The organism is Pigmentiphaga sp. MLSB6-MA01, assembly GCF_058793475.1.
Genome location: NZ_JBXAFV010000006.1, coordinates 110,774 through 321,685, shown reverse-complemented (window position 1 = coordinate 321,685; position 210,912 = coordinate 110,774). Strand labels below are relative to the sequence as shown.

At 67.6% G+C, this 210,912-nt stretch carries 182 protein-coding genes, 1 tRNA gene and 2 pseudogenes (1 of these 185 running past the window's edge); 75 read left to right on the top strand and 110 right to left on the bottom strand.

The features are described from left to right. Nucleotides 1-500: 500 nt before the first annotated feature. The 8 genes from AC1Q6E_RS13065 to AC1Q6E_RS13030 form a co-directional block, all read right to left on the bottom strand. Nucleotides 501-6,773, bottom strand: a complete 6,273-nt coding sequence (locus AC1Q6E_RS13065; protein ID WP_492572890.1) for an autotransporter outer membrane beta-barrel domain-containing protein — start codon at nucleotides 6,771-6,773, stop codon at nucleotides 501-503. A 146-nt stretch (nucleotides 6,774-6,919) separates the two neighbouring features. Next, nucleotides 6,920-9,349, bottom strand: coding sequence for an endopeptidase La (gene lon / locus AC1Q6E_RS13060; protein ID WP_492572889.1), 2,430 nt, complete (start codon nucleotides 9,347-9,349; stop codon nucleotides 6,920-6,922). 44 nt (nucleotides 9,350-9,393) lie between these two features. Continuing rightward, nucleotides 9,394-9,798, bottom strand: coding sequence for an Hsp20/alpha crystallin family protein (locus AC1Q6E_RS13055; RefSeq protein ID WP_152792687.1), 405 nt, complete (start codon nucleotides 9,796-9,798; stop codon nucleotides 9,394-9,396). A gap of 135 nt (nucleotides 9,799-9,933) precedes the next feature. Next, complete coding sequence (locus AC1Q6E_RS13050; RefSeq protein ID WP_492572888.1) at nucleotides 9,934-11,448, bottom strand: efflux transporter outer membrane subunit; 1,515 nt, start codon at nucleotides 11,446-11,448, stop codon at nucleotides 9,934-9,936. Nucleotides 11,449-11,460: 12 nt separating this feature from the next. Then, complete coding sequence (locus AC1Q6E_RS13045) at nucleotides 11,461-12,576, bottom strand: ABC transporter permease (protein ID WP_296558607.1); 1,116 nt, start codon at nucleotides 12,574-12,576, stop codon at nucleotides 11,461-11,463. Nucleotides 12,577-12,579: 3 nt separating this feature from the next. Next, on the bottom strand, nucleotides 12,580-13,719 hold the full coding sequence (locus tag AC1Q6E_RS13040) for an ABC transporter permease (protein ID WP_152792690.1): 1,140 nt from the start codon (nucleotides 13,717-13,719) through the stop codon (nucleotides 12,580-12,582). After that, nucleotides 13,716-15,488, bottom strand: coding sequence for an ATP-binding cassette domain-containing protein (locus tag AC1Q6E_RS13035; protein WP_152792691.1), 1,773 nt, complete (start codon nucleotides 15,486-15,488; stop codon nucleotides 13,716-13,718). The genes AC1Q6E_RS13040 and AC1Q6E_RS13035 overlap by 4 nt, the downstream gene beginning before the upstream one ends. Further along, a complete protein-coding gene (locus AC1Q6E_RS13030) occupies nucleotides 15,485-16,501 on the bottom strand; it encodes an HlyD family secretion protein (protein WP_492572887.1) in 1,017 nt (338 codons plus the stop codon). The genes AC1Q6E_RS13035 and AC1Q6E_RS13030 overlap by 4 nt, the downstream gene beginning before the upstream one ends. A 110-nt stretch (nucleotides 16,502-16,611) precedes the next feature. On the opposite strand from AC1Q6E_RS13030, the gene AC1Q6E_RS13025 reads away from it, so the two are divergent. After that, nucleotides 16,612-17,301 (top strand): TetR/AcrR family transcriptional regulator, encoded by a 690-nt coding sequence (locus AC1Q6E_RS13025; protein ID WP_492572886.1) that lies wholly within the window; start codon nucleotides 16,612-16,614, stop codon nucleotides 17,299-17,301. Between the two features lie 3 nt (nucleotides 17,302-17,304). Here the strand turns inward: AC1Q6E_RS13025 and AC1Q6E_RS13020 are convergent, their stop codons facing one another. Then, complete coding sequence (locus AC1Q6E_RS13020; RefSeq protein ID WP_492572885.1) at nucleotides 17,305-18,297, bottom strand: tripartite tricarboxylate transporter substrate binding protein; 993 nt, start codon at nucleotides 18,295-18,297, stop codon at nucleotides 17,305-17,307. 194 nt (nucleotides 18,298-18,491) lie between these two features. On the opposite strand from AC1Q6E_RS13020, the gene AC1Q6E_RS13015 reads away from it, so the two are divergent. The 4 genes from AC1Q6E_RS13015 to AC1Q6E_RS13000 all read left to right on the top strand — a co-directional run bounded on the left by AC1Q6E_RS13015 (nucleotide 18,492) and on the right by AC1Q6E_RS13000 (nucleotide 26,022). Further along, the gene (locus AC1Q6E_RS13015; protein WP_492572884.1) at nucleotides 18,492-22,829 is read left to right on the top strand and encodes a DEAD/DEAH box helicase; all 4,338 of its coding nucleotides are present in this window, start codon (nucleotides 18,492-18,494) and stop codon (nucleotides 22,827-22,829) included. Nucleotides 22,830-23,020: 191 nt separating this feature from the next. Next, a complete protein-coding gene (locus AC1Q6E_RS13010; RefSeq protein ID WP_152792696.1) occupies nucleotides 23,021-24,043 on the top strand; it encodes an amidohydrolase family protein in 1,023 nt (340 codons plus the stop codon). Between the two features lie 166 nt (nucleotides 24,044-24,209). Beyond that, the gene (locus tag AC1Q6E_RS13005) at nucleotides 24,210-25,046 is read left to right on the top strand and encodes a fumarylacetoacetate hydrolase family protein (RefSeq protein ID WP_492572883.1); all 837 of its coding nucleotides are present in this window, start codon (nucleotides 24,210-24,212) and stop codon (nucleotides 25,044-25,046) included. A gap of 34 nt (nucleotides 25,047-25,080) precedes the next feature. After that, nucleotides 25,081-26,022 (top strand): VOC family protein, encoded by a 942-nt coding sequence (locus AC1Q6E_RS13000; protein WP_492572882.1) that lies wholly within the window; start codon nucleotides 25,081-25,083, stop codon nucleotides 26,020-26,022. 50 nt (nucleotides 26,023-26,072) lie between these two features. On the opposite strand, the gene AC1Q6E_RS12995 is transcribed toward AC1Q6E_RS13000, so the two are convergent. The 3 genes from AC1Q6E_RS12995 to AC1Q6E_RS12985 are packed head-to-tail and all read right to left on the bottom strand — an operon-like array spanning nucleotide 26,073 to nucleotide 29,981. Then, a complete protein-coding gene (locus AC1Q6E_RS12995) occupies nucleotides 26,073-28,157 on the bottom strand; it encodes an acetate--CoA ligase family protein (protein ID WP_492572881.1) in 2,085 nt (694 codons plus the stop codon). Continuing rightward, the gene (locus AC1Q6E_RS12990) at nucleotides 28,157-28,960 is read right to left on the bottom strand and encodes an enoyl-CoA hydratase/isomerase family protein (RefSeq protein WP_492572880.1); all 804 of its coding nucleotides are present in this window, start codon (nucleotides 28,958-28,960) and stop codon (nucleotides 28,157-28,159) included. Before AC1Q6E_RS12990 ends, AC1Q6E_RS12995 begins: the two co-directional genes overlap by 1 nt. Before the next feature lie 37 nt (nucleotides 28,961-28,997). Then, nucleotides 28,998-29,981 (bottom strand): tripartite tricarboxylate transporter substrate binding protein, encoded by a 984-nt coding sequence (locus AC1Q6E_RS12985; protein WP_492572879.1) that lies wholly within the window; start codon nucleotides 29,979-29,981, stop codon nucleotides 28,998-29,000. Between the two features lie 170 nt (nucleotides 29,982-30,151). On the opposite strand from AC1Q6E_RS12985, the gene AC1Q6E_RS12980 reads away from it, so the two are divergent. Continuing rightward, nucleotides 30,152-30,934 carry an IclR family transcriptional regulator gene (locus AC1Q6E_RS12980; RefSeq protein WP_296560691.1) on the top strand — a complete coding sequence of 261 codons (783 nt, stop codon included), beginning with the start codon at nucleotides 30,152-30,154 and terminating at the stop codon, nucleotides 30,932-30,934. 15 nt (nucleotides 30,935-30,949) lie between these two features. On the opposite strand, the gene AC1Q6E_RS12975 is transcribed toward AC1Q6E_RS12980, so the two are convergent. Both AC1Q6E_RS12975 and AC1Q6E_RS12970 read right to left on the bottom strand, forming a co-directional pair. Continuing rightward, nucleotides 30,950-32,620, bottom strand: coding sequence for an FAD-dependent monooxygenase (locus AC1Q6E_RS12975; protein WP_492572878.1), 1,671 nt, complete (start codon nucleotides 32,618-32,620; stop codon nucleotides 30,950-30,952). Nucleotides 32,621-32,642: 22 nt separating this feature from the next. Beyond that, entirely contained in the window at nucleotides 32,643-33,632 is a 990-nt protein-coding gene (locus AC1Q6E_RS12970) for a Bug family tripartite tricarboxylate transporter substrate binding protein (protein WP_296560695.1), read from the bottom strand. A 110-nt stretch (nucleotides 33,633-33,742) separates the two neighbouring features. Between AC1Q6E_RS12970 and AC1Q6E_RS12965 the strand changes: the two genes are divergently transcribed. Both AC1Q6E_RS12965 and AC1Q6E_RS12960 read left to right on the top strand, forming a co-directional pair. Continuing rightward, nucleotides 33,743-34,636, top strand: coding sequence for a LysR substrate-binding domain-containing protein (locus tag AC1Q6E_RS12965; RefSeq protein WP_152792702.1), 894 nt, complete (start codon nucleotides 33,743-33,745; stop codon nucleotides 34,634-34,636). A 112-nt stretch (nucleotides 34,637-34,748) separates the two neighbouring features. Further along, nucleotides 34,749-35,228: a hemerythrin domain-containing protein gene (locus AC1Q6E_RS12960; RefSeq protein ID WP_152792703.1), complete on the top strand. Its 480-nt coding sequence runs from the start codon at nucleotides 34,749-34,751 to the stop codon at nucleotides 35,226-35,228. 18 nt (nucleotides 35,229-35,246) lie between these two features. Here AC1Q6E_RS12960 and AC1Q6E_RS12955 read toward each other — a convergent pair whose 3' ends face one another. Continuing rightward, nucleotides 35,247-36,629: a GntP family permease gene (locus tag AC1Q6E_RS12955; RefSeq protein WP_152792704.1), complete on the bottom strand. Its 1,383-nt coding sequence runs from the start codon at nucleotides 36,627-36,629 to the stop codon at nucleotides 35,247-35,249. Nucleotides 36,630-36,792: 163 nt separating this feature from the next. Between AC1Q6E_RS12955 and AC1Q6E_RS12950 the strand changes: the two genes are divergently transcribed. Further along, entirely contained in the window at nucleotides 36,793-38,736 is a 1,944-nt protein-coding gene (locus AC1Q6E_RS12950) for an FAD-binding monooxygenase (RefSeq protein WP_492572877.1), read from the top strand. Between the two features lie 22 nt (nucleotides 38,737-38,758). Here the strand turns inward: AC1Q6E_RS12950 and AC1Q6E_RS12945 are convergent, their stop codons facing one another. Further along, entirely contained in the window at nucleotides 38,759-39,502 is a 744-nt protein-coding gene (locus AC1Q6E_RS12945; protein ID WP_152792706.1) for a sulfite exporter TauE/SafE family protein, read from the bottom strand. A 173-nt stretch (nucleotides 39,503-39,675) separates the two neighbouring features. Between AC1Q6E_RS12945 and AC1Q6E_RS12940 the strand changes: the two genes are divergently transcribed. The 4 genes from AC1Q6E_RS12940 (at nucleotide 39,676) to AC1Q6E_RS12925 (ending at nucleotide 43,302) form a co-directional block, all read left to right on the top strand. Continuing rightward, nucleotides 39,676-40,653: a Bug family tripartite tricarboxylate transporter substrate binding protein gene (locus tag AC1Q6E_RS12940; protein WP_152792707.1), complete on the top strand. Its 978-nt coding sequence runs from the start codon at nucleotides 39,676-39,678 to the stop codon at nucleotides 40,651-40,653. A 64-nt stretch (nucleotides 40,654-40,717) separates the two neighbouring features. Then, a complete protein-coding gene (locus tag AC1Q6E_RS12935) occupies nucleotides 40,718-41,470 on the top strand; it encodes an IclR family transcriptional regulator (RefSeq protein ID WP_152792708.1) in 753 nt (250 codons plus the stop codon). Nucleotides 41,471-41,512: 42 nt separating this feature from the next. Continuing rightward, nucleotides 41,513-42,904, top strand: a complete 1,392-nt coding sequence (locus tag AC1Q6E_RS12930; protein ID WP_152792709.1) for a dihydroorotase — start codon at nucleotides 41,513-41,515, stop codon at nucleotides 42,902-42,904. Between the two features lie 8 nt (nucleotides 42,905-42,912). Next, nucleotides 42,913-43,302 (top strand): hypothetical protein, encoded by a 390-nt coding sequence (locus tag AC1Q6E_RS12925; RefSeq protein ID WP_152792710.1) that lies wholly within the window; start codon nucleotides 42,913-42,915, stop codon nucleotides 43,300-43,302. A gap of 66 nt (nucleotides 43,303-43,368) precedes the next feature. Here AC1Q6E_RS12925 and AC1Q6E_RS12920 read toward each other — a convergent pair whose 3' ends face one another. From AC1Q6E_RS12920 to AC1Q6E_RS12900, 5 genes are read right to left on the bottom strand one after another with little or no spacing between them, the layout of a single operon-like run. Beyond that, the gene (locus tag AC1Q6E_RS12920) at nucleotides 43,369-43,779 is read right to left on the bottom strand and encodes a RidA family protein (RefSeq protein WP_152792711.1); all 411 of its coding nucleotides are present in this window, start codon (nucleotides 43,777-43,779) and stop codon (nucleotides 43,369-43,371) included. Between the two features lie 50 nt (nucleotides 43,780-43,829). After that, a complete protein-coding gene (locus tag AC1Q6E_RS12915) occupies nucleotides 43,830-44,351 on the bottom strand; it encodes an aromatic-ring-hydroxylating dioxygenase subunit beta (RefSeq protein WP_492572876.1) in 522 nt (173 codons plus the stop codon). Between the two features lie 2 nt (nucleotides 44,352-44,353). Further along, nucleotides 44,354-45,703 (bottom strand): aromatic ring-hydroxylating oxygenase subunit alpha, encoded by a 1,350-nt coding sequence (locus AC1Q6E_RS12910; RefSeq protein ID WP_296556947.1) that lies wholly within the window; start codon nucleotides 45,701-45,703, stop codon nucleotides 44,354-44,356. 32 nt (nucleotides 45,704-45,735) lie between these two features. After that, nucleotides 45,736-46,698 (bottom strand): Bug family tripartite tricarboxylate transporter substrate binding protein, encoded by a 963-nt coding sequence (locus AC1Q6E_RS12905; RefSeq protein ID WP_492572875.1) that lies wholly within the window; start codon nucleotides 46,696-46,698, stop codon nucleotides 45,736-45,738. 40 nt (nucleotides 46,699-46,738) lie between these two features. Continuing rightward, complete coding sequence (locus AC1Q6E_RS12900; RefSeq protein ID WP_296556948.1) at nucleotides 46,739-47,593, bottom strand: alpha/beta fold hydrolase; 855 nt, start codon at nucleotides 47,591-47,593, stop codon at nucleotides 46,739-46,741. 203 nt (nucleotides 47,594-47,796) lie between these two features. Here AC1Q6E_RS12900 and AC1Q6E_RS12895 point away from each other — a divergent pair, with 203 nt between their 5' ends. Further along, nucleotides 47,797-48,759, top strand: coding sequence for a VOC family protein (locus tag AC1Q6E_RS12895; protein WP_296556949.1), 963 nt, complete (start codon nucleotides 47,797-47,799; stop codon nucleotides 48,757-48,759). A 30-nt stretch (nucleotides 48,760-48,789) separates the two neighbouring features. Further along, nucleotides 48,790-49,473, top strand: coding sequence for a GntR family transcriptional regulator (locus tag AC1Q6E_RS12890; protein WP_152798673.1), 684 nt, complete (start codon nucleotides 48,790-48,792; stop codon nucleotides 49,471-49,473). Here AC1Q6E_RS12890 and AC1Q6E_RS12885 read toward each other — a convergent pair. Genes AC1Q6E_RS12885 through AC1Q6E_RS12875 form a run of 3 tightly spaced genes read right to left on the bottom strand, consistent with a single transcriptional unit; the run spans nucleotide 49,470 to nucleotide 52,043 of the window. After that, nucleotides 49,470-49,979 carry a cupin domain-containing protein gene (locus tag AC1Q6E_RS12885; RefSeq protein WP_296556950.1) on the bottom strand — a complete coding sequence of 170 codons (510 nt, stop codon included), beginning with the start codon at nucleotides 49,977-49,979 and terminating at the stop codon, nucleotides 49,470-49,472. The genes AC1Q6E_RS12890 and AC1Q6E_RS12885 overlap by 4 nt on opposite strands. Before the next feature lie 10 nt (nucleotides 49,980-49,989). After that, nucleotides 49,990-50,952 (bottom strand): Bug family tripartite tricarboxylate transporter substrate binding protein, encoded by a 963-nt coding sequence (locus AC1Q6E_RS12880; protein WP_152798671.1) that lies wholly within the window; start codon nucleotides 50,950-50,952, stop codon nucleotides 49,990-49,992. Then, nucleotides 50,952-52,043: an NAD(P)-dependent oxidoreductase gene (locus AC1Q6E_RS12875; protein WP_296556951.1), complete on the bottom strand. Its 1,092-nt coding sequence runs from the start codon at nucleotides 52,041-52,043 to the stop codon at nucleotides 50,952-50,954. Before AC1Q6E_RS12875 ends, AC1Q6E_RS12880 begins: the two co-directional genes overlap by 1 nt. 166 nt (nucleotides 52,044-52,209) lie before the next feature. Here AC1Q6E_RS12875 and AC1Q6E_RS12870 point away from each other — a divergent pair, with 166 nt between their 5' ends. The 5 genes from AC1Q6E_RS12870 to AC1Q6E_RS12850 all read left to right on the top strand — a co-directional run bounded on the left by AC1Q6E_RS12870 (nucleotide 52,210) and on the right by AC1Q6E_RS12850 (nucleotide 58,243). Continuing rightward, nucleotides 52,210-52,920 carry a GntR family transcriptional regulator gene (locus AC1Q6E_RS12870; RefSeq protein ID WP_152798667.1) on the top strand — a complete coding sequence of 237 codons (711 nt, stop codon included), beginning with the start codon at nucleotides 52,210-52,212 and terminating at the stop codon, nucleotides 52,918-52,920. Between the two features lie 62 nt (nucleotides 52,921-52,982). Then, nucleotides 52,983-53,513, top strand: a complete 531-nt coding sequence (locus AC1Q6E_RS12865; protein ID WP_296556953.1) for a sigma-70 family RNA polymerase sigma factor — start codon at nucleotides 52,983-52,985, stop codon at nucleotides 53,511-53,513. Then, nucleotides 53,510-54,463, top strand: a complete 954-nt coding sequence (locus tag AC1Q6E_RS12860) for a FecR domain-containing protein (RefSeq protein WP_492572874.1) — start codon at nucleotides 53,510-53,512, stop codon at nucleotides 54,461-54,463. Before AC1Q6E_RS12865 ends, AC1Q6E_RS12860 begins: the two co-directional genes overlap by 4 nt. 203 nt (nucleotides 54,464-54,666) lie before the next feature. Further along, nucleotides 54,667-57,084 (top strand): TonB-dependent receptor, encoded by a 2,418-nt coding sequence (locus AC1Q6E_RS12855; RefSeq protein WP_296556957.1) that lies wholly within the window; start codon nucleotides 54,667-54,669, stop codon nucleotides 57,082-57,084. A 4-nt stretch (nucleotides 57,085-57,088) separates the two neighbouring features. Continuing rightward, nucleotides 57,089-58,243: a PepSY-associated TM helix domain-containing protein gene (locus AC1Q6E_RS12850; RefSeq protein WP_296556959.1), complete on the top strand. Its 1,155-nt coding sequence runs from the start codon at nucleotides 57,089-57,091 to the stop codon at nucleotides 58,241-58,243. 54 nt (nucleotides 58,244-58,297) lie between these two features. On the opposite strand, the gene AC1Q6E_RS12845 is transcribed toward AC1Q6E_RS12850, so the two are convergent. From AC1Q6E_RS12845 to AC1Q6E_RS12820, 6 genes are all read right to left on the bottom strand, one after another. Further along, nucleotides 58,298-59,287, bottom strand: coding sequence for a LysR family transcriptional regulator (locus tag AC1Q6E_RS12845; protein WP_296556961.1), 990 nt, complete (start codon nucleotides 59,285-59,287; stop codon nucleotides 58,298-58,300). Nucleotides 59,288-59,409: 122 nt separating this feature from the next. Then, entirely contained in the window at nucleotides 59,410-60,351 is a 942-nt protein-coding gene (locus AC1Q6E_RS12840) for a LysR family transcriptional regulator (RefSeq protein WP_296556963.1), read from the bottom strand. A gap of 68 nt (nucleotides 60,352-60,419) precedes the next feature. Further along, nucleotides 60,420-61,397, bottom strand: coding sequence for a Bug family tripartite tricarboxylate transporter substrate binding protein (locus tag AC1Q6E_RS12835; protein ID WP_296556965.1), 978 nt, complete (start codon nucleotides 61,395-61,397; stop codon nucleotides 60,420-60,422). A 64-nt stretch (nucleotides 61,398-61,461) separates the two neighbouring features. Next, nucleotides 61,462-61,890 (bottom strand): GlcG/HbpS family heme-binding protein, encoded by a 429-nt coding sequence (locus AC1Q6E_RS12830; protein WP_296556967.1) that lies wholly within the window; start codon nucleotides 61,888-61,890, stop codon nucleotides 61,462-61,464. Nucleotides 61,891-61,927: 37 nt separating this feature from the next. Beyond that, entirely contained in the window at nucleotides 61,928-62,845 is a 918-nt protein-coding gene (locus tag AC1Q6E_RS12825; protein WP_296556969.1) for a hypothetical protein, read from the bottom strand. 19 nt (nucleotides 62,846-62,864) lie between these two features. Beyond that, nucleotides 62,865-63,308 carry a nuclear transport factor 2 family protein gene (locus AC1Q6E_RS12820; protein ID WP_492572873.1) on the bottom strand — a complete coding sequence of 148 codons (444 nt, stop codon included), beginning with the start codon at nucleotides 63,306-63,308 and terminating at the stop codon, nucleotides 62,865-62,867. Between the two features lie 265 nt (nucleotides 63,309-63,573). Here AC1Q6E_RS12820 and AC1Q6E_RS12815 point away from each other — a divergent pair, with 265 nt between their 5' ends. Next, the gene (locus AC1Q6E_RS12815) at nucleotides 63,574-64,614 is read left to right on the top strand and encodes a porin (protein WP_492572872.1); all 1,041 of its coding nucleotides are present in this window, start codon (nucleotides 63,574-63,576) and stop codon (nucleotides 64,612-64,614) included. Between the two features lie 24 nt (nucleotides 64,615-64,638). Here the strand turns inward: AC1Q6E_RS12815 and AC1Q6E_RS12810 are convergent, their stop codons facing one another. Together AC1Q6E_RS12810 and soxC are read right to left on the bottom strand one after the other, a co-directional pair. After that, nucleotides 64,639-65,214: a c-type cytochrome gene (locus AC1Q6E_RS12810; protein WP_152798647.1), complete on the bottom strand. Its 576-nt coding sequence runs from the start codon at nucleotides 65,212-65,214 to the stop codon at nucleotides 64,639-64,641. Beyond that, entirely contained in the window at nucleotides 65,201-66,523 is a 1,323-nt protein-coding gene (soxC, locus tag AC1Q6E_RS12805) for a sulfite dehydrogenase (protein WP_152798645.1), read from the bottom strand. Before soxC ends, AC1Q6E_RS12810 begins: the two co-directional genes overlap by 14 nt. 182 nt (nucleotides 66,524-66,705) lie before the next feature. On the opposite strand from soxC, the gene AC1Q6E_RS12800 reads away from it, so the two are divergent. Continuing rightward, nucleotides 66,706-67,308 carry a TetR/AcrR family transcriptional regulator gene (locus tag AC1Q6E_RS12800; protein WP_152798643.1) on the top strand — a complete coding sequence of 201 codons (603 nt, stop codon included), beginning with the start codon at nucleotides 66,706-66,708 and terminating at the stop codon, nucleotides 67,306-67,308. A gap of 115 nt (nucleotides 67,309-67,423) precedes the next feature. Here the strand turns inward: AC1Q6E_RS12800 and AC1Q6E_RS12795 are convergent, their stop codons facing one another. Continuing rightward, a complete protein-coding gene (locus tag AC1Q6E_RS12795; RefSeq protein WP_152798641.1) occupies nucleotides 67,424-68,626 on the bottom strand; it encodes an FAD-dependent monooxygenase in 1,203 nt (400 codons plus the stop codon). Nucleotides 68,627-68,689: 63 nt separating this feature from the next. After that, entirely contained in the window at nucleotides 68,690-69,661 is a 972-nt protein-coding gene (locus AC1Q6E_RS12790; protein WP_492572871.1) for a tripartite tricarboxylate transporter substrate binding protein, read from the bottom strand. Nucleotides 69,662-69,793: 132 nt separating this feature from the next. Between AC1Q6E_RS12790 and AC1Q6E_RS12785 the strand changes: the two genes are divergently transcribed. Next, nucleotides 69,794-70,585, top strand: coding sequence for an IclR family transcriptional regulator (locus tag AC1Q6E_RS12785; protein ID WP_492572870.1), 792 nt, complete (start codon nucleotides 69,794-69,796; stop codon nucleotides 70,583-70,585). Between the two features lie 319 nt (nucleotides 70,586-70,904). On the opposite strand, the gene AC1Q6E_RS12780 is transcribed toward AC1Q6E_RS12785, so the two are convergent. Next, nucleotides 70,905-71,231 (bottom strand): DMT family transporter, encoded by a 327-nt coding sequence (locus AC1Q6E_RS12780; protein ID WP_492572869.1) that lies wholly within the window; start codon nucleotides 71,229-71,231, stop codon nucleotides 70,905-70,907. Between the two features lie 150 nt (nucleotides 71,232-71,381). On the opposite strand from AC1Q6E_RS12780, the gene AC1Q6E_RS12775 reads away from it, so the two are divergent. The 6 genes and pseudogenes from AC1Q6E_RS12775 to AC1Q6E_RS12750 all read left to right on the top strand — a co-directional run. Beyond that, nucleotides 71,382-71,747 (top strand): winged helix-turn-helix domain-containing protein, encoded by a 366-nt coding sequence (locus tag AC1Q6E_RS12775; protein ID WP_492572868.1) that lies wholly within the window; start codon nucleotides 71,382-71,384, stop codon nucleotides 71,745-71,747. A 78-nt stretch (nucleotides 71,748-71,825) separates the two neighbouring features. Further along, the gene (locus AC1Q6E_RS12770) at nucleotides 71,826-72,647 is read left to right on the top strand and encodes a sulfite exporter TauE/SafE family protein (protein WP_492572867.1); all 822 of its coding nucleotides are present in this window, start codon (nucleotides 71,826-71,828) and stop codon (nucleotides 72,645-72,647) included. A 7-nt stretch (nucleotides 72,648-72,654) separates the two neighbouring features. Beyond that, nucleotides 72,655-73,449 carry a hypothetical protein gene (locus AC1Q6E_RS12765; RefSeq protein ID WP_492572866.1) on the top strand — a complete coding sequence of 265 codons (795 nt, stop codon included), beginning with the start codon at nucleotides 72,655-72,657 and terminating at the stop codon, nucleotides 73,447-73,449. A gap of 105 nt (nucleotides 73,450-73,554) precedes the next feature. Continuing rightward, nucleotides 73,555-73,881, top strand: coding sequence for an ArsR/SmtB family transcription factor (locus tag AC1Q6E_RS12760; RefSeq protein WP_492572865.1), 327 nt, complete (start codon nucleotides 73,555-73,557; stop codon nucleotides 73,879-73,881). 30 nt (nucleotides 73,882-73,911) lie between these two features. Next, entirely contained in the window at nucleotides 73,912-74,403 is a 492-nt protein-coding gene (locus AC1Q6E_RS12755) for an arsenate reductase ArsC (protein WP_492572864.1), read from the top strand. Between the two features lie 55 nt (nucleotides 74,404-74,458). Further along, nucleotides 74,459-74,619 (top strand): annotated as a pseudogene (locus AC1Q6E_RS12750) (arsenical-resistance protein); the annotation flags it as partial. Between the two features lie 372 nt (nucleotides 74,620-74,991). Here the strand turns inward: AC1Q6E_RS12750 and AC1Q6E_RS12745 are convergent. Continuing rightward, complete coding sequence (locus tag AC1Q6E_RS12745) at nucleotides 74,992-75,282, bottom strand: hypothetical protein (RefSeq protein WP_492572863.1); 291 nt, start codon at nucleotides 75,280-75,282, stop codon at nucleotides 74,992-74,994. Between the two features lie 140 nt (nucleotides 75,283-75,422). Between AC1Q6E_RS12745 and AC1Q6E_RS12740 the strand changes: the two genes are divergently transcribed. Beyond that, complete coding sequence (locus tag AC1Q6E_RS12740; protein ID WP_492572862.1) at nucleotides 75,423-75,959, top strand: hypothetical protein; 537 nt, start codon at nucleotides 75,423-75,425, stop codon at nucleotides 75,957-75,959. Between the two features lie 281 nt (nucleotides 75,960-76,240). Here the strand turns inward: AC1Q6E_RS12740 and AC1Q6E_RS12735 are convergent, their stop codons facing one another. The 6 genes and pseudogenes from AC1Q6E_RS12735 to acs form a co-directional block, all read right to left on the bottom strand. Then, a complete protein-coding gene (locus AC1Q6E_RS12735) occupies nucleotides 76,241-77,221 on the bottom strand; it encodes a GTP pyrophosphokinase (protein ID WP_492572861.1) in 981 nt (326 codons plus the stop codon). Further along, nucleotides 77,218-78,291, bottom strand: coding sequence for a nucleoid-associated protein (locus AC1Q6E_RS12730; protein ID WP_492572860.1), 1,074 nt, complete (start codon nucleotides 78,289-78,291; stop codon nucleotides 77,218-77,220). Before AC1Q6E_RS12730 ends, AC1Q6E_RS12735 begins: the two co-directional genes overlap by 4 nt. A gap of 146 nt (nucleotides 78,292-78,437) precedes the next feature. Continuing rightward, a complete protein-coding gene (locus AC1Q6E_RS12725) occupies nucleotides 78,438-79,385 on the bottom strand; it encodes a tyrosine-type recombinase/integrase (protein ID WP_492572895.1) in 948 nt (315 codons plus the stop codon). 102 nt (nucleotides 79,386-79,487) lie between these two features. Further along, nucleotides 79,488-79,732, bottom strand: a pseudogene (locus AC1Q6E_RS12720) (Arm DNA-binding domain-containing protein); the annotation flags it as partial. Between the two features lie 165 nt (nucleotides 79,733-79,897). After that, nucleotides 79,898-79,987, bottom strand: a tRNA-Ser gene (locus AC1Q6E_RS12715). 425 nt (nucleotides 79,988-80,412) lie between these two features. Then, nucleotides 80,413-82,392 (bottom strand): acetate--CoA ligase, encoded by a 1,980-nt coding sequence (acs, locus tag AC1Q6E_RS12710; protein ID WP_152798623.1) that lies wholly within the window; start codon nucleotides 82,390-82,392, stop codon nucleotides 80,413-80,415. Nucleotides 82,393-82,757: 365 nt separating this feature from the next. Here acs and AC1Q6E_RS12705 point away from each other — a divergent pair, with 365 nt between their 5' ends. Further along, nucleotides 82,758-84,269: a fumarate hydratase gene (locus tag AC1Q6E_RS12705; RefSeq protein ID WP_152798621.1), complete on the top strand. Its 1,512-nt coding sequence runs from the start codon at nucleotides 82,758-82,760 to the stop codon at nucleotides 84,267-84,269. 190 nt (nucleotides 84,270-84,459) lie between these two features. On the opposite strand, the gene AC1Q6E_RS12700 is transcribed toward AC1Q6E_RS12705, so the two are convergent. Next, nucleotides 84,460-85,770, bottom strand: coding sequence for an MFS transporter (locus AC1Q6E_RS12700; protein ID WP_296560337.1), 1,311 nt, complete (start codon nucleotides 85,768-85,770; stop codon nucleotides 84,460-84,462). Nucleotides 85,771-85,809: 39 nt separating this feature from the next. Next, the gene (locus AC1Q6E_RS12695) at nucleotides 85,810-86,217 is read right to left on the bottom strand and encodes a GlcG/HbpS family heme-binding protein (protein ID WP_152798619.1); all 408 of its coding nucleotides are present in this window, start codon (nucleotides 86,215-86,217) and stop codon (nucleotides 85,810-85,812) included. Nucleotides 86,218-86,474: 257 nt separating this feature from the next. Between AC1Q6E_RS12695 and AC1Q6E_RS12690 the strand changes: the two genes are divergently transcribed. Then, nucleotides 86,475-87,104 (top strand): C40 family peptidase, encoded by a 630-nt coding sequence (locus AC1Q6E_RS12690; RefSeq protein ID WP_492572859.1) that lies wholly within the window; start codon nucleotides 86,475-86,477, stop codon nucleotides 87,102-87,104. On the opposite strand, the gene AC1Q6E_RS12685 is transcribed toward AC1Q6E_RS12690, so the two are convergent. From AC1Q6E_RS12685 to lptF, 3 genes are all read right to left on the bottom strand, one after another. Further along, complete coding sequence (locus AC1Q6E_RS12685; RefSeq protein ID WP_152798617.1) at nucleotides 87,058-87,444, bottom strand: DUF2325 domain-containing protein; 387 nt, start codon at nucleotides 87,442-87,444, stop codon at nucleotides 87,058-87,060. The genes AC1Q6E_RS12690 and AC1Q6E_RS12685 overlap by 47 nt on opposite strands. A gap of 127 nt (nucleotides 87,445-87,571) precedes the next feature. Beyond that, on the bottom strand, nucleotides 87,572-88,519 hold the full coding sequence (locus AC1Q6E_RS12680) for a CysB family HTH-type transcriptional regulator (protein WP_152798615.1): 948 nt from the start codon (nucleotides 88,517-88,519) through the stop codon (nucleotides 87,572-87,574). A 162-nt stretch (nucleotides 88,520-88,681) separates the two neighbouring features. Continuing rightward, the gene (gene lptF / locus AC1Q6E_RS12675) at nucleotides 88,682-89,761 is read right to left on the bottom strand and encodes an LPS export ABC transporter permease LptF (RefSeq protein ID WP_296560331.1); all 1,080 of its coding nucleotides are present in this window, start codon (nucleotides 89,759-89,761) and stop codon (nucleotides 88,682-88,684) included. A gap of 76 nt (nucleotides 89,762-89,837) precedes the next feature. Here lptF and AC1Q6E_RS12670 point away from each other — a divergent pair, with 76 nt between their 5' ends. From AC1Q6E_RS12670 to AC1Q6E_RS12645, 6 genes are all read left to right on the top strand, one after another. Further along, entirely contained in the window at nucleotides 89,838-91,346 is a 1,509-nt protein-coding gene (locus AC1Q6E_RS12670) for a leucyl aminopeptidase (protein ID WP_492572858.1), read from the top strand. A gap of 13 nt (nucleotides 91,347-91,359) precedes the next feature. Further along, the gene (locus AC1Q6E_RS12665) at nucleotides 91,360-91,791 is read left to right on the top strand and encodes a DNA polymerase III subunit chi (RefSeq protein ID WP_152798611.1); all 432 of its coding nucleotides are present in this window, start codon (nucleotides 91,360-91,362) and stop codon (nucleotides 91,789-91,791) included. A 6-nt stretch (nucleotides 91,792-91,797) separates the two neighbouring features. Beyond that, the gene (locus AC1Q6E_RS12660; RefSeq protein WP_492572857.1) at nucleotides 91,798-92,190 is read left to right on the top strand and encodes a hypothetical protein; all 393 of its coding nucleotides are present in this window, start codon (nucleotides 91,798-91,800) and stop codon (nucleotides 92,188-92,190) included. 108 nt (nucleotides 92,191-92,298) lie between these two features. After that, nucleotides 92,299-95,148: a valine--tRNA ligase gene (locus AC1Q6E_RS12655; protein ID WP_492572856.1), complete on the top strand. Its 2,850-nt coding sequence runs from the start codon at nucleotides 92,299-92,301 to the stop codon at nucleotides 95,146-95,148. 167 nt (nucleotides 95,149-95,315) lie between these two features. Beyond that, nucleotides 95,316-95,624: a type II toxin-antitoxin system RelE/ParE family toxin gene (locus AC1Q6E_RS12650; RefSeq protein ID WP_296560327.1), complete on the top strand. Its 309-nt coding sequence runs from the start codon at nucleotides 95,316-95,318 to the stop codon at nucleotides 95,622-95,624. Further along, nucleotides 95,621-95,923 (top strand): addiction module antidote protein, encoded by a 303-nt coding sequence (locus AC1Q6E_RS12645; RefSeq protein WP_152796341.1) that lies wholly within the window; start codon nucleotides 95,621-95,623, stop codon nucleotides 95,921-95,923. Before AC1Q6E_RS12650 ends, AC1Q6E_RS12645 begins: the two co-directional genes overlap by 4 nt. A 16-nt stretch (nucleotides 95,924-95,939) precedes the next feature. On the opposite strand, the gene AC1Q6E_RS12640 is transcribed toward AC1Q6E_RS12645, so the two are convergent. The 16 genes from AC1Q6E_RS12640 to AC1Q6E_RS12565 form a co-directional block, all read right to left on the bottom strand. Beyond that, nucleotides 95,940-97,058, bottom strand: a complete 1,119-nt coding sequence (locus AC1Q6E_RS12640; protein ID WP_492572855.1) for an SGNH/GDSL hydrolase family protein — start codon at nucleotides 97,056-97,058, stop codon at nucleotides 95,940-95,942. Between the two features lie 112 nt (nucleotides 97,059-97,170). Then, a complete protein-coding gene (locus AC1Q6E_RS12635; protein ID WP_296560334.1) occupies nucleotides 97,171-97,398 on the bottom strand; it encodes a sulfurtransferase TusA family protein in 228 nt (75 codons plus the stop codon). Nucleotides 97,399-97,436: 38 nt separating this feature from the next. Then, entirely contained in the window at nucleotides 97,437-100,052 is a 2,616-nt protein-coding gene (gene alaS, locus AC1Q6E_RS12630) for an alanine--tRNA ligase (RefSeq protein WP_492572854.1), read from the bottom strand. Nucleotides 100,053-100,195: 143 nt separating this feature from the next. Then, a complete protein-coding gene (locus AC1Q6E_RS12625) occupies nucleotides 100,196-100,750 on the bottom strand; it encodes a hypothetical protein (RefSeq protein WP_492572853.1) in 555 nt (184 codons plus the stop codon). An 88-nt stretch (nucleotides 100,751-100,838) separates the two neighbouring features. After that, entirely contained in the window at nucleotides 100,839-101,495 is a 657-nt protein-coding gene (locus AC1Q6E_RS12620; protein WP_492572852.1) for a hypothetical protein, read from the bottom strand. Between the two features lie 10 nt (nucleotides 101,496-101,505). Further along, nucleotides 101,506-103,071 carry a hypothetical protein gene (locus tag AC1Q6E_RS12615; protein ID WP_492572851.1) on the bottom strand — a complete coding sequence of 522 codons (1,566 nt, stop codon included), beginning with the start codon at nucleotides 103,069-103,071 and terminating at the stop codon, nucleotides 101,506-101,508. Between the two features lie 8 nt (nucleotides 103,072-103,079). Continuing rightward, a complete protein-coding gene (locus tag AC1Q6E_RS12610) occupies nucleotides 103,080-103,664 on the bottom strand; it encodes a prepilin-type N-terminal cleavage/methylation domain-containing protein (protein WP_152796354.1) in 585 nt (194 codons plus the stop codon). 10 nt (nucleotides 103,665-103,674) lie between these two features. Beyond that, nucleotides 103,675-104,778: a general secretion pathway protein gene (locus AC1Q6E_RS12605; RefSeq protein WP_296560315.1), complete on the bottom strand. Its 1,104-nt coding sequence runs from the start codon at nucleotides 104,776-104,778 to the stop codon at nucleotides 103,675-103,677. Then, nucleotides 104,775-106,673 carry a GspE/PulE family protein gene (locus AC1Q6E_RS12600; RefSeq protein ID WP_492572850.1) on the bottom strand — a complete coding sequence of 633 codons (1,899 nt, stop codon included), beginning with the start codon at nucleotides 106,671-106,673 and terminating at the stop codon, nucleotides 104,775-104,777. Before AC1Q6E_RS12600 ends, AC1Q6E_RS12605 begins: the two co-directional genes overlap by 4 nt. Further along, nucleotides 106,670-107,182 (bottom strand): hypothetical protein, encoded by a 513-nt coding sequence (locus AC1Q6E_RS12595; protein WP_492572849.1) that lies wholly within the window; start codon nucleotides 107,180-107,182, stop codon nucleotides 106,670-106,672. Before AC1Q6E_RS12595 ends, AC1Q6E_RS12600 begins: the two co-directional genes overlap by 4 nt. Then, complete coding sequence (locus AC1Q6E_RS12590) at nucleotides 107,169-108,482, bottom strand: type IV pilus inner membrane component PilO (RefSeq protein ID WP_492572848.1); 1,314 nt, start codon at nucleotides 108,480-108,482, stop codon at nucleotides 107,169-107,171. Before AC1Q6E_RS12590 ends, AC1Q6E_RS12595 begins: the two co-directional genes overlap by 14 nt. Nucleotides 108,483-108,488: 6 nt before the next feature. Beyond that, the gene (locus tag AC1Q6E_RS12585) at nucleotides 108,489-110,087 is read right to left on the bottom strand and encodes a hypothetical protein (protein ID WP_492572847.1); all 1,599 of its coding nucleotides are present in this window, start codon (nucleotides 110,085-110,087) and stop codon (nucleotides 108,489-108,491) included. A gap of 3 nt (nucleotides 110,088-110,090) precedes the next feature. Then, nucleotides 110,091-110,900 carry a TrbG/VirB9 family P-type conjugative transfer protein gene (locus tag AC1Q6E_RS12580; RefSeq protein ID WP_492572846.1) on the bottom strand — a complete coding sequence of 270 codons (810 nt, stop codon included), beginning with the start codon at nucleotides 110,898-110,900 and terminating at the stop codon, nucleotides 110,091-110,093. A gap of 105 nt (nucleotides 110,901-111,005) precedes the next feature. Beyond that, complete coding sequence (locus AC1Q6E_RS12575; protein WP_492572845.1) at nucleotides 111,006-111,932, bottom strand: alpha/beta hydrolase; 927 nt, start codon at nucleotides 111,930-111,932, stop codon at nucleotides 111,006-111,008. Beyond that, on the bottom strand, nucleotides 111,929-112,900 hold the full coding sequence (locus AC1Q6E_RS12570; RefSeq protein ID WP_296560301.1) for a Bug family tripartite tricarboxylate transporter substrate binding protein: 972 nt from the start codon (nucleotides 112,898-112,900) through the stop codon (nucleotides 111,929-111,931). Before AC1Q6E_RS12570 ends, AC1Q6E_RS12575 begins: the two co-directional genes overlap by 4 nt. Nucleotides 112,901-112,962: 62 nt before the next feature. Continuing rightward, nucleotides 112,963-114,591, bottom strand: coding sequence for a GMC family oxidoreductase (locus AC1Q6E_RS12565; RefSeq protein ID WP_492572844.1), 1,629 nt, complete (start codon nucleotides 114,589-114,591; stop codon nucleotides 112,963-112,965). Between the two features lie 265 nt (nucleotides 114,592-114,856). Here AC1Q6E_RS12565 and AC1Q6E_RS12560 point away from each other — a divergent pair, with 265 nt between their 5' ends. The 4 genes from AC1Q6E_RS12560 to AC1Q6E_RS12545 are packed head-to-tail and all read left to right on the top strand — an operon-like array spanning nucleotide 114,857 to nucleotide 118,852. Further along, entirely contained in the window at nucleotides 114,857-116,335 is a 1,479-nt protein-coding gene (locus AC1Q6E_RS12560; RefSeq protein WP_152796368.1) for an aldehyde dehydrogenase, read from the top strand. Between the two features lie 60 nt (nucleotides 116,336-116,395). Next, complete coding sequence (locus AC1Q6E_RS12555) at nucleotides 116,396-117,565, top strand: mandelate racemase/muconate lactonizing enzyme family protein (RefSeq protein WP_152796370.1); 1,170 nt, start codon at nucleotides 116,396-116,398, stop codon at nucleotides 117,563-117,565. A gap of 37 nt (nucleotides 117,566-117,602) precedes the next feature. Next, entirely contained in the window at nucleotides 117,603-117,980 is a 378-nt protein-coding gene (gene pcaC, locus AC1Q6E_RS12550) for a 4-carboxymuconolactone decarboxylase (protein ID WP_152796372.1), read from the top strand. Continuing rightward, entirely contained in the window at nucleotides 117,977-118,852 is an 876-nt protein-coding gene (locus AC1Q6E_RS12545) for an NAD(P)-dependent oxidoreductase (RefSeq protein WP_296560295.1), read from the top strand. Before pcaC ends, AC1Q6E_RS12545 begins: the two co-directional genes overlap by 4 nt. A gap of 10 nt (nucleotides 118,853-118,862) precedes the next feature. On the opposite strand, the gene AC1Q6E_RS12540 is transcribed toward AC1Q6E_RS12545, so the two are convergent. The 7 genes from AC1Q6E_RS12540 to AC1Q6E_RS12510 all read right to left on the bottom strand — a co-directional run bounded on the left by AC1Q6E_RS12540 (nucleotide 118,863) and on the right by AC1Q6E_RS12510 (nucleotide 126,266). Then, on the bottom strand, nucleotides 118,863-119,987 hold the full coding sequence (locus AC1Q6E_RS12540) for a 2-methylaconitate cis-trans isomerase PrpF family protein (protein WP_492572843.1): 1,125 nt from the start codon (nucleotides 119,985-119,987) through the stop codon (nucleotides 118,863-118,865). Between the two features lie 30 nt (nucleotides 119,988-120,017). Continuing rightward, nucleotides 120,018-121,001 (bottom strand): tripartite tricarboxylate transporter substrate binding protein, encoded by a 984-nt coding sequence (locus tag AC1Q6E_RS12535; RefSeq protein ID WP_492572842.1) that lies wholly within the window; start codon nucleotides 120,999-121,001, stop codon nucleotides 120,018-120,020. Further along, on the bottom strand, nucleotides 120,998-121,507 hold the full coding sequence (locus AC1Q6E_RS12530) for a LeuD/DmdB family oxidoreductase small subunit (RefSeq protein ID WP_492572841.1): 510 nt from the start codon (nucleotides 121,505-121,507) through the stop codon (nucleotides 120,998-121,000). The genes AC1Q6E_RS12535 and AC1Q6E_RS12530 overlap by 4 nt, the downstream gene beginning before the upstream one ends. Before the next feature lie 12 nt (nucleotides 121,508-121,519). After that, nucleotides 121,520-122,785, bottom strand: coding sequence for a 3-isopropylmalate dehydratase large subunit (locus tag AC1Q6E_RS12525; RefSeq protein WP_492572840.1), 1,266 nt, complete (start codon nucleotides 122,783-122,785; stop codon nucleotides 121,520-121,522). An 11-nt stretch (nucleotides 122,786-122,796) separates the two neighbouring features. Further along, on the bottom strand, nucleotides 122,797-123,696 hold the full coding sequence (locus tag AC1Q6E_RS12520) for an isocitrate lyase/PEP mutase family protein (RefSeq protein WP_492572839.1): 900 nt from the start codon (nucleotides 123,694-123,696) through the stop codon (nucleotides 122,797-122,799). Next, on the bottom strand, nucleotides 123,690-125,201 hold the full coding sequence (tcuA, locus tag AC1Q6E_RS12515) for an FAD-dependent tricarballylate dehydrogenase TcuA (protein WP_152796382.1): 1,512 nt from the start codon (nucleotides 125,199-125,201) through the stop codon (nucleotides 123,690-123,692). Before tcuA ends, AC1Q6E_RS12520 begins: the two co-directional genes overlap by 7 nt. Before the next feature lie 72 nt (nucleotides 125,202-125,273). Then, nucleotides 125,274-126,266: a Bug family tripartite tricarboxylate transporter substrate binding protein gene (locus AC1Q6E_RS12510; protein WP_152796383.1), complete on the bottom strand. Its 993-nt coding sequence runs from the start codon at nucleotides 126,264-126,266 to the stop codon at nucleotides 125,274-125,276. A 175-nt stretch (nucleotides 126,267-126,441) separates the two neighbouring features. On the opposite strand from AC1Q6E_RS12510, the gene AC1Q6E_RS12505 reads away from it, so the two are divergent. Further along, nucleotides 126,442-127,368, top strand: coding sequence for a CysB family HTH-type transcriptional regulator (locus AC1Q6E_RS12505; protein ID WP_296560286.1), 927 nt, complete (start codon nucleotides 126,442-126,444; stop codon nucleotides 127,366-127,368). A 59-nt stretch (nucleotides 127,369-127,427) separates the two neighbouring features. Then, the gene (locus tag AC1Q6E_RS12500) at nucleotides 127,428-128,171 is read left to right on the top strand and encodes a metallophosphoesterase (RefSeq protein WP_296560285.1); all 744 of its coding nucleotides are present in this window, start codon (nucleotides 127,428-127,430) and stop codon (nucleotides 128,169-128,171) included. A gap of 5 nt (nucleotides 128,172-128,176) precedes the next feature. Here AC1Q6E_RS12500 and ugpQ read toward each other — a convergent pair whose 3' ends face one another. The 6 genes from ugpQ to AC1Q6E_RS12470 form a co-directional block, all read right to left on the bottom strand. Further along, the gene (ugpQ, locus tag AC1Q6E_RS12495; protein WP_152796389.1) at nucleotides 128,177-128,953 is read right to left on the bottom strand and encodes a glycerophosphodiester phosphodiesterase; all 777 of its coding nucleotides are present in this window, start codon (nucleotides 128,951-128,953) and stop codon (nucleotides 128,177-128,179) included. Next, complete coding sequence (locus tag AC1Q6E_RS12490; protein WP_296560284.1) at nucleotides 128,950-130,410, bottom strand: extracellular solute-binding protein; 1,461 nt, start codon at nucleotides 130,408-130,410, stop codon at nucleotides 128,950-128,952. Before AC1Q6E_RS12490 ends, ugpQ begins: the two co-directional genes overlap by 4 nt. Nucleotides 130,411-130,452: 42 nt before the next feature. After that, nucleotides 130,453-131,703: a D-amino acid dehydrogenase gene (locus tag AC1Q6E_RS12485; protein ID WP_152796393.1), complete on the bottom strand. Its 1,251-nt coding sequence runs from the start codon at nucleotides 131,701-131,703 to the stop codon at nucleotides 130,453-130,455. Between the two features lie 141 nt (nucleotides 131,704-131,844). Next, the gene (locus tag AC1Q6E_RS12480; protein ID WP_152796395.1) at nucleotides 131,845-133,056 is read right to left on the bottom strand and encodes an NAD(P)/FAD-dependent oxidoreductase; all 1,212 of its coding nucleotides are present in this window, start codon (nucleotides 133,054-133,056) and stop codon (nucleotides 131,845-131,847) included. Between the two features lie 110 nt (nucleotides 133,057-133,166). Further along, nucleotides 133,167-134,357 carry an acetylornithine transaminase gene (locus AC1Q6E_RS12475; RefSeq protein WP_296558782.1) on the bottom strand — a complete coding sequence of 397 codons (1,191 nt, stop codon included), beginning with the start codon at nucleotides 134,355-134,357 and terminating at the stop codon, nucleotides 133,167-133,169. 69 nt (nucleotides 134,358-134,426) lie between these two features. Beyond that, a complete protein-coding gene (locus AC1Q6E_RS12470) occupies nucleotides 134,427-135,473 on the bottom strand; it encodes a CDP-6-deoxy-delta-3,4-glucoseen reductase (RefSeq protein WP_492572838.1) in 1,047 nt (348 codons plus the stop codon). A 32-nt stretch (nucleotides 135,474-135,505) separates the two neighbouring features. Here AC1Q6E_RS12470 and AC1Q6E_RS12465 point away from each other — a divergent pair, with 32 nt between their 5' ends. Then, nucleotides 135,506-136,552, top strand: coding sequence for a Rossmann-fold NAD(P)-binding domain-containing protein (locus AC1Q6E_RS12465; protein ID WP_492572837.1), 1,047 nt, complete (start codon nucleotides 135,506-135,508; stop codon nucleotides 136,550-136,552). Here the strand turns inward: AC1Q6E_RS12465 and AC1Q6E_RS12460 are convergent. Beyond that, nucleotides 136,549-137,490, bottom strand: coding sequence for a LysR substrate-binding domain-containing protein (locus AC1Q6E_RS12460; protein ID WP_152796305.1), 942 nt, complete (start codon nucleotides 137,488-137,490; stop codon nucleotides 136,549-136,551). The genes AC1Q6E_RS12465 and AC1Q6E_RS12460 overlap by 4 nt on opposite strands. Nucleotides 137,491-137,611: 121 nt before the next feature. Here AC1Q6E_RS12460 and AC1Q6E_RS12455 point away from each other — a divergent pair, with 121 nt between their 5' ends. Further along, nucleotides 137,612-138,589 (top strand): Bug family tripartite tricarboxylate transporter substrate binding protein, encoded by a 978-nt coding sequence (locus AC1Q6E_RS12455; RefSeq protein WP_152796306.1) that lies wholly within the window; start codon nucleotides 137,612-137,614, stop codon nucleotides 138,587-138,589. Nucleotides 138,590-138,591: 2 nt separating this feature from the next. Further along, entirely contained in the window at nucleotides 138,592-140,028 is a 1,437-nt protein-coding gene (prpD, locus tag AC1Q6E_RS12450; protein WP_492572836.1) for a 2-methylcitrate dehydratase, read from the top strand. A gap of 112 nt (nucleotides 140,029-140,140) precedes the next feature. Here prpD and AC1Q6E_RS12445 read toward each other — a convergent pair whose 3' ends face one another. The 8 genes from AC1Q6E_RS12445 to AC1Q6E_RS12410 all read right to left on the bottom strand — a co-directional run bounded on the left by AC1Q6E_RS12445 (nucleotide 140,141) and on the right by AC1Q6E_RS12410 (nucleotide 147,649). Then, nucleotides 140,141-140,755 carry a LysE family translocator gene (locus tag AC1Q6E_RS12445; protein ID WP_296558777.1) on the bottom strand — a complete coding sequence of 205 codons (615 nt, stop codon included), beginning with the start codon at nucleotides 140,753-140,755 and terminating at the stop codon, nucleotides 140,141-140,143. A 16-nt stretch (nucleotides 140,756-140,771) separates the two neighbouring features. Further along, the gene (panD, locus tag AC1Q6E_RS12440; protein WP_492572835.1) at nucleotides 140,772-141,137 is read right to left on the bottom strand and encodes an aspartate 1-decarboxylase; all 366 of its coding nucleotides are present in this window, start codon (nucleotides 141,135-141,137) and stop codon (nucleotides 140,772-140,774) included. Between the two features lie 135 nt (nucleotides 141,138-141,272). Then, on the bottom strand, nucleotides 141,273-142,205 hold the full coding sequence (gene thpD, locus AC1Q6E_RS12435; protein ID WP_152796314.1) for an ectoine hydroxylase: 933 nt from the start codon (nucleotides 142,203-142,205) through the stop codon (nucleotides 141,273-141,275). Nucleotides 142,206-142,276: 71 nt separating this feature from the next. Next, nucleotides 142,277-142,675, bottom strand: a complete 399-nt coding sequence (locus AC1Q6E_RS12430; RefSeq protein WP_152796317.1) for an ectoine synthase — start codon at nucleotides 142,673-142,675, stop codon at nucleotides 142,277-142,279. Then, nucleotides 142,672-143,991: a diaminobutyrate--2-oxoglutarate transaminase gene (gene ectB, locus AC1Q6E_RS12425; RefSeq protein ID WP_152796319.1), complete on the bottom strand. Its 1,320-nt coding sequence runs from the start codon at nucleotides 143,989-143,991 to the stop codon at nucleotides 142,672-142,674. Before ectB ends, AC1Q6E_RS12430 begins: the two co-directional genes overlap by 4 nt. A gap of 91 nt (nucleotides 143,992-144,082) precedes the next feature. Next, nucleotides 144,083-144,667 (bottom strand): diaminobutyrate acetyltransferase, encoded by a 585-nt coding sequence (gene ectA / locus AC1Q6E_RS12420; protein WP_492572834.1) that lies wholly within the window; start codon nucleotides 144,665-144,667, stop codon nucleotides 144,083-144,085. Between the two features lie 19 nt (nucleotides 144,668-144,686). Further along, complete coding sequence (locus tag AC1Q6E_RS12415; protein ID WP_152796323.1) at nucleotides 144,687-145,214, bottom strand: MarR family winged helix-turn-helix transcriptional regulator; 528 nt, start codon at nucleotides 145,212-145,214, stop codon at nucleotides 144,687-144,689. Nucleotides 145,215-145,417: 203 nt separating this feature from the next. Further along, nucleotides 145,418-147,649 (bottom strand): acyl-CoA dehydrogenase, encoded by a 2,232-nt coding sequence (locus tag AC1Q6E_RS12410; RefSeq protein WP_152796325.1) that lies wholly within the window; start codon nucleotides 147,647-147,649, stop codon nucleotides 145,418-145,420. A gap of 127 nt (nucleotides 147,650-147,776) precedes the next feature. On the opposite strand from AC1Q6E_RS12410, the gene AC1Q6E_RS12405 reads away from it, so the two are divergent. The 3 genes from AC1Q6E_RS12405 (at nucleotide 147,777) to AC1Q6E_RS12395 (ending at nucleotide 150,604) form a co-directional block, all read left to right on the top strand. After that, a complete protein-coding gene (locus AC1Q6E_RS12405; protein ID WP_492572833.1) occupies nucleotides 147,777-148,859 on the top strand; it encodes an exonuclease domain-containing protein in 1,083 nt (360 codons plus the stop codon). A gap of 164 nt (nucleotides 148,860-149,023) precedes the next feature. Continuing rightward, nucleotides 149,024-150,055: an NADPH-dependent curcumin/dihydrocurcumin reductase gene (curA, locus tag AC1Q6E_RS12400; RefSeq protein ID WP_492572832.1), complete on the top strand. Its 1,032-nt coding sequence runs from the start codon at nucleotides 149,024-149,026 to the stop codon at nucleotides 150,053-150,055. Nucleotides 150,056-150,142: 87 nt separating this feature from the next. Next, on the top strand, nucleotides 150,143-150,604 hold the full coding sequence (locus tag AC1Q6E_RS12395) for an STN domain-containing protein (protein ID WP_492572831.1): 462 nt from the start codon (nucleotides 150,143-150,145) through the stop codon (nucleotides 150,602-150,604). On the opposite strand, the gene AC1Q6E_RS12390 is transcribed toward AC1Q6E_RS12395, so the two are convergent. The 7 genes from AC1Q6E_RS12390 to AC1Q6E_RS12360 all read right to left on the bottom strand — a co-directional run bounded on the left by AC1Q6E_RS12390 (nucleotide 150,591) and on the right by AC1Q6E_RS12360 (nucleotide 160,055). Then, nucleotides 150,591-151,934 (bottom strand): sigma-54-dependent transcriptional regulator, encoded by a 1,344-nt coding sequence (locus AC1Q6E_RS12390; protein WP_492572830.1) that lies wholly within the window; start codon nucleotides 151,932-151,934, stop codon nucleotides 150,591-150,593. The genes AC1Q6E_RS12395 and AC1Q6E_RS12390 overlap by 14 nt on opposite strands. Next, a complete protein-coding gene (locus AC1Q6E_RS12385; protein WP_296558771.1) occupies nucleotides 151,927-153,831 on the bottom strand; it encodes a sensor histidine kinase in 1,905 nt (634 codons plus the stop codon). Before AC1Q6E_RS12385 ends, AC1Q6E_RS12390 begins: the two co-directional genes overlap by 8 nt. Nucleotides 153,832-153,919: 88 nt before the next feature. Then, the gene (locus AC1Q6E_RS12380; protein ID WP_296558770.1) at nucleotides 153,920-154,894 is read right to left on the bottom strand and encodes a tripartite tricarboxylate transporter substrate-binding protein; all 975 of its coding nucleotides are present in this window, start codon (nucleotides 154,892-154,894) and stop codon (nucleotides 153,920-153,922) included. A 13-nt stretch (nucleotides 154,895-154,907) separates the two neighbouring features. Then, nucleotides 154,908-157,121 (bottom strand): DUF6351 family protein, encoded by a 2,214-nt coding sequence (locus tag AC1Q6E_RS12375; RefSeq protein WP_492572829.1) that lies wholly within the window; start codon nucleotides 157,119-157,121, stop codon nucleotides 154,908-154,910. Between the two features lie 223 nt (nucleotides 157,122-157,344). After that, nucleotides 157,345-158,412 (bottom strand): AI-2E family transporter, encoded by a 1,068-nt coding sequence (locus AC1Q6E_RS12370; RefSeq protein WP_152797645.1) that lies wholly within the window; start codon nucleotides 158,410-158,412, stop codon nucleotides 157,345-157,347. A 13-nt stretch (nucleotides 158,413-158,425) separates the two neighbouring features. Further along, nucleotides 158,426-159,040, bottom strand: a complete 615-nt coding sequence (locus tag AC1Q6E_RS12365) for a trimeric intracellular cation channel family protein (RefSeq protein ID WP_296558784.1) — start codon at nucleotides 159,038-159,040, stop codon at nucleotides 158,426-158,428. A 112-nt stretch (nucleotides 159,041-159,152) separates the two neighbouring features. Then, complete coding sequence (locus AC1Q6E_RS12360) at nucleotides 159,153-160,055, bottom strand: LysR family transcriptional regulator (protein WP_152797643.1); 903 nt, start codon at nucleotides 160,053-160,055, stop codon at nucleotides 159,153-159,155. Between the two features lie 124 nt (nucleotides 160,056-160,179). Between AC1Q6E_RS12360 and AC1Q6E_RS12355 the strand changes: the two genes are divergently transcribed. The 4 genes from AC1Q6E_RS12355 (at nucleotide 160,180) to AC1Q6E_RS12340 (ending at nucleotide 164,284) form a co-directional block, all read left to right on the top strand. Next, complete coding sequence (locus AC1Q6E_RS12355) at nucleotides 160,180-161,439, top strand: flavin-dependent oxidoreductase (protein ID WP_152797642.1); 1,260 nt, start codon at nucleotides 160,180-160,182, stop codon at nucleotides 161,437-161,439. Nucleotides 161,440-161,662: 223 nt separating this feature from the next. Next, complete coding sequence (locus AC1Q6E_RS12350; protein ID WP_152797641.1) at nucleotides 161,663-162,181, top strand: VOC family protein; 519 nt, start codon at nucleotides 161,663-161,665, stop codon at nucleotides 162,179-162,181. 34 nt (nucleotides 162,182-162,215) lie between these two features. Further along, nucleotides 162,216-163,433 carry an alpha/beta fold hydrolase gene (locus AC1Q6E_RS12345; RefSeq protein ID WP_492572828.1) on the top strand — a complete coding sequence of 406 codons (1,218 nt, stop codon included), beginning with the start codon at nucleotides 162,216-162,218 and terminating at the stop codon, nucleotides 163,431-163,433. 95 nt (nucleotides 163,434-163,528) lie between these two features. Continuing rightward, on the top strand, nucleotides 163,529-164,284 hold the full coding sequence (locus tag AC1Q6E_RS12340) for an IclR family transcriptional regulator (RefSeq protein WP_296558761.1): 756 nt from the start codon (nucleotides 163,529-163,531) through the stop codon (nucleotides 164,282-164,284). On the opposite strand, the gene AC1Q6E_RS12335 is transcribed toward AC1Q6E_RS12340, so the two are convergent. From AC1Q6E_RS12335 to AC1Q6E_RS12315, 5 genes are all read right to left on the bottom strand, one after another. Next, on the bottom strand, nucleotides 164,277-165,971 hold the full coding sequence (locus tag AC1Q6E_RS12335; RefSeq protein ID WP_296558783.1) for a TRAP transporter large permease: 1,695 nt from the start codon (nucleotides 165,969-165,971) through the stop codon (nucleotides 164,277-164,279). The genes AC1Q6E_RS12340 and AC1Q6E_RS12335 overlap by 8 nt on opposite strands. A 2-nt stretch (nucleotides 165,972-165,973) precedes the next feature. After that, nucleotides 165,974-166,597: a TRAP transporter small permease subunit gene (locus tag AC1Q6E_RS12330; RefSeq protein ID WP_152797637.1), complete on the bottom strand. Its 624-nt coding sequence runs from the start codon at nucleotides 166,595-166,597 to the stop codon at nucleotides 165,974-165,976. 109 nt (nucleotides 166,598-166,706) lie between these two features. Next, nucleotides 166,707-167,795: a TRAP transporter substrate-binding protein gene (locus AC1Q6E_RS12325; protein ID WP_152797636.1), complete on the bottom strand. Its 1,089-nt coding sequence runs from the start codon at nucleotides 167,793-167,795 to the stop codon at nucleotides 166,707-166,709. Nucleotides 167,796-167,987: 192 nt separating this feature from the next. Then, nucleotides 167,988-168,962, bottom strand: a complete 975-nt coding sequence (locus tag AC1Q6E_RS12320) for a Bug family tripartite tricarboxylate transporter substrate binding protein (protein ID WP_152797635.1) — start codon at nucleotides 168,960-168,962, stop codon at nucleotides 167,988-167,990. A gap of 86 nt (nucleotides 168,963-169,048) precedes the next feature. Next, nucleotides 169,049-169,963, bottom strand: coding sequence for a ferritin-like domain-containing protein (locus tag AC1Q6E_RS12315; protein ID WP_492572827.1), 915 nt, complete (start codon nucleotides 169,961-169,963; stop codon nucleotides 169,049-169,051). A gap of 172 nt (nucleotides 169,964-170,135) precedes the next feature. Between AC1Q6E_RS12315 and AC1Q6E_RS12310 the strand changes: the two genes are divergently transcribed. The 3 genes from AC1Q6E_RS12310 to AC1Q6E_RS12300 are packed head-to-tail and all read left to right on the top strand — an operon-like array spanning nucleotide 170,136 to nucleotide 172,155. Beyond that, entirely contained in the window at nucleotides 170,136-170,516 is a 381-nt protein-coding gene (locus tag AC1Q6E_RS12310; protein ID WP_492572826.1) for a RidA family protein, read from the top strand. Between the two features lie 32 nt (nucleotides 170,517-170,548). Beyond that, nucleotides 170,549-171,256 (top strand): TetR/AcrR family transcriptional regulator, encoded by a 708-nt coding sequence (locus AC1Q6E_RS12305; protein ID WP_492572825.1) that lies wholly within the window; start codon nucleotides 170,549-170,551, stop codon nucleotides 171,254-171,256. Next, nucleotides 171,253-172,155, top strand: a complete 903-nt coding sequence (locus AC1Q6E_RS12300) for an alpha/beta hydrolase (protein ID WP_152797631.1) — start codon at nucleotides 171,253-171,255, stop codon at nucleotides 172,153-172,155. The genes AC1Q6E_RS12305 and AC1Q6E_RS12300 overlap by 4 nt, the downstream gene beginning before the upstream one ends. Nucleotides 172,156-172,165: 10 nt before the next feature. Here AC1Q6E_RS12300 and AC1Q6E_RS12295 read toward each other — a convergent pair whose 3' ends face one another. The 6 genes from AC1Q6E_RS12295 to czcI form a co-directional block, all read right to left on the bottom strand. After that, complete coding sequence (locus tag AC1Q6E_RS12295; RefSeq protein WP_492572824.1) at nucleotides 172,166-173,452, bottom strand: MFS transporter; 1,287 nt, start codon at nucleotides 173,450-173,452, stop codon at nucleotides 172,166-172,168. A gap of 12 nt (nucleotides 173,453-173,464) precedes the next feature. Next, entirely contained in the window at nucleotides 173,465-174,070 is a 606-nt protein-coding gene (locus tag AC1Q6E_RS12290) for a TetR/AcrR family transcriptional regulator (protein ID WP_492572823.1), read from the bottom strand. Between the two features lie 61 nt (nucleotides 174,071-174,131). Then, nucleotides 174,132-177,284, bottom strand: a complete 3,153-nt coding sequence (locus AC1Q6E_RS12285) for an efflux RND transporter permease subunit (protein WP_492572822.1) — start codon at nucleotides 177,282-177,284, stop codon at nucleotides 174,132-174,134. A gap of 23 nt (nucleotides 177,285-177,307) precedes the next feature. Then, the gene (locus AC1Q6E_RS12280; RefSeq protein ID WP_492572821.1) at nucleotides 177,308-178,525 is read right to left on the bottom strand and encodes an efflux RND transporter periplasmic adaptor subunit; all 1,218 of its coding nucleotides are present in this window, start codon (nucleotides 178,523-178,525) and stop codon (nucleotides 177,308-177,310) included. A 124-nt stretch (nucleotides 178,526-178,649) separates the two neighbouring features. Then, complete coding sequence (locus AC1Q6E_RS12275; RefSeq protein WP_152797627.1) at nucleotides 178,650-179,915, bottom strand: TolC family protein; 1,266 nt, start codon at nucleotides 179,913-179,915, stop codon at nucleotides 178,650-178,652. 75 nt (nucleotides 179,916-179,990) lie between these two features. Then, nucleotides 179,991-180,335, bottom strand: coding sequence for a cation efflux protein, CzcI family (czcI, locus tag AC1Q6E_RS12270; protein ID WP_296558747.1), 345 nt, complete (start codon nucleotides 180,333-180,335; stop codon nucleotides 179,991-179,993). Nucleotides 180,336-180,650: 315 nt separating this feature from the next. Here czcI and AC1Q6E_RS12265 point away from each other — a divergent pair, with 315 nt between their 5' ends. The 4 genes from AC1Q6E_RS12265 to putA all read left to right on the top strand — a co-directional run bounded on the left by AC1Q6E_RS12265 (nucleotide 180,651) and on the right by putA (nucleotide 186,846). Next, nucleotides 180,651-181,538 carry an oxygenase MpaB family protein gene (locus AC1Q6E_RS12265; RefSeq protein WP_152797625.1) on the top strand — a complete coding sequence of 296 codons (888 nt, stop codon included), beginning with the start codon at nucleotides 180,651-180,653 and terminating at the stop codon, nucleotides 181,536-181,538. Nucleotides 181,539-181,603: 65 nt separating this feature from the next. Further along, nucleotides 181,604-182,311 (top strand): MBL fold metallo-hydrolase, encoded by a 708-nt coding sequence (locus AC1Q6E_RS12260; protein WP_152797624.1) that lies wholly within the window; start codon nucleotides 181,604-181,606, stop codon nucleotides 182,309-182,311. 34 nt (nucleotides 182,312-182,345) lie between these two features. Continuing rightward, nucleotides 182,346-183,065, top strand: a complete 720-nt coding sequence (locus AC1Q6E_RS12255; protein WP_296554874.1) for a metallophosphoesterase — start codon at nucleotides 182,346-182,348, stop codon at nucleotides 183,063-183,065. A gap of 37 nt (nucleotides 183,066-183,102) precedes the next feature. Continuing rightward, nucleotides 183,103-186,846: a trifunctional transcriptional regulator/proline dehydrogenase/L-glutamate gamma-semialdehyde dehydrogenase gene (gene putA / locus AC1Q6E_RS12250; protein ID WP_492572820.1), complete on the top strand. Its 3,744-nt coding sequence runs from the start codon at nucleotides 183,103-183,105 to the stop codon at nucleotides 186,844-186,846. A gap of 5 nt (nucleotides 186,847-186,851) precedes the next feature. On the opposite strand, the gene AC1Q6E_RS12245 is transcribed toward putA, so the two are convergent. The 4 genes from AC1Q6E_RS12245 to AC1Q6E_RS12230 all read right to left on the bottom strand — a co-directional run bounded on the left by AC1Q6E_RS12245 (nucleotide 186,852) and on the right by AC1Q6E_RS12230 (nucleotide 189,768). After that, on the bottom strand, nucleotides 186,852-187,151 hold the full coding sequence (locus AC1Q6E_RS12245; protein ID WP_152797621.1) for a hypothetical protein: 300 nt from the start codon (nucleotides 187,149-187,151) through the stop codon (nucleotides 186,852-186,854). A gap of 77 nt (nucleotides 187,152-187,228) precedes the next feature. After that, on the bottom strand, nucleotides 187,229-187,969 hold the full coding sequence (locus tag AC1Q6E_RS12240; protein ID WP_296554883.1) for an ABC transporter ATP-binding protein: 741 nt from the start codon (nucleotides 187,967-187,969) through the stop codon (nucleotides 187,229-187,231). Next, nucleotides 187,957-188,721 carry an ABC transporter permease gene (locus AC1Q6E_RS12235; RefSeq protein ID WP_152797620.1) on the bottom strand — a complete coding sequence of 255 codons (765 nt, stop codon included), beginning with the start codon at nucleotides 188,719-188,721 and terminating at the stop codon, nucleotides 187,957-187,959. The genes AC1Q6E_RS12240 and AC1Q6E_RS12235 overlap by 13 nt, the downstream gene beginning before the upstream one ends. A gap of 18 nt (nucleotides 188,722-188,739) precedes the next feature. Then, the gene (locus AC1Q6E_RS12230) at nucleotides 188,740-189,768 is read right to left on the bottom strand and encodes an ABC transporter substrate-binding protein (RefSeq protein ID WP_296554884.1); all 1,029 of its coding nucleotides are present in this window, start codon (nucleotides 189,766-189,768) and stop codon (nucleotides 188,740-188,742) included. A 450-nt stretch (nucleotides 189,769-190,218) separates the two neighbouring features. On the opposite strand from AC1Q6E_RS12230, the gene AC1Q6E_RS12225 reads away from it, so the two are divergent. Genes AC1Q6E_RS12225 through AC1Q6E_RS12210 form a run of 4 tightly spaced genes read left to right on the top strand, consistent with a single transcriptional unit; the run spans nucleotide 190,219 to nucleotide 198,584 of the window. Beyond that, entirely contained in the window at nucleotides 190,219-193,755 is a 3,537-nt protein-coding gene (locus AC1Q6E_RS12225) for an indolepyruvate ferredoxin oxidoreductase family protein (protein WP_492572819.1), read from the top strand. A 40-nt stretch (nucleotides 193,756-193,795) separates the two neighbouring features. Continuing rightward, on the top strand, nucleotides 193,796-194,971 hold the full coding sequence (locus tag AC1Q6E_RS12220) for an isovaleryl-CoA dehydrogenase (protein WP_152797617.1): 1,176 nt from the start codon (nucleotides 193,796-193,798) through the stop codon (nucleotides 194,969-194,971). A gap of 23 nt (nucleotides 194,972-194,994) precedes the next feature. Further along, nucleotides 194,995-196,596 (top strand): carboxyl transferase domain-containing protein, encoded by a 1,602-nt coding sequence (locus tag AC1Q6E_RS12215; RefSeq protein WP_152797616.1) that lies wholly within the window; start codon nucleotides 194,995-194,997, stop codon nucleotides 196,594-196,596. 23 nt (nucleotides 196,597-196,619) lie between these two features. Then, nucleotides 196,620-198,584, top strand: coding sequence for an acetyl/propionyl/methylcrotonyl-CoA carboxylase subunit alpha (locus tag AC1Q6E_RS12210; protein WP_492572818.1), 1,965 nt, complete (start codon nucleotides 196,620-196,622; stop codon nucleotides 198,582-198,584). A 12-nt stretch (nucleotides 198,585-198,596) separates the two neighbouring features. Here AC1Q6E_RS12210 and nhaA read toward each other — a convergent pair whose 3' ends face one another. Continuing rightward, on the bottom strand, nucleotides 198,597-199,970 hold the full coding sequence (gene nhaA / locus AC1Q6E_RS12205; protein ID WP_152797615.1) for a Na+/H+ antiporter NhaA: 1,374 nt from the start codon (nucleotides 199,968-199,970) through the stop codon (nucleotides 198,597-198,599). A 131-nt stretch (nucleotides 199,971-200,101) separates the two neighbouring features. Here nhaA and AC1Q6E_RS12200 point away from each other — a divergent pair, with 131 nt between their 5' ends. The 7 genes from AC1Q6E_RS12200 to wrbA all read left to right on the top strand — a co-directional run bounded on the left by AC1Q6E_RS12200 (nucleotide 200,102) and on the right by wrbA (nucleotide 206,531). Beyond that, complete coding sequence (locus AC1Q6E_RS12200) at nucleotides 200,102-201,106, top strand: zinc-dependent alcohol dehydrogenase family protein (protein ID WP_152797614.1); 1,005 nt, start codon at nucleotides 200,102-200,104, stop codon at nucleotides 201,104-201,106. 23 nt (nucleotides 201,107-201,129) lie between these two features. After that, on the top strand, nucleotides 201,130-201,840 hold the full coding sequence (locus tag AC1Q6E_RS12195) for a glutathione S-transferase (RefSeq protein ID WP_152797613.1): 711 nt from the start codon (nucleotides 201,130-201,132) through the stop codon (nucleotides 201,838-201,840). 76 nt (nucleotides 201,841-201,916) lie between these two features. Further along, on the top strand, nucleotides 201,917-202,759 hold the full coding sequence (locus tag AC1Q6E_RS12190) for a peptidoglycan DD-metalloendopeptidase family protein (RefSeq protein ID WP_492572894.1): 843 nt from the start codon (nucleotides 201,917-201,919) through the stop codon (nucleotides 202,757-202,759). Nucleotides 202,760-202,918: 159 nt separating this feature from the next. Next, nucleotides 202,919-203,704, top strand: coding sequence for a gluconate 2-dehydrogenase subunit 3 family protein (locus AC1Q6E_RS12185; RefSeq protein ID WP_152797611.1), 786 nt, complete (start codon nucleotides 202,919-202,921; stop codon nucleotides 203,702-203,704). A gap of 10 nt (nucleotides 203,705-203,714) precedes the next feature. Continuing rightward, nucleotides 203,715-205,475, top strand: coding sequence for a GMC family oxidoreductase (locus AC1Q6E_RS12180; RefSeq protein ID WP_152797610.1), 1,761 nt, complete (start codon nucleotides 203,715-203,717; stop codon nucleotides 205,473-205,475). 71 nt (nucleotides 205,476-205,546) lie between these two features. Continuing rightward, nucleotides 205,547-205,912, top strand: a complete 366-nt coding sequence (locus AC1Q6E_RS12175) for a c-type cytochrome (RefSeq protein ID WP_152797609.1) — start codon at nucleotides 205,547-205,549, stop codon at nucleotides 205,910-205,912. A 19-nt stretch (nucleotides 205,913-205,931) separates the two neighbouring features. Next, complete coding sequence (wrbA, locus tag AC1Q6E_RS12170; RefSeq protein ID WP_152797608.1) at nucleotides 205,932-206,531, top strand: NAD(P)H:quinone oxidoreductase; 600 nt, start codon at nucleotides 205,932-205,934, stop codon at nucleotides 206,529-206,531. Nucleotides 206,532-206,568: 37 nt separating this feature from the next. Here the strand turns inward: wrbA and AC1Q6E_RS12165 are convergent, their stop codons facing one another. Together AC1Q6E_RS12165 and AC1Q6E_RS12160 are read right to left on the bottom strand one after the other, a co-directional pair. Then, entirely contained in the window at nucleotides 206,569-206,961 is a 393-nt protein-coding gene (locus AC1Q6E_RS12165; protein ID WP_296554900.1) for a DUF4168 domain-containing protein, read from the bottom strand. Nucleotides 206,962-207,277: 316 nt separating this feature from the next. After that, nucleotides 207,278-208,687 (bottom strand): MDR family MFS transporter, encoded by a 1,410-nt coding sequence (locus AC1Q6E_RS12160; RefSeq protein ID WP_152797819.1) that lies wholly within the window; start codon nucleotides 208,685-208,687, stop codon nucleotides 207,278-207,280. A gap of 270 nt (nucleotides 208,688-208,957) precedes the next feature. On the opposite strand from AC1Q6E_RS12160, the gene AC1Q6E_RS12155 reads away from it, so the two are divergent. The 3 genes from AC1Q6E_RS12155 to AC1Q6E_RS12145 all read left to right on the top strand — a co-directional run. Continuing rightward, the gene (locus tag AC1Q6E_RS12155; RefSeq protein ID WP_152797607.1) at nucleotides 208,958-209,413 is read left to right on the top strand and encodes a DUF2501 domain-containing protein; all 456 of its coding nucleotides are present in this window, start codon (nucleotides 208,958-208,960) and stop codon (nucleotides 209,411-209,413) included. Nucleotides 209,414-209,588: 175 nt separating this feature from the next. Beyond that, nucleotides 209,589-210,716 carry an ABC transporter substrate-binding protein gene (locus tag AC1Q6E_RS12150; protein WP_296554964.1) on the top strand — a complete coding sequence of 376 codons (1,128 nt, stop codon included), beginning with the start codon at nucleotides 209,589-209,591 and terminating at the stop codon, nucleotides 210,714-210,716. Between the two features lie 76 nt (nucleotides 210,717-210,792). Next, nucleotides 210,793-210,912 carry the start of an ABC transporter permease gene (locus AC1Q6E_RS12145; RefSeq protein ID WP_152797605.1) on the top strand. The gene runs 1,761 nt beyond the window's last position, so 120 of the gene's 1,881 nt are visible here — the first part of the coding sequence; the start codon lies at nucleotides 210,793-210,795; the stop codon falls past the right edge of the window.

Genomic DNA, 210,912 nt, shown 5'->3' with positions numbered 1-210,912 from the left:
CTACTGCCGCGCTCACACATGCACGCCCTTGCTTCCCCGCCAACCGCGCCAACTCCGGCGGCTCCGAATGCGCCCCAACGCGAGCCGCCCCACCCCACCGATCAAGGACTACGGCAGTGATGAGCGACGATCACGGGTTCAAAGACGGCGAGGGTTCTTTATCCCATTCAAGAAGACGACGCACTGAAGCTCGTGGATCTGCGTGACTAGCGGTGCAGGTCTTGTCCGGGGCGCCGGGGCCGGGCGGCCGGTGGGGCGCATTCGGAGCCGCCGGTGGGGACAGGGTGGACGGGGAAGCAAGGGCGCAGCTGTTTGAGGACGGCTTTCGGGGTAGCCCAGTGGGCTACCCCGGTCCGAGTTCTGCGCCCGCCCCGGCCACCCTGTCTCCACCGGGAAGTCCCGCGCAGCGGGACCGGCTTCGCTGCGCCCCACCGGCCGCCCGGCCCCGGCGCCCCGGACAAGACCGGGTAAAGAACATGAATCTCGAGTCAGCCCAACCCCTAGAACCGCACACCCAGCTTCAAGCTGGCCGTCTGCGCCACCAGATGCTCGCCCGCCTGGATCCCGTACTCCGCCCGCAGCGACCACGCATCGTCCGACATCACCTCGATGCCAGCCGTCGCGCTGCCGAATACCCCCGGCACGCGGGTCGACAACGTGAACGCATCCTGCGGCGCCACCGCCAGCCGCACATCGGTCGACACCTTGCGACCCGCCACCAGCCCCACGCCCAGCGCGAGATAGGGACGCGCCACCGCCTTGCCCATCCGGACCTTGCCCCCGAACTCGATGCTGGGCGTCAGCACCGCGCTCCACCGGTCGCTGGCGTCATGGACCAGATCGAAGAGTCCCGCGCCCGACTCCCTGTAGCCGGGCGTGCGATCATAGATCAGGTCCAGGTCCGCATAGGGCTTGGCGTACCAATCGCCGAACGAGAACTGGTAGGCGGCCCGGGCACGCGCCGCCAACTGGTAGGAATCGGGCTTGCTGGTCGCCCGCGCGGCCATGCCGGGCAGCACGATATTGCGCGCCTGGTTCGATTCCTCGTAGCCCCCCATCAACGCACCCGCGAACTGCCAGGCCCCCATCTGCCGCTTCAGCGTCAGCCCGGCATGGAAACTGTCGCTGGCGATGCGCACGGTGTTGTCCGCGGAATAAGTGTTGGTGCGGCTGTAGCTGGCCGAGGCCCCCAGGAACCAGTCCGGCGCCAGTTGGCGCTGCACGCCGAACTGCACCGTGGTCTGCCGGTTGTCGTAGCCCGCGCCGTCGGCGGACGCCGAACGGTCGAAGCGGCCGCCTATCACGCGCGCCCACGCGCACTCGCCCTCGGCCAGCTGGACGCTTTGATCGCTGAAGTAGGGACAGCTCATCATCCGGTCCAGCGCCGAGTGCAGCTCGTAGGTACGGTTGCTCGCGCGGCTCAACGCCGCGTCGGAGGCCACCGCGCCCAGCGCCTTGACGTAGGCATCCGTGCCTTCCAGCCGGGCGAAGGGGTCGAACAGCGTCGTCAGGCCACGGTCGCCCCGATCCCACAGGGTTTGCAGGTAGCCGGCGATGCTGGCCTGGTTCGCGGTCAGGCCCAGGTTCTGCGGACGGAAATTCGCCTTGGGCGTGACCCATAGCTGGCCGTCGCCGGTCAGCGACACATCGTAGTTGACCACCGGCGATTGCCCGGCAAGATTGAACGAGCCCGTCGGCGTGACGTCGAACTGGGCGATCAGCATGGGCTGGCCGCCGGCCAGATTGTGTCCCAGCACGAGCAGGCTGCCGCCGAGCTGCGCCGGCCCGCTCACGCCGATCACGTCGGCCAGTCCGCCGGCGCCGAAATCGACGTCAGCCTGGAAGACGCCTCCCGGCGCTTGCGTGAAACCCTGCATGAACGTCGTCTGGTACGCGCCATGCTGGTCGACCGGACCGCCCGGATTGAACACGCCCTGGTTGACCAGGGAGGCATCCAATCGCTGGCCGCTGGCCAGCACCGCCCCCGCGTGGTTGACGAAAGAACCGTGGGCCGCGTCGCCGCTCGCGACGCTGCCGATGAACAGGCCGTAGTTGTCCACGGCCACCCGGCCGGAAGCATCGATCGCGGTCGCGCCAGAAATCAGGCCCTGGTTGGAGACCGAGGTGACGTCGTCGGTAATCGTCCGGATCGCCATACCGCTGGCGAGGTCGGCGTACACGGCCGACGACGCGCCCACGCCGATCGTGACCGCACCGCCACTGTTCTGCGCCGCGCTGCCGGCGCTTACCGCCAGGATGGCCGGCGCGCCGCCGCCCTGCGCGGTGACCAGCGTCCCCGTGCCCAGTCCGATGTTGATCGTGCCGCCGGCACTGCCCGCTCCACCGCCGCCGCGTACCTGGATGCCAGCTTCCGAGAAGACCGCGCCGCCACCCAGGCTGAGCGCGGCGATGGCCGGCGCATTCCTGCCCTCCGTGGCCACCATGACGCCCACCTGCACGTCGACCGCCCCGCCGTTGCCGCCGCCCCCGGCCACGTCAACGGTCTTGACCAAATTGTCGTCGTAGCTGACCGAGGAAAAGTCCCCGGCCAGGCCTCCGCCACCGCCCACGCTCTGCGCCAGCACGCCGATGGCGCCCGCGCCCTTGGTCAGCACGGAACCTTCGACGTTTACATTGACCGCGCCGCCCGCGCCCGAGCCCTGCGACGCCGGCGCGGCCAGTGTCGTCCTGCCCGCGGCCGTCGACAGGCCGGCGACGCCGCCCCCGCCGCCCACGCTCTGCGCCAGCACGCCCACGGCATTCCTGCCCTGGGTATTGACGGAACTGTTGGCCACCACGTGCGCATCGACCTGGCCGCCGTCTCCGGTCGCGCCGCCCAGCGCGCCCAGCGCGACGCTGGCGGGTGCCTGGGCCTGTCCGCCACTGAGCAGGCCCACGTACCCGCCCCCCGCGCCCACGCTCTGCGCCAGTACGCCGAAGGCCAGGTCGCCCGAAGTCTGGACCACCGTGTGGACGATCGTGCTCGAGCCTTCGTCGTACTTGCCGGTGGTCACGGCAACGTGTCCGCCGTCGGTCCGCATGGCCTCCTGGTTCGACGCATCCATCCCCAGCGTCACCTGGGCCGGCGCCAGCAGCGGCGCCGCCGCGGCGCTGCTGGCCAGCGTTGCCGCGCCGCCTCCGCCACCCACGCTCTGGGCCATCACGCCATGGGACAGCGCGCCGGACGTGACGATGTTGCCGCCGGTCGTGGTGACCGTCGCGTCACCGGCAGCGATGGGAGGGATCGAGATCCCGGCCACCACACTGATCTTCCCGCCCAGTGAAATGACCGGCGCCTGTGCCGCGCTCCCGGCGCCCAGCCCCGCCGCATCCAGGCCGTCGATACGGATGGAGGCCAGTCCGCCTCCGCCGCCCACGCTCTGGGCGATCACCGCCGGCGCGTCGTCGCCCTGCGTGCGGACCTGCCCCGTGGTGACCGAAGCACCGCCGCCGCTCATTACCGCCGCCTCCGAAATGAAGCCCGACAAGGTCCGGTTGCCCCCCATCGTGATCGTCAGCGGCGCGTCCGTCTGTCCGGCCGGGGTGGCCAGCCCGCCGGCTCCGACCAGGAAGCTCGACACTTCGGCCTTGCCGCCGCCCCCGCCCACGCTTTGCGCCACGATACCGGGCGCATGGTCGCCCATCGTCGTCACCACGCTGCCCGCCGCGCTGGCGTCGACGGTGGCCAGGCCGCCATTGCCGCCGCCCCCTCCGCCGCCGCCCACGGTCACGTTGATGTTGCGGGTCAGGGACAGGCCCTTGGACGCCAGGAACTCGGCGATCGTATTGATCTTCTCCAGGATCTCGGCCGCCTGGTCGCCGCCGTGCTCTTTCACCAGCCCGGCCAGATCCTGCTCCGAGACCGTGCCCACGCCCCCACCGCCACCCACGCTCTGCGCCAGGATGGCGGGCGCGGCCTTGCCGGCGGTCGAGACCGTCCCGGTATTGGTCACCAGCACCGTGCCCCCCTGCCCGCCATCGCCAGCGTTCCCGCCCACCGACAGGTTGGTGCCTATCGAAGGCGCCAGCGAGACCACGTTGCTGACGCCTTCATTGGCGGCCTTCAGCAGGCTATCGATCGCGGACAGCAGGCTGGACGCCCCCGCCGCGCCGATGGCGCCGGACCGCCCGCCGCTGCCGGCGACGCTTTGCGCGACGATGCCCGCCGAAGCCTGGCCCCGCGTCGAGATGGCACCATCGTTGGCGACCGTGACATTGCCACCGCTGCCGCCGCTGCCGCCATTGCCGCCGACCCGGGCATCAAGCGCATAACTCAAGCCGCCGAACGAAATCGAGTTCGGCGCTTCCTCCAGCCATTCGGAAACCTTGGTCAGCGTCTCCAGGAATGCCGTGGGCGAACTGACCACGGGTGCGAACGAACGCTCGGTCTCCTGCTGGACGAGGCCGCCGTTGCCGCCTCCACCGCCCACGCTCTGCGCCAGCACGGCGATCGCATGGTCGCCGGTCGTGGTGATCGCGCTCCCGCCGTGGTTGTTCACCGAGACCGCGCCGCCATTTCCCCCGCTGCTGCCTTCGCCACCGGTCGTGACGCCATAGCTGATGGTGAAGCTGGATGCGCCTATCGTCGTCGGCCGCAGCGGCGCGGCGGCGACGCCGCCGTTGCCGCCCCCGCCGCCGGTGCTCTGCGCGAAGATGCCGTGGCTCTCGTGCCCCGCGGTGGCAACGGCGCCGGAGTTGTCGATGTCGACCGCTCCGGCATTGCCCGCCGCGCCGCCGCGGCCGCCTACCGTGACCTGGATGCTGCCGGTGCCCGTCGGGATATCCGGCCCCAGTTGCGGCGCGATGGTGGCCTGCACGGACTCCGCGAACGCGCCGTTGCCGCCTCCGCCCCCGACCGACCGGCCGACCACCGCGCTGCTGACGGCCCCGGAAGTCGTGACCGATCCGCCCGGATCGAGATCGATGGAGACGTGCCCCCCCGCCCCGCCCGCGCCGCCGTCTCCGCCCGTGGAGAGCGCGACCCCGACCAGCACGCCCACCGAGGCGGCCTTGGCCGAGCCGCCGTGCCCGCCGCCACCGCCTATGCTTTGCAGCATCACGCCCGTGGAGCCGGCGCCCTGGGTGGCGATCCGCCCGGACGACATCAGCGACAGGTCGCCGCCGTCGCCGGCGGTACCGCCCCGGCCCCCCACCGCCATCGATACGATCAGGCCCGTGCTGTCGGCATCGCCGCCGACCCCTCCGCCCCCGCCGGCGCTCTGCATCACCACCGCGCCGCTCTGGTCGCGCGTGGTGGTGATGCCGCCGGTGTTGGTCACGCGGCCGGCGCCGCCGTTGCCTCCGCCGCCGCCGTTGCCGCCCACGACAAACCAGCCGGCCGCCTCGGCGCCCGCGCCGCCCTGGCCGCCGGACGCCTGGGCGACGATGCCGAAGGATCCCGTGCCCATGGTCCCGTCGTCGTCCTCGGCGCCCGCGCCGGCGATCACGATGGAACCGCTGTTGGTGATGTCGTAGGCCAGCGAACCCACGCCACCGCCAGAACCGCCGCTGCCGCTGTGGCCCGACAGGCCGCCGTCCCCGCCCTTGCCGCCGTCGCCGCCGGCGACCCGGACCTGGATGCCGTTGGAATAATCGCCGTAGGTGGCGATCCGGCCCGAATTGGTGATGGACACGCCGCTGGCCGAGCCGCCGTCGCCACCGGCGTGCCCCGACGACCAGGATCCGGCCCCGCCATCGCCGCCCCTTCCACCCAGGCTGCTGGCCAGGATGGCGGCGGACGACGTGCCACGCGTCGTGATGGCGCCCGCGTTCGAGACAGTGACGTGCCCGGCGTTTCCGCCGCGATTGGCGCGAACGTCCTGCGCGGGTTCGCCCTCCTCGCCGCCCTCCGCGCCCCCGCCCTGGCCGCCCCGGGTACGCGCGATCACGCCTGCCGTACCCGTACCGTTGGTGGTGACGGAACTGCTGTCGTCGATGCTGACGCTGACATCGCCGGTATCGCCGCCCTGCCCCGCCGTGCTGTGCCCGCCGCCAACGCCGCCGTGAAAGCCGTCCCCGCCCTGGCCTCCCACGGACTGGACCAGTATGCCGGCGGTCTCCGACTGCCCCGTGCCGCCGGACACCGTCACGGACGATCCGTAGCTCAGGGTCACGCTGGCCGCGCCCGCGTTGCCGCCGCGTCCGGAGTCGCCAGACGGCAATACGTCCCGGATCGAGGGTTCCTGGCCTACGCCCCCCACGGAATCGACCCATATGCCGTAGACCCCGGCGGTGATTCCTGTGCCCGAGACCACGACACCCGCGTCGTGGCCGTCTCCGGCATCGCCGTAACGCCGTCCCCCGCTCTGGATCGCCCATCTGCCGCCATCCCCGCCATGCGAGGCCGCGCGCAGGCCGACGCCGCCGCTGCGCAGGGTGCTGTACAGCAGGTCGTAGCCCAGCGTCGCACCTTGCGCGCCGTTGCCGCCCCAGTGGTTGTAGTTCGGGTAAACCGGGTCGGTGGATCCTTCGCCGTTGCCGCCATGGCCACCGCTCACGTCCACGAAGACCGCGGTGCCGGTGTCGATCGAGACGTTCAGCGACGAATCGGACGCCCCGACGAAATCGGTACCGTTGGTGCCGTCCGAGCCGTTATGGTCATGGCAACAGGAGCCATCGGTGCCCCGGTAGTCGTGGACGACCTGGGCCTGCACGGTCCCGGCCGGCGACGACAGCGCGGCAAGCATCGCGGCCACCAGCAGAGTCGGCCGGAACAAGGGCCGGGGGAAGCCGCCGGCGGTGCCCGGGGCCAGGAGATGCGAAAACGTCGTCATATGCGTACAGGTCCCATGCGTCAGAACTCGGCAAACGCCCGAAACCGTGCGTTTGTCGTACGCGAACGATCTTATTTGTCAGGATCCCGATATCGCAATCAGGCCGGACGAATCGACATTTTCAGCCGATGAATGACATCCGGCCATCAACCGGCCACCGTCGCTCCTGGTTTGTCCGCCGGTGCCACCGCGCGGATCGCATCCTCGACCGTCTCCAGGAAAATGAACTGGAGCTGCCTGCGCGACTCGTCGGGGATCTCCTCGATATCCTTGCGGTTGCGCGCGGGCAGCAGCACGGTCTTGATCCCCGCCCGCAACGCGGCCAGCACCTTTTCCTTGATGCCTCCCACTGGCAGGACCAGCCCGCGCAGGCTGATCTCGCCCGTCATCGCCCGGTCCGAGGGAACCGGCCTGTCGGTCATCAGCGAGGTCAGCGCGACGAACATCGCCACGCCGGCGCTGGGGCCGTCCTTGGGAATCGCGCCCGCGGGCACGTGGACGTGGATGTCGTTGTGCTCGAACAGCGCGGGATCGATGTCCAGGGACGCCGCCCGGCCCTTGAGCAGCGTCAATGCCGCCTGCACGCTTTCGCGCATCACCTCGCCCAGTTGCCCGGTCAGTATCAGCCTGCCGTTGCCCGGCGTGCGGCTGGCCTCGATGAACAGGATGTCGCCGCCGACCGGCGTCCAGGCCAGGCCGGTGGCCACGCCCGGCATGCCGGTGCGCATGGCGATCTCGCTTTCGAAACGCGGCGCGCCCAGGATCGCGTGCACCTCCTCCACGTCGATACGCACGTGCTGCGCGGTCCCTTCCGCGACGCTCATGGCCGCATGGCGGAAAGCGCTGCCGATCTCCCGTTCCAGATTGCGCACGCCGGCTTCCCGGGTGTAGCCATTGATCACCTCGTGGACGGCCGCGTCGGTGATCTCGCACTGCGCGGGCGTGAGGCCATTGGCCGAGAGCTGGCGCGGCACCAGATAGCGGCGCGCGATCTGGGCCTTCTCTTCCTCGGTATAGCCCGGCAGCGTGATGATCTCCATGCGGTCCCGCAGCGGCCCCGGAATGCCGTCGAGCACGTTGGCCGTCGCGATGAACAGCACCTTGGACAGATCGAACGGCACGCCCAGGTAGTTGTCCCGGAACGTGTCGTGCTGCTCGGGATCCAGGACCTCCAGCAGCGCGGCGGCGGGATCGCCCTGCACGCTGGCGCCCAGCTTGTCGACCTCGTCCAGCATCATCACGCAGTTGTTCGAGCCGGCCTTGTGGATGGCCTGGATCACGTTGCCCGGCAGCGCCCCGATGTAGGTGCGCCGATGGCCGCGTATCTCGGCCTCGTCATGGACGCCCCCCAGGCTCAGCCGCACGAACTTGCGCGCCGTGGCCTTGGCGATGCTCTGGCCCAGCGAGGTCTTGCCCACCCCCGGCGGCCCCGCGAAGCACAGCACCGGGCTCTTGCCGGTGGGGTTGAGCTTGCGCACGGCCAGGTATTCCAGGATACGGCGCTTGATCTTGTCGAGCCCGTAATGGTCCTCGTCCAGGATCCGGCGGGCCTCGGCGATGTCGATGCGGTCCTCGGTGGAGACCGACCAGGGCAGCTCGATCAGCCAGTCCAGGTAGGTGCGGATCATCGAGTATTCGCCGGATGCCTCGGGAATGCCTTCCAGCCGCTTGAGTTCCTTGCGCGCCTGCTTCTCGGCTTCTTCCGGCATCCCCGCCTTGGCGATGCGTTCGCCCAGCTCCGCCAGTTCGGCGCTGTTGCCCTCGGTCTCGCCCAGTTCCTGCTGGATGGTCTTGAGCTGTTCGCGCAGCATGACCTCGCGCTGGCGGTCCTCGAAGCGCGCCTTGGTCTGCTGGTCGATGTCGCGGCTGATGCGCAATACCTCGATCTGATGCGCCATCAGCGCCAACACCTTGTCGGCGCGGGCGATGACGTCCACGGTCTCGAGCACGTCCTGCTTTTCCTCGGGCTTGATCTCCATCAACCCGGCGATGAAGTCCGCCAGCAGCGGCGCCGAGGTCATGTTCTGGATCGAGCCGGCCAGTTCGGCCGGCACCTGCGGCAGCAGTTGCAGGATATCCAGCGCGCGCATCTTCAGCTGGATCAGGCGTGCCTCGATCTCCGAGGTCATGACTTCGGGATCCTCGAAGCGCCGGACCCGCGCCACCATGAACGGATAGCCCCGCAGCAGCTCGACGATACGGAAACGCTGCACGCCCTGGCAGATGACATGGTGCGTGCCGTCGGGCGTGGTCACGTAGCGCATCACATTGGCCACGGTCCCCATGGGATGGAGATCGCCGTCGCCCAGTTCCTCGGCCTCCGGATCGCGCTGCAGCACCACGCCCACCTGGCGGCTGGCCCGCGCGGCTTCCTGCGCGCCGCGCACGGTGCTGTCCCGGCCGATGGAGATGGGCGCCACCAAGCCTGGAAAAAGCACCAGGTTGCGCACCGGGATCAGCGTCAGTGCGTCCGACGGCAGCGCGATCGATGGCGCGGGCCCCTGGCTCGCGGGCTGCGCGCCCGGGGCCTCTTGCCGTTCCTGCCCCGATTGTTGGTCTCGAAATTCATTTGCCATGGCTTCTTACCTGTCCCCGGTTCGAGTTGCGGCGTACCGCCGGCCTATCCCAGCTTGAGCAGCGTCAACAGGAGGCAGCCGTCCACCATCCTGTGCTCCCGGATTTCGAAAGCCCCTGGCGGCAACGCGATGCGCCGCTCGAAGCGTCCATAGGGAATTTCTATGCGGCGGATATGGGCCTCGGCCGGTGCCGGCAGCGGGCGTTCGCCCACCACGGTGAGCGTCGCGCCTTCGATCAGCACCTGGACCTGGTCCGGCGCGACGCCGGGCAGCGCGACCAGCACGGTCAAGGCCCGGCCGGTCTCGAAGATATCGATGGGAGGCTCCCAGGTCGGCCCCTGAGGACCTCCCTGGCCTGGGCGGAAGAACTGGCGGTGCAGGTTGTCCGCCTGCTCCAGCAGTCTGACCGCGTCAATCCACATGGCATTGGACGGCTTGCGATAGTTCATGGTCCTGATCCTTGCTCGGAGCGCCCCGATGGCTCCAAATTAAGGCGGCGCGCGGCATCTGGCAATAGGGGACGGAAATACCGTCCCCACGTTCACCCACCGCGTGGGATCGCGGACTCGTAACAGATGTCGCGTTCAGGAGCCGGAGGCACCCGGCGCCACCTGCCCGCCTCCGCCGATGGCCTTGTAGACCGCGACCAACCCGATCCGCAGTTGGCTGTCGCTCTGCGCGAGATCGCGCCTGGCCTGCAGCAGGGTCCGCCGGGCATCGAGCTCCGGCAGGAAATCGGTCATCCCGCCGGTATGGCGCGCCCGCGCCAGGTCGAGGGCGTCGCTGCTCGCGCGCAGCTTGTGCTGCAATTCGAGATTGCGCCGGCGCTCCGCGCCGTAGCCGGTCAGGGCATCGTCGATCTCTTGCCACGCGCGCAGCACCGTCTGCTGGTAGGCCACCGCCGCCTCCTGCTGCGCCAGCTCGCGCAGCGCCACGGTAGCGCGGCGGCGGCCCTGGTCGAACAGCGGCAGCGACAGGCTGGGCCCCACCGACCAGCGCCGGCTGCCCCATTCGCCGAACCTGCCGTCCTTGAAGGATTCGTAGCCGAAGCTCGCGCCCAGCACGATGCGCGGGTACAGGTCGGCCGTGGCAATGCCTATGTCGGCCGTGGCCGCATGCAGGCGGGCCTCGGCCGCGCGTATGTCGGGCCGGCGCAGCGCCACTTGCGAAGGCAGGCCCAACGCCAGGTCGGGCATGGCGGCGTCCGCGTCCGCGGTTTCGCCCAGCATGTCCCGCAAGGCCCCTGGCGGCTGGCCAGCCAGGAGGCCGATGCGGTTGGCCGCCGCGGCCTCCTGGGCTCGCAAAGGCGCGAGGCGCCCGTTCAGATCGGCCAGCAGCGCCTCTTGCCGCGATACGTCCAGCGCATCGATCTGCCCGCCGTCCTGCCGCGCCCGCAGGATATCCCGGGACGCCCGGGCTGCGGCCATGTCCTCTTGCAGCCACCGCAGTTGCGATTGGGTGCCGCGCAGCTCGAAGTAATTGCGGGCGATCTCGCTCGCCACCGACAGCCGCGCCTGCGCCATCGCCGCCGCCGATGCGTCCACGTCGGCCTGCGCCGCCTCGATCGACCGCGCGACCCGGCCCCACAGGTCGATTTCCCAGGACGCATCGAAGCCCGCCTGGTACAGCGTGAAGGGATCGCTCAGCACCGAGACGAGTTGCTCGCGGTTGTTCGGCGCGATGGCATCCAAGAGGCGGGTGCTGGCACCGTACTCGCTCTGGCGCTGGCGGGACACGCCCGCCGACAGGCCCACGTCCGGCCCCCGCTGCGCGGCCACCGTCTGCCGCATGAAGCGGCTCTGGGCGAAACGCAGCGCCGCGGTGCGCAGATCGGGGCTGGCCTCGCGCGCCTGGCGCAGCAGCGCGTCCAGCCGTGCGTCGTGGAAGGTTTCCCACCAATGGTCCGGCGGCACCGCCGTGGAAACAGGGTCGCGCAAGCTATCGGGACCGCCGCGCCAGCTGTTCCAATCCGCCGGCTGCGCGGCCGTGGGCGCCTTGAAGTCCGGCCCCACCGCCGCGCAGCCGCCCAGGGACAACGCGAGCACGGCCGCTTGCAGGAAGGGACGGGTCCCGGGCCGGCGGATCGGATCGCATGCCATGCTTGCCTCCAGTCAAACCAAACGATGGCGGAACAGCCACGCCGCCAGCGGCAGCGTGACCGCGCCCAGGACGAACATGGGCACGAGATTGCGCCACAGCGACAACAGGCCGGCGCCCTCCAGGTAGACCCGCTGCACGAGGTCGATGGCAAAGCGCAGCGGATTGGCCAGGGTCGCGAATTGCAAGGCATCGGGCATGTTGCGCACCGGCGTGGCCAGGCCCGACAGCAGCATCAGCGGCATGATCAGCACGAAGGTGTAGAGCATGGCCTGCTGCATGTTGACCGAGACGGCCGAAATCGACAGCCCTATCCCCACGCAGGCCACGGTGAAGATCGCCAGGCCCGCGTAAAGCGTCGCCAGCGACCCCGCCATGGGAATGCGGAACCAGAACAGCGTGACGCCAAGAATGATGGACGACTGCACGAGGCCGATGAGGACCGGGGGAACGGCCTTGCCGAGCATGATCTCCATCGGCGTGTAGGGCGTCACGAGCAACTGGTCGAACGTGCCCTGTTCGCGTTCGCGCGCGACCGAGAGCGCGGTCAGCATCAGGGTCTGCATCATGCTGAGCGCGGCGATCAGGGCCGGCATGATGTTCCAGCGCGTCTCCAGGTTGGGGTTGTACCAGACGCGCGGCACCGCCGTGACCGGCATCCCGCCGCCGCGCAGCTCGGCGTTGTAGGCCGCCACGATCTCGGCCACGTGGGCGGACGCCTGGCCCGCGGTGTTCGAATTGCGGCCATCCAGGATGACCTGCAAGGGAGCATCCTGCCCTTGCGCCAGCCGGGCATCGAAGTCCGGTCCGAATTGCAGGACCAGCAGCGCCTCGCCGGCATCCACCACCCGCGCGATGTCCCGGGGCGCCGCCAGGGTGGCGACGCGGTGGAAAACCCCGGTGCCATCCAGGCGCGCCAGCAGCCGGGCCGAAGCCGCCCCCTGGCTCTGGTCCAGCACCGCGTACGGCACGTTCGTCAGGTTGTAGGTCGCGGCATAACCGAACACAAGGCTCTGGAGCAGCGCCGGAACGACCAGGATGGCCCGGTTGGCGGGATCCTTCAGGATGGCCAGCAGTTCCTTGCGGCACAACTGGGCCAGGCGTCGCCAGAAGTCGATGAAGGCGTCCATGCGTCAGTCCAGTCGCTTGCGCGTGACGAACCGCGCCACGCCCAGCAGCACGATGGCGTAGGCCGCCAGGACGGCGCAGTTCCTGGCGATCAGCGGCCAGTTGTTCCCGGCCAGGAACAGGGACTTGATCAGCTCCATGAAATAGGTGGCGGGCAGGATCTGCCCGATGACCCGGATGGCCGTGGGCACGTTGCGCAGGTCGAACATGAAGCCGGACAGCATCAGGGCCGGCAGGAAGCTCGCGATCAAGGCCACCTGGCTGGCCAGGAACTGGTTCCTGGTCACCGACGAGATCACCAGGCCTATGCCCAGCGCGACGAGCAGATAGAGCATGGCGCTGAACAGCAGGACCAGCAGCGATCCGTACATGGGCACCTGGAACAGGAAGGCCGCCGCGGCCAGGCACAGCGCCAACCCGATCAGCCCTACGCAGAAATAGGGAATGATCTTGGCCAGCAGCACCTCCACCGGCCGCACCGGCGTGACGAACAGCGACTCCAGGGTGCCCCGCTCCCACTCGCGCGCCATGACGAGCGCCGTCAGGAAGGCCCCCACCAGCGTCATGATGAGCACGATCAGCCCGGGCACCAGGTACCACGTGCTGGTGTTGGCGGCGTTGAACCACATGCGGTCGACCACCTGGACCTGGCCCGCGGCCGGCCGCGCGGCCTCGCCGCGATCGGCCCGCTTCTGGCTCCACGACGCGAGCGCGCCGGCGACGTAGCCGCGTATCATCGTCGCGCGGCTGGCGTCCGCGCCTTGCAGCAGGACCTGCACCTGCGCCTCGCCGGCGGCCAGGCGGCGCGAGAAGTCCGCCGGCACCAGCACGGCGGCGTCCACGTCGCGCGCGCGCATCAGGGCGTAGGCCTCGTGTGCCGAGCCGACCACGCGGGGCGCCAGATAGCCCGGCGTCGACAGGCCCGCCACCACGTCGCGCGCGACCGGCGACGCATCGTCGAGCACCACCGCCACGGGCGCGTTCTTCACGTCCAGCGACAACCCGTAGCCGAAGATCAGGATGAGGACGATGGGCAGCGCGATGCCCATCATCAGGTTGGCGCGGTCGCGCAGCAACTGGCGCACCTCCTTGCGGGTCAGCGAGACGAGGCGGCGCCAGAAGCCGCCGGATGGCCGCGCACTCATGCCACGGCCTCCGCCTCGCCCTCGCGCCGGCGGCTGTGCTCGACGATGCCGATGAACGCCTCTTCCATGTTCAGGCGGCGCGCATCCGTCTCGCCCGCCTGCCGGCGCACCTGCTCCGGCGTACCCAGCGCCAGCAGCCGCCCGGCATCCTGGATGACGATGCGGTCGCAGTACTCCGCCTCTTCCATGAAATGCGTCGTCACGACGATGGTGGTGCCGCCGGCGGCCAGCGTCGTGATCCGGCGCCAGAACTCGCGCCGCGCCAGCGCATCGGCGCCGCTGGTGGGTTCGTCCAGGAACAGGATGTCGGGCTCGTGCAGCAAGGCTACCGCCATCGCCAGCCGCTGCCGGTAGCCGCCGGGCAGGCGTCCGCTGGCCTCCTGCGCCTGGGTTTCCAGGCCGAACTGCGCCAGCACCACCCCGATACGCGCGCGCAAGCGTTCTCCGTGCAGGCCGTAGGCGCTGCCGAAGAACGTCAGGTTCTCCATGACGCTCAGGTTGCCGTACAGCGCGAACCGCTGCGACACGTAGCCGACGCGGCGCCGGGCCCGCGCCGGCGCGGTCCGCAGGTCCACGCCCGCCACCCGCAGGAACCCGCTGCTGGCGGGCAGCAGGCCGCACAGCATGCGGAAGGTCGTCGTCTTGCCCGCGCCGTTGGGGCCGAGCAGGCCGAATATCTCGCCCTTCGTCACGCTGAAGCTGGTGCGGTCCACGGCGACGAAATCGCCGAACTTGCGCACCAGGTCGCGGACTTCGATGATCGCTTCGTTGTCGGCGGGCGCCGACCGCATGGTCGTGGCCAAGGGCGGCGACGCCGCGCCCTCCGCCGGCTGGCGCTCCCGCAACAGCACCATGAAGCCGTCCTCCAGCCTGGCCTCCGCAGGCCGCCAGGCCAACGCCTGCTCCGGTCCCTGAGAAGACGCCTCGCCGGCCGCCGGGCGCCGGATCACGCGCACCTCCCCTCCCTGGGGCACGGCATCGATGATCCTGGCCGTGTCGTCGAGCAGCCGGGCCTGCAGCAGCCGGGCTGGCTCCCCCGGGCGTGGCGCCGTCACGAAACACAGCCCGTGCGCGGGGCGGCGGATGTCCTCGGGCCGGCCCTGCGCGAGCAGCCTGCCCTCATGCAGCACGAACACCCGGGCACAGCGTTCGGCCTCGTCCAGGTAGGTAGTGCTGACGATCACGGACAGGCGTTCGTCGTCGACCAGTTGCTGGACGATCTGCCACAGCTCCCGGCGCGACAAGGGATCCACGCCCACCGTGGGCTCATCCAGCAACAACAACTCGGGCGACCGGACCAGCGTGCAGGCCAGCCCCAGCTTCTGCTTCATGCCGCCGGACAGCTTGCCCGCGAGGCGGGCGGTGAAGCGGCCAAGATCGGTCATCTCCAACAGACGGGCGTAGCGCCCGCGCCGCTGCTCCCGGGACACGCCATGCAGGTCCGCATACAGGTCCAGGTTCTCCTGCACGCTCAGGTCTTCGTACAGGCCGAAGCGCTGGGGCATGTAGCTGATGCGGTCCTGCACGGCCTGCGGATCCGCGGCGACGTCGATATCCAGCACCCGCAGCGCCCCCTCGGCCCGCATCAGGCCCGCGACCAGGCGCAACAAGGTCGTCTTGCCCGCCCCGTCCGGCCCGACCAGCGCGGTCAGCGCGCCGGCGGGCGCCTCCAGCGAGACGCCGTCCAGCGCCACGGTCTCGCGCCCGCCGCGCGCGGCGGGAAAACGCTTGCGCACACCGCGCGCCACGACGACGGCCGCCGCGCTCATCTGCCCGGCGCTCCTTCGCCCTGCCGGTCCGGCGCGATGCGCACGGTGGCCGGCATGCCCAGCCGGAGCCGGTCCTGCGGGTCGTCCACGATCACGCGCATTTCGTAGACCAGGCTGGTCCGCAACGCTTCGGTCTGCACATTCCTGGGCGTGAATTCGGCCACCGACGAGATGTAGCCGACGCGTCCCGCGATGGGCTGGCCGGGCTGGCTGTCCGTGACGATGTCGGCCGCCATGCCGGGCCGGACGTGGCCCAGTTGAGGCTCCGACACATAGACACGCACCCATTTGGGATCGGTCACGGCCAGCGTATAGGCGGGCCGCTGGGGCGAGGCCATGTCGCCGGGTTCGAGCAGCCGGGCGCGCACGACGGCGTCGGCAGGCGCCCTCAGTTCGGTCTGTTCCAGACGGTAGGCGATCAGCGCCTGCTCGGCCCGCGAGACCTCCAACTGCGCCTCGGCCTGCGCGATGTCTTCCTTGCGCGGTCCCACCCGCGCCAGTTGGAGCCCCTTGCTGCGATTGTCCCATTGCGCGCGCGCCACCCGCAGGCGCGACTCGGCGTTGTCCAGGTCTTGCTGGCTGACGCCGCGTCCGGCGGTATTCGCGGCTATGCCCCGCAGCCGCGCGAGCTGCTGCTCCGCCAGTTCGGCTTCGGCCTGGGCCGACGCCACCTGCGCCTGCGCCTGGGCCACTTCCTCGGGCCGGGTGCCGTTGCGCAATCGCAGCAGCGCCTGCTCCTGCACGGCGATACGGGCACGGGCCTGGGCCTCCTGCAGGCGCAGCGAGCGGCCGTCCAGCACCGCCAGCACCTCCCCCGCCTTGACCCGGTCGCCTTCCTCCACCCGCATCTGGGCCACTCGGTCGCTACCGTCGAACGCCAGCGCCACCTGCCGGATATCGACGTTGCCGTAGAGCGTCAGGCCATCCCGGGCCGGCGCCGGGCGCAGGACATACCATGCCGCCCCCGCGAGCACCATCGCCACCAGCACGCCCCCAACCAGCACCTTCTTCATCGCCGCCGCCCTTGGAAACCGTCGGTCGGCAAATTATATAACTCAAATTTCAATTTGATGTATGATTTTTACGTATCCACTCGCCCGCCCCGATCCCGGCACCTTCCCGCATGGCCGTCACCTCCCGACCGTCGATACCCGTCCGCTCTCCGCGCATGGATGGCGAGACCACCCGCGCCCGTATCCTGGAGACGGCCGGACAGCTGTTCGCCGAGCGCGGCTACGCCGACACCACCAGCAAGGCCATCTGCGAGCGGGCACGATGCAACATGGCGGCGGTCAACTACCATTTCGGCAGCCGCGACGGCCTCTATCTGGCGTTATTGAAGGAAGTCCACAAGCATCTGGTCAGTCTGGACTATCTGGCGCGCCTGGCGCACAGCGCCCAGCCCCCGCGGCGCAAGCTGGAAGCATTCCTGGATGGCCTGACCACCAGCCTGCTCAATGCCGACAGCTGGCACATCCGCCTGTGGGCTCGCGAGGTACTTGCCCCCTCCCCCCACCTGGCCAGTATCGTCGAGGCCGAGGCCCTGCCGAAATTCGGGCTCATCAGCGCCATCATCGGCGAGATCACCGGCCTCCCCGCGGGGGACCCGGCGCTGACCCGCTGCGTGCTGAGCGTCATGGCGCCCTGCATGGTGCTGCTGATCGTCCATCGCGACATGAACAGCCCCATCCAGGCGCTGTTCCAGCAGCCGGCCGCGGACCTGGCCGCGCACCTGAAGATCTATGCGTTCGCGGGGCTGGATGCCATCGTCGCCGCGCGCCCCCGCCGCCGGTCCACGCGCAAGGCGCGCTAGGACCTATTCCCCTTGCAGGCCGTGGCGCGCGACCACGTCCTTCCAGCGCGCGAACTCCTTGCGATTCAGCTCGGCGAATTCCTCAGGCGAAGTCAGCACGACGTCGTACCCCTTCTCCAGCAAGTCCTTGCGCATCTGCGGCGTCCCCATGATGGCGCCAACCTCGTCATGCAGGCGCTGGACGATGGCCTTGGGCGTGCCCGCCGGGGCATACATGCCCACCCAGATGGACAGGTCGTAATCAGGGTAGCCCGACTCGGCCACGGTGGGCAGGTCGGGCACCAGTTGCGAACGCAGCCTGCCGGTCTGCGCCATTGGCTTGAGCTTGCCCGATGCCACGTTCGCGCGCGACGCCTCGACCGTGCTGATCAGCATGGTCGAACTGTTCTGCATGACGTCCATGGCCGCCACGCCCATGCCATTGGCGGGAATGTGGCGCATCCTGGTACCCAGCATGTCCTGCAGCACCAGCGAATACAAATGGGTGGTCGAGCCCGGGCCGGGCGAGCTGTAGCTGGCGTCGTCGCCCATTTTCTTCAGGTAGGCGACAAACTCGGGAAAGGTCCTGGCCGGCGTCGACGGATGCGTCAGCACCAGCATCTGGCCGGAAGCGATCTGCCCGATAGGCGCGAAATCCTTGACCGGGTCGTAGGGCGTCTTGCGCGAAGCCGGCGTGATGACGTGCGTGTTCAACGACATCATCAGCGTGTAGCCGTCCGGCGGGGCCTTGGCCACGTAGGCCGTGCCGATGGCCGCGGCCGCGCCGGGCCGGTTCTCGACCACCACGCTCTGGCCCAGCCGCGCCGCGAGCTTATCGGACAGCAGCCGGGCCAGGGCATCGGCACTCGTGCCCGGCGTATACGGCACCACGATCCGGACGGGCCTGGAGGGATAGCCGCCCTCCGCCTTGCCCGCAGCCTGCCCGTGAGCCGTCGCGGCCGCCAGCGCCAGCGTCACGGCGAACGCAAACCTCGATGGGAAAAGGACGCCTTTCATGCTTGTGTCTCCTGACGATGTTCTTGGCCGCCCACCGCTGCCGGTCCACGGCTTCTGCGCGCACTCTAACACACATATAGTATGTTTTTATAAACAGTTAGGGTTTTCTAGGAAACGTTGAACTGGTAGATGCCCATGAGTCACGTTATGGGCGCGTGGTTGCGATGCGCGCTGCCGGCCCCATATAGTCGGGCATGACCATCGCCCGCCACCCCGTCGACGCGCTGCACGGCTTCCATCCGGCCGTGGCCGCGTGGTTCCGCCGGTCCTTCGGCTCGGCGACCGAGGCCCAGCGCCGCGCCTGGCCGTCCATCCGCGGCGGCCGCTCGACGCTCGTGGCGGCCCCCACCGGTTCCGGCAAGACACTGGCTGCCTTCCTGGCCGCCATCGACGAACTGGTGCGGATGGGCGTGGACGCCGGCGGCGCGCTGCCGGACGCCACCATGGTGGTATATGTCTCGCCGCTCAAAGCGCTGTCCAACGACATCCGCCTGAACCTGCAAGCGCCACTCGAAGGCATCGCCACGGAACTGGAACGCCTGGGCCTGCCCGATCCCGGCATCCGCGCCGCCGTGCGCACCGGCGACACCGAGCCACAGGCCAGGCAGGCGATGCGCAAGCGCCCGCCCCATATCCTGGTGACGACGCCCGAGTCGCTGTACGTGCTGCTGGGCTCGGACAGCGGGCGCCGCATGCTCTCCGGCGTGCGCAGCGTGATCGTGGACGAGATCCACGCCCTGGCGGGCAACAAGCGGGGCAGTCACCTGGCCCTCACGCTGGAACGGCTGGACGCCCTGTGCGGCACGCGGCCGGTCCGCATCGGACTGTCCGCCACGCAGAAACCGCTGTCGGCGGTGGCCCGCTTCCTGGCCGGCCCGGCCCACGCGGACGCCTGCGAACTCGTCGACATCGGCCATGCGCGGCGCCGCGACCTGGACCTGGAACTCCCCCCCGTCCCGCTGGAGGCCGTCATGGCCACCGACGTCTGGGACCGGGTCTACGACCGCATGGCCGAACTGGTGGCGCAGCACCGCACCACGCTGGTCTTCGTCAACACCCGCCGCATGGCCGAACGGGCCGCCCGGCACCTGGCCGATCGCCTGGGCGAGGAGGCGGTGGCCGCCCACCACGGCAGCCTCGCCAAGGAACACCGGCTCGATGCCGAGCAGCGGCTCAAACGCGGCGAACTGCGCGTGCTGATCGCCACCGCTTCGCTGGAACTGGGCATAGACATCGGCGACGTGGACCTGGTCTGCCAGGTCGGCTCGCCGCGGACGATCTCCGCCTTCCTGCAACGGGTGGGCCGCTCGGGCCACCAGGTGGGCGGGATTCCCAAAGGGCGCCTGTTCCCCACTTCGCGCGACGAACTGATCGAATGCGCGGCGCTCCTGGACTGCGTGCGGCGCGGCGAACTGGACGCCCTGCGCGTTCCCGTCCAGCCGCTGGACGTGCTGGCCCAGCAACTGGTGGCCGAGGTCGCCTGCCAGGAGTGGGGCGAAGAAGCGCTGTACGCGCTGGTGCGCCGCGCGGCGCCCTATGCGGACCTGGAACGCCCGGTGTTCGACGCCGTGCTGCGCATGCTGGCAGAGGGCTACACCGGCCGCCAGGGCGTGCGGGCAGCGTACATCCACCGCGACCGGGTCGCCGGCGCCCTGCGCGGACGGCGCGGCAGCAAGCTCACGGCCGTCACCTCGGGCGGCACCATCCCGGACAACGCCGACTACACCGTGCTGCTGGAACCGCAAGGGCTGATGGTCGGCACGGTCAACGAGGACTTCGCGGTCGAAAGCCTGGCCGGCGACGTCTTCCAGCTGGGCAATACGTCCTACCGCATCCTGCGCGTGGAAGCTGGCCGCGTCCGCGTGGAGGACGCGCACGGCGCCGCCCCCAGCATTCCGTTCTGGCTGGGCGAGGCGCCCGGCCGCAGCGACGAGCTCTCGGCCGGCGTCTCGCGCCTGCGCGCCCGGGTCGAACAACTGCTGGCGCGCCCGGGGCAGGCGGCGCCCGACATCGAAGGCGCCGTCCAGGCGCTGATGGACGAGATCGGCCTGAACGCGTCGGCGGCGCGCCAGATCGTCGAATACCTGGCGCGCGCGAAGGCGGCGCTGGGCCGGCTGCCCACCCATGACACCCTGGTCATGGAGCGCTTCTTCGACGAATCGGGTGGCATGCAGCTGGTGGTGCACTCCCCCTTCGGCAGCCGGCTCAACCGCGCCTGGGGCCTGGCCCTGCGCAAGCGCTTCTGCCGCAGCTTCAACTTCGAGCTGCAGGCCGCGGCCACCGAGGACGCCATCGTGCTGTCGCTGTCCACCAGCCACAGCTTCCCGCTGGACGAAGTCTGGCGCTACCTGCGCTCGAACACGGCCGAGCACCTGCTGGTGCAGGCCTTGCTGGACGCGCCGCTGTTCAACGTGCGCTGGCGCTGGAACGCCACTACCGCGCTGGCGCTGCCGCGCTACGTGGGCGGCCACAAGGTCGCGCCGCAGTTGCAGCGCATGAAAAGCGACGACCTGCTGGCCGCGGTCTTCCCCGACCAGGCCGCCTGCCTGGAGAACGTGGTCGGGGAACGCGAGATTCCCGACCACCCGCTGGTCGCGCAGACCATCGGCGACTGCCTGCACGAGGCGATGGACACCGAAGGCTGGCTCGACCTGCTGCGCCGGATCGAGAAGCAGGAAATCGAGCTGGTGGCGCGCGACCTGCCCACCCCGTCGCCGCTGGCCATGGAGATACTGAGCGCGCGGCCCTACGCCTTCCTGGACGACGCGCCGCTGGAGGAGCGCCGCACGCAGGCCGTGATGGCGCGCCGCTGGACGGATCCGGAGTCGGCGGACGACCTGGGGGCGCTGGACGCCGGCGCCATCGCGGCGGTGGCCGCCGAAGCCTGGCCGGAAGTGCGCGGCGCCGATGAAATGCAGGAAGCCCTGGCGAGCCTGGCCTGCGTGACCGCGGCGGAGGCAGCCGCCAACGACGGCTGGCGGGACTGGCTTGCCACGCTGGCGCGGGAAGGCCGGGCAGCGCAACTGCGCGTGGGACCGGACGCGGCCCTGTGGGTGCCGGTCGAACGCATGGCCTGCGTGCGCGCCCTGTATCCCGGCGCCTGCGCCGAACCGGAAATCGCCCTGCCCGCCGGCTGCGACGAACCGTGGGAGGCCGACACCGCCCTGGTCGAAGTCGTACGCGCGCGGCTGACCGGATTCGGGCCGCTCGAACTGCCGCGCATCGCCGCGGATCTCCTGCTGCCCGAGGCCGACGTGGCCGTGGCGCTTGCCCGGCTGGAAGCCGAGGGCTATGTCATGCGCGGCCGCTTCCATCCGCAGGCGCGGGGAGAAGAATGGTGCGAACGGCACCTGCTGGCCCGTATCCACCGCTACACCATCAAGCGCCTGCGCCGCGAGATCGAGCCGGTCGAACGGCAGGACTTCATGCGCTTCCTGCTGGAATGGCAGCACGTCGCGCCGGAGGCCCGGCTGCACGGACCCGGCTCGCTGCCGCAGATCATCGACCAGTTGGAGGGCTACGAGGCCGCCGCCGGCGCCTGGGAAGCGGACATCCTGCCGGCGCGGCTGGAGGCCTATTCCCCCGGCTGGCTGGACGACCTGAGCCAGGCCGGCAAGGCGGTCTGGATGCGCCTGGCCGGTCAGGGCAAGGCCGCGGCTAGCCCGGTGCGCGCCACCCCCATGGTGCTGCTGCCGCGACGCCATCTGGGCCCCTGGCAGGCGCTGGTGCCGCCGGACCACCAGGCCGAGCTGTCGCCGCGCGCGCGGCGGGTCCATGACGCGCTGGCCAGCCATGGCGCGATGTTCTTCGACGAACTGCTGGGCGACACTCGCCTGCTGCCCAACGAACTGGAGACCGCGCTGGGCGAACTGGTCGCGGCGGGTGCCGCCAACGCCGACAGCTACGCCGGCCTGCGCGCGTTGCTGGTCCCCGCGTCCCAGCGCACCGCCCACCAGCGGCGGCGCTCGCGCCACGGCGCGGCCCTGAACCAGATGGACCAGGCCGGCCGCTGGGCGCTGCTGCGCCGGTCCGCCGCCCCCGCACCCGTGGCACCCGGCAAGCGCCAGCGCACGGATCCGCAGGTTCTGGAGCACATCGCCCAGGTCCTCTTGCGCCGCTACGGCGTCGTGTTCTGGCGCCTGCTGGAACGCGAGGCCCACTGGCTGCCGCCGTGGCGCGAACTGCTGCCCGTACTCCACCGCCTGGAGGCCCGCGGCGACGTGCGGGGCGGCCGCTTCGTGGCCGGCCTGGCGGGCGAACAGTTCGCGCTGCCCGAGGCCATCCCGCTGCTGCGCGGCATCCGGCGCCGCGACGTGGGCGGCGTACTGGCCTGTGTCTCGGCGGCCGATCCGCTGAACCTGGCCGGCACGCTGCTACCTGGGGAAAAGATTCCCGCGCTGGCGGGCAACCGTGTGCTCTACCGCGACGGACTGCCCGTGGCCGCCGCCGTTGCGGGCGACATCCGCTATCTGGTCGAGGCCGCATCCGAGGAACGCGAACGACTGCGCGTGGCCCTGGTGGCGCGGCGCTGAAACGATCTCCCACACACGCCCAATCGCTCAAACACGAAAAGCAGAAATGCGGAAAACAGCGGGTATCGCCCGGGGGCAAGCGGCTACAATTGCGCGTTGCGTAGGCGGCCCCGCGCCGTCCTGATTCTCCCCCATCGATGGCCCCGCGGCCGCGGCCGACGCCATCCTTCGTCACACAGGAATTGCGCAGCATGATCATCGATTGCCACGGTCACTACACGACCTCGCCCGCCGCCCACAACCAATGGCGCGACCAGCAGAAGGCCAACTTCAAGGCCGGCGGCGACATCGACCCGGCCTATCCCGATATCTCCGACGACCAGATCCGCGAGACCATCGAGCAGAACCAGTTGCGCCTCTTGCGCGAACGCGGCGCCGACATGACCATTTTCTCGCCCCGCGCCTCCGCCATGGAGCCCCACGTCGGCAACGAGAACGTCAGCCAGGTCTGGGCCCGCCGTTCGAACGACCTGATCAAGCGCGTCATCGACCTGTACCCCGAGACCTTCATCGGCGTCTGCCAGCTTCCGCAGTCTCCCGGCGTGTCCATCGCCAGCTCCATCGCCGAGCTCGAGCGCTGCGTGACCGAGCTGGGCTTCGTCGGCTGCAACCTCAACCCCGACCCCTCGGGCGGCAGCTTCAGCGCCCCGCCGCTGACCGACCGCTCGTGGTATCCGTTCTTCGAGAAGATGGTCGAACTGGACGTGCCGGCCATGATCCACGTCTCGGGCTCGTGCAACTGCGCGATGCACGCCACCGGCGCCTACTACCTGGCCGCCGACACCATCGCCTTCATGCAATTCATCGAAGGCGACCTGTTCCGCGACTTCCCGACGCTGCGCTTCATCATCCCCCATGGCGGCGGCGCCGTGCCCTACCACTGGGGCCGCTACCGCGGGCTGGCCGACATGCTCAAGCGCCCGCCGCTGGCCGAGCACGTAATGAAGAACGTCTACTTCGACACCTGCGTGTACCACCAACCCGGCATCGACCTGATGTTCGAGGTCATCGACGTCGACAACATCCTGTTCGGCTCGGAAATGGTGGGCGCGGTGCGCGGCATCGATCCGCAGACGGGTTTCTACTTCGATGACACCAAGCGCTACATCGATGCGCTGGACATCCCGGCCGAAGACAAGCGCAAGGTGTTCGAACTGAACGCGCGCCGGGTCTATCCGCGCCTGGATGCTCAACTGAAGGCACGGGGACTGTAAACCGCGCTTCCTCCGGGATCCCTGCCCCGCCGACCTATACCTGTCAGGTATCGGTGGGGCAAACCCGCCATCTTTTCTCCATCGCTTCACCCCCTTACGCTTGCATCGGGCACAAGGGCGCGCTCATTCTTCCCGCGCGCCCCCACAATAGAGACAGGAATCCCCGATGCGCTACGTCCGCTTCCTCCACGACGGCACCCCCTACCTCGGCACCCGCGAGGGCAACAAGATCCGGATCCTGGGCGAGGAATCGATCGAATCCCTGCTGGCCGCCGGCACCGACCTCGAAACGTACGCCAGCACCCGCGGCGGCGGCAAGCTGCTGGACGAGGCCGACGTCGCCTACCTGCCCATCGTCGAACATCCCGCCAAGATCTTCTGCATCGGGCTCAACTACGCGGACCACACCAAGGAAAGCAAGTACGAGCAGCCCGCCTACCCCACCATCTTTCCGCGCTACGACACCAGCCTGGTCGGCCACGGCCAGCCCATCGTCCGCCCGCGCGTGTCCGACTCCCTGGACTTCGAGGGCGAGCTGGCGGTGGTGCTCAAGCGTGGCGGCCGGCACATCAGGAAGCAAGACGCGCTCGACTGCATCGCCGGCTATGCCTTGTTCAACGACGGCTCCGTGCGCGAATACCAGTTCCTGTCCCCGCAATGGACGGTGGGCAAGAACTTCGACGCCACCGGCGCCTTCGGCCCGGAACTCGTCACCGCCAGCGAAGTGCCGCCCGCGGCGCGCGGCCTGCGCCTGGAAACCCGCCTGAACGGCGAAGTGGTCCAATCGGCCAGCACCGACGACATGATCTTCGACATCCCCACGCTGATCAGCGTCATCAGCGAAGCGATCACGCTGGAACCCAGCGACGTCATCGTCACCGGCACCCCCGCCGGCATAGGCTGGGCCCGCACGCCCAAGCTGCTGATGCGCGCCGGCGACGTCTGCGAGGTATCGGTGACCGGCTTTGCCCCCCTGCGCAACCCGATCACCGACGAAGCCTGAACGTCCGGCCACGGCCGCACGACGGAGGAGACTCATGAGCACACAGACCCAGCATGGCGCGGGCGCCCGGCAAGCCGCGGTGCATTCCATCGACCACTACGCGCTGACGGTACCGGACCTGGCCGTGGCCCGCCATTTCCACGAAGCCTTCGGCCTCGCGGTAGAAAGCGAAGGCGATGGCCTGGCGCTGCGGGCACGGGACGGACACGTCTCGGCGCGCATCCACGCGGGCCCGCGCAAGGCGCTGGCCTATCTCAGCTTCAATTGCCATGCCGACGACCTGGCGGCCATCCGCGCCCGCCTGGACCAGGCCGGTGTCGCGATGACCGCCGACGCGCCGCGCGCCACCGCCGAAGGCGTCTGGTTCCACGACGTGGACGGCAACCTGATCCAGGTCAAGGCCGGCCCCAAGATCACGCCGGACGCCAAGAGCCCGCTCGACAACGTCCACGTGGGGGCCGACGCGCGCGGCGCCCGCTTCCGCAGCCAGGTCGCGCAGGTCCGCCCGCGCCGCCTGTCCCACGTGCTGCTGTTCACGCCCGACGTCTCGCGCGCGCTGGCCTTCTATGAAGAAACGCTGGGCCTGAGGTTGTCCGACCGGTCCGGCGAAGGCATCGCCTTCACCCACGCCCCGCACGGCTGCGATCACCATCTGGTCGCCTTCGCGCGCAGTTCGGCGCGCGGCTGGCACCACGCGGCCTGGGACGTGGCCAGCATCGACCAGGTCGGCCAGGGCGCGGCGCAGATGGCCGCCGCGGGCTACACGCGCGGATGGGGGACGGGACGGCACGTGCTGGGATCGAATTTTTTCCACTACGTGCGCGACCCATGGGGCTCGTACTGCGAGTTCTCGGCCGACATCGACTACATCTCGGCCGGACATGCATGGCCCTCGGGGGATTTCCCGCCCGCGGACAGCCTGTATCAATGGGGACCGGACGTGCCGCCGGACTTCATCCACAACACCGAGGCCTGATCCGGCATGCGTGCCGGTCGATACGATCGGCACGTCGCTTGTGGCCCCCGTCAAGCCAGGACGGCCACCCCGTCGGCGGCCCGCACCCCCTGCCCGCGCGGCAGCACGAACACGGGGTTGATCTCGGCTTCGACCAGCCTGTCCCCCAGTTGCGCGGCCATCTCCGAGAACGCCACGATCGCGTCCACCAGGCCCTCCACGTCGGCCGGCGGCCGGCCCCGGAACCCATCCAGCAGCGGCCAGCCTTTCAGCTCGCGCACCATGTCGGCGGCCTCCCGCCGGTCCAGGGCCCTGCCCGGCCTCGGCATGCGCAGGCTCGTGTCGTTGAAAAGCTCGGCAGCGATGCCCCCCATGCCCAGGAGAATGGCGTACCCCAGCGCATCCCGGCGCATGCCCAGGATCAGTTCCACGCCCGGTCCCACCATCTCCTGGACCAGATAGCGCTCGGGCCGGATGCCGGCACGAGATTCGACTTCCCGCGCCATGGACGCCAGGCGCGCTCCCACGGCCTCCGGCGCCAGGTCGACCGCCACGCCGCCCACGTCGCTCTTGTGCGTGATGGCGGCGGAAAGCATCTTGAGCACCACGCGTCCGCCCAGTTCGCGGGCCACCCGCTCCGCTTGCGCGGGCCCGTCCACGACCGACTCCCGCACGCACGGAATGCCGAACCGGGCGAACAGGCGCTTGGCCTCGTGCTCGTCCAGGGATCCGCGGGGCAGGCCCTCGACCGTGCCGGGTGGCAGGCCGCCTTCGTCCGCCTCCCCGCCGTCCCGCGCGCCGGCCTCCGACATGCCACGCAGCGCGGCGGCACAGCCCTCGGCGGCGGCGAACGCGGGCACGCCATGCCGGGTCAGCGCGCGCGCCACCTCGGGCGCATGCGGGCTCACGAAGCCGATCACGGGCTTGGGCGAATCGGCCAGGCAGTCGCGGATGGCGCCCGCCATCAACTCCGGCATGGCCAGACTGGACGAACCGGCGATGACGACCAGGGCATCGTAGCTCGGACTGCCCTGCAATACCCGGATCGCCCCCTTCAGGAGATCCGGCTTCAGGCCGGCCAGCGTAACGTCGATGGGATTGCGGTCCAAGACCGCGTGGTCGCCCGTCTGCAATGCGCGCAGCGCCTCGGCGGTCGGACCGTCGGGCGGCGGCGCCTCGAAACCCGCCATGCCCAGTTCGTCGGACACCAGCGTTCCCGCCCCGCCTGTCGAGGTCAGTATGGCCACGCGCCTGCCCGCCAGGCGCCGCCCCGTGGCCAGCGCCGAAGGAATGTCCAGCAGCTCGTCGAAAGTCCGGGCGCGTATCACGCCCACCTGCCTGAAGAAGGCGTCGTACATCCGGTCGGCTCCCGCCATCGCTCCCGTGTGCGAGATGGCGGCCCGCGCGCCCGCCTCGGAACGGCCGATCTTGAACGCGACCACGGGCTTGCCGGCGCGCGCGGCCTTCATCGCGGCCGCCCGGAATTTCTCCGGACGCCTGATCGTCTCCACGTACAGGGCGATCACGCGCGTCGCGTCGTCGCCGGCCAGATGGTCGACGAAATCGGCCAGGTCCAGGTCGGCCTCGTTGCTGGTCGATACCAGCTTCGACAGCCCGATGCCCCGCGCGTTGGCCCGCGACAGCAGCGCCCCCAGGATCCCCCCGCTCTGCGAGACCACGCCGACCGGCCCCACCTCGAAGTCCTCCATCTCCAGCGCGCCGCTGGCCGACAACACGATGCGGTCGGTCAGGTTGACCAGTCCGATGGTGTTCGGGCCGAGAATGCGCATGCCGCCCGCCGCCGCCAGCAACTGCTCCTGCCGGCGCGCGCCCTCGCCGCCGGTCTCGGTGTAGCCGCTGGCCAGCACGATGGCCGCGGCGGTACCGCGGGCCGCCAGCTCGCGCACGGCCAGGTGCGCCCGCTCCGCGCCCAGCAGGACGATGCCCACGTCGGGCACCTCGGGCAAGGCCGCCACCTCGGCGTAGCAAGGCAGCTCGCCGATATGGCTCGCCTTCGGATTCACCGGCAGGATGCGCCCCCGGTATCCGTGCTTGAGCAGATAGGAAACGGGACGGCCAGCGGTCTTGCCCGCGTCGGCCGAGGCCCCGACCACCGCGACGCTGCGCGGATTGAGAAGACGGGAGATGGCGTCCATCAAGCCTGCCCCCGGGACCCGCCCGCCGCCTTGTCCAGGAAAGCCATCACGGCCTCGCGGTGCTCGCTGCTGGTGTAGCAGATGCCCTGGGCCTGGCTGCCCTGGGCGAAGACCTGCGCGGCCGGCAGTTCGAAGGCCTGGTTGAGGATGGTCTTGCTCAACGCCAGCGCCGTCGCCGACCCCCGGCTCAGCTCCGCCGCCCAGGCCTGGGCCTCGGCCACCAGGGTCTCGGCCGAGGCCCGCCTGTCGACGATGCCCAGGCTTGCCGCCTCGTCCACATCCACCTTGCGCCCGCTGAAGATCAGGGCCTTGGCCATCGGCAGGCCCACGCGGCGGGGCAGGAAATACATGCCGCCGCCGTCCGGCACGATGCCGCGATGAATGTAGGACCACGAGAAGCTCGCCCATTCGCTGGCGACGATGAAGTCGCACGCCAGGGCGGTATCGGCCCCCAGCCCCGACGCCGCGCCGTTGACGGCGGCGATGGTCGGCTTGGGCATGGTGTGCAGCAAGGCCTGGGCGTGGTGCACCAGCTGCTGGCGGTGCCAGCCGTTGAAGGCGATCTCGCCCGTGGGGGCATTCATGCGCCGCTCCATGCCGGCGATGTCGCCTCCCGCGCAGAAGCCCTTGCCGGCGCCGGTCAGCACCAGCGCGCGAATGCCTCGGTCGGCCGCGACGTGCTCCAGCACATCGATCAGTTCGGTGCGCATGGCGTCGCTGATCGCATTGCGTTTCTCGGGCCGGTTCAGCGTCAGCGTCGCGATCGAGTCTTCGACCCGCATCGATATCAATGAATAAGTCATGGTGATTCCCGCATCCTTGCATGCAGCGCGCGGCCGCTCAATTGGGCTTGAGATGGTTTTCCCGGACGACCTTGCGCCAGCGCTTCTCTTCCGCCGCCACGTAGGCATCGAGTTCGGCCGGATCGCCCGCGCGGATGCCCAGCCCTTCCTTCTCGACCTTCTCCCGGAACTCCGCGCTTCGCGCCGCGCCCCTGGCCGCCTTGTTCAGGCGATCGACGATCTCGGCGGGCGTTCCGGCCGGCACGTACAACCCGTACCAGCTCTCGACCACGTAGCCGGGCACGGTGTCCCCGATCGGCGCCACGCCCTCGAAGGAAGGAGAAGGCTTGGCGCTCGTCACGCCCAGGGCGCGGAACCGTCCGCTTTCCACATAGCCCGACGTGGCCGCCGCCGTGCCGAACATCATGTCCACCTGCCCACCCAGCACGTCCGTGATCGCCGGACCCGCCCCCTTGTAGGGCACGTGGGTCAGCTCCACCTTGGCCAGGTTGCTGAACATCTCGCCGGCCAGGTGGGCGGAGGTCCCGATGCCCTGCGATGCATAGGTCAGTTTGCCCGGATTGGCCTTGGCGGCCGCCAACAGGTCCGCCATCGTCTTGTAGGGGCTCTCGGCACGGACGACCAGCACGTTGGGGCCCGCGCCGATCAGGATGACCGGCGCGAACGCCGTCTCGTGCGAGTACGGCAGCCTGGGCTGGAGACTGGGATTGACCGCATGGGCGAACGAGGCGATCAGGATGGTGTAGCCATCGGCCGGACTCTTGGCGACCGCATCGGTGCCTATCATCGTGCCGGCGCCGGGCTTGTTCTCCACGACGATGGGCTTGCCCAGGTCCTTGCCCATCTCCGCGCCCAGCGTGCGCGCGATCAGGTCCGTTCCACCGCCCGGCGAGAACGGCACGATCAGGCGGATGGGGCGTTCGGGATAGGCCGCCCACGCGGCATTGCCGGCCAGCAACATGCCGGCCAGCAGTCCCAGCACATGGCGGCGCGCCGCCATGCTCCTGGTTGAATCGGACATCGTCGTCTCCTGTAGGACCTCGGCGTTCGCGCCGGGTGGATCGTTCTCGTCGGCAAGGCTTGCCTGCCAGGGCGAAAGGTTAGGCGCGATGCCCTCGACGCGCATTTGCGAAATTCCAAGGAGTGGAACAAAATTTCCATCGATGCCGAGCGCGCCAACGGAGACAACCCGTGGAAGGTCCACGCAAACCAGGACGATCGCCCACCAACCGCTCGCTCGAACGGGGCGCCGAAATCCTGCGGGCATTCCGCCCGGGGTCGGCCACATTGGGCAACACGGAACTGGCCGAACGCAGCGGACTGTCGAAATCCACCGTCAGCCGGCTCACCCAGACACTGGTCCGCACCGGCCTGCTCCAGTTCGACGGCAACAGCCGGGCCTACCGGCTCGCCCCCGCCGTGCTCAGCCTGGCGCATGCGATGCGCACCGGGTCGCGCGTGCTGCAACTGGCCGCGCCCCGGATGCGGGCCCTGGCCGAGGCGAAGCGGATCAACGTGGGACTGGCGGCGCCGGACCGCGACGACATGGTCTACCTGGAATCGATACGCTATGCGCGCCGCGCGGCCTTGCGGCACGTCGTCTCGGGACAGCGCGTGCCCATGGAGCTGACCTCGCTGGGACGCGCGTATCTGGCGACGCTGAGCGAGGCGCAGCTCAAACCCTTGCTGGAAGCGTTCAAGCGGCGGCGTGGCCGGAACTGGCCGGCCCTGGCCCGGGAAATCGGCGAAGCGGGCAACAGCGTGCGCGCGCGGGGCTATTGCGCCGCGGCGTGGCAGCCGGAGGTGGTGGCGGTGGCGACGCCGCTGCGCATCGGCCACGACGTCTACGCGCTCAATGTCAGCACCTCGACCAGCGAGCCGCTGGCCAGCACCGCCCGGTCCCTGGCGGCCCCGCTGCTGGCCCTGGCCGAGGAAATACGCGAAGCCGTCGAGGACGACGCGTTCGCGCCGTGATGTCCGCGCCGGCGGTCAGCGCATCCGCGCCCTGCCCAGGGCCCCCGCCAGCAGCGGCCGCGCATCGGCCCCCGCGATTCCCCGCCAGGCGATATGGTGATCCGGCCGGATCAATACGCGCTCCGCGCCATAAAGCACGCGAACGGCGGCATCGTCGACCTCCAGCACCTCCAGGCCGATGCCGCACTCGTCCGCCGCCGCGCGCCACGCCTCGCGCTCGGACGCCGGCAGCGCGCCGAAGGCAAGCAGCGTGAAATCGCGCCCGAACAGGTCGAACAACACCTTGCCCCGCACGATGGCATGCGGCGCGCGCGATCCCGGCAAGGCCAGGGGTTCGTAGCGATTCGGATCGTCGTGGGAAGCGGGGCCGGACTCGGCCGCGACGATGGGACTGTCCAGGTAGCGTACGCCCAGTTGCAGGCCCGGGATGTTGAACTCGCTGGCCACGTGCGCGGCGAGCTGGCGGCCGAGTTCCGCCCGCGCCCGGGCGCCGGCCTCGCCGGCCGCCTCGATGTCCGCGCCGGCGCGCAGATTGCCGATGCTGTCCGCCATGCGGCGCGCGAAGGCCGTATTGCGCAGCGCCATGGGCCGGCGCTCGCGCTCGTAGCTGTCCAGCAGCGCGGGCGGTGCTTCGCCGCGGATCACCGCCGCCAGTTTCCAGCCCAGGTTCACCACGTCGTCGATCGAGGTGTTGTAGCCCATCCCTCCGGTGGGGGTGAAAAGGTGGGCGGCATCGCCCGCCAGGAACACCCGGCCCGCGCCCATCCTGTCCGCCACCAGCGTGTAGCCGGCCACCCACGGCAGGCGGTCGATCAGCTCGAAGTCGAACTCCCTGCCCACCACGGCATGCGCGGTGGCGACCGGATCGATGTCGCCGGGCGACTGCCCGGGGGCGAGTTGGACGGCCAGCAGGAAGGTCTCGATGCCGTCCACGGCGATCAGGAGCCCGCGCTGGCGCGCGTTCACGGCCCAGTATTGCCAGGCGGGCTGCTTGCCGATCGCGTCGTAGAGCCGCCTGGACCGGAAGTAGATGGACAGCATCTGGCCGCCGAAAAAATCGCGCTGCTCGCTGCCCTGTCCGGAGTACCCCACGCCCAGCGACTTGCGCACCAGGCTGCGGGGGCCGTCGCATCCGACGAGATAGCGCGCCGACAGCCGCCACGCCGGACCTCCGCCTTCAGGCTCGACCATGGCGGTGACACCCTGTTCGTCCTGCTCCACGGCCACCGCGCGCTGGCCCAGGCACAGCCGCACGCTCGGATACACCGCCGCGCGCCTGCGCAGCACCGGCTCGATCAGCATCTGCTGCACCCGGTGCGGCAGCTCGGGCGTGGGCCACGCATCGCTGCCGTAGTCCCCGGTATCGCCCGATCCGGCCTCGCCGCGCCGCGCCGCGTCACCGCGGCTCGGGATCCGGAAACGCGCCAGTTCGTGCTCCGCCAGCTGTGTGCAATAGACCACGTCCTGGGGATAGTCCAACGGCAGGCCCAGGGCCCGGATCTCGTCGGAAAAACCGCGCCGGCGATAGTGCTCCATGGTCCGGGCCGAGGTCGCGTTGGCCTTGGGAAAGGCCGGCGGATCGGCATCCTCTTCCAGGAGCACGCAGGGGATATCCCGGCACCCGAGTTCGATGGCCAGCATCAGGCCGGCCGGGCCGCCGCCGACGATGGCGACTTCTGTCTGCATGGTGTTCACGATGAGGCGTCCTTCAGTCCGTCGTCGCCCCCGTGCGCCGCACCATCTCGGCATAGCGGGGCGTGTCCTTGCGCATCCACTCGGACACGGCCGTGCCGGGAACGGCTGCGGGCACGAATCCGAACGTGGCCATCTTGGTCTTGATCTCGGGCACCTCCAGCGCCGCGCGCACCGCGCGCGAGATCGCGTCCACCCGTTCGGCCGGCGTGCCGGCCGGCGCCACCAGGGCAACCCAGGTGGAGGCATCCACGCCGCGCGGGCCGCCCGCCTCTTCCAGCGTGGGCACCTCGGGCAGCGCCGACGAACGCTGCCCGTCGGCCACCGCCAGCACCCGCAGTTTGCCGGCCTGGATCAAGGCGCCGGCGGTGGCATAGGAGCCCAGCGCCCAGGTCACATCGCCGTTGGCCACGGCCGCATACAGTTGCGCGGTGTCCTTGAACGGCACGTGCAGCATCTGCGTGCCCGTGGCCGCCTCCACCTGCGCGGCGCCCAGGTGGCCGGGACTGCCGACCGCCCACGAACCGTACGTCACCTTGCCCGGCGAGGCCTGCGCCGCCGCGACCAGCTCGGACACCGACTTGATCGGGCTGCCCCCGGAAACCACCACGAAGAACGACGTCCGATACAGTCCGCCGACCGGGACATAGTCCTTGACGGGGTCGTAGGGCAGCTTGCGGAACAGGCTGGGATTGATGGCCATGTGGCCCACGTCGACGACGCCCAGGTCGTAGCCGGTGGCGGCCGCGCGGCGCACGGCTTCCATCGAGATGAAGCCGTTGCCGCCCGGCCGGGGTTCCACCACGACGGGCTGGCCCCAGTCCTTGGACACCTGCTCGCCCACCATGCGGGCCACGGCGTCGGGTCCGCTGCCCGCCGGGAACGGGCTCAGCAGCCGCACCGGCCGGGAAGGAAAGGCGTCGGGCTGCGCCGCGCCGGCAGTCATTGGCTGCCATGCCAAGGCACAGAGCAGGGCCGCCGCGAATCTGGGTAGGGTCATCATCATGGGTCTCCGTGGGATTGTTGTGGTGCTTGTTGTGGGAGACGAGTCTAGGTAAGGACAGCGCTAACAGAAAGATGGCAAAATCCTCCCATCGATACCTGGGCGTTATCGACATGAAACTGCATCATCTACGTGACTTCGTCGCCATCGCCGACGCGCACAGCGTGCGCGGCGCCGCGCGGGCATTGGGCCTGGCCCAGCCCGCCCTGACCCGCAGCCTGCGCGAACTGGAAGGCGAACTGGGCACCCCCCTGCTCGAAAGACACGCGCGCGGGGTGGTCCTGACCCCCATCGGCCAGGCCTTCTATGGCCGCGCGCACGCCGCCATGGCCGAACTCCAGCGCGGCCGCGAGGAAGTCGCGCAGTTGCTGGGCACCCCCTCGGGCACCGTCACCGTCGGCCTGTCCAGCGCGGTCTGGCTGGCCATGGCGGCCCAGGCGCACCAGGGTTTCCGCAAGAAATATCCGGGTGTGCGGCTGCGCATGGTGGAAGGCTTCTTCTCCATGCTGGAAGGCCGCTTGCAGGACGGCACCCTGGATTTCTTCATCGGCCCCCGGCCCGCGCGCGCCATCGGCGATGGCTACAAGGTGGATCTGCTGTTCCACAACGACCGGGTGGTCGTGGGCCGCAAGGGCCATCCCCGGCGCCATGCCACGAGCCTGGCGGAGCTGGTCGGCGAGGACTGGATACTGACCGGTGTGCGCGAACGGGTCGAGGCGGAATTCGAGGATGCCTTCGCCAGCCAGGGCCTGCCCCCGCCCGTGCCCATGACCCAGGCCGAATCGATGGTGGGCGTCGCCGCGCTGCTCAGCTCTACCGACGCGCTGGCCATGCTGCCGCGGCAGTGGCTGCAGGCCCGGCTGTTCGATGGCGTGATCGAATCCATACCCGTGCGCGAACATATCGAGGGCCCCGACATCGTGCAGATCTCTCGCGCCGGCGTGCCCTTGACGCCGGCGGCGGCCCATCTGTCCACCCTGTTCGAACGCGTGGCGGTCTCGATGTGACCGCTGGCGTCATCCGCGCATGGCCCGCTGGCCGGAGGTCCGTGCGGACAAGGGCCCCCCGCAAAAGCGGGGTACCATGTTCACCTGCTTGTCGATATAACCCAGAAGACCCATGAAGCAAGAACCGACTTTGCGCGACGACAGCGCCCCTCGCCCGGAAAGCGACACCAGTTTCCTTTGGTCCGATGCCCGGCTGCTCGGCTTCCACCCCATGGACGAGTCGCACAAGGAGTTCTACGACGTCGCGTTCCGCCTGCTGACCTGTACCCAGGATTCCGCGCCCGCCGCGCTGGACGCGTTCGAGGAACACGTGAAAGCGCACTTCGGCCAGGAAGAAGAGTGGATGCGCACCACCGAATTTCCGCCGTCCGACTGCCACGTGCAGGAACACGAAGCCGTGATGAAATCCACCCGCGAGGTGCGCGAACTGTTCCTGAGCGGCCAGGCCGACGTGGCGCTGGTGCACGACTTCGCCCTGCACTTGTTCCAATGGTTCCCCGGCCACGCCGACTACCTGGACGCGGCGCTGGCCGCCTGGATGAGCAAGCGCGCCTATGGCGGCAAGCCCATCGTCCTGCGGCGCAAGACGTAAAGCGGGAAAACCGCCGCGCTACGCCAGCGGCGGCAGCAGGTTCATCAGCAGCACCATGACCAGGCCGACCACGGCCACGATGGACTGCACCACGGAAATCGTCTTCGTGGCCTCGCCCATGCTCATGCCGAAGGACTCCTTCACCATCCAGTAGCCGGCATGGTTCGCGTAGTTGAAGAACAGCGAACCGCAGCCGATCGACAGGGCCAACAGCGGCAGGTTCAGGGTGGGGTCCGCGCCGGCCAGGGGCGCCAGCAGGCCCGCGGCGCCCACGATACCCACCGTGGCCGAGCCGGTGGACACCGAGAGCAGCATGGAGATCATCCAGCCCAGCGCCAGCGGCGGCAGCGAAAAGGCCTGGGTCAGGTGCACGATGGCATCGCCCACCCTGGCATCGGTCAGCACCTGCTGGAACGCCCCGCCGCCCGCGATGATGAGCAGGATGCCCGCCACCGGCTTCAGGCTGGCCCCCAGGGAATCGCGCAGCTTCTCGGCATCCCCCTGCCGCGCGTAGACGAGCACGATGGCCGCGAACAGCACGCCGATCAGCATCGCGATGATGGGATTGCCCAGGAAGGCCGCCAGCTTGAACGCGAACGAGGCCTTGGGCACCAGCATTTCGGCCAGCGCATGCACCAGCATCAGGATGGCCGGCAACAAGGCCACCAGCACCCCCAGCCCGATCCCGACCGGGCGCCCGGGATCCGCCCGGCCCACCGAGAACTGGTCCACCAGCGCCTGGTCCGGACGCACCGCCAGCCGCGGCGCGATGAAGCGGGCGTAGACCGGGCCGCCCAGCACAATGGAAGGAATCGCCGCAATGAAGCCGTAGATCATGGTGGCGCCCACGCTGGTCTTGAGCGTGGCGATGGCGGTCAACGGCCCGGGGTGCGGCGGCACCATGCCATGCATGGACGCCAGCGCGGCGATCACCGGCACCCCCACGTAGACATAGGCGGAGCCGTTGATGGCCTTGCGCTCCTCCAACTTGCGCGCAACGCTGAAGATCAGCGGCAGCAGCACCACCAGCCCCACCTCGAAGAACATCGGGATGCCGACGATGAAGGCCACCAGCGCCATGGCCCACGGGATGCTGGATGGCGAGGCCTTCTCCAGGATGACCCCGGCCAGCCCGTCCGTGACGCCCGTGTCCGCCAGGACCTTGCCCAGCATCGCGCCCAGGGCGATGACGACGCCCACCGCCCCGAGGGTCTTGCCCGCCCCGTTGGTGATGGCCTTGACCAGGGTGTCGGGCGACATGCCGGTGGCGAACCCCACGCCCACGCACACCACCAGCAGGGCCAGCAGGGGGTGCAGCCGCAGCCGCGACACGATGAGTCCGACCAGCGCCAGCACGCTGATCAAGGCGGCCACCAGGAGCTGGATGTCGTTGTGGGTCATGGTTTTCCTGTGGATGTCGGGAGCCGTAGGAAAGATCTTGCGCCGCTGCCCAGTCTATACGAAACCGCCCCGGGGGGAGGCCCCTCCCCCGTGCCGGCGGGGGCGCCCGGCGCCATGGATAGCTGAGATAATGGCACGGTCATCTTGCCGGATCCGACATGCCATGCAATTCCATCTGAACGGGTTCAAACCCGGCGACCCCGGGATCTCCGAGCCCGTTGGACAAGCCGCGGGCCCGCGCATCGACGCGCTGCCCGGGGAGGTCGATATCCTGATCGTGGGCAGCGGCCCCACCGGACTGACCCTGGCCACGCAACTGGCGGCCTTTCCCGACATCAAGACCTGCATCGTCGAACAAAAACCCGGCCCGCTGCAACTGGGACAGGCCGACGGCATTGCCTGCCGCACGGTCGAAATGTTCGAGGCCTTCGACTTCAGCCAGCGGGTGCTGAAAGAAGCCTATTGGGTCAACGAGACCTCCTTCTGGAAACCGGACGACAGCCAGCGCGACCACATCGTCCGCAGCGGCCGCATCCAGGACACCGAAGACGGGCTTTCCGAGTTCCCCCATGTGATCCTGAACCAGGCCCGCGTCCACGACTTCTACCTGGACGCCATGCGCAATGCGCCGTCCCGGCTCCAGCCCCACTACTCGCGCCGCCTGCTGGACCTGGCCGTCGCGGACCCCCCTGCCGGCGGCGTGCCCAGCCATCCGGTCACGGCGCGCTTCGAACGCGCCGACCCCGGGCACGAAGGCGAGATCGAAACCGTGCGCGCCCGCTTCGCGGTCGGCTGCGACGGCGCCCACAGCGTGGTGCGCAAATCGCTCGGCCGCGCGCTGCGCGGCGAATCGGCCAACCAGGCCTGGGGCGTGATGGACGTGCTGGCCGTGACCGACTTCCCCGACATCCGCATCAAGTCGGCCATCCACTCGGCCGGCGAAGGCAGCGTTCTGATCATCCCGCGCGAGGGCGGCTATCTCGTGCGCCTGTACATCGAGCTCGACAAGCTGAACGAGAACGAGCGCGTCGCCAGCCGGCAGATCACCTCCGACCGCCTGATCGCCGCCGCCCGGCGCATCCTGCACCCCTACACCCTGGACGTGAAGGAAGTCGCGTGGTGGTCCGTGTACGAGATCGGCCAGCGCCTGTGCGACAAGTTCGACGACGTGCCCGAGCAGGAGGAGCATGCCCGCCTGCCCCGCGTGTTCATCGCCGGCGATGCCTGTCACACGCACAGCCCCAAGGCCGGCCAGGGCATGAACGTCTCGATGCAGGACGGCTTCAACCTGGGCTGGAAGCTCGCCTCCGTCCTGCGTGGCCAGAGTACGCCCCAGATCCTGCATACCTATTCCAAGGAACGCCAGACCGTCGCCCAGGAACTGATCGACTTCGATCGTGAGTTCGCCAAGATGTTCAGCGCCGCCCCCAGGGATCCATCCAGGGACGACAGCGAAGGCATCGACCCGGCCGAGTTCCAGCGCTACTTCGTCAAGCAGGGCCGCTTCACCGCCGGCACCGAGACCCGCTACTACCCGTCCGTCATCAGCGCCGAACCCACCCACCAGGAACTGGCGCGCGGCCTGGCCATCGGCATGCGCCTGCACTCCGCGCCGGTCATCCGCCTGGCCGACGCCAAGCCCATGCACCTGGGCCACGCGGTCAAGGCCGACGGCCGCTGGCGCGTGTTCGCCTTCGCCGATGGCGCGGATCCCGCCGAGCCGTCCTCGGCCATCGGCGGCTTGTGCCGCTTCCTGGCCGAATCAACGCACTCGCCGGTCAGGAAATACACCCCCGCCGGCGCCGATACCGACGCCGTGATCGACGTGCGCGCCGTTTTCCAGCAAGGCCATCGCGCGCTGGCGCTCGAAGCCATGCCTGCCTTCCTGCTGCCGCGCAAGGGACGCTACGGCCTGATCGACTACGAGAAGATATTCTGCCCCGACCTCAAGAGCGGCCAGGACGTCTTCGACATGCGCGGCATCGACCGCCGGCGCGGCTGCCTGGTCATCGTGCGGCCCGACCAATATGTCGCCCACGTGCTGCCGCTCGACGCCCATGCGGAACTGGCGGGGTTCTTCGACGGCTTCATGGTGGAAGCGGGCTAGGACGACGGCGGCGCGCCACCGGCTACATCATGGAAGCCACGCCCTGGATCAGATAGACGGTTCCGATGCCCAGCACGATCGTCCGGGTCCAGCGGCGGAACTGCGCGTCGGTGATGCGTTCCAGCACGGCCCGGCTCAATGACGTGCCGGCGACGGCGCATCCGATCAGCACCCCCCAGTGCCACCACTGCGCCGACAGTTCGGCCGCGCCCAGCGCGCCGCCGAAATACGCCAGCTTGGAGGTATGCCCCAGCACCTGGCAGGTCGCCTTCGTCGCCACCACGGTCCGGCGATCCATGCCGGTCGAGCGCACGAAGAAGATATCCAGCAGCGGCCCCGTGACGCCACTCAGCAGGTGCATGACCTGGCACACGAAGCCGCATATCTCGGCGGCCATGCGCCGCTCTGCCTGAGGCGCCAGGCGGGCCGGCACGGCCAGCGCGATGAAGGGACTCAGCCCCAGGACGATCAGCGCCAGGCTGCGGCTAGGAACGAACCGGACGCTGAACATCAGCGCGAAGGCGACGGCGGCCCCCATGGCGAACCGCCCCACGATCCGCCAATCGGTATGAGCGCGCCACAGCACCGCGCGCCAGGCGTTCGACGCCAGCAAGGCCACGCTTTGCACGACCATGGCCGCCGTGACCGGCATCAGCAACAGCAATGCGCCCATCAGCACCATGCCGCCCGCCATGCCGAACACGCCCGACAGGAACGAGGCGAACACGGTCAACAAGCTGACGATGGCGAAAATTCCAGCCGTCATGGCTGCTCCCCCAGTGGGAACCGTTGTATTACGGTTCTTTTTTTCGCCGGGGAGTATAGCCCCCGTCGCGGGAACGCTTGACCACGCCGGTTTTCTTGTTCTACGATTCGTATCAGCATTTTATACGTTGTATTGAATATTGATACGACCAAGACAAGAAAGGGAGTAAGCAAGTGTCCAAGCATCTCTTGAAGCTGGCAGTGCTGTACTGGGGGTTGGCGGCACCGCTGGCCGCCGTCCACGCGGAAGGTTTTCCCAACAAGCCGATCCGTCTCGTCGTGCCCTTCGCCCCCGGCGGCGGCACCGACTCGGTGGCCCGCCTGCTTTCCAAACGGATCACCGAACGCACGGGCCAGCCCGTGGTGGTCGAGACCCGCGTCGGCGCGGGGGGCGCGATCGGCGCGGCGCTGGTGGCCAAGGCGCCCGCCGATGGCTACACCCTGCTGCTGACGGTCACCGGTCCGATCACGATCATCCCGAACGTCAATCCCAATGTCGGATACAAGACCAGCGACCTCGCCCCGGTGGCGATCGCCTACCGTTCACCGTTCATGGTCATGGTCGGCACGGACTCGCCGTACCAGTCCCTGGGCCAGTTGCTGGCGGACGGGCGCAACAAGCAGCCGGCACCGTCCTACGGCTCGTCGGGCATAGGCGCGCTCTCGCACCTGGTCTCTGAACTGATCAACCAGCAGGCCGGCACCCATTTCAACCACGTCCCCTACAAGGGCTCCCAGGACACGCTCTACGCGATGGTCCGCGGCGACGTCCAGTGGGGCCTGCAAAGCGCCGCCGACGCCCGGAGCTTTCTCGCCGCCGGCAAGCTGCGGCCGCTGGCGGTGTTGAGCAAGGAACGGTCCGCCCGCATGCCCGACGTCCCCACGCTGGAAGAATCGGGGATACACGGCGTGGACCTGGACCTCTGGTTCGGCCTGTTCGCGCCGGCGGCCACCCCTTCGGCGACGGTGCACAGCCTGAACACGCTGGTCAACGAGATCCTGGCCGAACCGGAAATCGCCAAGCGCCTGCAGGAACTGGGAGGCCAGGCCCCGACGGACGCGAACACGCCGGAAATCGTGAAAAAGACCATCGATCGCGAGGTGCAGAGTTTCGGAGCCGTCGCGCGCGCCATCAAACTGAAGCTGGAATGAGGTTTGCCCGGACCTTTTCATTCCAATAATATGTCCCTCGTATCAACATTTGATATAGGGAAACATGGATAAGACCGTAGTCAAGGCGCTGTCGATTCTGGAAACACTGTCGAATTCGGATCGCCCGCGCGGCGTGACGGAACTGGCCGCGGAAGTGGACATGACCAAGGCCAACGTCCATCGCCTGCTCCGTACCCTGCTGACCTTGGGCTATGTGAGCCAGAACGAAGCGTCCGCGTATCAGCTGTCGCTCAAGATGTGGGAACTGGGATCGCGCAGGGTGGCCAGCCTCGACCTAATCGACGTCGCCAAGCCCGTGGTGCGCCAGTTGTGTGCCCAGGTCAATGAGTCGGTGCAACTGCTGGTTCCGGAAAAGCTTTCCGTCGTATGCGTCGACAAGGCGGAAAGCGCACAGCCGCTTCGGGCTACCACGGTGGTCGGCAGCCGCGTGCCGATCCACGCGGTGTCCGGAGGCAAGGCCGTACTGGCTTTCTCGCCGGAGGTCGCCGCGGCGCTGGCCTATCCGCTCGAGGCCTACACCTCGTCCACCATCACCAGCCAGGCGGCGATGGAAGACGAAATGGCCTACGCGCGGGAACACGGGTATGCCATCAATCGCGGCGAGTGGCGGCCCGGCATCTGGGGAATCGCGGCGCCCATCTACAACGCGCAAAGCAAGGTGACAGGCGCCATTTGTGTCTGGGGCGCCGAAACGCGAATGAGCGGCGAAGCCACGGCCCGTCTGGGCGCGTGTGTCGCTGCCGCGGCAGCCAGGATATCCGGCGACCTGGGCTGCGTAAACGCCGGTGTGACATAAGCGGGCAAGTCGATGTCCCGCGCTTGAGTTGGAGAGAAGTGGATGAGCAAAGTCGTGGACCTGCTACTTGTCGGCGGATCGGTCTATTCGAACGGCAATCTGGTGGAAGCGTCGGTAGGCATCGAAGACGGAAGCATCGCGTTTCTGTCCGCGGAGGGTTGGGCGCCCGCCGCCCGCCGCACCCTGGACATGCGGGGCAAGATCCTGGTGCCGGGCTTCATCGACACCCACGTCCATTTCCGCGACCCGGGACTGACCTACAAGGAAGACTTCTGGACCGGCACCCAGGCGGCGGCGGCCGGAGGCGTCACGACGGTCGTCGACATGCCGAACAACAAGCCCGCCCTCCTGACGCGCGACCGTTTCCGCGCCAAGCGCGACTCGGTCGGTGAACGCGCCCTGGTCGACTACGCCCTCTACGCCGGCGCGACCAACCTGGCCGAAATCCCGGGCATGGTCGAGGAAGGCGCCATCGGGGTGAAGATCTTCATGGTGGCGGATCCGAAATCCCACTACCCCCACGATCCCGAGCTGTTCACGGGCGACGCCGGGGAACTCTACGACACGCTGCGGCTGGCGCGCGACCTGGGCGTCTATTGCGCCGTGCATCCGCAGAACCAGCAGTTGTTCACGCACGAATCCCGGAAACGCTGGGCAGCCGGCACGACCGGCCCCCGGGATTTCCTCGAAGCGTATTTCGGCGAGAACTTCGTGGGGGACCATACCGCGATCTCCACGCTGATCGAAATGAGCCGCGCGTCCTCCGCCCGCACCCACATTCTCCATGTGCGCACGGAACGCAGCCTGCGCATGATCCAGGAGGCGGCCGGCGAAGGCGTCCCGGTCTCCTCCGAGGTGAATCCCAAATACATGCTGCTGGGCGAGGAAGACATGGCCCGGCTGGGACCGCTGTCCACGCCCTATGGGTTGCCGCTGGCGCATCGCGATGCGCTGCTCGATTGCCTGGGCCGCGGGCTGGTCACCGTGCTGGCCACGGATCATGCGCCGCACACCCGCGAAGAACTCGAACCGGGATGGCAGGACGCCTGGAGCATCCCCTTCGGCAATCCTCAGCTCGATCACGTCAGCGCGGTCATGCTTACCCTGGTCAGCCAGGGACGCCTCACGCTGAAAACCCTGGTCGACACCATGTCCGTGAACCCGGCAAGGCTGCTGGGGCTGCACCCCCGCAAGGGCGTCCTGCAGCCCGGCGCCGACGCGGACATCGCGGTCATCGACATGGCCCGCGCCGGCGTCCTGACAGACGAAGAGTGCTACACCAAGGTCAAGTGGTCGCCCTACTCCGGCCGTGCTTACTCGGGCCGCGTCGTGATGACGATCTGCGGCGGCCGCATCGTGATGCAGGATGGTGTCGTCTCCGGTGAGCCGGGCGCGGGCCGCTTCTTGCGCAACACCGTCGCGGCGACCGTCTGAAGGAGAACATGATGGAAGATTCAAAGCCTGTGCGTGAAACCCGACCCGCCACTGGCATGGCCAGCGCGGTGGCGATCCTGTCCGATGCCCGCCGGCGCTGCCTGGAGCTGGATATCACGTCCGAGCAACTGGGTGGGTTGCTGCTGGACGAGGCCATGCTGGCCTGGCTGATGTCGGACTGGTCGGAGCGCGATGTCCGGCGCAAGCTGATGGAGGCGATGGGGCAGGACGTCAAGACCTGGTACGCACGGGCGCGCGTCGCCACCGGCCAGTGCGATTGCGTGCAAGAGGTCCATCTGGCGGGGCTCCTGGAAATGGAGGAGGCCGACAACCCGCGTCCCCCGGTCCTGCAAGGGCCGGCGGCCGGCTCCTCCGCGTTCGCACGCATGGCGACCTGACCCTGGCGTCCGTTCGCCGCCATGCACGAAGGACGGCGAACGGACAGCCTGCCCCCCCCGGGGGACTCAATCCAGCACCGCGACGGCCTCCACCTCGATCAGGAAGTCTTCCTTCACCAGGCGATCGATCATCAGCAAGGTGTTGGGCGGATAGACGCCATCCTTGAACAACGACGGAAACAGCTCCTTGCGCAGGACCATGAAGGCATCGATGTCCTGGCTGTGGACCAGGTAGGTCGTGAACTTCGCCACCCGGTCGAAGCCGACGCCCATGCCCGCGAGCACATCCCCGAGATTCTTGAATACCTGCCCGAACTGGGCGGCGAAGTCGTGCTTTCCCACCACCGCCCCGCCCGCGTCCACGGACAGCTGTCCGGCGATGAAGGCGATACGGCCACCGTTCGCCACGCCGGCATGCGAATACAACCCCTGGGCCGGGGCCGTCCCCTTGGGGTTCTCATAGCGGACTTCAGCCATCTTCTCTCCTTGGTTTGCGGCGGCCCCGCGCGGGGCCCCTTTTTGCATGTTCAGATCGGCACGCCGATGTTCCACAGCACCGTGTCGCGATTCACGAGGTGCACGACCTTGCGCCGGATCATCCATTCCTCCTGCAACCTGACCAGCTCGTGCAGGTAGACGCCGCCGAAGGTGCGCTGTTCGCGCAGCCGGTGCTCGAACATCACGAACTTGGTCCGCACCGACATCGTGTCCGGGCCGCACGCCTCGACCATGGGCGTGGACAACACGCGCACCTGCCGGGCGGGAGGATTCTGCGAGAACATCTTCGGATGTCCGAGCCGCCACACCCGGTCCTCCATGATCGAGCGGTCGTCGTAGAACAGCGAGACCCGCCGCAACGGATCGCTGTCGCCATGGTCGGCCGGCACCCAGTACAGCGCATCCTGCGTGAACAGCCCCAGCCAGGCCTCCAGGGCCCGCTCGTCCAGCAGATCGGCCTCGTGCATGAGCAAGGCCACGATCGCCGCCGGCGCCGCGGACAACCGGAGCGGGATGGCGGATGGGGCCTCCGCCGCGGGAGAAGTCGCCATGTTCATCGTCCGGCCTCCGTCATCTGTTCCTTCCAATAGCGGAATTGCGCGCGCATGCCGGTTTCCCAGGTCGCCAGGCCCACTTTCTCGTCCGGATAGGGCCCGTCCCAATCCTGCCCCACGCCCCGCGCCAGCATGACCCAGTCGGGCCTGCCCGCCTGCAGGCCTTCGTACACGCGCTCGAACACCTCCAGGTCGTCGGTCTGCACGAACGAGCTGACCGAGACATGGACATTGGCGTAGCGGACGATGCCCTGGTTGATGCCGTCGGCCACGCCCTTGATCTGGATGGGCCAGACCAGCACCTCGGTCAGCCCCACCGAAATCGGCCGCACGACGCGGATGTGCATGTTGCCGGTCACCCGCATGATCACGCTGGGGTAGAACACCGCGTTGCTCATGTTGCTGCTCTCGATCAGGGCCCGCGCCTTCTCCTCGCCATGGCGCTCGGCCAGCAGGCGCCGATAGTCCGGATCGTCGAGTTCGCTGCGCCGCGTAGCGTCGGGGATGGTCAGGTAGGCCTGCCCGTAGCGCGCGCCGTGCACCTCGCCATGGTCGTAGTGCGAACGCGCGTTCTCCTGGTTGGGATCGCTGCTGGTCAGTACCTTGAATCCACCCTTGGCGCCGTACGAGCGCTGGACCTGCTGGCCATCGGGCTTGACGGTCGAGGCATGCGAGAACGGCGGGTGGTATTCGTCCAGGCCGTTCTCCATCTGCATCTTCCAGTTGCCCTTGTAGGCGTACTGGTGCACCCCCGCCGAGACCTCGATCTCGCCGCTGGGCGAGCGATCCAGCAGGTTGTCCAGGCCATCCTTGAGCGGCCCGATGAACGCCACCAGCGACGGCCCCTGCCGCGCCACGCTGGCGAAGATGAATCCGCGGTAGTTCTCGACCCGCTCCACGTGGGCCATGGACAGGTTCTCGTCCTTCAGGAAGGACTCGGGATAGGCCGAGCGGAACGGAATGCCCGTGTTGTCGCCGTTGGTCCGGAAGCTCCAGCCATGGTAGGGGCAGGCGAAATGATGGACGTTGCCCTCGGGCTCGCGGCACAGGATGGCGCCGCGGTGGGGGCAGCGGTTGTAGAGCACGTGGACCTGCCCCTTGCCGTCGCGCACCACGATGACCGGATGCCGGCCTATGCGCGAGGTCACGAAATCGCCGGCGTTGGGGATCTGGCTTTCATGGGCCATGAAGATCCAGGCCCGCTCGAAGATCCGTTCCATCTCCATGTCGAAGATGGCGGGATCGGTATACACCCGGGCATGGACCCGGTCTTCGCGCACCAGTTGCCCCACGTCCGTCGGATCGACATCCGCGGCGGGTACCGGGCGCAGCGGCGCGGCCGTCTGCATGGTTTCCTCCTTGATTGAACCTCGTTGATACTTCAATCCTTGTCGATCAGGCCTTCGGGCAGGCGTGCCCATTTGCCGATCTCCGCATCCAGGAAACGCTTCAGATGAGCCGGGTCGCCCCCCACCGGCTCCAGCCCGGAGTCGCGCATGCGCTGGCTGACCAGGGGGTCGGCGATGACGCCTCCCACGTCGGCCGCCAATCTCGCCTGGATGTCGGCCGGAACCTCGGCCCGCACGAACATCGCCCACCAGGACGCGGCCGAGAACCCTTGCAGCGTCTCGCCCACGGTCGGCAGATCGGGCGTGCCGGGATTGCGCTTGTCGCCGGTGGTCGCCAGCGCCCGCAGTTGCCCGGCCTTGATCTGGCCGTCCACGGCGGGAAAGCCGGAGAACGCGTACAGCGAGCTGTTCGACAGGACGGCGGTGATCGCCGGCGCGGTCCCGCGATAGGGAACGTGCAGGACATCCACCTGCGCCTGGTGCTTGAACAGTTCAGCCATCAGATGATGCGGCGTCTTCGGTCCGGACGAGGCATAGGAATACTTGCCCGGCGCGGCTTTCAGGTAGGCGATCAGTTCGGGGACGGTCTGGACCGGCGTCGCGGCATTGACGACCAGCTTGAAGTCGATCAGGGCCAGCAGGCTGATCGGGGCGAAAACCACGCGGGGATCGGGCGGCGGCGTCTTCATCATGGTCGGGTTGATGGCCGTACTGTCGTTGGACATGTACAGCGTATAGCCGTTGGGCGGCGCGCCCAGCACCTGGTTGGCCGCCAACAGTCCGCTGGCTCCGGTCCGGTTCTCGACGACGACGCTCTGTTTCCATTTCTCGGTCAGCCGCTGCGCCACCAGGCGCGCCAGCATGTCGCCGGACGATCCCGGCGCGGCGCCCACCACCAGGGTCACCATGCACTCGGGATAAGCCGCCGCGGCGGGCCCCGGGTGCGACATGGCCGCCACGCTGGCGGCCAGACAAGCGAGCAATCTCTTTTTCATCCCAACCTCTTCACTGTGGTTGCCGGCGACAGGTCGCCGTTCATCGGCCGCGGACACGTTCACCGGCCGCGCTTTCCGCCAGAAAGCGCGACACGGCTTCGTTGAACCGCCGCGGATGCTCCAGGAACGGCAAATGGCCGCACTCGTCGAAGCACAGAACCGCTGCGTCGCGCATGCGGGCCGCCCCTTCGCGATGGGCGGCGAGCGAGGTGCGCGTATCGTCGCGCCCGGCGATCACCAACGTGCGCGCCTCGATGGCTTCCAGATGGGGAAAGGCCAGGGCCTCGCCCTCGCCCATCGAGCGGACGAGCCGGGCCATGATGTCCCGGTAGGCCTCGGCGGCGCCGGGCAGCGCATAGGCCGTCATGTGCGCCAGCAGGATGTCGTCGGCCGCCGGGGGGCGGAAGCAGGTGTTCGCGATCCGCGCGCGCAGCGATGGCAGGGACGGTTCGGCATAGGCGCGCGAGCCGTTCGCGTAGACAGTCTTGAGCACCTCCGGCTGGCCGGCGGGTTCATTGAAGACCGATCCCGTGCCGGTCAACACCAGCGCCGTGACGCGCCGGGGGGCCTGCAACGCGGCGCGGGCCGCCACCAGGCCTCCCAGCGAACTCCCCATGACGGCAAGACGGTCGAACCCCAGATGCGCGGCCAGCGCCAGCACCTGATCCGCCATCAATACCTGGGGCGCGTCCGTCCACCCGGCGGGTGCCGCGCTATGCCCCTGCCCGGGCAGATCCGGCGCGACCACGGTGTAATCGCGCGCCAGTTCGTCGATGTTCCGGGCAAAGATCTCCGCCGGATAGCCGACCGGATGAATGAGCATCAGCAGCGGTCCGCCGCCCGCGATCAGATAGCGGGTCCGCAGGCCGTGCAAATCGAGAAATACCGCTTTCATGCTTCCCTCTCGATGACGTTTTGAAGATTTTGAATACAAAATATTTTGACGTCAACGCTCGTGTTTTCCCTTAGCAACCCAGTAAATCTCTGGCATGCCATCTGCCTTTCTTGATTTTCTTATCGCCATTGACAAAAATATTGTATTCAGAACACAATCAAAAAAGACGGTGCTTCGCACTCAATCGAGACAAGGACCCCAGCATGGAAAAAGTCGCCTTCAGGCCGCGTCGGCTCGGTCACGTCAACCTGTACGTCTCCGATCTCGAAGCCTCCCTGTCCTTCTATGAACGGCATTGCGGCCTGGCACGTGTCAGGATGGAAAGCGCCATCGGCGCCGGTTTCCTGTCTAACGGCAACACCCATCACGACCTTGGATTGATCGAGATCTCGCGCGGGCAGGATCGCCATGGCCGGGACGGCCACGTGCAGATCCAGTCCACCCGCGGCCGGCAGCCCGGCCTGAACCACCTGGGCTGGGAAATGGAGAACCAGGCCGCGCTCGTGCAGGCCTACGAACGCATGCGCGCCGCCGGCATGGCGCCCCAAGCCCTGTATGACCACATCATTTCGCATGCCGTGTACGTCCCGGACCCCGATGGCAACGTGCACGAGTTCTACGCCGACTCCATGAAAGACTGGGAAAGCGTGTTCAACCTGGACCATGACGACCTGGTCACCAGCCGCTGGGATCCGCTTGCCAGCGAGCGCTCGACCACGCCCAACTACAACCCGGCCCCGAACCTGCGCCGGCCCGCCCCGTCCGAGATGCCCACCCGCCACGTGACGGGCGCCTCGCTGGCGACGCACCGCTACGACGAGATGATGCGTTTCATGCTGGAGATCGCGGGATTCCGGCTGCTTGCCGAAACCGCGTCCCCTTTTCGATCCGCCATCTTCGGCGGCAGCACCGGCCGCCCCGACCTGCGCCTTACCGAGGTCGGGGCCGGGCAGAAAACCGGGTTCCGCATGTTCTCGCTCATGGTCGACCCCGCGGGCTTTTCCCGGCGCCTGGCCGACGGGCGGGTACCCGCCATGGGGCGGCACGTCGTCCACGAGGACCGGGAGGCCGTGCTCCTGGCCGACCCCGACGGCTTCATGGTCGAACTCTACGCATCACGCGCCGATACCTGCCTGGAGCCCCTGGGCCTGGCGCACATCGGATAGGGCCGGATCGTTTTTGAATACAATCCGTCCATGGACTCCCTCCCGCTGCTCGCCCCCGGCGACTCACGCCTGCCGCTGCCGGAAATCATCTACAAGCAGTTGCGCGTCAACATCCTGGATGGAACGCTCAAGCCCGGCGCCGTCCTGCGGCAGGAAGAAATCGCGAAGCTTTTCAACGTCAGCCGCGTGCCCGTGCGCGAAGCGATGGGGCGGCTGGAAACCGACGGCCTGATCGTGCTGCGCCCCCGGCGCGGCTATGCGGTCACGGAACTCCAGCAGGACGAGATCGTCGAGATCTTCGAACTGCGGATGGTCATCGAGGAACACGCCGCGACCATCGCGGCGCGCGCCCGCACCCAGGACGACATCGATACCGTCGAGCAACTGCTCCTGCAGATGGAAGCACTGGCCTCACGCTCCCCCGATTATGACAGCCAGTGGGCCAGCCTCAACCGCGACTTCCATTCGCGGCTGGTGCACGCCAGCCGCCGCAAGCGCCTCGCCAACATCGCCGACACCTTGCGCGACACCGTCGAAGCCTACGTCCGCATGGAAATGCGGCTGACCGGCGATGTCGCGCAGGCACTGCGCGAACACCGGGAAATCTTCGAGGCCTTCAAGGCCGGAGACGCCCACGGGCTGGCCACGCTCAGCCGCGGGCACGTCGAGGAAACCGCGCGCCGGCTCTTGAGCGGCCTGCGCCAGAAGCGCTAGAAGCACCGGCCCGACAAAATCACCGGCACCTCCTTGTTGGCGGCCGAATGGCCATCCATGGGCAGGCCGTCGATCCCGACGCGCCCCTGCCGCGGCGCATCGCCGACCGCGCACCCGACACGGATCATGACGAGCGGCTCCTCGCTGGTGGCCTTGAACCAATAGAACGTCCCGTGGGGCAGCATGACGCCCTCGTGCAGGCCGATCATGCGTATTTCCCCATGGGGACCATGGAAGGTGGCCTGCCCCTGCAGCACGAAGAACACATGGTCTTCGTTGGGATGGGCGTGCAGTTCGTTCTCGCCCGTTGCCGCGTAGGACTTCAGCACGACGGCCATGCGATCGCTGGCGGCAATGGGCGTATCGGTTCTTCCCTGGGCCGGCAACTGGCCGCTCAGCTTGAAGAAGGATGGCACGCCGGGCTTCTCGAGCTCGGACAGCATACGGACGAGATCGGCGTTGCTCTGGCTGAAGGCGGGCGCTGCGGCATTCCCCTGCTGGCTCATGCGGACTCCCCTAATCGAGTTGAATGTTTGCCTGGCGGATGATCTGTGCGGTTCCCGACACGGAACGATCGATCTTTCCGGCCAGCATCGCCGCGGACCCGGGCGCGGGATCGAAACCCAGTGCGCTGAATTTTTCCTTGAAAGCCGGCTGCGACAGGGTCTCCACGACCACCGCGTTCAGGCGCTCGACGATCGCCGCCGGCGTCCCGCGCGGCGCCACCAGGCCGAACCAGGCCATTTCATCGTAATCGCCGCCCAGGGTCTCCCTGACGGTGGGCACGTCCGGGGCCCCGGCATAACGCCGCGCCGACCCGACCGCGAGCGCGCGGACGCGCCCCTCGTGCACGTTCATGAGTCCGCCGTTGTAGGCGAAGGTCACATGCCCGCCCTGGATGCTGGTGATGACCTCGGCGCTGCCCTTGTAGGGAACGTGGATGAACGGCGTGCCGCTGGCGAGCGAGATTTTCTCTATGGCCAGATGCGAACTCGAGCCCACGCCTATGCTGCCGTAGCTGACGCGCGCGCCGGGCTTGCGCGCGGCCGCGATCAGGTCCGCCAGAGAACGATAGGGGGACGCCGGATGGACGACGATGAAAAGCGGCGTGGTGGCCACGTGCGCGACGGGCGTGAAATCCCGGCGCGCATCGTAGGTGGCGTTCGGCCTGACCGTATTGATGCCGAACGAGCCTTCGTTGCCCATCATCAGCGTATGGCCGTCGGGCGCCGCCGCGATGAGCTGCTGGGCGGCGATCATGCCATTGGCCCCTGCCCGCGACTCGACCACGACCGGCTGCCCCAGCCGGGCCGCCATCCCCTCGGCCATCGAACGCGTCAGCGCATCGATGACCGACCCCGGCGCCCACGGGAAGATGAGGCGTATGGGCTTGCCCGGGTAAGCCGCGGCGCCGGCGAGCGCATTGCCGCCCCACGCCACGCCTGCCAGCACCGCCATCCATCCGAACACCCGTTTCATCATCGCTCCTCGATAAACGACCCGGCCATCTCCGGGCCCGCCATGGCATCCAGGCGCCGCCGCCACGCGGGCTCCGCCTCTGGATTCTTGCAATACAGGGGCAGCTCCCCGCGCAGCAGGCGGTCGATGTTCTCGAGCGCGGTGCCAGGCAAGACGCTCAGCCCGTCATAGGTCTGGGCAACCAGGTGCGGCGTCAGATAGACGTTGTCCAGCGTCCAGAGCGGGCTGTCCGCCGGCAGCGGCTCGACCTCGAACGTGTCCAGCGCGGCGCCGCCCAGCCGCCCGGAAGACAAGGCCTCGCACAATGCCCCCTCGTCCACGGCCTGCCCGCGCGCGGTGTTGATCAAGCGGGCCCCCGGCTTCATCAGCGCGAACTCCCGCGCGCCCATCACCGGCCTCGCCCCGGAGGCCGGCGTGACGTGCAGACTCACGATGTCGCTGCCGGCCAGCAGCTCGTCCAGGGCCACGAACGCCACATGGTCCGGCAGGTCATCCGGAGGCGGCGCGCCGGGGCGTCCACAGGCCAGGACCCGCACGCCGAATCCCGCCAGGCGGCGGGCGACCTCCCTGCCGATGCGGCCGAACCCGACCAGGCCCACCGTCCGGCCGGCCAGGATGCGGGCCCAACGCTCGGCCAGCAGGGCGCGGGGCCGGGGCCGGCGGCCGTCCATGACTTCGCGCGCCCGATCCGGCTGATAGAGCTGCATCAGGATCAGCATGACCGTGGCCTCGGCCAGCGCCGTGCGGTTCTGTAGCGTGGCGGCATGGCCGACCAGGATCCCCCGCGCCGTCGCGGCCCCGACGTCCACCGTCTCCAGGCCCACCGTGGGATTCACGATGCCGCGCAGCCTGGGCATGACATCCATGAGTTCCGGCCCGCAGACCGAACGGGAACTGAATACCGCCACCTCCACGTCCCGCAATCGGGCCCGCATGTCCGGCACGTCATAGACAAGCTTGGGGCCGGGCGCCGTGACCGGGCCGCGCACCACCCGCACCCGCCGCTCGGCCAGCCCCGCGGCGATCTGGTCCAGCACTTCGGACAGCATGTAGTCATGAGCCAGGAACACGGTGGGATGACGGGCGGCCATATGACGCTCTCGGTGGAATGGCTGATCACGAAATGAATTTTGCATTCAAAATACAAAACGAGAAATGCCAATTACCTAGGGGTTTCCACCAGGAAAAATCGCGGGTCGACCCCTTGCGGTGAGGCAGTCGCTATACTTTTCCAGGTATTTTGAATTCAGCCGACCCATGCTCAAGCTCGATACTGGCACCCTTCCCCCGCGCAAGAATCTTTCCAGAGAGATCTACGAGTCCCTGGAAACCGCCATCATCCAGGGCCGCCTGCAACCCGGCACCCGGCTGGCCGAGGACGTGCTTTCCTCGCGCTTCGGCGTCAGCCGCTCGCCCGTGCGCGAAGCCATCAGCGAACTCGAACGCGTGGGACTTGCCGAGCGAGGCACGATGCGGGATCGCCGCGTCAGCGTCCCGACCGAGGCCTTCATCGTCGATTGCTTCGACGTCTGGGTGCTGCTGGAAAGCGAGCGGCTGTACGAATCGAGCCTGCGCAGCGACGCCGACGCGATCCGCCGCATCGAGGCCCTGCTGCACCGGCTCGAACAATCCCCCACCCCGGAGTCCCCCGTCCTGCATGCCTTCCACGAAGCGCTGCGCGCGGATTGCCGGAACCAGCAACTGCAACGCGTGGCCAACGACTGGTCGAAATACGTGACCTGGCTGCGCAGCCTGTATTTCACGTATGACCCCGGCCAGGGCAACGCCCAGGAAGAACACCGGCAACTGGTGCGGCTCTACAAGGCGCGCGACCGGGACGGGTTGACCCAGGCCTTGCGCCGGCACATCAGCTGGCAGCGCGATGCGATCCTCGATGGGTGGCGGCAGGCCGGCACGGAGGAAAAGGACGAAGCCGCCATCCTGCTGGCCGCCCTGCAAGAACAATAATGCGAATCGATATCATTTTGTGCAAAAATAGGAGGATTTCCTTGACCCTTTAGGGGGAACGCGTGTCCCGACCTGCCGACAGTGCCGCCAGTCAAGCGCTCGGCAGCCTCTACACCCAGCACAGCCAGTGGCTGGTCGCCTGGCTGCAAAGAAAGCTGGGAAATCGCGCCGACGCCGCGGACATCGCCCAGGACACCTTCACCCGCATCTGGGCGGGCGCCAGGACGCAGGCCATCCAGGACATCCGGGAGCCCAGGGCCTACCTGACGACCGTGGCCAAACGCCTGGTCGTCAACCACCTCGAACGCCAGTCGCTGCAACAGGCCTACCTGGCATCCCTGCACCTGCTGCCCGAGAACACCGTGCCGTCGGTGGAGGCCCGGGCGATCCTGCTGGAAACGCTGGAGGAACTCGACGCGCTGCTGGATACGCTGCCGGCCAAGGCCCGCACGGCCTTCCTGCTGTCCCAGCTGGAAGGCCTGTCCTACGAACAAATCGCCGCGCACATGCAGGTCAGCGTGCGCACGGTCACCCGCTACATGGCGCAGGGCTTCAAGCAATGCCTGCGGATCATGCTGGCCTGCGGCCCATGACCGCCGTCGACGCGCGCATCCTGGACGAAGCCGCGCATTGGCTCGCGCGCCGGCATGCATCCGACTTCAGCGACGCGGAGCGGGCGGAACTGCTGCGCTGGCGCGGCCAGAGCGCCGTCCACGAGCACGTGTGGCAACAGGCCGAGCGATTGAAGGAACGGATGAACGCCCTGCCCGCGCCGATGGGCATGGCCGTGCTGGACCGGCCCCGCCGCGCGGCCGGCCGCAGGCGGCTCCTCAAGACGGCCACGCTGACGATCGTCACGCCGGCGCTGGGTTGGCTGGTTTACCGCAGCCTTCCATGGCAAGCCTGGCATGCCGAATTCAAGACCGCCACCGGGGAACGCCGGTCGGTCACCCTGGCCGATGGCAGCCGGATCCTGCTGAACACGGCCTCGGCCATCAGCGCGGACTTCGACGGTGTCTCCCGGCGGGTCCGGCAGCACGCCGGAGAGATCCTGGTGGAGACCGCGCGGTCCGCCCGGCATGCGGACCAGCCCTTCATCGTCCAGACCGGCGACGGCGACATGCAGGCCCTGGGCACGCGCTTCCTCGTCCGCATGCACGAGCAAGGCACCACGCTGTCGGTGCTCGACGGAGCGGTCAGGATCACCCCCGCCCGATCGCCGCGGAGCACCGTCGTCCAGGCGGGAGAACGGGCCGAATTCGACAGCCATGCGGTCCGCCCCTTGGCGGCGCTCCCGTCCGAAGCGGATGCGTGGACCCACGGCGTGCTCTATGCGCAGGACATGCGGCTCGAAGACTTTCTTGCCGAACTGGGCCGCTACCGGCCCGGCATCCTGCAGTGCGCCCCGGAGGTCGCGGACTTGCGGGTGTCCGGAACCTTCCAATTGAATGACACGACCCGCGTCCTGGACCTCCTGGCCCAGACGCTTCCCGTGCGGACCGAGGCGCGGACCCGCTACTGGATCAGGGTGACCCGCCGCTAGGCGCTCCCCCATCCCGCCCCCTGTCCGGTTTTTGAATCTCGCCTGTCATATCCACTGAGCCTCCCTTCACCGGCCCACGACAGTCACGAGGATTCCACGACATGCCCCGACACCGCGCCCGCCACACGCGACCCGCTACACGCCACAGTCTCCTGCGATCCCCCGCGCCAGCCGCCCGGGGAGCCTTGGCGGCCGTGCTCGGGATGAGCGCCCTGGCCTTCCATGGACAATCCGCGCTGGCCGCCACGCCCGCCTCCGGCCAGGTCCAGAAGGCCTACCGCATTCCCCCCGGTCCGCTCGCGCCCGCCTTGATGCAGTTCGCGGCCCAGGCCGGCGTCAACCTCAGCGTCGATTCGGCCCAGTTGCGCGGCATGGCCACCCCCGGCCTGTCCGGCACGTTCTCCGTCGAAAACGGTTTTGCCCGGCTGCTGGAGCAAAGCGGCCTGCGGTTGCGGCCATTGGGGGAAGGCAACTACGCCCTGGAACCCGTTCCCGGCGTGCGGACCGCGGAAGGCACGGCCGCCACCGCGGAGACGACGCAGCTCGCCGCGATCACCGTGAGCGCCCGCACGCAGAATAATCTCACCGCGCCCGCCAGGCAGGTCACGCTCCTGGACGGCGAAGAAATCCAGCAGCTTCGGCAAGGCTCGGACAGCCTGGCCACGATGCTGAGCAAGGCCGTCCCCGGCATGGCGGACTCCAGCCATACCATCACGGACTACGGCCAGACCCTGCGCGGCCGCAACATGCTGGTCCTGGTCGACGGCGTTCCGCTCAACACCAATCGCGACTCGTCCCGGAATCTCGCCAACATCAATCCCGCCGACATCGAGCAGATCGAAGTCCTTCGAGGCAGCAGCGCGATCTATGGAAGCGGCGCCGCCGGTGGCATCGTCTCCATCCGCACCAAGCGCCCGGCGGGCGAAACCAAGGCGGAAACCATCGTCGGCGGCGTGACGCCGCTGTCCAGGCTGGGCGGGGCGGGACTGGGCGGCGAGGTGCAGCATTACCTGTCGGGAGGCGGCGACGTCGTCGACTACTCCGTGAGCCTGGGCGCGCGGCACGTAGGCGCCTCCTTCGACGGGAAAGGACACCGCATTGCTCCGGAGCCCAGCCAGGGCGACATGTTCGACTCCAATATCTACAACGCGACGGCCAAGGTGGGATTCAAGCTGGCCGAGGATCAGCGGCTGCAACTGTCGGCCAGCCGCTACGATGCCAGGCAGGATACGAAATACGCGTCGGACCCGTCGGTCGCCAAGCTGCCCCCCGGATCCGTGCCGGCAAGACCGGTCAAGGGGCTCCAGCTCGACAACCAGAACCAGATCCAGAACACCATCCTGGGGCTGGACTACGAAAACAAGAACCTGGCCGGCAGCACGCTCGCCGCCCAGCTCTACTACCGGGATTTCTTCACGCGCTTCGCGCCCTTCGACGCGCGCGCCGTTCCCGTTCGCGGCGGCAACATCGACCAGGCCATGCAAGACTCGACGGTCTTCGGCGGACGCTTGACCGTCAAGACCCCCCTGGGCCAGGACAAGAACACCTTGCTGGTCTGGGGCGCGGACTTCAATCACGAGCGGACCGACATGCCGCTCGACATCTTCGACCCGGCGGCCTATGACGCCAGCGGCGGCCTGGTCTTCAACAAGACCGGCCGGCTGATGTACATGCCGCCGCTCACGACGCGCAGCCTGGGCGCGTTCGCCCAGGCGCAGCACAAGTTCAACGACCGCTGGTCCGTCGAAGGCGGCGCCCGCTACGAGCGGTCCCGGGCCAGCTTCAACGACTTCACGCCCCTGTCGCAATCGCGCGCGGCCAATCCTCAATCCGTGGCGGGAGGCGCGGTGAACTACGGTGCCTGGACCTTCAACCTGGGCTCCGTCTTCACCCCGGTCAAGGGCCAGGAGTTCTACGCGTCGTACAGCCAGGGCTTCGAGCTGCCGGACATCGGCGTCGTCCTGCGCAATGCCTCGCCCGGCTTCAACATCGGCAACTCCAACCTGAAACCCATCAAGACCGATACTTATGAACTGGGTTGGCGCGGCCGCTTCGAGAACGTGAGGACGAGCCTGAGCGTCTTCCAGTCGCGGTCCGATCTGGGAGCGGTGCAGAGCTTCAACAACGGACTGACCTTGCTGAGAACCAAGGAAAAGATCCATGGCGTGGAAGCCAGCCTCGACTACTTCAGCGACGATGACCGCTGGAGCGCGGGGGGCAGCTTCACCTGGATGAAGGGCCGGGAACTTCCCCAGAACGCGAGCAGCTACCAGGACATGACCGGCTACCGGATCCCGCCGCTGAAACTGACGGCCTATGCCGAGTACCGCCCCGACAGCAGCTGGAGCCACCGGATCCAGGTGACCTCGTATGCATCCAGGGATTACCGCCTGAACGGCCAGACCAGCTTCGGACGCTACGACGCCAAGGGCTATGCCACGGTGGACCTGGTCAGCCACTGGCGCATCGATGCCAGGAACCGGGTTTCGCTGGGCATCGAGAACCTGTTCAACCGCCACTACTACCCGCTCTACAGCCAGCTCCTGCGCAACAATAACAACACCAGTCACCTGCCCGCCGCGGGCACGGTCCTGAGAATCAGCTACGCCCACACCTGGTAACCCGGTGAGAACGCTCCTCCGGGGGCTGCACCGCTGGTGCGGCCTGGCCATCGCCCTGTTCGTCGCCGTCACGGCCCTGACGGGCAGCCTGATCGCCTTCGAACACGAACTGGATGCCTGGCTGAACCCGGCGCTGTTCAAGACCGGGGATACGCGCCCCGCCTTGCCCGTCGACACGCTGATGGCGCGGATCGAAGCCCAGGATGGCCGCATCCGGGTGACGCAACTGCCGCTGGACACGCCGCCGGGCCGGGCCAGCGAAATCCAGGTCGAGGCCCGGCCCGGCGCCGTGGGGCCGGCCGCCGGCTTCGACCGCATGTTCGTCGACCCCGCGTCCGGCCGCATCCTGGGAACCCGCAAATGGGGCGCCTGGAACTGGGACCGCGCCCATTTGATGCCCTGGCTCAACCGCTTCCACCGGAACCTCGCCCTGCCCGGCCCATGGGGCGGCCGCCTGCTCGGATGGGTCAGCGTCGCCTGGCTGCTCATTTCGCTGGCGGGCCTGTACCTGACTTTTCCCACCCGCCGGGGGCGGCCATGGCGAGCCGCCTGGCGCATGAGCCTGGAGGCGCGCGGGCTGAAGCTGGTGAACGACCTGCACCGGACCATCGGCCTGTGGACACTGGCGGTGGCCCTGCCCATTGCCTTCACGGGCGTCTATCTCGGCCTGGGCAACGAAGTGTTCAAGCCGATCGCCGGCCTGTTCGGCCCGGTCAGCCCGCATCCGGCCGCGACGCGGGCACCGGCGGCGGCGCCCTCTCCGGCGCCTCTCATCGGCGCCCGGCAGAGCGTGATCCTGGCACGGGCACTGCTGCCGGAAGGCACCCGGGACTACGAACCCTGGTACTTCGGACACCTGGCCTCGCGCGGCATGTACCGGGTCGCGTTCAAGGAAAAGGACCTGCGCGAATCCGCCTTGCGCGTGCGCTACGAACAGGTCTTCATCGACGACCGCACCGGCGGATTGGCGGGACGCTTCGGCTATGCCAGCGGCACGCCCGTGGACCGGTTCCTGGTCTGGCAGTATCCGGTCCACTCGGGCAAGGTGCTGGGCACGCTTGGCCGGGGTCTGGTCGCGCTGGGCGGGGTGCTCATCGCGCTGCTGTGCGTCGTGGGCGTGATGCGATACGGGATGAGGACCGGCCCGCCCCGCCATTGAACGGCGTATCGCCGTCCCCGCCAGGCGGCACCGGTCCAGGAGGCCGATGCCTGCCTACGGCTTGCCTGCGGATTCCCATTGCCACATACCCTGCCCGGCCAGATCCTCGACGATCCCCGCCAGGGCATTCCCGACATGGATGGCGGCGGGCTTGCTCGCGATGGCGTCGGGGCAGGCCAGGCTGATCAGACAGGGCATCTCGGCGACATCCAGCCGCGCGGCCTGTAGCCGCCCGTCCCTGATCTCCGCCATCACCACGTGCAGCGGCAATATGGTGTGCAGCCCATGCCGCTCGACCAGGCGCTTCAAGGTCACCGCGGCCTCGGCTTCGACCGGCAATTGCACCTCCACGCCATCCCGGCGCAGCAAGCGATCGAGCGCCATCCTCATGCCGCTGCGCACGCCCGGCAGCGCCAGCGGTCGCCGATGCAGGGCCCGCAGCGGAATGGACGCCTGCCGGGTCAACGCATCCCCCCTGGGGCCGACGACATAGGGCTGCATGCGGGCAAGCACCCGATCGCCCGCATGCGCGCCTCCCCAACGGTAGGCCACCGACAGCGCCGGCTGGGCCTGCCCTGGCACCGCCGCGGCGGACTCGCTTGTCTCGTCCATGACCTTCAGCCTTATGCCGGGATGATAGCGGCGGACGTGCTGCACCAAGGGCTGGAGCAGCAGGACGGACAAGGCGAGCGGCAAGGCCAGGCCGATTTCCTCGGAGCGGGGAGTGGCTGGACGAACAGGATCGCGGCCAACGGCCTGCTCCAGTTCGATGACATGCCGCAGCAACTGCCGCGCATGAGGCAATATGCGCGCGCCCGCCTCGGACAGCGCCACCCCCCGCCCGTTGCGGACGAACAACCGTGCGTTGCAATCACGTTCGAGACTGTTGATGCGCCGGCTCAGCACGGACTGGTCCAGATCGAGCAACGACGCCGCCCGCGTCAGATTGCCCAGCTCCGTGACCGCGACGAACGCGTGCCACTTGTGCAGATTGGCGGTCACGCCGAACGACATTTCATGAAGACGATCAACCACCTCTGACATCGGAGCCCTCGGACGAAACGACATATGGCGTCAAGGTACCGCCCGGCGCCGCGACGGGCCATAACGGCGATCGGCTATGTGTTATCCACGGCAGGCATGGGGCCGGACCGCATCCGCCCGGTTCAACCGCCGCGGATCTCGTTGAACAGCCCGTCGAGGATGCCGTGGAACCAGCCGTGGGCAGGGTCGTGCTCGAAGCGCCTGCTCCAGTGCAAGGTGACGGTCACGTCGGATTTCAACGCTGGCCATTCGACGACGTGATATTGCCCATGGCGGAGAAAGAAGGCCTCGGCGATCGCCCCCGGCACCAGGGCGGCCAGGTCCGACGATCGCACGATATCCGGCAAGGCAAGAAAATTGGTCGCGATGACCTGGACCCGGTCCTCCATCCCCAGGGACCGCAGTACATGGATGGCATGAAGATGGGGACGCGCCACGACAAACGCCAGTTGCGGCGGCAGCGGCCGCCCCTCTGCCTGCCCCGGGACGCGCCGCGTCAAGGGGTGGCCGGCGCGCACCAGCAGCACATGCTGGTCCCTCGACAGCTCCTGGCTTTGCGTGCCGGTCACGCCAGGCAGGACGCCCATGGCGAAATCCAGGTGGCCGCCGTCCAGCGCGGCCGCGATGCGATCGAGCCCGGTCTGGTAGCACTGCAGGCGGACATGCGGCGCGCAGTCGGCCAGGCGGGCGATCAACGGAGGCAGGAAAAGCGCCTCGCCGGCGTCCGACAGCCGCAGCCGGAAGATCCGGCGCGAGGCGGCCGCATCGAAGCCGTCCAGGTCCAGCAAGGCATCTTCGAGCGAACTGATCGCCCCACGCACGGCCTTCGCCAGGCGCAGCGCCTTCGGCGTCGGCTCGACGCCGCTGTGCGTGCGCACGAACAGCGCATCCTTCAGGACCCTTCGCAGGCGGGCCAGGGCCTGGCTGGTAGCGGGCTGCGACAGCCCCAGCAACTCGGCCGCGCGGCTGACGTTCCCCGTCCGGTACACGGCATCGAACACCCGCAGCAGGTTCATGTCCACCCTGCCCAGGTGCGGCCGTCCGCTGGCCTCCCCCTTGTCCACGCCCACTCCTGTCTCGCCCGGCCTTGCGCCATGGAGCGGGCGCCGGGATCGCGCGCTGAACCGGCGCGTCACTCCGAGTGGATATTATAGGCGCGCAGTATCGCCAGGTTCCGCTGGTCCTCGGCCCGCACCCGCTGCAGGAAAGCCTCGGGCGACCCCTGCAGCCGCTCCACGCCGTCCTCGCGCAGCTTGCCCTCGACCTTGCGATCGCTCAAGGCCTTGTTCAGTTCCGCATTCAGTTGGTGCACGATTTCCGCGGGCATGCCGGCGGGCCCGACAAAACCGGTCAGGCTGACATAGACCACGTCCTTGGCGCCTTTCTCGGCGAAGGTCGGCACGTCGGGGATACTGGGCACCCGCTCTCGCGCGGCCACCGCCAGTGGACGGATCTGACCGGACCGGATGTTGTCCAGGCCCCCCGAGAGCTCGGCCATCATCGCCTGCACGGCCCCCCGCATGAGATCGAGCCGCGCGGGGCGCCCGCCGTTGTAGGCGACATGCACCATGTCCAGGCCGTAGGCGTGCAGGAACAATTCCATCGCGATGCGCTGCGCCGAGGTCACGCCCGCGGAGGCATAGTTCAACTGCCCCGGATGGGCCCGGCAATGGGCGATGAATTCCTCCAGGGTCCGCGTGGGGAAGGCGGGATTGACCACCAGCGCGAACGAGGACATGCCCATCGCCCCGATGAACTGGAAGTCCCGGTAAGGCTGGTAGTTCAGGTTCTTGAACAGATGCTGGTTGAGAAACAGCGTGGCGTTCTCCGCCAGCATCAGGGTGTAGCCGTCGGCCGGCGCCTGCACGAGCGCCGAGGCGCCGATGTTGCCCGAAGCGCCGGGGCGATTCTCCACGATCACCGGCACCCCCATGCTCGCCTGCAAGGCTTCAGCCACGAAGCGCACCTGCCGGTCGAGCGTGCCTCCGGCCTGGTAGCCGACCAGGATGCGTATCGGGCGGCTGGGGAACGACGCGCCGCTCGCGGCCCAGGATCGCCCGGTCGCGGCGGGCAGCGCGGCAAGCCCCGCCATGAAAGTTCGTCTCTTCATCGTTGTCTCTCTTCTGTATTGATCAGGCACCGGCCGGGCCGCCCTCGTCGCGCGGCCCGGCCGCTCAACCCGGTTGTGCGACCAGCCCGCAGCTTTCCACGGCGTGTACCGCGCAGGCTTCGTCATGATCGGGGCCGTCGCCGCTGACACCCACGGCGCCCAGCAGGCGCCCTCCCACATCGCGGATCAGCACGCCGCCCGGCACCGGCACGAAACGGCCTTCGGACACGGCACTCAACGCCGAGAAAAAAGCGGGAACCCTCACGGCCCGCTCGGCAAGCGAGCGGCTGCCGACGCCCATGCCGAGCGCGCCCCAGGCCTTGGCGAAAGCGATCTGCGGCCGCAGCAGGCTGCCGCCGTCCTCGCGCTTGCTGGCCACCACGTGGCCGCCCGCATCCAGCACCACCGCGGTCAGCGGCGCGCCATTCAGGCGGCGGCCCTCTTCCAGCACGGCATCCACGATCCCGGACGCCTGTCGCAAGGAAATCATCATGCATTCTCCCATCATGTATCCAAACGCGGTCCGGCCGTCAGACGACCGGATCATTGAGCGGGTCGCCGAACTCGGGGATTTCCTCGCAAGCGGCCGGGTCGCCCGACGGGGCCTGGACCCACGGCAGTCCCATCATGAAAAGCTCCAGCCCTTCTTCCCGCGACGCGCTCACGATGGCGGACTCGTCTCCCCCAAGCTCGATCGCGCTCCAGGTCTCGACCGGATTCCCTTCCACGGTGCCCTTGCCCTGCAAGACGAACACCAGCCGATATGCCGCCCGCCCCCTGTCTTGCCAGGCCGCGCCCGGCGCGATCCGGACTTTCTCGGCCCACACCCCGCGCTCGGAGAAGCTGCCGAAATACTGTCGCTCGACGCCGGGCTGCCCGGCCACGGACAACCAGTTGAAGGCGCGAGGCTCCGCCACGATGATGTGCTGGTAGCGCGGGCTGGGGAAGCGCATGCGCGTGCCGTAGACATGCTTCCAGGCCGCATTCAGCAGCGGCTCGGTCTTGCCATCGGGATGGTGGAAAAGACGCCCCTCGATCCGCCCGATCTGTCCAAGCTCGACCAGGGCCTTGCGCCGTTGCTCGATGCTCATGAATCCCTGGCCCGAGGCGCCGCCGAACTGCAGGACCAGCTGCACGCGCTCGCCCGGCCTGGCGTGCCCCAGCGCGTCCTCCTGCGGCCCGTAGGACAGCCCCTCCGGAAAGTAGCCGACCTGGCCTTCCCGCAGGATGCCCCGGCGCCCGAGGTTCATGTCGCCCACCAGGGGCAGCCGGATCTGATCGAAGTTGTGCCGGTGGATCGGCATCGTGTAGTCCCGGTCCTGCCGCCCCAGGATCAACATGAAATTCTCCGGCGTGCCGTCCTCGCCCTGCAGGAGATGCTTGAAGGCGATGGCACCGGTCGGGTGCTCCAGTATCCACTGGTCATCGATGAAGCGAACGACTTTCATGAATGGCGTACTCCTCTGGTCATTCGGCGACGCCGCTGCGGGCGTCGATCTGCCGCGTCATGGTCCTGCTGGCAAACAGCCAGCGACCATCCTCCCCCTTGGCGAACTCGTCCGACAGGTCGCTCACGCGCACCTGCAGGGACGCGCCCTCGCCCTGCTCCAGGGTCAGTTGCATCGCCCGGGTCCTGATCCGGTCGGCCGACGCGGACAGGATCTGCAGATTGGTCCACAGGTGGCGGGTCATTCCCCTGGCCTGGGATGACCGGGGCGTGCCTTTCCGGATGGCATCGCGCCCCCGCATCTCGAAACCATTGAAGTCCAGCACCGCGCCTTCGCCGAAAAGCAGGCTCAGCGCGGCACGGTCCCGCGCATCGATGCAGCGCGAAAACTCGGTCAGCAGATTCGAGATCTCCAGCAGCGCGCCCTCGGCGGTGGACCGCGGCGGGGAATGCGTGGCGTTCATGCGTACACCTTCGTCATGTCAGGAAGGGCCCCAGTCTAGGCAGGCCTCCCCGCCCCAGCCAGAGCGCAAGCGTCATAGCAGCCCGGCGTTTCCCGCATGGCTGCGATGCCATGCATGCGCGACATGGCTGCCTTGAGCCTTTCGCTCTTACTGGGCGGGACGGTTCCCGCACACAATGCCGCCGCCAGCCGGGACACCGCGCCCGGCGGGCCACGCACGACTCGACCTCATTCGAACAGAACGCCATCCAGGCGACGGAGACACCATGCGACATTCCCTGCTCATCCCGCTCATTGCATTTGCCGCGCTGCCCCGGTGCGCCGCGGCCGAGTCCAGCGTCACGCTCTATGGCGTCATCGACGCCGGCATCGAATACGCCAAGTCAGGCGACAAATCCGTCTCCCGGCTCTCGTCGGGCGGCCTGACCCAATCCCGCTTCGGGCTCAGCGGCAAGGAAGACCTCGGCAATGGCCTGACCGCCGTGTTCAACCTGGAGAACCGGTTCAACGCCGACGACGGGACCATGGTCCAGGGCCTCATGTTCGGCGGCCGCTCCATCGTCGGGCTGACGGGCAGGTGGGGCGGCGTGAATCTGGGACGGGAAAGCAATCCCATCTATGCCTTGAAGGCCATGTCGAACTCCTTCGGCCTCGCCCCCTACGCCTCGCCCCAGGTACTGATGCGGGGCGGCGCCACGAGGACGAACAACTCGGTCCGCTACGACAGCCCCGTCTGGGCAGGCTTGCGCATGTCCGCCATGTACTCGCTGGGCACCGAGAACCCCGCCGACGCCAAGGAGGGACGCAACACCGGAGCATCCGTCCAGTACCGGCGGGACAGCCTCTGGCTCGGCCTGGGCTGGAACCGGGTGGACAAGCCCAACGCGGCGACCGCCAAGACGCAGGAATGGCTGCTCGGCGCCAGCTATGCGCTCGGTCCGGTCACCGGCTATCTGAACCACTGGCGCTTCAACACCGATCCGCATGCCGGAAACGGCTCGAATGCCCGCGTCTGGACCTTGAGCCTGGGCGTGAAAGTCGCCGGCAGCGGCCGCGCGCTCGCCAGTTTCGGCACGTATGCCCTCGACACGGGAAGCGCCGGCACGCCGCAACCGCACGCCCGGCTATGGCTGCTGGGCTACGAGCACGACCTGTCCAGGCGGTCCACCGTCTATCTGCAATATGCGCGTGTCAACAACCGCAGCGGCGCGGACTTCACCCTGTCCGGGCTGGCGAACACCCAAACCGCCGTCGGGATGTTCAGCAGCCCCCACGCGGTGCAAGCGGGGTTCCGGCACACGTTCTGAGGATCGTGGCCGACGAAGGGGTTTCTATTTTTTCGAAAGACAGTCTTTCATGCACCGGACGCCCTTCACATCGGGACGATCATCGACATAGAAATTGTCCCGGTTGGGCATCTTGACCTTGGCCAGGGAGTTGGCGTCCACCGTGGCGGTTGCGGGAAGGATGCCGTTTTTATGCAGCAGGTAGGCGGTCACGCTATAGACGTCGTCGCTGGACATCGACTGGGGCGCCTGGAACGGCATCGCCCGGCGGATGTAGTCGAACAGCGTGGTGGCGTACGGCCAATAGCTGCCGATGGTCTTGAGCGGCTTGTCGGTGGTCAGGCTGCCCACGCCGCCGGCCAGCGCGGGGCCCAGCCCGCCCTCCAGCTTCACGCCATGGCAGGCCACGCACATGGCCTGGTAGACCTTTTCCCCCTGGACCACGGTGCCCTTGCCGCGAGGAAGCCCCTTGCCGTCCACCGACACGTCGATGTCCCAGCCAGCAAGCTCTTCCTTGCTCAAGTGCCGGCCGAGGTTTTCATAGCCGGCCTGGCTTGCGGCCGGGACCAGCAAGGCGCAGAACCCGATGGCTGCGGCGATGAGGGTGTTACGCGCGTCCATTGGTCACCTCCCCGCTGGCGGCGATCCGCCATGGTTGAACCGAGTTGTTGTGGTAGAAGGAAACCTTTCCCCGTACCGAGATGAGCTGCTCCAGCGTGGGCTGCACGTAGCCGGTTTCGTCCATTGCCCGGCTCATGATCACCAGTTCCTTGCCATTCCACTCGAACGGCGCCCGGAACGCCGTCAACGCCTTCGAACGCACCGGCTCCTGCAACGTGGCGGGATACCAGTTGTTGCCACCATCGATGGACACATCGACACCCGTGATCTTTCCATGGCCGCTCCAGGCGATCCCCCGCATCTCGTGCGTTCCCTTGCGGGTCAGGCGATGCGTGCCCGAGGGAGACGTGATGATCGACTTGCACTCCATGATGAACGAGAACTTGCGGGCGCGGCCGTCGGCCATCAAGTCCGTGTACTTGGCCGTTTCCTCGCGCGTATAGCCCGGCTGATCCGTCACGTGCAGGCGCCGCAGCCATTTGATGCTCATGTTCCCTTCGAAGCCCGGAACGAAAAGCCGGATGGGGTAGCCCTGCTCCGGACGCAGGCGCTCGCCGTTCTGGCTGTAGGCGATGAGCACATCGTCCAGGCACTTCTCGATCGGAATGCTGCGTGTCATGGCGGCGCCATCGGCGCCTTCGGCCACGATCCATTTCGCCTTCGGATCCAGGCCCGCGCGATTCAAGAGCGTCTTGAGCGGAACCCCCGTCCATTCCGCGCAGCTGACGAGGCCGGCCACCTCGGCCGCGGTCTTCCCATAGGGTGGCAGGAACGAAGGGTTCCCCGAACACTCCAGGAAATAGACATGGCTTTCACTGGGAAACTGCCGCAGCTCCTGCACGTCAAAGATCATCGGATTCTTCACCAGCCCATGGATCATGAGACGATGCTGCCGCGGATCGATTTCGGGAACCCCCGCGTGGTGCCGTTCATAGAACAGGCCATTGGGGGTGATGATGCCGTCCAGTTCCTGCAAGGGTGTCGTGCTGTAGGCAGACATCGGCTCCTTGAGGCCCGGGTACAGCTTTCTTGTCGCTTCGGTCTCGAACTTCGACGGCACCCCGTAGGGCGAGGCCGTGGGCGCGCCCAGGGATTTCGTCCAAGCCGGAACATTCGGCGGCAGGTTCTTTTTCGCCACGTCCGGCGCAACCGCGGCCGCGCCCGACTGGGCAACGGCCGACTCCGACAGCGCCATGGTCGCCAGCGAGGTGGCCATCGCGGTGCTTCGCGCCAGGAACTGCCGCCTGCCGCCAGCCGCCGCCTCGACGGGCTCCGCCAGCGCGCTGCCTGCTTTGTCTCGACTGTTCATGCTCCCTCCTTGTCTGCGTCCGGATCCCATTGATCCCATCCCCACCGACACACCGACCGATCGGTCGGTCTGCTGTGCGAAGTGTACATGACCCGGCACGCCGCGCCCATCCCGGCTCCCATTACAATCCCCGCTGACATCGACGGGGCAAGGCGCCAACAAAGATCGTGGTGAACAGGACAATGGAAGAGCTCGACGCCAACCGCGACCGGATCCTGGCCGGCGCGGCGGCGCTTTTCGCCCATCGAGGATTCCATGCCGTGGGCATGAGCGAACTGTGCGCGGCGCTGAGCCTGAGCCGCGGGGCGTTCTATCACTACTTCCCGGGCAAGGAAGACTTGCTGGAGGAAATATGCCGGCGGTACATGGCCAAGCTTCTCCAGCAGGCGAAGCTGGCCAAGGCCGAAGTACCCGACCCGATGCTCCGGCTGCGGCGGCTCGGCGCCGAGCTCATCGACGTGATCGGCATCCACCGGGATGAACTGGCCGTCTGCTTCCGGGAAACCCTGTCCCTGAGCGAAGACCGGCGCCAGGCAGTGCTGGCGCTGCATGCCAGCTACGAGAAAATCTGGAAGGAAACGCTGATCGAGGGCGAAAAGACCGGTGTCTTTGCGCCGTATTCGCGCTTCCGGCTCAAGGCGCTGCTCGGCATGTACTACTACAGCTATCTCTGGATCGATCCGGCCTCGCCGTCGGCGATGCACCAGACGCACGAGGCATTCGAGTCCATCCTCTCGACCGTCAGCACGGCACGGCCGGATGCGCCGATGCCAGCGCCCCGGTAGCGGCGACCGGAAGCTGCCCGCGGCCGCCATGGCCTTGCCCGCGTCGATGACGCGGGTGCCTGTTTCAGGCCGGGCAACGAAGCGCTCAGGCCGGTTGCCCACCTGTTCGGCCCACTCAACCCGCAACCGATCCCGACATGGGCACGGGCAGCTTCGCCACGTCGTAGCCGTAGATCCAATCCACCGGCAGCGGCGGCGGGGGCGGTGTCAACTGGTTGCTGCGGAACTGATCGCGAGCCTGCAGCTGTACCTTTGCGGCGCGAGGCTGGCGTTCGCGCTGATAGGCCAGCAGCGCACTATCCAGATCGTCACGGCCGTGGTCGAGGAAATGCGCCAGCGCGTAACCGTCCTCCATCGAAATGGCGGCCCCTTGCGCGAGCGTCGGCATCATGGGATGCGCGGCGTCGCCCAGCAGCGCGATCCGGCCACGCACCCACTCCTGCAGCGGGTCACGATCCCGGATTCCCCACTTGTAGACTTCCTGCGCGCGCGACATCACCTCGAGCATGCCCGGATGCCAACCCGCATAGGCTTGCAGCATGTCGTCGATGCGGCTGGGCACGGCCCAGTTCTCTTCTGCCCAATCGTCCTTTGCCACCCGCCCGGCAAAGATGTTGAGCAGCTCGCCCTCGCGTAGCGGATAGAACAGGACATGCCCCGTTGGCCCGAGCCAACCCGTATATTCAGAACCGTCCAGGGGGACTGGCAGCGACGCCGCCGCATCGCGCAATGCCTGCATGGGAAGAATGATGCGCCAGCAGATCTGGTGCGTGAAGCGCGCCTCGCGTTCGCCGAAGAGACACCTCGCGACCCGTGAGTGGATACCGTCAGCGCCGATCACCACATCGGCCTCGACTTGCCTGCCATCCGTCAGGGAAATGACCGCCCCCGACTCCGTGTTCTCGACCGCCCGGCATTCCGCGTCGGTGTGGATGGTCCCTTCGGGCACGAGGCTGGCCAACAACGCGTGAAGGTCCGCACGGTGCGCGGTGTGATAGCTCGCGCCATACTGCGCCCGCATGGCCTCGGGCAATGGCACGCGGTCCCGCACGGTACCGTCATCCCACTTGATCGACAAACGCACTGACGGCTCGGGGGCAAAACGCTCGAAAGCCTCCTCCACGCCCAGCGCACGCAGCACCTTCACGGCGTTCGGCGCCATCTGCAGTCCCGCGCCCACCTCGCCCAGGTGCGGCGCCCGCTCGTAGACGGAGACCTCGAACCCTCGCTGATGCAGGGCGGCAGCCGCGGTCAGGCCGCCGATGCCGGCCCCGACCAGGGCTACCCGCGGCGCTCGGGAGATGGAAGACATTTGCATGGAAAATCCTTTGCTGATGAAAAGTGTCGCCAGGTCGGCCCGGCACGTACGAGCCGACCCCGTTCAGGGTGCATCGACAGTGATGCCGCCGGCGCGGATCACCTGCTCCCAGCCGCGCCGGTTCTCGTCGAGAAAACGGCGGAAGTCCTGCGGGCTGCCGTCGAAGGTTTCCGAGCCCTGTTCGAGATAGCGCTGGGCGATGTCCTGCCTGCGCATGGCCTTGTTCACGATCGCGTTCAATCTTGCGATCACGGGCCGCGGAGTACCGGCCGGAGCCATGATGCCCAGCCATCCCACCGCCTCGTAATCCTTGAGGCCGGCCTCTTGAGCCGTCGAGACATCGGGTAGAACGGCTAGGCGTTTGTTGCCGGTCACGGCCATCGCGTTGAGCTTGCCGGCCTTGATATACGGCAAGGCCCCCTGCAGATCGCTGATCAGGAACTGGGTCTCGCCGCTGATCACCGACATGATGGCCGGGGCGTACCCCTTGTAGGGAACGTGCACGACCTGGGTCGAGGTCTGCTGGGCGAGCCGCTCGACAGCCAAGTGCGAGAAACTTCCCAGCCCCACCGACGAATAGCTCAGCTTGTCCGGATTTCGACGAGCGTATTGAACAAGGTCGGGCAGATTGCGCGCCGGAACCGAGGGATGCGTAACGATCACCCCGGGCACGACCACCGCCAGCGCCACGGGCGTCAGCTCCTTGTCTGCGTCATAGGGAAGCTTTTTGTACAACGCCGGGTTGGTGGAAATGTTGGTGCTGCCCAGCAGCAGGGTATAGCCGTCCGCGGGCGCCTTGGCGACCAGCGTGGTTCCAATGATGGCGGCTCCTCCCGCGCGATTCTCGACAACCACCGATTGTCCGAGCTCTTCCGATATTTCCGCGGCAATCAATCGCGCCGTCGCATCGGCGACACCGCCAGGTGCGAACGGCACGACGATTCGCAAAGGCCGCTCGGGATAGGCGGCGGCGGCCTGCCCGCCCCCTATGGCAAACACCAGCAGCCACGCGCCGTGGCGGGGGAATGTCCTCATGTCTCCGTCCTCTTCTGGAATCGTCGCGACCGATTTCGCAACTTATACAATGTATAAATTAATCATACTAAGTATAAATTTATTGTACGGGTTAAACTTGGCGCGTCAAGACATACGACACACACTGCCGTCATGAACGACGAATCAACCATGCGCGAGCCGCGCCGCATCAAGTCCATCGAAGTCGGATTCCGGATCCTCCGGCTCTTGGAGCAGGTGCAAGAAAAGCTGCCTTTGCGGGACATCGCGGCAGGAGTGGGCATGCCCGCCAGCAATGCCCATCTCTATCTGGCCAGCTTCCTGCATGAAGGCGTCGTCGAGCGGGATCCCGTCTCCGGCCGCTACGGCCTTGGCCCCTTCGCCGTGCAACTCGGCTCCGCGGCGCTACGGCACTCCAGTCTGGTCGAACGGGCCAAGGATCTTCTGAGCCAGTTGCGCACGCAAACGCGCCACTCCGTGTCCCTGGCGGTGTGGGGCAACCGCGGGCCGACCATCGTTTTCAATATCGACGGCGACGAATACGGCCCCATGGGAATACGCGCCGGCCATGTGCTGCCCCTGCTCAGCACGGCCACCGGCCGCGTGTTTCTGTCGTGGCTCCCCACCGAACAGACCGAGCAGCTCGTCGAACAGGAGCGGTCCTCCAGTGTCGGCCTGGCCGGAAACTTTGATGCCCGGATACGCGACGCCACCATCGTCGACATTGCACGAGATGTCCGGCGTGAAGGGATCGCGCGCACCGACCCTGCCATGAGCGGCGGTTTTTTCGCCGCGTCGGCACCCGTATTCGATCAAATGCGGCAGTTGTGCGCCGCGATCACTACCCTCGGGCCGGAACTGGACAGCACAGCGGCTACCCGACTCGAAGAAGCGCTGCGCAACACCGCCGACGAACTATCGCGCAGGTTGGGAGCGCCCCGCTAGAACGCCCTGCGCGGCAAGCCCCCTCGTCGGCGGCCATCCAGGATGGGATACGGAAGCGTACCGAGCATCGGCCTACGGCATACGTCCATGGCGGGCGCCTGGGCAAACGATAACTGCCAAGAACCCCCACATACGGGCCACCGGACCTTCAACCCGGTCAAGGGTCGGTTGAACAACCCTTCTCGACGCGGATCAATTCGAGTGCCGGGGCTACCTCGAGTCCACCTTATAAACGGCTGTGCGGCAGGGACTATCGAGGCAGACAACAGAGAAACACCAACAAACGTACCGACCTTGACCGCGGGCTCCACCTAGGAATTCAGCGGTTTGTGGACGATACCAATTTGAGGCCGACTATTCCGGCGAGGATAAGCAGAAAACACGCCGCTCGGGCCAGGCTTCGATCCTCTCCCAGCACAAGCACGCCATAGATCGCCGTGCCCAGCGCACCGATACCGACCCAGACTGCATACGCCGTACCCAAGGGAACAGTCCGTGTTGCCAGTGATAAAAAGTACATGCTCACGCCGATGAACACGAGGCAGAACAAGCTCGGCCCGAGCTTGGTGAAACCATCAGTGCGGGGCATGGCCGCCGCGTAGAAAACCTCCGCCAACCCTGCCAAGATCAAATACAACCATCCCATCGACATCCCCTGTGATCGATCGAGAATTCTATCGGTCTGTTTGGATCGACCCCGCAGAAAAGTGCCCCGACTGACTGGAAACGATGAGCTGAAACACCGCGAGGGCGTCACGGCTTGCCTCCCCTCCCAAAGGTCCGTTAGGCTCGCGACATGAAAGATTCCACGTATTCCACCACGGCGGCCGTCATGGTCCGTCCTCGGGTCTACATCGGCGAAAACATTGCCCTTGGCCCGGGAAAAATCGACCTGTTGCGCGCGATTGGCGAAATCCGGTCACTTTCGGCGGCTGCTCGCTCACTGGGCATCCCTTACAAGCGAGCATGGCTGCTGGTGGACTCGCTGAATCAAGGCTTTGGCCAACCGGTCGTTCAAGCCGCTGCGGGTGGAAAAGGCGGAGGTGGCACAACGCTTACCGCATTGGGCGCAGAACTGGTATCCCGGTATGACGCCTTGGAACGACGGATCAATGAGGCTTCTATCGCCGAATTGAAGGCTTTGCGCCAACTTTCGACCTAACTTATTCGTTATGTTGTAAATGACATAGCGAGGCGCTATTCTTCGCTATGTCATTTACAACATAACGAAGAAAGCGCTATGACCTCCGTGGCCACCGCCCCGTCAACAAGACGGTCGACCCTGGGCTTCCTTGCAGGCAGTGCGGTCGGAACGCTCGGCGGATTGATTGGCCTGGGAGGCGCGGAATTTAGACTACCGCTACTCGTGGGCATGTTCGGCTTGGCAACCCTGCCGGCGATCATCCTGAACAAGGCCATGAGCCTGGTCGTAGTCGCGGCAGCATTGATCTTTCGCACCGGAACGATCTCGATGGCCGAGCTGGCACCCCATCTGCCAGTTACCGCCAACCTATTGGGCGGCAGTCTCGTGGGTGCATGGTGGGCGGCGGGCCACGCCATAAAGATGTCCCGACGCACGCTCGACAGGATCGTCATGGCGATGCTGCTCGGACTAGCGGTGCTGATGATGGGAGAAGCCTGGTTCGGCATCCATGAAGCCGCGGCGCCGTTGTTTTCGCATCCGGCAGCCCAGATCTCGGCCGGTCTGGCTGCGGGGTTCGGTATTGGCATTGTCGCCGCCCTGCTCGGCGTCGCTGGCGGAGAACTGCTCATCCCCACCATCGTGCTGCTCTATGGTCTCGACATCAAAACGGCCGGCAGCATTTCCCTTTTGGTGAGCTTGCCAACCATGATCGTCGGGTTTGCTCGATATCGCGACTCAACGGCCTTTTCCATCTTGCATCAGGAAAGGTCGCTCGCCGGCTGGATGGCGGCCGGATCGGTTCTCGGTGCCGCGATAGGCGGCCTGCTCCTTGGCCTGTTCCCCACAAGGCATCTCGCCGCATTGCTGGGAGTGATCCTGCTGATCTCCGCGATAAAGACCTTCAAGCATTCCCGGTGAGCGTGCCATGAATAGCCTTCAAGTCGCTGTAGTCCGTGGGTCGAACGATATCGGGTCGGCTGTCGCCCATGCGATGTTCAGCGCTGGCATGGTAGTTGTACTGCACGATGCCGAGAGACCCGCCCATGGCCGCCGTGCAATGGCCTTTGCGGACGCCTTCTACGCGGGCAGCGCCTTCCTGGACGGTGTGCCCGCCCAGCACTTCACGGACATCGAGAGCATTTGCCGATCAGCGGACAATGTTCAGGCAGTGATAACGACCGCCCTCCCACTTCTTCGCCTCGTCGAGGCTCTCCACCCAGGCATCGTCGTGGATGCCAGAATGCGAAAACGGTCCATCCCCGATGACGAACGCCAACTCGCACCTCTGCTCATCGGAATTGGGCCAGGCTTCAACGCGGGAAGAAACTGCTCCGTGGCCATCGAATCTGCCTGGGGGCAGGACCTTGGCAAAGTCATTTGGGAAGGGCCGACCACAACCCTCGCGGGCGAACCCCAGGTATTGAATGGTGCCGGCCGTGAGCGCTATGTGTACGCTCCCGCATCCGGCACATGGCGAACCCCTTGCCAGATTGGCCAAGCCGTCGAACAAGGCCAGATCGTCGGCTACCTCGGGACAACGGCGGTATCCGCGCCGATTGGCGGAACATTGCGAGGCTTGGCCCATGACAACGCCATCGCTGCCGAAAGGCAGAAGGTGGTGGAAGTCGACCCCACTCCTCAGGCGAGCATCTCCGGGCTCGGTGCCCGACCCTCAGCCATTGCCCGCGGCGTGCTCCATGCGGCAACCGTCCGCCGCTAAGCCGAAGTAGTTCTCCCTGGCCGGCTATCCTCGAGCCATCCCGGTATCCCTTGCTTGCAACCTGGCATCAATACAATAATTCAATGAGTGTTGTATCATTGAATCATGAATGAAACCCAAGCTATCGACGCCCTCGCCGCCTTGGCCCACCCCCAGCGGCTACGGACCTTCCGCGCGCTGGTCGTGGCCGGCCCGGACGGATTGACCCCGAGCACCTTGGCCGACCAGCTCCAGGTCGCCCGCAATACCTTGTCCTTCCACCTCAAGGAGTTGGCGCATGCCGGCTTGGTCACGGTGGAACAACAGGGCCGAAACCTGCTCTACCGCGCCGACTTCGCCCGCATGAACGGGCTGCTCGGCTACCTGACCGAGCATTGCTGCCAAGGCGGCGCCTGCGAGGTCACTGGCACCGGCGCATGCACTACCTGTTGATCCCCGATGAACTCCGTCAGCGAGATATCCATGGCAAACAAGATCTACAACGTACTGTTCATCTGCACCGGCAACTCGGCACGATCCATCCTGGCCGAGGGTTTGCTCAACGGACTGGGCCAGGAGCGCTTTCGCGCCTACTCGGCCGGCAGTCACCCTAAGGGCGAGGTACATCCTCAGGCCCTGGCCACGCTGGAACGACTGGCTCTGCCGACCGCGGGCTATCGAAGCAAGAGCTGGGACGAATTCGCACGAGCCGACGCACCTCCGCTCGATTTCATCTTCACCGTCTGCGACAATGCGGCGGGTGAAGTGTGTCCGATCTGGCCGGGTAAACCTGCATCGGCCCACTGGGGAGTGCCCGACCCCGCCGCGGCGGAAGACGCGGACGAACAGCGCAAAGCCTTCCACGATGCAGCAATCGCGCTCAAGCGCCGCATCGAGCTGTTCCTGGCGCTGCCGATCCAGAAGCTGGACGGCATGTCGCTGCAAAACGAATTGCAGCGCATCGGCAAGCAGTAAGGGGGTCAGGTCCGCACAGAAGCCCGCGGTGGATTGTCCCGCTCCAGCGTCATCGATGAGCATATTCGAGCGCTATCTCACCGTCTGGGTGCTGCTCTGCATTGTCGTCGGCATCGCGGCGGATCAAATCCCCTCCGATCTTTTCCAGGCGATCGAATGCCTGGAAGTCGCCCCGGCAAACCTACCCATGGGCCTCTGCTCATCTGGATCATGGTGTTTGCATTCGCGCCTGTTGTCGGCCTGCTGCTGGGGATCCGGCGGATGACGTGCCACTCCAGGCAACGGTTGCCGAAGGTCAGATACCCAGGTGTTGCAGGTCCCACGGCTTAGCCTGCAGAATTTTCGTATCACCTGGGTGCGAGGGTAAACGCTGGGCAATAAAAAACCGCGATTCCCTTTGGGAGTCGCGGTTTTCTGGGCAACGTCGAACGTTGCCGGCAATGTCCTTGGCGGAAAAATCCGGACAGGGCTGCGCCTCCGCATCGACCGCGACGGGGAAGAGCCATGACTCGTACCAGCGCGATAGAGCGGATAGAAACGACGTTCAGTGCCTGGCAAAACCGCGAAGGACCAAATCACCTCCCGTTATCAAGTGGCGGGCACAAACCGTCCGGGGCTCATTTCGGTCGCCTCATGGCGCCCAAACGACAACGCCTGCATTACGGCCTCACCTTCCGTCTTGTAAACGGTGTTCCGCAAATAGCGGCGGTACACAAGAGTCTCCCAGCCATCGCCCACTCTGTGCGGCTGGGAGATCCAAAACCAGGCTTCAAATCCAAAACCGTCTCGAGCCGGGCGACCATCACCGAAAACGAGATAGCCGTTTACGTGAATGGGATTGCCGCCCAACGGGGCGATTTCCGTTTCGACACTCTTCATTGGGCCACTCCTAAGAGGTCCACGAATGGCTGATCGTAGCATGTCGCCTCTTAACCTCAGACCATCACTACCCACTCGGCTGGCGCCTTATTGCGTTTCCATCTGCAGCAGCGGCAATTCTTTCAATATGGAGTACGACAATGACTAACACTGCATCTGACGGTCAGATCATACCGGAGTCGGCCGAGAACATCCGGGTCGGTGCCCCCTACCATGATCCCGCGTTCGAACTGCTCGCCCGTGAATACGATGTGTGGGGGAAGGCCGATAGCGCCTTGTGCGCGGTATTTTGGCGGGCAGGGAAAACGCAGTCGGTCAGCGGGCAAAGAGTTGATACGAACAATGGCGGCAGGCGCCTGGCACTAGACCTTGTCATCGAAGCCATTGAGAGCGCTCCGCTCCAGAGGTACAAATGGCCCGTCAACTGGCCCGCGATCCTTATTGGGCTGAAGGATCTACGCGCGGAATTGGAGCGCACCGAACCTGCCGCTGCAATGCTCGACATCCTGCGCCGCTACGCCGAGGGCCGAATCGACCATTTGGCCAACGGGCAGTGCCCGGATTCGGTTAAGGGCTATGACACACGTGATCCAGACTGCCCGGTCTGCATCGCGTTGGGAATCACTTCAACGTTGCCAAGCGCCCTTCGCGCTGACGGAGGAGACAAGCAATGGTGAGCACCGAAACACTCGTAGGAATCACCGGGCGCCAAACGCTGGCCAGCACCACAATCCTCCCGGAAGGTCTATATATCGCTGGAAGGAGTTTGCCCACATCGTGCCGCTGGGGAGGGAGACTTGGCGAAAGCGCGTAGCTGAAGGTACCGCTCCCCCCAAAATCGAGCTGGGCACCCGTTGCACAGTCTACCGAGGAGCTGACATTCTTCAATGGCTAGAGAACCCTGTTTCCTATAGGACGCCCCTCCAATCTTATATAGAGAAATTAGACAACTCGGTAGCTAACTCCACTTCGCGCCAACGTCTGCACACACTTTTGACACATCGTCGTTCAACGACAAAAACGGCCAACGCTGCTTTAATTCGTCGAACTCATGTTTTGCCAACCAGTACACCAACAAACAACCGGGCCCGCCAAACAACCCATCATTGCTTCGCTCTTTAATACGGGTCTGATAATACTGCGAGCCAAGCATCGCCGAAACATCCTCTCTTTTAACCGTCTGAAGAATATCTCGGTAAGTCTCTATGATAGATAGAGCAGTTTCATCGCTGGCAGCCGGGACATGCTTCCCGGTGATAGCCGTATACCTCTCATCAAGAAATGAACACCATTCCGACACATTCTTGTTCACACTCTGCAATTCGTGAACAGCCGCGCAGAACATATCATCGGTAGCTTCCATTAACGCCATGCATCGGGCTACCAACCGTTCCGCGCGCGCGGGAACATGACCTTCTGGTTTGTAAATATTGTCATGAACCAGCTCAGCATATGCATGCTGCAGAAGGCTACGCACCTGTACTTCGCAAACAGTACCTTGACGAATTTCAGCTTTGCCGTGCGAGAAGTCTTCCGGACACACCACCAGATAATGCACAGATTGGTAATCAAACTTCCCAGGATGGCTCTTTGCTTCGTCAGAATAGTGCCGTTCACGTGAAGCCGACCACTGAGCACACGAAACAATTGCGTCCTCAACAACAGGAATATCAGAACTCAAAAGAACGACAAACCGGGCGCCGACAAGATCTGTCATATCTACGGAAGGTTCGGCATATTGTTTTTTCTGCTGCTTCTTTAGCGCCGAATCAATGTCCTTCACGCGCCGAGATGGAGCGACCTTAAAAAAACCCTTAGATCTCTCTTCCCCGATATTGACTCTAACGCGTGCCTGAATAGTATCGACGACAAAATCTCCCCAAGCTTCCAACTCGGGAATTTTCTGTCTCAACAAATCAGAAAACTGCTCGGACGTCATTCCTGACTCTCAACCTTCCCTTTAACGATGACGGTAACAGTCCCGTCTTTAGCCTCGGCATTCAATGCAATCAGGTCCATCCCATCAGCCGGCGTAGTAATCATTACACCTGAATCGAAAACCACCTTTCTTCTACGACGAAGCTTACTTTTCACATATTCAGTATTCTTTGTCACCGCATGCGTCGGGAACCCTGTTTTTGCCATATAAGCAGTATATTGCTTCCCCAACTCTGGAGAAAGGTGCGTTTTTGCAAACTCACTAACTGACAAAGTCTGAACATTACTACGCAGATCGGATCTCAATGATTCGACCTTATCTAACCTGTCCGCAGGACTAAGACCTGATGACGACAGAAAATTCAGGGTTTTTTCGTAGAATTCTTGGGTCAATCGCTTGTCGGACGCCGCGATATCTGCACCCATAAATTCGTTATAAAAATAAAAGGCAGCACTTCGCGTTTCAGTTCCTGTCAGAAGGTGATCGAACAAGTGCACCCGGAAATTTGCTTTGTTGTACAGCCCATCCACAGGATCGGACTTGGCAACAGTTTGCTGCACAAAGCCGATTTTATAAAGCCGCTGACTTTCTGTTAAAAAGACATCCTTAATATAATCAATTACGGTTTTATCCTCTTCCTTGCGCTCCCCGAAAGCATTTTGCATTTCCGCTTTAATTACAGAAATGAACGGACGCTCTAAAGCAGTGACCACACCAGATACGATAAGAAGCTTTGAAGCCGCTAAATCCCTCAATCCCTGAGCGATGGCAAGCTTCTGGGCAATTAGCTGTGTAGCCTCAATGAATCCATCATCGTCCGCCCGCATAGCGGTGACAGCAGCTTGGAAAAAGTCGCCTTTATCTACCCTAACAAAATCCGCTTGTATGCCGTGAGATTTATGCCCTAATGCCTCGGCAATTCGCTGACCAAATACATCCTTCCCCGCAGGCTGCAAATCGTAAAGCGCGTTCTCCACGATCGGCTCGACGATTTGCTTTACACCAACTGCCCTCTTGGGCAGGTGATGAACGATCACGCGGCGAATATCAAGTTGATCCAGATCTAGCATGCAGCCTCCCTTCCCTTGTCAGAGTTTGGGAAAGCATGCCGCAAGTAACAATTGATTTCAATGCGTTAGCACTTATGGACGCATCGATTACTGTATAAAAATACAGTACCACAGCCTGCGCAGATCATCTGCGGACGTCGCATCACTCACTGAACAACAGGCGACGTGCCTTGCTGCACAAGAGCATCAAGGTAATCCGCCCACTGCTGCATGAAGGCTACGCGTTCCTCTAGGAAGGTCGTACGGTTATAGGCACGCCCCAAGCTGTCTGCTACGACATGGCTAATTTGCAGCTCAAGAATGCGGTCATCAACTTTCAACCGCTCAGACGCCATGGTCCGCGCCGAGGCGCGCCACCCGTGCATCGTCATATCCCCCTTGAAACCCATCGTCGCCAGGGCTTGGCGAGCAGCCCCCTCCGACAGCGGCTGCTTCGGCTTGGTTGGACTCCGAAATACGTAGCGCGATCGGCCAGTCACCAAGTGCAGGTTGCGCAGCAATTCGACAGCCTGACGCGGTAACGGTACGAGATGCGCCTCCCAACCAGTGCGCGTTATCTTGGTATCACCGGTGTTGCCTTCGCGCTCGGCCGGGATTTCCCACATGGGAGTTCTCCAGCCACGGCCGTCGAGATCAAGCTCTGGCCACTGCATCTCCCGCAGTTCCGTTGGGCGCTGGAACAGGAGGGAAGAGAGGTGTAGCAGGCAGCGGGTGACGAACGCTCCCTCGTGCTTGTACATGGCCTGTAAGAGCCTCGCCATCTTGGCGGGATCGGTGATAGCCGCGAAGTGCTTCTTTTTCTTGGTCGACGGCGGCAGCGCTTTCTTCAGATGATCGACCGGGTTCGTCTTGGCCCGACTGGTGGCCACGGCGTATGCAAAGACGTTCCCGCACACCTCCTTTGCTCGCCTGGCCGTCTCGGCCGCGCCTCGCCCGACGACGCGCTGCAGGACAGCCAGCAATTCCGCTGGCAGGATTTCGGCGATCGGTCGCCCTCCCACCCAGGGGAAGATGTCACGCTCAAGGCGGTCGGTGACGGCCTTACGGTAACTGGCCGACCAATGAGTTTGCATGGCCAGCCATTCACGCGCCATGACTTCGAAAGTCGTACCGGCGGCCAGAATGGCATCCCGCTCGGCCTGGCGTCGACGCTCCATAGGGTCGGGGCCAGCAGCCAGCTCCTGGCGCGCAGCGCGGTGCAGTTCGCGTGCCCGCTCGAGCGGCACGTCGGGATACGGGCCGTAGGACAGCGTCTCGCGCTTGCCCAAAAAGCGTAGTCATATCGCCACAGCTTGCCCCCGGTCGGCTGGACCTGCAGGTAGAGCCCCTTACCATCAGCCAACTTGTAGGGCTTGCCATCAGCCGGATGGGGGGTACCATCCGGCCGCTGGCCAGGCTTGGCGTTCTTGCAAACGAGCTCGGTCAGGGGAGTCGCAGCCATTTACGGTATCCGCGCTAGCGAGTTTGAGCGCAGTACCGTCGAATGTACCGCAAAAGAGGTTGGCTATAGGCATCCTTCAGCGGGTATCAATGGGCAAAGAAAAAGCCGCTTTCCCTGGAGAGAAGCGGCTTTTTTGGCAACGGCGATGAACCGTTGCAATGTCCTTGGCGGACAGGGTGGGATTCGAACCCACGATACGTTTTCACATATACACGCGTTCCAGGCGTGCGCCTTCAACCGCTCGGCCACCTGTCCTTACCACCCAGCAGGCTGGGCAGAATAGCCAGCTATAGTACCAGATTGCCGGGCATGCAGCCAAGTCCCGCAACAAGGTCGAGCAAAGATGTCCAGTACGACACATTGCAACGCACAAAACCGTGCGACGCCGACGAACAGGAACCAGGATGGGGAGTGGGTCAAGGCGCCAAACCGAACGTTTTGGCGAGAATGGAGGAGCCCGCTGTGCCTTGCTTTTGTAGCCACGGCGGCCGACGCTCTAGGTCGTCGGCCGCGCGGGCATTTTGCTTTTCTAAAGACTGCAGGGGTTTTGTCTCCTCCACTGCATAACGATATTCTGCGCCCGCAATTGGACTGTGACACTAGGGATTGACCCCTATTATGGTGCGGTGCGCACCACAGCTTTGGATACAAATGCACCAAAGCTGTGCATTCTACGGCAATCAGAGCGCCTTGCCCAACTGCTCCAGGATGGCAGGATTTTCCAGCGTGGAGACATCCTGGGTGACGGTCTCGCCCTGGGCCACCACGCGCAGCAACCGGCGCATGATCTTGCCCGAGCGGGTCTTGGGCAGGTTGTCGCCGAACCGGATCTCCTTGGGCTTGGCGATGGGGCCGATTTCCTTGGCGACCCAGTTGCGCAGTTCCTTGGCGATCGCGGCGGCCTCGGCATCGTCGGGCCGGGAACGCTTCAACACCACGAAAGCGACCACGGCCTCGCCGGTCAGTTCGTCCGGCCGGCCCACCACGGCGGCCTCGGCGACCATGGGATGGGCCACCAGGGCCGACTCCACTTCCATGGTCCCCAGGCGGTGCCCCGAGACGTTCAGGACGTCATCGATACGGCCCATGATCCAGAAGTAGCCATCGGTGTCGCGATTGGCGCCGTCGCCCGCCAGGTAATAGGTGCCGCCCAGTTCCTCGGGGTAGTAGCTCTTCTTGAAGCGCTCGGGGTCGCCCCAGATGGTGCGGATCATCGCCGGCCAAGGACGCTTGACCACCAGGAAGCCGCCCTTGCCGAGTTCGACGTCCGCGCCAGTCTCGTCGACGATGGCGGCGAAGACGCCCGGCAGCGGCAGGGTGCACGAACCCGGCTTCAGGCCGGTGGCGCCCGGCAGCGGCGTGATCATGTGGCCGCCGGTCTCGGTCTGCCACCAGGTATCGACGACGGGGCAGCGCTCGCGCCCGACATTGGTGTAGTACCACATCCAGGCTTCGGGATTGATGGGCTCGCCCACCGAACCGATGACGCGCAGGCTGGACAGGTCATATTGCTTCGGGTGGCTGTCGGGACTGGCCTCGGAGGCCTTGATCAGCGACCGGATGGCGGTGGGCGCCGTATAGAAGATGCTGACGCCGTGCTTCTGGATGATGTCCCAGAAACGGCCGGCGTTCGGATAGGTGGGCACCCCTTCGAACACGATCTGGGTCGCGCCCACGGCCAGCGGGCCATAGGTGATGTAGGTGTGTCCGGTGACCCAGCCCACGTCGGCCGTGCACCAGTACACGTCGGCCGGCTTGAGGTCGAAGGTCCACTTCATGGTCAGCGCGGCCCACAGCAGGTAGCCCGCCGACGAGTGCTGGACGCCTTTGGGCTTGCCGGTGGAGCCCGAGGTGTAGAGCACGAACAGCGGGTGCTCGGCCTCGACCGGGACGGGCTCGCAGCTATCTGGCTGGCCCTTTTCCACATCGTGCATCCACAGGTCGCGCCCTTCGGTCCAGGCCACCTTGCCGCCCGTGCGGCGATAGACCACCACTTTTTTGACCGCGTCGCAGCCGCCCATGGCGAAGGCTTCCTCGATGGCGGGCTTGAGCGGGATGGTCTTGCCGCCGCGCACCTGTTCGTCCGCGGTGATGACCAGCGTCGCCCCCACGTCGACGATGCGCTCTTGCAGGCTCTTGGCCGAGAAGCCGCCGAACACCACGGAATGCGTGATGCCGAGGCGGGCGCACGCCTGCATGGCGACCACCGCCTCGATGGACATGGGCATGTAGATGATGGAACGGTCGCCCTTCTTGTAGCCCAGGGCCTTGATGCCGTTGGCGAAGCGGCATACCCGGGCGTGCAGTTCACGGTAGGTGGCCCGGGTGACGGTGCCGTCGTCGCTTTCGAAGATGATGGCGATCTTGTCGGCGTTGCCGTTGGCCAGGTTGACGTCCAGGCAGTTGTACGAGACGTTCAGCTCGCCGTCGTCGAACCACTTGTAGAAGGGGGCATTGCTCTCGTCCAGCGTCCGCGTGAACGGCTTGCTCCATTGCAGGGTTTCTCGCGCCAGCCTCGCCCAGAACCCTTCGAAGTCGCGCTCCGCCTCGTCGCACAAGGCCCGGTAGGCGGCCATGCCGGGAACATTCGCCTGCTTGACGAACTCGGCGGAGGGCTGGAAAACGCGTGTCTCGGTCAGCACTGAATCAATGGTAGACATCGCTTTGCGTCCTTTGATGGAAGTGTTAGGGGCGGATACCCGTAGGTTACCGAAAGCCGTCGCACCGCACGCGCTGCAGCGCAACAAATGAGGGACTTTCCTCTTGGCTTACAATTCCCGACTAGTCGTCATTCTGCGCGCCGCAGCCTACCTGGAAAACATGTCGTTCCCTCTTACCCCGGCGGGGCTTTCCCGGACGGACCCCCTGCGACCGCCGCCCACGCTCATCGGCACCCTCCCGGCCTTCCTGTTTTCCGCGATGGCGCCGATGCTCGGGCAGGACTGCCACGGACACTGACAGCACGGCCACCCTCTCCTGGCGCGGCGGCATGCCAGCGCCCCACCCTTCTCTTTTCGGAGCGCCCATGACTACCGTCATCAAGGAAGAAGACCTGATCCAGTCGATCGCCGACGCGATCCAGTTCATCAGCTATTACCACCCCGTCGATTACATCCGCCACCTGGCCCGCGCCTACGAACGCGAGCAGAACCCGGCGGCGAAAGACGCAATCGCCCAGATCCTGACCAACTCGCGCATGTGCGCCGAGGGCAAGCGCCCCATCTGCCAGGACACGGGCATCGTCAACGTGTTCATGAAGATCGGCATGGACGTGCGCTTCGACACCCGGCGCACCCTGCAGGAGCTGTGCGACGAAGGCGTGCGCCGCGGCTACCTGAACCCGGACAACAAGCTGCGCGCCTCGGTGCTGGCCGATCCGCAGTTCGAGCGCAAGAACACCCGCGACAACACCCCCTGTGTGCTGAGCGTGGAACTGGTCCCCGGCGACACCGTGGACGTCCAGGTCGCGGCCAAGGGCGGCGGCTCCGAGAACAAGACCAAGTTCGCCATGCTCAACCCCAGCGATTCGCTGGTGGACTGGGTGCTCAAGACCGTGCCCCTGATGGGCGCCGGCTGGTGCCCGCCGGGCATGCTGGGCATCGGCATCGGCGGCACGGCCGAGAAGGCCATGCTGATGGCCAAGCAGTCGTTGATGGAAGACATCGACATGTACGAACTGCTCGAGCGCGGCCCCGGCAACAAGCTGGAAGAACTGCGCATCGAGCTGTACGAGAAGGTCAACGCGCTGGGCATCGGCGCCCAGGGCCTGGGCGGCCTGACGACCGTGCTGGACGTCAAGATCAGCATGTTCCCGACCCACGCCGCCTCCAAGCCCGTGGCCATGATCCCCAACTGCGCCGCCACCCGCCACGCGCACTTCGTGCTGGACGGCTCGGGCGCGGCCATCCTGACCCCGCCGTCGCTGGACGAGTGGCCCGACGTGCACTGGGCGCCGGACTACAACAAGTCCACGCGGGTCAACCTGGACACGCTGACCAAGGAAGAAGTCGCCGCGTGGCAGCCGGGCCAGACCCTGCTGCTGTCGGGCAAGATGCTGACCGGCCGCGACGCCGCGCACAAGCGCATCCAGGACATGCTGGCGCGCGGCGAAAAGCTGCCGGTGGACTTCACCAACCGCGTCATCTACTACGTCGGCCCGGTCGATCCGGTCCGCGACGAGGTCGTCGGCCCGGCCGGCCCCACCACCGCCACGCGCATGGACAAGTTCACGGACATGATGCTGGAACAGACCGGCCTGATCTCGATGATCGGCAAGGCCGAGCGCGGCCCCGTCGCCATCGAGTCCATCCGCAAGCACAAATCGGCCTACCTGATGGCGGTCGGCGGCTCGGCCTACCTGGTGTCGAAGGCGATCCGCGGCGCCAAGGTCGTGGGCTTCGAGGACCTGGGCATGGAAGCCATCTATGAGTTCGACGTGCAGGACATGCCCGTGACCGTGGCCGTGGACGCCAACGGCACGTCGGTGCACGAGACCGGACCGAAGACCTGGAAGGTCAAGATCGCAGAGATGGTTTGACCCCCCTGCGCGCTGACGCGCGCAGGGGAAGCCCACCCCCTACGCCCTTCGGGCGCCCCCTCAAGGGGGCGATGCGGGTGGACCGGCAAAGCCGGATCCACCGCATCCTGGGTCTGGTACGGTTATCTTGGGTTGTGGCGGCGGTGCTTCGTTGGCTGGGTTCCGGCCAACGAACTGGTGCTCGGTCTGCTCAACGACCTGAAGGCGTAAGGCCTTCGGCCTCCAGCCCCCGCTTGACGCCACGCGCCATGTCGACGTGCCGCAGCACCGCCAACCCGATCACGAAGAACAATCCGGTAGACAGGATGCCCAGCCGGTGGTTGCCATGGGTGGCCCAGGTCACGAGCCCGTAGGTCAGCGGGCCGATGATGGACGCGAGCCGGGTGGCGAAGGTCCACAACGCGAAGAACTCGGCCAGGCGGGAGGCCGGCGCCAGGGCGCCGGTCATCGCCCGCCCCGCGCTCTGGCTCGATCCCATGCACAGCCCCGCGATGGTGGCCGCCACCCAGAAACCGCCCTGGCTGGTGGCGAAGAAGGCCGTCAGCACCATCGCGATCCAGCCCGCCAGCGTGGCGGCCAGGGCGCGCTGGTGGCCGATGCGGTCCTCGACGAAACCGAAGGCGAAGGCCCCCGCGGCCGCCGCGATGTTGACCAGGAACACCAGCGTCATGATCTGCGTCTGGCCGAACTTCATGACCTGTTCGGCATAGACGGCCGCCAGCGTGATGACGACGGCGATGCCGGCCTGGTAGAAAACGCCGCAGACCAGCAGCCGGCGGAAATCGGGAAAGGCCCGCGAGTCGCGCCACGAAGCCGCGAGCTGGCGCATGACCGGCATGAAGCCGGGCCGCCCGCCAGCCGCGCGGGCGGGCTGGGCACGCTCGCGCAGGAACAGGAAGACGGGTATGGCGGCCAGGGCAAAGACCGCGGCGGTGACCAGCATGGTCCAAGGCACGAAGTCGGTGGCGGGCCGGCCTGCTGCCTGCGCCGCGATCACGACCGCCAGCGACAGTCCCAGGGTCAACATGCCCCCCACGTAGCCGAAGCTCCATCCCCAGCCGGAGACGCGGCCCAGGTACTGGGGCCGGGCGAGTTCGGGCAGGAAGGCGGCGATGACCGATTCGCCGACGCTGTAGCAGACGTTGGAGAGGATGATCGCGGGCACCGCGATCCAGAAGCCGCCAGGTCCGGCAAGCGCCAGCGCCGCCGTGGCCGCCACGCAGCCCACGGTGCTGGCCGCCAGCAGCCGCTTCTTGGCGGCCTGGGCATCGGCCCAGGCGCCCAGGCCCGGCATGGCCAGCATCACGATCAGGTAGGACAGCGACAGGGTCCCCGTCCACGCCAGCGTGGCCCAGTGGGCGTTGCCCGCCACCACGCCGACGAAATAGGCATTGAAGACGGCCGTCAGGACGACCGTCGTGTAGCCGGAGTTGGCGAAATCATAGAGCGCCCAGGCGAAGACTTCCCGCCGGCGTACGCCCGGATTCAGGGCGCCGCGCATGGCTTGCCCGGACACGGCGCCCCCCCCCGGCTGGCGCGCTTAGACGCCGAGCGCCGCGATGCCCGCGCGGGCGATCTGCGCGTCTTCGTTGGATTTCACGCCGGATACCCCGACCGCGGCGATGGTCTCGCCTTCGACCACGACCGGCACGCCGCCTTCCAGCATGCCATGGATGGTGGGCACGGACAGGAACGAGGTGCGCCCGTTGTTGATGACTTCCTCGTAGACCTTGGATTCACGGCGCCCCAGTGCGGCGGTATGGGCCTTGGCGGGAGCGATGTGGGCCGAGATGGCGGGAGCGCCGTCCAGCCGCAGCAGGCCCAGCAGGTGGCCGCCGTCGTCGACCACGGCGATGGAAACGGCCCATTTGTTGGCGAGCGCCTCGGCTTCGGCGGCGGCCAGGATCTTCTTGACGTCGTCGGCGGTCAGGACGTGCTTGGTCTTCATGGAGCGGAATCCTCGTTTGGGGAAAAACGGGGATTGTAGGGCGTCCCCATGCTGGATTTATAGCTTTGCGCGCACAAGTGCATTGACCTGGGCGCCGTCAAAGAGGTATCTTAGCGCCACTTTGTATCATCTTGTGCCCAGCATCCCCTATACGAATGAAAAAGGCCCGCTTTCACCTCCGCCTCCCTGCATCCCGGCCGCCATTCCCGGCCGGGGGAGCGAAGGTCCGGAAAGCGGGTGGGAAGCTGGCCCTGCTGGTGGGATCCGCGGTGCTGGCCGGCTGCGCCACGCAATCGCCCCCCTCCTCCCAGAACGGTGCCTCGGCCGCTGTTGACACGCCCGCCAAGCGCGTGGCGCGCTACAGCCTGCCCAGCCATCCCGTTCCGTCCTGGAAAAACAGCATTTCTCCCATGCCGTCCCGCACCGAGCCGCTGGATCCCGAAAGGATCCTGTCGGGCCAATGGCAGGACGACAAGGCCGACGCCGGCTTGGGCGGCCAGGCGGAGTTGGCGGCCTATGCCTTGAACTACCTGGGTGTGCGCTACCGCCTGGGCGGCTCGTCGCCCGAGGCGGGCTTCGACTGCAGCGGGCTGGTGACCTACGTCAGCCGCGAAGTCCTGGGCCTGCAACTGCCGCGCCGGGCCGAGGAAATCAGCCGGGTAGGCGACCCCATCGACATCGGCGACCTGCAACCCGGGGACCTGGTGTTCTACAACACCTTGCGCCGGAAATTCTCGCACGTGGGCATCTACCTGGGCGATGGCCGCTTCGTGCACTCCCCCTCGTCGGGCGGGGTCGTGCGCGTCGAAAGCATGGACATGGCGTACTGGAAAAAGCGCTTCAACGGCGCCCGCCGCCTGGCTTCCTCGGAATCAGCTTCACGCTGACCTCTTCGCGCGCGGCTCGCGCGCACGGCTCGCCCGCTTCGGCGCCGCACAGTCCACAGCTCTGAAGCGCCTGCTGCATCGCGCACACCGACCGCCGGCACGCCACCACCTGCACGCCCGAACGCTGGGCGGCCTGGCGGAATGCCTTCATCACGTTGTGGCCCAGGAAATCCGTCAGCAGGATCAGCAGCTCCGTGCCGGACGGCAGTTGCAGCGTTTTCTTCTGGTGTGCCGGATCCCGCCCGCTGATGTGGTGGGTGATGGCGATGTTGTGCCCCTTGAGCAGGTCCGGGATGTTGCCTAGCCGATCTGCCCCGACCACGACTGCGCTGACTGCCATGATGATCTCCGTGATGTCGATTGCTTATGACAAATGATAATCATTCTCGTTATAGAGTCAACAGGAATGATATGAATTATCATTTGATTAAACTGATCGACATCGCCCCGAAGATAGGAAAAGTTTGTCAGCCCTGGTCCGATGGCTTGATCGCATGCTGGACGACCTCCCGCGTCAGGCTGGGCGCCAGCAACTCGACGAAGGTATAGACATAGTCCCGCAGGAAGGTGCCGGACTTCACGCCGATACGGCTGGTATGCATGCCGAACAGGCGGCCGACGGGCAGCCCCACCAGTCCGGTATCGCGCCTGGGGTCGTAGGCGACCCCGGCGATGATGCCTATCCCCAGCCCCAGTTCCACGTAGGTCTTGATGACATCGGCGTCGATGGCCTCGAGCACGAAATCCGGATGGACGTCTTGCGAACTGAAGGCCTGGTCGATCGCGCTGCGGCCGGCAAAGGCCCGGTCGTAGGTGATGATGGGATATTGCGCGAGCTGCTCCAGCGTCAGCTTCTTTGCCTGCGATGACGTCAACTGGGCCAGGGGATGGTCGGGCGTGACCACCACTACATGCTCCCAGGTATAGCAGGGCAGCGTCACCATGCCCGGCGTCAGGGCCAGCGCCTCGGTCGCGACCGCCAGGTCGGCCTGCTCGTTCAGCACCATGTCGGCCAATTGTCCCGGGCTGCCCTGTATCAGCGACAGGTGGACCTTGGGAAACAGCTTGCGGAAGGTGGGAATGACCTGCGGCAAGGCGTAGCGGGCCTGCGTGTGCGTGCAGGCGATCGTCAGGCCGCCCTCGTCGCGACGGGCATATTCGTCGCTGACCTTCTTGAGGTTGTCGACCTCGCGCATGATGCGGTCGACGATCTGCGAGACGGCCAGGCCGGGCTTGGTGAGGCCCTTGATGCGCTTGCCGTGGCGTTCGAAGATCTTCACGCCGAGCTCGTCCTCGAGCTCGATGATGGCCTTGGACACCCCCGGCTGGGACGTGTAGAGCATCCTCGCGGCTTCGGTCAGGTTGAAGTCGCGGCGGACGGTTTCCCGGACGAATTTGAATTGCTGCAGGTTCATGGTGCGATTCGCTATGGATCTGCCATCCAACCCCGACGTCAGGATCGTGGCAACCCATAGATCATAATGTAATATACGACGAGCTATTTATTATATTTAGTAATTAGCATAGTCGGATTTCGCAGCATGGCGGCCACATGGCCACCAGCGGGACTCCTGGCCTCAGGCCCCTTTCGGGGCCTTCACCCTGAGGCGGAAATACATCAGGACCGCGGTCAGCGCGGCGACGGCGCCATGCAGGCCGACCAGCGCGACGAAGAAATCCACCCTGCCGTTGTTCACCCATGCCTTGGCCAGGTTGACCATGTTCAGGTAGAACAAGGCCACCAGCATCGCGATCACGATATCGCCCGAGCGGCCCAGCCGCGGGTTCACCGCGCCCAGTGGAATGGCCAGCAATGCCAGGTTGATGGCCAGCAGCGGCATGCTGACGCGCCAGAGCAGTTCGCCGGAAGCGCCCTGCCCGCCGTCGCGCAGCAACTGCATGGTCGAGCGCGCCTTGGTCGACAAGTCGTCCGCGGAAGGCGGCCCCTTGCTCTCCATCCGCACGCCGTACTTCTCGAAACTCATCAGCCGGAACTGCGGCGTGCCGGGCACGAACTCATAGCGATGGCCGGACTCCAGGACCATGAAGCGGTCGCCGTTGGGCTGGTCTTCCAGCAATCCCCCGCCCGAGACCAGCACATTGAGCCGGCCGTTCTCTATCCACCGCGCGAACACATTGTTGACCCGGTCCACCGTGTCGTTGGCGGATTCCACGTAGAACACGCGGTCGATCCCGCTGGACTCCAGGAACTGCCCCGGCGTGACCTTGGAGACGTCGGAACGCTGCTCGTAGCGCTGGCGATATTCGGCGATCTGCTTCTGGGCCCATGGCGAGGCGCCCAGGGTCAGCGTGGCGATCAGCAGCGCCGAGGGGACGGCAAAACGGAGGATGGGCCTGAACCAGTCGGCCAGGCTCAGGCCGCTGGAGAACCAGACCACCATCTCGGACTCGCGGTAATTGCGGGTGACCGTGGTCAGCACGGCGATGAACACCGAAACCGCGATGATGGTGGGCAGGGCATTGATGGACGAGAACGCGGCGATGCCCGTGACCACGTCGGCGCCGATGCGCCCGGCCGCCGCCTCGCCCAGCAGGCGCACCAGCAGCACGCTGATCCAGACGACCACGAGCGTGGAGAATACGACGCTGGCATGGCTGGTCAGTTCGTCTTTGACGGAGCGCTGGAACAGGGACACGGTACTGGCCTGTGCGAGGGGCCCGCATCTGCGGGATAATTGGCAATCTCGCGACTACATACAGGACGAATCGCGCATGGACTTTAGCACACAGACCTCCGCCCCCGAGAAAACCAAGACCGCCGCATTGGTGGTCGGCGTGCATGCCGACGGCGTGCTGACGCAGGCGGCCGATGCCATCGATCGCGCGGCCCAGGGCGCGGTGCGCGCCGCCGTCAAGACCGACTTCAAGGGCAAGACGGGCGAAACGCTGGTGCTGCGGTCCCTGCCTGGCGTGGCGGCCCAGCGGGTCGTGCTGGCCGGACTGGGTCCGCAGGAAGCCTTCTCGCCCAAGACGCTGGCCGCCGCCCATCGCGCCGCGCTCGCCGCCGTCGCGGCGCTGGGCGTGACCGAGACCGTATCGGCGCTGGCCGCCGTGCCCCTGCAGACGGCGGATGTCCGCACCCGCGCGCGGCTGGCCGCGATCGCGGCGGGCGACGTCACCTATCGTTTCGACGCCACCTTCGGCAAGCGCGATGCCGTCACCCGTCCCAAGCTGGCGCGCCTCGCGCTCGCGGTCGAACGGTCCGACGCCAAGGAAGCCGAAGCCGGCCTGCGCGAAGGCAGCGCCATCGCCAACGGCATGTCGCTCGCCCGCGACCTGGGCAACCTGCCCGGCAACATCTGCACCCCCAGCTACCTGGGCGAGACCGCCAAGAAACTGGGCAAGTCGCACAAGCTCAAGATCGAGGTGCTGGACCGCAAGCAGATCGAGGCGCTCAAGATGGGCTCCTTCCTGTCGGTGGCTCGCGGATCCGACGAACCGCCCAAGTTCATCGTGCTGCGCTACGAAGGCGCCAGGCCCAGGCCCGCGGCGCGCGGCAAGGCCGCCGGCAAGGGTCCGGTCGTGCTGGTCGGCAAGGGCATCACGTTCGACGCGGGCGGCATCTCGCTCAAGCCGGCCGCCGGCATGGACGAAATGAAATATGACATGTGCGGCGCCGCCAGCGTGTTCGGCACGCTGCGCACCGTGGCCGAGCTGGGCCTGCCGCTGGACGTGATCGGCGTCGTGCCCGCGTGCGAGAACCTGCCCAGCGGGCGCGCCAACAAGCCGGGCGACGTGGTCACCACCATGTCCGGCCAGACGGTCGAGATCCTGAACACCGACGCCGAGGGCCGGCTGATCCTGTGCGACGCCCTGACCTACGTCGAACGCTTCAAGCCGTCCACCGTCATCGACATCGCCACGCTCACCGGCGCGTGCGTCACGGCGCTGGGCCACGTCAACACGGGCCTGTTCACCTCCGACGACGCCCTGGCCGACACGCTCACCAGCCTGTCGCGCCAGGCCCTGGACCCGGTGTGGCGCCTGCCGCTGGACGACGACTACCAGGAACAGCTCAAGTCCAACTTCGCCGACATGGCCAACATCGGCGGCCCCCCGGCCGGCGCCGTCACCGCCGCCTGCTTCCTGTCGCGCTACGCCAAGGGCTATCGCTGGGCGCACCTGGACATCGCCGGCACGGCCTGGCGCAGCGGCAAGGACAAGGGCGCGACCGGTCGCCCCGTGCCGCTGCTGACCCAGTACCTGCTGTCCCTGGTCTGACGCCGTCCCGCCCATGACCGACATCGACTTCGCCTTCAGCGCCCCCGACCGGCTGCGCACCGCCTGCCAGATCGCCACCCGCCGCCACCAGGCGGGCCACCGGCTGGTGGTGTACTGCCGCGACGCGGGGCGCCTGAACGCCTTCGACCAAATGCTCTGGGCGCTCGACGACATCTCCTTCATCCCCCACGTCCGCGTCAACGACCCCCTGGCGGCCGATACCCCCATCGTGTTGACCGCCTCGGACGCGCCCACGCCCCACCATGACTGGCTGTTGAACCTGGACGACACCTGGCCGCCCATCTACACCCGCTTCCAGCGCGTCATCGAGATCGTCACCAACGATCCCGCCGACCGCGAAGCGGCGCGGGCGCGCTGGCGCTTCTACCAGGAATGCGGCCACAATATCGTGCGGCACGACGTGTCGCGCCACGAGATGCCCTGAGCCGATATGCAAGCCCCCTTCCCTCCGCGCGACGACGCGGGCATCCCTCTCCTGACCGAAGTCCTGGACCTGCCGCCACCGGCCCGGAGGGCCGAGACGGCGCCGCCCGCCCCGCCCTGGGCCGCCCCGGCCGCCCCGGCGGTCCCCGTCGCCCCCAGGCCTGCCGAGGAAGCCGACATCGAGGCGCTGCGCACCGCCATCCTGCAAGACCTGCTCGACCGGGTGGAACCGCTCCTGAAGACACGCATGCGCGCCTCGCTGGAGGTAGCGGCCGCCCGGGCGCTGGAAGACATCGCCTACAACCTGCGCGAGGAACTCGGCCGGCTGGTGGACGAGGCCGTCCAGAAAGAGCTGATACGGCGCGCAGCCATCGAGAGCAAGCCCCTTCCCCCGCGCTGAAGAGGCGCCGGACGCCCGGCGCCGGCCTCTGCAGAATCCACTAAAATCACAGGTTTGGCGTTCGCGGCGCATGGCCGCGCGCCCGACCGACGTATTTCCGGAACACCGATGACCTCAGCCTCTCCCCAACCCCAGACCGAGACCGACGAACTGCCCAAGAGCTTCGAGCCGGCCGCCATCGAGGCGCGCTGGTATCCGCTGTGGGAACAACGGGGGGACTTCAACGCCGGGGTACACGTCCAGGGTCCGGACAACGGCCAGGCCTTCACCATCCAGCTTCCGCCGCCCAATGTGACGGGAACGCTGCACATGGGCCACGCCTTCAACCAGACCATCATGGATGGCCTGACGCGCTACCACCGCATGCGCGGATTCGACACGCTCTGGGTCCCCGGCACCGACCATGCCGGCATCGCCACCCAGATCGTGGTCGAGCGCCAGCTCGACGCGCAAAAGGTCAGCCGCCACGACCTGGGCCGCGACAAATTCGTCGAAAAGGTCTGGGAATGGAAGCAGCACTCGGGCGGCACCATCACCGGCCAGATGCGCCGGCTGGGCACCTCGCCCGACTGGACGCGCGAATACTTCACCATGAACGAGGACATGTCGCGCGGCGTGGCCGAGGTCTTCACGCGGCTGTACGAGCAGGGCCTGATCTACCGGGGCAAGCGGCTGGTCAACTGGGATCCCAGGCTGCTGACCGCCGTCAGCGACCTGGAAGTGGTCAGCGAGGAAGAAGACGGCCACCTGTGGCACATCCGCTACCCGGTGGACGGCGGCGATGCCGCCATCGTCGTGGCCACGACCCGTCCCGAAACCATGCTGGGCGACGTCGCCGTCATGGTGCATCCGGAGGATGAACGCTACCAGGCCCTGATCGGCAAGCAGGTCCGCCTGCCGCTGACCGGCCGCCTGATTCCCGTCATCGCCGACGACTACGTCGACCGCGAATTCGGTACCGGCGCGGTCAAGGTCACGCCCGCGCACGATTTCAACGACTACGCGGTGGGCCAGCGCCACGGCCTGCCGATGATTTCCGTCCTGACGCTGGACGGCCGCATCAACGACGAAGCGCCCGAGGTCTACCGCGGGCTGGACCGTTTCGAGGCCCGTACCCGCATCGTGGCCGACCTCGACGCGCAGGGCCTGCTGGCCGAGGTCAAGAAGCACAAGCTGATGGTGCCGCGCGGCGACCGCACCAACGCCATCATCGAGCCCATGCTGACCGACCAGTGGTTCGTCGCCATGAGCAAGCCGGCCCCCGAGGGCACCCACCACCCCGGCAAGTCGATCACCCAGGTGGCGCTGGACGTGGTGGCCGACGGCCGCGTCAAGTTCTACCCCGAGAACTGGACCACCACCTACAACCAGTGGCTCAACAACATCCAGGACTGGTGCATCTCGCGCCAACTGTGGTGGGGCCACCAGATTCCCGCCTGGTACGCCGACGACGGCCGCATCTTCGTGGCCCGCAACGATCAGGAAGCGCGCGAGAAGGCCGCGGCCGCCGGCTACACCGGCCCGCTCACCCGCGACCCGGACGTGCTGGACACCTGGTTCTCGTCGGCGCTGGTGCCGTTCACCACGCTGGGCTGGCCCGAACAGACGCCCGACCTGGCGCGCTACCTGCCCTCGTCCGTGCTGGTCACCGGCTTCGACATCATCTTCTTCTGGGTCGCCCGGATGGTCATGATGACCACCCACTTCACCGGCCAGGTCCCGTTCAGGCACGTCTACATGCATGGCCTGATCCGCGACGCCGAAGGCCAGAAGATGAGCAAGTCCAAGGGCAACACCCTGGACCCGGTCGACCTGATCGACGGCATCGGCCTGGACGGCCTCCTGGCCAAGCGCACCACCGGCCTGATGAACCCCAAGCAGGCCGAGAGCATCGCCAAGAAGACCCGCAAGGAATTCCCCGAGGGCATTCCGGCCTTCGGCGCCGACGCGCTGCGCTTCACCATGGCCGCCTACGCCACGCTGGGCCGCAACATCAACTTCGACCTGAAGCGCTGCGAGGGCTATCGCAACTTCTGCAACAAGCTGTGGAACGCCACCCGCTTCGTGCTGATGAACGTCGAAGGCAAAGACTGCGGCGTGGAAGCCGGCGCCGCCGTGGAACTGTCGGTGTTCGACAAGTGGATCATCAGCCAGCTGCAGCGCACCGAGGCCGAGGTCGCCAAGGGCTTCGACGACTACCGCTTCGACAACATATCCACCGCGCTGTATCGCTTCGTCTGGGACGAATACTGCGACTGGTACCTGGAACTGGCCAAGGTCCAGCTCCAGAACGGCAGCGAGGCCGAACAGCGCGGCACCCGCCAGACCCTGATCCGCGTGCTGGAAACCGTGCTGCGGCTGGCGCACCCCATCATCCCGTTCATCACCGAGGAACTCTGGCAGAAAGTTTCGGTGGCGGCCGGCAAGCGCGGCGCCGACGAATCCACCAGCGTGGGCGTGCAACCCTACCCCGCCGCCCAGGCCGAGAAGATCGACGAAGCGGCCGAAGCCGCGATGGCCGAGCTCAAGGCCCAGGTCGACGCCGTGCGCGCGCTGCGCGGCGAAATGAACGTGCCGCCCTCGCAGAAGGCGCCGCTCAACGCCACCGGCAACCGCGCCGCGCTGGAACGCAATGCGCCCTACCTGGCAGCCCTGGCCCGGCTGACCGAGGTCAAGGTGGTCGACCAGTTGCCCGACGTCGTCGGCGCCCCCGTGCAGGTGGTGGGCGACGCCCACCTGATGCTGCACATCGAGGTCGACGTGGCCGCCGAGAAAGTCCGCCTGGACAAGGAAATCGCCCGCCTGGAAGGCGAAATCGCCAAGGCCCATGGCAAGCTGGGCAACGCCAGCTTCGTCGACCGCGCCCCGGCCACCGTGGTGGAGCAGGAACGCGCCCGGCTGGCGCAGTTCAGCGACACGCTGGAGAAGGTGCGGGAACAGCGGGTGAAGCTGGGATAGGCCACGGCGCTCACATACATTGATCTGCAAGCACGGCCCCTTCGGGGGCCGTTCTTTTGCCTCCGGTCCCCGCCCGCGCCGGGGCCGGACTATGACAAAACGGCCACGCTGATGATTGAAAGATTCCAGCATGCTTGACAAACTGTCTCCGCAAAGAGACACTTGGCATGTTGATAATCAAGAGGACGAGCCAGTTCGCAGAATGGCTGCACTGGCTGAAAAGCCCAAGTGACCGTGGCGCCATCCTGATGCGGCTCGTGCGCGTCCAGCACGGGCTCTTCGGCGACGTGCGCTCCATCAGCGGAGGTATCCACGAACTCCGCCTGCATATCGGCCCAGGCTATCGGCTCTACATCGCGCGGGAAGGAGCCGAAGTCTATGTCCTGCTCTGTGCGGGCACCAAAAGCACGCAGAAACACGATATCGAACTCGCCAGAGCCATCTGGCGGGACTTGAAGCGGGAGCGACACGCATGACAGCGCCGGCTAGAACGACTATCGCCGAATTTGATCCGGCTGAATTCCTGCGAGACGAAGCAAGCATCGCCTGCTTTCTCGCGGAAGCGGCCGGCGACCCAAACCCCGACGTCTTTCTTGCCGCGCTGGCAGCCGTGGCGCGTGCGCGCGGCATGAGCGACATTGCGCGCAAGACGGGATTGGGCAGACAAAGCCTGTATAAGGCGCTAGCCCCTGGAGCTAATCCACATTACCTCACCCTGCGCAAGGTCATGGACTCGCTGGGCGTCACTTTCACTATCGCAGCCAAGACCTTGTGATACGTCCGGCCCAGGCTTAGCGAGCCGTCGTATTCCTGGCCACACGGACCGGCTTGACCACCGCTCCGAAGCGATCATGGATAAAGGCCGCCACCTTCTCTCCCCATAGCCGGTGCCCGGCCGTGGTCGGATGCATGGAGTCCGCGAACAAATAATGCTGGTCGGCATCCGGCTCCACCAGCGTGGCGGGGGTGCACAGCAGCGCGTCCACCTCGCCCTGCGACGTGTCGTAGCTGGTACAGGCGGGTTTGTCGGTCACGGTCAGGCCCACCGCGGCGGGGTCGTCGACGGCATCGTCGATCAGGCTGGCCAGGTCGAACACCTGCACGCCGGTCCTCGCCAGCCCCGCGGCCACGAGTTCGTTGTAGCCCTCGGACACGTCGGTGGCGAGGTCTTCCAGTTCGGTGTTGCGGATGAAGGGCAGCATGCCCAGGTCCGGAAGGTTGACGTAGACGATGCGCTTGGCCCCGGCCGCGGCCAGCCGCTTGAGCTGCGCCACCATGGCGGCCGCCTTGGCCCGGACCAGCGCCTCCATCCGGTCGTCGGCGTCGGAAGCGGGCTCGGGCTCGGTTTCCCCCAGGGCCTGGAAGGCATCGAGGAAATCGTTGCCGCCGCCCTGCACCAGCACCAGTTCCGTGCCGTCGAAACCGTTGTGCGCGGCCAGGTAGCGGTCGATCTGGGACTTGATGGAAACGGCGGTTTCGCCCTGGAGCCCGCCATCGGCGGGAACGCCGTCCGGAGCCGTCTCGGCGTCGGCCTCGATATGGGCGCCCCCCTGGGCATAGCCATTGCCACCCAGGTCGACGATGCGGCCGCCCTGCCCGCGCGGGCCGAAATCGACCTGCTGGTTGGGCCTGACCGGCAGTCCCAGCGCGTCGGCCACCACTTCCACCCAGACTTCCCCGGGCTTGGTCGTGAAGCGCTGGCCCGTCGCGCTGCGCGCGGCGGGATCGGGATGAGAGGCCCCCGGATTATAGGTGCCGACGTCGCTCAGGCTGTCGCCGAAGGACACGATGGCGCTGATCGGCCCGGTCACGACCGGGCGCGCGGCGCGGTCGCGGAAGGCCATTGCCGCCATGCCGCCCACGACGAGCAGCGCCAGGACCAGGAGCCAACGCATTGACGGTAGCCGCATGGGGATCACCTTGGGGGAGAACGATTGCGCCAGCATATGCCGGCTGCGGTATGACACGCCGCCCGGGGGCAGGTTCAGTGCCACCGGGCGAGGGAAAATCCTGAGCGGTTCGTCAGCGGCGCTTCATGTAGTGAACGAACACTTCGCCGTCGTCGGTCTGCCCCAGCAGCTCGTTGCCAGTCTGCTTGGAAAAGGCCTGGAAATCGCGCACCGACCCCTTGTCGGTCGCCACGACCTTCAGCACCTGTCCGCTCTCGAGCGTCGCCAGCGCCTTTTTCGCGCGCAGGATGGGCAAGGGACATTTGAGTCCCTTGGCATCCACCTCCAGGTCGAACGCCACCGGTTCGGTATTCATTGCGCCTTCTCCCGCCACGCCGCTCACAGGCGGCCTTCGACCCAGCCCCGCACGCTGGCGAGCGCCTGCGGCAGGCCGGAGGGATCGGTGCCGCCGGCCATCGCCATGTCCGGCCGGCCGCCGCCCTTGCCGCCCACCTGCTGGGCCACGAAATTGACCAGCTCGCCCGCCTTGACCTTGCCGGACACATCGGCCGTGGCGCCGGCCACCAGGCTGACCTTGCCGCCGTCGACGGCGGCCAGCACGATGGCGGCGGATTTCAGCTTGTTCTTGAGTTGGTCCACGGTCTCGCGCAGGGACTTGGGATCGACGCCGTCCAGCTTGGCGGCCAGCACCTTCACACCCTTGATCTCGACCGCCGAGGCCGCCAGGTCATTGCCGGCGCTGCTGGCCAGCCGGCTCTTGAGCTGGCCGATTTCCTTTTCCAGGCTCTTCAGCTGGTCCTGCACCTGGCCGATGCGCGCCGGCAGGTCGCCCGGCTGCACCTTGAGCGCGCCCGCGGCCGAAGCGAGCGTGGCGTTCAGGTTCTGCAGGTAGGACAGGCTGTTGTCGCCGGTGATGGCCTCGACCCGGCGCACGCCGGCGGCCACGCCGCCCTCGCCCACGATCTTGAACAGGCCGATGTCGCCGGTGCGGCCCACGTGCGTGCCTCCGCACAATTCCCGCGAGAAACCGATGTCCAGCACCCGCACCTCGTCGCCGTATTTTTCGCCGAACAGCGCCATGGCGCCGCCCTTGACGGCATCGTCATAGGCCATCAACTGCGCCTGCACCGGCGTATTGGCCAGCACCTCGCGGTTGACGATGGCTTCCACCTGCGCGATCTGGTCGGCATTCATGGGCGCGTCGTGCGCGAAGTCGAAGCGGGTCTTGTCCGGGTCGACCAGCGAGCCCTTCTGCTGCACGTGCTCGCCCAGCACCTGGCGCAATGCCTTGTGCATCAGGTGGGTGGCCGAGTGGTTGCGCATCGTGCGCGCCCGGCGGACTTCGTCCACCCGGGCATCGACCGTATCGCCCACCGCCAGCGCACCGGACACCAGCTTGCCATGGTGGCCGAACACGTCGGCCTGGATCTTCAGGGTGTCTTCCACATCGAAACGCACCGCGCCCTGCACCAGCACGCCGGCATCGCCCACCTGCCCGCCCGACTCGGCGTAGAACGGCGTGCGGTCCAGCACCACCACCGCTGCCTGGCCGGCCTCGATGCGCGGCACCGACGCGCCGTCCACGTACAGGGCCGTGACCTTGCCTTGCGCGGCCAGGTGCGTATAACCCTCGAATACGGTCTTGGCGCCGTCGTACGACAGGCCGGCGGCCATCTTGAACTTGCCGGCGGCGCGGGCCTGCTCGCGCTGGCGGGTCATGGCGGCCTCGAAGCCGTCCATGTCCACGTCCAGGTTGCGCTCGCGGCAGATGTCGGCCGTCAGGTCCACGGGGAAGCCGTAGGTATCGTACAGGTTGAACAGCGTCTCGCCGTCCAGCGCGGCGCCCGGCTTCAGGGCAGCCAGCGCGCCGTCCAGGATCTTCATGCCGTGCTCCAGCGTTTCGCCGAAACGCTCTTCCTCCTGGCGCAGCACCTGCTCCACCCGCGCCTCGGCCCTGGCCAACTCGGGATAGGCCTCGCCCATCTCGGCCACCAGGTCCTTGACGATGCGGTGGAAGAACGGCTTGGTCTGGCCCAGCTTGTAGCCGTGGCGCAGCGCGCGGCGGATGATACGGCGCAGCACGTAGCCGCGGCCTTCGTTGCCGGGAATGACGCCGTCCACGATCAGGAACGAGCAGGCGCGGATGTGGTCGGCGATCACCTTCAGCGAATTGTTCGCCAGGTCGGTACAGCCGGTCTCGCGCGCCGCGGCCTTGATCAGGCTCTGGAACAGGTCGATCTCATAGTTCGAGTGCACGTGCTGCAGCACGGCCGCGATGCGCTCCAGGCCCATGCCCGTGTCCACGCAGGGCTTGGGCAGCGGGTTCAGCGTGCCCGCCGCATCGCGGTCGAACTGCATGAACACCAGGTTCCAGATCTCGATGTAACGATCGCCGTCTTCCTCAGGCGATCCCGGCGGGCCGCCCCAGATTTCCGGGCCATGGTCGTAGAAGATCTCCGAGCACGGGCCGCAGGGGCCGGTGTCCGCCATCTGCCAGAAGTTGTCGGAGGCGTAGCGCGCGCCCTTGTTGTCGCCGATACGGACGATGCGTTCGACCGGCACGCCGATCTCGTTCTGCCAGATGCCGTAGGCTTCATCGTCTTCCTGGTAGACGGTGACCCACAGCTTTTCCTTGGGCAGCTTGTAGACCGCGGTCAGCAGTTCCCAGGCGTAATGGATGGCGTCGCGCTTGAAATAGTCGCCGAAGCTGAAATTGCCCAGCATCTCGAAAAACGTGTGGTGCCGGGCCGTATAGCCCACGTTTTCCAGGTCATTGTGCTTGCCGCCTGCGCGCACGCTGCGCTGCGAAGACGTTGCGCGCTTGTACGGACGCACTTCGTTGCCCAGGAAGACGTCCTTGAACTGGACCATGCCCGAATTGGTGAAGAGCAGGGTCGGGTCGTTGGCAGGCACCAACGACGAGGACGGCACCACGGTGTGGCCCTTGGACTCGAAGAACTGAAGGAATTTCTGACGGATCTCGGCGGATTTCATCGCTGCACGCAGGTAGGGGGATGAATCGCCAACTACACCCGTTTGCATCCCCGGATAGATATCGAATCGCTAATTATAGAGGGACTGTCGAGGGACCGCTCCGCCGGCCGGATCGGGGAAATGGGGCCGGACGCGCGGCTCGCTCAAGGCTGTGGCGGCAACGCGGGCGCGGGCTTCATCCGCTTTCGCTGCGATAACTGGCCATGCTCCTCCTCGTACAGCAGTTTTGCCGCGATCGCCAACGCCCTGGCCTGCTCCGCCTCGTATTTTTCCACGGAGAAAGCCCGGACGACGCGCTCGTTCTTGGTCACCCTCTTGAAAAGATAGCGGCCCGGCTTGTCCCCGCCCAGGGCTTCGAAATATACGCCTGGCGGCAGCGCGTCCTCCTTCGCCAGTTGCCGGGCCGCGTCCTGGATGTCCTCGGGAAGTTCAGCCAGGAATCCGGTATGCCTTGAGCGGCCGCGCGGCCTGCCGACCCTGGAAGTACCGCTCTCGCCGGCCTCCTGGCGTCCCAGCGCGCTCGCGAAGCGTTGCCTCGCCAACGCCTCGCGGCGCGGAACCAGCCCAGTCGTGTTGACCGTCCCGTCCCTGGCAAATTGCAGTGCCGCGGTATGCGCCGCGCCCTTTGACTCATAGACATGATCGGGAAGATTGGTGGCGATATAGCCTGCCCCGCTTGAGATTACCGCTATTGCCATCGTTTTCTCCAAGGACGACCGCTATCCACGCCTGCGCATGAGTGACAGCCCCGGCGCGACGGGTTCCTCGGCCCGCGGCATGGGAGCCTCAGCCCGGCATCTCGTGATAGCAGGATGACTGGAAACCGCCGTTCTGGAAAAAATAGCCCGAGTATCCGTTGCTCACCGGCTGCAAATGCCGATTCTGATTCGAAAAGGCCCCGTGTCCGGCGCTATAGCTTTCCCAGGTGTACTGGGCCCAGGCCCACACGGCGCCGTAGTACCCGGGGCTGCAATAGGCGCCCGAAACCCTGATCCCATAGTGGGTTATGTCCAACACCAGCGTAGCGCCGAGAAATCCCTCGCCGACCTCGCATCGGGTGGTCCAGGGTGTCAACACGCACAACCTGTACCAGTTGTCCTGCCGCACGTTGTGAACCTGGACTTCCGCACCTGGACTGCCTACCACCACACGGATCATGGATGGCAGTTCGTTCGATCCGCTCCGGCCTTCCCACACCTCGCGGAAGTAGAGTTCCGCACCCGCCATGCGATCAAGCAGCTCTTGGATGGTCGCAGGCGCGCGTGGCTCCGAGGGGGCATCAGGCGGGGGCGCGACCGGACGATCCGGCATCACCCGCGCCGCCACCCCCGTTATGTGCGTGGAGTCCACCCAGGGCGTCCGCGTCTGCGGCGGCGCCGGTTGCGCGCCGGCATTCAGCCCGACCAGGACGCATCCTGCCCCCAGGAACACGATTCGCTTCATTCCGCCTCCTTCAGTATTTGCAATAGACCTGGGCGATGGCCTTGGCCGGACCACCAAGCACCGCCCCGTCGTAGTCCAGCAATTGCACCAACCACCCCGCCCCGGCATCCACGGCTTTGCGGGTGAACGACGCGGCCGTGGACGACTCGATCTGCGGCAACAGATAGATCAGTGGCGTGCCGGCGGCGGTGCCTAGCCGTCCGCAGACAGGTTTCTGCACCGTTTCGCCAGAAGCGACGATCTGGCTGCCGGTCATGACGTAGCTGGACAGCAGATCGTCGGCGCGCATCCAGACCCCCAGGCGGCAAACCAGGCCGGTACCCGAGCCGGAATCGGTGGCGAAGGCGCCGTTGGGCGTGCAGGCGGTACCTGCCGCAGCCATGGCGGCGAGCTCGCGCCACGTGCCGCCGGCGCATACCAGGAGTCCGCCCGCGGAAGTACGGGCGAACTCCGCGTTGGCGCCGGCCTCGGTCGACACCCGGGACATGCAGGAGGTATTGGCCGTGGCCACTTCCCGGAGGCCCAGCCGGTCGGCGGACACACCGGCATGCCCGACGAGGTCGCGGCCGGCCACGGAAAGCGCAAGACCCGCTCCCGTCGCGACGATCATCTGGCCCGCGGTCACGCGCAGTGTGGGCTGCGCGTCGGCGGCATCGAAGATCGATCCCCTATCCGTGGATAGCCCGGCGGCGGCCCGGATGCGCTGGCTGGCGACGATGCCCGACGCGGGGTCGATCCGGACGACGCTGCCATCGTCCGCGCGGAACAGGCCCGTCTTGGTCTGCAGCACGCCGGCGCACTGGACGGACAGCACGCCGGTGTTGGCCGCCGTCAGGCAATCGCCGGCCGCCCCGCGCAACGCCAGGGAGCCGTGCAGCCGTACCGCGCCTCGCACGTCCAGCTCGCCTTGCAGGTCAGGGTTGCGGCTGTCCCGCATGCGCACGAACTGCTGGAACAAGGTGGTATCCAGGCTCGCCTGGGCGCTCACGACTCCCGCCGCCGCGCCCAGCGGATTGGGAACGGCGTAGGTCGCGCCACGCAGCACGGCCGGTTGGTCTGGATACGCCGCGGCACCGTATCCCCCGCTGGCCATGACGACCTGCGCCAGGATACCGGGATCCGGTTCGGCCCTCCCCTGCGCGCGCAGCGGCGTGGCGGTATGAATCAAGGCATCCATCCTGCATGCGGTCCCCGGACAGTCGCCGCTGCGCTCGATGCGGATGGCGACCCTCTGGTTGAACGGCGTGCGGTCCGGAAATCCACGCTGCAGCATGCCGGCCACCCGCAGTTCGTCCAGCGTGGGCGCGAGCGCATGCGCCACGCCGGCGACGGCCGCGCCACCGGCCAACGTGTCGTAGTGCCTGACCAGATAACCGTCCATGGCGCCCTTGATGGCGAGCAGGTACGTGCCCGTGGCCTGGGCAGCCGCGTCGTCCACCTCCCGGATCAGGCGACCGCCCGCCAGCACGGCGAGCACCATGGCGATGCTGGCGGCGATGGCCAGTTCGATCAGGGTCCATCCCCATTGGCGCGCCGCGAAGGCGGCCGGCAAGCGTGCGGCCTGAGCATGCGACATGGGATGCCCTAGCGCGCGGTGAACGAAAAGGAATTCGTATCGCCGCTGGTGCAGGCGGCATCGGCGCCCGTGGCGTTGTAGGCCCCCGCGGTGCCACCGGTGCCCGGCTGCTTGACCGTGACGCCATTGATGACGATGCGCTCGGACACGCGTTGCATGACCGCGGCCAGCGCGGGGCATGCCGCTTCGTTGACCTTGTCCAGCGTCAGTCCGAAAGCGTCGCCGGACGTGGTGATCGTGTCGGCGGCGAGCACGACACGACCGTCGGTCGCCCCCAGGCCGTGCCGGACCGTGGCCGAGGAACCGGCTCCGGCAACGGTGATGACGCTGCTGCTGCGCAAGGCGTGGGCGAGCTGGACGATGCCTATGCCCGTATAGGGTGTATTGCCCAGCCCCTGGCCGGAGACTTTGGTCCGCGCGATGAAACGATGCAGCTCCTGCCCCACCGCCGGCACCTTGTTCTCGATGATGTAGCCATTGATCGCGGGAATGCCGATGATGGCCGCGATCAGGACGATGGCGGCGACGATGGCGACCTCGACCAGGGTGAAACCCTGCTGGCGGCCAGGACGGGCGTGAAAAAAACGGAACATGCGTGATACCTCATCGGCTGGAGTAATAGTTGGTCAAAGCGGAACGCATCTCGTTGACGACGCCGACATGCCAGAAGACCAGCGACAACGCGACGCCGACGGCAGCCAGCAGCAGCACCCAACGGGCCGCCAGCGCCCTCCTGGCGACCTGCCGCAGCGACCGCTCCTCCAGCCGCGCGCGTGTCTGCTGCAAGGCGCGGTCCATGCCGCGTGCCGCGATCAGGTCATCCAGGAACCACAGGGTCTCGGGCTCGACGATGCCGGTATCGAAGGTGGCGCTGCCCACCCGGCCGTCGTCGATGTTGGCGATCATCCTTTCCAGGTGCCAGCGCCGCCACGGATTGGCGCCTTCCACCTGCAGTTCCAGGGCTTCGCGCAGCGCGGTGCTGACGTTGCCGCGCCGCTTGACCATGGCCGCCAGCGAAGCCAGGAAACGTATGCCCTGCAGGTCCCGATAGAGGCGCCAGATGAAATGCCGGTCCAGCACCCGGCGGACACGGCCGGTGAGATTGGGCAGGGACCAGCCGGTGAAATAGACGACCAGGCCCAATGCCAGCACGGACACGAACAGGTTGCCGTGGATGAGCTCGGCAAAGGCATAGAGCCGCCGGGTCAGGTTGCCCAGGAACTCATCGGGAACGGCGCCGAACGCGCGCTTCAGGCGCGGCACCGTGAACAAGGGCACGGCAACGATCATCCCGAACGAGACCAGCACGGCGGCAAGCGCCGCCGACAGGGTGGCGGCCAGCGTGCGCCGGGCCTCGTCGGCCAGGCGGGTCACCGCCGCCACGTCGCGCAAGGTCTGTTCGAGCGCGCCGGCGCCTCCCCGCTGGGCCATCCGAAGCAGGCTCAGGTCATCGTCCGGCAGGGTCGAGCGCAGGGTCTCGTGGAGATCGCCGCCGGCGTTCTGGTAGCGCATCGCCCAATGGGCCGACAGCATGCCCCGCGCGTGGCCAGCATAACGCCGGGCATCGTCCAGGAAGATGTCGCGCAGCGTCTTGCGGCCACCGCTGGCCTCCATGACATCGGCAAGATAGTCGTAGTAGTCGGCGCGCCCCGCCCGGAACCGCGCCGCGCACCAGGCGACGCGCGCGCGTTCGCGAAGCGTGCTCATGCGAAGCGACGTCCGAGGGGCGCCGGCACCCGGCCGGATGCCAGCCTGCGCGGCCGCCGGCGTCCGGATGTTCCAGGCGGCGCCCGGGTCCCGCGCAGCTCGACGGTCTCGAAGCTGACGAACCGGGGCTCGATGTCGCGCGGATCGACCAGGCCTTGCGATGCCTTGTAGATCGCGCACTCCATCGCCGTCTTGCCGGCCATGTCCTCATGGTCGAACGCGCCGCGGCGCTGGAGCCGGAAGTAGTCGCGCAGCGCCAGCGTGTCCGCATCGCGTACCAGCCGCAGGAAGCCGTCGTCGACGGAAGGGTCGATCATCTCGGCGGCGACGGTGCGCCCCGCGTAGCCGTGCAGTTCCGCCAGGGAGCTCTGCCGGCATGCGGGACAGCCATCCGGGTTGCGCACCCTCAACGCCAGGATATCCAGCGCATACAGGGCGTGCAGGCGATCGGCGTAGCGTCGCCAGTGATCGGGCCCCTGGCCGGCGCCCGCGGCAGTGCCTGCACGCTCGAACAGGACGGTCAGCGGCAAGGCACAGTGCCGGCACAACGCCGGCAGCAGCGTCTGGTAGACAAGCAGCTTCAGGATTCCGGGCGTTGCCAGCAGCCTGCGGGAGACACCGATGAAATCCGAGGCCAGGCGGTCCGGGATCAACGCCGCGCCGCCCGCGTGCGTCGTGGTGTACAGGTTGCTGCCCGAACTGGCGAGATCCATGAAGGCCCTGCCCGTGGAACGATCGCGTATCTCGCCTATGAGCAGATCGTTCATGGCGGACCGCTTGATGGTCTTGAGCTTGGCGTCGAATTCGTTGGACACCGCGCCATCCAGCGATCGGCTGACGCTGTTCTGGAGCGCGTTGGGGATGAGATATTCGACCGGATCTTCAAGCGTGATGACTTTGCGGGTAGGCGGAATCCGGGACATCATCGACGCGATGGTGGTCGACTTGCCGGACCCCACCACCCCCGCGAGCACGATCGCGCCGCCTTCGGCGACCAGCGCGCGCTCAAGGACCCGGATCTGCGAAGGCAGATACCCGAGGCGGGCGAAATCCGGCGGCTGCTCGCGCATGTCCATCCTCAGCAGCCGCATGGTGACCGAGGCGCCCGCGTCGGTGGCCAGCGATGCCCAGCGCAACATGAACGACACCCCCTCCACGTCGTGCAGGATGCTGCCCTGCTGCTCGACCATGGGATCGAAGACGGCGCCGTTGCCACCCTGTATGTCCATGTAGGCGACGGCCAGCACCTCCCGCAGCGTGCTGGTCTGCATGCCGCGGAACCTTTCCGGCATCACGTAGCGGCCGCCCAGGGTGTAGCGGATCTCGGATTCGGGGTGGGCCGCCCGCAGGTTGACGTGGATGTCGCTGGCGCCATGGCGCGCGCCCCAGGCGACGATGTCATGGAACGCCGACGCCATGGCGCTCTTGACCGGATCGAGCAGCACCCGGCGGCGCGAACGCAGGGTGTCCCCCGTGATCTGTCCGCGCACGATGGACAGCAGCAGCGTCGCCGGCACCACGATGCGCGCGGGACTGGCCAGGGTCCGGCCCCGCGCCCGCACCATGCGTTCGAACTCCTCGATCTGCTCGCTGCGCGCATAGTCATCGACGGTGAACAGGGCCACCCGGCCATCCTCCAGCTCGACGGGAGAGAGCTTGTCCAGCAGGTTGCCGACGTCGAATCCCGAACGCAGCACGCGCTTGAAGGCGGGCGTCATCCGGGCGAGCTGGTCGCGGCCGTCCAGGCGCGCGACCTGCGCCGGCGACACCGGGCCACCGCCGGGACACATATCCTCCCTATCCTCCGGACGGGACGCGGGGGTCGCGCCCGACGCGCTCAGGCGGTTGCCGGCCAGCAGCGTCACGACCGACCTGCCCCAGATGAGCGGACTCATGGCCGCCCTCCCAAGGGAGGCACGAATATCGGCGGCATCGCCGGCATGGGGGCCGAGCCGGACGGCCCCGCCGCCGCCATGGCGCCCGGCGTGGACGGCAGGATGCAGGCCGACCGCACCGAGGCCCCCTTGCGCAGGTAGACGCAGCCGTCGTCGATGCGCTGCAGCCGATATTCGCCAGCCGCGTCCGTGGCGCCGCGAGGCAGCTCGTCGCCCTGGCGATAGAACCGGGGTTCGCCATTGACCTGCACGATCGCGTTCAAGGCGCCCTTCAATCCGTACAGGGACGTCAGCACGACCCGGTCGCCACGGCGGACCTGGGCAGGAGCGGCCTTGGCAACGGGCGCCTGACGGGCGCGTTCCGCGGCCAGGGCGCGCGCGGTATCGATGCGCAGCAGCTCGCGCACCGTGTCCAGCTCGTTTTCGGCGGCGTTCGCCGGGACACCTAACATGGACAGGACGGCCACCGCGGCCACGGCGAGCCGCCGGTTTCGCTCAGTCGCGCGCATAGAGGACTCCAGACATGCCAGCCATGAGCCGGCTCCGGTTCAAGGAAAGTTCGGCGGCGGCATCGACTGTGAGCGACACCGCGCGCCATTCGACCTGGTTCGCCAGCAGCCCCGGTATCAGGAACATCGACCGCAGCGGCCCTTCCAGGGCCAGTGGCCGCTCGGAGACGGCCGGCATCGCCGGCGGCGCGGCCAGGGCGGCCCCGTGCCCGTCGCGCGGGGGCTCCAGCCTGACGGACACGGTTTCCCCCAGCGTCGCGCCCGACATCAGGGGCAGGATCTGTTGCAGCGCGGTGATGGTCTTGTCGTCGTGCTCGGCCCGGCTCCTGAGCCGCGACGGCTCCAGCGCCTGCCCGCCATCGGCGACGGCGAACCGGGCCACGACGGCATCCATGGGCTGCCATGTCTCGCTCCAGCCCGGCGGGCGCACCGCGAGAAAACTGGCGTTGGTGGCCAGCCGGTGGACCCGGCCGTACCGGGCCCGGCAGGCCCACCCCCGCTCCATGCCGCGCGAGCACTGCGCGGAAGACAGCCCCCATCCGCCAAGCTCGACGGGCAGTTCGGCCAACGCGCCCAGGATGGCCAGCCCATCGCTTTCGGCATGCAGGCGTATCCGCTGGCGGAAGGCTTCGTACACCTGGGCCCAGGCCGCCTCGGGATCGACACCGGGCGGCGCGGACGTGTTGCCGGCATCCACGTGGCGATACCAGTCCCAGCCGCTGCGCAGCAGGAATGCCGCGACGCAGCCCAGGGCCGCGACGACCAGCGGCCGGGGAATGGCCGGCATGCTCCAGCCGCACGGCTGGAGCCGGCAGGCGTTCGAGGCCTCGCCCAGCAAGGCCGGCAGCGACGCCTCGCCAAGATCGCCGGGACCCGCGTCCAGGATGACGAGTTCATCGCCGTGATGCGCCATCAGGCCATCCAGGGCGGCCTGGGCGCCGGCGGCGCTGTCGTGGACCCGGTCGGAGTGCGTCAGGACCTTGCCTGCCTGGGCGGCCACCACCCAGATGCGCCCGTCCGGCAGTTCCGCCCGCAAGGCGACGACGCCCTGCCTGTGGTCCGACGCGAAAGCCAGCGCCCCGCTATGAAGCTGGTCCGCCAGGCGACGGTCGGCCCGGTTCAGCCGGATCACGCCGACGGCCTCCGAGCCCGGCGCGTGGGCAAGGTGCGACGCCTTTGCCTCCCTGGCTTTTTTCCGGGCCCGCTGGTCCAGCCTGCTGCCCAGGATGGTGTGCCAGCGCATGCCCAGGACCAGCACGCGTTCGTCGCCGGCGAATCGAAGCAGGACGTAGTCGTTCATGGCGGATCAGAAGCCTTCCTCGACCTGCGCCGTGATGAGCACGACCGTATTGCGGCGCTCGCGCGCGGTCTTGCCCGAGCCGCCCAGCAACATCGGCGCCCCGTCGTCCAGCCGGCGCTTGTCGTACTGGTCCTGCGACCGTTCGAAACCCGACACCAGCACGGGCTGCCCGGGCCGCAGTTCGACCTGCTGCACGGTGCCCATGCCGTCCACGGTTTTCTGCTGCAACTGCACCTGGTTGCCGCTGGCGCCGAAGGTCAGCGTCTTGAGCGGCTGGGCGACCGTGTTGTCGTAGGCGATGGTGAGCAGGATCTGGCCGTCGTCCTGGGCATCGGGGATCACGGTGAGGAAGGACCCCACGGTTTCTTCCTTCTGCGTGACCGACGGCGCGGTGGAGGTTCCCGCCGACGACGCCACGGTGGTGACCTGCACCTGGTCGATGTAGGTGAACGTGGTGCGCACCGCGTGCGTGACCGGCCGGCGGTTCAGGGTCTGCAACGGCACCGTGGTATGGCGGGTGATGGTGGCGATCTCGCTCAGGGCCTTCAGCACCACCGCCGAGCCGTCCCAGCGGCCACCGGTGATGGACAGGCCCAGGCCCGACCCCGCGACGTCCGACACCCGCGACGCCGGCGAACCCGCCTGCGCGGCATCCCGCGTGCGGCGATAGATCAGGTTCCAGTCTATGCCCTGCTCGGTCTGGTTCCTGGCCACCAGTTCGATCTCCTCGAACATCAGGCGCACGCGCCGGGTCAAGGCCTTGTTCTCGCGTTCCAGGAACGCCGCGACACGGTCCAGCGCCTCGGGCGTGTCGGTGACGACGACAAGCCCGGAGGCATCCCCATTGGCCACCAGGGTGCCGGCACGGGTCAGAAAGGGCTCGAGCTTGGCCTTGACCGCGCCCAGTGCATCGCCGCCGCCGGACTCGATGCGCGTGGACGAGGTGCTTTCGAAGGCGCCGGCGCCACCGCCCGCCGCGCGCCCCAGGCTGGCCGCCGCGGAAGCCTTCAGCGTGAGCGCACGAACGTTGAAGACCCGGGTATCCGTGCGAAAAAACACGATGGCACCGGCCTCGTACTTCCAATGGACGCCCAGCCGGCTGGCGGCCATGTCGAGCAGGCGGGGCAACGGATGCAGGCCCGTCGGCAGGCTGACCCGGGCGGCGGCCGGCGGCCCCGCAACCGCCGCCTGGGCCAGGGTCAGGCGCGGGAGGAAGGCATCCTGGGGCAGCAGGGCCTCCGGCCGGACGCGTACCTGTATGCCGGTCGCCAGCGCGATCTGCTCGCCCAGCGTGGAGAGGTCGACCCGGCCGCCGGGGAACATCAGGGCGGTCTCGACCGATGCCCGGAGCGCCTCGGGCAGCGTGACCTCGCGCGACAGCGGCTGGGGCCGGCCCGCCAGCCACGGGCGGCCGACTTCCTGCGCCCGGACCCGCTCACGCTCGCCCGCCACGGCCTGCTGGAACGGAATGCGGGCGGCAGCGATGTTGTCGGAAGCACGCGCGGCGTCGGCGTCGATGTGGCGCATGGCTGCGAACTGCCCGCAGCCCGATACCAGAAGGGCCAGGGCGGCAACCCCAACGGGAAAGCGCGGAACCTTGACCATGGCCTACCCCTGGCGTCCGGCCGGCGCGCTGGTCCGGTCGCACGACTCGGCATGGGGAACGACGCGCAGCACGCGATTGGAATAGAAGCACGGCTGCAAGGGATGGACGGACAGCTCGGTGGAAGCCAGCAGTTCGCGCACGGCCGTCTTGAAGTCGCCGCCCAGGCTGGCCGACCCGGCCAGCGGGATGTCGACATCGACCGTCCAGTGCTCGGGCTCGAACGTCCAGCCGGCCGCCGTGGCCCAGCGGCGCAGGGCCTGGCGCATGGTCCGGTCGGCCGGCGTGGCATCGTACGGAGCGCGGCGGACGGAAGCGGGATCCACGGCGGGAACATGTCCCGTACCAGAGGCCGCGGCATGCGTTCGAGCAAGCGCGAGCGGCTTCATCGCCGCGAACGACGGCTCGTCCGGTTCGGACGGATATCCTTCCCCACGGCTGAACCCGTCGGCCACGGACCGGGCAACGTGTCCCTGGTACTGCGCTCGTGCCACGACCTCGCCTATCCGCAGCAGGTACTCGCGGGCCGTGCCGGCCACCACCGCGTACCCGCCCTGCCAGGCCACCGGCGCCAGCCTTTCGCCTTGGGCCCCCACGCTGAAGATGGCGGGCGGCACCTGCCCGGCACGGAATTGCAGATAGGTCTGCCGCCCATCGTCGAAAACCTGCACGGGCGCGACACGTTTGTCGCCCACGATGCGATAGGAGAAATCGAAGGCGCCATCCCTTCCGACATGCTCCGCCGGCAGGGCTTGCGCGAAGGCGGCTCCGCAGACGAGCCACGCGGCGGCGAGGGTGATACGGCACGGATGCATAGAGGACCCTTGGCAAGGCGGCGCGGCCAGACCGCGCCCAGGCATGCATCGTGCCGGGTCCCCTCCCGCCCGGATAGCGTGTGAACTACTTATCGCGGGATGTTTTCATCCATGTCCGGCGGCCGCGGGCAGGCCGCCGTGGCGCGCGAAAAAATCGCACAGCAGGCCGCCGAGCAGGTCCTCGCCCGAGCCGAAATGCGCGACGATGGAAAGATGGTTGTGCCGCGGCATCGACATGAACTGGCTGCGGCGGTTGCCGCAGGCCCGCAGGCGCATGAAGAACTCCGCGCCATAGCAGTCCAGCAGGGGATTCTCGTGTTCGGCCACGGCGATGAACAGCGGCATCCCGGCCGCATGGACCATGTTCACGGGCGACCGCCGCTCGTGCTCGTCCGCTTCGTCGCCGAAGTACGCCCGCACACCCTCCGCATTGGGATTGGCCGGCAGGACATCGGCACGCAGCCGGCCGGAAAGGATGGCCGCCGCCAACACATGCCGGCGCGCATCTCCCGCGAAATCGGCGGCCAGCGCGAAGTGGGCGACGTGGGTGCCGCCCGCGCTGTGGCCCACCAGGAAGATGCGCCCGGGATCCGCGCGAAACCGATGCGCCTCGTGCCGGATCCATGCAACCGCCGCGGCCAGATCCTCCGCCCCGGCCGGATAGGGCGCGGCAGGCGCCAGCCGATACTCCATGTTCACCGCGAGATAGCCCCGCGCGGCGAACCACCGCGCGACATTGGCGTAGACGCGGGGCGTGATGTCCTTGTCCCCGCGCACATAACCGCCGCCGTGCATGAAGATCAGCACGGGCGGCGCACCGTCCCCCGGGCGCCGGTACACGTCCAGCACCTGCCTGGCATCGTCGCCATAGGACCAGGTGCCTTCGCGCACGACGCCATCGCACCGCGCCGACGCGTCGAGCACCGGAACCAGCGCCTCCAGCATCTCCCTCCGGCCCGCGCCCCCATCCCGCGCCCAGTCCGGGCCGATCCGGTCGTACAGCGCCCGCAGCGCGGCCAGCGTCCCCATCATTGGCCCTTGAGCCCCAGCTCGCGTACCAGCGAACCCCACTTGACGTTCTCCTCGGCCATGAAGCGCGAGAACTCCTCGGCCGAATTCGGCACCACCTCGAACCCCATGCCGGTCAGCTTCTCCCTGACCTCCGGCTGCTTGAGCACCTGCAGCACCTCCTGGTTGAGACGGGCGACGACGGCATCCGGCGTCCTGGCCGGCGCGACCAGGCCGAACCAGGTGATGACCTCGAAATCGGGATAGCCCGACTCGGCGATGGTGGGCAGGTCGGGCATGGCCGGGGACCGCGTCTTGCCGGTCACCGCGATGGGCCGCAGCTTGCCGTTCTGCACGTTGGCAAGCAGCCCGGAGATGCTGGACATCATCATCTGCACCTGGCCGCCCAGCAGATCGACGATGGCGGCCGAATCGCCCTTGTAGTGGACGGGGGTCAGGTCGATGCCGGAGACTTTCTTGAACAGTTCCACGGACATGTGCGGCGAGGACCCCAGGCCGCCCGTCGCGTAATTGAGCTTGCCGGGATGCGCCTTCGCGTAGTTCACCAGGTCGGCCACCGTGCGCACCGGCAGCGCCGGGTCGACGACCATCATCAAGGGATTGTGGACGATGCGCACCACGCCGCGGAAATCCTTGATCGGGTCGTAGCCGACGTCCGGGTACAGGGCGGGCGCGACGGCATGCGTGGTCTGGACCGCCAGGTACAGGGTATAGCCATCCGGCGCGGCGCGCGCCACCCCCGCCGCGCCGATCGATCCGGCGGCCCCCGCCCGGTTCTCCACGATGAAGGGCTGCCCCAGACGCTCGCCCAGGTGCTGCGAGATCACACGGGCCACCACGTCGGTCGGGCCGCCGGCGGTGAAGCCCACCACGACCTTGACCGGCTTGCCCGGATAGGCGGCCTGCGCCCACGCACCGGCGGGCGCCACCGCCAACGACAACACGAACGCGCACCCCTTGAGGTTCAACATGATCGGTCTCCTGCCGGGCCGGCGCCTGCCGTCCCGGTTCATGGTTGTGGATGGCGCCGGTCTCAGTCGGCCAGCAGCATTTCGGCGCCCTTTTCGGCGATGGCCATGGTCGGCACGTTGGTGCCCGATGAAGGCAGGGTCGGGCAGATGGACGAGTCGATCACCCGCAGGCCCTGCACCCCATGCACGCGCAGCCGGGGATCGACCACGGACATCGGATCCACCCCCATCTTGCAAGTCCCGACCATGTGCCAGGACGTCTGCAGGGTCTCCCGGACATAGGCCAGCATGTCCTGGTCATCGACCACGCCCGGCCCCGGGCGGGTCTCGCGCACGACCAGGGGCTTGAGCGCGTCCATGCCGGCGATGCCGCGGGAGATCCGCATGCCGCGCAGGAACAGTTGCGCGTCCTCCTCGTGCGACAGGTAGCACGGGTCCATGCTCGCCTGCCGCGTGGGATCGGGAGACTGGATATGCAGCGTGCCGATGGACTTGGGCTGGAGCGTGGTCACCCCGAACGTGAAGCCGGAGAACATGTCCATGCCGGTGGTGGGCGTCCGGGCATAGCGGTCGCCCCCCGACAGTGGCTGCAGGCGCAGGACGAGATCGGCCTGTTTCAGGTCGGGACGGCTGCGGTAGTTCATCTGCGCCGTGGCCGAGCAGATGCTCAGCAGGCCTTCGCGGCGGAGGATGAATCGCAGTCCCTCGCGCATCTTGCGCAGCGGACTGCGCAGGACGTCGTTGACGGTGATGGGCCGGGAGCACTCGAACGTCAGCCGGGTGTTCGGATGATCCCGCAGGTTCTCGCCCACGCCGGGCAGGTGATGGATGGGCCGCACGCCGTGCTCGCGCAGGATGTCCTGGTTGCCGATGCCCGACAGTTCCAGCAGTTGCGGCGAAGCCAGGGGCCCCGCGCTCAGCACGACTTCCCGCCGGGCCAGGACACGGCGGCGCGCTCCGGCGGCCAGGTACTCCACGCCGACCGCGCGCGTCCCCTCGAACAGCACGCGAGCCGCGGTGGCGCGCGTCAGCACGGTCAGGTTGGGACGCCGGCGGGCAGGCCGCAGATAGCCGGCCGCCGAGTTATTGCGCAGCCCCCGCCGGGTGGAGTACTGGAGATAGAACACGCCTTCGTAGCTGCCGTCGTTGTAATCCGGAAGCTCTCGATGGCCGGCCTGGCGGCAGGCCTCGATGAATGCGTCGGACAGCGGATCGAACTTGTCCAGGCGGGTACAGTGGATGGGACCGCCCCTGCCGCGTACCGCCGGGTCGCCCTCGGGAAAATCCTCCATGCGCATGAATACCGGCAGCATGTCGGCATAGCCCCAGCCCGCGCACCCCAGGTCCCGCCAGTGGTCGTACTCGGCGGGATCTCCCCGCGCGAAAAGGTTGCCGTTGATCGCCCCCGATCCCCCGATGACGCGGCCCCGCGTCCAGCGCTGCGGCTTGCCGTTCAGATGCCGCTGCGGCTCCGTCACGTAAGGCCAGGTGACCTCGGGATTGTTGATCAGGTTCACCACCATCAAGGGCACCTTGATGTTGATGTTGTTGTCGCGCCCCCCCGCCTCCAGCAGGAGTACCTGGCGGCCCGGGTCCGCGGACAGGCGTTCCGCCACGATGCAGCCGGCGCTGCCCGCGCCGCACACGATGTAGTCGAACCGGGCATCTGGCGGCAATGATTCTGCAAACATCTCGCTCCTTTCTTCGGCCATGCGATCAGGTGAGTCGATGCGAACCTTGTTGGCGGCCCAAGGTACAGGAGGGGCAGCATTACCGAAAATAATATTTTTGAATCCTTCCATTCCCTATTCGTATCCTGGAAACAGGTGTGGGACGACAAGTCCAGCATTCCCCGTCTTGATACTGGAATGCCCAAATATTATTTTTCAGTCATGCCGACCAGGAGTAAGTTTCCCTGGGGACGACACGCGCCCCGCCCCCGAGGAGACACCGAGCATGGTCCAGGACTACCGGCTGTATATCGATGGTCGATGGCGCGGCGGCGCGCAAGGCGCGACGTTCCCCGCGATCAACCCCTACAACCAGGAAGTCTGGGCCCGTGTCGCCGAGGGCACCCCCGAGGATGTGGCCGCGGCGGTCGCCGCCGCCCGGCACGCCTACGAGACGACCTGGCGCAAGGTGTCCGGCACCGAACGCGGACGCCTGCTGCACCGGCTGGGCGACCTGCTCGACCAGCACGCCGGGCGGATGTCCGTCATGGAAAGCTCCGACAACGGCAAGGCCATACGCGAGACTCGCGCGCAGATGCATTACGTCGCGCGTATCTTCCGCTTCTATGCCGGCTACGCCGACAAGATCTGGGGCGCGGTGATTCCGCTGGATCAGCGCGACGTGTTCGACTACGTGGTGCGCGAACCCTACGGGGTGGTCGGCATCATCACCGCGTGGAACTCTCCCATCGCCCTGCTGGGCAACAAGCTGCCGGCGGCCCTGGCGGCCGGCAACTGCGTGGTGATCAAACCGTCGGAACACGCTTCGGTCACCACCCTGGCGTTCTGCCAACTGGTCGAGGAAGCCGGCTTTCCGCCCGGCGTGGTCAACGTGGTGACCGGGGATGTCGAGATCGGACGGGCCCTGGTCTCGGGTCCCGGACTGGACAAGATCAGCTTCACCGGCAGCGGCCGCGCCGGCCGCGAGATCGCCGCGGCCGCCGGGCGCAATCTCGTTCCCGTCACGCTGGAGCTGGGCGGCAAGTCGCCCAACATCATTTTCGACGACGCCGACCTGGAAAAGGCCACGGTCGGCGCGCTGGCCGGCATCTTCGCCGCGGCTGGCCAGACCTGCATAGCCGGCTCGCGCCTGCTGGTGCATCGCGCCGTGCATGACCGGGTGGTCGACGAGCTGGCCCGCCGCGCGGCGCGTATCGTCATGGGCGATCCCTGCGATCCGGCCACGGAGATGGGCACCGCCGCCAATGAGCCGCAGTTCCGGCGCATCCTGGCCTGCATCGACGAAGGCCGGCGCGAAGGGGCCCGGCTCGTGACCGGCGGCGGCAAGGCGGAACGGCAGGATCTTGCGCGGGGTTTCTTCGTCCAGCCAACCATCTTCGCCGACGTGGACAACGCCATGCGGCTGGCCCAGGAAGAGATCTTCGGGCCCGTGCTTTCCGTCATCCCCTTCGACGATGAAGCCCACGCCCTGGAACTGGCCAACGGCACCGCCTTCGGCCTGGCCGCCGCGGTCTGGACCCGCGACGTCTCGCGCGCCATGCGGATGACCCGCGAACTGCGCAGCGGCGTCGTGTGGGTCAACACCTATCGCATGGTCACGCCGCAGGCGCCGTTCGGCGGCGTCAAGGAAAGCGGGTACGGACGCGAACGCGGCGAACAGGGGCTGCTGGAGTTCACCGTGAGCAAGAACGTCATGGTCGATTTCTCGACCGAGGCGCGCGACCCGTTCGCCGTCAAGGCCTGAAGGCTCGCGCCCCATCGCCCTTCCCCGCGCCGGAAGCGCCGGGGTTCTCCAGGAGACAACATGATCGACCGCATCGAGGTCTACGTGACCGAACTGCCCGTGAGGGTCAAGCGCATCTTCTCCAGCGGATCGTACGACACGGGCCCCAGGGACCGGATCCTGGGCAAACCGGTGCTGGTCCGCATCCACGCCGACGGCGTGACGGGCTGCGCGCAGATCCGTCCCATCAGCCCCGGGCATTTCGTCGCCGACACCACCCAGAGCGTGGTGGCCGCCATCACCGAGATCTACGGACCCGCGCTGATCGGCCGCAGCATCTTCGACATCGAAGGCATCAACGAGATGTTCGACCTGCGGCTGGCCGGCAACCCGGCGGCCCGGGCCGTGCTGGACATCGCGCTGTACGACGCCATGGGCAAGGCCCTGGCCGTGCCCGCGCACCTGCTGATGGGCGGCGCCTGCCAGCCGCGCATTCCGCTCGAATGGTCGGTCAGCCTGGCCGACGACCCCGCGGTCATGGTCGAGGAATCGCAGCGGGCCGTCTCGGAATTCGGCATCGGCGTCCTGTGCCTGAAGGCGGCCGACCGGCGGGGCTGGCGCCAGGACGTCGCCAATTTCGAGCGGGTGCGGCGCGCGGTGGGTGATGACGTCGTCATCGGCGTCGATCCCAACACCGGCTGGAGCGTGGCCGACGCCTTGCGTGCCGTCGACGCGCTGCGCGAGCTGGGCCTGGGCTACATCGAGCAGCCCGTGGCCCGCCGCGACCTGCATGGCATGGCCGCCATCCGGCAGGCCGCGCGCGGCATCCCGCTCATGGCCGACGAGAGCCTGTTCACGCTCCAGGACGCGCACGACCTGGCCCATGCCCACGCGGTCGATGCGTTCTGCATCAAGCTCTACAAGGTCGGCGGGCTGACCGCCGCCCGCCGGATAGGCGCCGTCGCACAGGCCGCCAACATCCAGCTCAATTGCGGCGGGCTGGCGGTGCAGTCCCAACTGGAGGCGGCCGCGGCGGCGCACTTCTATGCCAGCACGCCGCGAAGCCGCATGTTCGGCGCGGGGGAATTCCTCTTCGGCCTGAACACCACCGCCCCGGATCCGCTGGTTCCGGAAACCGATTTCGTCGTCCGCGACGGCCACGTGGACGTGCCGACCGGCCCGGGCCTGGGCGTCGCCATCGACGACGAGGCGCTGCGGCGCCACACCCTCTTGCATGCCACCGTCCAGTAGAACCGCCTCGTGCCGAGGCCATGACCAAGGAGAAACCATGAACGAAGAACGCTACCAGGCAGGCCTGAAGATCCGCCGCGAAGTGCTGGGCGACGCCTACGTGGACCATTCGCTGAAGCAGGCCGACGCCTTCGCGCGCCCCATGCAGGAGCTGGTCACCGAGTACTGCTGGGGGGAGACCTGGTCGCGCCCCGGCCTGGACCGCCGCACGCGCAGCATGCTGAACCTGGCCATGCTGACCGCGCTGAACCGGCAGCACGAACTCAAGGCCCACGTGCGCGGCGCGCTGAACAACGGCGTCACCAAGGAAGAAATCGGCGAAGTGTTCATCCAGGCCGCCATCTACTGCGGCGTGCCTGCGGGCCTGGAAAGCGTGCGCAGCGCGCGCGAAGTCTTCAAGGAGATGGGACTATGAAGAAGTCCGTCGTCGGCATCATCGGCCTGGGCCAGATGGGGCTGCCCATGGCGGGCAACCTGCTGGCCGCCGGCCATCCCGTGCTGGGCCTGGACGCCCTGCCCGCCCAGGCCCAGGCGCTGGCGGGCCAGGAAGGCTATCGCGCGGCCGGGGACCTGGCGGCGATGGCCGCCACGCAGGCCGTCATCCTGATGCTGCCCAACAGCGACATCGTCGATGACGTGCTGTGGAACCAGGGCCTGGCGGCGGCCCTGCCCGCCGGCACGCTGGTGATCGACATGAGCTCGTCCAATCCCACGCGCACGCATGTCAACGCCGAACGCCTGGAGCAGGCGGGCCTGGCCTTCGTCGACGCGCCCGTCTCGGGCGGCGTGAAGCGCGCCAGGGAAGGCAAGCTCGCCATCATGATGGGCGGCCCGGACGACGCGGTGGCCCGCGCCCGCCCCGTGCTAGAGGCGCTCGGCACCACGCTGGTCCACGTGGGCGGCGCCGGGTCGGGCCATGCCATCAAGGCACTGAACAACTACATTTCCGCCTCGGGCCTGCTGGCCGTGTCCGAAGCGATGGCGGCCGCCCAGCGCTTCGGCATCGATCCCCACGTCGCCAACCAGGTGTTCAACGCTTCCAGCGGCAAGAACAGCGCGACCGAGCAGAAGGTCGAGCAGTTCATGCTGTCGGGCACCTACGCCTCGGGCTTCGCGCTGGCGCTGATGCGCAAGGACCTGGAGACGGCGCTGGGCTTCATGGCGCAGATGCGCACACCCACGGCCTTCGCCTCGTGCTGTGTCGACATCTGGCGCGATGCCGAGGCCAGCCTGCCGGCGCGCAGCGACCACACCACCATCTACCGCTACGTGCAGGAAGGCGGTTGACGCCTCGGTCTCAGGCCGGCAGCGGATGCCGGAGCAGCAGCGTCCCCTCGAACAGGCGGCGCTGCGTCCGGTAGAAACCGCCCCGTTCCACGCGCCATGCGCCATCCGCGTCGCGCTGCACCGCCGCCGTCACCGGCAGGACACCCGACGGCATGGCGATCCTGAGATCCACTCCCGGCGCGGCGCGGCACACGTCATGGACCACGCTGCCCTCCAGCCGGGCCGCCGTGGCCAGGCAGACGGACACGCCCAGGGGCAGCGCGCGATGCGGCTGCCCATTGGACAGGACGCGGGCCTGGAAATCGGCATCCGAACCGCCGGCGGGCGGCGCCACGAAACCGACGAAGGGCACGGCCGTGCTGGCGGCCGCCGAGGTCTCGTCGGCCGCGACGCCCATACGTACCGACGCCGCCACGCGTATGGCCTGCAGGCGTGCCATCAGCCGCGTGTCCGCCTCGATCGCCGCGGGCGTCTCGTCGCCTTGCAGGCCGAGGTCGGCTGCCAGCACGAACACGCAGGCATTGCTGGCATCCACCATCGATGCGCGCACCGGGCCGAAGCCCGCTACCTCCAGCACGTCGGCCACGCTGCCGGTCGGCAACAGGCGGCCGGTCGTGGCCCCGGCGGGATCCAGGAAGTCCAGGTGCAACGGCGCCCCCGTGCCCGCCACACCGGGAATGGCCAGGTCGCCCTCCACCGCCGCCAGTCCATCTTCCATGCCGAAGCGTGCCACGATGATCTTGCCGGTATTCGTGTTGTGGATGCGCACCACCGCCTCGTCGCCATACACGCGGATGAGGTCCTCGTCCACGGCGAACGGTCCCACGGCCGAGGACATGTTGCCGCAATTGGGCCGGAAATCCACGTGGGACGTCTTGATCTGGACCTGCGCGAACGTGTAGTCCACGTCCGCGTCGGGGCGCGAGGACGGCCCGATGACACAAACCTTGGACAGGGAGGAGAGCCCTCCCCCCATGCCGTCGAGCTGGCGGCCGTAGGGATCGGGCGACCCCATCGCCGCCAGGAACAGCGGTGCCCAGGCGGCCTGGTCCGCGGGCAGGTCGCCCCTGTGCAGCATCAGGCCCTTGCTGGTGCCGCCACGCATGAACACGGCGGGTAAGCGGTATTGCTTCACGGACAGACTCCTGGTTCGGGTGCCGGCGCGTCAATCGACCACCGCGCCGGCATCCAGCACGGCGCGGCGCCATTTTTCGATTTCCCGGTCGAGGAAGGCCGAGAACTCGGCCGGCGTGCCCAGCACGGGTTCGCTGCCATCGACCGCCAGCATGCGCTCGAACGCCGGCTCGCGGCCGATCCGCGCCACGTCGCGCTGGATGCGCTCGACCACGCCGGCCGGCGTTCCGCCGGGCGCCAGCAGCCCGTACCAGGCATTGACGTCGTACCCGGGCACGCCCGCCTCGGCCATGGTGGGCAGGTCGGGCAGGACCGCGGACCGACGCGCGCCGGTCACCGCCAGCGCCCGCAGCCGGCCGGCCTTGACCTGGGGAACCGCCGAGGCGAGCGCGCCGATGTAGACCTGCCCCCGGCCCGCGACGACATCGTTGAGCGCGGCCAGCGCCCCCTTGTACGGGACGTGGACCATGTCCACGCCGGTCATGGACTTGAGCAGTTCGGGCGCCAGGTGGTTGAGCGTGCCGTTGCCCGCCGAGGCATAGGTCAGCCCGCGCGGCTGCCGCCGTGCCAGATCGATCAGCTCGCGGACGGACGTCGCCGGCACCTCCGGATTGACCACCAGGACGTCGGCCACCAGATTGACCAGGCTGACCGGCGCCAGGTCGCGCCGGGTATCGTAGGGCAACGACCGGTAGAGGCTGGGCGCGATCGCCAGGCTGACATCGGTCATCAGCAGGGTGTAGCCATCCGGCGCCGCCCTGGCGACGGCCCGGGTGCCCAGCGTCGTGCCCGCGCCCGGCCGGTTCTCGACCACGACGGGCACGCCCCACTCCTCGCCCAGCCGGCGGGCCAGATGGCGCGCCACCAGATCGATGCCGCCGCCCGGCGGGTAGACCACGACGATACGCACCGGCTGCGAAGGAAAGTCCTGTCCGGCCACGGCGGCCGATGCGACGCCCGCCACGGCCAGCAGGGCGGCCGGCAACAGGCGCGGCTTCGCGCGCGGCGTTCTCACGCCGCCCCCGCCGCCCGGCGTTGCGCCACTTCCCGCTTGACCCAGCCCGTCACGCCGCCCAGGTCGATGATCTCCTGGATGAAGGCAGGCAGGGGTTCCGCCTGGTAGCCCGCGTCGTCCAGGCGCACGGTGCCGCTGCGGGTATCGACCTCGATCGTCTGGCCATCCCGCGCGGCCGCCGCCACCTCGGGACTGATCAGGATGGGCAGCCCCAGGTCGATGGCCATGCGGTAGAAAGTGCGGGAGAAGCTGGCCGCGATGATGCAGCTGATACCCAGCGCCTTGAGCCCGAAGGGCGCCTGCTCCCGTCCGGAGCCGGCGCCGAAGTTGCGGCCCGCCACGATCACGTCGCCCGGCCGCACCCGGCCGACGAAACCCGGATCGACCTCCTCGAAGATGTGCTTGGCGATATCCGCCGGATCCAGCAGCGACAGGTAGCGCCCCGGCACCATCACATCGGTGTCGATGCTGTCCCCCAGCTTGTGCACCTTGCCCGATAACATCATGGAACCTCTCCTTCAAAGGCGGGCCGGGTCGATGATCTCGCCGGCCACCGCGGTCGCCGCCGCGACGTAGGAATTCCCCAGGTAGACCTGGGCGCCCGCATGGCCGCCGCGCCCCTTGAAATTCCGGTTGATGGTGGCGAAGGCCACTTCGCCGTCGTCGAGCGCGCCGTTGTGGCCGCCGAAACAAGCGCCGCAGGTCGGCGTGCTGACCGCGGCGCCGGCCTCGATGAACTGCTCGATCAGTCCCTCCGCCATGGCCTGCATGTAGATCTTCTGCGTGGCGGGCACGATCATCGCGCGGGTTCCATGCGCGATCTTGCGCCCCTTGAGGACGCTGGCGATCTGCCGCAGGTCGCTGAGCGTGCCATTGGCGCAGTTGCCCATGTAGACCTGGTCGACGTGGATGCCGGACAACTGGTCCACGGAGACCACGTTCTCGGGCGAGTAGGGCTTGGCGACCATGGGCCGCATCCGCGAGAGATCCAGCTCGTGCCGCGACGCGTATTGCGCGTCCGCGTCGGCGTTGACCAGGCTCCATGCGCGTTTGCAGGTCTGCTCGGCCCAGGCGCGCGTGATGTCGTCGGCCTCGACGATGCCCGTCTTGGCGCCCGCCTCCACCACCATGTTGCAGATGCCCATGCGCTCGTCGATGTTGAATTGCGCGATGCCCGGACCGCCGAACTCCATGGACCGGTACAGCGCGCCGTCGACGCCGATATCCTGCAGGATCTGCAGGATGACATCCTTGCCGGTGACGTAGGGGGCCTTGGTACCGTGCAAGTGGAAGCGCATCGACTCCGGCACCCGGAACCAGGTTTCGTCCAGCATCATGATGGCCGCCATGCCGGCCCAGCTCATGCCGGTCCCGAAGGCATTGAACGCGCCGGCCGTGCCGGTATGGGAATCGCCGCCCGCCACCAGGTTGCCGGGTCCGATGTATCCCTGCTCGGGAATGAGCGTGTGCTCGATGCCCCCCTTGCCCACGTCGAAGAACAGCTCGATGCCCTTGTCCCGGGCGAAGCGGCGCATGTCTCCCAGCATCCGGGCGCCGGCCGCGCTGGGCGCGGGCGCGAAATGGTCGCACACCAGTCCGATCTTCTCCGGCACCGCGACCTTGCCTCCGCCCATGTTGGCGAAATGGCGGAAAGCCACCGGTCCGTTGGCATCGTTCAACAGCACGAAGTCCACCTTCGCCCGCACCACGCTGCCGGGCCCCACATGCTGGTCGCCGCCGATGCGGTGGGCTTCCAGGATCTTTTCCGCGATGGTCTGTCCCACCCAGGTACTCCTTATTTGCGCACGAACTGCTGCTCGAGCTGGTTGATCTCTTGCAGGCCCATCAGCGCGTTGAGTTCCTCGAACGACACCAGCAGGTCGGGCCGCTCGGTCACCTCTTCGTCGTCCAGTTGCGCGCCCAGGGCCGCGAGCGAATTGGTGAGGCCCATGATGGCGGACGCGCTCAGCATCCGCCCGAACATGACCGCGGCCACGCCCATGTCCTGCAACCTGCGAGCGGAGATCAGCGCGGTCGTCGAGCGCTTGCGGATGGCGAACCCCATGTTCACGCACAAGGGCCTGGAGACATTGCGCACGACGGCGCGGATATCGTCCTCGGTGGCCAGCGCGTCGGCCAGCAGCAGATCGGCGCCGGCCTCCGCATACAGGTTCAGGCGCCGGATCGCCTCGTCCAGGCCATGCGTGCCGAAGGCGTCGGTGCGCGCCTTGATCACGAAATCCGGATCGCGCCGGGCCTCGATCGCCGCGTGGACTTTCTCGGCCATCTCCTCGGCCGACACGACGCTCTTGCCCTGCATGTGCCCGCAGCGCTTGGGCCAGGACTGGTCCTCGATCATGATGCCGCCCACGCCGGCCTGCTCGAATTTCTGGATCATGTGATACACGTTCACGGCGTTGCCGTAGCCCGTGTCGCCGTCGGCCAGCAGCGCCAGGTTGCAGGCGCTGGCCAGCCGCCGGCAGGCGGTCAGGTTTTCCTCCATGCCCATCAGTCCCACATCGGGTTTGCCCAGGTTGGCTTCGCTGAGCGCAGCGCCCGACACGAAGCCTGCCTGGTAGCCGAACTTCTCGACCAGCTTGACCGTGAAGCCGTCGTAGACGGCATGCATCACGAGAATCTGGGGAGCATGGATCAACGCCTTCAGGCGCGCGCCCGGACTCGGTGTATTCAGCATTGCAGCTCCCGTTGGGACGTGGCGAACTGCCCGGCGCTCTTGCCCGCCAGGCGGCCGAAGACGGCACCGCTGGTCAACCCGCTCGCGCCGGGATAGTTGAAATAGAAGATGCCGCCGACCATTTCCCCCGCGGCATACAGGCCCGGGATGGCATCGTGGCCGGTGTCGACGACCTGCCCATCGGTGTTGATCTTCAGTCCGCCGAACGTGAAGGTCACGCCGCAGGTGATGGCGAACGCCTGGAAAGGCGGCTTGTCGAGCGGTAGCGCCCAGTTGGACTTGGGGACATCCAGCCCCGTCGTTCCCTTGCCATCCTTGATATTGGGATTGAACGGCACGTCGCGGTTGACCGCTGCGTTGAACTCCCGGATGGTGCGCAGGCATTGTTCGGGGTCGACGTCATCGAGCTTCTGTACCAGTTCTTCCAGCGTGTCCGCCTTCACCTTGGTCACGTGGCGGGTCCGGTATTCGTCCAGCAGCAGATGCTGGACCTGGGCATCGTAGATCTGCCAGGCGAACTGCCCCGGCTGCTCGAGGATCAGGTGCCCGTACTTGGCGTAGGTGAAGTTGCGGATATCGGCGCCCTCGTCCAGGAAACGCTTGCCCTGCCCGTTCACCATGATGCTGAAGGTATAGCTGTGGCGCTGGAAATGCGGCGTGACGTTCAGGTCGCCGAAATCCGTCGCGTAGCGCTCCCAGCCCACCGCATGGCAGCCCGACCAATGGCCATAGGGCTGCGCGCCGATGCGCAGCGCCATGGCCAGGCCATCGCCGGTGTTGTATTTGGTGCCGCGGACCTTGGCCAGGTCCCAGCCCTTGCCCAGGTAGCGTGTGCGCCATTCGGTATTGGCCTCGAACCCGCCGCAGGCCAGGACCGTGGCGCGGGCGCGGATCTTCAGTTCCTTGCCGTCGATGCGCGCGATCACGCCCGAGACACCGTCCACGTCATGGAGCAGGTCTTTCACCCACGCCTCGTAGACGATCCGCACGCCTTTTTTCTCGACGGCGGCGTACAGCGCCTCGACCAGGCCCGGACCGCCGCCATAGGTGGCCAGGGGAGCGCCGCCCCAGAACGTGAAGCGTCCGTCCTCCTTGTAGGCCTGGCGCCCGTAGTTCGGCATGAACTTCACGCCGTTGCCCTTCATCCAGTGCATGGTCGAATTACTGTTGCGCACGAGGATCTCGCACAGGTCCGGGTCGGTGCGGTGCTGCGTGATACGCGCCATGTCGTCGAAAAAATCGCTTTCGGTGTACTGGCCGAAATCGGTCGTCGCGATTTCCTCCTCGGTCAGATCCGCGGACAACGCCACGATGTCTTCCTGCCCGGCATACGCGAACCGGACCTTGCCGTCGGTGTAGGCGCTGTTGCCGCCCCGTTCCTCGAAGGGCGCGCGCTCGAGCAGCACGACGCTCGCCCCCTGCTCGGCCGCGGACAACGCCGCGCACAACGCGGCGTTGCCCCCGCCGACGACCAGCACATCGTGGATCGTTGATTCAAGACTCATGAATGGATTCCCCAGTCTGATGGAAGCACTGTCCCGCCGGACGCGGCCTCTCGCGTCCGCGCGGCCCCACGCCTATTCGGCGGTGATCTTGGCCTTGGCGATGATGTCGGCCCATTTGTTGAGTTCGGTCGTCATGTAGGACTTGAACTCGGCGGCGCCGCCGGTGGCCGGCTGCACGCCCTGGGCCAGCAGCTTGTCCTGGAAATCCTTGCGCTGCAGGCTCTTGCGGATGGCCTGGGCCAGTTTCTCCACCACCGGCGCCGGAGTGGCCGCCGGCACGAGGATGCCGTACCACGACGTCGCCTCGTAGCCCGGCACGCCGGCTTCGGCCAGCGTCGGCACCTCGGGCAGCGCCGGGCTGCGCTCGCTCGACGAGATCGCCAGCGGCACCAGGGACCCCTGGCGGATGTGGCTGAGCACGGCGGTAATGGAACTGAAGGCGACCGGCACCTCGCCCGCCATGACGGCATTGGTGGACGGCGCGCCGCCCTTGTACGGCACATGCACCATCTCGACGCCGGCCATCGACTCGAACAATTCCATCGACATGTGCGTGATGTTGCCCACGCCGCCGGACGCGTAGTCGACTTTTCCCGGCCGATGCGACAGGTAATCGATCAGTTGCGGCACGGACCGCACCGGAAACTTGGGATTCACCACGAGCACGGACGGCCCGTAGCCGACCAGAGAAACCGGGGCGAAGTCACGGCCGGCGTTGAACGGCAGCCGCGGGAACATCGACGGCATGGCGATCGTTGCATTCGCCAGGTAGAGCGTGTAGCCGTCGGGCGCGGAACGCGCGACGGAGTCCGCGCCGATGTTGCCGGAAGCTCCCGGGCGGTTCTCCACCACCACGGTCTGGCCGAATGCCTCGGTCAGGTTCTGCGCGATCACCCGCGCCACCACGTCGGTCGCGCCGCCGGGCGCGAATCCCGATATCAGGCGGATGGTCCGCGTAGGGTAGTCCGATTCCTGCTGTGCTCCGGCCAGCGCCGGTCCTGAGATGGCAAGACAGGCCCAGACGGCGACACACCCACGCCGGGACCTGCGATCAAGGCGATACATGACCCATTCCTCCTTGGCGATCCCGTCTTGTGCGCGGGAGTTGTCGTGCCGGCATGCGCCGGTTTGCTCGCTACGGCTGCAATGCCGCGCGATGAGGGCACTGTATCAAGGGGGGTAATAGGCTGCCAGAATATTGTGTTATCTTGCTATGCAAAAATAGCATGCTGGAGACGACATGAAACTTCAACAGTTGCGCTACGTGCTCGAGGTCTTCCGGCACGGCAATCACATCTCCAATGCCGCCGAAACCTTGCATACCTCGCAGCCCGGCATCAGCAAGCACCTCCAGCAACTGGAAGAGGAACTCGGATTCGAGGTCTTCGCCCGCAAGCGCAACCGCATCGTGGGCCTGACCGAGCCCGGTGAAGAAGTCGTGACCATCGCCCAGCGCGTGCTCAACGACATCGACAGCCTGAAACGGCTGGGGGAAGAACTGTCCTCGCGCGAAGGCGGGAGCCTGACCATCGCCACCACGCACACGCAGGCCCGCTACGTCCTGCCGCAGGTCATCGAGCGCTTCATCCGCCAGCATCCCAAGGTGCAGTTGCACCTGCGCCAGGGCAACCCGACCCAGATCTGCGAGATGGTGGAAGCGGGCGTGGCCGATCTGGCCGTGGGAACCGAAACGACGCGGGCCTTCCCGACGCTGGCCCGGATGGATTGCTTCGAGCTGGAACGCTCCATCATCACCAAGGCGGGCCATCCGCTGCTCAAGATCCGCAAGCCCACCCTGCGGGATGTGGCGGCCTATCCGATCATCACGCACGACCCCGCGTTCAGCGGACGATGGAAGGTGATCGACGCCTTCAAGCGCGCCGGCATCAGCCCCAACATCATCTTCGGCGCGGTGGATGCCGACGTCAGCAAGACCTATGTCGAGCTTGGACTGGGCATCGCGGTCATGACCTCGGTTTCCATCGACAGGCAGAAGGACAAGGGGCTGCGCGCCATCGACGCCAGCCATCTCTTCGAGGCCAGCATGACGTCGATTTCCGTGCGCATCAACGCCTACCTGCGCAACCACACCTTCGACTTCATCAAGATGTTCGCGCCGCACCTGACGCGCGACGCGGTCCGGGCCGCGCTGCAGGATGCCCGCTAGGACCCGTTGCCCCGTGATACGCTGACCGATCCATGCCATCGCCTCGGACCCCGACGACCATGCGCATCCGTATCCTCTCCGATCTCCACCACGAACACTTCAACGGCAACCGCCCGCTGCCCGAGGTCGACGCCGACCTGGTCGTCCTGGCCGGCGACATCCATACGCACGACCTCGGCATCGAATGGGCCGGCCGGCACTTCGGCGGGACGCCGGTCGTCTACGTGCCGGGCAACCACGAGTTCTATTCCTCCCACATGGGCAGGCTGGACCGCAAGATGCGCGAGACCGCCCGCCGGCATGGCGTGCATCTGCTGCAGAACGAGTCGGTGGTGCTGGACGGCGTGCGTTTCCTGGGCGCCACGCTATGGGCCGATTTCGCGCTGTATGGATCGCCCGGCGATGAATTGGCGCAGGCCATGGCCGTGCGGGTGATGCCCGACTTCAGCTGCATCGACACCGACCAGGGAAAATTCACGCCGACCGCCTGCATCGCCCTGCACCAGGCCGCGCGCGCATGGCTGGATGAACAGCTCGACACTCCCTATTCCGGCCGCACGGTAGTCGTCACCCACCATGCGCCCAGCGAACGTTCGGTGCCGCGGCAGTACAAGGGCAATCAATTGTCGCCGGCCTTCTCGTCCAACCTGGACGACCTGGCGGCCAAGGCCGATCTCTGGATACACGGCCATACGCACACCTGTTTCGACTATCGCATCGGCAAGGCGCGCGTGGTGGCGAACCCGGGCGGCTACCCGGGCGAGAACGAGGCATTCGATCCGGAACTCGTGGTGGAGATCTGACCGCTTCAGCGGAAATCGGCGCCGATCAGGTCGTAGCGATCGGTGCACAGGGCATCCACGCCCCATGAGAAGAGTTCGCGCGCCCGCGCCGGATCGTTGACCGTGTAGCACATGAGGCCGTAACCGGCGGCCTTGATGCGGCGAGCCGTCTCCGCATCGAGCAGGTCGTGCTGGCAATGCAGGGATACGCAGCCCAGGGCTTCGAGACGCGCCTGCCAATCCGGCGGTACGTCTTCCACCAGCAGGCCGCGCGGAATGCCTGGGGCGGCCTCGCGGGCGGCGCCCAGGGCCTTGGCGGAAAACGACGAAAACAGCGGCAACCCGGCGGGATCGGCAACGCCCGCGTACAGGTCCTCGACCATCTGCCCCACGACCTGCCCGGTATCCACGTCGTGGCCGGGCATGGGCTTGATCTCGATGTTCATCCACATGCCATGGCGGCGCAGCCATTGCACGATGTCCTCCAGGCGCGGCACGGGCTCGCCCTGGAAGCGCGGATCGAACCAGCCGCCGGCATCCATGCGCGCCAGGTCCGTGGACTCGAATGCGCTCACGTCGCCCACGCCGGGGACGGTGCGCCCGAGCTGGGTATCGTGCATGAGGATGGGAATGCCATCGGCGGCGAGCATGACGTCGAACTCGACGCCGCCGATACGGCGGGCATGGGCTTCCTGCATGCCCGCCAGGGTGTTCTCGGGGGCCAGCCGGCCCCCGCCCCGATGGGCCACCACGCGGGGATAGGGCCAGGTCCTGGTGGAGGCGGCGCCTTCCCCGATGGTCATTTCTTCGCGCTCATCACCGACGACGAGCGCGCCACGGCGTCGTCCAGCCCCTGCTTGGGCGGCTTCACGCCGTTCCAGACGGCGTTCAGTTCGCTGTTGATGATGTCGGTCACGCGATCGTAGTTGTTCAGGCGGAAGCCCCGCGTGAACTTGGCGGGCGGATTGGCCATCGCCCGCACCACGCTTTCCGCGCCCGGGATGTTCTTGTAGAAGGACACCTCGGAAGCGCGGTAGGCCGCCTCGGTCAGCGGCAGGAAGCCGGTCTTCTGGTGCCATTCGGCCGCCACCACCGGCGTGGCCAGGTAGGCGATGAAGGTGGCCAGCGCCTTCTGTTCGGCGGTGGAATGGCCGCCCAGCGCCCAGAACGCGGACCCCCCCACGAACGGCGTGCTGGGACGCGCCGCCTCTTCCTCATAGTAGGGCAGCGGCGCCACGCCGTACGAGAACGAGGCCTTGCTCTGCACCTGGGCCAGCGCGCTGCTGCCGCTGGTCAGCACCGCGCATTCGCCGGACGCGAACGCGGCGTCGCCCTGGTCCTGGTTGGTGCGCACCGGGAACAGATGGCTGCGGACCCAGCTCATCATCAATGCCAGGTGGCGCACGTGCAACAGGTCATTGGCCAGCAGTTGGGCGCCGTTCGGACCGTCCAGGCCGTTGTTGCGCGTGGCGTAGGCCGAGTTGTGCATGGCCGAGAGGTTTTCCACGTGCACCCAGGTCTGCCAGCTGGTGGCGTAGGGACAATTGACGCCGTTCTGCAGCAGGGCGATCAGGTGCGCCTGCATATCGCGCCAGGTGCGCGGCGGGGTATCGGGATCCAGGCCGGCGCGCCGGTACAGGTCGCGGTTGTACAGATAGATGGGAATGTCGGCCATCCAGGGCAGCGCCAGCAGGCGGCCCTTCGCATCGCTCATGCCGGCGGTGGTCTGCGGCAGGAACCAGCGCAGGTCCTTGATCGGATACTTGGCCAGCAGTTCATACATGGGCAGGATGGCCCCCTGCCGCGCGATGAATTCGGGCGAACGGTTGTCGGGCAGTTCGACCAGGTGCGGGGCACGGCGCGCGCGCACGGCGGCGGTGCCGTCCTCGATCAGCGCCTCGACCGAGGGCTTGGCCGTGACCTTGACCGTGAAGCCATGCTGCTGCTCGTTGAAGCGTTGCACCAGCGAATCGAACTCCGCCGCCTGCTGCGGGTTCAGCGTATGCCACACCTGCAATTCGATCGGACCGGAAGGCGCGGCCATCACGGCGGCGGCACCGGCGGCGCCCGCCGCACCCGCCGCGCCAGCGGCCTTGGCCGCGCCCGCCGCGGGCTTCTTGGCCGGCGCGGCCTTCGCCACCGGCTTGGCGTTGCCCTTCTTGGCGGCCTGCGCCGCCGCCGTACCCAGGCCGCCCACGGCCAGGAAACCGGCCGCGAGCACCGACACACCCCAATTCAACCAGCGCTTAGTCGGCTGCATCGATCCGTTCTCCGAAAACATGGTCAAGCTCAAGAGGCACACTCACAAAAAGGGAAAATCCACCTGCGGCCGGCGGCCGCTGATCAGGTCGGCCAAGGCTTTTCCAGATCCGCAACCCATGGTCCACCCCAAGGTGCCATGCCCCGTGTTCAGGTACAGGTTGGGCAGGCGCGTGCGTCCGATCAGGGGCACGTTCGAGGGGGTCGCGGGACGCAGGCCAGACCAGTACGACACCTTGTCGAAATCCAGCGCGCCCGGAAAGAGCTCCCGCGTCAACGCCGTGAGCGCTTCGCAGCGCACGGTGTTCAGAGCACGGGAATAGCCGCTGAGTTCCGCGGTTCCCGCGACTCTCAGCCGGTCTCCCAGCCGCGAAAATACCACTTTATGCGCACTGTCCGTCAGGCTGACCGTGGGGGCCTGGGTGGAATCCGTAACGGGGTATGTCGCCGAATAACCTTTGGCCGGATAGACCATGCAGGGAACGCCCAGCGGGCGCACCAGATCGGGCGTGAAACTGCCCAGCGCCGCCACGAATACATCGCCCTGGACCTTGGCGTAGCGTCCGTGGGCATCGATGGTCTCCACCGCCTTGACCCATCCGCCCTCGTCCAGCAGGCGCGTGGCCTGGGTGGAAAAGCGGAACTCCACGCCCGCCGCGGCGGCCTTCTCGGCCAACGCCGTGGTGAAGAGATGGACGTCGCCGCTTTCGTCGGCCGCGGTGTAGTCCGCCCCGACGATGCGATGGCTTTGCGGCGCCAGCGCCGGTTCCAGCGCGACCAGTTCCTCGGTGCTGAGGATGCGCCGGTCGACACCGTATTCGCGCATCAGGTCGGCCGCCTTCTGCGAGGCATCGAACTCGGCCGGATCCCGGTAGAAATTGATGATCCCTTTCTCGAGATGATCGTAGGGGATGCCCAGTTCGGCCCGCATGGCCTGCAGTGTCTGGCGGCTGTAGGCCGCCATGTTGACCAGGGCCCGGACGTTGCGCGGCAGCCGGCCGGGCAGGCATTCGCGCAGGAAGGCCATGCACCACAGCCACTGGTGCCAGTCGGCATGCAGCCGGAACAGCAGCGGCGCGTCGCCCTGCAACAGCCAGCGCGCCAGCTTGAGCGGGGCCTGTGGGTTGGCCCAGGGTTCGGCGTACGAGACCGAGATCTGGCAGCCGTTGGCGAAACTGGTTTCCTGCGCCGGACCAGGCTGGCGGTCTATCACCGTGACGTCGTGGCCGGACTGGCGCAGCCACCATGCGCTGGACGTGCCGATGATACCGCTACCTAATACGACAACTCTCATTCTTGCTCCTCGGGCCTGGCGGGCCGTACCCGCCGCGGCGCCGCCCCGGCAGGCGGCGGAAAGCGTAAGTGTATCGCCCCGGGGCCCGGGACATGCAAACGCTCCGCCCCCCGGCCGGAGGAGCCCGGCCAGGGCCTGGCGTCAGGCCTTCAGCGGCACCGCGGGATCCGCCGCCACCGCCTTGGCGGGCGACAGTCCGGCCTGCATCAGCTTGCGGGCCGTCATCTGGTCCACCGGCGAGTTGACCGACTCGATCGCCCGCAGCGCGTCGCCCTCGAAATGCAGCACCGAGAATCCGTTGCCGCGCGCCGCCGGCCGCACGATGCTCTCGTAGCCCGGGCGCCACAGGCCGGTGATCTGGAGGCGCGCCTCGCCCTGGTCCGACCAGAACCACGGCACGGCCGTATAGGGTTGGGGGTCGCCGCACAGCCGGGCGGCCAGGGTGCGGGCCTGGTCGTTGGCGTTCTGCACCGACTCCAGCCGCAGCGGCCGCGGCCAGGACGGATGGGGAAAGGACGTGCAGTCGCCGATGGCGGAAATCGCCGGGTCCGAGGTGGCCAGGGTCGCATCGACGACGATGCCGTTGTCGCAGGACAGGCCGGCTTCGCGCGCCAGGTCCACCTCGGGCGTCGCGCCGATGCCGGCGATGACGATATCCGCTGGAACGACGCTACCGCCGGCAAGCACCCCCACCGCTCTTCCCTGCGCCATGTCCAGTCCATCGACCGTGCTGTCCAGGCGTATGTCCACGCCCGCGCGGCGATGCGCCTCCAGCAGGAACGACGAGATCTCGGGCGACACGGAACGGGCCAGCAGGCGCGGCATGGACTCGAACACGGTCACGTCCTTGCCCAGGTGGCGCGCGGTGGCCGCGATCTCCAGCCCGATGAAGCCGCCGCCCAGCACCACCACGCGCCGGGCGGCGGGCAGCGCGTCGCGCAGCGCCCGGGCCTGGGCATAGGTACGCAGATAGTGCACGCCGGGCGTCCCCAGGGGTGCCTGCGGCAGTTCGCGCACACGTGCCCCCGTGGCCAGCACGAGATGGTCGTAGGCCAGGTCTTCCTGCCCGGCCGCCGACGACAGCCTCAGTTGCTTGCCGGCACGGTCGATGGCCTGCGCGCGCGTGCCCAGCCGCAGTTCGATGGCGGCCTGTTCATAGAAGGCCGCGCCACGCAGTTCGGGCAGCGGCGCCTCCGGATCCTTGATCAAGGTCTTGGAGAGCGGCGGCCGGTGATAGGGAATCTCGGATTCGTCGCTGACGAGGACGATGCTCCCGGGGAATTGCTTTTCCGCCAGCGAGGCGGCCAATTGCGCGGCGGCGTGTCCGCCGCCCACGATAACGAGTCGGGTCATGGGGTGGATATCTTGCGTCGGCGCGGGTCGCGGGGCGGGACGACTCCCTGCGCTCGCTGGGTTTCCATGGCGGAGCCGGAAGCGGGTGCCCGGTTGCCCGGGCACCCCGGCTACTTGCGCACGGCGGTGATGATGCCGTCCAACTGTTCGAGCATCTGGTCGATCTCGTCCGTGGTCACGTTCAGCGCGGGCATGAAGCGCAGCAGGTTGCCGCGCGGCGCGTTCAGCAGCAGGCCGTCGGGCGCCTGCGTGCGGGCGCGTTCGACGATGGCGGGACCATCCTCGCGGTCCATGACCAACGCGCGCAAGAGACCATTGCCGCGCTCGCCGGGCATGCCCCACCTGGCGGCCAGCTTCGTCAGCCCCTGCGACAGGTGCCGGGCGCGCTCGCGGACGCCCTCCATGAAGCCCGGGGCCGCCAGCGCGTCGAACACCGCCACGCCGATGGCCGTCATGAGCGGGTTGCCGTTGTAGGTGCCGCCCTGGTCGCCATGCTTGAACACGCAGACTTCTTCGCGCGCCAGCATCGCCGCCAGCGGCGCGCCGCCGCCGATGCCCTTGCCCAGCGTCATGATGTCGGGGCGCACGCCCGACTGTTCGTAGGCGAACATCGTGCCGGTGCGGCCCATGCCGGTCTGCACTTCGTCCACGATCAGCAGCAGCTTGCGCGCATCGGCCAGCTTGCGCAGGTTCTGCATGAACTCGGCGGAGGCGGGGATGACGCCGCCCTCGCCCTGCACCGGCTCCAGCATGATGGCGACGGTCTGGTCGTCGATCAGGGCCTCGACCGAAGCCAGGTCGTTCAACTCAGCCTTCGGAAAACCGTCGACCTGGGGCGCGAAGATCGTGCTCCAGCCCGGCTTGCCCGAGGCCGACATGGTCGCCAGCGTGCGGCCGTGGAAGCTGTGGTTGAAGGTGATGATCTTGAAGGCGCCCTGCTTGTGCACCTGGCCCCACTTGCGCGCCAGCTTGATCGCGCCTTCGTTGGCCTCGGCGCCGCTGTTGGCGAAGAACACACGGTCGAAGCAGGAAGCCTGCGTCAGGCGCGTGGCCAGTTCGATGGACGGCAGGTTGTAGAAAGCCGGCGACGGGTTCAGCAACAGGCGCGACTGGGCCTCCACCGCCTTGACGATTTCCGGCGGGCAGTGCCCCAGGCAGTTGACCGCCCAGCCCTGGATGAAGTCGAGATAGCGCTTGCCTGCATGGTCCTCCAGCCACGACCCCTGCCCTCGGACGAACACGAGGTCCGGGCGCTGCGTGATCTCCATGAGGGCGTTGACGTTGAACTGGCCGAATTCCATGACTCAAACTCCTTGCGTGCCCGGGGGGCGGAAAATGGAAAACCCGCCGACACGGCGGGTCGATAAACATTACACCGTGTTGCGGGCGATGTCTGCCTCGGACGTGAAAGAGTCCGCATAAAACTCGTCATCGGGCAGTCCGCACTGTTGTACAAAATCCCTATGTGCCGATTCCACCACGATGGGAGCCCCGCAGGCATACACCTGGTGGCCGGCAAGATCAGGCAGATCGTCCATGACGGCCTGGTGCACGAAGCCCGTGCGGCCGGTCCAGGCGTCCTCGGGCAGCGCGTCCGACACCACGGGCACGTAGCGGAAGTCCGGGCGGACCCGGGTCCACTCCCGGGCGACCTCGTCCATGTACAGGTCGCGCGGGCGCCGGCCTCCCCAATACAGGTGGACCGGGCGGCGCATGTCCCGGTGGATCATGTGTTCGACCATGGCCTTGATGGGCGCGAAGCCGGTGCCGCTGGCCAGCATGACGATGGGCTTGTGGCTGTCCTCGCGCAGGAAGAACGAACCGAACGGCCCCTCGAAGCGCAGGATGTCGCGCTCCTTCAACTGGCTCGTGCCCGCGCCGAACACATGGTCGGTGAACGCGCCGCCGGGCAGGTGGCGGATGTGCAGCACCAGCCCGCCCTCCTCGTGTGGCGCGTTCGCCATGGAATACGAACGGCGCCGGCCGTCCTTCATGATGATCTCGACGTACTGTCCGGCGTTGAAGCGCAGTTGCTCGGTGGCCGGCAATTGCAGGCGGACGATGCGCACGTCGGGCGCCACCTCGGCCAGGCCCTGGACGCGGCAGGGCATTTTGCGGATGGGGATGTCGGCGATGCCCTGGACCTCGCGCGCCTCGATGGTGAGGTCCGAGAGCGGACGCGCCACGCAGAACAGGGTGAGTCCCAGCCCGGCTTCCTCCGGTGTCAGCGTCTGGGCCTGGTGGGGCCCGAGCTCGACCTCGCCCGCGACCAGCTTGCCCTTGCACGACGAACATGCCCCATTCTTGCAGCTATAGGGCAACATTACGCCTGCCTGCAGCGCCGCATCGAGCACGGTCTGGCCATGTTCGACCGTGAACCGATGACCGCTGGGCAGAACGGTGACCTGATGACTCATCACCTGGATCCTATGAAAACGATGGAAATACGATGAATATTCCGCAGCCCGCGCACGCCGCGCGCCTGGGTCGTCCGCGCCTCCTGATCATCGGCTGCGGCGACACGGGCATGCACGTCCTGGAGCGGCTGGCGGGCCGCAAGCGGGTCTTCGCGCTGACGTCCAGCCCGAGGCGGCTGCCCGAGCTGCGCGCCGCGGGCGCCATTCCGCTGCTGGGCAACCTGGACTGCCCGCGGCAACTGGCCCGCCTGCGCGGCCTGGCCGCCCACGTCCTGATGCTGGCGCCTCCGCCCGGGCAAGGCGAAGGCGATCCGCGCTCCCGCCGGTTGGCGGCCGTCCTGCGGCGTCCGGCCTCGAAAGCGCGCGTCCGGCCGGCTGCGATGGGCCTTGGCCGGCTGCGAATCCGGCAAGCCGCCATTGTAGCCAAACCACGCCTCGGCGCCCTGGCCCGGGGGGCCGGGGCGATCACGGTGGTCTACGCCAGCACGACCGGTGTCTATGGCGACGCGCGCGGCCGCAGGCTGTCCGAGACGACACTCGCGCGCCCCGCCTCGGCCCGGGGCCGGCGCCGGGTCCAGGCCGAAGCCGCCTGGCGGTCGGCGGGCCCGGCCCGCGCCCGCCAGGCGCGGCTGCGCCTGCCCCCCTGGCGCGCCGTCGTGCTGCGCATCCCGGGCATCTACGGCCGCGACCGGCTGCCGCTGGAACGGCTGCGCGCCGGCCTGCCGCGCCTCGCCCCCGGCGAGGACGTCTACACCAATCACATCGAGATCGGCGATCTCGCCCGTGCCCTGGAGGCCGCCCTGTACCGCGGCCGGCCGCAGCGCATCGTCCATGCCGCCGACGGCCAGGACCTGAAGATGGGCGACTACTTCGACGCCGTCGCCGACGCCGCCGGCCTCCCCCGCCCGCCCAGCCTGCCGGCGGCCCAGGTCCGCGCCGCGGTCAGCCCGGCGATGTGGTCCTTCATGCAGGAATCGCGGCGCCTGGAGAATCGCCGCCTGGCGGCCGAACTGCGCGTGCGGCTGCGCCATCCGTCCGTCCGGCACGCCCTGGGCGAGTGGTATCCCCCCGAGAGCTAGTGCGCGGTCCCGGAGATACGTCCGCATGACGAAACGTTCCCGCTGGGGGCCCGGATGCGCGCCTCGTGCGCCTGCCCCTCGGCCTGCAGCCAGGCGCGCAGCGTCGCGATGGCCGGATCGGCCGACCGCTGCTTGTCGTGCACGAAGAAATAATCGTCGGCCGGCGCCAGGACTTCGGGAAACAGCGCCACCAGCCGCCCCGCCTCCAATTCCTCCTGCATCAGGTAGCGGGGGCCCATCACCACCCCGAGTCCATCGAGCGCGGCCTCGACCGCCAGATAGGTGTGGTCGAAGCCCAGGCTTGCCTGCGGCTGCAAATGCGGCGCCCCGGCCGCGGCCAGCCACCGCTGCCAGTCGTCCGGCCGCATGTCGGCGGTCAGCCAGGTCTCCCGCGCCAATGCATTGATCGAGGCCGGCCGGCGTCTGGCCGGCCCGGCCCGCAGCGGGGTCACCGCCTCCTTCATGAAAGCGGTCTCGATCAGCTGCGGCTCGCCGCTGCGGCCGCGCCGGATCGCGGCATCGACGCCGCCCGGCAGCGCGTGCGCGCGATCGCGCCGATTGTTGAGCTGGATCTGGATGTCGGGATACTGGCGCAGGAACCCGGTCAGCCTGGGCACGAGCCAATGCAGGGTCAGGGTGGGCGGCGCGCTGATCACCAGCTTGCGGCCGGCCTCGGGGCGGGCGCGCTCCACCGCGCCCGCCATGCGATCGAACGCGTCGCGCAGGTCGTCCGCCAGCACCTTCCCGGCCGCCGTGGGCTCGAGCCGGCGCCCGCGCCGGTCGAACAACTCGGCTCCCAGCCACCGCTCGAGATTCAGCACCTGCTTGCTGACCGCGCCGTGCGACACGCACAGTTCCTCGGCGGCGCGGACCACGCTACCCAGACGTGCCACGGCCTCGAACGATTTCAGGCTGTTCAATGGCGGGAGGCGTCGCATTCATGTTCCTTTTTTTCACATGATGACCGACATCAATTCCATGGACTACCAAGGTGATCGGTTCCTAGAATTCGTCCCGGAATATTAGAAAAAAACTCACTTTCCATCAACGGAGACGACAATGCTGGCGCACCCTGTCGGCCGAGCCCTCATGGCGCTCGGCCTGCTGAACCTACTGCCGGCCGCCCAGGCCGCCGACCCCTACCCCACTCGCGCGATACGGCTGATCGTGCCGTTCGAACCCGGTGGAAGCACCGACCTGACGGCCCGCATCGTCGCGCAGGCCCTGGGCGAGAAACTGGGCCAGAGCGTGGTGGTCGAGAACAAGGGCGGCGCGGGCGGCAACATCGGCACGGCCTTCGTGGCCGAGGCCAAGGGCGACGGCTACACGCTGGTCTGGGCCAACGTGGCACCGGTGGCCATCAACCCGCACCTGTATTCGAAGATGTCCTACGACCCCGCCAGGGACCTCGCGCCTATCGGCCTGGCAACGGTGTTCCCCAACGTGCTGGTGGTCAAGGCATCGTTCCCGGTGTCGACGTTGCAGGACTTCGTCGCCAAGGCCGGGACCTCGCTGCAGACGCTCAGCTACGGCTCGGCCGGCAACGGCAGTTCGACGCACCTGGCCGCCGAATGGCTCAACACCAGGCTGGGCACGAAATGGCTGCATGTTCCCTACAAAGGCGGTGGCCCGGCGCTGATGGCGGTGGTCGGCGGCCAGGTCGACATGTACTTCAGCAGCGTACCGGCCGCCATCCCCTACCTGAAGAACGGTACGCTCAAGGCCATAGGGGTGACCAGCAAGGGGCGCACGGATACGCTGCCCGGCGTGCCGCCCATCGCCAGCGCGAACCTGCCGGACTACGAAGCGCTGAACTGGAACGGATTGATGGCGCCGGCCGCCACGCCCGCCGCCATCCTCGACAAGCTGAACGCCGAGTTGCGGGCCGTGCTGGAGTCGCCCGACGTGCGGCAGCGGATGCTGGCCCAGGGCGCGGATCCATCGCCGATGACGCGCGAGGAGTTCGCCGCCTATATCCGGTCCGAAAGCCTCAAATGGGAAAAGATCGTCAAGACCGCCAACGCACGGATCCAATGAGCATGGAAGCCAGCGCCGCCTCCGAGGCCTCCGGGGATGCCGTCCTCGACGTCATCGCCGACTTCACCGCCTCCCGTCCCAGCTGGCGGCCGGACACCCTGCGGACCGCCGCGCTGTGCCTGGCCGACGCGGTGGGCTGCGCCCTCGCCGCGCTCGACGATCCGGACTGCGCGCGCCTGATCGGACCGCTGTTCGCGGGCTCCCCCCCGGGCGACGTGGGCGTGCCCGGCACCGGCCAGTGGCTCGACCCGGTGAAGGCGGCCTTCGACATCGGCACCCTGGTGCGCTGGCTGGATTTCAGCGACACCACCTTCGTCGGCGGACACCCATCGGACAACCTCGGCGCCATCCTCGCGGCGGCGGCCCATGCGGCCGCGCGGCGGCGCGCGGCCGGCCTGCCCGCCCCGGCCCTGGGCGATGTATTCGACGCGATGGTCAAGGCCTACGAGATCCAGGGCCGGCTGGCGCAGGCCAACCGTTTCGACCACCCCTCCACGGGACTGGACCATGTCATCGGCGTGAAGATCGCCGCCACCGCCGTCGCGACCCTGCTGCTGGGAGGAGACCGCGACGCCATCCGGCGCGCGCTGTCGAATGCCTGGCTCGACGGCCAGGCGCTCAACGCCTACCGCCACACGCCGAACGCCGGCTCGCGCAAAGGCTGGGCCGGCGGCGATGCCTGCGCCCGCGCACTCTGGCTGGCGGGCCTCGCCCTGCGCGGCGACATGGGCTATCCGCAGCCGCTGTCCGCCCCCACCTGGGGTTTCGAGGCCGTGCACCTGCGGGGACGTCCGGTGCGCCTGGCGCTCGGACTGGGCTCCTTCGTGCTCGACCACGTGATTTTCAAACTGCATCCTTGCCAGCGCAACGCCACCACCGCGGTGGAAAGCGCGATCACGCTACACGCCTGGCTGGACGGGCGGCAGGACCGCATCGCGCGTATCGACGTTCGCACGCAGGACGAGGCCATGCGGCGCATCGACAAGGCCGGCGCGTTGCCCAACCGCGCCGCGCGCGATCACTCCATGCAATATGTCGTGGCCATGGCGCTGCTCAACGGCCGCCTCGGACACGACGACTACGGCGACGCCGTCGCCGCCGACCCGCGCATCGACCGCCTGCGCGCGCTCACCCACGTGGCCGAGGATCCGGACTATTCGCGGGGCCACCACGACCCGGCCGTGCGCAGCTGCGCCAATGCCGTGCGCGTGACCCTCGACGACGGCACCGCGTCGCCCTGGATCGAGACGCGCTTTCCGGCCGGCGATCCCTCGCGGCGCGACGAGGCCCTGCCGCTGCTGGCCGGCAAGTTTCACACGCTCGCCGCCCGCCGGTGGCCCCCTGGACGCCGCCGGGAACTCTGGGCGCGGCTGGGCGACACCGCTGGCGCCGCGAACTGGCCTGTCGACGAATTCCTGTCGTCGCTTGCGCGCCTCTGATCAAAGCCCCAGGAACGCGAAGGGCGCGCGGTCCCGGAACAGGTCGTTGGCAGCGCCGGCGAACACCTGGTCTGGTTGGGCCCCGGCGCGAGGGACGGGAAAAACCATGGGCCTACTCCCACACGATGCGCACGGCCAGGAACAGGAAAATGAGGCCGGCCAGCCTGTCCAGCCACACGCCCACCTGCGGCCGGCGCCTGAGCAACTGCCCCAGCAGGCCGGCGAACCAGGCGATCAGGCAGAACACCACCGCCGCCTGGGCCATGAAGATCACCCCCAGCCACAACATCTGCCAATCGGGATGGCCGATCCAGGGGTTGACGAACTGGGGCAGGAAGACCACGAAGAACAGCGTGACCTTGGGATTCAGCATGTTGGCCAGCACGCTCTGGCCGAAGATGCGCGCGAACCCGAGCGGCGGCGGGCCGCCCGTGGGCGAGAAGCCGCCCCGGCTGCGCAGCACCTGGACCGCCAGCCACATCAGGTAGGCGGCGCCAGCCAGGCGGATCGCGTCGAACGCCATGGGCGAGGCCCGGAGCAGCGCCGCCACGCCCAGCACGGCCAGGGTGGTGTGGAACAGGCAGCCGAAAGCGAACCCCAGGGCGGCGGCGATGCCGGCGGCGCGGCCCTGGCTGAGGGAACGGGCGAGTACCTGGAGGTTGTCCGGGCCGGGCGCGATGGTCACGCCCACCGACAGGGAAAGGAAGAGCAGCAGATCGGCCTGCATCGGCGCACCGGCAGGCTCAGGACTTCCGGATCACTTCTTTGATGCGGTTGTTCTCGTCGACCAGGACCACGATGGGCTTGTGTCCGGCCGCGTCCTCGTCCGTCATGGGGCCGTAGGTGCAGATGATCATCAGGTCGCCCACGTGGGCGCGGCGGGCGGCCGCGCCGTTGAGCGAGATCTCGCCGCTGCCGCGCTTGCCCTTGATGATGTAGGTGGAGAAGCGCTCGCCGTTGTTGATGTTGTAGAGCTCGATGCGCTCGTACTCTTTCATGCCGGCGGCATCGAGGAAATCTTCGTCGATTCCGCACGAGCCTTCATAGTTCAGATCGGCCTGAGTCACCGCGACACGGTGAATCTTGGCGCGAAGCATGATGCGTTGCATAACTCGGGTGTCCTAGGAAGCGGCCGCAAACGGCCAGGTGCGTTTATACCCGATCCCGGCCGGACCGGTCCGGTGCCGCCTCCTGCCGCAAGGGCGCCCGGAGGCGCCCTTGCGGGTCGGACCGACTGCGTGGCGTCAGACCGACCGCAGGTAGCCGGGCTCCACCGCCTGGATGGGCGCGAAGCTTTCGCGCGTGGCGATGAATTCCGGCCGCGGATTCAGGCCGTACCTGGGGGGGTTCAGGGTATTTTCCACGCTGTTATACACCATGAACACATTGGATCGCGGATAGGGCGAGATGTTGCTGTTCGATCCGTGCATGGTGTTGCAATCGAAAAATACGACCGAGCCGGCGGGCGCCGTCAGCACGTCGATGCCGCCCTGGTCCACCAACAGTTGCAGGCTGACAGGATCGGGCACACCGTATTCCTGCTTCTTCAACGACTGCTTGTAATGGTCCTGCGGGGTCTCGCCCACGCACGAGACGAATTGCCGGTGCGAGCCGGGCACCACCATCAACGGCCCGTTGCTGGCGTCGTTGTCGGTCAGCAGCACCGAGCAGCTCAGCGCCCGCATGGCGGGCATGCCGTCTTCCACGTGCCAGGTCTCGAAGTCCGAGTGCCAGTAGAACTCCTTGCCCTTGAAACCCGGCTTCATGTTGGCGCGCGACTGATGGATATAGACATCGGAACCCAGGATCTGCCTGGCGATGCCGGCCAGCCGCATGTCCTGCGACATCCGGCCGAGCAGCTTGCTCAGCTTGTGCACCATGAACACCGACCGGACGGCGTCGGTGCCCTTCTCGGTGATGGCTTCCTCTCGGCGGCGGATGGCGGGATCGCGCACCAGCCGCTCGACCTCGCGCTTCAGGGCCTGCGTCTCCTGCGAGGAGAAGAAATTCTTCAGCAGGATGTAGCCGTTGCGCTCGTAGCCGCTCAGTTGCTCGGCGTCCAGGCCCGAGCCCGGTTCCACCTTGGCGCTGCCGTACACCACGGGATCGCGCCGCTGCACGATGCCGGCGGCGCGGTCGGCGCGCGAGGAATAGATATCGCGTGCGGGAGTAATCATGGTTGTCCTCCTGTTCTCATGGGAGGCCGCCCCGCCCGCCGGCGGGCGCGGCCCCTTGCCGCGGCCGGCCGTCAGGCGACCTTCGCTTCGTCCAGGGGATAGACGCCTTCGGCGTCATGCACTTCCTGGCCGGTCAACGGCGGATTGAAGACGCAGATGACGCGCAGCGGCTCCTTGCCGCCGCGCAGATAGTGCTCGTCGTTGTCGTTGAGGGCGTAGACCACGCCCGGGCCGAGCTTGTAGACCTTGCCGTCGGCGACGGTCTCGATCTCGCCGTCGCCCTCGATGCACCAGACGGCTTCCACGTGATTCTTGTACCAGATGTGGGTCTCGGTGCCGGGATGGATGGTGGTCTCGTGGAACGAGAATCCCATGCCGTCCTTCTTCAGCAGCACGCGGCGGCTGGTCCAGGTCGGCGTGGAGACTTCGTTCTCGGTGCCTGCGATGTCCTTGATGTCGCGTACGATCATCGTCCCTTTCCTCCGAATTTCAATACACGGGCATTCGATTGCTTCTGGGCCAGTTGCTCGGCGGCCACGACCTCGGCCACCGCGCGGTCCAGCACCTCCAGCGCCTGCCGGAGCTCGCCTTCCTCGATCGTCAGCGCGGGCAGGAGCTTGAGCACTTCGTCATTGGCGCCCGAGGTCTCGATGACCACGCCGCCCTTGAACGCCTGGGCCGCGACCTTGTTGGCCAGTCCGGGCACGCCGCTGACCAGGCCCTGGATCAGGCCTCGGCCGCGCACCGACAGATCCGCCTCCGGGTGGCTGTGGACCATGTTCTCGAGCCAGTCCCGCACCAGCATTTCCTTGGCCTGGATCTCGCGGGTGAAGGCATCGTCGCTCCAGTAGTGCTCCAGCGCCTGCCGCGCGGTCACGAAAGCCAGGTTGTTGCCGCGGAAGGTGCCGTTGTGCTCGCCGGGTTTCCAGATATCCAGTTCGGGCCTGATCAGCACCATGGCCATGGGCAGGCCGAAACCGCTCAGGGACTTGGACAGCGTGATGAGGTCCGGCTGGATGCCGGCCGACTCGAAACTGAAGAAAGTCCCCGTGCGGCCGCAGCCGACCTGGATGTCGTCGACGATGAGCAGCATGTCGTGGCGGCGGCACAGGCGTTGCAGCTCCTGCAGCCAGCGCAGCGTCGCCACGTTCACCCCGCCTTCGCCCTGGACCGTCTCCACGATCACCGCGGCCGGGGTATCCATGCCGCTGCTGCGATCCTCCAGCATGCGCTCGAAGTACGCCATGGTGTCCACGTCGGGACCGAAATAGCCGTCATACGGAATGAAGGTGGTGTTGCCCAGGCTCACGCCGGCGGCATCGCGGTACTTGGCGTTGGCGGTGGCCGACAGCGAACCCGCGCTCACGCCGTGGAAACCGTGGGTGAAGGAAACGATGTTCGGGCGCTGCTTGACGCGGCGGGCCAGCTTGAGCGCGGCTTCCACGGCATTGGTGCCGGTCGGTCCGGTGAACTGCAGCGTGTACTTCATGCCGCGCGGCTTCAGGATCAGCCGCTCGAAAGCCTCCAGGAAGTCCTTCTTGGCCGACGTGGCCATGTCCAGCCCGTGCACCACGCCGTCCGACTGGACGTAGTCCAGCAGGGGCTGTTTCAGCGCCGGGTTGTTGTGGCCATAGTTCAACGTGCCGGCACCGGCAAACAGGTCGATGTACTGCCTGCCCTCTTCGTCGAACAGCAACGAGCCCTTGGCCTTGCTGAAAACGACCGGAAACGAGCGTATGTAGCCGCGGACTTCCGATTCGAGGCGGTCGAAGATCTTGAGATCCATGGTTTTTCCCTCCTGTTTTGCTTCTAGAAGCGTGAAAGACGTATAGGCGGACCCGGGGCGAACCGGGACGGATACGAGGGGCACCCGGCCTTTACTTGAACGGGCCTATGCGCAGCAGCCGCTCGTCCTCGTGCTCGGCCTGGCCGAACAGTTCGGGCGGAAACATGGGCTGCTCCACGCACTCGGCGCCGCGATCCTGCGCCAGCGCCGCGAACATGCGCCGCGACGGCTGGTTGGATGGGGACACGGTGGTTTCGATGCGGTGTATGGACTGTGGCAGCGACCTGGCCAGCAGGTGCTCGAGCATGCGCTGGCCCAGGCGATGGCCGCGCGCCATGGGATGGACCGCAACCTGCCAGACGAACAACACGTGGGATTGCTTGGGCGGGATATAGGCAGAAACAAATCCTGCCAATTGCCCTTGCCGGGTGGCCACTACGCAGGTATCGCGAAAGTGCCGGCACAGAAGAAGGTAGGCGTAGGTGGAATTGACATCCAGCGGCGGCGATTCTTGTATGAGTCGCTGGATGTCCGCGGCATCTTCGATTTCAGGCGGCCGGAGATCGAAATTCTCCAGGGCCGGATTGAATACCGCAGGTTGGATGAGCGTGTCGTCGATCGCTTTCAGACCCCGGCCCTCCTTGGTTGCGCACGCCGGCGCCTGGCGGCGACGCACTGGTTCTATGGCGCCGGAATCAAACCGCGAGGCCGGACTCCGGAGACGTATCCGATGCATTGATATCCAGGATGGGCGAGGTGTCCGAACCCGGGCTTTCCATCAGGCTGACGATGCGCTCGAGCGAGAGCGTGATCGTCGCCTGCTCCAGTTCCGGCAGCGCGCCCAGGGCATCGGCCAGCGTTTTCTGCAGCGGCGAAGGCGCCTGGCTGGCCACCTCGCGGCCGGCATCGGTGGCCGATACCAGGACCGTGCGGCGGTCTTCCCTGCTGCGCTCTCGCTTGACCCAGCCCTTTTCCTCCAGCCGGTCGAGTATGCCGACGACCGTGCTCGGACTGACCGAGATTTCACGGCTGATGGCGGTGGCCGTCAGCGGCCCCGACTCGATCACGGCCAGGAGACAGACCAGTTGCGGCGCGGTGATGTGGCTGCAGGCAGCCAATTGCTTGGAGTGCAGCGCGATATTGCGCGTGATGCGGCGCAAGGCCCGCAGGATGCGCAGGTTGTAGTTGACGCCCGTATCCGCGGTCGAGCCGATGTGGTCCATGTCCAGGAGCAAAGTGCGTGGTGAAAAAAAATCACTGCCCACAAACCCAATGTAGCGCAATGATTTCAACTCAAATCATTCTAGTCAGAAAGACTGCGAGGAGTCAACCCTGCAAATCCCGGATTCGGATGTCAACGGCTCCGAAATTACCCTTATCCGCTTCGATTCCGCTGACATTCCGCTGAAACGTGAAAAACCGGCGTTTAGCCTTGCGCCACGCGCTTTCCGGCCAGTTCCGAGGGGTCGAAACTGTCCACCTCGACGACGTCGGCCACGGCGCGTTCCAGGTCTTCGAACATCAAAGCCTGCGCCGCATCCACCTTCCCGGCGCGCACGCCCTCGCGCCAGTCGCGGATGCCGGCATGGCGCAGGCCGTCCAGCACCGGAGCGGCGCGCGCCGCGAGCTCGAAGGCTTGCGCCAGCCGATCCAGCGCCTCGCCTGGACGCGGCCGGGCGAGGCCCGGCAACAGGCGGTCGCGGGCGGGCGACGGTTCGAGCAGACGCTCGGCGCAGGCCAGGGTCACCGCGTCGGCCGGGCCGCGCCGGCGCACGCCCCGGGGCAGGCAGACCACCCGCAGCAATCCCGCTGCCGCCCTGGCGGGCAGATTGGCCAGCACCGCGTCCAGGCTGGCCTCGATGGAGGCAAGGCCGCTTTCCATGCACCACTGCACCAGCGGCAGGTCTTCGGCCTGCCGCCCTTCGTCGTGCCAGCGCTTGAGGACGGCGGACAGCAGGTACAGCTCGGCCAGGATGTCGCCCAGCCGCGCCGATAGCAGTTCCTTGCGCTTGAGCGCCCCGCCCAGCGTCGCCAGCGTGACGTCGGCGACCAGCGCGAACGCCGAGGCATAGCGGCCCAGCGCGCGGTAGTACGGCGCCACCGGGCCGGCCGAACGGGGCGCCGGCGCGAACCGGCCGCCGGTCCAGGCCCGGCCCAAGGCGCGCAGCGCGTTGCCCGCGGCGTGGCCGGCATGGCGCCAGAACGTGCGGTCGAATTCCTCCAGGCCCCTGGCCGGATCGCTGTCGGCCAGCGCCGCCATTTCCCGCATCAGGAACGGATGCGCCCGGATGGCCCCCTGGCCGAAGACGATCAGGCACCGGGTCAGGATGTTGGCGCCCTCGACCGTGATGCCGATGGGAATGGCGCGGTAGACGTTGGACAGGTAATTGCGCGGGCCGTCGATCACCGCCTTGCCGGCGTGGATGTCCATCGCGTCGTTCACCGCGATGCGCATGCGCTCGGTGGCATGGTATTTCATGATCGCCGAGATCACGGCGGGCTTGTGGCCCGCGTCCAGCGCGGCGCAGGTCAGGCGGCGCGCGGCATCCACCTGGTAGGCCAGCGCCGCCATGCGGCCGAGTTTTTCCTGCACGCCCTCGAACTTGCCGATCGGAATGCCGAACTGCTGGCGCACGCGCGCATAGGCGCCACTGGTATGCGCCGAGAACACGCACGAGGCCGCCGCCAGCGACGGCAGGGAAATGCCCCGGCCCGCCGCCAGCGCCGTCATCAGCATCTGCCAGCCCTGCCCCACCCGCTCGGCGCCGCCGATGACGGCTTCCATGGGGATGAACACGTCCTTGCCCTGGTTCGGGCCGTTCTGGAACACCTGCATCGCCGGCAAGTGCCGCCGGCCGATCTCCACGCCCGGCGTGTCGGTCGGCACCAGCGCGACGGTGATGCCAAGGTCCTCCCGGTCTCCCAGCAGCCGGTCGGGATCGCGCAGCTTGAAGGCCAGCCCGAGCACGGTCGCGACCGGCCCCAGGGTGATGTAGCGTTTGTGCCAGGTCAGCCGCATGCCCAGCACCTCACGCCCCTGCCACATCCCCTTGCAGACCACGCCGTGGTCCACCATGGCCGCCGCGTCGGATCCCGCCTCGGGGCTGGTCAGCCCGAAACACGGGATGTCGCGGCCGTCCGCCAGCCGCGGCAGCCAGTGCTCGCGCTGGGCGTCAGTGCCGAAATGCAGCAGCAGTTCGCCCGGGCCCAGGGAGTTGGGCACCATGACCGTGACCGCCGCCGTCAGCGACCGGGTCGAGATCCTGCGCACGACCTCGGAGTGCGCGTAGGCGGAGAATCCCAGGCCGCCGTACTTGCGCGGGATGATCATGCCGAAGAACTTGCGCGCCTTCAGGAACGCCCAGATGTCAGGGGGAAGATCGTGCAATTCCCAGTTGACCCGCCAGTCGTCGACCATGGCGCACAGCTCGGCCACCGGCCCGTCCAGGAAGGCGCGTTCCTCATCGCTGAGCCTGGCCGGCGGCATGTCCAGCAGGCGGCGCCACTCCGGATTGCCGGTGAACAGGTCCGCGTCCCACCACACGTCCCCCGCCTCGATCGCCTCGCGCTCGGTGTCCGACATGGTCGGCAACGCCCGCGCGGCCCAGCGGAACAGCGGCTTGGACAGCCATTCGCGGCGCCATGAGAATGCGGCCATCAGGGGGTCTCCTTGTCGACTATCTGCCTCATATAGTAAGCCGGCCGGGAGACGGGACGGTGGCCGCGCGCGGCTTCCGCGCAAGCGGTCTGATTAAATAGAGGCTGCTTCTTCTTCCCCCATTCCCATGCACCCTCCCCGCCTGGCTTTCGTCGACCTGGAAACCACGGGCACGACGCCGCGCAGCGACCGCATCACCGAAATCGGCATCGTCCAGGTGGACGCCGACGGCATCCGTGAATGGAGCAGCCTGGTCCATCCCGGCCGCCCCATTCCCCCTGCCATCCAGTCGCTGACCGGCATCACGGACGCGATGGTGGCCGGCGCGCCGCCCTTCTCGGCCCTGGCCGACGAGATCGCCCGGCGCCTGGATGGCTACCTGTTCGTCGCCCACAACGCCCGGTTCGACCACGGTTTCCTGCGCGAGGAGTTCGACCGGCTGGAACGGCCCTTCCGTCCCGACGTCCTGTGCACCGTCCGCCTCTCGCGCAAGCTCTACCCGCAGTACCGCAGCCATAGCCTGGACGCGCTCATCGCCCGCCACGGCCTGCAGGTGCACGCCCGCCACCGCGCGCTCGACGACGCGCGGTTGCTATGGCACTTCTGGCGCGACATCCACCGCGAGTTTCCCGCCGGCCGGATCAGCGAACTCGTCGATGCCCTGGCCGGCCACGTGCCCTGGCCGGACTACCTGGATCCGGCGCTGCCTCGCCTGCTGCCCGACACCCACGGCGTCTATGTCATGCGCGACGTCAACGGCGTACCGCTGTATGTCGGCCGCGGAGCCAGGCTGCGGGACAAGGTGTTGTCCCACTTCCAGCCCGGCAATTGGAAATCGGCCAAGGCGCGGCGCCTGGCCGAACAGGTGCGGAGCATCGAATGGCAGGAGACGGGTGGCGCGATCGGCGCCCTGCTGCACGAGAACCGGCTGCTGCGGGCCCTCTCGCCGCTGCACAACCGGCGCGCGCGTTCGCCGATGCCGGCCGGCGACACGCACTGGCCCTACGATGGCCCGGTGGGCATACGCGAGGCCCGCATCATCCACGTCGTGGAAGGCTGGCAATTCCTGGGCAGCGCGGCCGACGACCAGGCCCTGTACGATCTGCTCGATGGCGGTCGCGCCGAGTACGACCACGAGGTCCACCGCATCCTGCGCGACCGGCTGGCCCTGGTCCCGCTCCTGAAACTGGACCGCAGGCGCACCGCCTGAGGACGCCGCGGCCCGCCTCCCCGGCGGCTCTTCCCCGGGCCCCGGGGGGCCGGACGAAGGTTTCATAAATGCGCCGGACGGCTTATCGTTGACCTGGCCACCAGCGGGTCGGCCTTTGCCGATCGTCACGATATCGACCCGACCACGACCGCCAGGAGAACGAGATGCCCCCGTCCGCGCCCATGAACCGCAGCATCGTGATGGCCAGGCGCCCCGCCGGAACGCCGACGGCCGAAGATTTCCGCCTGGACACGGCGGCGGTTCCCGCCCCGGCGGACGGCCAGGTACTGCTGCGCACGCTCTATCTGTCGCTCGACCCTTACATGCGGGGCCGGATGAGCGACGCGGCCTCGTATGCCAAGCCGCTGAATGTCGGCGACGTCATGCTGGGCGGCACGGTGTGCCGCGTGGCCGAGTCGCGCCATCCGGACTTCGCCGCCGGCGACCTGGTCCTGGCCGCCAGTGGCTGGCAGGACTACGCGCTGTCGTCCGGCAAGGGGCTCACCCGCCTGCCCGCGGATCTCGCCCATCCCTCCTGGTCCCTGGGCGTGCTGGGCATGCCCGGGTTCACCGCCTACGTGGGCCTGATGCAGATCGGCACGCCCAAGGCGGGCGAGACGGTGGCGGTCGCCGCCGCGACCGGCGCGGTCGGGTCGGTGGTGGGGCAGCTTGCCAGGCTGCACGGCTGCCGCGTGGTCGGCATCGCCGGGGGGCCGGACAAGTGCGACCACGCGGTCCGCGAACTGGGCTTCGACGCCTGCGTGGACCACCGCGCGGCCAATTTCGCCCAGCGGCTGGCGGCGGCCAGCCCCAATGGCATCGACGTCTATTTCGAAAGCGTGGGCGGCGCCGTGTTCGATGCCGTCCTGCCGCTGCTCAACCGCCATGCCCGCATCCCGCTGTGCGGCCTCATCTCGCAATACAACGCCGTGCCGGGCGTGGAAGCCCCCGACCGCCTGCCCATGCTGATGCGCCTGGCGCTGACCAAGAGCCTGCGTATCCAGGGCTTCATCGTTTCCGACTGGTACGGTCCGCTCTACCGGGACTTTTCCCGCCAGATGACGGCCTGGATCGCCGACGGACATGTCAAATACCGGGAAGACGTGGTCGAAGGGCTCGAAAACGCCCCCACCGCCTTCATGGGACTCCTCCAGGGACGCAATTTCGGCAAGCTGGTGGTACGGGTGGCCCACTAGCCCGCGCGCGGCGTGCTACGCTAAGGGCGTCATCGAACAATTACAAGCAGGTCGCGCCATGGCGAAGTCCTGCGACAGGAGACTCGTATGACGTGCCAAGTGATTCCCCTACGGCCCCGCCACGCCAAACGGCGGAGCTTTCGCGTTCCGGGCAAGCTGTTGATGGTCGCGGTGCCGGCGGCGCTGTCGTTCGCCTGGCTGCTCGCGCTGCCGGGCATGCCGCACGCGCAGCCCGGCCCGACGGCCTCGGCCGAACACCGCCAGGATTTCGCCATTTCCAGTGGCGACCTGCGCCCGGCGCTCGAAAAGTACGCCCGCCAGGCGGGCATACGCCTGTCGTTCGACCCGGCGCTGGTGGCCGGCCTGACGACCCCCGGGCTGACCGGCCGCCATACGATCCAGGATGGGCTGGATATCCTGCTGCGCGGCACGGGCTATACCGCCGCCCAGGAAAACGGACGCTATGTGCTGACCCCCGAGCCGCCGGCCTCGGCGGGCAGGAAGCCGCCCAGCGGGCCGCGGCTGGTGGGCGCGCTCATCCCTGCTTGAAATCGTCGGTGCTCAGGCCCAGCCTGTGCATCTTGTCATAGAGCGTCTTGCGCGGCAGGCCCAGCATTTCGCTGGCCGCCGCCGTGCGGCCTGAACAGTTCTTCAGCGCGTCCTCGATCAACAGCCGTTCGAAACTGGTCATCTGCTCCTCGAGCGAGCGCCTGACGCTGGCCGCGGCGCCCGCCAGGCCGTCCTTGGCCAGGCCCAGCACGAACCGGTCCGCCACGTTGCGCAACTCGCGCACGTTGCCCGGCCAGTGGTGCGCCATCAGCGACTGCAACTGGGAACCCGAGAGCATCGGCGCCTCGCGCCCGTAGCGCAGGGCCGCCTGCAGGATGAAATGCTCGAACAACAGCGGGATGTCCTCGCGCCGCTCGCGCAGCGGCGGAATTTCCAGCACCGCCACGCTCAGCCGGTAATAGAGGTCCGGCCGGAACGTGCCCCGCTCCGACTCCGCCAACAGATCGCTCTTGGTGGCGGCCACGACGCGGCAATCCATGGGCTGCGGTTCGTTCGACCCCAGCCGCTCGAACACCCGCTCCTGCAAGGTACGCAGCAGCTTGACCTGCAGCACCGCCGGCATGGTCTCGATTTCGTCCAGGAACAGCGTGCCTCCCGCGGCGTACTCGATCTTGCCGATGCGCCGTTTGGCCGCGCCCGTGAACGCGCCGGCCTCATGGCCGAACACCTCGCTCTCGAACAGCGTCTCGGGCATGCCGCCGCAGTTCAGGGCCGAGAAGTGGCGATCGCGCCGGCTGCTGTGATCGTGCAGGCAACGGGCCACCAGCTCCTTGCCCGTGCCTGTTTCGCCCACCACCAGCACGTCGGCATCGGTGTCGGCCAGGTCCTGCACGACCTTCCTCAAGGCCACCATGGCCGGCGACCGGCCCAGCAGCGCGCGCTCGATGGCAATGCGATTGTCCAATTGCCGCCGCAGCGACTGCACCTCCAGCGTCAGCCCTCGTTTCTCCAATGCCCGCTGCACGACCTCGCTCAGATGCTCTGACGAAAAGGGTTTCTCGATGAAGTCGTAGGCCCCGAGACGCATGGCCTGCACCGCCATCGAAATATCGCCATGCCCGGTCACCAGGATCACCGGGAGGCAGGGATCGATCTCCAACGCCTGGCGCAGCAGCGCCATCCCGTCCATGCCGGACATCTTGACATCCGTCACCAGCACGCCGGGAAACCCGGGCGCGAGGTGCTTGAGCGCCTGCTCGGCCGACTCGAACGCCTTGACGTCGAGGCCGGCCAGTTGCAGCGCCTGCTTGCCACCCAGCCTGACCGCCGGATCGTCTTCGACGAACAACACTGTCAATTCTTCATGCATCCACCGTCTCCTCCAACTTCGCCGGCCGCAGTTGCAGCACGAATTCCGCCCCACCCCCCTCCCGGTTGTAGGCGCGCAGGCTGCCGCCGAAATCGCGCACGATGCCCGCCGAAATCGCCAGCCCCAGGCCCAGCCCCACCCCCTGCTCCTTGGTCGTGAAGAAGGGCTCGAACAACCGGCGCATCACGTCGTCCGGAATACCAGGACCGCTGTCCCGTACGGAAATGACGACCCAGCCCCTGGCTGCCTCGACCGAGATGTCCAGGCGCCGCTGGTCGCTGCGCGCCATCGCGTCGATGGCGTTGCCCAGCAGGTTGACCAGGATCTGTTCCAGCCGGTTGCCGTCGCAATAGGCGCAGGCATCTTCCGGCACGCTGAGCCGCAGCTCGACCTGCTCCTGCCGCAGCCGCTGCTCCAGCAGGAAACAGGCATCGGCCACGGCCACCGCGATCGACGTCGGCCTGAGCAGGGCCGGGGATTTGCGCGCGAATTTTTTCAACTGGCCGGTGATCTTGCCCATGCGGGCGGTCAACTGGCCGATCATGGTCAGGTTTTCCTCCGCGTCGCCCTGGCGGCCGCGCTGCAGCAGCACCGCCGCATTGTCCGCCAGCGTGCGCAGCGCCGCGAGCGGCTGGTTCAGCTCATGCGTGATGCCCGCGGCCATCTGGCCCAGCGCTGCCATCTTGCCAGCCTGCACCAGTTCGTCCATGGTGGACTTCAGCACCTCCTCGGCCCGCCGCCGCTCGGCGATCTCGGTCTGCAGGTGGCGATTGGCATTGCTCAAGGCCTGCGTGCGCGCGGCGACCTTGCGCTCGAGTTCGTCGTGCGCGCGCTGCAAGGCCGCCCGGGCGGCCAGGCTCTGGGCGATGGCGCGCCGCCGCTGCTGGAGATACAGGCCCAGGATGGCCAGGAACCCCATGGCCAGCGCCACGGCGATGGCCACATTGCGGGCGCGCGCATGGATGGGCGCCATGTTGGACAAGGCCATCAGCTTCCATTGCGTGCCCGGTATCTGGCGGCTCTGGACCAGATAGGACGGCAGCAGGAAATTGCCGCCTTCGCCGTCGCGCGCCGCCTCGCTGGTGAACTGCACGATGCGCACGTCGCCCTGCAGGTTGCCGACCTCGGTCATGCCCAGCGGCTCCAGCGACCCGGCACGATGATATTGGCGGGTCACCGCCAGTTTCTGCAGCGTATGCTGCGCCAGCGGCGCGAGCGTCTTGAATTTCCAGCCCGGCACCGAAGTCAGGAAGATCACGCCGTTCTCGTCCACCACCACCACTTTCTCGTCGGCGCGCAGCCAGGCATCGTCGAGCTTGTCCAGGTCGACCTTCAACGCCGCCACGCCCAGCATCCTGCCATCGTGGTAGATGCCGTAGGAGAAGTAGTAGCCCGGCGACTGGCTGACGGTGCCGATGCCGTAGAAACGGCCCGACAGCCCCTTCGCCGCGTCGATGAAGTAGGGCCGGTACGAGAAATTGCGGCCGACGAAGCTGGGCGGACGATTCCAGTTGCTGGCGGCCAGCGTCAGCCCCTCCATGTTCATCACGTAGATCTCGGAAGATCCGGCCTTGCGGTTGACGGTCTCCAGGTACAGGTTGACCCGGGCGATCCGCTCGGGATTGCCGGGCTCCTGCAGAAGCGCGGTGACGTCCTTGTTCAGGGACAGGATGCCCGGCAGGTAGTCGTAGCGGGTCAGTTCGCTCTGCACGCCGCCGGCGTAGATGTCCAGCCTGTGTTCCACCCCCTGGCGCAAGGCCTGGATGCCGGTACGCTCGCCCCAGATGTATGCCAGCATCACCGCCAGCGCGGCGGCGAACAGACAGGCGCCGCCCCACACCAGGCGGCGCTTGGAAAAACCGCGGGCAGGCGGGCTGACGCTCAAGTCCCCATCCATGATTATCGTTCTAGTGTCCGCAATTTATCCCAGGCACGCCAGGAAAGACATCGGGGCTTGCGCCACGCAATGGCGCAAGCCCCTCCGGTCAATCGGCGTAGACTCCCGCCGCCCGGATGATGGGCGTCCACTTGTCGATCTCACTGCCGAGATGCTTGCGCAGCGATTCGGGCCTGGCCCGGTCGGCGGTCGCCGCCTGCGCCCCCAGCTCCGCCATCTTGCCGCGGAACGTCGGGTCCTGGACCGCCGCCTGCAACGCCGCCGACAGCTTCTCCACCACGGCCGGCGGCGTGCCCTTGGGCGCGTACATCGCATGCCAGATCTTGACCTCGATGCCCGGCAGCCCCTGCTCGGACGCGGCGGGGATATCCTTGAAGGCATCGATGCGCGCGGACTGCATCGCGACATAGGGTTTCACCACGCCGGCCTTGATCTGCCCGGCGACGTTGGTGGTCTGGTCGCACATCAGGTTCACCTGCCCGCCGATGAGATCGGTCAGCGCCGGCGCCGTCCCCTTGTAGGGGACCGTGCCCAGTTGCGTGCCGATCGTGCTCATGAACAACAGGCCGCACAGGTGCGAGGCGGATCCGATGCCGGCATTCGCCAGGAACAGCTTGCTCGAATTGGCCTTGATGTAGGGCAGCAGGTCCTTGAAGCTGTCCGGCGGCAGGCTCCGGGTGCCCAGGAGCACCATGGGCACGTCGGCGATCTCGCCGATCATCTCGAAGTCCTTGAGCGGATCGAAGCCCAGTTGGCGATACAAGGCCGGCGCGGTGGACATGCCGATATGGTGGATCAGCACCGTATGGCCGTCGTTGCGCGCGGTGGCCACCTTCTTGGCGCCGATGGTGCCGCCCGCGCCGCCGACGTTCTCGATCACGATCTGGCCTTTCAGGTGCCTGGCCATGACGGCCGTCACGTCGCGCGCCACCTTGTCGGTGGGACCCCCGGCGGCGAACGGCACGACGGCGACGATGGGCGCGCTGCCCGGGAAGTCCTGTGCCTGGAGCGGCGCTGCCAGCGCAGCCAGGACACCGAGCGATAGTGTGGAAAGAAACTTCATGTCTTGCCTCCTTTCAAGGACGGGTAACGTCGAACAACTGGTTCTTGGTGGAAGGGCCGAACGAGAGCCACGTGCCCTTGAGCGGCTGCTGCTCCACCCCGGGCTTGCTCCAGTCGCACACGCCGCCGGGGAAGATCTGGCGCACGCGCTCCAGTTGCCCGGCGTTCAGCGTGGCCTTGTAGTCGGCCGGATCAACTGCCTTGAGCTGGCACTTGACGATGTTGTCGGCCAGCGGCCCACCAGCGACCAGGCGCGGCGTGGTACCCGCCGGATAGAGCTGGTTGCAGCGCCCTTCGCCATAGGCCGTGGACGGTTCGACGATCTTGTTGCCGCCACTGTCCCAGCAGGCATCGGCCAGCCCCGCGGGCTTGTGCGAGACGACCTTGCGCGGCCTGGACTGGTCGGAGGTGTCGCTCACCACGCCCATCAGCCACTGGTCCATGAGCTGCAGCAGGTTGTCGCCCACCGGGCCGGGTCCGAGCATGACGTGATTGTCGAAATGCCCGTTGGCGGCCTTCAGGCGCTCGCGCACCGAGTACGAGTGGATCTTGTTGTGGATGTCGCCGTTCACCGCGTTATCGAAATAGTCGCGGTTCTCCAGGATGGCGGTCGAGGCCAGGCCGCCTCCGCCATGGGTGATGCGGCCGGACTGGTAGGCGCGGCGGATGGCGTCGATATCGCCGGCCGTGCGCGCCGCCATGGGCTTCAGGTCCACGTCCAATCCGCCGATGTTGGCGTTCAGGTCCAGGAACTCGTCCACCGTGATGGCGCCGTCGTTCAGCGCCTTCAGGCCGTACTGCACGCCGACGTTGTCGATCGGGCGCAGCGCGAAACCCCGGCTGTCCTTGCCATAGACGTTCACCGTGTGGTCATACACGGTCGCCCGGCTGCCGCCGGGATTGTTGACGGGGTGGTACTTCAGGCTTTCCTGGAAGCCCGCCGGGAACGAGACCACCGGATCCAGCCGGCCGGCGCTGCCGCTCATGTTGGCGATGTTGCCGACCTGCAGGTAGCCGGAGATCGCCTTCTTCTTCTCGTCGGTGTAGGCCAGCCCGCCCGCGCGGTTGAAGTAGTTGTTCAGCAGCCGGGAATCGAAGACCTTGAACAGCGTGGCCGAGGTCACGTCCGGGAACACCATGTTCACGATGATGCCGTCGAACAGGCCTGGATAGTTGTCGGACGTCTGGAAGCTCTGGTAGGCGCCGCCCGAGCCGCCGGTGCCTATCGTGTAGACCGGCACGCCGTAGGCCTCGATGAAGCGCTCCTTGGTCATCGCCACGGTCTCGGACGACAGCAGGTCGTTGCAGTTCGAGCCGAAGATGTTCAGCGTGGACGTGACGGCCGCATAGCCCTGCTTCATCCACTCGTCGACGATCAGGGTGCCGAAGGTCGCGCCCTGCGTGTACCAGCCGCCCTGGCAGCCGCCTCCCAGCGGATACATCAGCTTGCCGTTCCAGGCCTTGGAGCGTTTGTTCGGGCCGATCTCGCCGTCGCTGAGCGGATCATGCAGCATGGCCGACTGGTAGATGCCGCGGTTGATGGTGCCCGTCTCCAGCCGCACGAGGTACGGCACCGTGCGCTCGGTCGGCTTGCCCTCGTCGATGGTGATGGTGGCCATGTCGGCCGGATAGACCGTGGGCGTGTTCCAGCGGCTGTTGCCGCCGGACTTGTTCCGGTAGAAATAGTCGACCCGCGTGTTGGTGGAACAGTTCTCGCCGAACGGGCCGTCCAGGGTGCCGCCACCCAGCCGGCCGAAGCTCGTCGTCGTGCACAGGAAGGGCTTCTGGTGCGGACCGGAGATCATCGGCCCCGTGATGGGGTAATTCGTGATTTCCAGCGTGGCGGTCGACTCCCCCACCTGGGCTCGCAGGGTGTTCTTGCCCAGCGCCATGCCGCGCACCAGCCCCTGCCAGGTCCCGTCACCGGCCTGGGTGAAGGCGCGCGACACATCGCTCTTCTCCAGCATGACCACCGGCGTGCCACTGACGCCGGCCGGCACTTCCAGCCGCACCAGCGCGTCATCGCCGGTGACGTAGTCCGGCAGCGAGGACACCGTGCTCAGCTTGAGGGCCGGCGCGGGCGGCGGACCGCCCGGCGATCCGCCGTCACCTCCGTCGCCGCCGCAAGCGGCTGCCAGCACCGCGGCGGCTCCCGTCGCCAGGGCCAGCCGGCCCACGCCATATCCCCGGGCGCGCGCATGCCGCCCGCATTTCTCTTGGGGTCCCATTCCTGCCTCCTCCTATCGCGTGTTTTTGAATCTTCTCGTTACCGCGACGGAGGATGAGCAACACTCGTGCCAACGCGGCCCTGACGCGCGATATCGCGGCAAGAGCCTGTTTTCATTGGCGTTTTTGGATAGGGCCCAGAGGCGGGGACGGCAGGCGCGGCCAGGATTCCGCCATGCGGGCCGCCGGCCGTTCCGGAATTCCGCAACGGCCGGCGAAGCCGGATCAGGTCTCGTCCGCGGGAGGGGGATCGTCCATCGACGAGAACAGGTCCCAGACCGCCATGAACAGCGCGGCGATGAGCGGCCCGATCACGAAACCGTTGATGCCGAACAGCGCCATGCCGCCCAGGGTCGAGATCAGGATCACGTAGTCCGGCATGCGGGTGTCCTTGCCGACCAGGATGGGGCGCAGCACGTTGTCGACCAGGCCGATCACCAGGATGCCGTACAACGTCAGGATGATCCCCTGCAACGTATCGCCGGACAGGATGAAGTAGATGGCGACCGGCCCCCAGATCAGTCCCGCCCCCACCGCCGGCAGCAGCGACAGGAAGGCCATCACGACGCTCCACAGCAGCGCACCCTTGATGCCCAGGATCCAGAAGATCAAACCGCCCAGCATGCCCTGGGTGATGGCCACCACGATGTTGCCCTTGACCGTGGCCCGCACGACGGCGATGAACTTGCGGAACAGGTGGCGCTTGTGCTCTTCCGTCAGCGGCAGGGCCTGGCGGATACGCGCGGACAGGTCCGGGCCGTCGCGCAGCAGGAAGAACAGCAGGTACAGCATGACGCCCAGGCTGATGACGAACTGGAAGGTGTTCTGGCCGATGTTCAACGCCTGGGTGGCGAAGAACTGGCTGCCCCGCGTCGCCACCTCGGCCAGCTTGCTCTGGATGCTGTTCACGTCCACCATGCCGAACTTCTCCAGCAGGCTGCGCGCCGTGGGCGGCAGGGCCGCCATGGCCTGGTCGAGGTAGCCGCGGAAATCGATGTCGCCGGCCTTGATCTGCTCGTAGAACCCCGCGCCCTGGCTGACGATGGTGCCCGCGATGAGCGAGACGGGAATGATCACGATGAGCACGCACACCGCCAGCGTGGCCAGCGCCGCCAGGTTGTTGCGGCCGCCGAAGGCCGTCACCAGCCGCCGCTGCAAGGGGAAGAAGATGATGGCCAGGATGGCCCCCCAGAACACGGCGCCGAAAAACGGCCACAGCAGCCAGCCGAACGCCAGCGTGACCAATACCAGCAGGAGCAGGAAGGTGCGGTATTGCAAAGAGGTCTGGCTCATCGAGGATGTTCCTTCAATGTTCGGGAGGCGTTCGGGTCGTGAAGACGGGCAGGGTCAGGCTCCAGCGGATCGCCACCATGCGGAACAGGAAACCGGTGACCAGCGCGATGGCCGTGGCGTGATCGTGCCCGACGCCGTAGCGCTGCAACAGCACATACAGCGTGCCGGTCGCCAGCGCGACCGAGGCGTAGAGGTCGCGGCGCAGGACCAGCGGCACCTGGTTGCAGAGTATGTCGCGCAGCAGGCCGCCGCAGATGCCCGTGACCATGCCCATCAGCACCACGATGGCCGGGTGCGCGCCGGCCGCCTCGGCCACGTCGCAGCCGATGACGGCGAAAGCGACCAGGCCCAGCGCGTCCAGCAGCAGGAAGGCCATGCGCACCCGGTGCATGTACCGGACCAGGAACGCCGCGGCCAGGGCCGCGCCCACGGTGAAGAACAGATATTCGGGATGGGCCACCCAGCCCAGCGGGTAGTGGCCCAGCAGTACGTCGCGGATCGAGCCGCCTCCCAGGGCCGTGACCGTGCCGACCACGCAGACCCCGAACAGGTCCATGCGCCGTCTCATGCCCATGATCGCGCCCGAGGCGGCCTCGGCCGTGATCGCGACCAGATAAATCACTTGCAGCAACATAAGCGGGGCCGGTCGGCCGTCTCCTTTTTCCTGCGCGCCGGAGAACAGACGCGCGAACCTGGCGGATTATCGCATCCGCCGGGCCGCCCGAGCCGGACGGCCCGGCCTACCCGCCGACGGCCGGCAGCGCCGCCATCAGGGTCGCGCGGAAGTCCTCCATCACGGGCGGCACCTTGAAACCCCGCCGCGTCACCTGATAGAGGTCCAGGCTGACCGCCGGCTTGGTCAGCAGGTCGGTCGCCACCCGGTGCCGGTGGCAGGCCACCAGCGCGAAGGTGGGGATGACGGCCGTGCCCAGTCCGGCCTCCACCATGGAGATCAGAGTCTCGAAGAAGTTGAAGCTGGGACGGTCCTCGTTGCCGCGCCCGATCTTCTCCAGGTGCGGCTCGATCAGGCGCTGGATGGGATTGGCGGCGGGCAGGCCGATCAGCGGCACGTCGCGCAGGCTGGCCCAGGCGGCGGTTCCCACCGGCCGGCCGGGCGCTCCCTCGGTGGGCGCAACGCGCATCAACCGGAACTGGCCCACCGGGGCCCGGTCCAGCCCCGCCAGCTGCTTGAAAAAAAACCCCAGGCCGATGTCGGCCTCGCCACCGGCGACCAGCGCCTCCACCTGCTGCAGATCGGTATCGACCAGGCGCAGCTCGACGTAGGGATGGGACCCCTTGAACAACTGGAACACCCGGGGCAGGATGTTGGAAGAAATCAGCGGCGTGGCCGCGATGCGCAGCGTCTGCCGCGCACGCCGGCCGGCCACGCCCAGCTTGGACACCACCTCTTCCAGGTCGCCCACCACCCGCTGCGCCACCGGCAGCAGGTCGCGGCCGGCATCGGTCAGCACCACCATGCGGGTCGTGCGGTCGAACAGGCGGCAATCGAGCTGCTTTTCCATCTCGCGGATCATGATGCTGAGCCCGGCCTGCGTCATGTGGGCCTTCTCGGCGGCACGGGTGAAATTGCCGATCCGCGCGACGTGCAGGAACACCTGCAACTGGCGCAATGAGAGATTCATAAAACTCTAATATGTATTCATATCATATCTAAACTTCAAAAATAGTACGTTCTGGCGCTTAATACCAGCACCGGCGGCCCCAGAACGGGATCCGCGCGAGAAAATTCTTCACGAGGGTGCGAACATGAGCAGCAAAGAGGACGTGGTCATCATCGGCGCCGGGATAGGCGGACTGACGCTGGCCCTGAGTCTCCACCAGGCCGGCATCGCCTGCCGCATCTATGAGGCGGTGCCCGAACTGCGGCCCCTGGGCGTGGGCATCAACGTCCTGCCTCACGCGGCGCGCGAGCTGTCCGAACTGGGGCTGCTGCCGGAACTGGACAAGGTGGGCGTGCGCACGCGCGAATCCATCTTCTTCAACGAGCACGGCCAGTTCGTGTTCCGCGAGGCCGCGGGCCTGGCCGCCGGCTTCGACTGGCCGCAATACTCGATCCACCGGGGCGACCTGCAGACCGTGCTGTTCGACGCCGTCAGGCAGCGCCTGGGCCCGGACGCCGTGGTCTGCGGCCAGCGCTGTACCGGCGCCACGCAGGATGACGAATCGATCACCGCGCACTTCGTCTCGCCCGAGGGCGAGCGCCTGCCCGACGTGCGGGCCCGCCTGCTGGTCGCCTGCGACGGCGTGCATTCGGCCCTGCGCAAGCAGCTCTATCCGCAGGAAGGCGCGCCGCGCTATTCGGGCGTCAACATGTGGCGCGGGACCACGGTGTGGCAACCGTTCCTGAGCGAGGCCAGCATGGTGCGCGCGGGCTGGCTGGACGTGGGCAAGATGGTGATCTACCCCATCCGCAACGACGTCGACGGCAAGGGCGGCCAATTGATCAACTGGGTGGCGGAAATCACCGACCCCAACCCGGCCATCCGCGACTGGAGCCGGCCGGGCCGGCTGGAAGACTTCCTGCCCGCCTTCGAGGACTGGCATTTCGACTGGCTGGACGTTCCCGCCCTGATCCGGTCCTCGGACTCCATCCTGGAGTACCCGATGGTGGACCAGGATCCGCTGCCCACCTGGACCCAGGGCCGCCTGACGCTGCTGGGCGACGCCGCCCATCCCATGGTGCCGCGGGGCTCGAACGGCGCGGGCCAGGCCATCATCGACGCGCGCTATCTGGCGGGCCAGTTGAAGCAGCGCGGCCTGACCACGGAAGCCCTGCGGGACTACGACAAGGTCCGGGTCGCCGCGACCACGCAGGTGGTGCTGACCAACCGCACGAATCCGCCCGACGCCATCCTGCGCGAAGTCTACGAACGCACCGGCGGCAAGCGCTTCGAGCAGCTCGACCCCATCGTCTCGCAGGCCGAACTGCAAGCCATCTCCGACAACTACAAGAAGGTGGCGGGCTACAGCCCGGCCTCGCTGAAGGCCCGGCCTTCGTTCCTCTGACCCCGTCGCGGTCCGCGACGGACCGCCCCCTTTCCCGGAGCCGCCTTGAGCGGCTTTATTTTTGCAAAAACCGAAATTATTGATAAATTTTATCGAAATCCTGACCCAATATTTAAAATAAAAGTATCTGATATTGATACTTTTAAAAAAATACCCGACAATCTCCGTCACATCATCGACCGCCCCATCCGGCACAGGCCGGCACGTGGAGCAAGGAGACATCATGGCAGCGCGCATTCCCATACAAAGTCTGCATCACTTCGCCTACCGGTGCAGGGACGCCGAAGAAACCCGCCACTTCTACGAGGATCTGCTGGGCCTGCCGCTCGCGCACGTGATCCGGGCCGACAACGTGCCCAGCACCGGCGAATACTGCCCGTACGTCCACATCTTCTTCGAGATGCGGGACGGTTCCTACATGGCCTTCTTCGACCTGGGCGACGGCCAGGCGGCCGAGCCCTCCGCCAATACCCCCGACTGGGTCAACCACATCGCGCTGCAGGTCGAATCCGAGGCCGAGCTCCACGCGGCCCGCGCCAGGCTGGAAGCGGCCGGCGTCGAGGTCCTGGGCGTGACGGACCACGGTTTCGTCAGGTCCATCTACTTCTTCGACCCCAACGGCATCCGGCTCGAACTGACCACCCGCACCGCGCCCGCCGCCCGGCTCGACGAATTCAAGGCCTCGGCCCACGCCGAACTGGCGGACTGGGTCCGCACCCGGCCCCTGGCCGCCAGCCGCTAACCGCCAGCCCAGCAACCCACAAGGAAACCGCGTCATGTCCACGCCGTCCAAGCACTCCTTCGACCGCATTCCCGTCATCCTGCAATTCCGCGAGCCGGTCGAGATGGTGGAAACCTACGGCTTCAACGGCAGCCAGGGCTACACCGTGCTCGAAGGCCAGCGGCTGGTGCCCCGCAACGTACCATCCAAGGTCGTGTTCCTGTTCATGCATCCGACCTCGACACTGCAACTGCTGCCCATGCCCGTGGCACTGGCCGAGTCGGGCATGCACGTGCTGTGCGCCGGCAGCCGCTACGCCAAGAACGACTCCGCGTTGATCATGGAGAAGGTGGCGGCCGACCTGGGCGCCTACATGCGCCACGCGCGCGAAGACCTGGGCTACGAAAAGGTGGTGCTGGTCGGCTGGTCCGGCGGCGGCGCGCTGTCGCTGTTCTACGAGGCCCAGGCCGAAACGCCGTCGATCACGCACACGCCGGCGGGCGACCCCTATGACCTGACGCAAGCCGGCCTCACGCCGGCCGATGGCATCATCTTCATCGCCGCCCACCTGAGCCGGCCGGAAACCCTGACCGAATGGCTGGATCCCTCGGTCCGCAACGAGCTGGACCCCGAGGACCGGGATCTCGAACTCGACATCTACGCCCCCGACTGCCCCAACCGGCCGCCCTTCTCGCAAGACTTCGTGGCGCGCTTCCGGGCGGCGCAGCTGGCGCGCAATCGCCGCATCAGCGCCTGGGTGCTCGATACGCTGGACCGGCTCAAGCGCTCGCCGTCGGGCGAGCGGGAACGCGGCTTCGTGGTCCATCGCACCATGTGCGACGTGCGCTGGCTCGATCCCGCGATCGACCCCAATGGCCGCAAGCCGGACTGGTGCTACCTGGGCGATCCGCGCGTGGTCAATTCCGGCCCCGCCGGCCTGGCCCGGTTCAGCACGCTGCGCAGCTGGCTGTCGCAATGGTCCTACGATCACTCCAACATCAAGGGCCCCATGAACGCGGCGCGGATACGCCAGGTTCCCGTCCTGCAGATCGAGAACGAGGCGGACGACGCCGTGCCCGCCACCCACAACCCCCTGATCCACGCCGCGCTCGGCACCCCGGACAAGGAACTCGTTCAGATCCAGGGAGCGACCCACTACTACCTGGGGCAGCCCAGGCAACTCGCGCAGTGCATGGAGACCATCGTCGACTGGACCCGCCGCAAGATCTCCGCGGACTTCGAGGCCCTCCCCCCCGCCTCCGGGGAGCGCTGACCCGGCAAACCGGGCCGGGATTGATTACCATCATGGCTGCGACGCGCCGGCCCGCACGGCCGGCGCGTCGAATACCGAGACCCATCGATCCCGACATGTCCCAGTTCGCAAAAGTCCTCCAGATCCTGGATCTGTTCTCCGAAGCCAGGACCACGCTGGCGGCCGAGGAAATCGCCGACCTGCTCGAAGTTTCCCGGCCCACCGCCTTCCGCTACGTCAAGCAGTTGTGCGAAACCGGACTGCTGGCGAAGATCGCCGGGCGCTACGCGCTGGGCGCGAAGATCATCGAACTCGACTACCGCATCCGGCGGTCCGAGCCCATCCTGCTGGCCAGCCGCGCCAGCATGCGCGAACTGGCCCAGCGCACGGCCATGACGGTCGTGCTGTGCAACATCTACGGCGACGAGATCGTGCACAGCCACCATGAGCTCGTGAGCGAACCCGCCCCCATGAGCCTGGACCGCGGCCACCTGATGCCGCTGTTCAAGGGCGCCGCACCGGCGGTGATCCTGGCCAACCTCCAGACATCGCGCCTGAAGCGGCTGTACGAGCGCCACCAGGCCGATCCCGACGTGCTCGGCATCGCCGGCGACTGGCCGTCTTTCGCCCGGCACTACAAGCGCATACGCAAGGACGGGCACTATGTCTCGCGCGAGGAGATCGACCCGGGCGTCATCGGCATCGCGGCGCCCATCTTCAACGATGGGCGCCACGTCGTCGGCGCCACCACCCTGGTATACGAAAAAGAACGCGAGAAACTCGTGAACGAGGAAGGCTATGCCGAACTGGTGCGGCACTGCGCCGCGACGGTGACGCAGGCCATCGCCGCCGCGGCGCAACGGGCTACTTGAAATCGGCGTTCGGGTCCTGGCCGCCCTGCCCCTGGCCTTCCCCGTAGGCGCCGCCTCCGCCGTAGCTTTCGCCATACGAGCTGTCCACCTCGATCTTGACGCTGCCCGGATCCACCACGGCCTGGTCGCCCTTGTAGTGCATGACCAGTCCCGGCACCAGCATCACGATGGCCACCATCAGCAGCTGGATCACGATGAACGGGATCGATCCCCAGTAGATCTGGCCGGTGGTGACCTTGGCGATGCGCTTGCCCGTGACCTTGTCCAGATAGTCTTCCTTGGGCGCCACCGAACGCAGGTAGAACAGCGCGAAGCCGAACGGCGGGTGCATGAAGGAAGTCTGCATGTTGACCGCCAGCAGCACGCCGAACCAGATCAGGTCTATGCCCATCTTCTCGGCCACCGGTCCCAGCAGCGGCACGATGATGAAGGCCAGCTCGAAGAAATCCAGGAAGAAGGCCAGCACGAAGGTCAGCACGCTGACGACGATCAGGAAGCCCCACTGGCCGCCCGGCACCGAGGTCAGCAGGTGCTCGACCCACAGGTCGCCGCTGACGGCCCGGAAGGTCAGGCCGAACACGGTCGAACCGATCAGGATGAACACGACGAAGCAGGATAGCTTGGTGGTGGTATCCATGGCCTGCTTGAGCAGATTCAGCGACAGGCGCTTGCGGATGAGCGCCATCGCGATCGCCCCCACCGCGCCCATCGCGCCCCCCTCGGTGGGGGTGGCCACGCCGATGAAGATGGTCCCCAGCACCAGGAAGATCAGGAACAGCGGCGGGATCATCACGAAGGTCACCCGCTCGGCCAGCGCCGACAGCCACCCCAGCCGCAGCACCTTGTTGGTCGCCGCGATGACGAAGGCCGACACGCCCCAGATCAGCATGGTCAGCACGATGCGCTCGTCCACCGGCGCGGTGCCGTGTTCGAGATAGTCCCCGACCAGCGCCGCGATCGCCGCCGAAACAAGCATCAGCACCAGCAGCGAGCGGCCGCCGCGCGTCCCGTTGGGCTCCTGGAAGCGCCGCGCCTCTTCGGGCAGGGCCGGCGCGCTGGCCGGCCGGAACAGCGACGCCAGCACCACATACACGACATAGGCCCCGGCCAGCAGGAAGCCGGGCAGCATCGCGCCCCGGTACATGTCGCCGATCGACCGGCCCAGCTGGTCGGCCAGGATGATCAGCACCAGCGACGGCGGGATGATCTGCGACAACGTGCCCGAGGCCGCGATCACGCCCGAGGCCAGCCTGCGGTCATAGCCGTAGCGCAGCATGATAGGCAGCGAGATCAGGCCCATGGAGATGACCGACGCCGACACGACTCCCGTGGTGGCCGCCAGCATCGCGCCGACGAACACCACGGCGATGGCCAGCCCGCCGCGCAGCGAGCCGAACAGCTGGCCGATGGTCTCGAGCAGATCCTCCGCCATGCCTGAGCGCTCCAGCACCAGCCCCATCAAGGTGAAGAAAGGCACGGCCAGCAGCGAATCGTTGGCGATGATGCCGAACACCCGTTGCGGCAGGGCCTGGAACAGTACCGGCGTCAGCAAGCCGAATTCGATGCCGATCAGCGCGTACAACATGCCGTTGGCGGCCAGCGCGAACGCCACCGGGAATCCCAGCAGCAGGAAAAGTACCAGGTTGGCGAACATGATCGGTGCCAGGTTCGCGATCAGGAAGTCGATCATCAGCGGCCTCCCTGCGTGCCGCCGTGGGCGGCGGCCTCGCGTGCCCGCGCCTCGCGGGCGATTTCCTCGGCCAGTTCTTCCTCCGCGGTCTTGCCCCGCTCCCGCTCGCGCGGGTCGGGTCCCCTGCCCATCAGGAAGGCCACGCACTTGATCAGGTGCGAGAGCCCGGCCAGCACCAGCAGGAAAAAGCCGGCCGGAATCAGCAGCTTGACGGGCCAGCGCACCAGCCCGCCCGAATTGGAGGACTGCTCACCGGTCACGAAGGAGTCGACGAACACCGGCCAGGACAGCCACATGATCAGCACGCACGCCGGCATCAGGAAGAACACGACCCCGAGAATCTCGATCCAGATCTGCGTACGCTGCGACAGCTTCTGCGCGACGATGTCCACGCGCACATGTTCGTTCTTCAACAGGGTATAGCCCGCCGCCAGCAGGAAGATGGCGCCGAACAGATACCACTGCAGCTCGAGCCAGGCGTTGGAACTGGTGTGGAAGACCTTGCGCACAATGGCGTTGCCCGCGCTGACGACCACCACGACCAGGGTCAGCCAGGTGACGGCCTTGCCGACAAGCAGGTTCAGCTTGTCGACGAGGCGCGAAAAAGCGAGGAGAGCATTCATGGTTGTAGACCGATGCTGAACGAAAAACGCCTGGCGCGAGGCCAGGCGAACGATTCCTGCTTCAGGAGCGTGGCGGGGAACCGGGTAGGTAGCGCCACGCTGGTACCCCCTACTTGCGGATGGTGGACATGTAGCCGTCGAAATTGCCCTCGGCCACCCGGAACCATGGCAGCACATTGCTCCGGAAGGCAACCATGCTGTCATAGACCTTCTTGAACTCGGGGCTCTTGGCGCTCATCTCGGCGTAGAGCTTGTTGGCCTCGACATAGCAGGCGTCCATGACCGGTTTCGGAAAAGCCCGCAACTGCGCGCCCTGCGAGATCAGCCGGCGCAGCGCCGCGGGATTCTCGGCGTCGTACTTGGCGATCATGTCGTTGGTGGCCGCGGCGCACGCCTGGTCCAGCACGGCCTGGTACTGCTTGGGCAGCTTGTTGTAGGCGTCCTGGTTCACATACAGCGACACCTGCAGCGTGCCTTCCCACCAGCCTGGGTAGTAGTAGTTCTTGGCAACCTTGTGGAAACCGAGCTTCTCGTCATCGTAGGGGCCTATCCATTCGGCCGCGTCGATCGTGCCCTTTTCCAGCGCCGGATAGATATCGCCGCCGGCGATCTGCTGCGGCACCACGCCCAGGCGAGACAGCACGGCGCCGGCGAATGCGCTGACGCGGAACTTCAGCCCCTTCAGGTCCTCGACCGACTTGATCTCCTTGCGGAACCAGCCGCCCATCTGCGTGCCGGTATAGCCGCAGGGGAAATTGACGACGTTGTACTTCTTGAAGACTTCGCGCAGCAGCTTGAGGCCGTCGCCGTGGCGCATCCAGGCGTTCATCTGGCGCGTGTTGAGCCCGAAGGGTACCGCCGCGTCGAAGCTGAGCGTGGGGTCCTTGCCGTAGTAGTAATAAGAGGCGCTGTGGCCGCATTCGATGGTGCCGTTCTGCACGCTGTCGAGCACCTGCAGCGCGGGCACGATTTCCCCGGCGGGAAAGGCCCGGATCGTGAACTTCCCGCCGGTGGCCTCGGACACGTACTTGGCCACGGCCTCGCCGCCGCTGTAGATCGCGTCGGCGCTGCGGGGAAAACTGGAAGCAAGGCGCCAGGTCACGGTGGGCGCGTCCTGGGCGAACACAGGGGCTGCCAACGTCACGCCGCCAGCGGCGGCGCCCACGGTTGCCTTGGTCAGAAAGGAACGGCGGTGCATGTGCGGGTCTCCCGGGTGGTGTGGAACCCACGGGCGGCACCGGTCCTGTCATAAGGCGTCACGAGACTGCAACCGGTGCAAAACAAGTGCCACCCATAGGAAAGGGCAATACATCATAACGGGAGGCTCATGCGCTGCATTCCTAAGGGAAACCCTGATTCACCGGCAAGGGAATCCGCCCGCCTCCGCCGATCAATCGGCCCCTATCCTGGCTTCCCGGACCACCCGCTTCCACTTCACCAGCTCGGATCGCAGCAGCGCGCCCAGTTGCTCCGGCGTACTGGGTTCGGCCAGGGCACCCAGCGAGGCGAACTGCTGCTGGACCTCCGGCAACCGCAGAATGGCGGCGATCTCGTCGTGCAGGCGCGCCACGATCGCGGGCGGCATGCCCGCGGGACCGAACACGCCGGTCCATACATCGACCTCGCCTTCGGGCAGCCCCAGTTCCCGCAAGGTAGGGACGTCGGGCAACAACGGGCTGCGCCGCGCGCTGGTGATGGCGAGCGGGCGCACCTTGCCCAGCTTCGCCTGCGGCGCCGAAGTCAGCACCAGGTCGAACATCGCGTCGACGTGGCCGCCCAGGAGGTCGTTCAAGGCCGGAGCGCTGCTCTTGTACGGGACGTGCAGCAGCGGAATGTGCGCGGCGCTCTTGAGCAGTTCCCCCGCCAGGTGATTGGACGTGCCCGCCCCGGCCGACGCATAGGTGATGGGTTGGGCGCGCGACTTCGCCAACGCCAGGAACTGGGCGAAGTCCGCCGCGGGCAGGGACGGATGGACCACCAGCACGAGGGGCAGCGAGTTCACCAGCGAGATGGGCGTGAAGTCCTTGACCGGATCGAAATCGACCCGGTTGATGAGCGGATTCATGACCTGGGAGCTGACGCCGCCATACAGGATGGTGTAGCCATCGGGCGCGGCCGTCGCGGCGTGCTTGACGCCGATCGCGGTACTGGCCCCCGGCCGGTTCTCCACGATGACGGGCTGGCCCAGCCGCTGGCCGAGCTTCTGGGCCAGCGCCCGCGTCAGCACATCGGCGGTGCCGCCCGGCGCGAAAGGCACGATGAACCGGATCGGCCGATCGGGGTACTGCTCCGCCCGCGCGACGGGCAAGGTCATACAGGTGATCGAAATCCCGATGGCCGCTTGCATGCATAGAGTGCGAATCATGGTCGTATCCTCAAGAGCCGGTGAACGGCGCGCGTGACGGCGATGCCGCCGGCCGGCCGCGCCTGGCGCAAGCCGGCCGGCACGGTTCACAACGTGTATTCAGGCAGATCTATGCCCAGCCCGGCCGCCTTGCTCCGGATCTCGGCCAGCGTGGACACGAAGGCCGCGTGCTCGACATCGGGAGGCGCCGCGCCCAGCCCGGCCTTGGCCACCGTGAGGTCGAGCCGCGCGAACAGATCCTGCTCCTCGTTGACGTTCGACGACGAATGGAACCCGCCCAGTTCGATATTCTCGATGACATCGATCATGGCCGTCCTCACGTTCTCGCGGACCGCGTCCGAGACCTGCGGCAGGCGATACGCCAGGTACTCCCAGCCCATGCCGATATGGCGGACCTCGTCTGCCAGGATGCGGCCGAGGACGGCCCGCGCGACGGGATCGGTCGTATGGTGATAACGGACGCGGAATATCTCGACCGCGAAGTACTCGCTGACACAGTGCCAGCATGCCAGCACGGCCTCGGGGGTGTAGTCGGGATTCATGCCCCGCTCGCGCAGGCCCGCCACCAGCCGCTTGCGAGGGGCCCCTTCCGGCGGTTCGGGCAGGTAGCCACCCAGCTTCTCCGCCATCAGGTAGGAAGCCTCGATGTGCTTGGCCTCGTCCATGAACTTGGTCGCCAGGGCCAGCTTGATCATGCCGGGACGCCCTCCCTCGAAGGCGAACCGCAGCAGCACGGTAGGCGATTCGGCCAGGCCGGTGTACTCGCTCCAGGCGCGGCGGCTCCAGAAGACGCGGGCCGCGTACAGCTCTTCCTCTGTGTATTTGCCCAGGTCCAGCTGGTTCCAGGGGATGTCCGTGACCGGATCCCAGTTCGATCCCTTCGCGACGGTCCAGATGCGTTCGACCCGCGGCAGCGATTCGCCAAGGTTCAGCGGAAACCGCTGTTCGGAAATTCCGGGAAAACCGGTTACGGGCATGAAAGACGATGGCTGTGCTGACATCTCGGCTCCTTGTGATTCCGTTTTCATAACTAACCAACTGATTAGTTAACAGTCTAGAAACCGGGGTCGAAGCCTGTCAAGACAATTCTTTCAACACTGACTTTGACAGCGCCGCGACGCACTGCTTAGAATTAACCAACCGGATAGTTATTTAACGAACAAGGAGACCGCCATGATCATCAAGACCCCCATCGGGCCATCGGGCCGCCCTTATTCCCAGGCGCTGGACGTCGCCGGCGGCAAACACATGATCTTCGTATCGGGCCAGCTGGCGCGGGCCGATCCGGACCACGCCCACCATCCCGGCGACCTCGGCCGGCAGGCCCGGGAGATCTTCGCCAACATGGACGCGCTGCTGCGCGAGGCGGGCGGTTCGCTGGCCGACGTGGTCAAGATCACCGCGTTCCTCACGACGCTGGAAGGCTACGCGGACTATTCCGCCATCCGGCGCGAAGTCTTCGCCGACCCCCTGCCCGCCAGTTCGACAGTACAGGTCTCGTCCCTCGTCACGCCCGGATGCCTGATCGAAATCGAAGCCGTCGCGATACTATGAACGCCATCGGCCGCCCTTCCAAAGACCGCTCCATGGCATCACGCACTTCGCCTCTCCGCCAGAAGGCCTCCCCCACTCCGCGCAAGGCCGTGCGCGACAGCGTCGCCACCCGCAGCGCGATCCTCGATTCGGCCGAGAAGATCTTCGCCCGCGATGGACTGCGCAGCACCCGCACCGAGGAAATCGCCGCGGGCAGCGGCGTCACCAAGGCGATGATCCACTACTACTTCGACACCAAGGAGGCCCTGTACCAGGCGGTGCTCGACCGCGTGTTCCAGGATCGCGAACAAGGGATGGACTTCAGTTCCCTGCGCAGGCTTCCCCCCGTCGACGCCCTGCATGCCTTCGTGGAAAGACTGCTGCAGCAGATGGTCGCCAAGCCCCACCTGGGCCCGCTGTTCGCGCTGGAGAACATCCAGAACGACGGCGCGTTCTACAACCGCAACGGCGGCAAGCTGTACCGGACACTGGCCGACATCCTCGAACGCGGCGTGGCGGACGGCTCGTTCCGGCAGCAGGACCCGGGCCATGCGGCCGTCAACATCATGGGCGCCTGCGTGCATTTCTTCAACGTGTCGTCGAACATCCGGACGCTGTGGCCCAAGGACAAGGCCGACACCACCGCGTCGATGATCAACCATTGGCGCGCCGTGGTCGAGTTCGTCATGTGCGCGGTGCTGGCCCCGCCCCCGGAGCCGAGCGCCAGGAATCCGCGCCAGCCGCGGCTGGCGGCCCTATGAACGCGGCTCAGGCGGTGGACGCGCTGCTGGCGCGCATCGGCCCGGCCTGGGGCGACGATATCCGGACGCATCGGGACCAGGTGCTGGAGGCCTATGCGCCCCTGCTGGAAGCAACGGCAGCGGCGGGCCCGGCCTGCACGCGCAACCTCGCCTACGGGCCCGACCCGCGCCACGTCCTGGACCTCTACCGCGACGCAGCCTTCGCCGGCCCCCTGCCCGTCGTGGTGTTCATGCATGGCGGCGCCTACGTGCGGGGGGACAAGGACATTGCCCCGCGCGTGTACGCGAACGTCCCCACCTGGTTCGCCCGGCAGGGCTACCTGGGCGTCAACCTGGAATACCGGCTCGCGCCCGGCGCGCCCTATCCCGGCGGCGCCGAAGACCTGGGACGCGCGCTGGCGTGGATGCGGACGAACATCGCCGCGCACGGCGGCGATCCCGAGAGGATGTTCGTGATCGGCCATAGCGCGGGCGGCACGCACGTCGCCCACCATGCCCTCGACCCGCAACTGCCTTATCGGGGCGAGGGACTGCGGGCAGCGGCCATCCTGTCGGGCCGGCTGCGTGCCGATGCGCTGCCGGCCAACCCCAACGCCGCCGGGGTCCGCGCGTACTTCGGCAACGACGAAAGCCGGTACGAGGCGCTGTCCCCGGTCAGCATGGCGACGCCAACCGCCATCCCGCTGTTCGTGGCGATCGCCGAATACGAGAACCCGCTGCTGGACGTCTACGGCGCGGAGTTCTTCCACCGCCTGCGGGCATGCGGGCACCGGGCGAACCAGTTCCTCATGCTGCCGCGCCACAACCACATGTCCATCATGGCCCACTTCGACACGGGCGAAGATTTCCTGGGACGCCAGCTGTGCGGCTTCTTCGCGCGGCACGGCGCCGCCGCGTAAAGGCAGCGGGTCAGGCCGGCGCGAGGCGGGGCGCCGCCGGCCGGCGGATCAGGAAGACGATCAGCGCGGCCACCAGACAGGCCGCGCCAGCGGCATACAAGGCCGGGGTGTAGGTCAGCATCTGCGTACGGACCACCCCCGCGCCATACGCGGCGATCGCGCCGCCAACCTGGTGGCCGGCGAACACCCAGCCGAACACCATGCCCGCCTTCTCCTTGCCGAACTCGGCCGCCGCCAGCTTGACCGTGGGCGGCACGGTGGCGATCCAGTCCAGGCCGTAGAACATCGCGAACAGCGACAGGCCATACAGCGTGAACGCCGAGTGCGGCAGCCAGAACAGCGACAGGCCGCGCAGGCCGTAGTACCAGAACAGCAGCTTGCGATTGTCGTAGCGGTCGGACAGCCAGCCCGAAAGGATGGTGCCGACGAAATCGAACGCGCCCATCATCGCCAGCACCGAGGCGGCCGGCAGCGCGGCCAGCCCGAAGTCTCCGCACAGCGAGATGAAGTGCGTCTGGATCAGGCCGTTGGTGCTCAGGCCGCAGACGAAGAAGGTGCCGAACAATACCCAGAATGTCCGGTTGCCGGAGACGCCGCGCAGCACCTGGAGCGGCGCCAGGAACGACGGGCGCGACATGGCGGGCGCGGCCACCGGAGCGTGCGGATCCGCGCCATAGGGCGCGAGGCCGAGGTCCCGCGGACGGTCGCGCACCAGCAGGAAAGCCAGCACGGCCACGGCCAGGCAGCACGCCACCACCGGCACCACCGCCATGCGCCAGCCCACGTGCTCGATCAGCCACGCCGCGACCGGCAGGAACACCAGTTGCCCCGTGGCGGCGCTGGCCGTCAGCAGGCCCAGCACCAGCCCGCGCCGCTGGTCGAACCAGCGCGTGGCGACCACCGCGCCCAGCACCACGGCCGTCAGGCCGGTGCCGAACCCCAGCAGCAGCCCCCACAGGGCCACCAGATGCCAGACCTCGGACATGCGCGTGGCCAGCAGCAGCCCGGATGCCACCAGGACCATGGCCGTGCACATGATGCGGCGCAGGCCGTAGCGCTCCATCAGGATGGCGGAGAACGGCCCCATCAGGCCGAACAGCGCGAAACGCACCGCCAGCGCGGACGAGATCTGGTCGACGCTCCAGCCGAACTCGCGGGACAGCGGTTGCAGGAAGGCGCCGGGCAGGCCCAAGGCCGCCGATGACGACAACATGGTCAGGAAGGCCAGCGCCACCATGACCCAGGAGAAGTGGATGCCTCGCCGGGCCAGCCAGCGCGATACGGGATGGGCGAACACGATGCGGTCCTGTCAGGGGGTGGGAAGGGAACCGTCTTCGGGGAGCAGGTGCCTGCGGGCCGCGTCCAGGATCTGCTCGGAAATGGGGTCCGCCGCCGTGGCCCGCGCCATCAGCAGCGCGCCCACCATCAGGGACAGCTCGACCAGTGCGCGCTCGCGGTCCGCGGCCTCGTCGCCGCTGTCGCGCAGCGCGGCCAGCGAATCGACCAGCCCGTGGATACCCTCGACATAGCTCTGGCGAACCGGCCTGTCGGACGGTTCGCGAGCCACGTCCACCGCCAGCGACGCCGCCGGACAACTGTTGCCGGCGTCGTCGCGCGCCCGCCGCGACAGATAGGCTTCGACGATGAAGCGCAGCGCGGCGGCGGCATCGCCCGCGCGGGCGGTCCGCTCCCGCCAGCGTTCCAGCGATAGCGCGAAGGCCTTGGCGCAGGCGGCCGCGGCCAGCGCGTCCTTGGACTCGAAATGCCCGTAGAAACCGCCATGGGTCAATCCGGCCGCCGCCATGAGGTCGGCCACGCTGACCCCCTTGATCCCTTGTTCCCGGATCAGGCGCGCCGAGGCTTCCTCGATGGCGGCGCGGTTCTTTTCGGTCTGTTGTCGCGATACACGGGGCATGCCGCCCTCCTGGCCATGGAGGGCGAATAATAAATGATGCCTATAATTTATTCAATAGATGTCACTCATCATTTATTTCACCCTCCTCGCGGGCCTTGCGCCGGTAGGCCAGCCGGTACAGGGCGGGCAGGACCAGCAGGGTCAGCGCGGTGGACGAGATGATGCCGCCTATGACCACCGTCGCCAGCGGCCGCTGCACCTCCGCGCCGGTCCCTGTCGCCAGCGCCATGGGGACGAAGCCCAGCGACGCGACCAGCGCGGTCATGAGCACCGGCCGCAGGCGCGTGGCGGCGCCCAGGCGGACCGCCTGCTCCAGCGGATGGCCTTGCGCCCTGAGCGACCGGATGAAGGACAGCATCACCAGTCCGTTCAGCACCGCCACGCCCGAGAGCGCGATGAAACCGACGGCCGCCGAGATGGACAGCGGGATGCCGCGCAGCCACAGCGCCAGCATGCCGCCGGTCAGCGCGAACGGAATGCCGGTGAACACGATCAGGCCATCGCGCAGGTTGCCGAACATGGCGAACAGCAGCGCGAAGACCAGCAGCAGCGATATCGGCACGACCCATTGCAGACGCTCGGTGGCGGACTGCAATTGCTCGAAGGTACCGCCCCAGGCCGTCCAGTAGCCGGGCGGGATGCGCACCGACGCCGCGATGCTGTCCTGGGCATCCGACACGAACGAGCCCAGGTCGCGGCCGCGCACGTTGGCGCTGACCACGATGCGCCGCTTGCCGTCTTCGCGGCTGATCTGGTTGGGACCGGGCGCCAGTTCGAAGCGGGCCAGTTCGGCCAGCGGCACGAATGCCACGCGCGCCTGGCCTTCGCCCCGGGGCAGCGCCACCGGCAGGCGCTTGAGCGCCTCGATGTCGCCGCGTACTTCGTCGGCCAGCCGCACCAGGATGTCGAACCGACGGTCGCCCTGGAAGAAGATGCCCGCCTCGCGCCCGCCCACCGCGGTGGCGATGGTCTCCTGCACCTCGGCCAGGCTCACGCCGTAGCGCGCGGCCTTCTGCCGGTCGACCTCGATGGTCAGCATGGGCAGGCCGGCGGTCTGCTCGGCCTTGACCGAATCCGCCCCCGGCAGGCGCGCCATGATCGCCGCGATCTCGGCCGCCGTGCGTTCCAGCTGCGCCATGTCATCGCCGAAGATCTTGACGGCGACGTCGCTGCGCACGCCCGAGATCAGCTCGTTGAAGCGCATCTGGATCGGCTGCGTGAACTCGTAGTTGTTGCCGGGCACGCCCTCCACCACGGTCCGGATGGCGGCCACCACCTCCTCGTGGGAACGGCGGGGCCGCGGCCAGGCGTCCAGCGGCTTGAGCATGACATAGGTGTCGGCGATATTGGGCGGCATGGGATCGGAGGCGATTTCGGCCGTCCCGATCTTGGCGAACACCCGTTCGACCTCCGGCACCTTGGTGACCTGCCGCTCCAGCTCCTCCTGCATCGCGATGGCCTGGGTCAGGCTGGTGCCGGGGATCCGCAGCACCTGCACCGCCAGGTCGCCCTCGTCCAGGCTGGGGATGAACTCCGCGCCCAGCCGCGTCGCGACGGCCAGCGCCAAGGCCACGGCCACCGCGCCGAAGGTCAGCACCACCGGCGTGTTGGCGAGCGAACGGTTCAGCAGCGGTTCGTACAGCCGGCGCGCGCCGGCCATCAGGCGGTTCTCCTTCTCCTGCACGCGGCCATCGAGCAGCAGCGCCACCGCGGCCGGCACGAAGGTGATCGACAGGATCATCGCGCCCAGGAGCGCCAGCACCACGGTGATCGCCATGGGATGGAACATCTTGCCCTCCACCCCCGTCAGGGCGAAGATCGGCAGGTAGACGATCATGATGATGAGCTGGCCGAAAATCAGCGGCCGCCGCGCCTCTTTCGAGGCCTCGAACACTTCGCCGAAGCGCTCGGCGCGCGTCAGCGTCCGCCCCGCCGCGGCCTGGGCATGCGCAATCCGCCGTACGCAGTTCTCGACGATGACCACCGCGCCATCGACGATGATGCCGAAGTCCAGCGCCCCCAGGCTCATCAGGTTGGCGCTGACCTTGTAGGACACCATGCCCGTGAAGGTGAACAGCATGGACAAGGGGATGACCATGGCCGTGATGAGCGCCGCCCGGATGTTGCCCAGGAACATGAACAGCACGACGATGACCAGGATCGCGCCTTCCAGCAGGTTCTTCTTGACCGTGGCGATGGCCTTGTCGACCAGCGTGGTCCGGTCGTAGACCGTCACGGTCTTCACGCCCGGCGGCAGGGTCTTGTTGATGGCCGCCAGCCGTTCGTCCACGGCCCGCGACACCGCGCGGCTGTTCTCGCCGATCAGCATGAACACGGTGCCCAGCACCACTTCCCTGCCGTTCTCGGTGGCGGCGCCGGTGCGCAGTTCGCGGCCCATCTGCACCTCGGCGATGTCGCGCACGCGTATGGGCTGGCCCTGGGCCTGGCTGACGATGACCTCGCGGATGTCCTCCAGGGATCCGACCTGTCCGGGCGCGCGCACCAGGTATTGCTCGCCGCCCCGCTCGATGTAGCCGGCCCCGACGTTGACGTTGTTGCGCTCCAGCGCGGTCACTACGTCCGCCAGCGTCAGGCCGTGGGCCGCCATGCGCTCCAGGTTGGGCGCGACGAGGTACTCCTTCGCGTAGCCCCCGATGGTGTTGACGTCGGTCACCCCGGGCACCGTCCGCAGTTGCGGGCGGACGACCCAGTCCTGGATCTCGCGCAGATCGGCCAGGGTGTAGGGGCCGCCATCCGGCTTGCGCGCGCCCGGCTCGGCCTCGACCGTCCACATGTAGATCTCCCCCAGTCCGGTCGAGATCGGCCCCAGGGTGGGCGTGACGCCCGCCGGCAGGGCTTCGCGCGCCTCCTGGATGCGCTGGTTGACCAGTTGGCGGGCGAAGTAGATGTCGGTGTCGTCGCGGAAGATGACGGTCACCTGCGACAGGCCGTAGCGCGACAGCGACCGCGTCTGCGCGAGCCCGGGCAGTCCCGCCATGGTGGTCTCGACCGGATAGGTGATGCGCTGTTCGGTCTCCAGCGGCGAATAGCCCGGCGCGGACGTGTTGATCTGCACCTGGACGTTGGTGATGTCGGGCACCGCGTCGATGGACAGACGGGTGAAGTTGTAGAAGCCCAGCGCGGCCACGCCGAATACCGCCAGCATGACCAGCCATCGTTGCTCGATGGCGAAACGGATGATCCGTTCGAACATGAGAGTCTTCCTGTCTGGCGGGTCTAGTGGGTATGCTCGGCGCTGGCCTTGCCCAGCTCGGCCTTGAGCGTGAAGGTATTGGTCTGGGCGTAGCGTGCGCCGGGAGCCAGGCCCTCCAGCACCTCCACCCGCAAGCCGTCGCGGCGTCCCGTTTTCACGGGCTGCGCCTTGAAGCCCCCGGGTACGGCGGTGAACACCACGCTGTCATCGCCCAAGGTCTGGATGGCGTCTGCCGGCACGGCCACGGCCACCGATTCCTCGCCGCGCAGGACCTTGACCGTGATGAAAAGGCCCGGCCGCCAGGCCATGCCGGGATTGGCCAGCGTGACGCGGGCGGTGGCCGTGCGGGTCTGCGCGCCCAGCAACGGACCGACGTAGGACACGGCGCCCTCGGCCGTCTCGTTCAGGGCGGACGAGGAAATGCTGACTTTCTCTCCGACGCGCACGGCCGAGAGGTCCTGCGGAGCGACGATGAACTCGGCCCAGACCGTGCCGAGGTCGGCGATGGTGAACACGGCGGTGGTGTCGCCCACCGCCTCGCCCATCGCCATGTGCTTCTCGACCACCGTGCCATCGAAAGGCGCGCGCAGCTGGTACTGGTTCAGGGCGGGAGCCTGGCCCGCCGCGCCCACGGCCTGGAGCTTCTGCGCGGCATTCTGCACCGCGATCCCCGCCTCTTCCCGCGCGGTGCGCGCCTGCAGGTAATCCTGCTCGGCGGATACGCGCTCCTCCCATAGCTTCTTTTCCCGCGCGAAGGTTTCCTCGGCCAGGTCCAGGCGCTTGCGCGCGGCCAACAGCTCGCTGCGCAGGTCCGACAGCGAAGTGCTGGCGATCACGGCCAGCACCTGCCCCTTGCGGACCTGCTGCCCCAGGTCCGCGGACACGCGCTCGACGATACCGGCCAGCCTGGGCACGACGTGGGCCGTACGATCCTCGTTGAAACGTATCTCGCCCGGAAATTCGCGGGTCGGCCGCAGCACGCCCGGACCGGCCTCGGCGACGCGGATGCCGGCCGCCTGCGCCTGGGCCTCGCTCAGCTTCACCAGGCCGTCATCGGCGTGCTCGTCGGCGGGCGCGCCCGCCGGCGTCTCGCCGCCGTGGCCATGGCCGTCGTCCTCGCCGTGCGGCGTGGGCCAGAACAGTATGCCGGCCACCGCCAGCGCACCCGCGATCACGATGGCCGCCATCGCGGCCTTTTGCCTGCCGGACAGCGCGCCCGCCGAATGTGAAGATTCTTTCATATCGATTGCTCCATGATGCCCCCTGCCTCACTTGATCCAGGGCACCGCGGATCCGGCTTTGCCGGTCCGCCAGTGCCGCCCCCTTGAGGGGGGGGCGCGAAGCGCGCAGGGGGTGGGGTTTCCTTTAGCGGCCCAGCACGCGATCGATCGCGATGGCGGATTGATAGGTGTCGGCCAGCACGGCCAGATAGCGGATGCGGGCCTGGAACAGCGTGCGCTGCGCATCCAGGACATCCAGGAAGCCGGACTTGCCGGCCTCGAATCCGCGGGTGGCGGCTTCATAGGCGTCCCGCGCGCCCGGCAGCACCGTGCCGCGAAGCGCATCGGCGCTCTTGCGTGCCAGTTCCAGTTGCGCGGACGCCTGCCGGAGATCGTGGGCCAGCCTGATCTGCAAGGCGCGATGCACATCGCGCGCCTGATCGGCGCGCACCGTGGCCTCATACAGATTGCCCTGGTTGCGGTCGAACAGCGGCAGCGGAATCGACACCCCCAGCAAGGTCTGGTTGCGGCCCAGCTCGTTATTGCGCTGCGTCCCCGCCGTCAGCCGCACGTCCGGATAACGCTTGCTGCGCTCGACGCCGATCACGGCATCGCGGCGTTCGATCTCCAGCCGGTGCGCCGCCAGTTCGGGAGCCTGCTCCAGTTCCCGGAGCAGCGTCTCGACCGGCGGGCGCGCGGGCAACACGTCCAGGCGGCCCACGGCCTGGCCGAAACGCGGATCGGGCTCCCCCCAGAGCGAACCCAATGCCCGCCGCGCCTCCTGCAGGCGCGCGCGCGCCGTTTCGACGTCGAGGTTGGCATTGGCCTGCTCGACGCGGGCCCGGGTCTCTTCCAGCGGCGGAACCTTGCCGGCCGCCACCCGCCGGGCCGCGATGTCCGCCGCCCGGGCGGCCACCTGCGCCGACCCGGTCGCCAGTTCCACGCCTTCCTGCGCGATCAGCAGATCGAAAAAAGCGGCCACCGTGGCCGCGCGCAGTTCCGCCCGCGCCCGCGTCAGCTCGGCCACCGCCACCGTCTGCGCCCGCTCCGCGGCCAGGATCCGCGCGGAGCGCTTGCCGCCAAGCTCGATGGGAATACCCAGCTCCACGCTGGTGGTGCGCGAATCGCGGCGCGTGTCTTCGACGGCAAGCGCGATGTCGGGATTGGGCAGGACCCCTGCCTGGACGACGCCGCCCTGCAAGGCTTCGGCCTCCTTGGCGGCGGCCGCCAGCGCCGGGTTGCTGGCAGCGGCCATGGCCAGCGCCGACTCCAGGGTCAACGGGCCGCCGGCGGCGGGCACCTGGTCAAGAATGGGAACAGGAACGGGAACGGGATCGGGCCATGGCTGGGCCACGACCACGGGGCTGGACAAGACGGCCGCCAGCCCGAGCGGCCATAGAAGTCTGCGCATCGAATTGCACCTGGAAAACGGATCCGTGAATTCGGCGAGACGAAAAAAGCGAATGGAACGGCTGCGTCTCGCCGGCTAGGCGAGAGCACGCCATTGGGGGCGTTCCGGCAGCGAGACGGGAGCCGTGGCCAGGAAGGCGGGCGGCGTGGGAGGATGGGCATGGGCGATGCCGGCCCGGGGCATGTCGGGCGTACCGGCCAGCACGGCCTGCAACGCGATCATGTGGCAGACCACGCAATCGGGATGCACGGCCTTCTTGGCGTCGCCCTTGTCGCCGGCGTCCTGGTGGACGTGTTCGTGATGGCCGAAGTGGACCTGGGCCACCGTGCCGGTTTCGTGCTGGCAATAGGCCGCCGCCGCTGCCCAGGTGACCTGGAACGGCAGGAAGACGAGCAGCAGCAGGATGAACAGGCGGCGCATCCGCGCATTGTAGCCGCAGGCGCCGCGCCTTGCCCTGCGACATGCCGTCGCGGGCGCCAGGCCCTGCACGCGCACCGCCGTGCGGGCATGGCGTTCCTGTGCGTGCGGTCGAACTCCCCGGTGGACGCGAGGCGGCGGTAGAGAAGTGGCGGTGCCACGGACAAGATGTCAAAATCCCCCGAGTGATTCGATGTTGATATCCATGAAACTCAACCCGCTGCGGCACCTCGTGGCCATCTTCGGGCAGGGCGGGCTGCGCGCGGCACCCTGCCGGCCGGCACCCGCGCCCTCCCTCCGGCCCGCGCGGGGCCGCGCATGATACGCAGGCACATCGAAGCCCAGGTGCTGGGCCTGACCGGACTGGCGCTGGGCGGCATCGACTTCGAGCATCCGCGCGGCGACCCCGGCCTGTTCGGCCCCGACTCGGCCTGCTGGAAGGTGCACGGCGATTTCACTTCCATGCTCATCGGCGGCATTGCCGCGCTGCTCATGCAGATGCTGCATCCGCTCGCGCTCGCCGGCGTCTGGGACCACTCCAATTTCCGCCAGGACATGCTGGGCCGCCTGCGCCGGACCGGCCAGTTCATATCGGGCACCACCTACGCCGCCACGGCGGACGCGGAGCGGCTGATCGCGCGCGTGCGCGGCATCCACGATCAGGTACGCGGCACGGCGCCCGACGGCCGTCCCTACGCGGCGGACGACCCCGACCTCCTGACCTGGGTCCACGTGGCCGAAGTCAGCAACTTCCTGGCCGCGCACCTGCGCCACCGCAATCCGGCGCTGCCAGGCGCCGAGCAGGACCGCTACTACGACGAGATCGCGCTGATCGCCTTGCGCCTGGGCGCCCGCGACGTCCCCCGCTCGCGCGCGGAAGTGGCGGCCTATCTGGCGCGCATGCGGCCGCAACTGGTGTGCGACGACCGCACCCGCGAAATCGCCCGTATCCTGTTGTCCCATCCCCCGGCCGTCAGCCCGCTGGCGCGGCCGGTGAGCCGGCTCATGATGGAGGCGGGCACGGCCTTGCTTCCCGGCTGGGCCGCCGGCATGCTGGAACTGCCGCGGCCCGCCTGGCGGGTCCGCGCGGCCGGCATGGCGATAAGCGGCGTCGCGCCGGTGCTGCGCTGGGCCGTCCGCAATGGCTCGGCGCACCGGGCGAAACGGCGCATGGGGCTGCTGCCGCCCGCCCCGGGCCGGCTTTGACGGGCGGCACGCGAATGTCTAACATATATTCCATATAGAAATTTGCTTATTTCTTTTAGAAATATATGATCTTTCGCCAATTCTTCGAGCCCGACTCCAGCACCTACACCTACCTCCTGGCGTCGCGCCGCGGCGGCGAGGCGCTGATCATCGACCCGGTCAAGGAACGCCTGGAGCACTACCTTCAGGCCATCCGCGAACTGGACCTGCGCCTGGTCCACGCCATCGACACCCACACCCACGCCGACCACATCACCGCGCTGGGCGACCTGCGCGATGCCACCGCCTGCACCACCATCATGGGCGAACGCTCGCGCGCCGAATGCGTCTCGCGCCAGGTGCGCGACGGCGAACTGCTGCGCGTGGACGGCATCACGCTGCAGGCTCTGTATACCCCCGGGCACACCGACGAGTCCTTCAGCTTCGTGCTGGAACCCGCCACGCCGCGAGCCGTCTTCACCGGCGATGTGCTGCTGGTCCGCAGTACGGGCCGCACCGACTTCCAGGCCGGCGACGCCGGGCTGTCCTGGCACTCCATCGTCGACCGGCTGTTCGCCCTGCCCGACGACACCACGGTCTATCCGGCGCACGACTACAAGGGCTGGACCGCGTCCAGCATCGGCGAAGAAAAGCGGCACAACCCTCGCCTGGCCGGCAAGACGCAGGCCGAGTACGTCGAGATCATGCGCAACCTGAACCTGCCCAACCCGCGCCTGATGGACGTGGCCATACCCGCCAACCTGGCGTGCGGACAAGCCCCGGGACTGGCGTAACGGCCTATCATGGGATCTCCGCCCGCGGAATCCCATGACCGCCCTCCTCATCCACCATGAATCCAACCGCCACGGCCGCGACCTCGTGGTCGGGGACATCCATGGCCATTTCACGCGGCTGCGGGCCGTCCTGGACCGCGCGGGCTTCGATCCCGCCACCGACCGCCTCTTCAGCGTGGGCGACCTGGTCGACCGGGGGCCGGAATCCGAACAGGTGCTGGATTGGCTGGCCTTCCCCTGGTTCCATGCGGTGCGCGGCAACCACGAGGACATCGCGATACGCTACGCCAAGGGCAATCCCATCGACCAGACCAGCTACATCGCCAACGGCGGCGCCTGGTTCGTGACGCAGCCCCTCGCGCGGCGCGCGGTCTATGCCCAGGCCTTCGCGCGCCTGCCGCTGGCCAGGGAAATCGAAACGCCGAGGGGGCTCGTGGGCATCCTGCACGCGGACAGCCCGGTGCGGGACTGGAGCCGGCTGGTCTGGTCGCTGCGGCTGTGGCGCGCGGCGCGGGACCGCGCGATGTGGTCGCGCGACCGGCTGCAAGGCGACAACACCAGCGGCGTTGCCGGGCTGCGCGCGCTGGTGGTGGGCCACACTCCCGTGGAGGATCCCATCGTGCTGGGCAATGTCCATCACATCGATACGGGCGGGTGGATGCCGGACGGCCGCTTCACGCTGCTGGACCTCGCCACGCTGCAAGCGGTTCCGCCCGCCCCGCGCACCGCCGACCCTGCCCATACGCTAGACTGATTCCTGCCGCACGCCGCACGGCGACAGGAGGGCATCCATGCAGTCGACGACTCCCTGCCCCATTCCCTTCGAGGCCTTCGCCGCCGGCCTCGCGCCGCAGACGGGGGAACGCGCGGCCATCACGGCGGATTATCGGCGGGCGGAACACGAGCTGGTCGGACGCCTGCTCGACGAACTCGAGCCCCCGCCCGACAACGGGCCGGTCATGGATCTCGCGTGGCGGCTGGCGTCCACGCTGCGCGACCAGGCGGGGCTCCCGGCAACCGAAAGCCTGGCGCAGATGCTGCTGCAGGAGTTCTCGCTCTCGTCCGAGGAAGGCATCGCGCTGATGTGCCTGGCGGAGTCGGTCCTGCGCATCCCCGATACGGCCACCCAGGATGCGCTGATCCGCGACAAGATCAGCAAGGGCCGATGGTCGGCCCATCTGGGGCACAGTCCCTCGCCCTTCGTCAACGCCGCCATCTGGGGGCTCCTGCTGACCGGCCGCCTGTATGCGGCCCACCAGGGGTCGGGCCTGCAGGCGGCCCTGGCTGGCCTGGTGGAAAAAGGCGGCGAACCGCTGGTGCGCCGGGCCGTCGATGCCGCCATGCGCCTGCTGGGCGATCAGTTCGTCGCGGGCCGCACCGTGGAACAGGCGCTGGACCGCTCGCGCGCGCAGATCGCGCGAGGCTACACCCATTCCTATGACATGCTGGGCGAAGCCGCCATGACCGAGGCCGACGCCCTGCGCTACACCCGTGCCTACGAACAGGCGATCCATCTCATCGGCGCTTCGGCCAAGGGCGGCACGCCCCGCGAAGTCCCCGGCATCTCGATCAAGCTGTCGGCCCTGCATCCCCGCTACACGCGGAACCAGAAGGCGCGGGTGCTGGAGGAACTCTATCCGCGCCTGCTGTCGCTGGCGCGCGCGGCGCGCGGGCACGGCCTGGGCATCAACATCGATGCGGAAGAAACCGCGCGCCTGGACCTGTCGCTGGACCTGCTCGAACGCCTGTGCGGCGAACCGGACCTGGCGGAATGGGACGGGCTGGGATTCGTCGTCCAGGCCTATCAGAAGCGCAGCCTCCGGTTGATCGACCATCTGACGGCCCTGGCCCGCCGCAGCGGCCACCGGCTCATGATCCGGCTCGTCAAGGGCGCCTACTGGGACAGCGAGATCAAGCTCGCCCAGGTCCAGGGCCTGCCTGACTATCCGGTCTACACGCGCAAGCCCCACACCGACATCGCCTACCTCGCCTGCGCGCGCAAGCTGCTGGCCGCGCCCGACGCGGTCTTCCCCCAGTTCGCGACCCACAATGCCCATACCGTGGCGGCCATCTACCACCTCGCCGGCCCGGCGGACTTCCGCCCGGGCCAATACGAATTCCAATGCCTGCACGGCATGGGCGAGCCCCTGTACGACCAGATCGTGGGCACGGCGCGGAACGGCGGCCTGGACCGCCCCTGCCGCATCTACGCGCCGGTCGGTCCGCACGACACGCTGCTGGCCTATCTGGTGCGGCGCCTGCTCGAAAACGGCGCGAACACCTCATTCGTCCACCGCGTCGCCGACCGCGAACTGCCCCTGGAAGCCGTGGTCGTGGATCCCGTGGCGGCCGCGCGCGACATCGGCGCGGGAGGCGGGCCCGTCGGCGCGCCCGACCCCCGCATTGCCCTGCCGCCCGACCTGTATGGCGCCGAGCGCACCAACTCGCAGGGGCTGGACTGGTCCGACGAAGCCAGCCTGCTGCGCCTGTCCCACCGGCTGGCCGGCGCTGCCGGGCGGACCTGGCTCGCCTGCCCCCTGTTGGACGACGAGGTCGATCCCGGGCCGCGCGTCGAGATCCGCAACCCGGCCCATCGCGGCGATCTCGTCGGCCATGTGCAGGAAGCCTCGCCGGCCGACCTCGAACGGGCGCTCACCCGGGCCGCGCACGCGGTTCGCCTCTGGCGCGACACCGCGCCGGCCGAGCGGGCGGCCGTCCTGCGCCGCGCGGCCAATGGCATGGAAGAGGCGCGCGAGGCCCTCGCGGCGCTGATGGTGCGCGAGGCCGGCAAGACCCTGCCCAATGCCTTCGGCGAAGTCCGCGAGACCATCGATTTCCTGCGCTACTACGCCGCGCGCGCCACCGATGGATTCGATTCCGCCGTTCACCGGCCGCTGGGCATCGTGGCCTGCATCAGCCCCTGGAATTTTCCGTTGTCCATCTTCACCGGCCAGGTGGCCGCCGCGCTGGCGGCCGGCAATACGGTGGTGGCCAAGCCGGCGGAACAGACCCCCCTGGTCGCCGCCGAATCCGTGCGCATCCTGCGTGCCGCGGGCGTTCCGCCTGGCGCGCTGCAGATGCTGCCCGGCCGCGGCGAGTCCGTCGGCGCCGGCCTGGTCGCCGATGGACGCGTGCAAGGCGTGCTGTTCACCGGCTCGGTGGCAGTGGCCCGGGACATGCGGCGCGTGCTGGCCGAGCGGCTGGGCGCGAACGGCCGAAGCATTCCCCTGATCGCGGAAACCGGCGGCTTGAACGCCATGATCGTCGACTCGTCCGCTCTGCCCGAGCAAGTGGTCGCCGACGTCATGGAATCGGCCTTCGACAGTGCCGGCCAACGGTGCTCGGCCCTGCGCCTGCTCTGCCTGCAAGAGGATATCGCCGACCGGGTGCTGGCCATGCTGCGCGGCGCGATGGACGAATACCGCACCGGCCGGCCCGACCGGCTCGACACCGACGCCGGACCGGTCATAGACGAGGCGGCGCGCGACGACATCGAAGGCCATGTCGCGGCCATGCTGAACGCGGGCCGGCCGGTCTACCGCGCAGGCCGCCAGGATCCGGACGAATGCCGGCACGGATGCTTCGTCGCGCCCACGCTGATCGAACTGGAACGGCCGGACCAACTGCGCCGGGAAGTCTTCGGACCGGTCCTGCACGTGGTGCGCTTCGCGGGACGGTGCCTCGACCGTTTGCTGGCACAGGTGAACGCGCTGGGCTACGGACTCACGCTGGGCCTGCATACCCGCATCGACGAGACCGTCGCGCTAGTGCTCGACCGGGCGCGCGTCGGCAACATCTATGTGAACCGCAACATGATCGGCGCCGTCGTCGGCGTGCAGCCCTTCGGCGGCGAAGGCCTGTCGGGCACGGGCCCCAAGGCGGGCGGGCCGCTCTACCTGCCGCGCCTCTTGTCGGCGGCCCCGCCCGACACCGCGATACGCGCGCTGGCCGCGCATCCTCCTGCTCCCGCCTGGCTGCGGCGCGACCACCCCGCCCGGCCGCTTGCCGCGCTGTGGGACTGGGCCCGGGCGCAAGGCATGGAGAAACTGGCCAGGCGCTGCGGGGCCTACGCCGCGCGATTGCCCGAGAGCGCCATGGCCACCCTGCCGGGGCCCACGGGACAACTCGACGTCTATGCGCTGCGCCCGCGCGGCAAGGTGCTGTGCGTCGCGGATGAACCGTCCGACCTGCTGGCTCAACTGGCGGCCGTGCTCGCCACGGGCAACGACGCGCTGTGGCAGACCAGCCACGAGGCGGCCGCGCTCCATGCCTCGCTGCCGGCGGACATCGCCCGGCATGTCGCCGTGGCCGACCCCGCCGAATCCCCCTTCGACGCGGTCCTCGTCCATGCCGTGGGCAATCGTCTGAAATCGATCTTGCGGCAACTCGCCCGCCGCGCAGGCCCGATCGTGCCGCTGATCGACCTCGCGCCGGGAGACGCCGCCATCCCGCTCGAACGCCTGCTGGTCGAGCGTTCGGTCAGCATCAATACCGCCGCGGCCGGCGGCAATGCCAGCCTGATGGCGATGGCTTGACAGGCTCAGGCGCGCAGGTAGGCCCAGCCCTCGGCCTGCCGGCGCGCGATGTGCAGCACCGCGGCCTCGACCACGGCGATGCCGGCCGGCGCCGCCAGCCCGTTGGCCGCCAACGTGTTCCCGCAAAGACGGAGATGGCTGTCGGTGGCGTCCGGCTGCCCCAGGGCAGCCGCGACGGCGCCCGCGTTGGCCACCAGTTCGGCCTGGGCCTGGCCGTCGGCCTTGAGCAGATTGGCGAGATTGCGCCGGCCCCGTTCCAGGGCCGCGGGCGTGGGTGCGTGGATGACGAGCCGTATGGCGGACATGATGCTCCTTCCGAACGGGGCGCCGGCGACGGCGGACCCGTGCAAATCACGAAGGAGCGATTCTACCGTCGCGGCGATCAGTCCACGCCCAGCTGCGTCGACAGGTGGGCCACATAACGGCCGAAGTCGGCATGGCCGCGATCGCGCGGCCTCGGCAGATCGATCACCAGATTCTCGACCACGTTCGCGGGCCGCCCGCCCAGCACGACGACCCGGTCGGCCAGGAACACCGCCTCGTCGATATCGTGGGTGACGAACATGATCGCCGCGTGCGTGGCCTGCCAGATCCGCATCAGTTCGGCCTGCAGGTGGCGGCGCGTCAGGGCGTCCACCGCGCTGAAGGGCTCGTCCATCAACAGGATGTCGGGCTTGACCGCCAGGGCCCGCGCGATGCCCACGCGCTGCGCCTGCCCGCCGGACAACTGGTGCGGCCAGCGGTCCGCGAACTCGGCCAGGCCGGTCAATCGCAGCGCCTCGGCCACCCGGCGGCGCTTTTCGTCGGCACCGATGTCCAGGGTCTCCAGGCCATAGGCGACGTTGCCTGACACGGTACGCCAGGGCAGCAGCCGGCCGTCCTGGAACACGACGGCCCGGCGGCGGCGGCCCGCCCGCTGTGGCAGGCGGAAATGCATCTGCCCCGCCGACGGCGCGATCAGGCCGGCCGCGGTGCGCAGCAGCGTGGACTTGCCCACGCCCGAGCCTCCGACCACGGCCAGGAACTCGCCCTTCGCGATGTCCAGGGACAGGTCCTGGATGACCGGTCCCGGCGCGCCCGGATGGGTATACGAGAAACGATCGAATTCGATTACGGCCGCCACGACAGCACCTTTTTTTCCAGCCAGGCGTAGCCCAGGTCGCAGATGGCGTAGACCAGCGAGATGGCCAGCATGTAGACGACGACGGCCTCGTAGGCACCCACGCCCGCGGCGGCATTCATTTCCTGTCCCATCCCGGGCACGCCCAGCAATTCCGCCGCGATCAGCGTCATCCACGCCTGGCCGATGCCGGTGCGCACGCCCGCCAGCGTACCGGGCGCGATGGCGGGCAGCGTGATGCTGACGGCGCGCCGCCAGTAGCTGCCCTGGCCGAAGCTGCGTGCCAGTTCATAGAAGCGGGGATCGATGTTGCGGACGGCGCTGTACGTGGCGAAGTAGTTCACCCAGAACACGCCGATCGCGATGACGAAGGCGGCGCCGGCATGGCTGACCTTGAACCACGCGATGGCGAATACCACCCAGGCCAGCGGCGGAATGGGCCGCAGCACGCGAGCCAGGTAGGCCTGGAACAGATCGAAGCGCCGTATCGTCGCGGCGGCCAGGCCGACCGCGATGCCGGACACGGTGCCCAGCGCCAGGCCCCAGAAATAGTGGATGAGGCTGGAACCGACGGCGGGCAGCAAACGGCCCGAGGCCCACTCCTGCTCCAGCGCGCGGGGCAGCGCGAACGGATCGGGCAGCGTGCCGGGGTTGACCCAGCGGAACACGCCCGCCGCCTTCCACAGCAGCACGAAGACGACGATGCCCGCCAGGCCATAGGCCGCGCGCACCGGCCATCCGGGATTCTTGACCATGATGGACGCCGCGGAGCCTTATCGCCTGGCTGCCACGGGCTTGCCGGCGACGGCGTCATAGAAACGCGTATCGAACAGCTTGGCCACGTCCACCGCCGGACCTTCCAGCGTGCCGCTGTCGGACTGGAATTTCTGCAGCACCAGCGTCGCCGGCACGATGGCGTTGGGATCGGCCTCGAACTGCCCCTTGGAATTGCGGATCGACTTCTCGACCAGGTCCACCGGCAGGCGGCCGCCGCCCACGTATTTCTGCACCAGGGGCGCGGCCTTGGCCGGATCGGTATCCAGCAGCCGGGTCGCCGCGATATGGGCGGCCACCAGCGACTTCACCAGCTCGGGCTTCTCGTTGATCAGTTTTTCGCGCACCAGCAGCACCGCGCCGGGCTGGTGCGGAAACAGATCAGAACCGCGCGCGACGACGCGGGCCTTCGGGGCGCGGGTCAGGACGGTGGTCACGGTGGGTTCGAGGATCACCGCGCCGTCCACCGCGCCGGTCAGCAGGGTCTGCTGCATCTGCGCCTCGCCCTGGTAGATCAGCTTGAAGGACGCGGGGTCGACCTTGATCCGATTGCGCAGCCAGTATTGCAGCGCGGCCTCGGGCACCGCGCCTCGGGGATAGCTGGCGATGACGGGCTGGCGTCCCTTGTCCTTCGCGAAGCGGGAGAAGGCGGTGGCGGGATCGCCCGAGGCGAAATAGGGCGCGAGGTCGCCCATGGCGACGAAGCTGACCTGCTCGACGATGTTGGAGGCAACCACCTTGATGTCCGCGCCCTTGCCGCGCGCGACCAGGGCCGGACCGATGCCGACGTAGGCGATGTCGAGCTGCCCCGCCAGCAGGGCCTGCACCAGCGCGGGTCCGCTCTGGAACTGGACCAGCTTGGGGGTGCCGCCCTCGGTCGGCAACGCCCCCTGCTCACGCGCGATGAACAGTTGCGCGTCGGGCAGGATGGGAAGATAACCGATCTCCAACGGCGCGGCGGCGGCCGTCTGGAAAGCGGCCGAAGCGAAACCGAGCACGAGCGCGGCGGATGCGATGAAACGTTTCATGGTGTTCAGAACCTCGAGTGATATCGAGCAGGTTCTATATATTTTATTTAAATGTTTTTGAATCCATTAACAACTAAAAGAAATAAGCTTAAGCGCTTGCCGGCGTGGTATGTTGTATCCATCACGCACCTTCTACATGCGGTCCCGCGCCGCTCAGGAGGAGGAAAACCGGCCCGCTCCACCGGGCCGCGTCGACCGACGGTATGAACGCCAAGGCTCGCACAGCGCATGCTCCTGCCGGCCCGCCCACCCGGGCCGCGCGACCATGTTTCGGCCCGCGCCTCACCGCCGGCTCCTCCCTCCGCCCATCGCCTATCCCCTTCGCTGTTTTCCGGCCCGTCCATCCGACCGGGCCTTCAAGGCGCACTGCGCAAGCCAGCCGCGGCCCCGTCCGACCGGCCTGCTCCGCACACACCCCCTGCGCGCCCAACCCTGGACTGCGAGTGCATCATGAGCGCACATCCCGTCGAGACTGTCCTGACCCTGGACGACAAATACACGCAGCCGCGCGGCCGCGTCTACATGACCGGCACGCAGGCGCTGGTGCGCCTGATGCTGGCGCAGAAGCAGCGCGATGAAGCCGCCGGGCTGAACACCGCCGGCTTCGTCTCGGGCTACCGGGGCTCGCCGCTCGGATCGGTGGACCTGGAAATGTGGAAGGCCGCCCGCCACCTGGAAGCCCATCGCGTCAAGTTCGTGCCGGGGCTCAACGAGGAACTGGCGGCCACGGCGGTGTGGGGCACGCAGATGGTCAGCCTGGACGCCCGGGCCACCACCGACGGCGTGTTCGCGCTGTGGTACGGCAAAGGTCCGGGCGTGGACCGCTGCGGCGATGTGTTCAAGCACGGCAACATCGCGGGCTGTTCCCGCCACGGCGGCGTCGTGCTGGTGGCCGGCGACGACCATGCCTGCAAATCATCCACGCTGCCCCACCAGAGCGAGCACGCGTTCATCGCGGCCATGATCCCGGTGCTGAATCCCGCCGGCGTGCGCGAACTGATCGAGTTCGGCCTGCACGGCTATGCGATGTCGCGCTACTCGGGCTGCTGGGTGGGCCTGAAGGTCGTCAGCGACACCGTGGAGTCGTCGACTTCCATGGACATCGACCCCATGGCGGTGGACATCCGTGTACCCGACACCTATCCCATTCCGGAAGGCGGCTTCCATATCCGCTGGCCGGATCCGCCGCTGGAGCAGGAAAACCGGCTGCAGCGCGAACGCCTGTATGCCCTGCTGGAATACGTGCGGCAGAACGGACTGAACCGCCAGGACTGGCACGTCCCGCGCGCCAGGCTGGGCATCGTGACCACCGGCAAGAGCTACCTGGACGTACGCGAGGCCCTGGCCATGATGGGCATCGACGAGGCGGCCGCCCGCGCCATGGGGCTCCGGCTGCTGAAGATCGGCGTGTCGTGGCCGCTGGAACCCGAGTGCATCTGCGAATTCGCCGAGGGCCTGGAGGAGATCCTGGTGGTGGAGGAAAAGCGCCAGATCATCGAATACCAGATCAAGGAACATCTCTACAACGCGGCGATCGCCGCGCGGCCGCGCGTGGTCGGCAAGTACGACGAGACCGGCGAATGGGTGCACGTGCCGCACGACGGCATCCTGCTGTCGCCCAACGGCGAACTGACACCGGCGGCCATCGCCGGCGTGATCGCGTCGCGCATCGCCAAGGTGATCGGCCGCGAGGCCCTGGATGCGCGCGCGCTGCCCTACCTTGCCGCGCGCCAGCCGCCGGAGGGCTACACCCGCGCGGCCCCCGGGGCGCCGCAGCGCCTGCCCTACTTCTGCTCGGGCTGTCCCCACAACACGTCCACCAAGGTCCCCGAGGGCTCGCGCGCGGTAGCCGGCATAGGCTGCCACTACATGGCGCAGTGGATGAACCGCCATACCGAGACCTTCACGCAGATGGGCGGCGAAGGCGCGACCTGGATAGGCCAGGCCTTCTTCACCGACACGCCCCACATCTTCGCCAATCTCGGCGACGGCACCTACACGCACTCCGGGTCCCTGGCCATCCGCGCCGCCCTCGCCGCGGGCGTGAACATCACCTACAAGATCCTCGTCAACGACGCGGTCGCCATGACCGGCGGCCAGCCGGTCGAAGGCTCGCCCACGGTGCCGCAGATCCTGCAGCAGATGGTGGCCGAAGGCGTGCCCCACATCCAGCTCGTGAGCGACGAGCCCGATGCGCTGCGCGAGCTTCCCGGCCTGCCGGCGGGCATCGCCGTCAGCCACCGCGACCGCATGGACGACATCCAGCGCGAACTGCGCGAGAAGCCCGGGGTGTCGGTCATCGTCTACGTGCAGACCTGCGCCGCGGAAAAGCGCCGCCGCCGCAAACGCGGCAAGCTGGCCGATCCGCCGCGACGCGTGCTCATCAACGAAGAGGTCTGCGAAGGATGCGGCGATTGCGGCGTGCAGTCGAACTGTGTGTCCATCCTGCCCCTGGAGACACCGCTGGGCCGCAAGCGCACCATAGACCAGAGCTCGTGCAACAAGGACTTCTCGTGCGTGAAGGGGTTCTGCCCCAGCTTCGTCACGGTGGAAGGCGGCGCGCTGCGCAAACCGGCGGCGCGGCGGGCCCCTCCGCCGCGGGACCTGCCGGCGCCCGTGCTGCCCGGACTGGCCGAGGCGTGGAACATCGTCGTGACCGGCGTGGGCGGCACTGGCGTGGTCACGATAGGCGCGCTGATGGGCATCGCCGCCCATCTCGAAGGCAAGGGCGTCATCGTGCTGGACATGGCCGGGCTGGCGCAGAAAGGCGGCGCGGTGATGTCGCACGTGCGGCTGGCGGCCACCCCCGCCGCGCTGCACGCCACCCGGGTTCCCGCGAGCCAGGCCGACGTGGTCCTGGGTTGCGACCTGATGGTCGCCTGCGGCCAGGACGCCATCGACATGATGGCCGGCACGCGCACCCGCGCGGCGCTGAACCTGGACGTGTCGCCCACCGGCGCCTTCACCCAGGATCCGGACTGGCACGCCTCACCCGAGGCCATGCTGCAACGTGTGCGCGAAGCGGCCTGGCAGACCGAGGCGGTGGACGCCACCGAGATCGCCACCGGGCTCCTGGGCGACGCCATCGCCACCAACGTCTTCATGCTGGGCTATGCCTGGCAGAAAGGCTGGATCCCTCTGCGTGAGGCCTCCCTGATGCGGGCGATCGAGCTGAACGCCACCGCCGTGGAAATGAACAAGGCTGCGTTCGCATGGGGACGGCAGGCCGCGCTGGACCTGCCGGCGACCAGCATCGCCGCCGGGCTCAAGCAGCCCGGAACGGTGGTGATGATGCCCCCCCGGCCGTATTCGCTGGATGCGCTGCTGGCCGACCGCACGCAGCGGCTTGCCCGCTACCAGAACGCCGCCTACGCCGCCCGCTACGAGACCTTCGTGCGCGAGATCGCCGCCCTGGAGGAGGAACGGATCGCCGGCAACCGGCTGGCGCGCACGGTCGCGGTCAGCCTCTACAAGCTCATGGCCTACAAGGACGAATACGAAGTCGCCCGGCTATTCGTCGAGACCGGCTTCGCCGAGCGCGTCGCGCGCCAGTTCGAAGGCGACTACCGACTGCGCTTCCACCTGGCGCCGCCGCTGTTCGCCCGCCGCGACACGCACGGCCACCTGGTGAAGCAGGCCTATGGCCCGTGGATGCTGACTGCCTACAAGTGGCTGGCCCGCGCGCGCCGGCTGCGCGGCACGCCGTTCGATCCGTTCGGCTATCTGCCCGAGCGGCGCGCCGAGCGCGCGGCGATCGGCGACTACGAGGCGTCGATGCGCCAGGTCCTCGCCACGCTTACCGCCGAACGCCTGCCGCTGGCGCTGGAGCTGGCCAGGCTCCCCCAGGAAGTGCGCGGCTTCGGACACGTCAAGGAGGAAAACGCACGCATCGCACGCGTCAAGCAGGAACGCCTGCTGGCGCGGTACGCCGAGCCCCCCGGCTCGGCCTCGCCGCAGGACCGTCAGGCCCCTCACGCCGTGGCCTGACGCTTTCCCCCCGCAGCAAGACAAGAATCGGAGACTTTCCATGATCCCGCTGCCTTCACTGGATTTCGGCGTGAACGACACCATCGAGATGCTGCGCGAAGTGGTCCGCAGCTTCGCCTCCAACGAAATCGAGCCGCGCGCCGCGGCCATCGACAAGGACAACGCTTTTCCCCGGGACCTGTGGAAGAAGATGGGCGACCTCGGGCTGCACGGCATGACGGTGGGCGACGACTACGGCGGCATCGCGCTGGGCTATCTTGCGCATGTGGTGACCATGGAGGAATTGTCGCGGGCGTCGGCGGCGGTGGGCCTGTCGTACGGCGCGCACTCCAACCTGTGCATCAACCAGTTGCACCGGCACGGCTCGCCGGAGCAGAAGGCGCGCCACCTGCCGCCGCTGGTCGCGGGGGACCACGTGGGCGCGCTGGCGATGAGCGAGACGACCTCCGGATCGGACGTCGTGTCTATGCGCCTGCGAGCCACGCGCAAGAACGGCCGGTTCGTCCTGAACGGCTCCAAGATGTGGATCACCAACGGTGGCGATGCCGACACGCTCATCGTCTACGCCAAGACCGACCCCGACGCCGGGCCGCGCGGCATCACCGCCTTCATCGTCGAGAAAGGCTTTCCCGGCCTGGCCTTCGGCGAGAAGCTCGACAAACTCGGCATGCGAGGCTCCAACACCTATCCCGTGTTCTTCGACGACTGCGAGGTCCCGGACGACAACGTGCTGGGCGGCATCGGCAACGGCGTCGGCGTGCTGATGAGCGGACTGGACTACGAACGCGCGGTACTTGCCGGCGGACCGCTGGGCATCATGGCCGCCTGCATGGACGTCGTGCTGCCTTACGTGCACGAGCGCAAGCAGTTCGGACAGAGCGTGGGCGAATTCCAGCTGATGCAGGGGAAGCTGGCCGACATGTACACCACCTGGCAGGCCTGCCGGGCCTACGTCTACGCGGTGGCGCGCAGCTGCGACCAGCCCGGCCACGACCGTTCGCTGCGCAAGGATGCGGCGGGCGCCATCCTGTACGCCGCCGAGAAGGCCACCTGGATGGCCGGGGAAGCCATCCAGGCGCTGGGAGGCAACGGCTATGTCAACGACTATCCGACGGGCCGTCTCTGGCGGGACGCCAAGCTGTACGAGATCGGCGCGGGCACCAGCGAGATACGGCGCATGCTGATAGGCAGGGAACTCTTTTCCGCAACCCGCTGACCCCTTTTTCCAGGAGCCAGGCCATGCATGCCCATACCAGCCGGCTGGATACCCGTTCCCCGGAGTTCCAGGCCAACGCCGATGCCATGCGCCGCCTCGTGGCCGACCTGCGCGCGCGGACGGCGCAGGCCGCGCAAGGCGGCGGCGACGCCGCCCGCGCCCGCCACGCGGCACGCGGCAAACTGTTGCCGCGCGAGCGCATCCGCCTGCTGCTGGATCCGGGCTCGCCCTTCCTGGAAATCGGCCAGTTGGCCGCGCTGGGCCTGTACGGCGACGAGGCTCCCTGCGCCGGCCTGATCGCGGGCATCGGCCGCATCCACGGCGTGGCCTGCATGGTCCTGGCCAACGATGCCACGGTCAAGGGCGGTACCTACTACCCCATGACGGTGAAGAAACACCTGCGGGCCCAGGAGGTGGCCGAGGCGAACCATCTGCCCTGCGTCTATCTCGTCGACTCCGGCGGCGCCTACCTGCCCCTCCAGGACGAGGTGTTCCCCGACCGCGAGCACTTCGGCCGCATCTTCTACAACCAGGCCAACATGTCGTCCCTGGGCATCGCGCAGATCTCGGTCGTGATGGGATCCTGCACCGCCGGCGGCGCCTACGTGCCCGCGATGAGCGACGAAACCGTGATCGTACGGGGCCAGGGCACGATCTTCCTGGGCGGACCGCCGCTGGTGAAGGCCGCGACCGGGGAAATCGTCAGCGCGGAAGACCTGGGCGGCGGCGACGTGCATACCCGCGTCTCGGGCGTGGCCGACCACCTGGCCGAGAACGACGCCCATGCGCTGCACCTGGCGCGCCGCATCGTCGGCAACCTGAATCGCCCCGCCGCGCCCGCGCTGGCCGACGGCGACGAACCGGAGCACGGCGCGGAAGAGCTGTACGGCATCGTCCCGCAGGACGTCCGCAAACCCTACGATGTGCGCGAAGTCGTCGCCCGGCTGGTGGACGGATCGCGCTACGACGAGTTCAAGGCGCGCTACGGCCCCACCCTGTTCACCGGCTTCGCGCGCCTGTACGGCATGCCCGTGGGCATCGTCGCGAACAACGGCATCCTGTTCTCGGAATCGGCGCAGAAGGGCGCCCACTTCATCGAACTGTGCGCCCAGCGCAAGATCCCGCTGATCTTCCTGCAGAACATCAGCGGCTTCATGGTGGGCCGCAAGTACGAGAACGGCGGCATCGCCAAGGATGGCGCCAAGATGGTGACCGCGGTCGCCACCGCCCGCGTGCCCAAGTTGACCGTCATCATCGGCGGCAGTTTCGGCGCCGGCAACTACGGCATGTGCGGGCGCGCCTACGGCCCCCGGTTCCTGTGGATGTGGCCGAACGCCCGCATCGGCGTCATGGGCGGCGAACAGGCCGCGTCGGTCCTGGCCACGGTACGGCGGGACACCGCGCAGTCCCGCGGCGAGGGCTGGAGCGAGGAAGACGAGGAAGCGTTCAAGGCGCCCATTCGCCGCCAGTACGAAACCCAGGGCCATCCCTATTACGCCACGGCCCGGCTATGGGATGACGGCATCATCGATCCCGCCCAGACGCGGCGCGTGCTGGGCCTGTCGCTGGCGGCGGCGCTGAACGCCCCCGTGGAGCCGACCCGCTTCGGCCTGTTCCGGATGTAGGACCTCTCAAGGGAAACCCCATCGTGTTCGACAAGATCCTGATCGCCAACCGCGGCGAAATCGCCTGCCGGATCATGGCCACGGCCCGGCGGCTGGGCGTGGCCGCCGTGGCGGTGTACTCGGACGCGGATACCGGCGCCCGGCATGTCCGGCTGGCCGACGCGGCCCGGCGCATCGGCCCGGCGCCGGCGCGGGACTCCTACCTGCGCGCGGACGCGCTGATCGAGGCCGCGCTGGCCAGCGGCGCGCAGGCCGTCCACCCGGGCTACGGCTTCCTGTCCGAGAATGCCGCCTTCGCCGAGGCCTGCGAGCGCGCCGGCCTCGTCTTCATCGGCCCGCCCGCCGGCGCGATCCGCGCGATGGGTTCCAAGTCGGCCGCCAAATCCTTGATGGAAAAGGCCGGCGTGCCGCTCACCCCGGGCTACCACGGCGACGACCAGGACCCCGGACTGCTGGCCCGCGAGGCCGCCCGCATCGGCTATCCGGTGCTGATCAAGGCCAGCGCGGGCGGCGGCGGCAAGGGCATGCGCCGCGTGGACCGGGCCGGAGACTTCGACGCGGCGCTCGCCGCCTGCAAGCGGGAGGCCGCCGCGGCCTTCGGCGACGATCGCATGCTGATCGAACGCTACGTCCTGCGTCCGCGCCACATCGAGATCCAGGTCTTCGGCGATAGCCACGGCAACATGGTCCATCTGTTCGAGCGCGATTGTTCGGTCCAGCGCCGCCACCAGAAGGTGCTGGAAGAGGCGCCAGCGCCCGGCATGGCCACCGGGCGGCGCGAGGCCATGGGCCGGGCCGCCATCGACGCCGCCCGCGCCGTGGGCTACGTGGGCGCCGGCACGGTCGAATTCATCGTCGACCCGGACGGGACCTTCTACTTCATGGAAATGAACACGCGGCTGCAGGTCGAGCACCCGGTCACCGAAATGATCACGGGGCTGGATCTCGTCGAATGGCAGTTGCGCGTGGCCAGCGGCGAAGCCCTGCCGCCCGATCTCCGGCCACCGGCCCCCCGCGGCCACGCGCTGGAAGCGCGCCTCTACGCCGAGGATCCCGGGCAAGGCTTCCTGCCCGCGGCGGGACGGCTCCGGCACTTCGCCCCCCCTCCCGCCGCTCCCTGGCTGCGCCTGGACGCCGGCGTCGACGAGGGTGACACCATCACCCCCCACTACGATCCGATGATCGCCAAGCTCATCGTCCACGGCGCCGACCGGCGCGAGGCCCTGGCCCGCATGCGGCAGGCCCTGTCCGCCTGCCGCATCGTGGGCCCGCCCACCAACCTCGCCTTCCTGTCGCGGCTGGTGGCCACGCCCTCGTTCGATCAGGCCGACCTCGACACCGGCCTGATCGAACGCGAGCACGACCGCCTGTTCGCACCCGACGCGGCGCCTCCCCGGGAGGCGTGGCTGCTGGCCGCGTTGGCCGAGATGCGGCATGTCGCCGGCGCGGCCCCCCCCGGCTCCCCCTGGCGCGCCGACGGCTGGCGCCTGAACACCGATGCCGCCACGGTGTTCGTGTTCTCGTGCGGCGGCCATCGCTGCGAAGTCTCGGTCACGCCCGGTCCCGGAACGATGACCGCCGTGCTGGACGGCTCGGCCGTTTCCGTGGGCCTGCGCGGGGAAGGCCCGCGACTGGAGGCGGCCTTGCCGGACCGCATGCTGCGGGCGGAGGTCTACCGGGATGGCGCCCGCCGCTTCGTCTACGGCGAAGGCACGGCCTGGACGCTCGCGCTGGTCGATCCGCTGCTGGCCTGGGAACAGGGCGCGGACACCGGCGCCGCCTTGACCGCGCCCATGCCGGGCCGCATGGCCGCCCATCTGGTGGCCCCCGGCGCGCGGGTGGCCGCCGGCACGCCGCTGTTGGTGCTCGAGGCCATGAAGATGGAACACACGATCGGCGCCCCGACCGACGGAAGGGTGAAAGCTTTCCGTTTCGCGGTCGGCGATTCGGTGAACGACGGCGACGAACTGGTGGACTTCGAGCCCTGACGCCCCGCGGCCTCAGGGCACCCCCGCCTCCCGGGGCGGCACCGCCTTGCGCCTGCCGCGGAGCGCCAGCACGGCGCCCCATGCCAGGCCCGCCGTGGCTGCGACGGCGGACGCCGTCAGCACGCCCAGCTTGGCCGCTCCCAGCAGGTTCTCGTCGGCGAACGCCAGGTTGGCGATAAAAATGGACATCGTGAAGCCTATGCCCGCCAGCAGCCCCACCAGCGCGACCCCGCTCCACGTGACGCCGGCGGGCAGCCTGCACCACCCCAGCCGGACCGCGACCCAGCTGGCCGCGATGACGCCCAGCGGCTTGCCGAGCACCAGCGCCGCCGCCACCCCGAGCATCACGGCCTGCGACGAGGACGCCGACAGGTCCACGCCGTCCAGCGTGACACCGGCGTTGGCCAGGGCGAACAGCGGCATGACGACATAGGCCACCCACGGATGCAGGGCCATCTGCACGCGCGTCACGGGCGCGATCAACTCGCGCTGCGCCCACCGCAGCCGCCGCGCCTGCTCCGCCGTGCCATCCGTATCGGAGGCGCCCGCGCGCACCAGGAAATCCGCGGCGCGGCGCACGATGTCCAGCGGGTGCTCGTGGCGCGGCGCGGGCAGCACCGGCGTCATCAGGCCCAGCACGACGCCCGCCAGCGTGGGGTGCGCGCCCGTCTGCAACAGGCCGACCCACAGCACCGCGCCGGGCAGCACATAGGCGTAGGCGGACCCCACGCCCATCCGCTGCAAGGCCAGCACCATCAGGATGCCCACGGCGGCCACGAGCAGCCCGGTGTAGTCCAGCCCGCCGGAATAGAACATCGCGATGATCAGCACGGCGACGATATCGTCGATGATCGCCAGGGCCAGCAGGAAGATACGCACGCTGCCGGGGATGGATCGGCCCAGCAGCGCCAGCACGCCGACCGCGAACGCGATGTCCGTGGCGGTGGGCACGGCCCAGCCCTGGCTCTGCGGCGCCTGGCCATTGAACGCCAGATAGATCAGCGCGGGCACCGCCACGCCGCCCAGCGCGGCCGCCAGCGGCAGCGCCGCCTGGGCCAGGCTGGCCAGCGCGCCTTCGTGGATCTCGCGCCGTATTTCCATGCCGACCACGAGAAAGAACACCGTCATCAGCGCGTCGTTGATCCAGAAATGCAGGGACTGCGAAACGACGTAGCTGCCCACGCCGAAGGTAAGCGGCGCGTGCCACAGGGCATGGTAGCCGGAGGCGAAGGAAGAATTGGCCCAGACCAGGGCGATGGCGGCCGCGGCCAGCAGCACGATGCCGCTGACGGCTTCGATGTGGAGGAATCGTTCCAGCGTGAGCAGGGCCCGGGCAGCAAGATCCTGGGCGCGCGGAACGGGCCGGCGGGGGGCGTGTTGGTTCATCGAGATCATCCAAAAGCAATCCTGCACCGGCGGCCCGACCGATGCCCAGAACCTGCTCCCGCATATACAGCGGGAACACCCGGCGTTATTTTATACGAACACGCGCCGCATTCCGCCCAGGAGAACCTGTCATGAAAGCCGTTGCGCTCGGAGCCCCAGGCGGGCTCGACCATATCCAATTGATCGACCTGCCCGACCCGGGCCCCCCCGCCTCCGGCGAGATTCGCGTGCGCCTGCACGCCAGCTCGCTGAACTACCACGACTACCTCGTGGCCCTGCGCACGGACGAGCGCCACTTCGGCCGCATCCCGATGGCGGACGGCGCCGGCGTGGTCGAGCAGGTAGGCCGGGGGGTGGAGGAATTCGCGGAAGGCGACCACGTGGTCTCCACCTTCTTCCCCCACTGGCTGGACGGCGAGGCCAGGGTCGGCAATTTCTCCACGGTCCCCGGCGACGGCGTGGACGGCTATGCGCGCGAGGCCATCGTCCGCCCCGCGACCTGGTTCACGCGCGCGCCCCGCCATCTCGACCACGCCGAATCGGCCACGCTGACCACGGCCGGCCTGACGGCCTGGCGCGCCCTGGTCTGCGACGACCGGCTCAAGGCGGGCGACACGGTGCTGGCACTGGGCACCGGCGGTGTCTCCGTCTTCGCGCTGCAACTGGCCAAGGCCATGGGCGCGTCCGTCATCGTCACCTCGTCCTCGGACGAGAAGCTGGCGCGCGCCCGCGCCCTGGGTGCCGACCACGTCATCAACTACCGGAGCGATCCGCAGTGGGGCGACACGGTGCGCAAGCTCACCGGCGGGGGCGTGGACCACGTGATCGAAGTCGGCGGCCCGGGTACGCTGGCGCAATCCATCAAGGCCGTGCGCGTGGCCGGGCACATCTCGCTGATAGGCGTGCTGACCGGCGGCAGCGGCGAAATCCCCACGGCGGCCTTGATGGCCAAGCAGGCGCGCCTGCAGGGTCTCATCGTGGGCAGCCGCCGGCAGCAGCAGGAGATGGTGCGCGCGCTGGAGGCCATCGGCCTGCATCCCGTGATCGACCGTCGCTTCCCCCTGGACAAGATCGCCGACGCCTTTCGCCACGAGGCGGCGCATGCCCATTTCGGCAAGATCTGCCTGGAGTTCTGAACACAAGACCGCAAGGAGCCGGCATGACCTATGAACTCTGGTACTGGAATGGCATACCCGGACGCGGCGAGTTCGTCCGCCTGGCGCTGGAAGCCGGCGGCATCCCCTACCGGGACCGCGCGCGCGAATCCGGCACCCTGGCGCCGGACCTGGTGGCCGATATGTGCGCCGACCGCGACAGCCCCCCTTTCGCGCCCCCTTATCTGGTCGCCGGCGACATGACGATCTCGCAGACGGCCAACATCCTGCTCTTCCTGGGCGAACGCCACGGCCTCGCGCCGGGCGACCAGGCGGGCCGGCTGTGGATCAACCAGATCCAGTTGACCATCGCCGACATGGTGGCCGAGGCCCACGATGTCCATCACCCCATCGCCTCCGGGCTGTACTACGAGGAACAAAAGACGGAGGCGCTGCGGCGCGCCGGCGATTTCCGCGGCCAGCGCATGCCCAAGTTCCTGGGCTATTTCGAACGCGTGCTGGCCCGCCGGGGCAACTGGGTCGGCGGCGGGCACCGCTGGACCTATGCCGACCTGTCGCTCTACCATCTGGTCGATGGCCTGCTGTACGCCTTCCCCCGCCGAATGACGACGCTCGCGCGCGACCACCCGGGCGTGATGGCGCTGCATGCGCGCGTCGGCGGCCTGCCCGAGCTCCAGGCCTATCTGGGAAGCGGACGGCGCCTGCCCTGGGGCGACGGCATCTTCCGCCACTACCGGGAACTCGACGGCGACTAGCGGGCGCGTTTGCGGGACAGCGGCGGGAGCCTGTACGCTTGGGGCGATGTCCTTCCCCGTACCCGCCATGCCTGCCATCCTTGCCCGCAGCCTGCTATGGGCGGCCGCCCTGTGCGCCGCCGCTCCCGTCCATGCCGAGAGCTTCATCACCCGCCTGCTGAACAAACCCGTGCCCGGCGGCGTGGCCGTCATCGCGCTGGGCGATAGTCCCGCCGCCCCCGTGGCGACCTATCTCGACCGTCGGACGATGGTGCTGCGCGACGACAGCGGACAGTGGATCGCCGTCGTCGGCATCCCGCTGGGCACCAAACCCGGCACGCAACGGCTGGCGGTGCGGGAGGAAGCGGGAACGCGCACGCTGGATTTCCAGGTAGGGACCAAGACCTACGTCGCCCAGCACATCAAGCTCAAGAACAAGCGCCAGGTCAACCCGGATCCGGCCGATCTCGCGCGCATCGAGAAGGAAACCGCCGAACAACTGGCCGCCTACCGTGCCTTCAGACCGCAGGACCCCAGCAACGTCATGCTGGACCGCCCCGTTGCCGGCGGCCGGCTGTCCAGTCCCTTCGGATTGCAGCGTTTCTTCAACGGCGAACCGCGCAACCCTCATTCCGGCCTGGACTTCGCCGTGCCCGCCGGCACGCCGGTCAAGGCGCCCGCCGCGGGGCGCGTGGTCCTGGTGGGCGACTATTTCTTCAACGGCAAGACCGTGTTCGTCGACCATGGGCAGGGCTTCATCAGCATGTTCTGCCATCTGTCCGAGACAGACGTGCGCGTGGGCCAGGACGTGGCGCGGGGCGAGGAAGTCGGACGGGTCGGATCGACCGGCCGCGCCACCGGCCCCCACCTGCACTGGAACGTCAGCCTGAACGACGCGCGAGTGGATCCCGCCATCTTCATCGGCGCCTTCAAGCCCTGAGGGCGGAGCAACACTTCATTACACATTTCTCGCCGCGGGCCTCGTCGCGCTTGCTTGCCCAAGACTGGGCGAAGGCCTAGTATCCGATCCAACAAGCGTCGCTGCTTATACGTATCGTGGGTTCATACAGTACGCGTTCTACCCTACAAGGAGCTGAACATGGGTGATTCCACGCACGCTGACGATACCGGCGAAGTCAACAACCGGCGACGCTTCCTCCAGCAGGTCGCCACCGTATCCGGGTCCCTTCCCTTCGCGCCCGGACTGGCGGCGGGCGCCGCGGCCGGCGCCCTGGCCGGCGCGGCCCAGGCGCAGACGGCCCCCGCGGCGGCGCCTCCTCCCGGCCCCAAGGTCAACGACGTCTACGGCTACAACTCGTTCAGCCCGGACGAAGCCGCCTTCGTCGAGACACTGGTCAACACCATGTGCCCGGCCGACGAATACACGCCCAACGGCGTGGACTGCGGCCTGGCGATCTACATCGACCGCCAGCTCGCCGGCGCCTATGGCAAGGGCTACAAACGCTATATGCGCGCGCCCTTCGCGGAAGGCCTGCCCCAACAGGGACCGCAGCTTCCGCTCACGCCCGAGCAGCACTTCAAGGCAGGCGTCGCGGCCGCCAACGAAGCGGCCAAGGCACGTTCGAACAAGACCTTCGACCAGTTCACGCCGACGGAGGCCGACGCCTTCCTGAAGGATCTCGGAGCGGGCAAGGTCAAGCAGGGCGAACTCGACCTGGCGTACTGGTTCAACGGCATCGTCTACCCCCTCTTCACCCAGGCCTGTTTCGCCGATCCCATCTACGGCGGCAATTACGACAAGGTCTTCTGGCGCATGATCGGCTACCCCGGCCTGCCCGCCACGCACACGATCGACATGGTCGAGTTCCGTGGCAAGCCGTTCCCGGGAGCCAAGGATCCCAAGTCCATCGCCGACTTCAGCTGAGAGGCCCACCATGAAGACACTGAACAAGCGCACCGTCGTCATCGTCGGCGGCGGGCTGACTGCCGGGCTGATCGCGCGCCAGTTGACCGACAAAGGCGTGGAGGTCGTCGTGCTGGAACGCGGCGGCGACCATACCGACGGCGCGGAGGCCAAGCTTCCCACCCAGCGCGACGAGCTGCGCTGGGACGTACGCCAGGGCCTGGTGCAGGACTGGTCGGTGCAGACCTATTCGCTGCGCTATCACAGCAAGGACGTCGCGCTGCCGGTACGCTGGATGGAGGCCTTCCTGCCCGGCGAGGGCATGGGCGGGGCCGCCAACCACTGGAACGGGCACACCTGGCGCTGGGCCGAATACGATCCCATGCTGCGCAGCCATCACGTGCAGCGCTACGGCGCGAAGGCCATACCCGCCGACATGCCCCTACAGGACTGGGGAGTCACCTACAAGGAACTGGAGCCCTATCACGACCTGTTCGAGCGCCTGTTCGGCCTGTCGGGCAAGGCGGGCAACATCGACGGGCAGGTCCAGGCGGGAGGCAATCCCTTCGAGGCGCCCCGCCGCGGCGAATACCCCCAGAAACCGCTGGAAAGCACGGAAGCCGGCGTGGTGTTCAAGGAGTTGGCCACGCGCCTGGGCTACCACCCCTTCCCCACGCCGGCCGCGAATTCCTCCGGCCCCTACACCAACCCCGACGGCCAGAAACTCGGCCAGTGCCAATACTGCGGCCACTGTGAACGCTTCATCTGCGAGGCCAAGGCCAAGGGTTCGCCCGAAGTGCTGCTCTACCCCATGCTGCGGGAACGCAAGGGCTTCGAGATCCGGCTCCACACCCACGTGCTGGGCGTGAACTACGACAGCCGCGCCAAACGGGCCACGGGGGTGCGCTACCTGGATCTGATGACCGGCCAGGAATACGAGCAGCCCGCCGACGTGGTGGTGCTGGCGGCATTCACGATGACCAACACCAAGCTGCTCCTGACCAGCAAGATCGGCAAGCCCTACGACCCGGTGTCCAACAGCGGCGTGGTTGGCAAGAACTTCTGTTATCAGACCAACTCGGGCGTCAACCTGTTCTTCAAGGACCGCTGGTTCAATCCCTATCTGGCCACCGGCAGCACGCAGATGGTGATGGACGATTTCAACAACGACAACTTCGATCACGCCGGACTCGGCTTCCTCGGCGGAGGCGGAATCGGCGCGAGCCAGTTCGGCGGCCGCCCGATCAACAGCCGCCGCCTGCCGCCGGGCACGCCGCAATGGGGCACCGCCTGGAAGAAGGCGAACGCCGACTGGTACGCCCACTCCATGGCGATGGGTATCCAGGGCAGTTGCTATCCGCATCGCGACAACTACCTGAGCCTGGATCCGGCCTATACCGACGCCTACGGGCAGCCGCTGCTGCGCATGACCTTCGACTTCCGCGACAACGAACTGAAGATGTCCGATTGGGTCACCCGCAAGATGGAGGACATGGCCAAGGCCGCCGGCGCCGACATCGTGGGCCCCGCCGTCGCGCGCAAGTCGCCCTTCGACACCCGCCAATACCAGAGCACGCACGTCACCGGCGGCACCGTCATGGGCACCGATCCCAAGACCAGCGTGGTTTCTCCCCGCCTGCAGCATTGGGATGCGCAGAACCTGTTCGTCGTGGGCGCCTCGGTCTATCCGCACAATTCGGGCTACAACCCGACGGGCCCACTGGCAGCGCTGGCCCTCAGGCTGGGAGACGACCTCGTGCGCTACGTCGCCAGGCCCGGCATGCTGTCCTGACCCATCGCCTCCCCGACACTCCCGAAACCGCGGCCCGCCCGGACGGGTCGCCCAAGCCAGGAAAAATCATCATGACGTTCAGACCTCTCGCCGCCTGCGCCCTCGCGCTGGGCGCCGCCGCGTTCCCCGCGCTCGGCCAGGACCTCAACGCGGGCAAGGCCGCCTTCGCCCAATGCGCGGCCTGTCACTCCGTCGATGGCACCAACGGCGCGGGCCCCAGCCTGAAGGGCGTGATCGGCCGCAAGGCCGGGTCCTTCGCGGGATTCCGCTACTCGCGCGCGATGAAAAGCTCGACTACCGTATGGGACGACAAGACGCTCGACGCCTATCTCGCCAACCCGCAGGCGGCCATGCCCGGCAACGTGATGCCGTTCTCGGGCGTGGCCGACCCCAAACAGCGCGCGGACCTGATCGAATACCTGAAATCGCTCAAGTAGCGCGCCTCAAGGAGGTTCCATGAGCAAAGTCCTGGTTCTCTATTACTCGTCATACGGCCATATCGAAAAAATGGCCGAAGCCGTCGCCGAGGGGGCGCGCGGCGCCGGCGCCCAGGTGGACATCAAGCGCGTGCCGGAAACCGTGCCGGCCGAGGTCGCGAAGAATGCCCACTTCAAGCTGGACCAGGCCGCTCCCGTGGCCACCGTGGCCGATCTTGAACACTACGATGCCATCATCGTCGGCACCGGCACGCGCTACGGGCGCATGTCCTCGCAGATGGCCGCCTTCCTCGACCAGACCGGCGGCCTGTGGGCGCGAGGGGCCCTGAACGGCAAGGTCGGGGCCGCGTTCGCCTCCACCGCCACCCAGCACGGCGGCCAGGAGACCACGCTGTTCTCCATCATCACCAACCTGCTGCACTTCGGCATGGTGGTGGTGGGCCTGCCGTACAGCTACCAGGGCCAGATGACCCTGACCGAGATCGTGGGCGGCGCGCCCTACGGCGCGACCACCATCGCCGGCGGCGACGGCTCCCGCCAACCCTCGGCGGCCGATCTCGCGGGCGCGCGCTTCCAGGGCGAGCTGGTGGCGCGCACCGCCAACAAGCTGTTCGGCTGACTGCATTGACACATCGCGGGCGCCGGCCCGCGATGCCCTACTTGGCCATGTCGCGCGCGCGCTGGGCCAGGCCGGGATTCTGTTCGACGGCCTGGCCGATGCCGTTGAACTCGTCCACCGTGAGGCCTTCGCGGTGCACGGCGTCGACCATCTTGCCATCGGCCTCCTTGTGCACCTGCTGCTGCGACGCGGCGTCCGTCGCGGCGTTGAGCCGCGGCGTGTACTCCTGGGAAATCATGGCCACCTTCTGCGCGGCGCTCACGAACTTGCGCAGTTGGTCGTCCGACACGCTGGACGCGGGCCGGGGCTGCGCGGGCGTCACGCCCTGCGCGGGGCCGGGCTCGGGCGCGCCTTGCGGCGCCTGCGCCATCGCGGCCGACGCCATCACGATCAGGCCGGCGCCCACGGCGGAAAAATAGCTTCGTTTCACGGCAATCTCCAATCGGGTTCCTGACGCCGCCATCGTGCCAAAAACAGACGGGGCGCCAGGTTGCCGTATGTATGCGAGAACGGGCCATCGGCCTCACAGGCCGTAACATCCGTGCCCGGCCCCGAGCGCGCGCGCGGTCCGCAAGCGCCCGAAGGCGCCGTGTCGCCGGGGCTCGCGGCCGTGGGGGGTCGGGGGCACAGCGCCGACGCCGGCCCCCCCCCCCCACCCCCCCCCCCCCCCCCCCCCCCCCCCCCCCCCCCCCCCCCCCCCCCCCCCCCCCCCCCCCGACGCCGGCTCCCCGCGCCGATGCCGACGCTTACATCTTGGCGGCGGACCGGCTCAAGCGCCCCACGGAAGTCCGGGGCATCCAGACCGTGGCCGCCATGACCAGCAGCGAGATGGCCAGCACCGCCCAGAACGTCATGTGCAGGGACTCCTGCATCGCGGCCTGGATGACGGGATTCGAGCCAGCGGCGGACTCCAGCGCGTGCTTGAGCTGCTCCGAGGAAATGGGCGCATCCGCGGTGGCCCGGGCCAGCCCGAAATTGAATACCGCGCCCAGCGCGGCCGCTCCCAATGTGCTGCCCAGGTTGCGCGCGAAGATGTTGGAAGCCGTCGCGCTGCCGCGGTCGGATACATCCACGATCTCCTGGATCAGCACCAGCGAACAGACCCCCATGAAACCCATGCCCAGCCCCACGACGAGCGAGCCCGCGCCCGCCAGCACCGGCGAGTTGTCCGGCGTCAGCAACAGGAACGCACAGGCGCCGATCGGCACGAGCACGCTGCCGAGCAGCATCATGGGCCGCAGGCCGTAGCGGGGAAACACCTTGGCCGCCACGGTGGAACCCAGCGGCCAGCCCACCATGATCATGGTCAGCGCCAGTCCCGCCACCACCGGCGTCCGATGTTGCACGCTCTGCACATACATGGGCAGGAAGGTCGTCAACCCCATGATGACCATGCTTCCCAGCAGCATCGCGATATTCGCCGCGGCCACCGGCCGCCGGCTCCACAACGCGAAGGACACGACGGGATGCTCGGCGCGCCGCTCCTGCAGCACGAACAGGACCAGGCAGACGACGAAAGCTCCCGCGGCCATCCACGCCCGGCCTGCCAGGCCGTCGCCGGCGTCGGTCAAGGCGAACATCAATGCCGCCACGGTGGCCGTGAACAGCGCGGCACCGGTCACGTCGATGGACATCGGCCGCCGCTCGCGCTGTTCGTGCAGGAAGAACACGAAGCCCGCCATGGCCAGCAGGCCCAGCGGCACGTTCATCCAGAAGATCCACGCCCACGAGAACTGGTGGATGACCAGCGCGCCCAGCATCGGCCCCAGCACGCCGGAAATCGCCCACACGCTGGCCAGATACCCCTGGACCTTGCCGCGCTCGCGCACCGGATACAGGTCCGCCACGATGGTCATGCCCACCGGCTGGATCGCCCCCGCGCCTATGCCCTGGACAAGCCGGAACACGATCATCGACGGCATGGACCACGCGAAGCCCGCCAGCACCGATCCCAGCAGGAACACGGCGATGCCGGCCAGCATCATCGGCTTGCGGCCGTAGATGTCGGACAATTTCCCGAAGACCACGGTCATCGCGGTCTGGGTCAGCAGGAACGAGGCGAACACCCAGCTGTACAGCTTCAGCCCGCCCAGGTCCCCGGCGATCTGCGGCATGGCGGTCGCCACGATGGTCGCCTCGATGGCGATCATGAACATGGCCGCAACCACCGAGGCAATGACGAGCGGGCGGGAAGTGCGCGAAGCGGCGAGAGACACGGTGCGGTATCCGTTGCGGGAGGTGGCTGGAGGGGGCCCGCACGAGTGTAGAGCACGGGCAAAGATCCGGGAAATGCGCCATTTCAGCCGCGCGTCAGGATCGGCAAAGGCAACTGGTCCGCGTCATCATCCTGGTATACGCTTGAACGGCATCCGGCGGATCGCCTCTCGGCCTTCGCCGGACTCATCCAAGCCGTCAAGGAGATAAACATGTCGACCACCGTCCCCCGTCTCGCCGCCATCGCCCTGGGCCTGTTCCTCGGCGCCACCACCGTCCAGGCCCAGCTCCTGGATTCCGTCAAGGGCGCGCTGGGCGGCGGCAGCCAGCAATCGTCGGGCGGCGGCTCGCTGCTGGGAGGCCTGGGCGGCGCCTCCATGCCTTCGCTGGGATCCGTCGGCACCGGCAACATCACCGGCATCCTGACCTACTGCGCCAAGAACAATTACCTGGGCGGCGGCGCCTCGTCGGTCAAGGACAAGCTGCTGGGCAAACTCGGCGGAGAACAGCAGGCCCAGTCCGACCCCGGCTACCGCGAGGGCCTGAGCGGCATCCTGGGCGGCAACAGCGGCCAGAAGATGGAACTGGGCAGCGGCGGCGGGCTCAAGCAGCAGATCACCGAAAAGGTCTGCGACCAGGTACTGCAATACGGGCAGTCCCTGCTGTAGCCCGGCCGGCAGGATCGCGCCGGCCGGGGTGGCCAGGCGCGATATTCACATAAGCTTATTAGTAACAATACGTTGATGTTTTATCGATGAAAGCATAACGTTTGCGTCGAGCCACAGCCCGCCGACGCCGACGTTGCGGTGTCGCTTGTCCTTCATCATCGACCGAGAAATCAACGTGCCGACGCGACTCACCTTCCACCGCCTGCTGGCCGCCACCGCCGTCTCCAGCCTGTTGTCCGCCCCCGTCCTGGCCGCGGAACCTCCCATCGCCATCGGGCTGTTCACCCACTTGTCCGGCAATTTCGCCGAATACGGCGCCAGCTTCAAGAACGCCGTCGAACTCTATCTGGACAAGGTCAACGCCGACGGCGGCATCAACGGCCGCCCGGTCAGGCTGGTGGTCGAGGACGACCGCAACTCGCCGCAGGAAGCGGCCACCGTGGCGCGCAAGATCGTGGCCACGCCCGGCGTGGTGCTAGCCATCGGCTCCTGGTCGACCACGGCGTCGCTGGCGGCGGCGCCCATCTTCACCGAAGCGAAGATCGCGCAGATCAGCCCGACCTCGTCGCACCCCGACTTCAGCAAGCAGAGCCCCTATCAATTCCGGCAGAACAATACCGATGACGTGCTGGCCCAGTACAACGCCGACACCATCCACAAGCAGCTCAAGGCCAATCGCATCGTCATCCCGTATTCGCAGGACGACTGGGGCCTGTTCACCGTCAAGGCCACCTCGGCCGCCATCGAGAAAGACGGCGGCAAGGTGCTGCTGACCGAGGCCGTGATGCCCAACGCCCGGGATTTCCGGCCGCTGGTCAGCAAGATCAAGTCGCTCAAGCCCGACGGCGTATTCCTGGCCCTGCCCTACCAGGAAGCGTCGATCTTCATCCAGCAGTTGCGCCAGGCCGGCGTCGACATCCCGGTGGGCGGCGGCGTGCCGCTGACCTCGCCCAAGTTCATCGAACTGGCGGGCAAGGCCGCCGAGGGCGTGGTCGTCCACAGCATCTTCTTCGCCGGCGATCCGTCCAAGAAAGCCTTCGTCGATGCCTACCGCGCCAAGTACAACCGGACGCCCGACCAGTTCGCCGCGCTGGCCTATGACGCGGCCGGCGTGGGCGTGGCCGCCATTCGCCGGGCCGTGCAGTCGGGCAAGCCACTGACTGGCCAGAGCGTGCGCGACGAACTGGCGAGCGGCCCGCCCTACGAGGGTGTCACCGGCGTGACCAAGTACGAGAACGGCAACGTCCGCAAGGCACCTACTTTCCTCGTGATACGCAACGGCGAATTCCAGTTGGCCAGGTAATTCCCTTACGCGCCTGCCGCCGGCCCGCCTCACGGCGCGGCCGGCGCAACCTTTTCCGGCAACCGCACTCACTCCCATGCTCGAATTATTCGCCAGCCAGATCTTGAACGGCCTGGCCATCGGCCAGGTCTATGCGCTGATCGCGCTCGGCTTCTCGCTGGTGTTCGGCGTTTCCAATCTCATCAATTTCGCGCAG

What these genes read in the sequence shown, in the direction of transcription:
- AC1Q6E_RS13065 (WP_492572890.1), bottom strand. Translation starts at nt 6,773, where the DNA reads ATGACGACGTTTTCGCATCTCCTGGCCCCGGGCACCGCCGGCGGCTTC.
- lon (WP_492572889.1), bottom strand. Translation starts at nt 9,349, where the DNA reads ATGGCAAATGAATTTCGAGACCAACAATCGGGGCAGGAACGGCAAGAG.
- AC1Q6E_RS13055 (WP_152792687.1), bottom strand. Translation starts at nt 9,798, where the DNA reads ATGAACTATCGCAAGCCGTCCAATGCCATGTGGATTGACGCGGTCAGA.
- AC1Q6E_RS13050 (WP_492572888.1), bottom strand. Translation starts at nt 11,448, where the DNA reads ATGGCATGCGATCCGATCCGCCGGCCCGGGACCCGTCCCTTCCTGCAA.
- AC1Q6E_RS13045 (WP_296558607.1), bottom strand. Translation starts at nt 12,576, where the DNA reads ATGGACGCCTTCATCGACTTCTGGCGACGCCTGGCCCAGTTGTGCCGC.
- AC1Q6E_RS13040 (WP_152792690.1), bottom strand. Translation starts at nt 13,719, where the DNA reads ATGAGTGCGCGGCCATCCGGCGGCTTCTGGCGCCGCCTCGTCTCGCTG.
- AC1Q6E_RS13035 (WP_152792691.1), bottom strand. Translation starts at nt 15,488, where the DNA reads ATGAGCGCGGCGGCCGTCGTCGTGGCGCGCGGTGTGCGCAAGCGTTTT.
- AC1Q6E_RS13030 (WP_492572887.1), bottom strand. Translation starts at nt 16,501, where the DNA reads ATGAAGAAGGTGCTGGTTGGGGGCGTGCTGGTGGCGATGGTGCTCGCG.
- AC1Q6E_RS13025 (WP_492572886.1), top strand. Translation starts at nt 16,612, where the DNA reads ATGGCCGTCACCTCCCGACCGTCGATACCCGTCCGCTCTCCGCGCATG.
- AC1Q6E_RS13020 (WP_492572885.1), bottom strand. Translation starts at nt 18,297, where the DNA reads ATGAAAGGCGTCCTTTTCCCATCGAGGTTTGCGTTCGCCGTGACGCTG.
- AC1Q6E_RS13015 (WP_492572884.1), top strand. Translation starts at nt 18,492, where the DNA reads ATGACCATCGCCCGCCACCCCGTCGACGCGCTGCACGGCTTCCATCCG.
- AC1Q6E_RS13010 (WP_152792696.1), top strand. Translation starts at nt 23,021, where the DNA reads ATGATCATCGATTGCCACGGTCACTACACGACCTCGCCCGCCGCCCAC.
- AC1Q6E_RS13005 (WP_492572883.1), top strand. Translation starts at nt 24,210, where the DNA reads ATGCGCTACGTCCGCTTCCTCCACGACGGCACCCCCTACCTCGGCACC.
- AC1Q6E_RS13000 (WP_492572882.1), top strand. Translation starts at nt 25,081, where the DNA reads ATGAGCACACAGACCCAGCATGGCGCGGGCGCCCGGCAAGCCGCGGTG.
- AC1Q6E_RS12995 (WP_492572881.1), bottom strand. Translation starts at nt 28,157, where the DNA reads ATGGACGCCATCTCCCGTCTTCTCAATCCGCGCAGCGTCGCGGTGGTC.
- AC1Q6E_RS12990 (WP_492572880.1), bottom strand. Translation starts at nt 28,960, where the DNA reads ATGACTTATTCATTGATATCGATGCGGGTCGAAGACTCGATCGCGACG.
- AC1Q6E_RS12985 (WP_492572879.1), bottom strand. Translation starts at nt 29,981, where the DNA reads ATGTCCGATTCAACCAGGAGCATGGCGGCGCGCCGCCATGTGCTGGGA.
- AC1Q6E_RS12975 (WP_492572878.1), bottom strand. Translation starts at nt 32,620, where the DNA reads ATGCAGACAGAAGTCGCCATCGTCGGCGGCGGCCCGGCCGGCCTGATG.
- AC1Q6E_RS12970 (WP_296560695.1), bottom strand. Translation starts at nt 33,632, where the DNA reads ATGATGATGACCCTACCCAGATTCGCGGCGGCCCTGCTCTGTGCCTTG.
- AC1Q6E_RS12965 (WP_152792702.1), top strand. Translation starts at nt 33,743, where the DNA reads ATGAAACTGCATCATCTACGTGACTTCGTCGCCATCGCCGACGCGCAC.
- AC1Q6E_RS12960 (WP_152792703.1), top strand. Translation starts at nt 34,749, where the DNA reads ATGAAGCAAGAACCGACTTTGCGCGACGACAGCGCCCCTCGCCCGGAA.
- AC1Q6E_RS12955 (WP_152792704.1), bottom strand. Translation starts at nt 36,629, where the DNA reads ATGACCCACAACGACATCCAGCTCCTGGTGGCCGCCTTGATCAGCGTG.
- AC1Q6E_RS12950 (WP_492572877.1), top strand. Translation starts at nt 36,793, where the DNA reads ATGCAATTCCATCTGAACGGGTTCAAACCCGGCGACCCCGGGATCTCC.
- AC1Q6E_RS12945 (WP_152792706.1), bottom strand. Translation starts at nt 39,502, where the DNA reads ATGACGGCTGGAATTTTCGCCATCGTCAGCTTGTTGACCGTGTTCGCC.
- AC1Q6E_RS12935 (WP_152792708.1), top strand. Translation starts at nt 40,718, where the DNA reads ATGGATAAGACCGTAGTCAAGGCGCTGTCGATTCTGGAAACACTGTCG.
- AC1Q6E_RS12930 (WP_152792709.1), top strand. Translation starts at nt 41,513, where the DNA reads ATGAGCAAAGTCGTGGACCTGCTACTTGTCGGCGGATCGGTCTATTCG.
- AC1Q6E_RS12925 (WP_152792710.1), top strand. Translation starts at nt 42,913, where the DNA reads ATGATGGAAGATTCAAAGCCTGTGCGTGAAACCCGACCCGCCACTGGC.
- AC1Q6E_RS12920 (WP_152792711.1), bottom strand. Translation starts at nt 43,779, where the DNA reads ATGGCTGAAGTCCGCTATGAGAACCCCAAGGGGACGGCCCCGGCCCAG.
- AC1Q6E_RS12915 (WP_492572876.1), bottom strand. Translation starts at nt 44,351, where the DNA reads ATGGCGACTTCTCCCGCGGCGGAGGCCCCATCCGCCATCCCGCTCCGG.
- AC1Q6E_RS12910 (WP_296556947.1), bottom strand. Translation starts at nt 45,703, where the DNA reads ATGCAGACGGCCGCGCCGCTGCGCCCGGTACCCGCCGCGGATGTCGAT.
- AC1Q6E_RS12905 (WP_492572875.1), bottom strand. Translation starts at nt 46,698, where the DNA reads ATGAAAAAGAGATTGCTCGCTTGTCTGGCCGCCAGCGTGGCGGCCATG.
- AC1Q6E_RS12900 (WP_296556948.1), bottom strand. Translation starts at nt 47,593, where the DNA reads ATGAAAGCGGTATTTCTCGATTTGCACGGCCTGCGGACCCGCTATCTG.
- AC1Q6E_RS12895 (WP_296556949.1), top strand. Translation starts at nt 47,797, where the DNA reads ATGGAAAAAGTCGCCTTCAGGCCGCGTCGGCTCGGTCACGTCAACCTG.
- AC1Q6E_RS12890 (WP_152798673.1), top strand. Translation starts at nt 48,790, where the DNA reads ATGGACTCCCTCCCGCTGCTCGCCCCCGGCGACTCACGCCTGCCGCTG.
- AC1Q6E_RS12885 (WP_296556950.1), bottom strand. Translation starts at nt 49,979, where the DNA reads ATGAGCCAGCAGGGGAATGCCGCAGCGCCCGCCTTCAGCCAGAGCAAC.
- AC1Q6E_RS12880 (WP_152798671.1), bottom strand. Translation starts at nt 50,952, where the DNA reads ATGAAACGGGTGTTCGGATGGATGGCGGTGCTGGCAGGCGTGGCGTGG.
- AC1Q6E_RS12875 (WP_296556951.1), bottom strand. Translation starts at nt 52,043, where the DNA reads ATGGCCGCCCGTCATCCCACCGTGTTCCTGGCTCATGACTACATGCTG.
- AC1Q6E_RS12870 (WP_152798667.1), top strand. Translation starts at nt 52,210, where the DNA reads ATGCTCAAGCTCGATACTGGCACCCTTCCCCCGCGCAAGAATCTTTCC.
- AC1Q6E_RS12860 (WP_492572874.1), top strand. Translation starts at nt 53,510, where the DNA reads ATGACCGCCGTCGACGCGCGCATCCTGGACGAAGCCGCGCATTGGCTC.
- AC1Q6E_RS12855 (WP_296556957.1), top strand. Translation starts at nt 54,667, where the DNA reads ATGAGCGCCCTGGCCTTCCATGGACAATCCGCGCTGGCCGCCACGCCC.
- AC1Q6E_RS12845 (WP_296556961.1), bottom strand. Translation starts at nt 59,287, where the DNA reads ATGTCAGAGGTGGTTGATCGTCTTCATGAAATGTCGTTCGGCGTGACC.
- AC1Q6E_RS12835 (WP_296556965.1), bottom strand. Translation starts at nt 61,397, where the DNA reads ATGAAGAGACGAACTTTCATGGCGGGGCTTGCCGCGCTGCCCGCCGCG.
- AC1Q6E_RS12830 (WP_296556967.1), bottom strand. Translation starts at nt 61,890, where the DNA reads ATGATGATTTCCTTGCGACAGGCGTCCGGGATCGTGGATGCCGTGCTG.
- AC1Q6E_RS12825 (WP_296556969.1), bottom strand. Translation starts at nt 62,845, where the DNA reads ATGAAAGTCGTTCGCTTCATCGATGACCAGTGGATACTGGAGCACCCG.
- AC1Q6E_RS12820 (WP_492572873.1), bottom strand. Translation starts at nt 63,308, where the DNA reads ATGAACGCCACGCATTCCCCGCCGCGGTCCACCGCCGAGGGCGCGCTG.
- AC1Q6E_RS12815 (WP_492572872.1), top strand. Translation starts at nt 63,574, where the DNA reads ATGCGACATTCCCTGCTCATCCCGCTCATTGCATTTGCCGCGCTGCCC.
- AC1Q6E_RS12810 (WP_152798647.1), bottom strand. Translation starts at nt 65,214, where the DNA reads ATGGACGCGCGTAACACCCTCATCGCCGCAGCCATCGGGTTCTGCGCC.
- soxC (WP_152798645.1), bottom strand. Translation starts at nt 66,523, where the DNA reads ATGAACAGTCGAGACAAAGCAGGCAGCGCGCTGGCGGAGCCCGTCGAG.
- AC1Q6E_RS12800 (WP_152798643.1), top strand. Translation starts at nt 66,706, where the DNA reads ATGGAAGAGCTCGACGCCAACCGCGACCGGATCCTGGCCGGCGCGGCG.
- AC1Q6E_RS12795 (WP_152798641.1), bottom strand. Translation starts at nt 68,626, where the DNA reads ATGCAAATGTCTTCCATCTCCCGAGCGCCGCGGGTAGCCCTGGTCGGG.
- AC1Q6E_RS12790 (WP_492572871.1), bottom strand. Translation starts at nt 69,661, where the DNA reads ATGAGGACATTCCCCCGCCACGGCGCGTGGCTGCTGGTGTTTGCCATA.
- AC1Q6E_RS12785 (WP_492572870.1), top strand. Translation starts at nt 69,794, where the DNA reads ATGAACGACGAATCAACCATGCGCGAGCCGCGCCGCATCAAGTCCATC.
- AC1Q6E_RS12780 (WP_492572869.1), bottom strand. Translation starts at nt 71,231, where the DNA reads ATGGGATGGTTGTATTTGATCTTGGCAGGGTTGGCGGAGGTTTTCTAC.
- AC1Q6E_RS12775 (WP_492572868.1), top strand. Translation starts at nt 71,382, where the DNA reads ATGAAAGATTCCACGTATTCCACCACGGCGGCCGTCATGGTCCGTCCT.
- AC1Q6E_RS12770 (WP_492572867.1), top strand. Translation starts at nt 71,826, where the DNA reads ATGACCTCCGTGGCCACCGCCCCGTCAACAAGACGGTCGACCCTGGGC.
- AC1Q6E_RS12765 (WP_492572866.1), top strand. Translation starts at nt 72,655, where the DNA reads ATGAATAGCCTTCAAGTCGCTGTAGTCCGTGGGTCGAACGATATCGGG.
- AC1Q6E_RS12760 (WP_492572865.1), top strand. Translation starts at nt 73,555, where the DNA reads ATGAATGAAACCCAAGCTATCGACGCCCTCGCCGCCTTGGCCCACCCC.
- AC1Q6E_RS12755 (WP_492572864.1), top strand. Translation starts at nt 73,912, where the DNA reads ATGGCAAACAAGATCTACAACGTACTGTTCATCTGCACCGGCAACTCG.
- AC1Q6E_RS12745 (WP_492572863.1), bottom strand. Translation starts at nt 75,282, where the DNA reads ATGAAGAGTGTCGAAACGGAAATCGCCCCGTTGGGCGGCAATCCCATT.
- AC1Q6E_RS12740 (WP_492572862.1), top strand. Translation starts at nt 75,423, where the DNA reads ATGACTAACACTGCATCTGACGGTCAGATCATACCGGAGTCGGCCGAG.
- AC1Q6E_RS12735 (WP_492572861.1), bottom strand. Translation starts at nt 77,221, where the DNA reads ATGACGTCCGAGCAGTTTTCTGATTTGTTGAGACAGAAAATTCCCGAG.
- AC1Q6E_RS12730 (WP_492572860.1), bottom strand. Translation starts at nt 78,291, where the DNA reads ATGCTAGATCTGGATCAACTTGATATTCGCCGCGTGATCGTTCATCAC.
- AC1Q6E_RS12725 (WP_492572895.1), bottom strand. Translation starts at nt 79,385, where the DNA reads ATGGCGCGTGAATGGCTGGCCATGCAAACTCATTGGTCGGCCAGTTAC.
- acs (WP_152798623.1), bottom strand. Translation starts at nt 82,392, where the DNA reads ATGTCTACCATTGATTCAGTGCTGACCGAGACACGCGTTTTCCAGCCC.
- AC1Q6E_RS12705 (WP_152798621.1), top strand. Translation starts at nt 82,758, where the DNA reads ATGACTACCGTCATCAAGGAAGAAGACCTGATCCAGTCGATCGCCGAC.
- AC1Q6E_RS12700 (WP_296560337.1), bottom strand. Translation starts at nt 85,770, where the DNA reads ATGCGCGGCGCCCTGAATCCGGGCGTACGCCGGCGGGAAGTCTTCGCC.
- AC1Q6E_RS12695 (WP_152798619.1), bottom strand. Translation starts at nt 86,217, where the DNA reads ATGAAGACCAAGCACGTCCTGACCGCCGACGACGTCAAGAAGATCCTG.
- AC1Q6E_RS12685 (WP_152798617.1), bottom strand. Translation starts at nt 87,444, where the DNA reads ATGGCAGTCAGCGCAGTCGTGGTCGGGGCAGATCGGCTAGGCAACATC.
- AC1Q6E_RS12680 (WP_152798615.1), bottom strand. Translation starts at nt 88,519, where the DNA reads ATGAACCTGCAGCAATTCAAATTCGTCCGGGAAACCGTCCGCCGCGAC.
- AC1Q6E_RS12670 (WP_492572858.1), top strand. Translation starts at nt 89,838, where the DNA reads ATGGACTTTAGCACACAGACCTCCGCCCCCGAGAAAACCAAGACCGCC.
- AC1Q6E_RS12665 (WP_152798611.1), top strand. Translation starts at nt 91,360, where the DNA reads ATGACCGACATCGACTTCGCCTTCAGCGCCCCCGACCGGCTGCGCACC.
- AC1Q6E_RS12660 (WP_492572857.1), top strand. Translation starts at nt 91,798, where the DNA reads ATGCAAGCCCCCTTCCCTCCGCGCGACGACGCGGGCATCCCTCTCCTG.
- AC1Q6E_RS12655 (WP_492572856.1), top strand. Translation starts at nt 92,299, where the DNA reads ATGACCTCAGCCTCTCCCCAACCCCAGACCGAGACCGACGAACTGCCC.
- AC1Q6E_RS12650 (WP_296560327.1), top strand. Translation starts at nt 95,316, where the DNA reads ATGTTGATAATCAAGAGGACGAGCCAGTTCGCAGAATGGCTGCACTGG.
- AC1Q6E_RS12645 (WP_152796341.1), top strand. Translation starts at nt 95,621, where the DNA reads ATGACAGCGCCGGCTAGAACGACTATCGCCGAATTTGATCCGGCTGAA.
- AC1Q6E_RS12640 (WP_492572855.1), bottom strand. Translation starts at nt 97,058, where the DNA reads ATGCGGCTACCGTCAATGCGTTGGCTCCTGGTCCTGGCGCTGCTCGTC.
- alaS (WP_492572854.1), bottom strand. Translation starts at nt 100,052, where the DNA reads ATGAAATCCGCCGAGATCCGTCAGAAATTCCTTCAGTTCTTCGAGTCC.
- AC1Q6E_RS12625 (WP_492572853.1), bottom strand. Translation starts at nt 100,750, where the DNA reads ATGGCAATAGCGGTAATCTCAAGCGGGGCAGGCTATATCGCCACCAAT.
- AC1Q6E_RS12620 (WP_492572852.1), bottom strand. Translation starts at nt 101,495, where the DNA reads ATGAAGCGAATCGTGTTCCTGGGGGCAGGATGCGTCCTGGTCGGGCTG.
- AC1Q6E_RS12615 (WP_492572851.1), bottom strand. Translation starts at nt 103,071, where the DNA reads ATGTCGCATGCTCAGGCCGCACGCTTGCCGGCCGCCTTCGCGGCGCGC.
- AC1Q6E_RS12610 (WP_152796354.1), bottom strand. Translation starts at nt 103,664, where the DNA reads ATGTTCCGTTTTTTTCACGCCCGTCCTGGCCGCCAGCAGGGTTTCACC.
- AC1Q6E_RS12605 (WP_296560315.1), bottom strand. Translation starts at nt 104,778, where the DNA reads ATGAGCACGCTTCGCGAACGCGCGCGCGTCGCCTGGTGCGCGGCGCGG.
- AC1Q6E_RS12600 (WP_492572850.1), bottom strand. Translation starts at nt 106,673, where the DNA reads ATGAGTCCGCTCATCTGGGGCAGGTCGGTCGTGACGCTGCTGGCCGGC.
- AC1Q6E_RS12595 (WP_492572849.1), bottom strand. Translation starts at nt 107,182, where the DNA reads ATGCGCGCGACTGAGCGAAACCGGCGGCTCGCCGTGGCCGCGGTGGCC.
- AC1Q6E_RS12590 (WP_492572848.1), bottom strand. Translation starts at nt 108,482, where the DNA reads ATGAACGACTACGTCCTGCTTCGATTCGCCGGCGACGAACGCGTGCTG.
- AC1Q6E_RS12585 (WP_492572847.1), bottom strand. Translation starts at nt 110,087, where the DNA reads ATGGTCAAGGTTCCGCGCTTTCCCGTTGGGGTTGCCGCCCTGGCCCTT.
- AC1Q6E_RS12580 (WP_492572846.1), bottom strand. Translation starts at nt 110,900, where the DNA reads ATGCATCCGTGCCGTATCACCCTCGCCGCCGCGTGGCTCGTCTGCGGA.
- AC1Q6E_RS12575 (WP_492572845.1), bottom strand. Translation starts at nt 111,932, where the DNA reads ATGATGGGGACGCTGGCCGCGCTGCGGGCGCTGTACGACCGGATCGGC.
- AC1Q6E_RS12570 (WP_296560301.1), bottom strand. Translation starts at nt 112,900, where the DNA reads ATGTTGAACCTCAAGGGGTGCGCGTTCGTGTTGTCGTTGGCGGTGGCG.
- AC1Q6E_RS12565 (WP_492572844.1), bottom strand. Translation starts at nt 114,591, where the DNA reads ATGTTTGCAGAATCATTGCCGCCAGATGCCCGGTTCGACTACATCGTG.
- AC1Q6E_RS12560 (WP_152796368.1), top strand. Translation starts at nt 114,857, where the DNA reads ATGGTCCAGGACTACCGGCTGTATATCGATGGTCGATGGCGCGGCGGC.
- AC1Q6E_RS12555 (WP_152796370.1), top strand. Translation starts at nt 116,396, where the DNA reads ATGATCGACCGCATCGAGGTCTACGTGACCGAACTGCCCGTGAGGGTC.
- pcaC (WP_152796372.1), top strand. Translation starts at nt 117,603, where the DNA reads ATGAACGAAGAACGCTACCAGGCAGGCCTGAAGATCCGCCGCGAAGTG.
- AC1Q6E_RS12545 (WP_296560295.1), top strand. Translation starts at nt 117,977, where the DNA reads ATGAAGAAGTCCGTCGTCGGCATCATCGGCCTGGGCCAGATGGGGCTG.
- AC1Q6E_RS12530 (WP_492572841.1), bottom strand. Translation starts at nt 121,507, where the DNA reads ATGATGTTATCGGGCAAGGTGCACAAGCTGGGGGACAGCATCGACACC.
- AC1Q6E_RS12520 (WP_492572839.1), bottom strand. Translation starts at nt 123,696, where the DNA reads ATGCTGAATACACCGAGTCCGGGCGCGCGCCTGAAGGCGTTGATCCAT.
- tcuA (WP_152796382.1), bottom strand. Translation starts at nt 125,201, where the DNA reads ATGAGTCTTGAATCAACGATCCACGATGTGCTGGTCGTCGGCGGGGGC.
- AC1Q6E_RS12510 (WP_152796383.1), bottom strand. Translation starts at nt 126,266, where the DNA reads ATGTATCGCCTTGATCGCAGGTCCCGGCGTGGGTGTGTCGCCGTCTGG.
- AC1Q6E_RS12505 (WP_296560286.1), top strand. Translation starts at nt 126,442, where the DNA reads ATGAAACTTCAACAGTTGCGCTACGTGCTCGAGGTCTTCCGGCACGGC.
- AC1Q6E_RS12500 (WP_296560285.1), top strand. Translation starts at nt 127,428, where the DNA reads ATGCGCATCCGTATCCTCTCCGATCTCCACCACGAACACTTCAACGGC.
- ugpQ (WP_152796389.1), bottom strand. Translation starts at nt 128,953, where the DNA reads ATGACCATCGGGGAAGGCGCCGCCTCCACCAGGACCTGGCCCTATCCC.
- AC1Q6E_RS12490 (WP_296560284.1), bottom strand. Translation starts at nt 130,410, where the DNA reads ATGCAGCCGACTAAGCGCTGGTTGAATTGGGGTGTGTCGGTGCTCGCG.
- AC1Q6E_RS12485 (WP_152796393.1), bottom strand. Translation starts at nt 131,703, where the DNA reads ATGAGAGTTGTCGTATTAGGTAGCGGTATCATCGGCACGTCCAGCGCA.
- AC1Q6E_RS12480 (WP_152796395.1), bottom strand. Translation starts at nt 133,056, where the DNA reads ATGACCCGACTCGTTATCGTGGGCGGCGGACACGCCGCCGCGCAATTG.
- AC1Q6E_RS12475 (WP_296558782.1), bottom strand. Translation starts at nt 134,357, where the DNA reads ATGGAATTCGGCCAGTTCAACGTCAACGCCCTCATGGAGATCACGCAG.
- AC1Q6E_RS12470 (WP_492572838.1), bottom strand. Translation starts at nt 135,473, where the DNA reads ATGAGTCATCAGGTCACCGTTCTGCCCAGCGGTCATCGGTTCACGGTC.
- AC1Q6E_RS12465 (WP_492572837.1), top strand. Translation starts at nt 135,506, where the DNA reads ATGAATATTCCGCAGCCCGCGCACGCCGCGCGCCTGGGTCGTCCGCGC.
- AC1Q6E_RS12460 (WP_152796305.1), bottom strand. Translation starts at nt 137,490, where the DNA reads ATGCGACGCCTCCCGCCATTGAACAGCCTGAAATCGTTCGAGGCCGTG.
- AC1Q6E_RS12455 (WP_152796306.1), top strand. Translation starts at nt 137,612, where the DNA reads ATGCTGGCGCACCCTGTCGGCCGAGCCCTCATGGCGCTCGGCCTGCTG.
- prpD (WP_492572836.1), top strand. Translation starts at nt 138,592, where the DNA reads ATGGAAGCCAGCGCCGCCTCCGAGGCCTCCGGGGATGCCGTCCTCGAC.
- AC1Q6E_RS12445 (WP_296558777.1), bottom strand. Translation starts at nt 140,755, where the DNA reads ATGCAGGCCGATCTGCTGCTCTTCCTTTCCCTGTCGGTGGGCGTGACC.
- panD (WP_492572835.1), bottom strand. Translation starts at nt 141,137, where the DNA reads ATGCAACGCATCATGCTTCGCGCCAAGATTCACCGTGTCGCGGTGACT.
- thpD (WP_152796314.1), bottom strand. Translation starts at nt 142,205, where the DNA reads ATGATTACTCCCGCACGCGATATCTATTCCTCGCGCGCCGACCGCGCC.
- AC1Q6E_RS12430 (WP_152796317.1), bottom strand. Translation starts at nt 142,675, where the DNA reads ATGATCGTACGCGACATCAAGGACATCGCAGGCACCGAGAACGAAGTC.
- ectB (WP_152796319.1), bottom strand. Translation starts at nt 143,991, where the DNA reads ATGGATCTCAAGATCTTCGACCGCCTCGAATCGGAAGTCCGCGGCTAC.
- AC1Q6E_RS12415 (WP_152796323.1), bottom strand. Translation starts at nt 145,214, where the DNA reads ATGGACCACATCGGCTCGACCGCGGATACGGGCGTCAACTACAACCTG.
- AC1Q6E_RS12410 (WP_152796325.1), bottom strand. Translation starts at nt 147,649, where the DNA reads ATGGCCGCATTCTCATGGCGCCGCGAATGGCTGTCCAAGCCGCTGTTC.
- AC1Q6E_RS12405 (WP_492572833.1), top strand. Translation starts at nt 147,777, where the DNA reads ATGCACCCTCCCCGCCTGGCTTTCGTCGACCTGGAAACCACGGGCACG.
- curA (WP_492572832.1), top strand. Translation starts at nt 149,024, where the DNA reads ATGCCCCCGTCCGCGCCCATGAACCGCAGCATCGTGATGGCCAGGCGC.
- AC1Q6E_RS12395 (WP_492572831.1), top strand. Translation starts at nt 150,143, where the DNA reads ATGACGTGCCAAGTGATTCCCCTACGGCCCCGCCACGCCAAACGGCGG.
- AC1Q6E_RS12390 (WP_492572830.1), bottom strand. Translation starts at nt 151,934, where the DNA reads ATGCATGAAGAATTGACAGTGTTGTTCGTCGAAGACGATCCGGCGGTC.
- AC1Q6E_RS12385 (WP_296558771.1), bottom strand. Translation starts at nt 153,831, where the DNA reads ATGGATGGGGACTTGAGCGTCAGCCCGCCTGCCCGCGGTTTTTCCAAG.
- AC1Q6E_RS12380 (WP_296558770.1), bottom strand. Translation starts at nt 154,894, where the DNA reads ATGAAGTTTCTTTCCACACTATCGCTCGGTGTCCTGGCTGCGCTGGCA.
- AC1Q6E_RS12375 (WP_492572829.1), bottom strand. Translation starts at nt 157,121, where the DNA reads ATGGGACCCCAAGAGAAATGCGGGCGGCATGCGCGCGCCCGGGGATAT.
- AC1Q6E_RS12370 (WP_152797645.1), bottom strand. Translation starts at nt 158,412, where the DNA reads ATGAGCCAGACCTCTTTGCAATACCGCACCTTCCTGCTCCTGCTGGTA.
- AC1Q6E_RS12360 (WP_152797643.1), bottom strand. Translation starts at nt 160,055, where the DNA reads ATGAATCTCTCATTGCGCCAGTTGCAGGTGTTCCTGCACGTCGCGCGG.
- AC1Q6E_RS12355 (WP_152797642.1), top strand. Translation starts at nt 160,180, where the DNA reads ATGAGCAGCAAAGAGGACGTGGTCATCATCGGCGCCGGGATAGGCGGA.
- AC1Q6E_RS12350 (WP_152797641.1), top strand. Translation starts at nt 161,663, where the DNA reads ATGGCAGCGCGCATTCCCATACAAAGTCTGCATCACTTCGCCTACCGG.
- AC1Q6E_RS12345 (WP_492572828.1), top strand. Translation starts at nt 162,216, where the DNA reads ATGTCCACGCCGTCCAAGCACTCCTTCGACCGCATTCCCGTCATCCTG.
- AC1Q6E_RS12340 (WP_296558761.1), top strand. Translation starts at nt 163,529, where the DNA reads ATGTCCCAGTTCGCAAAAGTCCTCCAGATCCTGGATCTGTTCTCCGAA.
- AC1Q6E_RS12330 (WP_152797637.1), bottom strand. Translation starts at nt 166,597, where the DNA reads ATGAATGCTCTCCTCGCTTTTTCGCGCCTCGTCGACAAGCTGAACCTG.
- AC1Q6E_RS12325 (WP_152797636.1), bottom strand. Translation starts at nt 167,795, where the DNA reads ATGCACCGCCGTTCCTTTCTGACCAAGGCAACCGTGGGCGCCGCCGCT.
- AC1Q6E_RS12320 (WP_152797635.1), bottom strand. Translation starts at nt 168,962, where the DNA reads ATGATTCGCACTCTATGCATGCAAGCGGCCATCGGGATTTCGATCACC.
- AC1Q6E_RS12315 (WP_492572827.1), bottom strand. Translation starts at nt 169,963, where the DNA reads ATGTCAGCACAGCCATCGTCTTTCATGCCCGTAACCGGTTTTCCCGGA.
- AC1Q6E_RS12310 (WP_492572826.1), top strand. Translation starts at nt 170,136, where the DNA reads ATGATCATCAAGACCCCCATCGGGCCATCGGGCCGCCCTTATTCCCAG.
- AC1Q6E_RS12305 (WP_492572825.1), top strand. Translation starts at nt 170,549, where the DNA reads ATGGCATCACGCACTTCGCCTCTCCGCCAGAAGGCCTCCCCCACTCCG.
- AC1Q6E_RS12300 (WP_152797631.1), top strand. Translation starts at nt 171,253, where the DNA reads ATGAACGCGGCTCAGGCGGTGGACGCGCTGCTGGCGCGCATCGGCCCG.
- AC1Q6E_RS12290 (WP_492572823.1), bottom strand. Translation starts at nt 174,070, where the DNA reads ATGCCCCGTGTATCGCGACAACAGACCGAAAAGAACCGCGCCGCCATC.
- AC1Q6E_RS12285 (WP_492572822.1), bottom strand. Translation starts at nt 177,284, where the DNA reads ATGTTCGAACGGATCATCCGTTTCGCCATCGAGCAACGATGGCTGGTC.
- AC1Q6E_RS12280 (WP_492572821.1), bottom strand. Translation starts at nt 178,525, where the DNA reads ATGAAAGAATCTTCACATTCGGCGGGCGCGCTGTCCGGCAGGCAAAAG.
- AC1Q6E_RS12275 (WP_152797627.1), bottom strand. Translation starts at nt 179,915, where the DNA reads ATGCGCAGACTTCTATGGCCGCTCGGGCTGGCGGCCGTCTTGTCCAGC.
- czcI (WP_296558747.1), bottom strand. Translation starts at nt 180,335, where the DNA reads ATGCGCCGCCTGTTCATCCTGCTGCTGCTCGTCTTCCTGCCGTTCCAG.
- AC1Q6E_RS12265 (WP_152797625.1), top strand. Translation starts at nt 180,651, where the DNA reads ATGATACGCAGGCACATCGAAGCCCAGGTGCTGGGCCTGACCGGACTG.
- AC1Q6E_RS12260 (WP_152797624.1), top strand. Translation starts at nt 181,604, where the DNA reads ATGATCTTTCGCCAATTCTTCGAGCCCGACTCCAGCACCTACACCTAC.
- AC1Q6E_RS12255 (WP_296554874.1), top strand. Translation starts at nt 182,346, where the DNA reads ATGACCGCCCTCCTCATCCACCATGAATCCAACCGCCACGGCCGCGAC.
- putA (WP_492572820.1), top strand. Translation starts at nt 183,103, where the DNA reads ATGCAGTCGACGACTCCCTGCCCCATTCCCTTCGAGGCCTTCGCCGCC.
- AC1Q6E_RS12245 (WP_152797621.1), bottom strand. Translation starts at nt 187,151, where the DNA reads ATGTCCGCCATACGGCTCGTCATCCACGCACCCACGCCCGCGGCCCTG.
- AC1Q6E_RS12235 (WP_152797620.1), bottom strand. Translation starts at nt 188,721, where the DNA reads ATGGTCAAGAATCCCGGATGGCCGGTGCGCGCGGCCTATGGCCTGGCG.
- AC1Q6E_RS12230 (WP_296554884.1), bottom strand. Translation starts at nt 189,768, where the DNA reads ATGAAACGTTTCATCGCATCCGCCGCGCTCGTGCTCGGTTTCGCTTCG.
- AC1Q6E_RS12225 (WP_492572819.1), top strand. Translation starts at nt 190,219, where the DNA reads ATGAGCGCACATCCCGTCGAGACTGTCCTGACCCTGGACGACAAATAC.
- AC1Q6E_RS12220 (WP_152797617.1), top strand. Translation starts at nt 193,796, where the DNA reads ATGATCCCGCTGCCTTCACTGGATTTCGGCGTGAACGACACCATCGAG.
- AC1Q6E_RS12215 (WP_152797616.1), top strand. Translation starts at nt 194,995, where the DNA reads ATGCATGCCCATACCAGCCGGCTGGATACCCGTTCCCCGGAGTTCCAG.
- nhaA (WP_152797615.1), bottom strand. Translation starts at nt 199,970, where the DNA reads ATGAACCAACACGCCCCCCGCCGGCCCGTTCCGCGCGCCCAGGATCTT.
- AC1Q6E_RS12200 (WP_152797614.1), top strand. Translation starts at nt 200,102, where the DNA reads ATGAAAGCCGTTGCGCTCGGAGCCCCAGGCGGGCTCGACCATATCCAA.
- AC1Q6E_RS12195 (WP_152797613.1), top strand. Translation starts at nt 201,130, where the DNA reads ATGACCTATGAACTCTGGTACTGGAATGGCATACCCGGACGCGGCGAG.
- AC1Q6E_RS12185 (WP_152797611.1), top strand. Translation starts at nt 202,919, where the DNA reads ATGGGTGATTCCACGCACGCTGACGATACCGGCGAAGTCAACAACCGG.
- AC1Q6E_RS12180 (WP_152797610.1), top strand. Translation starts at nt 203,715, where the DNA reads ATGAAGACACTGAACAAGCGCACCGTCGTCATCGTCGGCGGCGGGCTG.
- AC1Q6E_RS12175 (WP_152797609.1), top strand. Translation starts at nt 205,547, where the DNA reads ATGACGTTCAGACCTCTCGCCGCCTGCGCCCTCGCGCTGGGCGCCGCC.
- wrbA (WP_152797608.1), top strand. Translation starts at nt 205,932, where the DNA reads ATGAGCAAAGTCCTGGTTCTCTATTACTCGTCATACGGCCATATCGAA.
- AC1Q6E_RS12160 (WP_152797819.1), bottom strand. Translation starts at nt 208,687, where the DNA reads ATGTTCATGATCGCCATCGAGGCGACCATCGTGGCGACCGCCATGCCG.
- AC1Q6E_RS12155 (WP_152797607.1), top strand. Translation starts at nt 208,958, where the DNA reads ATGTCGACCACCGTCCCCCGTCTCGCCGCCATCGCCCTGGGCCTGTTC.